This is a genomic window from Mycobacterium sp. IS-1742, assembly GCF_001500125.1.
GTDB lineage: Bacteria > Actinomycetota > Actinomycetes > Mycobacteriales > Mycobacteriaceae > Mycobacterium.
The window spans coordinates 115,343-345,202 of record NZ_LQIV01000012.1; the positions used below are offsets into that span (position 1 = coordinate 115,343).

A 229,860-nucleotide genomic window follows, 5' to 3' on the forward strand; every position below is an offset into this window, starting at 1 on the left:
CTTCGCCCGGAGTCACCCTGCTGCCGCCCCGATACGCCACGCTGGAAGGGCCGTATGCCGGTCGCCTCGAGTCATGCGGGCAGGCGCAGTTCACGACCGAGTTGAAGATCGTCGACGAGAAGCGAAATCCCCTGCCGCGCGGCTCGGTCGGTGAGGTTGCGGTCAGAGGACCGATGATCATGTCTGGCTACTGGAACATGCCCGAGCAGACTGCGGCCGTGCTCGAGGATGGTTGGTTCCACACCGGGGACGTCGGCTACATGGACGAAGAGGGATTCCTCTTCATCGTCGACCGGCTCAAGGACATGATCATCTCGGGTGGCGAGAACGTGTACTCGGCCGAGGTCGAGAGCACCATCTCACTGATGGCGGGAGTCGCCGAAGTCGCGGTGATCGGCATTCCCGATCCCAAGTGGGGCGAGTGCGTCCACGCCATCGTGGTGCCGCGCGCCGGGGCCGACCTGACCGCCGAGGCGGTGATCGACCACTGCAGTACGCGGATCGCCGGCTACAAGTGCCCACGCTCGGTCGAGTTCCGCACGTCGCCGCTCCCGCAATCCGGCCCCGGCAAGGTACTCAAACGCGAACTGCGCGAACCGTTTTGGACGGCCGATCACATCAAGGGGGTACCGAACAGCTAGCGCTGTGCGGTCACTTGCGGCGACGCCACCACTTGCGGCGCGCCTGTCCCGCCTCGGGTGTGGTGATGACCTGATACGCCGACGAGTCGGTCTCGGTGCCCGTCTCGGCCTCCCCGGCGTCGTCGCCGACCTCGGAGACGTCTTCGCCGGTCGCATCCTGCACGCTCGCGGCCAGTTCCTCGTCCGCGACGATGGGTTCGGCATCGCCGCCGGCGTCCGACTGCTCGTGCGTCTCCGCGTCTTCGAGGGCTTCCGCCTCGGCGGCACCGACCTCGCCGGCGACAGCGTCGGCATCCTCGCCTTCGACGGGTTCCTCGTCGGCGAACTCGCCGGCGGCGTCGGCGACGGCGATCTCCTCCGCAACCGCCTCGGCCTCGTCAGCGCGTTCGACCGCCGCCTCGAGGTCTTCGTCGGTCTTTACGGGGGGCTCGGTGGCGACCTTGTCGGCCGCTTCGGCACGCTCGACCGCAGCCTCATGCGCCTCGTCAGCGGACTCCGCCGCCGCGACCGCATCCTCACCCTCAACCGAACCGACAGTGGCCGGGGGCTCCTCATCGGCAGCCTCGCCAGTCTCGGGCTCCGCCGTTTCATCAGCAGAGACCTCCGTCGCTACCGCCTCAGCCTCTTCAGCGCGCTCGACCGCAGCCTCATGCGCCTCCTCGGCAGACTCCTCCGCCGCGACCGCATCCTCACCCTCGACCGCACCGACCGTGACCGGACGCTCCTCATCGGCAGCCTCACCGGCCTCGGCGAACGCCACCGCCTCAGCGATGTCCTCCGACGGCGCCGACTCGACATCCTCCGCCAACGCCTCGGCCTCAGCCACCGGCTCCGGCGTCCCTTCACCCGCATCCGCGGGTTCCGGCTTCGCCGAGTGTGAAGCTCTTGCGAAAAATCGGCCCAAAAATCGCGGAGGTTTCACGTTCGGCGCGCCGGCGGGTGTCTCCTGGGCCGTGCCTTCAGCAGCGACCTCCGCCGCGACCGCCTCGGCCTCCTCGGCACGCTCCACCGCGGCCTCGTGCGCCTCTTCAGCCGACTCCTCGGCCGCGACCGCATCCTCACCCTCGACCGCACCGACCGTCGACGGCGACGACCTGTCCGCGGCCTCACCGGCCTCGGCGAACGCGACCGCCTCGGCGATGTCCTCCGACGGCGCCGTCTCGACGTCCTCCGCCAACGCTTCGGCCTCGGCCACCGGCTCGGGCTTGTCGTCGGCGGCCTGCTCTGCGGCGGCATCCTCGTCTTCGGCGTCGCCTGCGACCTTGGCCGCGGCCCCCACACCGGTGGTCACCGCGACACCGCCGACAAGTCCTTTGAGAAGCTCCTCGGTCTCGGCATCGACACTCTCGCGGCCCGTGGTCTCGGTGCCGTCGCTCTCGAAGTCGTCGGGTGAGGTCGTGCGCGCCTCGACGTCCTCCTCGGCGGCCGGACGCAGCGTCGCGGGATCTTCTCGTCCGCGCGGAGCCGCCATCAGGTACACCACCGCCCCGATGAACACGAACATCGACGTGAACGAGTTGACCCGGATACCCGCCAGCTCCGTGGCCAGGTCACTGCGGAGCAGCTCGATCCAGAAGCGGCCGAGGCAGTAACCCGCGACATACAGCGCGAACAACCGACCGTGCCCCAGCTTGAACCGCCGGTCCGCCCAGATCAGCACCGCGAACACCAGCAGGTTCCACAGCAATTCGTACAAGAAGGTGGGGTGTACGACCTCGATGACGCGACCCGTCGACACCCCGATCAGGTCGTTGCGCGCCCCGCTGGCGTCGACCCGCTCATAGATCTCCAGGCCCCACGGCACGGTCGTCGCACGCCCGTAGAGCTCCTGGTTGAAGTAGTTGCCGAGCCGGCCGATCGCCTGCGCCAGGATGATGCCGGGCGCGATGGCGTCGCCGAACGCGGGCAGCGGGATGTCGCGGCGGCGGCAGGCGATCCACGCCCCCACCCCGCCGAGGGCCACCGCACCCCAGATGCCCAGGCCGCCCTCCCAGATGCGGAACGCCGCGATCAGGCCGGCGCCATCCGGTCCGAAGTAGGTCTGCCAGTCGGTGATGACGTGATAGATCCGGCCGCCGATGAGCCCGAACGGCACTGCCCACAGGGCGATGTCGTAGATGACGCCGCGCTCACCGCCGCGCGCCTCCCAGCGACGGTCGCCCAGCACCAGCGCCACGATGATTCCTGCGATGATGCACAGCGCATACGCACGCAACGGGAACGGGCCGAGCTCCCACACGCCCTGCGACGGGCTGGGGATATACGCCAGCGTGGTCGTCACGCGGTCACCCTCTGGCGCACTCCCTCGGCTAGTTCCTGGGTCAGCGCCCGGACCGCGGGCAATCCGTCCTTCAGCGCCGATACGAGTGCCGAACCCACGATCACGCCGTCGGCGTACGCGCCGATCTCGGCCGCCTGCTCGCGCGACCGGACGCCGAGGCCGACCCCGACCGGGATGTCGGAGACCTCCTTGACGCGCGCGACGAGTTCGGGTGCGGCGCTCGAGACCGCGTCACGGGCACCGGTGACGCCCATGGTCGATGCGGCGTAGACGAATCCCCGGGTCGCTTCGACGGTCCTGGCGAGCCGCTCGGGCGTCGACGCCGGCGCCACCAGGAAGATGCGGTCGAGATCGTGCGCGTCCGATGCGGCCATCCACTCGTCGGCCTCGTCGGGGATGAGGTCCGGGGTGATCAGGCCGAGTCCGCCTGCGGCCGCGAGATCCCGCGCGAAAGCGTCGATCCCCCTCCGCAGCACCGGATTCCAGTAGGTCATCACCACCGCGCGTCCACCCGCGTTGCTGATGGCCTCGACCGCCGCCAGCGTGTCACGCACCCGCACACCGCCCTGCAGCGCCGCCTCGGTGGCGGCGGCGATGACCGGGCCGTCCATCCCCGGATCGGAGTACGGGATGCCGACTTCGATGATGTCGCAACCGGATTCGACCAGCGCCGTCATCGCCGAGATCGACGCCGGGACGTCGGGGAATCCGGTCGGCAGGTATCCGATGAGCGCTGCGCGCTTCTCCGCGCGGCAAGCGTCGAACAAGCCACCCAGCCGACTCATGAACCGCCTTTGTCCAGCAGACCGAACCATTTCGCCGCAGTCTCGACGTCTTTGTCGCCACGCCCCGAGAGGTTGACCAGGATCATCGAACCCGATCCGAGCTCCTGGCCCAGCTTGAGCGCACCGGCGACCGCATGCGCGGATTCGATGGCCGGGATGATGCCTTCCGTGCGGCAGAGCAGCGAGAACGCGTCCATGGCCTCGGAGTCGGTGATCGGCCGGTATTCGGCGCGGCCGATGTCTTTGAGCAACGCGTGCTCGGGACCCACGCCCGGATAGTCCAGACCGGCCGAGATCGAATGCGATTCGATGGTCTGGCCGTCCTCGTCCTGGAGCAGGTAGGAGAACGACCCCTGGAACGCACCGGGTGAGCCGCCGGTGAACGTGGCGGCGTGCCGACCGGTCTCGACGCCGTCACCGGCCGCCTCGTACCCGATCAACCGCACGCCCGGATCGTCGATGAAGGCGTGGAAGACGCCGATCGCGTTGGACCCGCCGCCGACGCACGCCGTCACCGCATCCGGGAGCCTGCCGGCCTGCGCCTGGATCTGGGCCCGCGCCTCGAGGCCGATGATGCGCTGGAAGTCGCGCACCATCAACGGGAACGGGTGCGGGCCCGCCGCGGTCCCGAAGCAGTAGTACGTCTCGTCGGCGTTGGTGACCCAGTCGCGGAACGCCTCGTTGATCGCGTCCTTGAGCGTCTTGGAACCGGACTCCACGGACACGACTTCGGCGCCGAGCAGGCGCATCCGCGCCACGTTGAGCGCCTGGCGGGCGGTGTCCACCGCGCCCATGTAGATCACGCATTCCAGGCCGAGCAGTGCGCACGCGGTGGCCGTCGCGACGCCGTGCTGGCCTGCGCCGGTCTCGGCGATGACCCGGGTCTTGCCCATCTGGCGTGCGAGCAGAGCCTGACCGAGCACGTTGTTGATCTTGTGAGAACCCGTGTGGTTGAGGTCTTCTCGCTTGAGGAAGATGCGCGCGCCGCCGGCGTGTTCGCTGAGCCGGGTGGCCTCGTACAGCGGCGACGGGCGCCCGCTGTAATGACGCTGCAGCCGGTCGAGTTCGTCGAGGAACGTCTGGTCGCCGCGGGCCTTCTCGTAGGCCGAGGTGACCTCCTCGATGACCGCCATCAGCGCCTCGGGAACCAGACGTCCGCCGTACGGGCCGAAGTGGCCGCGGGCGTCAGGATCGTGGCTGGTGGGTTCGGCGACGGCCGCACTGGAGCGCGGCAGGTCCGAGTCGAGGAGTTCGGCCACGCTATCGGGACGGTTTCGGGCAGGACGGATGGGTTCCGGCGGTCACCAGATCGGCCACCGCGCTGCGGGGATCGCGGCTGGTGACGAGGCCCTCGCCGACGAGCACGGCGTCGGCGCCGGCACCGGCGTAGGCCAGCAGATCGGCCGGGCCGCGCACGCCGGACTCCGCGACGCGGATGACGTTGGACGGCAGCCCCGGGGCGATCCGCGCGAAGCAGTTCCGGTCCACCGACAGGGTCTTGAGGTCGCGGGCGTTGACGCCGATGACCCGGGCGCCGGCCTGCAGGGCCCGGTCGGCTTCGGCTTCGGTGTGGACCTCGACCAGCGCCGTCATCCCGAGGGACTCGGTGCGCTCCAGCAACGACTCCAGCACGGGCTGCTCGAGCGCGGCCACGATCAGCAGCAACATGTCGGCGCCGTGTGCCCGCGCCTCGTGGATCTGATACGGCCGGACGATGAAGTCCTTGCGCAGCACGGGGATGGACACCGCGGCCCGGACGGCGTCGAGGTCGTCGAGCGAGCCGTTGAACCGGCGCTGTTCGGTCAGCACGCTGATCACGCGGGCGCCGCCGTCCTGATAGGCGCGGGCCAGATCGGCCGGATCACCGATGTGGGCGAGCGCCCCACGCGACGGGCTGGCCCGCTTGACCTCGGCGATGACACCGATACCGGGTTCGCGCAGGGCGGCCATCACATCGAGCGGAGGCTTGGCGCGCTGCGCCCGTTCCTTGATCTCGGTGAGGCTGACCACGGCCTCTCGAGCGGCAACGTCGGCGCGGACTCCCTCGATGATGGAGTCGAGCACGGTCGCCGAACTCATAGCCCGTCGATCCCCCTCTGGTACGTCGCCGGCAGATGCCGGATGGTTCTCATCGAAGGGTAGTCGCAGCGACCCCATCGCCTGTCACCGGCCCTTCGTGTCGCGATCGGTGGGATCGTGGCCCTCGTCGAGCGCGTCCCACAGCATCCGTTCCGACATCGGCTCCCCCTGTTCCTCCCGTTTCACCGCCGTGGCGCGCCGCGCCGACGGCGCCGCGTACCTGTTCGTCGCGGCAGTCCCCTTCACCGCCGCGCGCATCAGCAACACCGCGCCTGCGAGCACCAGCGCGGCCGCCACCAACGTGAGCACCGCGCCGGCGAAGTGGCGTTCGGTGCCCGTCAGATCGGCGACCGGCACCTCGGCCAGGTTGGCCGCCCGCGGAGCGACGTCGACGATCACCCACAGCGTGATCCCCAGGTAGGCCATCCCGGCGCTCGCCGCCGCCACCAGCACGGCCAGGATCCGCAGCGGCCATCCCCGCACCGCCAGCACCGCGACGGCCGCCGCCAGGACCAGCAGGGCGAGCGGGATCAGCGCGGTGGACCACTCCGCCCCGTTCAACGTCGAGGTCTTCGGCTGCCCCAGCCCGTCGAACGAGTGCACGTCGACCCACGTCAACCGCGACGCCACCCACAGCACCGCGGCGCCGAGGACGAGGACGAGCTGGGCGATCCGGGTCATGGCTCGCGCAGGGTCTCGGCCGCGGCGACGGCGGCCAGCACGGCCTTGGCCTTGTTGGCCGCCTCGTTGAACTCGTAGGGACCGTTGGAGTCGGCGACGACTCCCCCGCCGGCCTGCACGTAGGCGACCCCGTCACGCATCAGCGCGGTGCGGATCGCGATCGCGAAGTCGGCGTTGCCGGCGAAGTCCAGATACCCCAGCACCCCGCCGTAGAGCCCGCGGCGGGTCTTCTCGACCTCCTCGATCAGCTCCATGGCCCGCACCTTGGGCGCGCCCGACAGCGTGCCCGCCGGGAAACAGGCCGTCACCGCGTCGAGCGCGGTCCTGCCCTCGGCCAGCCGCCCGGTGACCGTCGACACCAGGTGCATGACGTGGCTGTACCGCTCGATATGGCTGTAGTCCTCGACGCGGACGGTGCCCGGTTCGCACACCCGGCCCAGGTCGTTGCGGCCCAGGTCCACGAGCATCAGGTGCTCGGCGCGTTCCTTCTCGTCGGCCAGCAGCTCCTTCTCGAGCAGCAGATCCTCTTCCTCGGTGTCGCCCCGCCAGCGGGTGCCGGCGATCGGATGGGTGGTGGCCTTGCCGTCGGCGACGGTCACCAGCGCCTCCGGACTGGAGCCGACCACCGAGAAGTCCAGTCCGCCGGCCGCATCGGGCACGTTGAGCAGGTACATGTAGGGGCTGGGGTTGGTGACCCGCAGCATGCGGTACACGTCGAGTGGATCGGCGACGGTGTCCATCTCGAACCGCTGCGACGGCACCACCTGGAACGCCTCACCGGCCTCGATGTCGCCGACGAGCTTGTCGACGATCGCGGTGTACTCCTCGACGGTGCGCTGCGCCCGGTGCACCGGCGCCGGCCGGGCGAACGTCGCCACCGCCGAGGGCAGCGACTGCCCCAGCGCCGCGGTCATCACGTCCAGTCGGGCGACGGCGTCGTCGTACGCCCCGTCGACGTTCTCGTCGGTGCCGTTCCAGTTCACCGCGTTCGCGATCAGGGTGATGGTGCCCTCGTGATGGTCGACAGCGGCGATGTCGGTGGCCAGCAGCAACACCATGTCGGGCAGTCCGAGATCGTCGACCGCCAGCGAGGGCAGCCGCTCGAGCCGGCGGACCATGTCGTAGGCGAAGAACCCGACCAGACCGCTCGACAGCGGCGGCAGACCCGGCAGCGGCGCGGTCTCCAGCAGCGCCAGCGTCGACCGCAGTGCCTGGAGCGGATCACCGCCGCTCGGCGCGTCCTTCGGCGTCACGCCGAGCCACACCGCCTCGCCGTCGCGGACCGTCAGTGCCGACGGTGCACCTGCCCCGATGAACGACCACCGCGACCACGACCGTCCGTTCTCGGCGGATTCGAGCAGAAAGGTCCCGGGCCGGTTGGCGGCGAGCTTGCGGTACGCCGACAGCGGCGTCTCGCTGTCGGCGAGCACCTTGCGCACCACCGGCACCACGCGGTGCTCGGCGGCCAGAGCCCGGAAGTCCTCGCGGGAGGTGGTCGTGGCCAGCGACGAGCGCTCGCGCGCGGTGTCGAGGGCGGAGCCGGCGGTCGTCTGCACGCCGTAATTCTCCCAGACCGGTGCGGGCCCGTTCGCCATCAGGAGGCGTAGCGTGAGCGCTCATGAAACGCGGTGACCGAGTCGAGGATTTCGAACTGCCCGACCAGACGGGCGCTGTGCGCAGCCTGACGGGTTTGCTGGCCGACGGGCCGGTGGTGCTGTTCTTCTACCCGGCGGCGATGACGCCCGGGTGCACGAAGGAGGCCTGCCACTTCCGTGACCTCGCTGCGGAGTTCGCCGCAGTGGGCGCGTCGCGGGTCGGCATCAGCACCGACACGGTCGACAAACAGGCCCGCTTCGCCGACACCCAGCGTTTCGACTACCCGCTGCTCTCCGACAGCGGCGGTGCGATCGCCGAACGGTTCGGGGTCAAGCGGGGCCTGCTGGGCAAGTTGATGCCGGTCAAGCGGACGACGTTCGTGATCGACACCGACCGCACGGTGCTCGAGGTGTTCTCCAGCGAGCTCAACATGGACGCCCACGCGGACAAGGCGCTGACTGTGCTGCGCCAGCGCCAGTCCGCCTAAACCAGCTGTGCCCGCATGAAATTCAGCATGCTGGCACGAAACGTCTTCATCGACAACGCCCTTGCCGCGACGGCGTCGGCGGCGTGGTACATCCCGGGCACGGTGATGAGTTCGCACGGTACGCCGGCAGCCCTCAAGCGCTCGGCGTAGGCGACGCCTTCGTCGTGGAGCAGGTCGAGCTCGCCGACGCCCAGCCAGGCAGGCGGTAGACCGTCGAGGTCGGGTCTGCGGGCCGCCGCCGCATACTCGGGCACGTCGGACATCCGGGGCTCGTGGCCCAGATACGAGGTCCAGCCGAACCGGCTCGACGCCGGCGTCCACACGAACCGACCGCGTCCGGCGTGGTCCTCGCGGAGCACGGTGCGGTCGTCGAGCATCGGGTAGACGAGCGCCTGCCCCCGCAGCCGAACACCCTCATCGTGACTGCGCTGCGCGACGGTGGCCGCCAGACCGCCACCGGCGCTCGCGCCGCCGACCACGATCCGATCCGCGTCGATGCCGAGCGTGCCTGCGTTGGCGCGCATCCACGTCAGAGTCGCGGCGCAATCATCGAGCGCGGCGGGGAACGGGTGCTCCGGCGCCAGGCGGTGGTCCGGCGCCACCACGGTGGCACCGAGTTCGCGTGCGAGCTGCCCGGTGACGAAGGCCTCGAATTGCGGTGAGCCCACGACGAATCCACCGCTGTGGATCCACAGCACAGCCGGACGCTGCGAGCCGCTACCCGCGGGGGACGTGATCACGACCCGGCACTGGTTGTCGCCGACGCGCGCCTCGGTCACGGTGACACCGCGACCGGCGCGGGTGGGCAACCTCATCACCCTGCGGGTCACGACCATCGTCGCCCGGTTCGACGGGGCGGACACGAGAAGCAGCGCAGGGCTGCGCAGATCACGGGCCACCGGGGCCAACGCTGTGCGCGCGACGGCGTAGCTCCCCGCCACGGCCGCCGCCGCGGCACCGAGGATGACCGCCGACTTCTTCACACCGGGAGCTTAAGCCTCCGGGGCCAGCAGCACGTCGGCGTCGAAGCAGGTGTGCGTGCCGGTGTGGCATGCCGCACCGGCCTGGTCGACCTCGAGCAGGACGGTGTCACCGTCGCAGTCCAACCGGACCGAGTGCACGTACTGGGTGTGGCCGGACGTCTCGCCCTTGACCCAGTGCTCGCCGCGCGAGCGCGACCAGTAGGTGGCCTTGCGGGTGCGCATCGTGCGGTCGAGTGCGATGTCGTCCATCCACGCCACCATCAGCACCTGACCGGTGCCGCGCTCCTGCGCGACGGCGACGAACAGGCCGTTGGCGTCGCGCTTGAGCCGCGAGGCGATATCCGGGTCGAGAGGCATCAGTGCCCTCTGTTCTTCGCGCAAGCGCTCATCACCGCACCGTGATCCCCTCTGCCGCCATCGCCGCCTTGACCTGGCCGATCGTCAGTTCCTTGAAGTGAAAGACGCTGGCGGCCAACACCGCGTCGGCGCCCGCCTTCACAGCGGGCGCGAAGTGCTCCACCGCGCCCGCACCGCCGCTCGCGATGACGGGCACGGTGACCGCGCCCCGAACCGCGCGCAGCATCGGCAGGTCGAACCCGGCTTTGGTGCCGTCGAAGTCCATCGAGTTCAGCAGGATCTCGCCCACGCCGAGTTCCGCTCCGCGCGTTGCCCATTCGACAGCGTCGATCCCGGTGCCACGACGGCCGCCGTGGGTGGTCACCTCCCACCCGGACGGGGTGGGGGGTTCCCCCTGCGGCACGGTCCTGGCGTCCACCGACAGCACGATGCACTGGGAACCGAACTGACGGGCCAGTTCCGCCAACAATTCCGGGCGGGCGATGGCGGCGGTGTTCACCGACACCTTGTCGGCGCCGGCCCGCAGCAACGCGTCCACGTCGGCGATCGCCCGCACTCCGCCACCGACGGTCAGCGGGATGAAGACCTGCTCCGCCGTGCGGCGCACCACGTCGAGCATCGTGGACCGTCCCGACGACGATGCGGTGACGTCGAGGAACGTCAACTCGTCGGCGCCCTCCGCGTCGTAGACGGCGGCGAGTTCGACCGGATCGCCGGCGTCGCGCAGGTTCTCGAAGTTCACGCCCTTCACCACGCGGCCCGCGTCGACGTCCAGGCACGGGATCACACGGACGGCGAGTTCTCTGTCGGCGGCCATCAGAAGTCCTCCGGGGCGCCGACCGACGCGACGATGTCGAGGATCTCGCCGTGCACCTGTGGCGAACCGGCCAGCACGGACGTCGACTGCGGGGTCCAGTCCGCGCCGGCGAGGTCGGTGACGACACCACCGGCGGACCGCACCAGCGCGACGCCTGCGGCGTGATCCCAGATGTGGTGACCGAAGCTGATCGACGCGCCGAGGACACCGGCGGCGGTGTAGGCCAGGTCGAGTCCGGTCGCGCCGTGCATCCGGATCCGGTTGCACTGTCTGCTGAGATTCTCCAGCAGCGCCACGCGCCAGCGCCCGGGGAAGCGCCCACGCGAGTCGATGTTGAACGTCCCGGTGCCGACGACACAGTCCGACAGCGCGCCCTCCTGCAGCGCGGGCTGCGCAACACCGTTGACGTACAACGGGTTTCCCGCGACGGCGGTGTAGCGCTGGGACATGAACGGCAGCCACGTCAGCCCGGCGACCGGCTCCCCGTCGCGCAGCAGACCGAGCAGGATCGCCGCGGTGGGCAGCCCGGCGGCGTAGTTGAACGTCCCGTCGATGGGGTCGAGCACCCACACCAGCGGTGAGTCGATGTCGGCGCCGCCGTACTCCTCACCGTGCACCTCGATGCCGGTCGCCGCGGTCAGCGCATCGACGACCTGGCGCTCGATCTTCAGGTCCACCTCGGTGGCGAAGTCGTTGCCCTTCTTCTGCACCGCCGAGTCGGCGCGGTGGCCGCTGATGAAGGGTTCGGACGCGGCGTCGAGAATCGCCGCGGCCTCGTCGACCAGACCTTGCAGGTCGGTCTCGTCCAGTGCCATCGACGCCCTACTGCCCCATCGCCGTCAGAGCCTCGGGCAGCGTGAAACGCCCGGCGTACAACGCCTTGCCGACGATCGCGCCCTCGACACCACGGTCGGTCAGCGTGCTGATCGCGCGCAGGTCGTCGAGGCTGGACACCCCGCCGGAGGCGATCACCGGAGCGTCGGTGCGGTCGGCGACGCGGCCGAGCAGATCGAGGTTCGGGCCCTGCAGGGTGCCGTCCTTGGTCACGTCGGTGACCACGTAGCGCGCACAGCCCTCGGAGTCGAGGCGGTCGAGCACCTCCCACAGGTCCCCACCGTCGGTCTCCCAGCCGCGACCGCGCAGGCGGTGCCTGCCGTCTTCGATGAGGACGTCGAGCCCGACCGCCACCCGGTCGCCGTACTCGGCGACGACCTTCGCGCACCACTGCGGGTTCTCCAGCGCGGCGGTGCCGATGTTGACCCGCGCACAACCGGTGGCCAGGGCCGCCTCGAGGGAGTCGTCGTCGCGGATGCCCCCGGACAGTTCGACCGCCACCTCGAGTTGACCCACCACCTCGGCGAGCAGTTCGCGGTTCGACCCGCGGCCGAAGGCGGCGTCGAGATCCACGAGGTGGATCCACTCCGCCCCGTCACGCTGCCAGCCGAGGGCGGCGTCGAGCGCGGACCCGTACTCGGTCTCGCTGCCGGCCTTGCCCTGGACCAGGCGGACAGCGCGGCCTTCGACGACGTCGACGGCGGGAAGGAGGATCAACGGCCTTTTCTCAGACACGGGCTTCTCTGGCACGGAGTTCTCAGACACGGCGGACAACCTTAGATCAGAGCCCCTCGACCCAGTTGCGGAGCAGCGTCGCGCCCGCGTCACCGCTCTTCTCCGGGTGGAACTGAGTGGCCGACAGCGCGCCGTCCTCGACGGCGGCCAGGAACGGGACATGGTGGGTCGCCCAGGTCAGCAGCGCGTCCGGATTGCCCTCCCACTGCTGGGCGGCATACGAGTGCACGAAGTAGAACCGGGTGTCGGGGTCGAGCCCGCGGAACAGGGTCGTCCCGGCCGGGGCGTCGACGACGTTCCAGCCCATGTGCGGGATCACCGGAGCGTCGAGGCGCACCACCGATCCGGGCCACTGCCCGCATCCGGCGGTCTCGACGCCGAATTCCACGCCGCGTGCGAACAGGATCTGCATTCCCACGCAGACGCCGAGGACCGGCCGGCCGGCGGCGATCCGCTCGGCGATGATCTTCTCCCCGCCGACCTCGCGGAGGCCTGCCATACACGCCTCGAACGCCCCGACACCCGGCACCACCAGGCCGTCCGCGTTCAGCGCGGCGTCGGCGTCGGCGGTCACCTCGACGTCGGCGCCGGTGCGCTCGACCGCGCGCTGCGCCGACCGCAGATTGCCCGATCCGTAGTCGAGGACGACGACTTTCTTGGACCTTCCCATCCCTACAGTGAGCCTTTCGTGGACGGCACACCGCTCACGCGCGGGTCGGGTTCGACGGCCTGGCGGAGCGCGCGGGCCACCGCCTTGTACTGCGCCTCGGTGATGTGGTGCGGATCGCGGCCGTAGAGGGTGCGCACGTGCAGCGCGATGCGGGCGTTGAACGCGAGCGACTCGAAGACGTGCCGGTTGATCACCGTGTGGTACGGCGCGCTCGACCCGGCGATGGTGAACTCGACCATGTAGTCGGGCTCGCCGGTGTGCACGAAGTACGGCCGGCCGGACACGTCGACCGCGGCGTGGGCGAGCGTCTCGTCCATCGGGATGAATGCGTCACCGAAGCGACGGATGCCCTTCTTGTCGCCGAGCGCCTGTCCGAGGGCCTGCCCGAGCACGATCGCGGTGTCCTCGACCGTGTGGTGGCCCTCGATCTCGATGTCGCCCGTGGCGCGCACGGTGAGATCGAAGCTGGCGTGGCTGCCCAGCGAGGTGAGCATGTGGTCGAAAAACGGCACACCCGTGTGGATGTCGACGACCCCGGTGCCGTCGAGGTCGAGATCGACGACGATGTCGGATTCCTTGGTCCTGCGTTCGACGCGGGCGCGGCGGGTGCCGGTCAGCATGTCGGTCATGAGGCTCCTAATCTTGCCGCGAGTTCAGTCTCAACGAGGCGGGCTGAGGCGGCCAGCAGCGCATCGTTCTCTTCGGCCAGCCCGGTCGTGGCCCGCAGATAGCCGGGTATGCCCACATCCCGGATGAGCACACCCTGATCGAGGTAACGCTGCCAGGTGGCGGGCGCGTCGGCGAACTCCCCGAACAGAATGAAATTGGCGTCACTGGGGACGACGCGGAAACCGAGCTGGTTCAGGCCGTTGGCGGTCCGGTCGCGTTCGGCGATCAGGGTGGCGACGCTGGCCAGCGTGTCGTCGGCGTGGCGCAGCGCCGCCCTGGCGGCGGCCTGGGTCAGCGACGACAGGTGATAGGGCAACCGCACCAGCAGCATCGCGTCGATCACCGCCGGGGCCGCGACCAGATAGCCGAGCCGCCCGCCGGCGAACGCGAACGCCTTGCTCATGGTGCGGCTGACGACCAGCTTGGTCGGGTACTCGTCGATCAGCGCCACACCGCTGGGCTGCGCGGAGAACTCGCCGTAGGCCTCGTCGAGAACGAGTATCCCGGTCTGCATGGCGTCGAGCAGTCGCCGGAGGTCGTCGAGCGGAACGCTCTGCCCGGACGGGTTGTTCGGGCTGGTGACGAACACCAGGTCGGGGCGCCGGGCGGTGATCTCGTCCACGGCGGTGTCGACGTCCAGGCCGAAGTCCTCGGCGCGCAGCGCCTGCAGCCATTCGGTGCGGGTGGCGTCGGCGATGATCGGGTGCATCGAGTACGACGGCACGAATCCGATCGCGCTGCGCCCCGGGCCGCCGAACGCCTGCAGCAGCTGCTGCAGCACTTCGTTGGAACCGTTTGCGGCCCAGAGGTTCTCCACGCTCAGCTCGACGCCCGTCCGCAGGTTCAGGTAGTCGGCGAGGTCGCTGCGCAGTGCCACCGCGTCGCGGTCGGGATAGCGGTGCAGCTCGGCGGCCGCCTCACCCACCGAGCGGGTCACGTCGTCGACGAGCGCCTGGCTCGGCGGGTGCGGGTTCTCGTTCGTGTTGAGCCGCACGGGCACCTGCAGTTGCGGTGCGCCGTAGGGCGACCTGCCGCGCAGATCCTCCCTCAGGGGCAGATCGGCCAGGGTGATGCGCTCCCCCACGCTCATGACTCGAACCTCCGCCGCACCGCTTCACCGTGGGCGGGCAGGTTCTCGGCCTTCGCCAGCGTGATCACATGACCCGACACGTCCTTGAGCGCCGCCTCGGTGTAGTCGACGACGTGGATGCCGCGCAGGAACGTCTGCACCGACAGGCCGCTCTGGTGACGCGCACAGCCGGCCGTCGGCAGGACGTGGTTGGATCCGGCGCAGTAGTCACCGAGGCTGACCGGAGCGTACGGACCGACGAAAATGGCTCCGGCGGAACGGATCCGGCCGGCCACCCCGGCGGCATCGACGGTCTGGATCTCGAGATGCTCTGCGGCGTAGGCGTTGACGACCCGCACCCCGCTGTCGAGGTCGTCGACGAGCACGATCGCGGACTGCTCGCCGGTCAGCGCCGTGCTGACGCGTTGGCGGTGCACGGTGGTCTCCAGCTGCCGCCGCAGTTCGCGGTCGGTGGCGTCGGCCAGATCGGTGCTGGTGGTCACCAGCACGCTGGCGGCCATCTCGTCGTGTTCGGCCTGGCTGATCAGGTCGGCCGCCACGTGCACCGGATCGGCGGTGTGGTCGGCCAGCACGGCGATCTCGGTGGGTCCCGCCTCGGCGTCGATGCCCACGGCCGACCGGCAGATCCGCTTGGCGGCGGTGACGTAGATGTTGCCCGGCCCGGTGATCATGTCGACCGGCGCGAGTTCTGTGCCGTCGGTGTCGGTGCCGCCGTAGGCCAGCAACGCCACCGCCTGGGCCCCGCCGACCGCCCACACCTCGTCGACGCCCAGAAGCGCCGCGGCCGCGAGGATGGTCGGGTGCGGGAGACCGCCGTGTCCGGCCTGCGGCGGGCTGGTGATGACCAGTGAGTCGACGCCCGCGGTCTGGGCGGGCACCACGTTCATCACCACGCTGGACGGGTAGACGGCGTTGCCGCCCGGCACGTAGAGGCCGACCCGTTCGACGGGCACCCACCGTTCGGTGACGGTGGCCCCGGGCGCCAGCGTGGTGGTGGTGTCGGTGCGGCGCTGATCGGCGTGGACGGCCCGAGCCCGGTCGATCGCGACCTGCAGCGCCGCGCGGACGTCGGGGTCGAGCTCAGAGAGCGCCGCGGCCAGCCGCTCGGCGGGCACGCGCACCGCGCCGGGACGGATGCCGTCGAAGGATTCGCCGTATTCGAGCGCGGCCTCGGCGAAGCGGTCGGCCACGGCGTCGACGATCGGACGGACCTTCGGGACGACGGCGTCCACGTCGACACCCCCGCGAGGCAGCGCCGACCGCAGCTGCGCGGCGGACAGCGTCCTGCCGCGCAAGTCGATGCGGGCCATCGTCACCGGCGATACATTCACGCTGTCCATTGTCCCAGAGCAGGCCAAATCGTATTGGAGCCGTCGTGTCGGAGCTACCGAAGATGTTCCCGGAGTGGCTGGATCGCCTTCAGATCAAGTACTTCAATCCGGTCATCAGGCCGCTGGCCGGTCGCGTACCCGGCCTGGCGCTCATCAAACACACTGGTAGACGCTCCGGGCGGCAGTTCGAGACGCCGGTGACGGCCTACCGCAAGGGCAACGAACTCGCGATCGTGCTGGGCCACGGGATGACCGACTGGGCGCGCAACGCGATCGCCGCGGGCGAGGCCGACCTCACGCTGTTCCGTGACGAAGTGCACATCGTCAACCCCCGGATCGTGCCCAACGGGCGCGAGGTCGCGGCGCTGCCGTCGTTCGCCCGCCGTCAGGCCCGCAACATCGCGGTGTTCGTCGCCGACGTGAGCTGAGCGTCCGGTTCGGGCAGGCAGGTTCGGGCGAGGTCGTCCAGCGGGATCCTCAGCACGACCGCCAGCGCGGCGACCGTGGCGAACGCCGGCGTCGCCAGGCGGCCGGACTCGATCTTGCGGAGCGTCTCGGGCGAGATCGACGCGGCCTCGGCGACCTCGACGAGCTTGCGGTCGCCCCGCGCCTGCCGGAGGTGGGCGCCGAGCCGCTTGCCGGCGGCACGCTGTTGCGGCGTCAGGGGCGATCGGACCATGCCGCGAGGATACGCCATCCTGGTATGAAAATACCGGAGGCTCCGCTACCCTGGTATTTCTATACCGAGAAGGAGAGCGCGTGCTGGAACTGAAGACCCCCCGCGAGATCGCGGCGATGCGCACCACCGGCGCGTTCATCGCAGACCTGCTCGACGACCTGGCGTCGCGGGCACAGGTCGGGGTGAACCTGCTCGACCTGGAACACCGCGCCCGCCACTTGATCGCCGAGCGCGGCGCGGTCTCGTGCTACTGGGACTATGCGCCGTCGTTCGGCCGCGGCCCGTTCCGCAACGTCATCTGCCTGTCGGTGAACGACGCAGTCCTGCACGGCCTCCCGCACGACTACACGCTGCTCGACGGCGACCTGCTCAGCATGGACATCGCGGTCTCCATCGACGGGTGGGTGGCCGACTCTGCGCGCAGCATCATCGTCGGCACTCCCGACGACGGCGACCAGCGGCTGATCGAGGCCACCGAGGAGGCCCTCGCCGCCGGCATCGCCGCCGCGCGCCCGGGCAACCGCCTCGGCGACATCTCGGCGGCGATCGGCGCGGTCGCCGCCGACTACGGCTATCCGGTCAACACCGACTTCGGTGGGCACGGACTCGGGCGGACCATGCACGAGGACCCCCACGTGCCCAACCGCGGACGGCCCGGGCGCGGCCTGGTGTTGCGACCCGGGCTGACGCTCGCACTCGAGCCCTGGCTCGCCCGCGGCACCGATCGGATCGTCTACGACCCCGACGGGTGGACCATCCGGTCGGCCGACGGCTCGCGCACCGCCCACAGCGAACACACCATCGCCGTCACCGACGGCGACCCACTGGTGCTGACGCGTCGCGCCGCCTGACGCGGTCTCTCAGACGTCCAGCCCGATGTCGAGAACTCGCACCGAGTGGGTCAGCGCCCCGATGGCGAGGTAGTCGACGCCGGTGCCCGCGTACTCGGCCGCGGTCTCCAGGGACAGGCCGCCGGAGGACTCCAGCCGCGTGCCGGGCGAGCGGGCGTCGCGACGCTGCACGGCGATCTGGGTCTGCCAGACGGGGAAGTTGTCGAGCAGCACCAGCTCGACGTCCTCGCCGAGCACCTCGTCGAGCTGTTCGAGCGAATCGACCTCGACCTCGCAGAGCAGACCCGGCGCGGCGGCCCGCACCGCCCGCAGCGCGGCGACCACCGAACCGGCGGCCGCCACGTGGTTGTCCTTGATCAGCGCCGCATCGCCCAGGCCCATGCGGTGGTTCTCGCCGCCGCCGACGCGCACCGCGTACTTCTGCAACGTCCGCAGACCGGGCAGCGTCTTGCGGGTGTCGCGGATCGTGGCGTTCGTTCCCGCCACCGCGTCCACCCACAGCGCGGTCGCCGTCGCGATGCCCGACAGATGTGAGACGAGGTTGAGCATCGTGCGCTCGGCGGTCAGCAGACCGCGGGTGGGGGCCTCCAGGGTGAGCAGTGCCGCGCCGGGCTCGAGCCGGGCGCCGTCCTCGACGCGGTCGATCACGCGGTAGCGGTCGGGTCCGATGACCTCGTCGAGGACGAGCAGCGCCACGTCGACGCCCGCGGCCACCCCCGGTTCGCGGCTGCGCATCGACGCTATGGTGACCGCGTCGGCGGGCACGGTCGCCTGGGTGGTGATGTCCGGCCCGTACCGCAGATCCTCTTCCAAGGCGCGCGACACCACCGCCCGCACCTCGGCGATCTCCGCTTCCGACAGTTGACTCAGCAGCACGCGTCCGCCCTCACCTTCAGTCGTACGTGTCCGTGGTCGTCCAGGTCGACCGCCCCGCTGACGGCCTGCGCCGGGTCGGTGCCGGGGTGGTCGGCGCGGTGGTGGCACCCCCGCGACTCCGCGCGCTGCAGCGCGGCGACCGACACCGCCTGGGCGGTCAGGGTGAGCGCGGCGTCCTCGACGTCGGTGCGGGTGCGCAGTGGACGCGCGGTCGCCGTCGCGAGGCGGTCGCCCAGGCGCAGCAGCCCCTCCGCGTCGCGCACCACCGAGGCGTCGCGGCTCATCGCCGCCTGCAGGTCCCGGCGTCCCAGCACCTCACCCACGAGGATCTCGGGTGCGACGGCGCGGCTCGGGCCCACCGCGGCGGCGTGTTCGGCGGCGGCGCGGCCCGCGCGGCCGCCGACGACCAGGCCTTCGAGCAGGCTGTTGGACGCCAGCCGGTTGGCGCCGTGCATGCCGGTGCGGGCCACCTCGCCCGCGGCGAACAGGCCGGGCAGCGCGGTGCGACCGTCCACGTCGGTGACGACGCCGCCGCAGCTGTAGTGCGCGCCGGGCACCACCGGGATGGGGTGACGGGCGGGGTCGACGCCGGCCTTCCGGCACGCCGCCGTGACGGTCGGGAACCGGTGCGCGATCCCTCTCACATGCCGCGCGTCGAGGTAGACGCACGGATCGCCGGTGGCCCTCAGCCGCGCGTCGATCGCGCCGGCGACCACGTCGCGTGGGGCCAGGTCCCCCGACGGATGCACCCCCGCGGTCACCGGATCCCCGTGCGCGTCGACCAGCCGCGCGCCTTCTCCGCGCAGCGCCTCGGTGATCAGCGGGCGCCTGCCGCCGGTGGGCCCGTCGAACAGCATGGTCGGGTGAAACTGCACGAACTCGATGTCGCCGACCGGTACGCCGGCCCACAGCGCAAGCGCGATCCCGTCGCCGGTCGAGGCCTCCGGATTCGTGGTGGCGGTGTAGAGGTGGCCCAGGCCCCCGGTCGCGAGGATGACCGCCGGGGCGTGCACGATGCCGGGTCCGTCCTCGTTGAGGACCAGCACGCCGGTCACCGCGGCGTCGTCGCGCAGCACCCGGACCGCCACGTGGTCGTGGCGGATGTCGAGCACGCGCGCCGCGCGGTCGAGTGCCCGTTGCACCTCGGCGCCGGTCGCATCGCCGCCGGCGTGGATGATGCGCCGGCGGGAATGTCCGCCCTCGCGCGTCAGCGCCCAGCGGCCTGCGGCGGATTCGTCGAAGCGGGCGCCGTCGTCGACCAGGTCGCACACGCCGCGGTACCCGCCGGCCACGATGGACCGCACCGCCTCGGCGTCACACAGACCCCCACCCGCGGCGAGCGTGTCGGCGACGTGCGCGTCCACCGAATCGCCGTCGTCGCGCAACCCGCCGGGCAGCACCACCGCGATCCCACCCTGGGCGTATCCGGTGGCCGTCGACCCGGCCTGTGCTTCGGCCTTGCTCAGCACGATGACGCGGCGGCCGCGGCGGTGCCCCGCCAGCCCCGCCACCAGACCGGCGACGCCGGTGCCGATCACGACGACGTCGGCACGCTGCTGCCAGTGCGTGGTGCCGCCGCAACCGCGACGGAGCGTCATTCCCCGCCGCCGGGCTGCCCGATCTCGATCATCCGCTGCACGCTGCGCCGGGCCAGCCGTGCGGTCTCGTGGTCGACGTGGACCTCGTCCGCTCCCTCGGTCAGGCAGCGCAGCAGCGCGGCGGGCGTGATCATCTTCATGTAGCGGCACGAAGCCCGGTCGTTGACCGCCTGGAAATCGATCTCCGGGGCCGCACGGCGCAGCTGGTGCAGCATGCCGACCTCGGTGGCGACCAGCACCTGGCTCGCGCGGCTCTCACGGGCCGCGTCGAGCATGCCTCCGGTCGACAGGATCTTCACCCGGTCGGCGGGGAACGCGCCCTCGCCGGCGAGGTAGAGCGCCGAAGTGGCGCATCCGCACTCGGGATGGACGAACAGTTCGGCGTCCGGATGCGCACGGGCCTGGTCGGCCAGTTCGTCACCGTTGATGCCGGCGTGCACGTGGCACTCGCCCGCCCAGATGTGCATGTTCGTCCGGCCGGTGACGCGGCGCACGTGGGCACCGAGGAACTGGTCCGGGCAGAACAGCACCTCACGGTCGGCCGGGATCGACGCGACGACGTCGACGGCGTTCGAGGACGTGCAGCAGATGTCGGTCTCCGCCTTCACCGCGGCGGTGGTGTTGACATAGGAGACGACCACCGCTCCGGGATGGTCGGCCTTCCACTCCCGCAGCTCGTCGGCGGTGATCGAATCGGCCAGCGAGCAGCCCGCCCTGGCGTCGGGGATCAGGACCGTCTTGTCCGGCGAGAGGATCTTGGCCGTCTCCGCCATGAAGTGCACCCCGCAGAACACGATGGTCTCCTCGGGCGCTTCGGCCGCGATCCGCGACAGCGCCAGGGAGTCCCCGACGTGGTCGGCGACGTCCTGGATCGCCGGCAGCTGGTAGTTGTGCGCCAGCACGGTCGCCCCGCGCTGCCGGGCCAGACGGCGGACTTCGGCGGCCCACTCCTCGGTGGGTTCGACGTCGCCGAACCCCGCCGGAACGGTCTCGTCAAGCAGCGTCACGGTGGCTCCCTCGGTGTCGATCCGGTTTTCGACTTACAATCGAAAACATGGCTCATACTAGCACCGCGCACGAGGTGCTCGCCGTCGTGTTCCAGGTTCGCGGCATCGGCCCCGGTACGGGCCACCCCGCGCTGCACGTGCTGCTGTGGCAGCGCGCGCTCGATCCGGAGCGGGGCCGGTGGTCGCTGCCGGGCGGCCGACTCGGCCACGACGAGGACCTCACCACGTCCGTGCGGCGCCAACTTGCCGAGAAAGTGGACCTGCGTGAGGTAGCCCACCTCGAACAACTCGCCGTGTTCTCCGACCCGGCCCGCGTTCCCGGCGCGCGCACCATCGCCTCGACGTTCCTGGGCCTGGTGCCGTCGGCCGCCACCCCGGCCCTCCCGCCGGACACCTGCTGGCACCCGGTGTCCGAGCTACCGGAGATGGCGTTCGACCACGGCCCCATGGTCGAACACGCCCATACCCGCCTGGCGGCCAAACTGTCCTACACCAACATTGGATTCGCCCTCACCCCAACAGAATTCGCGATCTCGACGTTGCGGGACATCTACGGAGCGGCGCTCGGCTACCAGGTGGACGCCACCAACCTGCAACGCGTGCTCGAACGCCGCAACGTCATCACCAGGACCGGGTCCACCGCCCGCTCCGGCCGGGCAGGGGGCCGGCCGCCGGCCCTGTACCGGTTCACCGAATCCCGCTACCGGGTGACCGACGAATTCGCCGCACTTCGCCCGCCCGGGTGAGGCGAGTGGAATCTCATAGACCTCTTAAGTAGCCTTGGCCGGATGGACTTGGGCAGTGTGGCGCGGGAAACCGGCGCCGAGTGGATCGGGCAGCCGCACCACGAGGACGTTTCCCGGGGTGCGCGGCCGTCGGTACCGGCCAAGGACCCGTTCTACGAACCGCCCGCGGGTTTCGAACACGCCCGGCCCGGCACGATCCTGCGCTCCCGTGACGTCGAACTGGCCTTCATGGGGCTCGTCCCCCAGAGGTTCACCGCCACCCAGCTGCTGTACCGCACCACCGATTTCCGGGGTGACCCGCAGGCCACCGTGACCACCGTGGTGGCACCGACCCAGCGGGACCCCAAGAAGCCGTGCCCGATCGTGTCCTACCAGTGCGCGATCGACGCGATCGCCGGGCGCTGCTTCCCGTCCTACGCGCTGCGGCGCGGCGCCAAGGCGGTCGGTGCGCTGGCCCAGGCCGAATTCCTGCTGATCGCGGCCGCGCTCGCCGAGGGCTGGGCCGTCTCCGTTCCCGACCACGAGGGCCGGCACGGTATCTGGGGTGCGCCCCACGAACCCGGCTACCACGTGCTCGACGGGGTCAGGGCGGCGCTGAACAGCGACCGTCTCGGGCTGTCGACAGAGGCGCCGGTCGGCCTGTGGGGCTACTCCGGGGGTGGACTGGCCACCGCCTGGGCGGCGGAGACCTACGACGACTACGCTCCCGAACTCAACATCGTCGGCGCGGTGCTCGGTTCACCGGTGGCAGATCTGGGCAACGCGTTCCGCCGACTCAACGGCAGCCTCTACTCGGGTCTGCCTGCCATGGTCGTGTCGGCGCTGACGCAGAGCTACCCCGAACTCGACCGGGTCATCCAGCAACACGCGACCGAATCCGGCAAGGCGATGCTGCTGCGCATCCAGAAGATGACGACCGCGCACGCGGTACTGCGCATGGTCGGCATGGACATGGGCAAGCTGGTCGACCGGCCGCTGGAGGACATCCTGCAGACCCCGGAGGTCCAACGGGTTTTCGACAGCATCAAGCTCGGCACCGCGACACCGAAACCCCCGGTGCTGATCGTGCAGGCCGTGCACGACCGCATCGTCTCGGTCGACGACATCGACGCGCTGATCGACACCTACAGCAGCGGCGGCGCCCACGTCACCTACCACCGCGACATGTTCAGCGAGCACATGCTGCTTCACCCGATGTCCGCACCGATGACGCTGCGCTGGCTGCGGGACCGGTTCGCCGGACGGCCGCTGAGCGAGAACCTCACCCGCACCAAGTGGCCGACGCTGCTGAACCCGTCGACCTACCGCGGCATGCTGCGGCTCGCGGTGATCAGTGCGAAGGTGATTGCGGGCCAACGGGTAGAGCGCCGCCCACTGTCTCAGTTCGACCGCTGACCGGCTGGTACTCCTGCGGCGGCCAGCCGCCGAGATCGTCGCGGGACGTGGAGACCGCGCACATCGCGTAGACCAGTGCGCCGAGAGCGGCCGGGAACACGAGCGAACACGCGATCTGCAGCGGCGTGTGACCGAAGAACACCGCGGGCGCCTCGACGACGTAGTGCACCCGACGCTCGGGCGTCACGGGCGCTCCGGCCACGTCCACGGCGCCGTACCGCAACCGCATCAGGGCCGCTCCGACGCCCGCCGCCGCGGCGGCGGCACCCGCGCCGCCGACCGCCAGCGCCGTGACCAGCGCGGGCCCGCGGTGCGCCCGCCACTGCCAGAGCCAGACCGCCGCCACGACGCCGACCACCGACAGCATGCCGACGAACAGGAATGCCGAGGTGAAGAAATGGTCCGCCTCGCCGCCCAGGTACGCGCGGACGCGCTCACCCGCCCGCGTCAGCGCGACGACACCGTGCACCGGCGGCGCGAGCACCGACCACAGCGCACCGGTGGCCGCACCGGCCGCCACCAACCCGGCGACCGTGGTCAGCGCGGCCTTCCGCCGCGAATATTGCGGTGCCGCAACATCATTCACCGTTGAGTCTCCAGATCATGGGAGTCCAGGACGCCGTGCCGGGAGCACTTCGCCCACCACCCGTCGGGACGCACCTGCACCACCATCCGCCGGCCGCACTCGGCGCAGAACCGCGGCGGTTCCAGACCCAGCTGAGCCGCGGTCGGGACGGTGCCGCCTGCGGGTTCGCCAGTGTAGACGTTGAACTTGGGCGCCATCACAGGCTGGCGTTGAGCGCCTTGATCGGCATCTGCAGGTCGTCGAGCAGTTCGAGATCGGCCTCCGCGGGCCGCCCGAGCGTGGTCAGGTAATTGCCGACGATGACGGCGTTGATACCGCCGAGGATGCCCTTCTTGGCGCCGAGGTCGCCGAGGGTGATCTCCCGGCCGCCCGCGAAGCGCAACATGGTCCGGGGCAGCGCGAGCCGGAAGGCGGCGACCGCCTTGAGCGCCTCGGCCGCGGGCAGCACCTCGAGGTCCCCGAACGGGGTACCCGGCCGCGGGTTGAGGAAGTTCAGCGGCACCTCGTGCGGATCGAGTTCGGCCAGGTTCGCGGCGAACTCCGCACGCTGCTCGAGTGTCTCACCCATGCCGAGGATCCCGCCGCAGCACACCTCCATGCCCGCCTCGCGGACCATCCGCAGGGTCTCCCACCGCTCCTCCCAGGTGTGGGTGGTGACCACGTTGGTGAAGAACGACCGCGCCGTCTCGAGGTTGTGGTTGTAGCGGTGCACGCCCATCGCCGAGAGGCGCTCGACCTGCTCTGCGGTGAGCATGCCCAGCGAGCACGCGATCTGGATGTCGACCTCGTTGCGGATCGCCTCGATCCCGGCGGCGACCTGGGCCAGCAGCCGCTCGTCCGGGCCACGGACCGCGGCGACGATGCAGAACTCCGTCGCGCCGGTCTTGGCGGTCTGCTTGGCGGCCTCCACCAGGCTCGGGACGTCGAGCCACGCGCTGCGCACGGGCGAGGCGAACAGCCCGGACTGCGAACAGAAGTGGCAGTCCTCGGGGCAGCCGCCGGTCTTGAGGCTGATGATGCCCTCGACCTCGACATCGGGGCCGCACCAGGCCATGCGGACCTCGTGTGCGAGTGCGAGCAGATCGTCGAGACGATCGTCCGGCAGTTGCAGCACCTGCAGCGTCTGGTCCTGGTTCAGACCCTCGCCGCGTTCCAGCACCTGTTCGCGCGCCACCGCCAGAATGTCGCTCACCCGGTTGCCTCCTCACCGACTTGAACACGTCGGCGGAGCCGACAATTGAACAGCGTTCAGGTTAGGGTAGCGGTGTGCAGCTGCACAAACGCGACGTGGTGGAAGCGGCGACGGCGATCCTGGACTCCTACGGCATCGCCGACCTGACGATGCGCAGGCTCGCCCGCGAGCTCAGCGTCTCCCCCGGCGCCCTGTACTGGCACTTCGCCAACAAACAGGAGCTCCTCGGGGCGGTGGCTGACCGGATTCTGGAACCCGTCGACGATGCGGCCGAAGGTCGGCCCGACCGCGTCACGCTGCTGTGCTCCGCACTCCGAGACGCGCTGCTATCGCACACCGACGGCGCCGAGCTGGTGTCGGCCAGCTTCGCCGCCGGCCGGTCACAGGCGATGACCCGAATCCTCGACTGGCTGGCCGGCGCCGCCGCCGACGCAGGGGTCGCTCTCGAGCACGCCGAGCTGGCGGCGCGCACCGTCGTCTACTACGTGCTCGGCTTCACTGTCGACGAGCAGTCCCGCCTCCAGTGGGACGCCGCGGGCGCCCAGCTCCCCGACGCGCAGTCCGTGCTCACCGATGACCCGACAGTCCGGTTCACCTTCGGGCTGGACCTGCTCGTGGACGGTATGCACGCCCGTACGGCCGCCGCTGACCGAAGTCAGAACCCGCGGTAGCCGGCGATATCGGTCATCCACTGAGGGTCACCCGCGTCCACCGACGCGGTCAGCGCCCAGATCTGGACTCCCTGATCGTGACCGGACACCACGGCGAAACCGAGTTGACGGCGTGTCTCGCTCGGTCCGGGGCGAATGATGACCTCGACGATCTTGTTCGGGCGACCCTCCGCGGTGACCCCGGCGAATTGACCCTGCAGGTACACCGGGCTCTCCGCGACCACCAGGTTGTCGGCTTTCGGCACCTCGTTACCGCTGCCGACGAGGGCCTCGACGTCCGGATACGCGTGGCTCGGACCCATCCTCAGCGCGGGTGAGTAGACGCACGAGAGCAGGTTCTCGCCTTCGTCGGTGGGCGCCGACTTCTCGGCGTAGTCGACCACGGCCAGGTACGTGTTGACGATCGCCTGGCCCGGGGCGCCCGCATCGCCGAGCGGCGCGAAGGGCACCGGCGGCTTCTGGTGTGAGCCGCCGGTCTCGCTCAAGGCGCTTCGCCACCGATCGCGCCACGAGTCGAGGTGCTCCGAGATGTAGGGAACGCACCGGTCGATCCGGTCCGAGTAACTCAGCTTCATGAACTCCGAGTGGCCGGACTCGATCGTGGTCGGCGGCGCACCGGGGTGGTAGAAGAAGTTCATGATCAGCGACGTGCCACCGACGATCGCGCCGATGACGGCGATCGCCGTTGTCGTCCACCAGTGCAGTCGACCGGGACTCCAGTAAGAGGCCCCGCCGGACTCCTCGTCGGATCGTTTGGCCACTGACCCGTAAATTACCCCAGGTGATGTGGGTGGTCAGCTGATCGGATATTCGACGCGGTCGTCGCCGTCCCAGTGGCGCAGGCCCACGATCCGGCAGCGGATGTCGGAGCCCAGTCCCGGGACCGCCACCGCGTCGGGTAGCTGCTCGCGCGGCATACGGCGCGCCAGCGTGACGTGCGGGGTCCACTGCCCGGGGGCGGTGTGCGGGAGCGGGGCGCCGTCGATGAAGGGCCGGCACACCCGGTCGACCTCGCGGTGCAGATCGAGCAGCGGTGCCGACGGCACCAGCAGTCGCACGAGGATCAGCGCGCGGACGCCGAACACCATCGGCGCCCCGATCAGCCCGTCGAACGGCAGTCGGCGCAGGAGCGGCCGCAGCACGTCGTCCACCCCGTCGGCCATGTGCTCGGCCACGGTGAGCGTGACGTGCGGCCGGTTGCTCGGTGAGCGGTTGGCGGCCTGACTGCGGATCCCGGCGGCGTCCAGGTCGTCCCAGACCCGGCGCACGGCCGCGTCGGTGTGGGGGTCGAAGAGCAACTCGACCGAGTGGACCATCTACAGCAGGCCCGTGAGCCAGACCGGGTCGAATGCGGTCGCGCAGATCCGTTCGAAGTCGACGGCGCTGACCGAACCGGCGCCTGCGGGCAGGGCCGCCCGCACCGGGGCCAGGCGGGCCAGCGCGTCCCGGTTGTCGATCTCGGCCGCGCCCGGCTGGGCGGGCCAGGCGCCGATCACCAGACCCGCACACGGAATCCGCCGGGCGCCGAGGGATTCCAGGGTGAGCGCGGTGTGGTTGAGGGTGCCCAGGCCCGGCGCGACCACGACCAGTACGGGGGCGGCGATCTCGGTTGCGACGTCGCGCAGCGTGACACCGCCCTGGCCCAGTTCGACCAGCAGCCCGCCCGCGCCCTCCACGAGGGTCAGCCGGCCCGGCGCGTCGGCGTCGCGGATCATGCCGATCAGCTCGTCGCGCGTCGGCAGGGCGGCGCCCGCGCGCTGCGCGGCGGCCACCGGCGCCAGCGGGTCCGGATAGCGCCATCCCGAGTGCAGGGCGTCGACCCCGGCGAGCCTGCCGATCTCGACGAGGTCGTCGTCCCCGGGTCCGCCTGCCGGTCCGATCCCGGTCTGGACGGGTTTGCACACCGCGACGTCGATCCCGGCGACACGAGCGGCGCAGGCGAGCGCCGCGGTGGCCACGGTCTTGCCGACGCCGGTGTCGGTCCCGGTGACCACGAGGACGCTCATCGGCGCGCCGCCGTCAGCACGTCGGTGAGCACCCGCCGGGCGGTCGCGAGGTCGTCGGGGGTCAGCGACGCCCGCGCGGTCAGGCGCAGCCGGGAGGTGCCCTCGGGCACGGTGGGCGGCCGGAAGCACCCGACGCGCACGCCACGCTCGAGGCAGGCGGTCGCCGCGGCCAGTGCCACCTCGGGTTCTTCGAGGATCACCGAGACGACGGCCGAATCGGGCCGTCCGGGCACGCCGCACGCCTGCGCCAGTGCGGCGGCGTTGTCGAGCACCGCGCGGGCACGCTGAGGTTCGTCGACCAGAACCTCGAGCGCCGCCCAGGCCGCACCGACCGCGGCAGGCGCCAGGCCGGTGTCGAAGATGAACGGCCGAGCGGCGTCGACGAGGTGGTCGCGCACCGCATGGGGGCCGAGGACGACCCCGCCCTGACTGCCCAGCGCCTTGGACAGAGTGGTGGTCATGACCACGTCCGGGGCGCCGGCGAGGCCGACCTCGTCGAGCAGCCCGCGCCCGCCGGTGCCGCGGACGCCGAGTCCGTGCGCCTCGTCGACGACGAGCAGGGCGCCGTGTCGGCGGCACACCTCGTGCATGTCCCGAAGCGGCGCCAGCACCCCGTCCGCCGAGAACACCGAATCGGTCACCACGACCGCGCGCTCCTCGTCGCGGGTGGCGAGCGCGGTCTCGATCGCGCCGACGTCCCGGTGCGGCGTGACCACGACACGGGCCCGCGACAGCCGGCTGGCGTCGACGAGCGACGCGTGGGTCAGCGCGTCGGATACCAGCAGCGAACCACGCCCGGACAGGGCCACCACCGCGCCGAGGTTGGCGGTGTACCCGGAGGAGAACACCAGCGCGGACTCGGCGCCGGTGAACGCGGCCAGCGCGCGCTCGAAGCCCTCGTGCAGTTCGGTGTTGCCGGTGACCAGGCGTGAACCGGTCGACCCGGCGCCCCATTCGTGCAGCGCGCGCACCGCGCCCTCGACGACGCGCGGATGCGTGGACAGGCCGAGGTAGTCGTTGGAGGCCAGGTCCAAAGAGGTCCCACCGGACGGCCTGCTGCGCAGTGCGCGGCGCAGGCCGACGGCGCGACGCTGGTCGGCGACCTCGTCGAGCCAGGCCAGGGGCGACACACCGGCGCGGGTCACGGGCGGCTCCTCGGCGACTGAACGGTCAATGTGAACGCGTCGGTCGAACCGACACTTGAACACCGTTCAGGCTAATGCACGGGCCACGCCCACCACGGCGGAGGTGATCTGCGCGATCTCCTCGGCCGTGCAGATGTACGGCGGCATGACGTAGACGAGGTTGCGGAACGGCCGCAGCCACACCCGGTGGCGCAGCGCCGCCGCGGTCGCCGTCGCCATGTCGACCGGACGGTCCATCTCGACGACGCCGATCGCGCCGAGCACCCGCACGTCGGCGACCCCGGGCACCTCGCGTGCCGGCCGCAGACCGTCGGCCAGTGCCGCTTCGATGCCGGCGATCGTGGCGCGCCAGTCCCCGGCCAGCAGCAGTTCGACCGCGGCCACCCCGACCGCGCAGGCCAGCGCGTTGGCCATGAACGTCGGTCCGTGCATCAGCGCACCGGCTTCCCCGGTGCTGATGGTGTGGGCGATCTCGGCGGTGCACAGCGTCGCGGCCAGCGTGAGGTAGCCGCCGGTGAGGCCCTTGCCGACGCACATGATGTCGGGGCTGACGCCGACATGGTCGGCGGCGAACAGCTCACCGGTACGGCCGAAGCCGGTGGCGATCTCGTCGAAGATCAGCAGCACGCCGTGGCGGTCGCACATCGCGCGCAGATCGGTCAGGTACCGGGGATCGTGGAACCGCATCCCGCCCGCGCCCTGCACCACCGGTTCCACGATCACGGCCGCCAGTTCGTCGGCGTGCTCGGCGAGTCGGCGCTCGAAGGCCGCGACGTACCCGGGGTCGTGCTCGCGCGGCACCGGCGGGGCGAACACCTGACGCGTCAGGATGTCGGTCCACAGCCCGTGCATACCGCCGTCGGGATCGCACACGCTCATCGGGGTGAAGGTGTCGCCGTGATAGCCGCCGCGCCAGGTCATCAGGCGGGTCTTGCCCGGCGCTCCGGCGGCCCGCCAGTACTGCAGCGCCATCTTGACGGCCACCTCCACCGACACCGACCCGGAGTCGGAGAAGAACACCGTCTCCAGCCCGGGCGGGGTGATCTGCACCAGCAACTGGGCCAGGCGGGCGGCGGGTTCATGGGTCAGCCCGCCGAACATCACGTGGTTCATGGTGGCCAGCTGCCGGGTGATCGCCGCGTCGAGCACCGGGTGGCCGTGGCCGTGGATCGCCGTCCACCACGAGCTCATCGCGTCGATGACGTCCACCGGCCGACCGTCGTCGGGGTCGGCGATCGTGATCCACGCCCCCTTCGCGGCCAGCGCCACCACGGGCGGCAACGCACCGGCGCCGATGGTGCTGTAGGGATGCCAGACGTGCGCAGCATCGAGGGCGCTGATCTGGTCGGGGGTCAACGCGGGCACGGAAATCGAGACTAACGCCTCCGCCCGCCGCGGCATCCCCTCGATGCGCGGCATGAGGTGTGCGCCGATATTCGGTAAATTAGCCGCCGACCATGATGACCCTCGCCCTCCGGCGGCCGGCGGCCGGCACCGACCCGGAACCCGTCCGGCCCACCGCGACGGGGACCCGGTCATCGGGCTTCTACCGCCACGATCTGGACGGTCTGCGGGGTGTCGCGATCGCGCTCGTCGCGGTCTTCCACGTGTGGTTCGGCCGGGTCTCCGGTGGCGTCGACGTCTTCCTGGCCCTGTCGGGGTTCTTCTTCGGCGGCCGGTTGCTGCGCACGGTGTTGACCCAGGGTGCCCCGCTGCGCCCGCTCCCCGAGTTCACGCGGCTCGTGCGGCGCCTGCTGCCCGCGCTGGTGGTGGTGCTGGCGGCCTCGGCGGTGCTGACCATCCTCATCCAGCCGGAGACCCGGTGGGAGACGTTCGCCGACCAGAGCCTGGCCAGCCTCGGGTACTACCAGAACTGGGAACTGGCGATCACCGCGTCGGACTACCTGCGGGCCGGGGAGACGGTCAGCCCCCTGCAGCACATCTGGTCGATGTCGGTGCAGGGCCAGTTCTACCTCGCCTTCCTGGTGCTGATCTTCACCTTCGGGCTGCTGTTCCGGCGGCTCCTGCGCCGCCATCTGCGCGCGGTCCTGGTGGTGCTGCTCACCGCGCTGACCATCGCCTCGTTCGTCTACGCCGTCATCGCCCACAACGACGACCAGGCCACCGCCTACTACAACAGCTTCGCCCGGGCCTGGGAGTTGCTGCTCGGCGCGCTGGCCGGGGCGCTGGTGCCCTACATCCGATGGCCGATGTGGCTGCGCAGCATCGTCGCCACCGTCGCGTTGGCCGCAATCCTGTCGTGCGGATGGTTCATCGACGGCGTCCGGGAGTTCCCGGGCCCGTGGGCGCTGGTTCCGGTCGGGGCCACCGTCGCCTTCGTCCTGTCGGCGGCCAACCGCGGGCCGGGCGGCCGGCTGCCGGCCCCCAACCGCCTGCTGGCCACCGCACCGTTCGTGACGCTCGGGTCGATGGCCTATTCGCTGTACCTGTGGCACTGGCCGCTGCTGATCTTCTGGCTGTCCTACACCGGCCACTCCCGGGTCGACTTCTGGCAGGGTGCCGGCGTGCTGGCCGTCTCCGCGGTGCTGGCCTGGTTGACGATGCGCTACATCGAGGAGCCGCTGCGCTACCGCGGTCCGGTTACGGCCCTCGCGACGGCGCCGCTGCGCACCCGGCTGCGCAGGCCCACGATCGCGCTGGGCTCGGTGGTGGCGCTGTTGGGCGTCGCGCTCACCGCGACGTCGTTCACCTGGCGTGAGCACGTCACCGTCCAGCGCGCCAACGGTGCGGAACTCGCCGGTCTGTCCCCGCAGGACTATCCCGGCGCGATGGCGTTGATCGACAAGGTCCGGGTGCCCAAGCTGCCGATGCGCCCGTCGGTGCTCGAGGCCAAGAAGGATCTGCCCGCCAGCACGATCGACGGCTGCATCAGCGACTTCGACAACGTCGGGGTGATCAACTGCACCTACGGCGACAAGACGGCGCCGCGCACCATCGCGCTTGCCGGCGGCTCGCACGCCGAGCACTGGATCACTGCGCTCGACCTGCTCGGCCGGACCCACAACTTCAAGGTGGTCACCTACCTCAAGATGGGCTGCCCGCTCACCACGGAGGAGATGCCGCTGGTGATGGGCGACAACCGGCCGTATCCCAAGTGCCACGAGTGGAACTCCCGGGTGATGCCGAAACTGCTCGCCGACAAGCCGGACTACGTGTTCACGACGTCGACGCGGCCGTGGAACATCAAGGATGGCGACGTCATGCCCTCGACGTACCTGGGTATCTGGGAAACACTGTCGCGCAACAAGATTCCGATCCTCGCCATGCGTGACACGCCGTGGCTGGTCCGCGACGGCGAACCGTACGTCCCCGCGGACTGCCTGGCCGACGGCGGGGACGCGGTGTCCTGCGGTATCGAGCGCTCCAAGGTACTCTCCGACGACAATCCGACACTGGCCTACGCCAACCGGTTCCCGATGCTCAAACCACTGGACATGAGCGACGCGGTGTGTCGGGAGAACTACTGCCGGGTGGTGGAGGGAAATGTCTTGCTGTACCACGACGCTCACCACATCTCCACCACCTACATGCGCACCATGACCGACGAACTCGGACGCCAGATCGCCGCCGCCACCGGCTGGTGGTGACGTGACCCCGCACACCGTCTGGCCCGGTGAGGCCTACCCGCTGGGCGCAACGTACGACGGAGCCGGCACCAACTTCTCACTCTTCTCCGAGGTCGCCGAACGCGTCGAGCTGTGCCTGATCGCCAAGGACGGCCGCGAGGAACGGATCAACCTCGACGAGGTCGACGGCTACGTCTGGCACGCCTACCTGCCCACCGTCACCCCCGGCCAGCGCTACGGGTTCCGCGTGCACGGCCCCTGGGATCCGGCCGCGGGACACCGGTGCGACCCGAGCAAGCTGCTGCTCGATCCGTACGGCAAATCGTTCCACGGCGACTTCCGCTTCGGTCAGGCGCTGTACTCCTACGACCTCGACGCCGAGGACCTCGCCTCGGGCGGCACTCCCCCACGCGTCGACTCGTCGGGGCACACGATGACCAGCGTGGTCATCAACCCCTTCTTCCAGTGGGGTTCGGACCGCGCTCCGCGCACGCCGTACCACGACACCGTGATCTACGAGGCCCACGTCAAGGGGATGACCCAGCGGCACCCCGCGATCCCCCCGCAGTTGCGCGGCACCTACGCCGGGCTCTGCCACCCCGCGATCATCGACCACCTCAAAGCGCTGAACGTCACCGCCATCGAGCTGATGCCGGTGCACCAGTTCATGCACGACCACCGGCTTCTGGACCTCGGACTGCGAAACTACTGGGGCTACAACACGTTCGGCTTCTTCGCCCCGCACAACGAGTACGCCGCCAATCAGCACGCAGGCGGCGCGGTGGCCGAGTTCAAGGCCATGGTGCGGTCCTTCCACGCAGCGGGCATCGAGGTCATCCTCGACGTCGTCTACAACCACACCGCCGAGGGCAACCACCTCGGACCCACGGTCAACTTCCGCGGGATCGACAACGCCGCCTACTACCGGCTCCTCGACGGCGACCTGCGGCTCTACAAGGACTTCACCGGCACCGGCAACAGCCTCAACGCCCGCCATCCGCACACCCTGCAGCTCATCATGGACTCGCTGCGCTACTGGGTCCTGGAGATGCACGTCGACGGGTTCCGCTTCGACCTGGCCTCGACGCTGGCCCGTGAGTTCTACGACGTCGACCGGCTCTCGGCGTTCTTCGACCTGGTGCAGCAGGATCCGGTGGTCAGCCAGGTGAAGCTGATCGCCGAACCGTGGGACGTCGGCGAAGGCGGCTACCAGGTCGGGAACTTCCCAGGTTTGTGGACCGAGTGGAACGGGCAATATCGCGACACTGTGCGTGACTACTGGCGGGGAGAACCCGCGACCCTCGGCGAATTCGCCTCCCGGCTGACGGGATCATCAGACCTCTACGAGGCCACCGGGCGGCGCCCCAGCGCCTCGATCAACTTCGTGACCTGCCATGACGGGTTCACGATGCAGGATCTGGTGTCCTACAACGAGAAACACAACGAAGCCAACGGCGAGCACAACCGCGACGGCGAGAGCCACAACCGGTCCTGGAACTGCGGTGTCGAGGGTCCCACCGACGATCCGGAGATCACGGCGTTGCGCGGTAAGCAGATGCGCAACATGCTGGCCACGCTGATGTGCAGCCAGGGCACGCCGATGATCGCCCACGGTGACGAGATCGGCCGCACCCAGCGGGGCAACAACAACGTCTACTGCCAGGACTCCGAACTGTCCTGGATGGACTGGTCGCTGTGCGAGACCAACGCCGACCTGCTCGAGTTCACCCGCAAGGTCGTCGCGTTCCGCAAGAGCCACCCCGTCTTCCGGCGTAGAAGGTTCTTCGAGGGCAAACCGATCCGCAGCGCCGATCAGGTCCGCGACATCGCATGGCTGACACCCGCGGGCGCCGAGATGACCCCCGAGGACTGGGGCACCGGCCTGGGCAGGTGCGTGGCGGTCTTTCTCAACGGCGAGGCGATCCCCACCCCCGACGCGCGCGGAGAACGCGTCGTCGACGACTCGTTCCTGCTGTGCTTCAACGCCCACGACCACGTGCAGGACTTCGTCACCCCCGACGGCGACTACGCCGAGATGTGGACCGCCGACCTGGACACCGCCGACCCGACCGGGCACACCGACGTCGTCGTCCCGGCGGGCGAGAAGATCTCGCTGCAACCCCGATCGCTGCTCGTGCTGCGGAAGACCGCCTGATGCCCGCCGCCCGGCCCGTCCTGTCGACCTACCGGCTGCAGATGCGCGGTGACGCCTTCACCCTCGCCGACGCCGAGGCACTGGTGGACTACCTCGACGAACTCGGCGTCTCGCACCTCTACCTCTCGCCGATCCTGACCGCGGTCGAGGGGTCGACCCACGGTTACGACGTCACCGATCCGACGACGGTGTCGGCGGCGCTCGGCGGCGCCGAGGCGCTCGCCTCGCTGTCGGCGGCGGCGCAGAGGCGGAACCTCGGCCTCATCGTCGACATCGTGCCCAACCACGTCGGCGTCGACGATCCGACGCAGAACCCGTGGTGGTGGGATCTGCTCGCGCACGGCCGCGACTCCGCGTACGCCGACTACTTCGACGTCGACTGGACCGCCGACCCAGACGGCCGGATCCTGCTGCCGGTACTCGGATCCGACGGCGACGTCGCGGATCTCACCGTCGACGGTGACCGGTTGCGGCTGGGTGACCTGGTGTTCCCGATCGCGCCGGGCACCGGTGAGGGCACCGGTCCGGACGTCCACGACCGTCAGCACTACCGGTTGATCGGCTGGAAACGGGGCGTCTGCGGATACCGCCGGTTCTTCTCGATCACGTCACTGGCGGGGCTGCGCCAGGAGGACCCCGCGGTGTTCGAGGCGACCCACACCGAGGTCAAACGGTGGTTCACCGACGGCCTCGTCGACGGCATCCGCATCGACCATCCCGACGGGCTGTCCGATCCGCCCGGGTATCTGGCGTGGCTGCGGGAGTTGGTCGGCCCGCAGGCCTGGATCGTGATCGAGAAGATCCTCGCCGTCGACGAACCGCTGGACCCGACCCTGCCGGTCGCGGGCACCACCGGATACGACGCGCTGCGCGAGGCAGGCGGGGTGTTCATCGATCCCGCAGGCGCCGAGGCGCTCGGCACGCTCTACGAGTCCACCGGTGTCGACTACGCCGCGATGCCCCGCACCGCGCGGGCGCTCAAGGTGCAGGCCGTGACCACCACGCTGGGCAGTGAGCTGGCCCGGTTGTGCCGCACCATCGTCGCCGCCACCGGCCAGGACCACGACGACCTGCCGAACGCGGTCGCCACGGTGATCAGCCACCTCGGCGTGTACCGGTCCGACTATCGGGCGCTGGCGACGGTGTTGCCGGTCGCGATCGCCGAAACACTCTCGGAGCAGCCCCGTTTCGCACCGGCCCTGCAGATCCTGTCCGCGGCGCTGACCGGCAGCCGGGAGACCGCGGTGCGGTTCCAGCAGTTGTGCGGGGCGGCCACCGCGAAGGCCATGGAGGACTGTCTGTTCTACCGGGACGCCCGGCTGGTGTCGCTCAACGAGGTCGGCGGCGAACCCGAGTGGTTCGGCGTGTCCGTCGCGGAGTTCCACCAGCGCGCCGCGGCCAGGGCCGCGCTGTGGCCGCACGCGATGACCACGCTGTCCACCCACGACACCAAACGCGGTGAGGACGTGCGCGCCCGCATCGGCGTGCTCTCGCAGGTGCCGTCGCTGTGGGCGCAGTACGTCGAGGCGTGGGCGGAGCGGACGCCGCCGCCCGACTCCGGCACCGGACTCTTCCTGTTGCAGAACGTGTTCGGCGTCTGGCCGGCCGACGGGGTGGTCACCGACGAACTGCGTGAGCGGTTGCACGCGTACGCGGAGAAGGCGATTCGCGAAGCGGCATCCCACACGACGTGGAACGATCCGGACAGCGAGTTCGAGAGCGGCGTGCACGCGTGGCTGGACAGCGTCATCGACGGCCCCGTGGGCACCGAACTGACCCGCCTGGTCGAGCAACTCGACCCGCATGCCCGCAGCGACAGCCTCGGCCAGAAACTGCTCGTGCTGACCGGTCCCGGCGTCCCCGACGTCTACCAGGGCACCGAACTGTGGGAGGACAGCCTGGTCGATCCGGATAACCGCCGTCCGATCGACTATGCGCAGCGCCGCACCGAGCTGGAGGCGCTGCGTCATCCCAAGATGCGCGTGGTGCACGCCGCCCTGCGGGCCCGCCGCGACCGGCCCGCCACCTTCGCAGGGGGCGGGTACACCCCGGTGCTGGCGCGCGGTGCGGCCGCCGAGCACGTCGTGGCGTTCCTGCGTGGCGACGACGTGCTGACCGCCGTCAGCCGCCACACCGTGCGTCTGCACGAAACCGGCTGGGGTGACACCGAATTGACCCTGCCCGACGGCAACTGGACCGACCGCATCACCGGCAGCCGGTTCACCGGCACCGTGCCGGCCGCCGACCTGTTCGCCGAACTGCCCACCGTGCTGCTGGAGCGTGACGATGCCTGAGTTCGCGGTGTGGGCGCCGCTGCCCGAGCGGGTGCAGCTCGACGTGGACGGGACCCTGCACCCGATGACGCGCGGTGACGACGCATGGTGGCGCGCCGAGGTGGACGCCGCCCCGGACGCGCGGTACGGCTTCGTCCTCGACGACGATCCCAAGGTGCTGCCCGACCCCCGCTCGGCGCGCCAACCCGACGGGGTCCACGAACGCTCCCAGCTGTGGCAGCCGTCCCCCGGCGCGTGGACCGACGACGCGTGGGCGGGCCGCAGGATCGAGGGGTCCGAGACCGGCCCGGTGATCTACGAACTGCACACCGGCACCTTCACCCCCGAGGGCACGTTCGACGCCGCGATCGGCAGGCTCGACCATCTGGTCGACCTCGGTGTCGACTTCGTCGAGCTGATGCCGGTCAACGCGTTCGGCGGTACGCACGGTTGGGGGTACGACGGGGTGCTCTGGTACGCCGTGCACGAACCGTACGGCGGCCCCGACGCGCTCATCCGGTTCATCGACGCCTGTCATGCGCGCGGCCTCGGTGTGCTGATCGACGCGGTGTTCAACCACCTCGGACCGTCGGGCAACTATCTGCCCAAGTTCGGCCCGTATCTGTCGTCGGGCAGCAATCCGTGGGGCGAGTCGATCAACATCGCCGACGCCGGTGCCGACGAGGTGCGCCGCTACATCCTCGACTGCGCGCTGCGGTGGATGCGCGACTTCCACGCCGACGGGCTGCGCCTGGACGCGGTGCACGCCCTCGTCGACACCACCGCGATCCACATCCTCGAGGAGCTCTCAGCCGAAACCGACGCGCTGGCAACCGAACTGGGCCGACCGCTGTCGCTGATCGCCGAGAGCGACATGAATGATCCACGGCTGATCACCCCGCGCGATCAGGGCGGCCTCGGGATGACCGCGCAGTGGGACGACGACATCCACCACGCGATCCACGCCGCGGTGTCGGGTGAGACGCAGGGCTACTACGGCGACTGGGGCACCGTCGAGGCGCTGGCACAGACGCTGCAGGGTGGTTATTTCCACGCGGGCACCTACTCGTCGTTCCGGCGCCGGCGCCACGGCCGTCCGCTGGACACCGCGACCATCCCGGCCACCCGCCTGCTCGCCTACACGCTGACCCACGACCAGGTCGGCAACCGCGCGGTCGGTGACCGGCCGTCACAGAACCTCGACACCGGACAGCTCGCGGTCAAGGCCGCGCTTGCGCTTGGATCACCTTATACCGCAATGCTTTTCATGGGCGAAGAATGGGGCTCGTCGTCACCGTTCCAGTTCTTCAGCAGCCATCCGGAGCCGGAACTGGCCCGCGCGACCGCGGAGGGCCGCAAGCGGGAGTTCGCCGAACACGGGTGGGACGCCGACGAAATCCCCGACCCGCAGGACCCCCAGACCTTCCTGCGCTCGAAACTCCGGTGGGACGAGGTCGACCAGGGCGACCACGGCCGCCTGCACGCGCTGTACCGGGATCTGATCGCGCTGCGGCACAACGAGCCGGACCTGGCCGACCCGTGGCTGGACCACCTGCGCGTCGACTACGACGAGGCGCAGCGCTGGATCGTGATGCACCGCGGCGCGCTGTCGGTCGCGTGCAACCTGGGCGCCGAGGCGGTGACGGTGCCCGTCACCGGCGAGGTGGTGCTCGCCTGGGGCGACCCGGCGGCCGGCGGCGACGGGACGCGGTTGGCCGGGCATTCGTTCGCGGTCGTGCGGACCGGCTGACTCAGAGCAGGTATCGGTAGGCCGGCGAATCCGGCTCCAGCGCTTCGACGTGCATGTCCGAGGCGCGCATCCGGGTGAGCAGGCCGTCGAAGTCGGCCGCCGATCCGAGTTCGATCCCGACGAGCGCCTCCCCCGTCTCCCGGTTGTTGCGTTTGACGTACTCGAACAGCGTGATGTCGTCGTTCGGGCCGAGCACCTCGTCGAGGAACCGCCGCAGTGCGCCCGGTTCCTGGGGGAAGTCGACCAGGAAGTAGTGCTTGAGCCCCAGGTGGACCAGTGAGCGCTCGAGGATCTCGCCGTAACGGGACACGTCGTTGTTGCCGCCCGAGATCAGGCAGACGACGGTCGAACCCGGTTCGATCGTCGTCTCGAGCAGACCGGCCACCGACAGAGCGCCCGCGGGTTCGGCGATGATGCCCTCGTTCTGGTAGAGGTCCAGCATCGCCGTGCAGACCGCACCCTCGTCCACGGTGGTCAGCGAGACCATGTCGCCGGCCGCCTGCAGCGCGGCGAACGGCAGACGCCCGGCGCGGTTGACCGCCGCGCCGTCGACGAACTGGTCGACGTGGTCGAGTGTGACCGGTTCACCGGCGCTCAGCGCCGCGATCATCGATGCGGCACCTGCCGGCTCCACGCCGAGCACCGCGGTGCCGGAGGTCCGTTCGGCCAGATAGGTGGTGATGCCGGCGATGCACCCGCCGCCGCCGACCGGGACGATCACCAGATCCGGCTCGTCGTCGAGGTCGTCGAGGATCTCCGCGGCGATGGTGCCCTGGCCCGCCATGGTGCGCACGTCGTCGTACGGCGGGACGAGGGTGGCGCCGGTGCGGGCGACGTCGTCGATCGCCGCCGCGGCAGCCAGATCGTAGGTGGCCCCGACGGCGATCAACTCGATGAACTCGCGGCCGTGGTAGCGGATGCGGTCGCGCTTCTGCTTCGGCGTCTTCGCCGGGACGTAGACCCGGCCCCTGATGCCCATCGTCCGGCACGCCATCGCGAACCCCTGGGCGTGGTTGCCCGCCGACGAGCACACCACACCCGCGGCGATCTCCTCTTCGCTGAGCTGCGACAGCAGGTTGAACGCGCCGCGCAGCTTGTAGGACCGCACGGCCTGCAGGTCCTCGCGCTTGAGGTAGATGTCGGCGCCGGTGACCTCCGACAACCGCTCCGAGTACTGCAGCGGTGTGCGCACGACGACATCGACGATCCGCTGGGCCGCCTCGTCGATGTCGGCCGCGGTGATCGGCGACGTGCGAGTGGTCTGGGTCAGTTCAGCGGACACCGGTCAATGGTGCCACTGCTGCGCAGCGGGAGAAAATCCGGTTTCACTCGACCGGGGTGAGCACGAAGACGGGGATCTCACGGTCGGTCTTCTTCTGGTAGTCGGCGTAATCGGGCCACACCTCGACCGCGCGGTCCCACCACTCGGCCTTCTCCTGGCCGTACACCTCGCGGGCGTCGTACTCCCGGACGACGGTCTGGTCCTGGAGTTCGACCCGGGGGTTCTTCTTGATGTTGTGGTACCAGACCGGGTGTTTGGGCGCCCCTCCGAGGGATGCGACGACCGCGTACTCGCCCTGGTGCTCGACCCGCATCAGCGGGGTCTTGCGCAGCTTGCCGGACTTGGCGCCGACGGTCGTGAGCAGGATGATCGGTTTGCCGTTGAGCTCGGTGGCCTCGGTCCCGCCCGACTCCATGAACTTCTCGGCCTGTTCGCGGGCCCAGTCAGACGTGCTCGGTTCGTATTCTCCGGTGAGTGGCATGAAGCCAGCTTAGGCGGGCTCGGACGACACGCCCTGAACCGGAGTTTCGGCTGGCCGAAATCTTTGTTGAGAGGTATCGTTGAGGTCATGACCACCGCCGGGAACTTCCGTTCGACCGTCGCTCGCGCGGCGTGCGACGTGAGTGTCGCCGGTGTCCCCTGGCCGGCCTACAAGGTGATCGCTCTGATCGTCGGGATCGTCGCGTTCACGGTCGTCGGCGTGCTGACGATGAGCGCCGCGCCCGCCGTGTTGTCAGGCGCCGCCGTCGCCACCGTGACCTGGGTGGGCTTCGGCATGGTCTGCTCGAACCGGCGTTAGTCCTCGACGAGGGCGCGCAGCGCCTCGAGATCGGCCGCCACCGCCGCCGCGTCGTCCTCGAATTGCTCATCGGTCATCTCCGCACGCCGGCGCAGGCTGAAGACCACCTCGCAACGCTGCTCCCCCCGGCCGGCCGGCACCACCCGCAACGGGTTGTAGACCGCCTCGCCGGACGGCATGCGCACCACATGGTCGAGCACGCCGAACTCGTTGGCCGGGGAGAATTCGACGGTCACCTCGCCCATCGGCGAGTCGGCGACCCACCCCTGCGCCGTCTGCCTCAGCCCGCCTCGGGCCAGACCGCCGGCCCACCGGGGCCAGGTCTGCGGATCCGCCGCGAGGTCGTACACCGCATCGGCCGGCGCGGCGATCCACACGGCGATGTGCCGGGACTCGGGGTGGTTGGCTGCGGTCACCTCAGCCTCCCAGACACCCCGGACCGAGCAGCGCTTTGAGGTCACCCATCAGCGCCGACGACGGGGTGACCCGCAACGACTGGTCGAGTTCGAGGGTCGTGATCCGCTCCCCGCTGATCAACCGCAGGTGGACCTGCGAGGTGCCGGGATGGTTGGCCAGCACCTGCTTGAGCGCGGTGACCTTGTCGACCGTGCACTGCCGGGTGGGCAGGCTGACCGCCAGGGGCCGGTCGGCCTGGGCGCTGGAGAAGTCGGGCACCACCAGTTCGTGGGCGATCAGCGCGATGCGGTCGTCCCGGGCGGCGACCTTGGCCTTCACCAGCACCACCACGTCGTCGGCGATCTCCGCGCCGAACACCGAGTAGGTCTGCGGGAAGAACAGCACCTCGATCCCGCCGGTGAGATCCTCCAACTGCGCTGAGGCCCAGGGCAGACCGTTCTTGTTCACCCGGCGGTTCACCGAGGCCAGGATGCCGCCGACGAGCACCTGCGCATCGTTGGCCACATCGCCGTCGAGGATCGCGGGGATCTGCGTGTCCACCTGGTTGGCGAGCAGGTGTGCCACCCCGTTGAGCGGATGTCCGGACACGTACAGCCCCAGCATCTCCCGTTCGAGGGCCAGCTTGTGCTTGTCCTCCCACTCCTCCTCGGGCACCTTGATGCTGAACGCGGAATCCCCCATGTCCGCGCCCGACCCGTCGGCGCTGCCGAACAGGTCGAACTGACCCATCGCCTCGGCCTTCTTGGTGCCCAGCACCGAGTCGACGGCATCGGTGTGGATGAGGAACAGGCCCTTGCGGGGGTGGCCGAGCGAGTCGAACGCGCCGGCCTTGATCAGCGACTCCGTCACCTTCTTGTTGCAGGCGGCGATGTCGATCTTGTTCAGATAATCCGAGAAGTCGGCGTACTTACCCTTCTCGCCACGCGTGTTCACCAGCGAGGCAACGACATTGGCGCCCACGTTGCGCACCGCGCCCAGCCCGAACCGGATGTCGTTGCCGACCGAGGCGAAGTTCTGCACCGACTCGTTGACGTCGGGCGGCAGCACCGTGATCCCCAGCCTGCGGCAGTCCGCCAGGTACACCGCGGCCTTGTCCTTGTCGTCGCCGACCGAGGTGAGCAGCCCCGCCATGTACTCGGCCGGGTAGTTGGCCTTCAGATACGCCGTCCAGTACGACACCAGGCCGTAGCCGGCGGCGTGCGATTTGTTGAACGCGTAGCCGGCGAACGGAAGAATGGTGTCCCACAACGCCTTCACCGCGGCCTGCGAGAAGCCGTTGGCGATCATGCCCTCCTGGAAGCCCTTGTACTCGGCCTCGAGCACCTCGAGCTTCTTCTTGCCCATGGCCTTACGCAGCGCGTCGGCCTTGCCCATCGTGTAGGAGGCGACCTTCTGGGCGATGAACATGATCTGTTCCTGGTAGACGATCAGGCCGTAGGTCTCGGCGAGGATCTCCTTGAGCGGTTCCTCGAGCTCGGGGTGGATCGGCTTGATGGCCTGCCGGTTGTTCTTGCGATCGGCGTAGTCGTTGTGGGCGTTCATGCCCATCGGTCCCGGGCGGTACAGCGCCAGTACGGCGACGATGTCGTTGAACTCAGTGGGCTGCATGCGGCGCAGCAGGTCGCGCATTGGGCCGCCGTCGAGCTGGAACACGCCGAGGGTGTCACCGCGGCCGAGGAGTTCGTAGGCCTTGGGGTCGTCGAGCGCCAGCGATTCGAGGTCCAGGTCGATACCGCGGTTGGCCTTGATGTTCTCGATGCAGTCACCGATGATCGTCAGGTTCCGCAGGCCGAGGAAGTCCATCTTCAACAGGCCGATGGCCTCGCAGGACGGGTAGTCCCAGCCGGTGATCACCGCGCCGTCCTGCGGGCGGCGCCACAGCGGGATCGCGTCGATCAGCGGCTCCGAGCTCATGATCACCGCGCACGCGTGCACACCCGCGTTGCGGACCAGCCCTTCGAGACCGCGGGCGGTCTCGTAGATGGTCCGCACGTCCGGATCGGTGTCGATCAGGGCGCGCACCTCGGCGGCTTCCTTGTACCGCTCGTGGGTGGGGTCGGTGATGCCCGAGACCGGGATGTCCTTGGCCATGATCGGCGGCGGGAGCGCCTTGGTGATCCGGTCGGCGATCGCGAAGCCGGGCTGGCCGTAGTGCACCCGCGCCGAATCCTTCAGCGCCGCCTTGGTTTTGATGGTGCCGAACGTGATGACCTGGGCGACGCGGTCGCTACCCCACTTGTTGGCCGCATACCGCAGCATCTCGCCGCGGCGGCGGTCGTCAAAGTCGATGTCGATGTCGGGGGCCGACGGGCGCTCCGGGTTGAGGAACCGTTCGAACAGCAGACCGTGCGGGATCGGGTCGATGTTGGTGATCCCAAGCGCGTAGGCCACCAGCGAACCGGCGGCCGATCCGCGACCCGGGCCCACCCGGATGTCGACCGACTTCGCGTAGTTGATGAGGTCGGCCACGATGAGGAAGTACGACGGGAAGCCCTTGTCGCAGATGACCTTGATCTCGTATTCGGCGCGTTCGACGTAGTCCTGGCCGACCCCGTTCGGGAAGCGGCGCCCGAGCCCCGCCATCACCTCGTGGTGCAGCCACGACGCCTGGTCGTGACCCTCGGGGACCGGGAACACCGGCATCCGGTCGCGCGGCGCCCACACGTCGGCGTAGGACTGCACGCGTTCGGCGATCAGCAGGGTCGAGTCGCAGGCGCCGGGAACCTGGGAGTCCCACAGCGCGCGCATCTCCGCCGCCGACTTCAGGTAGTAACCGTCACCGTCGAATTTGAAGCGGGTGGGGTCCGACAGCGTCTTGCCGGTCTGGATGCACAGCAGCGCCTCGTGGTTCTGCGAGGCGTCGCGGGTGACGTAGTGACAGTCGTTGGTCGCCAGCGGGGGGATGTCCAGCTTCTGCCCGATCTCGAGCAGGCCCTCCCGAACCCGGCGTTCGATGTCGAGTCCGTGGTCCATCAACTCGAGGAAGAAGTTCTGCGGCCCGAAGATCTCACGCCACTTGGCGGCCGCCTCCAGCGCCTCACGCCGGTGACCGAGGCGCAGTCGGGTCTGTACCTCGCCGGACGGGCAACCCGTGGTGGCGATGATGCCCTCGGCGTGTTCGGCGATGATCTCGGCGTCCATCCGCGACCACTTGCCGAGTTGACCCTCGAACGAGGCCAGCGAGGACAGCTTGAACAGGTTGCGCAGACCGGTCGCGTTCTCGGCGACCATGGTCATGTGGGTGTAGGACCCGCTGCCGGAGACGTCGTCGGATTTCTGGCTCGGATCGCCCCACAGGACGCGTTTGGTGTCGAAGCGCGACGCCGGCGCGATGTACGCCTCGATCCCGATGATCGGCTTGATGCCGGCGTCGGTGGCCGCGTTGTAGAACTCGCTGGCGCCGAACATGTTTCCGTGGTCGGTCATCCCGATCGCCGGCATCTCCAGGCGCTGGGCCTCGGCGAGCATCGGCTTGACCTTCGCGGCGCCGTCCAGCATCGAATACTCGGTGTGGTTATGCAGGTGGACAAAAGACGCCGAGGACCGCCCGTCTGAACCGCTCATAGGGTCGTCAGTCTAGGACCGCGGTCCGACACCCTTCGGCGTGTCGCGATGCGTGTCTCCACCGCCCCCGGCGAGATCCAGTCCGGGCGGCGCCGCGACCAGGCCGTGGGCGAACAATTCGATCAGTTGCTTGGCAATCGATCCCAGTGCGGCGGGGCCGTCGGTGAAACCGGCGTAGAACGCCATCCCGTAGAGAATGACGTGGAGCATGTCGGAGACGCCCTCGAGGTCGGTCTCCTCGCCGAGTTCCCCGCGACGGATCGCATCGGACACCAGCCGCACCAGGAACGCCCGGACCGGCGAATCGCTCACCGCCCGCAGTTCGGGGTTGCGCTGCGGTTCGAGGCGCGCGCTGATCAGGAACGGCACGATGGACGAGTCCCTGGCGTCGATGCGTCGGACGGCGGCCACGAAGGCCGCCAACCGGTCGAGCAACCGTTCGTGCCGCAGTGACTGTTCGACACAGTCGACGACGACGTCGCGCATCTCCGTGACGATGGCCTCGTACACCTCTTCGCGGGTGGCGAAGTAGTAGTGCAGCGTCGGCCGGCTCAGGCCGGTGCGTTCGGCGATGGCCTGAAACGTCATTCCGGAGTAGCCGCGCTCGATGAGGACCATGCGCCCGGCGCGGACGATCTGCTTGCGGGTTTCCGCGGAATCGGCCCCGACCGGCCGCCCCCGGGCGCGCGCCGCTGCCCTGGCCCGCCCCTTCCGCTGCACTTAGCAAACGCTAGGACATAGCTGCACAGCTGGCAACCGGCTATCCGGCAAACGAATTGCCGGTGCGGCCGAAACGTTGCCGCAAATGCGCGCGCACGGCGGGATCGCTGGTGAACAAGATCGCCTGCTCGAGCGCCTGGTTTGCCTGCTCGTGTCGGCCCGCGGCCCGCAACAGGTGCGCGCGCGTGGTCCACGCGGGCGCGAACGCCGCCAGCGCGGCACTGTCGATGCCGTCAAGGACGCGCAGGCCCGCCTCCGGGCCGTCGATCTCACCCTCCACCGCGGCCAGCGCCACCGCGGCGCCGAGCGACGGGGCGACCCGCGACAGCGCCCGGTAGAGCTTGCGTAGCGCGTGACGATCGACCGGACGGTGACAGTGGGCGGACTGGATGGCCGCCTCGTACTGAAATCGGCCGGGCCGGCCCGCGGCGTGGGCCCGCCTCAACAGTGCTTCGCCGCGCGCGATGAGCCCGTCATCCCAGAGCGAGACGTCCTGGTCGTCGAGCGCGACGAAGGTTCCGTCCGCCGCCCGCCGGGCGGGCCTGCGCGCCTCGGTGAAGCACATGAGCGCGGCCAGGCCGAGCACCTCGGGTTCGGTGGGCAGCAGGTCGGCCAGCAGCGTCGCCAGGTGCATCGCCTCGGCCGACAGCGACAGGGGCTCCGGCACGGTCCCGGCCTCCCAGTCGATCGCGTAGGCGCCGTAGACCGCCTCGAGCACGGCCGGCAGTCGCGCGGCGAGATCGGTCTGCCGGGGGAGAACGAAAGGGATTGTGGCGTCGCGGATTCGTCGCTTCGCCCGTACCAGCCGCTGCGCCATCGTGGCGGGCCGGACCGCGAACGCCCGGGCGATGGCGGCCGCGTCGACTCCCAGGACGGTCTGCAGCATCAGCGGCGTGCGGACATCGGGGGCGATGGCCGGGTGGGCGCACACCAGCATGAGCTCCAGCCGCTTGTCCGGGAAAACCGGTGCCTCGGCGTCGTCTCCGTCGGCCGGGGTTTCGGGGAGTTCCCCGAGGCGACCCGTCATGCGGTGGCCGGCGGACTTCCACCGGTCGCGCAGCCTGTTGCGGGCGACCGTGAGCACCCACGCCGCCGGGTTGTCCGGCACGCCGTCGCGCCGCCACCGCTCGAGCGCGCGCTCGAGGGCGTCGGCGAGTGCGTCCTCGGCCGCGGCGATGTCCCGGCTCGGTGCGGCCAGGATCGCCAGCAGCCGTCCGTAGGAGTCACGGGTCAGTGCGGTCAGGGCCGCGGCCGCGGGGTCATTCAGGGCGCCACCACCCCCGTCCGCGGCTGTAGGTCACCGCGACCGGCCGGATCTCGATCGAGCCGAACGCGGCGGCGGGGTTGCGCTCGGCCCACGCCAGCGCCGCGTCCAGGTCGGGGACGTCGATGACGAAGATGCCGCCCAGACGTTCCTTCGTGTCGGCGAACGGGCCGTCGTGCACGTCCACCGTTCCGGTCCGGGCGGACACCGTGGTGGTCAGCGCCGCCGGTCCCAGCACCTGCGTGCCCACCAGTACCCCGGCGGCGTCCAGATCATCGGCGTACCGGGCGAACGCCGCCTGCGTGGGCGCCATGTCCTGCTCGGTCAGCCCGGCGTCGGGTCCCTCCTGGTAGTGCATGATCAGGCAGTACCGCATGGTGTCCTCCACTGTCGTCGAAACGGTGTGTCACCGTCATGACGATCGTGGCGCAGCCCGATCGACAGGGGGCGGAGATCCGGCCACGGCCGGCTCCCGCGGCGCCCTGCGCCGCACCGCGTCCGCGGCGAGCAGCGCGAGCGCCACCCAGATCAACGCGAAGCCGACCCACCGACCGACCGGCATCGGTTCCTGCCCGATCACCACACCCCAGGCCATCTGCAGACCGGGGTTGATGTAGAACAACAGGCCCAGCGTCACCAGCGGCAGCCGCTGCGCGGCCGCCCCGAACAGCAGCAGCGGGACCGCGGTGACCGGGCCGGCCAGCAGCAACAGACCCGCGTGCCCCACCCCCTCGCTGAGGAAGTGCCCGCGATCGGTGAGCTCCAGGAACAGCACGTAACCGCCCGCGAACGGCAGCGCGATCAGCGTCTCCACCGCGACGCTGACCCGTGGGTCGGCCGTGACCACCTTCTTGACCAGCCCGTAGAGCGCGAACGACACCGCCAGCGCGAGCGCGATGTAGGGCGGTGCGCCGATCTCCACGGTGAGCAGGACGACCGCGACGACGGCCAGCACCAGGGCGACCTGCTGCCAGCGGTTGATCCGTTCCCGGAAGACCACGACGCCGAGCGCCACGCTGAGCAGCGGGTTGATGAAGTAACCGAGCGCGGCGTCCACCACGTGCGAGTGGGTTGCCGCATAGATGTAGACCCCCCAGTTCGCCGACACCAGCGCCGACGCGGCGAGCAGTTGCAGCCACGTGCGCCAGGACAACCGGAGCAGGTCTCCGAGGCGGCGGGCCACGGCGAGAACCAGCAGCAGGAACGCCACACTCCACACGATGCGGTGCGCCAGGATCTCGAGCGATCCGGCGGGCAGCAACAGCAGGAAGAACCCCGGACACAATCCCCACCAGACGTAGGCGCCGATGCCGAAGAGCAGGCCGCTGCGGCGCGCGTCGGTCACCGCGCGTGATGGCGCAGGACGTCGAGTGCGTGCTGCAGATCGGCCGGATAGGGGCTGGTGATCTCGACCCGGCGACCGTCGGCCGGGTGCGCGAACGCCAGCGAACGGGCGTGCAACCACTGTCGTTCGAGCCCGAGGCGGCGGGCCAGCGTCGGATCGGCGCCGTAGGTCAGATCACCGCAGCACGGATGGTGCAGCGCGGCGAAGTGCACCCGGATCTGGTGCGTGCGGCCGGTCTCGAGTTCGATGTCGAGCAGGCTGGCCGCCTGGAACGCCTCCAGGGTGTCGTAGTGGGTGACGCTGTGCCGACCGCCCTCGGTGACCGCGAACTTCCAGTCGTGGCCGCGGTGGCGTCCGATCGGTGCGTCGATGGTGCCGCTGCTCGGATCGGGATGGCCCTGTACCAGTGCGTGGTAACGCTTCTCGACGGTGCGCTGTTTGAACGCCCGCTTGAGCACGGTGTACGCGCGTTCGGACAGGGCCACGACCATGACCCCCGAGGTGCCGACGTCGAGGCGGTGCACGATGCCCTGACGCTCGTGGATGCCCGAGGTACTGATCCGGAAGCCGGCCGCGGCCAGCCCACCGAGCACGGTGGGGCCGTGCCACCCCACCGTCGCGTGGGCGGCCACGCCGGGCGGTTTGTCGACGGCGACGATGTCGTCGTCGGAGTACAGCACCGCCATCCCCTCGATCTCGACCGGGGTGTTCTCCACCGGGGGTGGCGCCTCCGGCAGCCGCACCTCCAGCCATGCGCCCGCGGTGAGCCGATCCGATTTGCCCGCGGGCGTCCCGTCGAGGTCCACCCCGCCGTCCTCGGCGATCGCCGCGGCCGCGGTGCGCGACAGCCCGAGCAGCCGCGACAGCCCGGCGTCGACCCGCATCCCGCCCAGCCCCTCCGGCACGGGCATCGACCGTGTGGCCACTATGACGGGTCAGCCTCGGCACGGGTGCCCGGCCGGGACCGTCCGACGGATTCGGACTCGTCGCCCGCCTGGCGCCTGCCCACGGTGTCGAAATCGAAGCCGAACAGCGACAACACCACCAGCAGGATGGCCCCGCCGACCACCGACGGGTCGGCCACGTTGAACACCGGCCACCACCCGATGGACAGGAAGTCGACGACGTGGCCGCGCAGCGGTCCGGGCGACCGGAAGAAGCGGTCGATCAGGTTGCCCATGGCGCCACCGAGGATCAGACCGAGTCCGAGCGCCCACCACGGCGACACCAGCCGCCGGCCCATCCAGATGATGCCGACCACCACACCGGTCGCGACCAGGGTGAGCACCCAGGTGTAACCGGTGGCCATCGAGAAGGCCGCGCCGGAGTTGCGGACCAGCGTCCACGTCACGGTGTCGCCGATGATCGACACCGGCTGACCCGGCGTCAGCAGCCGCACCGCCAGCACCTTGGTCACGATGTCGAGGACCAGCACCACCGCCGCGACCGACAACAGCAGGCCCAGGCGACGCCGCGGCCGGGGCGCCGGATCGGCGGCGGCGTCCGCGGGCTCTGCGGCGCTCGACGCGGACTCGGCCTCACCCGATGTTTCATCAGTCACCGCACCATCATCCCAAACGACCGATGCGGGACAATTCCGCACGTGAGCCTCGTCGTGATCACCACCGGCGGCACGATCGCCACCAGCACCGACGCCGACGGCGTCCGCAGGCCGACCCGCCGCGGCGCCGAGTTGACCGCGGGGCTCGACGCGAAGGTGGTCGATCTGTTCAGCAAGGACAGCTCCCAGCTCACCCCGGCCGACTGGGACCGCATCCGCGACGCGGTGGCGGCCCACGGTGCGCACGGAGTGGTCGTCACCCATGGCACCGACACCATGGAGGAGACGGCGCTGTGGCTCGACCTCACCTACGACGGTTCCGCCCCGGTGGTGCTGACCGGTGCGCAACGCGGGGCGGACGCGCCCGACGCCGACGGCCCGGCCAACCTGCGCGATGCGCTGACGGTCGCGGGGCACGCCGACGCCCGCGGTCTCGGCGTGCTCGTCAGCTTCGCCGGGACGGTCCGGCAGCCGCTCGGCGTCCGCAAGGTGGCCACCGAGGACCTCGACGGATTCGACGGACCGGTGGTCGGCCGCGTCACCGACGGCCGGTTGGCCCTCACCGGGCCCAAACGGCGGCTCCATCTGGGCACCCTGTCGGCGGCGCGCGCCCCGGGCGTCGACATCGTCGCCACCTACCCGGGCGGTGACGCCGCCGCGCTGCACGCCTGCGCCGCCGCGGGCGCGCGGGCCGTCGTGCTGGAGGCACTGGGTGCGGGCAACGCCGGGCAGGCGGTGATCGACGGGGTCCGCCGCCTGTGCGCGGACGGGGTGGTGGTGGCGGTGGCGACGCGGGTGGCGGGCGGGCGGGTCCGCCCTGCCTACGGCCCCGGCCGCGACCTCGCCGACGCCGGTGCGCTGGCGGTGCCGACCCTGCGGCCCGCCCAGGCCCGGGTGTTGCTGATGGCCGCGCTCGCCGCGGACCTCCCGGCCGCCGACGTGCTCGCCGAATGGGGTTGATGCTCAGGGGTTTTCGTGCTCAGCCATCTGCTGGACGTAGTCCGGCCAGTCGAGACTGTCGACCGGGTTGGCCCGCACCACCTCGGGCACGCTGTCGGAGAACGTCCGCGCCGGTCCCGGCCCGGTGCTGCGTGTCTCGAACCGGATGGTCATGACGCCGTGACCGGCCCCCTGGATCCACCCGTGCCCGAGCTCGCGGTGCGCGACGTCGTCGCCGACGCGCCACGCCGGCGGCCGCGCAGCCGCCTCGCTCACCGACAGGGGCACCGCCGGACGGGTGGCGGGTTCGTCCTCGACGAGTTCGAGGTCGGGGAACAGCGACTCCTGGCGCACCTCCGACAAGCCCGAGAAACCCACGCCCACAAGCCGGATGGGCCCGATCTCGACCGGGTCGACGAGCAGCCGGCGCGCGGTGGCGCTCAGCGTGGCCGCGTCGGTGGTGGCCGACGGCAGGGTGGCCGACCTAGTCAGCGTGCTCATATCCGATTTCTTCAGCTTCACCGTGACCGTCCGGGCCCCCCGCCCGTCCTTCGCCAGCCGGCGGTGGGCGTGGTCGGCGATCGGCCCGATGGCCTCGCGGACCTGGTCGAGGGTGATGAGGTCCTGCGGAAAGGTGGACTCGGCGCTGATCTGTTTGGCCTCGGCCCGTTCGGCGACGGGCCGGTCGTCGATGCCGCGGGCGAGGCGGTGCAGCGCCGGACCCACCGTGGCGCCGAGGATGTCGGCGACCTCGGCCTCCGAGAGCGCGGCGAGCTGACCGATGGTCTCGATGCCGAGCCGGTGCAGCCTGTCCTCGGCGACGGGCCCGATCCCCCACAGTTTGCGCACCGCCAGGCCGTCGAGCAGCCGACGTTCGTCGTCGCGGCCCACCACCCGGATGCCGTCCGGTTTGGCCAGACCCGAGGCGATCTTGGCGATCTGCTTACCCGATCCGGCGCCCACCGAGGCGATCAGCCCCGTCTCCTCGAGCACCCGCGCCCGGAGTAGCTCGCAGAACTCCTCGACGTCGGCCGCCGATGCGCCCGCCAACTCCTGCGGTTCGCCGAACGCCTCGTCGAACGACAACTGCTCGAGCACCGGAACCAGCGTCCGCACGGTGTCGAACACGCGGCGGCTGGCCAGGCCGTAGACCACGCCCCGCGGCGGCAGCACCACGGCGGGTGCGCCGACCATCCGGCGGGCCTGGTGCATCGGCATCGCCGACCGCGCGCCGTGCACCCGGGCCTCGTAGCTCGCGCCGGCCACCACACCGCGGCCGCCCAACCCACCGACCAGCACCGGCCGCCCCCGTAGGGTGGGCCGGGTCAACTGCTCGACCGACGCGAAGAACGCATCCATGTCCAGGTGCAGGACCCAGCGCACGTCCACACCTGCCGATGCTAGGGCGTTAGCCTGACGGTCATGGCGGCGCACGAGGTTCCGATCACGGACGACACGATCCGTCTCGGGCAGTTCCTCAAACTGGCCTCGCTGATCGACAGCGGCGCCGACGCCAAATCCGTGATCGCCGACGGGCAGGTGAGCGTCAACGGTGAGGTGGAGGTGCGCCGTGGCCGTCAACTACGTCCCGGTGACACCGTGACACTCGGCGTCGACTCCGCCCGGGTCATCCGTGGGTGAGTAGCCGCTGCCCGTCGGGCGGCAGGATCCGGACGGTGTCGGCGGCCAGTGTCTGCTCGCACTGATCGCAGGCCAACTCGGGGACGAACCGCTGCCCGCACGCGGTGTGGGTGAGCATCAGCGCGGGCCCCTCGGGTGCGCCGAACCACTCCTCGGCCCAACGGATGGCCGATGCGACGACGGGGAAGAACGCCCGGCCCTTCGGGGTGAGGTGGTACTCGGACCAGTCCGACCGCTGCGGGTGCGCGGCCGCCTGCAGCACCCCGATGCCGCAGAACACCCGCAGGTGCTCGGCCACCAGCGCGCCCGGAGCGCCCAGGCGGCGCTGGAAGTCGCCGAACCGCCGCGTTCCCAGGAACGCCGCACCGATGATCGCCGACGCCCAGCGGTTGCCGAAGATCGCCATCGTCTCCGGGAACAGCCCGGCCTGCGCCGTGGCGTCGCGGGCGCGCCGACGCGTCGCGGCGCGCGGCACGGACCGCTGCCAACCCCCGCTGGGGCCCCACCGTCCGTCGAGATCGGTCGCGTCGACGACGCGGCGGCAGGTGGCGCACCGCAGCACCGGGGAGAACTCGCGCCCGCAGTCCTGATGCCCCATCGCCGGCAGCGAATCGACGTGGTCGTCGACCCAGGTGCGCTCCCAGTGCCAGATCGACACCAGCAGCGGCCACAGCGCGCGACAGCGCTCGGTGGGCAGGTATCCGGCCCGCAGCGGCTGCTCCTGGTAGACCTGCCGGTCCAGCAACCCGTCGCGCACCAGTGACCGGAGCCGGTTGGTCAGCACGGCCGCGGAGATCGGCAGCGCGGTGTAGTCGGTGAATCGCCTTGCGCCGAGCAGCGTTTCGCGGACGATGAGCAGTGTCCACTCGTCGCCGAGCAGACCGAGCATCCGGCCTATCGCGTTGACGTCCCGATCATCGGTCACCGCGGGCCGTGCCAGCGCCGCAACTCGTCCCCGGACACCCAGGTCGAATGTGTTCCGCTGCAGATCCGTTCGGGAAGACGCAGGGTGCACACGGGGCCGTCGGTGAGCCGCGCGGCGTCGAAGACCAGGCAGTACGAGGCGTCGTCGTTCATGTCGGTGGTGAGGGTGACCAGGTAGCCGTCGTCCTCGGTGGCGGCGTTCGGACGCGGCGCCATCGCGGTCTCGCTGCCGAAGACGCCGTCGCCGAACGTCATCCGTTCCTCGGTTCCGTCGCGCAGATCGTGTTTGACCAGACCGTCGAACAGGAACCAGCCCGGTTTGCCGGTGGCGGCGTAGACGTAGCGGTAGGGGCGGGTCTGGAAGTCGCCGTTTATCATGCCGAACTCGGTGAGACGGTCGGACAGCCGCTCCTCGGTGGCCGCGCCCGTGGCCAGGTTGAACCGCCAGCGGTGCAGGTGGGATTCGAATCCGTCAAGGGCGAGGTAGCGGAACGCCGCGTCCTCCAACGACTTCGCACCCTTGGTCGACGGCGACGGGTTGTCCTGGAAGAACCCGTCGAGCACGATCTCGTCACCGTCCTCGAAGGCGTTGACGAAATGCAGGGTGTACGTCGGATCGGTCTCGAACCATCGCACCTGGGACTGGTCACCCCGGCGGGGCAACACGGCGAACCGGCTCGGCATGTCGCGGTGGAAGACCGGCGCGTGGATGTCCTTCGCGAGCAGCGACGGCTCCCAGAACAACGGGAAGTCGTTGAGGATCACGTAGTTCTCGGTGAACGCCATGTCGTGCGGCATGCGCGGCCCCGGCAACGGGACGTCGGTGTGGTGCACCAGGTTCGCGTCCTTGTCGACCACCCCGTAGCGCAGATGGGGCGCCTCCTTGCTGTAGCTGAAGAACAGCAGTTCGCCAGTGACCGGATCGACCTTGGGGTGCGCGGACACACCCCATGCGGGGAAGTCGCCGTGCCAGGTCTCCTTACCGACCGTGTCGGCGGTGTAGGGATCGATCCGATAGAGGTCGCCGCACATGTAGAAGCTGGTGAGCGCGGTGCCGCGGTGGACGACGACGTCGGTGCTCGACGCGTCCTTCATCCGCGTGCGCGCGCCCCAACCGTCGGTGCGCCTGGCCGCCGACGGCATCTCGATGAACCCGGCCCACAGCGGGCCGCCCGCCTCGTTCTCGGCGAGAAAGCCCTCGGTGCGCACGAACCGGTTGCGGTAGGACGCCTGTCCACCGCCGAACTCGACGATGTGGATCATGCCGTCGCCGTCGAACGGATGGTAGGCCGTCGCGGCCGGGTGCAGCGGGTTCTCGGTGTTGCGCAGGTACATGCCGTCGAGATCGGCGGGCACCTCCCCCGCGACCACGTCGAGGTCGTCGGCGCGCCATTCGGTGACCTGCGGGCGCCACGGCCCGGTGCGGTACGGGTGGTCGTCGTCGGCGGGCAGCGTGGATTCGAAGGTGTGCAGTCGCTCCACTCGCATGCGGCGAAAACTACAGTTGACAGAGTGACTCTGTCAATTGAACTATGAGCGTCATGCAGGACATCTGGATCCTCGGCGCCTACCAGAGCGATTTCGCCCGCAACCTCACCCGTGAGGGCCGCGATTTCGCCGCGCTGACCGCCGAGGTCGTCGAGTGCACGCTGACCTCCGCGCGGATGCCCGCCGGCGCCGTCGAGGTCGTCCACGTCGGCAACGCCTTCGGTGAACTGTTCGCCGCGCAGGGCCATCTCGGGGCGATGCCCGCGACCGTCGAACCGGAACTGTGGGGGGTGCCCGCCACCCGCCACGAGGCGGCGTGCGCATCCGGCAGTGTCGCGACCCTCGCCGCGATCGCCGACCTGCGCTCCCGCGCCTACGACGTGGCACTGGTCGCCGGTGTGGAGTTGGAGAAGACCGTCCCGGGTCCGGTCGGCGCGGCGCACCTGGCCGCCGCCGCGTGGGCCGGCCACGAGGGCGCAGATACGAAAAACATCTGGGCGCAGACCTTTTCGACGATCGCCGACGAGTACGACCGGCGCTACGGGCTCGACGAGGCGCATCTGCGGGCCATTGCCGAACTGAACTACGGCAACGCCCGTCGCAACCCCAACGCCCAGACCCGCGACTGGTCGGTCCCGCATCTCGCCGAGGCCGACGACGAGCGCAACCCGGCGGTGGAGGGCCGGCTGCGGCGGTACGACTGCAGCCAGCTCACCGACGGCGGCGCGGGCCTGGTCCTGGTCACCGACGACTACCTGCGCGCCCACCCGGACGCGAGACCGCTGGCGCGCATCGAGGGCTGGGGACACCGCACCGTCGGGCTCGGGCTGGCGCAGAAACTCGGGCGGGGCCCGGAGTCACCGTACGTACTCCCCCATGTGCGGGACGCGGTGCAGGACGCGTTCGGCAGGGCCGGTGTCGCGCTCGAGGCCGTGGACGGCTTCGAGGTGCACGACTGCTTCACGCCCAGCGAGTACCTCGCGATCGACCACATCGGGCTGACCGGGCCCGGCGCATCCTGGCAGGCCGTCGAGGGCGGGGACATCGCCATCGGCGGACGGGTGCCGATCAACCCCGGCGGCGGGCTCATCGGCGGCGGCCACCCCGTCGGCGCCACCGGCGTCCGGATGCTCGTCGACGCGGCCAAGCAGGTCAGCGGCACCGCAGGCGACTACCAGGTCGACGGTGCCGCCCGCTTCGGCACCCTCAACATCGGCGGCAGCACCGCCACCACGGTCAGCTTCGTCGTGGGGGCGGCGCCGCGCCGCTGATCACGCCTTGGCGATCGCGACCCGCACCCCGTCCCCGATCTCGGCCCCGTCGGCCGGCTCGCCGAACTCGAACGCGGTCGCGAGGATCTCACCGGCGATCAGGTCACGGTGCGCGTGTGCCCACTCCTCGTGGGTCTGCGGCACCGACATCACCACGCTGATTCGGTCCGAGACGTCCAGGCCGCTGGACTTGCGCAGTTCCTGCAGTTCCCGGATCCGGTCCTTGGCCCAGCCTTCGGCCTCGAGTTCCGGCGTGACCGTGCCGTCGAGCACCACCAGCACGGCGCCGTCGGGCAGAGCGGCAGTGAACTCGGGGTCGGCGGCGACGAGCTTCGACGAGTACTCCGCGGGCTGGAGCACCGCGGGCCCGGCGGTCAGCGTGCCGTCCGGGTTGACGACCCCCTCGCCCGCCTTGACCGCCTTGATCGCCGCCTGCACGTCCTTGCCCAACCGAGGACCGGCCACGCGGGCGTTCACCGTGAGCTCGAACCGGCCGTAGGTGTCGATGTCGTCGGTGAGGTCGACCGTCTTCACGTTGAGCTCGTCGGCGATCAGGTCGGCGAACGGTTCGAGCTGCGCCGGATCATCTACCGCGACAGTGAGTTTCGGCAGCGGAAGCCGAACCCGGAGCTTCTTCGCCTTCCGCAGCGAGGAGGCGGTCGAGCACACCGACCGGACCTGGTCCATCGCGGCGACCAGCGCCGGGTCCTTCGGCAGCTCGTCGGCCGAGGGCCAGTCGGTCAGGTGCACGGAGCGCTCCCCGGTGATCCCGCGCCAGATCACCTCGGTGATCAGCGGCAGCAGTGGCGCCGCCAGCCGCCCCGTCACCTCGAGCACGGTGTGCAACGTGTCGATCGCGTCGCGATCCTCCTCCCAGAACCGCGAACGTGACCGGCGCACATACCAGTTCGTCAGCGCCTCGGTGAACTGCCGCAGCTGATCGCACGCCCCCGAGATGTCACAGACGTCCAGCGACTCGGTCAGGTCATCGCGCAGCTGCGCCAGCTTGGCCAGGATGTACCGGTCGAGCACGTGCGAGGAGTCGGTGCGCCAGGTGCCCTTCTGCGGCGCGTAGAGCGCCAGGAACGTATAGGCGTTCCACAGCGGCAGCAACACCTGCCGCACGCCCTCGCGGATGCCCTGTTCGGTGACGATCAGGTTGCCGCCGCGCAGGATCGGCGAGGCCATCAGGAACCAGCGCATCGCGTCCGAACCGTCGCGGTCGAACACCTCGGTGACGTCGGGATAGTTTCGCAGCGACTTGCTCATCTTCTGGCCGTCGTTGCCGAGCACGATCCCGTGGGACACACACGTCTTGAAGGCGGGCCGGTCGAACAGCGCGGTCGCCAGCACGTGCAGGGTGTAGAACCAGCCGCGCGTCTGGCCGATGTACTCGACGATGAAGTCGCCCGGGAAGTGCGGCTCTTCGCCACCCGACCCGTCGAACCAGTCGGCGTTCTCGAACGGATAGTGAACCTGGGCGTACGGCATCGATCCGGAGTCGAACCACACGTCGAGGACGTCCTCGATACGCCGCATCGTCGACTTGCCCGTCGGGTCATCGGGATTGGGCCGGGTGAGTTCGTCGATGTAGGGGCGGTGCAGGTTGGTGGGCCGCACCCCGAAATCGCGTTCGAGTTCGTCGAGGCTGCCGTACACGTCGATCCTCGGGTACTGCGGGTCGTCGGACATCCACACCGGAATCGGTGTGCCCCAGTAGCGGTTTCGCGAGATCGACCAGTCTCGTGCGCCCTGCAGCCACTTGCCGAACTGACCGTCCTTGACGTGTTCGGGGTACCAGGTGATCTCCTGGTTGAGTTCGACCATGCGGTCCCGGAACTCGGTGACCTTGATGAACCAGGACGACACCGCCCGGTAGATCAGCGGATTGCGGCAGCGCCAGCAGTGCGGATAGGAGTGTTCGTAGGTCTCGTGCCGCACCAGCACCGCACCGTTGTCGCCGGCCGACCCGGTGCCGTTCTTGAGGTCGCGGATGATCTGCGGGTTGGCGTCGAAGACATGTTGGCCCCGGTAGTCCGGCACGCTCGCGTCGAACCTGCCCTTGGAGTCGACCGGGGTGACGGGCGTGATGCCGACGGTGTCGGTGGTCGCCTTGTCGTCCTCGCCGTACGCAGGCGCCATGTGGACGATGCCGGTGCCGTCCTCGGTGGTGACGAAATCACCGCGCAGCACCTGCCACGCGTTGTGCGCCTCGGGCTTTGCGGTGAAGTACGGGAACGGCGGCAGGTAGCGGGTGCCGAGCAGTTCACCGCCGGTGACGGTGGCCAGCACCTCGGGCTCTTCGCCGAGTTCGCGGGCGTAGGCGGCCAGCCGGGCCTCGGCCAGCACGTAACGCCGCCCCTCCCCGGCCGCGACCTGCACGTAGGTCACATCGGGGTGGACCGCGACGGCCTGGTTCGACGGCAGCGTCCACGGCGTCGTCGTCCACACCAGCAGGTGCGATCCGGCCAGCGGGCCGTCGACCACGCGCAGGCCGACGGTGATCGCCGGGTCCTGCCTGCTCTGGTAGACGTCGTCGTCCATCCGCAATTCGTGGCTGGACAGCGGCGTCTCGTCGTTCCAGCAGTACGGGAGCACCCGCACCCCCTGGTAGGCCAGTCCCTTGTCCCACAGTTGTCTGAACGCCCAGATCACCGACTCCATGAAGCCGAGATCCAGCGTCTTGTAGTCGTTGTCGAAGTCGACCCACCGGGCCTGGCGGGTGACGTAGCTGCGCCACTCGTCGGTGTACTTGAGCACCGAGGCGCGGCACGCGTCGTTGAATTTCTCGATGCCCATCGCGTCGATGTCGGCTTTGTCGGTGATGCCGAGTTGGCGCTGCACCTCGAGTTCGGCGGGCAGGCCGTGAGTGTCCCAGCCGAAGCGGCGCTCCACCTTGTAGCCGCGCATGGTGCGGTAGCGCGGAACGATGTCCTTGACGTAGCCGGTCAGCAGGTGGCCGTAGTGCGGGAGCCCGTTCGCGAAGGGCGGCCCGTCGTAGAAGACGTACTCGGGGGCCCCGCCGCGACCGGCGATGCTGGCGCGGAAGGTGTCGTCGCTGTCCCAGTAACCCAGGACGTCGGCTTCCAGCTCGGGGAAGTTCGGCGCTCCACTGGCCGGTTTGGGGTAGGCGGTCACTCGCGATGTCTCCTGTGCCTGATTGCGGCCTCCGGCCTCGGAAGCCACGGACGATCCGGCACGGGGACGACGTCACGCCGTTGCGCGAGCGCCGCGGTACCACCCCGCTTGCGCACTCCGGTGTGCGCCGCTTGATTGAGGCTGTGACGGGCCCACCCGTCCGGGTCTACTGGGCCACGCGAGGTGACCGTTCTTCCGGAGGCTCCCCGGTGATGGCCGGATCAGTGCCGCTGAACAGCGATTCTAGCGGCTACGCCGACGGCATCGCTTCCGAGGTCAGCCCGATGAGCGCGAACGGAAACTGTTCCGCGAGCTCCTGCACGGTGGCGCGGTCGAACCGCTGGCTGTCGAACCACCAGTCCACCTGCATCACACCGCGGTCGCGGTAGGCGCGAACCTCCAGGGCGTGGCCGAGCAGCGGCGGCTCGGTCCCGCGCGCCGGCGTGGTGCCGATGTAGTGGAAGAAGATTTCCGCGGCGGGTTCGCGGTCGCCGAAGAAGCCGCCGAGACGGCCGGCGGGCACGTCGGTCAGCGCGTGGTGCGCCATGAGCACCATCTCGGTCGCGTCGAGCTCTCCTTCACCGACGCAGTGCAGATCGACCAGCGCCGGTACCGAGCGGCCGTCGCGGACCACATCGACGGCGACGACGCCTTCGCCCATGGTGCGCGCGACGGTGCGGCCCAACGCCGCGAGCAGTAGTTCGTCGGCCGCCAGACCGAGCGCGAATGCGGCTCCGTCGAGTTCCAGGGTCAGCACCGTGTCGAGCGGCGCCGAGAGGCGGACCGGGTTGCCGGGACGCGCTCCCAGCGGTGCGTCGCGATCGGTGACACGCATGCGCAGGGCGGACGCCGCGACGTCCGCCGCGAGGTCGTGCGGTTTAGCCAGGTGGGGAGCAACCATGGTGACCACGCTACGCGGTGTGTCCCAGAATTGGGAGACCACTGCCAAAACTGTGACGGCCGTGTCAATAAGGGCAGAGCCATCCGATTGGCGGTTGCCACTGCCCAATGCCGGGAACACCGGTTATCGTGGATGGATGCCACGCACTGACGAGAACGGCAGACAGCTCAAAGCGTTGCTCGACTATCTGCTCGACGGCGACGTGGAGGCCAAGGCGATCTACGACGCGCTGGGCATCTCCAGCAGTACGTATTACCGCAGGATCAAAGAGCACAATTATCCCGACGCTGAAGAGCTACGACGCGTCGCGGACCGGTTCGCGCTGAGCTACCCGGACCTCCAGATCCGGTTCGGCCTGATGAGCCGGCAGGAAGTGTGGCACTACGTCGAATCGGCGCCCTTCACCGTGACCACCGTTGCCGAGGCCGCTCCGACGACACGGCGCAGGCCCAAACTGTCGGAATTGTCGCCGCGTCCTGACGCTCCGCCGCTGTAGGTCGTACAATTTGCTGAAAGTGATTCAGCACGAGAGCGACTCCCGATGACACTCGCGGTACTCATTGCCATCACGGTTGGCTGCATGGCGTGGAGTCTGTGGATCCGCCGGGTGACCTGGAGTTGCCGCTGGGAAGTTGCCGCGACGCTGAACATCGCGCTGCAGTTGGGCGCGGTCGTGCTGATGTCCCCGGTGGCGTCCGAGACCCTCGGCCACCTGCTCCACGACCTCACCGGCAAGTGGAACCTCGAGGACTACATCGCCCACGACCTCTACATCGTGGCGGCCTCCGCAGTCGTCTACAACACGCTGGGCCGCCTGCAGGACGACCACGCCATGCAGACGTCGTTCAAGCGGTACGTCGAACTCCCGGCCACCTTGTGCATCCCCCTGCTGCTGGCCGCGTTCTCCGCGGGCAACGGCGCCGACGTCTACCGGGCGGACTTCTTCAAGACACCCACCGACTTCTGGCTCAGCGCGTACTGGCTGATGCTCTGCGGCATGTTGATCTACCTGCTCGGCTACGGCGCCCGGGCGTTGATGGTGCTGCGCAAGGACCCGAGGTCCCGGCGCATCGCCAACATCTACCTGATCGCGTCCGCGTTCGGCATCACCGCCTGCGCGATCCGCATCGCCACCGCCTACGTGCCCTGGCTGCAGGCCATCGAAGGCGGCACGCTGGTCTGGGTGTTCGCCTGTTGCTGCGGGGCCGGCTTTGCTCTCGCCTCCGCACACTCCTGGCGGATCAAGACGAAGTGGTTCACCGGCGCACGTCGCTGAACGGCGCTGAGACAGCAACCGTTTTCAGGCGTTTCGGAAGGTAGGAAGGCCGGGCCCGGCCGGCGCATCCACCGCGCTCACACCGCATTTCGGCTCCGCCGACGAATGCGCGTTTTGGGCAACGGTTGCCTTATGCTCGACTGCATTGTTCGCTAGGCAAGGACGAAGGGCCCGCTATGACTGCGTCATCACTTCCCACCGTGCTGCGGGAACGCGCAAGTCTGCAGCCCAACGACACGGCGTTCACGTTCATCGACTACGAGAAGGCCGTCGAAGGCGTCCGCGAGACGCTCACGTGGGCGCAACTGTACCGCCGCACGGTGAACCTGGCGCACGAGCTGAGCGAGCGCGCGCAACCCGGCGACCGGGTGGTGATCGTCGCACCGCAGGGCCTGGACTATCTGGTCGCCTTCCTGGGCTCCCTGCAGGCCGGCCTCATCGCGGTGCCGCTGTCGACGCCCATGCCCGGGGTGCACGACGAACGCATCAGCGCGGTGCTGCGGGACGCCGCCCCCACAGTGGTGCTGACGACGTCCTCCATCGGCGCGATGGTCACCGAGTACGTGACGCCGGAGGACGGGGAGACCGCGGCGGCGCTGATCGAGGTCGACCTGCTGGATCTGGAGAGCAGGCGGAAGTCGGCGGCGCGCCGCGTGCAGCGACCCGAGACCGCCTACCTGCAGTACACCTCGGGGTCCACCCGTACGCCTGCGGGCGTCATGGTGTCCTACCGGAACCTGTCGGCCAACTTCGAGCAGATCATGGCCTCGTTCCTGGCCCACTACGGCGGGATCGCCCCACCGGGGACCACGGCGGTGACGTGGCTGCCCTTCTACCACGACATGGGCCTGCTCCTCGGGGTGTTCGCCCCGATCCTGGCCGGCTGGCCGACGGTGTTCACCACCCCGCTCTCGTTCCTGGCCCGCCCGGCGCGGTGGATGCAGATGGTGGCGAGCAGCCCGCTCGCGATCACCGCGGGGCCGAACTTCGCCTTCGAACTGGCGGTCGGCAAGACCTCCGACGACGACATGGCCGGGTACGACCTCGGCGACACCTGCATCATCATCAGCGGCAGCGAACGCGTGCACGACGCCACCCTGAGGCGTTTCGCGCAGCGCTTCCGCAAGTTCAACCTGCCCGAGGAGGTGCTGCGCCCGGCGTACGGGCTGGCCGAGGCCACGCTCTACGTCGCGACGAACTCCCCCGGCAAACCGCCGACCATCGTGCACTTCGAACCGGAGAAACTGTCGGCCGGTCACGCCAAACGTACCGAGACGGGCACCCCGCTGGTCAGCTACGGCAGCCCCGATTCGCCCGCGGTCCGCATCGTCGACCCGCAGACCCGCCGGGAGTTGTCCGCGGGTGCGATCGGCGAGATCTGGGTGCGCGGTGAGAACGTCTGCCTGGGTTACTGGAACAAGCCCGAACAGACCGAGGAGGTGTTCAACGCCTTCCTCGACTCCCCGTCGCCCGGCACCGACGCGGGACCGTGGCTGCGCACCGGTGACCTCGGCTTCATCTCCGACGACGAGCTGTTCATCATGGGCCGCCTGAAGGATCTGTTGATCGTGCGCGGCCGCAACCACTATCCGGACGACATCGAGGGCACGATCCAGGAGATCTCCGGCGGCCGGGTCGCCGCCATCTCCGTCGAACAGGACCGGACCGAGCAGCTGGTCGCCATCGTCGAAGTCAGGAAGCGCGGGGACACCGAGGAGGACGTGGCCGCGTACTTCGCGGACCTGAAGAACCGGGTGACCAGCGCGATCTCCACCGCGCACGGGATCAGCGCCGCCGACCTGGTGCTCGTGCCGCGCGGCTCGATCCCGATCACCACGAGCGGCAAGGTGCGTCGGGCGTCCTGCGCCGAGTTGTACCGCGAGGGTGCGTTCACCCGGCTCGACGCCTGAGGCGGCACCACCTCAGTGGTCGGTGAGGAACCGGACCAGACCGTGTTTGCGGATCATGTACCGGACGGCCTCCCGCTCGTACCTGCTCCGGTTCTTGCCCCGAACGTCGATGTAGTGGTGCACGGTCTCCAAGCTCGGCTCGAAGCGCCGCTTCACCCCGATCCGGTGCAGCCGGATCGCGAGATCCTGCGCCTCGTGTGACCGGAACTTCGGGTCGTAGCCGCCGACGGCACGGAATGCGCCTGCGTCGATGAGCATGTTGCCCTCGTGCAACCAGTAGGTCTCCGTCGGCTGCGGGGTCTCCAGGATGTTCGGCCAGTGCTTGGTGCCGGGCATACCGGTGCGGCGGAAGATCTCGACCATCCGCGGGCGGTGCCGGATGCGGTCCACCATCCAGGGGAACGAGGTGACGTTGGTCCGCAGGGAGAACACCGGGCCGTAGTTGAACGGCTCCTGACTGCCGTCGGCCCGGCGGACCAGACCGCCGATCGCGCCGACGCCCTGCGCCGCGTACCGGGCGAACAGCTCACGCCCCACCGTCGCGGCACGGGGTGTGGCGATGTCCATGTCGGCGTCGATGAAGTGGATGACGGTTGCGTCGTCGACCTGGCCGATGATCTGGTTGCGGTTGGCCCCCGCGCCCTGGTTGGCGCCGCTGCGCACCATGGTGACCGCGTCGCCGAAGCCGCCGACCACGTCGACGCTGTCGTCGGTCGAGGCGTCGTCGAGCACGAACACGTGGTCGTAGCCCTGCTCCAACACCTGCGGCAGGAGGCGACGGAGGTGGCCGCCCATGTTGTAGTTCGGGATCGCCGCCACGATCGGCAGCCGCTCGCGATTGGTGCTCACGCCATCCTCGGTCGTCTCGGCGGTACGGAAGTCCAGCCTATAGTGCCGGAATTCGGCCCGCGCCGGGCAGACCGCCGAACGTGCCGCCACGACAAACGGTGCGCCAGAACGGGATCTCAGCGACGGCCGCGGATGCGGCAACGATGCGTCGCAGTGGGTCGATGGACGATTCGGCGCTGCGCAGCAACACATCCGATGATCGAGAACGCCTGGCCCGCAGCGGCTTCGACGCCATTTCGCTTGGCGTACAACGCTCATGGCGGACACTGCGGCGGACGAACGAGCCTGCACTCCCCCTGTAACATATGAATCCGTGATTGAACTGAGAGGTCTCGCAAAGACCTTCGCGGGCCAGGTTCCCGCGTTGCAGGATGTGAGCTTTTCAGTTCCGACCGGCTCCATCTGCGCCCTGCTCGGCCACAACGGCGCCGGTAAGACGACCACCGTCAACATCCTGTCCACCCTGGTCCAGCCGACCCGCGGGGAGGCGATCGTGGCCGGATACGACGTCGTCCGTGAGGCCGCCAAGGTGCGTGAGAGCATCGGCGTCACCGGACAGGACGCGGCACTGGATCTGCGGCTCACCGGCTGGGAGAACCTCGTTCTGTTCGGGCGGCTTCGCGGTATGCGCCGCAAGGACGCCCGCCGCCGGGCCGACGAGCTCATCGAGCAGTTCGACATGCAGCACGCGCGGGATCGCCGCGTGCAGACCTACTCCGGCGGGATGCGTCGCCGGATCGACATCGCGGTCGCCCTGGTCGTGTCGCCGAAGGTGCTGTTCCTCGACGAGCCGACGACCGGCCTCGACCCGCGTAGCCGCCGCGACGTGTGGAACCTGGTGTCCTCGCTCGCGGCGCAGGACGTCACCGTGCTGCTCACCACGCAGTACCTGGAAGAGGCCGACGTGCTGAGCGATTCGATCGTCATCCTCAACTCGGGCCGGGTGGTCGCCAGCGGGACCGCCGACGATCTGAAACGCCGTGTCGGGTTCAGCTACTGCCAGGTGACGCTCGCCAATCCCGCGGACCTCGACCGGACGGCCGCCGCACTGTCCGATCTCGAGGGCGTCGAGGTCGATGCGGAGGCGAACACGGTGTCGGTTCCGGCCCCCGACCACGTCACGACGTTCGCAGATGTGTTCCGGCGCATCGATCAACTGGGCGTTGAGCTGATCGACATCTCGCTGCGCAAGCCGTCGCTCGACGAGGTGTTCATGCATCTCACCGTGCCGACCGTGACCACATGACCGCGCTCGTCGCCCTCACCGAACGCGTGATCATCCGCGCGACGCGCGATCTGGACCTGCTGTTCGCGATCGTCGCCCCGGTGGTCACGCTCATCGGGTTCACCCTGGCGCTGCGCAACGTCATCGACACCGGCGGGATGAACTACACGCAGTACGTCCTGCCCGCGGTGGTCGTCCAGGCCATGCTGTTCGGCGCCCTGACCACGACGGATCGTGCAGCGCAGGAACAGATGACGGGTTTCGGGGTCAGACTGCGCACCCTGCCGATGTCGGTGCTGGCGCCGTTGACCGCGCGGATGATCTACTGCCTCATCCGGGGCGCTTTCGCGGTGGCCGCCGCATTCGCCACCGCTTATTTCTTCGGTTTCGAGATGACCGGTGGGCTGCTCTACGGCGTCGCCTTCGTCGTGCTCGCGCTGACGCTCACACTTGCCCTGTCGCTCGGCGCGGACGCCACCGGGACCCGGGCACAACGCACCGAAGTGGCCAGCCAGCTCCTCCTCGTGCCGCAGCTGCTCCTCGTGCTGCTGTCCACCGGTATGGCGCCGGTGGAGGCGTTTCCCGGCTGGCTGCAGCCTTTCGTTCGCTACCAACCGATCTCACAGGTGACCGAGACGCTGCGCGGATTCACCCAGGGTCATGTCAGCGGGCCCAATCTCGCGACGACCCTGGCGTGGTGTCTGGGTCTACTGCTCCTGTTCGGCGCGGTGGCGATCCGGATGCAGAGGCGGACCCGATGAGCACCGAAGCGCGGCTCAACCACTCGTTCGCGACGGAGAGCATGGTCTTCGCCGGGCGGCTGTTCACCCATTGGCGGCGCTACCCCATCGTGCCCATCCAGGCCCTGCTGTTCCCCACCGTGCTGCTGATCATCTACAGCCTTCTCGTCAGCAAGTCGATGACGCGGATCACCGGAACCGACAGCATGGACGCGCTCGTGGCGCTGTGCGCGGTCGCCGGGGCCATGTCCGGTGCGATCGGATCGGCGCTGACGGTACCGAAGGAGCGCGATACCGGTCTGCTGAGCCGGATCTGGGTGATGCCGGTGCACCGGGCGAGCCCGCTGAGTGGCACGTTGCTCGCCGAGGCGGGCCGCACCGTCGCCGGCACCGCGCTCATCACCGGGGTGGGTGCGGCACTCGGCTTCCGGTTCCAGGGCAACTGGCTCGCGTTGACCGTGTTCCTCGTCATCCCCGTGCTGGTCGTGATCGTCTACACCCTGGTGGTGATCACGATCGCGGTGCGGGCCGAGAGTCGCGCCATGCTCACGTGGCTGAGCACCGGAACGATCGGTCTGGTGTTCGCCGGCGTCGCGCCCGTGGAGCGCATACCCGTCTTCGTCCGTCCGATCGTCGAATATCAGCCGATGACGCCGACCATCGACGCGATGAGGGCTCTCGCACAAGGGGAACCGGCGTGGTCGCCGTTGCTGCTCACCGCGGTGTGGCTCGTCGGCCTCACGTGCGTGTTCGGGCCGCTGGCCATCCGCGGTTACCGCTCGGCAGCCGGTTCGGAGGGCTGAGCGGCCCCGCTATGTCGACGTCAGATCGTAGGTCTTCGGCATGGTGAACTCGGCGCGCTTGCGCTTCTCGGCGTGATAGCCGTACTGGAACATGACGTTGATCGCCGTACCCGCGAGGATCTGTGCCGGGGACTTCCGCAGTTCGGTCCGGAGTTCACCCAGCCTGGGCCGCAGCGACGAGATCGTCGACTTCAGTGGCGGTTTCGCCGCCGCCTGTGCGGCCGGATCGGTGCGGTACGCCCATCTCAGGTACGCGGTGCCACGCCCGTAGCGTTTCCACTGCCTGGCCAGTTCCCGGACACTGTCCCTCGGCTCCCACTCCATCAGGATCCGGGGGTCGACGGCCATGGTGCCCAGGCCCTGCTCCTGGATCCGCCAGCAGATGTCCGCGTCGCCCCCGCTGCGCATGGCACGGAACCCGCCGACCGATTCGAAAGCGGCCCTGTCGATCCCGAGGTTGGCGGTGGGATAGTACGGCGGCTTACCGGGGACCGCGCCGCGGGTCGGCACGCTGAAAGGCTGAAGCAGGGCGGCGACGCGTGCGGCCAGCGTCGGACCCGACAGTGTCCGAACGTCGGTGCAGGACAACGCCACACCCGGACGTGACTGCAGTTCCCGGTGCGCGTCGAGCAGTCCGGGCAGCGGACGGCACCGCCCGTCGATGAAGAGCAGGATGTCCGCGGTGGACCGGCGTGCGACGATCTGGCGGGCGTAGTACGGACCGCGACTCTCGGCGAGGTCGACGACCTTTGCCCCGAGCGACCGCGCGACCTCACCGGTGCCGTCGGTCGAGGCGTCATCGATCACCGTGACGACGTCGTCGCCGGTGAACTGCGCGCGCAAGGGCGTCAGCACCTTGGGCAGGTGGTGGGCCATGTTGCGGACCGGGATGATGACCTCGACCGATGTGCTCATGGGTGACGACTCCTCAGACATTCAGGGCGCCCCGGCCCAGCGCGTACACCTGCCACCCCGCGTTCGACCAGTATTCGCGGTCGACGGCATTGCGGGTGTCCAGCAGGCGGGGCGAACGGACGAGCGAGCGGAAGGCCACCGGGTCGATCGCCCGGTACTCGTCCCATTCGGTGGCCAGGACGATCAGGTCGACGTTGCGGCAGGCCTCTTCGAGGTCCGCGCAGTACGTCAGGGTGGGGAACCGGGCCCGTGCGTTGGGGATCGCCTTCGGATCGTGGACCCGGACATTGGCGCCCTTGAGGTGCATCGCGGCCGCCACGTTCAGCGCCGGTGAGTCTCGGACGTCGTCGCTGTTCGGTTTGAACGCCGCACCGAGGACCGCGATGTTGCGTCCGAGGAACTCTCCGCCGACCAGGGCGCCGGCCACCGACACCGCCTTCTCGCGCCTGCGGAAGTTGATCTTGTCGACCTCGTGCAGGAAGGTCAGCGCGGCTGAAGCCCCGAGTTCACCCGCCCTGGCGCTGAAGGCGCGGATGTCCTTGGGCAGGCATCCCCCGCCGAACCCGAGGCCGGCGTTGAGGAACCGGCGGCCGATCCGGTCGTCGTAACCCAGTGCCTCGCTGAGCAGCACCACGTCGGCGTCCACCGCCTCGCAGACCTCGGCCATCGCATTGATGAACGAGATCTTGGTGGCGAGAAACGAATTGGCCGCCACCTTGACCATCTCCGCGGTGGCCAGATCCGCCGTCAGGTGCGGTGTCCCGTTGTCGACCACGTGCCGGTAGACCTCGAGCAGAACCTTCTCCGCGTACTCCGACGTCACACCGAAGACGAGGCGATCGGGCCGCAGGGTGTCCTCGATCGCCTTGCCCTCGCGGAGGAACTCCGGGTTCCAGGCGACTTCGAGGCGGTGCTCGGAGTTCAGGTCGGCGAGGTCCCGGCCCAATCGCTGCGCCGTGCCGACCGGCACGGTGGACTTGCCGACGATCAGCCCGTCGCAGTCGGCGTGCATCGCGACGGTCCGCACGGCACTGTCGACGTACCGCACGTCGGCGGCGTCGGAGTCCGGCTGTTGTGGAGTGCCGACGCAGATGAAGTGCACCGCTGCACCGGACGCCGCCTCCTCGGCCGAATCGGTGAACCGCAGCCGCCCGGTCGCGAGCACCTCGGCGAGCAGATCCTCGAGCCCCGGCTCGAAGAACGGTGAACGGCCCGCGGCCAGCGTCGCGATCTTCGATTCATCGGTGTCGTAGGCCACGACGTCGTGGCCGAGGTGGGCCATGCACGTCGCATGAACGGCCCCCAGGTACCCCGTACCGAAGACACTGATCCTCATGATCCCCCCTACCCTCTCGTCACCGGCGCCCACCGCCGTTGAGTACCTCGATCGTCTGATCCCACATGAGGTCGACCTTCTCCACAAGTGCGGGGAGCCGGTCCTTCTGCCGGGTGTCGCCGGCGGTGTCCGACAACAGGCCGGAGAGCGCCGCCGCGGGATCCGTGTCGGGCGTGACCACGCGGTCGCCGACCTCGAAATCCTCCAGCAATTCGCGGTATTTGTGCGACCAGCCGAAGGCCAGGGTCGGCACGGACTGGGAAACACACCCGACCACCGCGTGGAAGCGGCTGGCGACCGCGGCGGACGCCTGACCCAGCACGGCTTTGAGTTCGAGCGGATCGTCGCTGCTGAACACCGGCGCACCGATGCGCCGGGCCACCTCACCGGCGACGTCATGGTCGGTCACCTCGTGCACGACCACCACGGAGGCGAGCCCGTTGGCCGCGGCCGCGCTGTGGAACGCCGCGAGCGTGTCGACGTAGCGGGGCCGGTCGAGCCGGCCGGTCGTGAACATCTTGGTGTTGGGGACGATCGCCAGGAACGGTTGCGCCGAGATCGGCTCCACGGCCTTGGGCCGGAGGCCGATCGTGAAGTCGGGGCTGAGCACGATCCTGGTGGCCACGCCCAACTGGCCGACGTACCTCTCGCTGACCCGGTCGCGGACGAACACCAGGCTCGCCTGTTCGAGCGCCTCGCGCGTCCAGCGTTGCGTCGCGCGCTTCTCGAACGGGCCGAACGCCTGCGGCAGCAGGACTTTCGGGATCCCGCGCCGTGCCCAGCTCCGCCCGGCGAGCGCATGCCTGCGGGCGAACGACACCGGGAACTGGTCGGAGTAGTGGAAACCCGACGCGTCGAGAACCCCGCCGATCTCGCGATCGCTGGTCAGCCCGAGACCCTTCTTGGCCACCCGCGGAACGACGTTGCCCAGCGTGGCGGTCATACGCGGAACCATCGGATCGGCCAGCGTCTGCCGCAGCCCGAGCCGGGAACGCACCGCGTAATCGGTCATCAGCGGCGGGACGGACAACTGGAACCGGTCGCCGAGGCGCGCGCAGATCGCCTGCAGCATCAGCTGCGCCCCCTTGTTGACGGTGTTGACCCCGCGGACGTCGACGATCACAGGGTCCGGAACCTCCGGACCTCGTCGACCAGGCGCTTGGCCGAATAGGGAACGAACGCATCGGGATCCGCGTAGCCGTAGGCGATGAGCATCACGACGCGTTCGTACGGTTGCAGACCGAGCAACCGGCGCATCTGGACCTCGCGTTCGGGCATGTCCGGCCAGTTGATGCAGCAGCTGTTGACGCCCTGCGCCTCCAGCCCGTAGATCAGGCCCATCGCGGCGAGACAACCGTCGATGTAGATCAGGTGCCGGTCGCGCTGATCGAAGAACGCGCCGAGATTGCCGACGATGACGATCAGGCCGGGGATCTGATGTTCGTATCCGTCCGTCCCCATCGGGATCGCCGCGACCTTCGCGGTGCTGGCCGGATCGTCGAAGATCTCGAAGCGGTACGGCTGCCGATTGCAAGCGGTCGGGGATTCGGCGGCGATAGCCACGGCGCGGTCCACCAGCTCGCGTGACACCGGCTCGGAGGTGAACCACCGCACCGACCGGCGACCGGAGGCCAGCGCCTCCAGGTCCTCGATCCTCACCGTCGGCGTCAGCGGAACCGCCAGATGCGGACCGTTCTGCGGGGTCACCGGGTCGATCGTGGCTATTGCTTCACGAAAGACCTTGCGTGACTGCACGATCGAACGATGCGTGGACTCGGCCGTCACCGAGAAGTAGCGGTCCAGCACCGAGTACATCCAGTTGAACTCCGGACGTTCGGGCCGCAGCGTGCCCGCCGACAACCCGTCGCGGAACGCCTCGACCGTCTCGCCGATGTACTCGGTGGCGAACTGGTTGCGAGCGGGCCGCATCGTGAGGCCCTTCTCGACCCGGTGGACGTTGCGCCGCAACAGATGCACCGCCGTCCCGTCGTCCATCGACCGCTTGTAGGCGCGTATGCCACGTCTGACGTAGCGACGCTCGCGGCCGAGTGCGGTGCCCGTGAGTTTGTGCCACCAGCGCCGGATCTCGTCGGCGGCCAACGTCTTGACCCCCGGGGCGCCGGCGGTCGGCTCCGCGACAGGCGCGGGCGCGTCATCCCTGATCGCCACTCATCTCCCTTTCCCCGTAGCGTGTGCGGTCGCCGAATCCCCGGTAGGCGGCGGTCGCGTCGCTGAGACATTTCCGGACCCGGCCGCGGGGCCCGGAGAACGTGGCGGCGCCGGCGACGGCGTTCACCGACGAAACCCGCTCGTCGTACTTGGGTTTGGAGGGCCACCAGTTCGCCTTGCCGATCAGCACCGCGGCCGCAGGCACGGTGACCGTGCGGACGATGAACGTGTCGAGCAGCAGGCCGACACCGATGACGAAGCCGAGCTGGATGACGGTGCCGATGCTGCTCACCGTCAGCGACAGCATGGACGCGGCGAAGATCAGGCCGGCGGAGGTGATCACGCCACCGGTGGCGCCGACGGTGCGGATGATGCCGGTGCGGATCCCGTCGCGGGATTCCTCGCGTATTCGCGCGATCAGCAACAGGTTGTAGTCGGCGCCGACGGCCACCAGCACCAGGAACGCCATACCCGGCACCGTCCAGGCCAATTCCTGTCCGAGGATGAACTGGAAGAACAGCACGCCGATCCCGATCGCGGACACGTACGACAGCACGACGGACGCGACGAGGTAGATCGGCGCGACGATCGCGCGCAGCAGCAGGACCAGGACCAGGAACACCACCAGCAGCGTGACGATGATGATGAACCGGATGTCGCCGTTGTAGTACTCCCGCAGGTTGTTCTGCACCGGCGAGAAGCCCACCATCGAGATGTCGGCGTTGGCCAGCGTGGTGTTGGGCCTGGCGCCCTCGGCGGCGGCGATGATGTCGGCGACCTGGTCCATCGCCTCGGTGCCGAACGGATCGAGCGCGGTCTGCACGAGGTAGCGAGCGGTGTGTCCGTCCTTGGAGACGAACAGGTTCGCCGCCTTCTTGAACTCCGGCTGGGTGAGGACCTGCGGCGGGATGTAGAAGCCGGCCTGATTGGGCTCTGCGGCATCGCGTTTCATCGCGAGCAGGAAGTCCGACGCCTGGTCCAGACCGCCCCCGATGTTCTTGGTCTGGTCGACCAGCAGCTGGACACCCTCGGCGAGCTGGCGGCTCGAATCAGCCAGCGTGTTCGCGCCCTGGGTGACCTCGCGGATCTTGTTCTGCACCCCGTTCGGCTCGTCGAGGCCGAGTTCCCTGGCCGCGCTGGTCGCGGTCTTCAGACTCTGGCTGAGGCCCTGGATGGTCTCGTCGAGCGTCTGATACCCCTCGGTGTCCTGCAGTTGGCTGCCCAGGTCGGAGATGCTGTTCAGGTAGGGGCTCTCCCGGGTGCTGACGATCCGGCGCATGTCCTCACGCGAGGTGACGCACTCGGGGTCCGCATCGCAGCTCGGGCTGTCGTCGAGCGAACGGAGCACCGGATCGGCCCACGCGTAGATGTCGGTCATCCGGTTGACGTCGACACCGATCGCGTTGCCGAGGTCGCGCATGTTCGTCACGAGCGTCGCCGTCCGGTCGATCTCGTCGAGCGTCTTGGCGCCGCCGTACTTGCGTGACATGTCGTCGAGGGCGCCGGCCAGTCCGCGCACACTCCCCACGGCGCCGAGGACGCCGTCGCGCACCTGGTCCAGGACGTCGGCGAGCTGGTGCGCACCGCCGCTGAGCCGGTTGAGGTTGGCGTCGTTGTCCTCGATCAGCGTCGACGCCTCGTCGAGCTTGCCGCCGACCTCACCGGCCTGGTAGGTGGCCTTGGCCTGTTCGAGCATCTCCCCCGTCGGCCGGGTGATGCCGCGCACCATGTCGATGTCGGGCAGCGCGGCGATGCGCTGCGCCATCTCCTCCATGTCGGCCAGTGACCGCGGGGACCGCAGATCCTGGTCGGGCGCCTGGATCACGACGAACTGCTGCATCGTCGTGCTGATCGGGAAGTGGTCGTCCATCGCCTGGTAGGCGCGGTTGCTCTCCGAATCGGCGGGCAGCGCCTTGCGATCGTCGTAGTTGAACTTGATGAACCCCGCGCACGCCGCGAGGACGATCAGGACGGCGAGGCTACCGACCAGGTGGACGACCGGCCTGCGGACGATGTGGACGCCGGACCGGCGCCAGAACCGGCCGGTCAGGTCCTTGCGGGGTTTGACCCAGCCGCGCCGCCCGGCCAGCACGATGAGCGCGGGCAACAACGTGATCGAGGCGAGGAAGCCGATCGCGATGGTCACCGACAGGGCCGGGCCGACGGTGGCGAACACGCCGAGCGTGGTGAACGCCAGGCCCAGGAACGCGATGGCCGTGGTCGCCGCGGACCCGGCGACCACCTTGCCGATCGTCACCAGGGCACCCACCATGGCGTCGTCGGATTCCAACCCCTCCCTGACGAGTTCGTGGTAGCGACTGAAGAAGAAGATCGAGAAGTCGGTGCCCGCACCCATCAGCATGCCGGTCATCAACACGATGGTCTGCGGTCCCAGCCCGAGCCCGAGTTCGCCCAATCCGGCCACGGCCTGGTTGGCGACCCCGAGCGCCAGGCCGATCGTCAAGAGCGGGATCAGCATCCCGATGATGCTGCGGTAGACCACCAACAGGATGGTCAGGATCGTGCCGACCGTGGCGATCTCGATCACTCGCTGGTCGCGCGCACCGATGGCGTTGATGTCCTCGAGGGTCGCGGCCGCGCCGACCATGTTGGCCTGCAGCGAGCTGCCGTCCGTCGTCTCCTTGACGATCTTGGACGCCGCGCGATAGGCGGCCTGCCCCTTCGGGGTGCCCATGTTGCCGACCAGGCTGACCGGTAGGTTCCAGGCCTTGCCGTCCTTGCTGGTCATCACCTCCCGCAGTTGGGGAGTCGATACGAAGTCCTGAGTGGAGATCACGTGGTCTTCGTCGGCCTTGAGCCGTTCGACGAGCGTCTTGTAGGTCGCCTCGTCCTCGGGTGACAGACCGTTGTCGTTACTGAGGATGACGACGTTCAGGTTGCCCGCGTTGGTCTCCTCGGCCCCCTTGAAGGCCTGGCTCATCTCCCTGCTGTCGACCATGACCGGCGCGTCCTTGGGCAGGAACTCCGGAGGGTTCTTCTGCGACACGACGGCCAGCGGCGGGATGAGCAGGAACAGCACCGCGGCTGTCGCGACCCACGCGATGATGATGAGGACGGGATGTCGGACGATGAACCGCCCGAGCAGGGGAAGTCCCCCGTCTGCAAACGCACCACGGAGTTTGGTGCGATCGAACATGATTTTCACGCTACACGGCCCACAAGATCAAAACCCCTGACGCAGTTGCGCTCAGGGCACGTCGCCGGTCTCATCGCCGAGCACCCACGGAAACAATCCATGTTGTAATCGGGTGTGCACTTCTGGTCGTTACACGCGCGCAGTCGAGGCGGGCGCCGGTGAGATTCGTGGTGGCCGTCCACGGTACGCGTGGCGATGTCGAACCCTGCGCCGCCGTCGGACTCGAACTGGCCGGACGCGGGCACGAGGTGCGGACTGCGGTGCCGCCCAACCTCGTTTCCTTCGTGGAGGAATGCGGACTCGGTGTCCCGGTCTCCTACGGCGTGGACTCGCAACAGCAACTCGACGCGGACATCTTCCGCGAGTGGTACCGGTTGCGGAACCCGATGACGGTGTTGCGGGAGGCGCGCGAGTACGTCGTCGAGGGTTGGGCGGAGATGAGCCGGTCGCTCGACACGCTGGCCGACGGTGCGGACCTGATCCTCACCGGAACGACGTACCAGGAACTCGCCGCCAACGTCGCTGCAGCGCACGCGGTTCCGTTGGCGGCGCTGCACTACTTCCCGGTGCGTCCGAGCACCAAGGTGCTGCCCGTACCCCTGCCGTCGGCGGTGGTCGGCCCGGTGTGGGCTGTCGGTGAGTGGGCGCACTGGCGAGTGCTCAAACAGGCCGAGGACGAGCAGCGGCGCGAGCTGGGACTGCCCAAGGCGGGCACCCGCGCGGTGCGGCGCATGATCGACGGCGGCGCACTGGAAATCCAGGCCTACGACCGGATCTTCTTCCCCGGGCTGGCCGAGGAGTGGGGCCCGCAGCGTCCGCTGGTGGGCGGCATCACCCTCGAGAAGAACACCGAGGCCGACGACGACGTGGTGTCGTGGATCGCGGCCGGGACACCGCCCGTCTACTTCGGATTCGGCAGCATGCCGGTGAAGTCGCCCGCCGATGCGGTGGCGATGATCGAAGCGGCGTGCGCCGATCTGGGCGAGCGCGCGCTGATCTGCTCGGGGGTGTGGGATGTCGACGATCTGCCGCACGCCACGCACGTGAAGATCGTGCGCAGCGTCAATCACGCGGCGGTCTTCCCGTTGTGCCGCGCCGTGGTTCACCACGGGGGTGCGGGGACGACGGCGGCCGGTGTCCGCGCCGGGGTGCCGACGCTGGTGTTGTGGGTGGGCGCCGAACAGCCGATCTGGGGGTCGCGGGTCAAACACCTCGGTGTCGGTGACTACCAACGCTTCTCGTCCACCACGCGCAAATCGCTTCGGCAGTCCCTGCGCAGGGTGCTCGGCCAGCGGTATGTCGACCGCGCGCGCGAGGTCGCCGCGGCGATGACGAAACCGGCCACGAGTGTGGGTACCGCGGCCGACCTTCTCGAAGATGCGGCGCGTCACGGGCGCCGACATGATCAGACCATCTCGCCGTAGAGGTCGAACTCGGCCAGCGTCAACGTCGTGAGGTCGCGCAGGTGGCGCTTCGTGTTGGTGCCGCCCGGCTGGTAGGACACGATGCCGAGCGAGATCACGTCGCCCATGCGCACACTCACCACGACCAGTTGCCCGCCGGCCCGTTCGATCTGGTCACGGGTCAGGTTCTGGTCGACGCCACGCAGCATGAAGTACTCGGCGTCGGTGCCGTCGGGACGTCCCACCGCCGGATCGATCTCGCCGAGGTTGGAGCACGACACCGGCAGGTCGCCGAACATGACGTCGGCGGCGCGCTTGACGGCCCGCTTGGGCACGAACGGATTCAGCGGGAGCAGCGCGAACGTCTCGTCGGGCACATCGCGCAGCGTCGTGATGGCGTGCCGGATCGCCGTGCGGCAGTCCGTCAGATCCGTGGTCACCCGCGCCGGGTCGACGCACGCGTTCGTCAGCGCAACGGCATTCGCCCTGGTGTCCTCGTGGGTGCGCTCGCTGATCGCGATCAGCAGCGACACCGCGCCGTCGTCGGGACGGTGGCGTCCGGTGCGTTCGGCCAGCCGCGCGGCGAATCCGGCGAGCAGCGAATACGTCGTGCCGTTCAGCTTCTCGGCGCACTCGTCCCAATGGGAGGCGTCGATGAACGCGGTGATCACCGGGACGGTCACCGGATCGCCGCCGTCGGCGACGGTCACGGCCGGACGCGTCGCGCCGGTCTTCGTGAACTCGTGGCGCCGCCGCCACCCCAGCCTGGCGGCCGCAGCCAGTGTCCGTCCCACCTCGGGCAGGTCGCGCGTCGTCTGGCGGACGTCGGCGCGCCACGCGTCGAGTGTGGATCGGGAACGGGCAGCGGCGTATCCGAGGTGACGGGTGCGGCCTTCGGCCGCGTCGGCGACCGAACGCAACAACCCGACACCGTCGGTGACGCAGTGCGAGGCCGCCAGGCTGATCGCGGTCGAGCCGTCGTCCATCGGCAGGATGCCGAGATGCCAGCTGGGCCCGAACTCCGGATCGATCGGGACGGCCGAACGTTCGTCGATCCAGTCGCTGAGGTCCGCGCGCGGCCGCGTGCGCGACATCGCGGGCGGTCCCCCGGGCGCACTGACCCAGCGGTGCCGTCCGAAGGGCAGCACGGACGGCTCGATGCGTCTACCGAGCAGGCTGTGGTCGAGGTTCGCGTGGAATCGGCCGAGCGCGTCGTGGTCCACGGGGTGCTCGTACACCCACACCGCCTGGGCGAGCTTGCCGATGCCGGTCGCCCTGGTCTGCAGGTACGCCGCCTGGTCGATGTAGGCGAGCCGCTCGTCGTGCGCCTGGGCGGCGCGGGATCGGGGTTGTCCGACCGTCGTCCGTGTGGGCCGCGTCTGGATCGCCATGCCCACCCGCCCCTCAGATGACCGCGGCGGTCAGACCGAAGTCCGACAGCGCCGCGGTGGTCAGTTCGCGCAGACGGGGTTTCGTGTTCGTGGCGCCGGGCTGGAAGCCGATGACCGCGATCGACATCTTGTCGCCGACCCTGGCACCGATCACGGTGAGCAGACCGCGACGTTGCTCGAGGACCGAGCGCGGAATGAAACGGTCCACCCCGCGCAGGATCACGTATTCGGCGTCGGAGCCGTCGATGCGGCCGATCTCGGGCGGGAGGTCGCCCAGGTTCGAGCACGACACCGGCAGGTCGGAGAACCCGAAAGCCACGTCGGCCGTGGACTTCACGGCGCGCTTGGGGATGAACGGGGTCAACGGGAGAAGCGCCAGCGTCTCGTCGGGTTCGTCGCGCATCGTCTTGAGCGCCTGTTTGATCGTCGCCCGCGCGGCGGTGAGGTCACTGGTGATCCCGCGCGGATCGATCCTGGCGTTGGCCAGCTTCACAGCGTTCGCGCGGGTGTCCTCGAGCGAACGGTCGTTGATCGGGATGATGAACGGCACGCAGCCGTCACCGGGTTGGTGACGACCTATCCGCTCCGAGAGCGTCGCGGCGAACCCGGCGAGCAGCGAATAGCTGTTACCGCCCAGCGCGGCGGCCCGCGCATCCCATTCGTCGCCGTCGACGAACAGCGAGACCGACGGGACCACAACGTGTTCGTCACGCCCGGCGACTGTGCTCGCCTGGTCCGACCGGGAGAAGTCCTTGCGCCTGCGGTAGGCGAGCTTGGCCGCCGCGACCAGTGTCCGGCCGATCTCCGGGGCGTCTCGCAACGCCTGCCGGGCGTCGGCGGCGATGCCGCGCATTCGGGTGCGCGCACCGGGCATCGGGTATCCGAAGTCCGGTGTGTTGCCGGTGACGGCGTTGAACACCGTCAACAGGGCGCCGCCTCCGTCGCCGATGCAATGCGAGCCCACGAGGCTGATCGCGGTGGACCCGTCGGTCATCGGGAGGACGCCCATGTGCCAGGCCGGACCCCATTCCGGATCCACCGGCAGCTGGGCGCGCTCGTCGATCCAGTCGCTCAGTTCCGCACGGGGACGGGGCGTCTGCTCGATGTGCATGCTCGACGGCGGCCCGAGCGAGGAGACCCAGCGGTGCCGGCCGAACGGCAGCGGCGACGGTTCGATGCGCCGGCCCGCCAACCCGTAGCCGAAGTTGCGGTGGAACCGACGCAGGCCGTCGACGTCGACGGCGTGCTCGTAGACCCACACGCACTGCATGACGGCGGCCTGTCCCGTCGCCCGCAGGCCGAGGAACAGCGCCTGATCCAGATACGAGAGCCGTTCATCGGGCCGCTCGTCGATTCTGGTCACGAGACCGCGAAAAGGCCTACGCACCGGCCTGATCTGCGTCGACAACATCAACCTCCGACTACGGGAACCAATTCGTCGCGACGCCGCACGGCGGCGGCGTGCCGACCGGCCAGAAGTCCGGCTGCGCCACCGTCGGCCACGCGCAGGTACCACGACATCATCACCTGCAGGTACCGGCTGATCGACTCCCTGGCGGTCGGATTGTCCGGGAACGCCACGGTCACAGTCGTTTCCCGCTCGGTGCGGTTGACCCACATACCGACCTGGAAAGCCGCGCGCGCGTCGCTGTAGACCTTGCCGTTCATCCCCTCCCACTGGGCGATGACGCTCGGCGACAACGGCGGCAGCCCGGCGTCGAGGTAGGACACCATCGGCACACCCGGATCGGCGGGCCGCACACCCACCGACTCCGCGAGCTCGAGCACCCGCTCGAACGGCACATGCGCGAGATCGAGCCCGGAGTCGAAGGACTTCTGCGCCGAACGGGCGGTGTCGCCGAAGCTGTTGCGGTCCACCGACACCGTGACCGGCACCAGACCGGTGAACCAGCCGGTGGTCATGAACTCGTCCGGGGTGCGCCTGGTGGTCGTGGGCGTGATGATGTGGTAGTCGCTGTTACCGGTGAATTCGTGATCGGTCAGCGCGGCGCACGCGAACACGCCGCCGATGAACCGCGCGTCGGCGGCGTTGCACGCCGCCTCGAACCGCTCGCCCTGCTGCTTGTCGAGCAGTCGGACGGTGAGCAGTTCTCCGGAGCAGGGTTCGGCCGGATCGCCGAGCGGGAGCGGGAAGTGCGGCAGCGTGCCACCGTTGTTCTGGGCGAACCGCACCCAGTCCTGCACTTCGGGCGACTCGAGCGTGAGCGAGTCGGTGTACTCACGCTGACGCAGGCAGTAGTCGTCGTAGCTGCCGGCATCGGGCAGCTTCAACGGCGCCCCGCCACCGACGAGGGTGGCGTACATCATGTGGATCTCGACGAGCACCAGGCCCATGAACATCGCGTCGGTGTGCACGTGGTCGACGCTGATGTAGAACGTGAAGTGGTCCGCGCGTTGGATGATGCCGAAGTGGAAGCAGTTCCACTGCAACGGATCCGGGGTGGACAGCACGTGCCGGCGCCACTGGTCGGCGGTCACCTCGCCGTGCTGGGTCGGCACGAACTTGATGTCGCGCGGGTTGCCGATCGTGCGCCGCACGACCTCGTCGGCCTCGGTGAACTCGAACCGGCTGTGGTACGTGTCGTGCCTGCGGATGTAGGCGTTGATGACGTGGGTCATCGCCCGCAGGTCACACTGACCGGGCATGTCCCAGGCCGGGATGTTCAGGCGGGCCATGTCGGTGCCCTGCGACAGGTGCTTCCGGTAACCCCGGATGTGTTGCTCCTGTTGATAACTGACCGGCACCGGGCTGATCGGCGCGTCCTGCATCTTGGCCAGCGACGTCGCCGACGGATTCCAGGAGACGAGCGTACCCGGGGCGCCGATCCAGTCATGGATCGCTTTGATGGCAACCATCAGACCTCCCGTGCTTCGTGTGTGTTCCCGGGCGACTTCGTCGACGCCATGTGAGCCGTCCTCACGACGAACTCGATGCGGCCGAATCACCGGCGAGCGTGTCGGCGAGGCGCTGAGCCAGCGCCCGGACCGTGGTGATGTCGGTGGATCCGATGCGGATACCGGTCTCGTTCTCGATGCGCGTACGCACTTCCAGCGTGCCGAGCGAGTCCAGGCCGTACTCGGACAGCGGCCGGTCCGAGTCGACCGACCGGCGCAGGATCAGCCCGATCTGGTCGGCGACCAGTTTGCGCAACCGCCCCGGCCACTCCTCCTGCGGCAGCTCGAAGAGCTCGGTGAGGAATGCGCTGGTGCCTGCGCCGCCCTGGCCGATCGACGCGAACGCCTCGGCGAACTTGCTGGTCTGCGCGAACGCCGTCAGCCACGGGGCACCGGCGACCGGCGCGTACCCGCAGTAGCCGCGGTCGTGGCGCAGCAGCGCGTCGAAGGCGTCGGCCCCGTCGTCGGGCAGGATCGCCATCGCGGTGTCCTCGGCCATCCCCTGGCCCTTGCCGATCTCCGCCCAGGCGCCCCAGGCGATCGCGGAGGCGGGCAGCCCCTGCGCACGGCGCCAGTGCGTGAACGCATCGAGCCAGCTGTTGGCCGCGGCGTAGGCGCCCTGTCCCGGCGAACCGACCATCGCGGCGGCCGACGAGAACGAGCAGAACCAGTCCAGACGGTCGCCCTGTCCCGAATCCTGCAGCGCCGTGTGCAGATTCCAGGCGCCGTACACCTTCGGCGCCCAGTCGCGGTCGATCAGCTCGTCGGTGATGTTGGGCAGCGTCGCGTCCTCGACGACGGCGGCGGCGTGCAGCACGCCGCGCACCGGCAGCCCGGTGGCGTTCGCCGCGGCGATCAGGCGTCCCGCGGTGGCGGGATCGGCGATGTCGCCCAGCGTCACCTCGACCTCCGTGCCGCCGGCCCGGATGCGGTCGATGACGGCCGCTGCTTCCGCGCCCGGCGCCGAACGGCCGTTGAGCACGATCCGGCCGCAGCCCGCCGCGCCCATCTTCTCGGCGAGGAACAGGCCGAGCCCGCCCATGCCACCGGTCACGACGTACGCACCGTCGCCACGGAAGATCTCGGCGTTCTCCGGCGGAACCACCGCGGTGCTCTGCCCGGTGTGCGGGACGTCGAGCACGAGCTTGCCGGTGTGGCCGGCCGCGCCCATCACGCGGATCGCGGTCGCACCGTCGGCCAGCGGGTAGTGCGTGGTCTCCGGCACCGGCAGCACGCCGTCCGCGATCTGCTGGTACACCGTCTCGAGCAGACGGCGCAAAATGCTCGGGTTCGTCAGCGTCAGCAGCGCGAGGTCCACCGCGTAGAACGCCAGGTTGCGCCGGAACGGGAACAGGCCCATCTTGCTGTCGCCGTAGATGTCGCGCTTGCCGATCTCGACGAAGCGGCCACCGAAGGACAGCAGTTCCAGACCCGCACGCTGGGCGGCGCCCGGCAGCGAGTTCAGCACGATGTCCACCCCGTAGCCGTCGGTGTCGCGGCGGATCTCATCGGCGAACGCCGTGCTGCGCGAATCGTAGACGTGCTCGATACCCATGTCGCGCAGCATCTTCCGGCGCTCCGGGCTGCCCGCGGTGGCGTAGATCTCCGCACCCGCGGCCTTGGCGATCGCCACCGCGGCCTGACCCACACCGCCGGTCGCGGAGTGGATCAGCACCTTGTCGCGGGCGCCGATGCGGGCCAGGTCGTGCAGGCTGTACCAGGCGGTGGCGTGCGCACTGGGCACCGCGGCCGCCTGCTTTTCCGGCAGTCCCTCGGGCAGCGTGACCGCGAGGTTGGCATCGCAGGTGACGAACGTGGCCCACGCCCCGTTGGCGGAGATGCCCGCGACACGGTCGCCGATCCGGTGTTCGGTGACCCCGGGACCCACGCCGGTGACGACACCGGCGAAATCGCCGCCCAGGTTGGGCAGCCGGCCCTCGAAGCTCGGGTAGCGCCCGTAGGCGACGAGCACGTCGGCGAAGTTCAGGTTCGACGCGGTCACCGAGACCTCGATCTCCCCCGGCCCCGGTGCGACCCGCTCGAAGGCGACGAGCTCGAGCGACTCGAGGTCACCGGGGGTGCGGATCTGCAGCCGCATGCCCTGGGTCGCGTGGTCGACGACGGTGGTACGGCGCTCCTCGGGGCGCAGCGGGCTCAACGCCAGCCGTGCGACATGGAATTCCCCACCGCGCCATGCGGTTTCGTCTTCCTCCGAATCGGAGAGCAGCTGTGCGGCGACCGCGGCGGCATCGGTGGCGCCGTCGAGGTCGACCTGGGTCGGGCGAAGCGCCGGATGCTCCATCGCGAGCACCCGCAGCAGACCACGCAGGCCGGCCTGTTCGAGGTTGGCGACGTCGTCGGCGAGCACGGTCTGGGCGTGGTGGGTCAGCACGAACAGCCGCGGCGGCTCGCCGGGGATCTCGGGCAGTTCCCGCGCGATGCGGACCACATGGCGGACGTGGTCGGCTCCGCGGGCGGGCGCGTCCGCGCCGGCGGCTGCCGGCGCGGTCACCACGACCACACCGCTGTGATGGTCGGCGGTGAGCCGGTCGCGCACCTGCGCCGCGGTCGCGGCCTGATCGACGTCAGCGGTCCACACCGTCGTGGTCACCGCGGCGTCGGCACCGGTGAGGGCGTCGGCCAACCGGGCGGCCTCCGGCTGCGCTTCGGCAGAGGTGGCGATCAGCAGCCAGCGCCCCGCGTCCACGTGGTCGGTCTCCGGCCGGTCCTGGGTGCGCCAGTCGATGGTCAGCAGCCGCTCGTTGAGCAGTCGCTCCCGCTGTCCGCCCGCGGTGGCGCCGCTGCCGAGGCGGAGGCCCTCCACGGTGAGCAGGGACGCACCCTCCTCGTCGAGCACCTCGATGTCGGCCTCGACGGCGGCGGCGCTCACGGTGGTGACCGTGACGTAGCAGTAGTGCGCATTGCGCAGCGAAGCGTGCGCGCTGAGCCGGCGCACCCCGAGCGGGAGCATCAGCGTCCCGGTGACATCGGCCTGCAGGGCGGAGTGTGCGCCGACCGCCTGGAAGCAGGCGTCGAGCAGCGCCGGGTGGATGCCGTACGCGCCCTGCTGCGATCGGATCGACCCCGGCAACGCCACCTCGGCGAGGACGGTGTTGCCGCCGTCGTCGCGGGTGTGGGCGGCCACCAGACCGGAGAACGCCTGCCCGTAGGAGATGCCGCGCTCGGCGAACCAGGCGTGCAGGTCCGCACCTTCGCGCCGCTCGGGATGAGCGGTGAGCAGGTCGTCCACGTCGTAGGCGGCGGGCGCCTGGGCGGCGTCGTCACCGTGCAGCACGGCCGTGGCCCGGCGCACCTCGGCGCCCTCGTCGTAGGTCTCCACCACGAAGTCGGCCACACCGGGGCGTTTCACGGTGGCGACCGAGGAGACCGGCGTCTGATCCTCGAGCAGCAGCATCGCCTCGAAGGTGATGTCGCGGACCTCGGCGGAGTCGCCGAACACGGTGCGGGAGGCGGCCAGCGCCATCTCGCAGTACGCCGCACCGGGCAGCGCCGCCACGTTGTGCACCTGGTGATCGCCCAGCCACGGCTGGGCCGCGGTGCCCACGTCGACCTGCCACACATGGCGCTCCGGCTCCTCCGGAAGACGCACGTGCGCGCCGAGCAGCGGGTGCACCGCCACCGTGGACCCGCCCTGTGCCTGCTCCTGGCCGTCGCGGGTCAGCAGAAGCTGGACGTGGGTCCAGGTGGGCAGCGGTGCGTCGACCAGACGGCCGTCGGGGTAGATCACCGAGAAGTCCACTGCCCCACCGGCGTTGTGGACGTCGGCGACGAAACCCAGCAGACCGTCGGGGGTCTCCTGCTCACGGCGCATCGCGGCCAGCGCGGCCAGGCTCATGTCAAGGCTGCGGCCGGTCTGATCGACGGCGTGGGTGAGCAGCGGGTGCGGGGCGAGCTCGCCGAACACCCGGAACCCGTCCTCGAGTGCCGCCTGCACGGCCGCGGAGAACCGCACGGCGTGCCGCAGGTTGTCCACCCAGTAGTAGGCGTCGAACTCGGCCGGATCGCGCGGATCGTAAAGCGTGGCGGAGTAATAAGGGATCTCGGGCTCCATCGGCTCGAGGTCCTCGAGCACCTCGGTGAGCTCGTCGAGGATCGGGTCGACCTGCGGCGAGTGGGACGCCACGTCGACGGCGACCTCGCGGGCCATGACACCGCGCGCGTCCCACTCGGCGACGAGTTCGCGGATCGCCTCCTTGGCGCCGCCGACGACGGTGGACTGCGGCGAGGCGACCACGGAGAGCACCACGTCGCTGATGCCGCGGGCGGCCAGCTCCGAGAGCACCTGCTGCGCAGGCAGTTCCACCGATGCCATCGCACCGGAACCGGCAATCCGGGCCATCAGCTTCGACCGGCGGCAGATCACCTTGGCGCCGTCCTCGAGGGACAGGCCGCCGGCGACGACGGCCGCGGCCGACTCCCCCATCGAGTGGCCGATCACGGCGCCGGGGGTCACCCCGTAGGACTTCATGGTGGCCGCGAGCGCGACCTGCACGGCGAAGACCGTGGGCTGCACGCGGTCGATGCCGGTGACCTTCTCCGGTGCGGACATCGCCTCGGTGACCGAGAATCCGGATTCGCGGGCGATCAGCGGCTCGAGTTCGGCCACGGCGGCGGCGAACACCGGCTCGGTGGCCAGCAGGCCCTTGCCCATCCCGGCCCACTGCGAACCCTGACCGGAGAACACCCAGACCGGACCGCGCTCGCCCTTGGCGACGGCGGGCTCGTAGGGCGTCTCCCCGTCGGCGATCTCGCGGAGCGCCTTGATGAGCTCTTCGCGGGTGCTTGCGCTGACGCTGGTGCGCACCGGGCGGTGCCCACGCCGGCGCGCCAGCGTGTAGGCCAGATCGCGCAGGTCCCCGTCCGACTGGGCGTCGACCCAGTCGGCGAGGCGCGCGGCGGTGCGCCGCAGTTCTTCGGCGGAGGTGGCCGACAGCGGGAAGAGCATCGCCTTGTCGGTGGGCTCGATGACCGGCGCAGGCGCCTCCGGGGCCTGCTCGAGAACGGTGTGCACGTTGGTGCCGGACAGTCCATAGGAGGAGACCGCCGCACGCCGTGGCTGCTGGTCGCCGAGCGGCCAGGGGGTGATCTCCTGCGGGACGAACAGGTTGGTGCTGATACGCGCCATCTCGTCCGGCATGCGGGTGTAGTGCAGGTTTTGCGGCACGGTGGCGTGCTGCAGGGCCAGGATCGCCTTCATCATGCCGACGGCGCCGGAGGCGGACTGGCCGTGGCCGAAGTTGGTCTTCACCGCGCCGAGCGCGCACGGCGCGTCGGTGCCGTACACCTGCGCGAGGCTCGCGTACTCGATCGGGTCGCCGACCGGGGTCCCGGTGCCGTGCGCCTCGACCATGCCGACCGTCGCCGGATCCATGCCGGCGGCGGCCAGTGCGGCCCGGTAGACCGAGACCTGCGCGTCCCGGGACGGTGTGGCGATGTTGACGGTGTGACCGTCCTGGTTGGCGGCCGATCCCTTGACCACGGCCAGGATGCGGTCCCCGTCGCGCTGAGCGTCCGCGAGCCGCTTGAACATGAGGATCACCGAGGCCTCGCCGGAGACGAACCCGTCGGCGTCGACGTCGAAGGCGTGGCAGTGGCCGGTGGGCGAGAGCATGCCCTGGGCGGATCCGGACGACATCTTGCGCGGCTCGAGCATGATCGAGACGCCGCCTGCGAGCGCCATGTCGCTCTCGCCGTCGTGGAGGCTGCGGCACGCCATGTGGACCGCCAGGAGGCTCGACGAGCACGCGGAGTCGACCGTGTACGCGGGACCGTGCAGGCCCATCGCGTAGGAGATACGCCCCGAGGCGAGGCTGTAGTTGTTGCCGGTGAAGCCGTAGGGCCCCTCGATGGCGTTGGCGTCGGCCGCGACGAGCTGGTAGTCACCGTGCGTCATACCGATGAAGACGCCGGTCAGCGATTCGTGCAGGGCGGCCGGGTCGATGCCGGCGTGCTCGACGGCTTCCCAGGCGGTCTCGAGCAGCAGCCGGTGCTGCGGGTCGATGGCGGTCGCTTCGCGCTCGCTGATGCCGAAGAACTCGGCGTCGAAGCCGGCCACGTCGTCGAGGAAGGCGCCCCACTTCGACACCGATCGTCCCGGGACGCCGGGCTCGGGGTCGTAATACTCCTCGGCATCCCACCGCTCCAGCGGCACCTCGGTGACGAAGTCGTCCCCGCGCAGCAGCGCCTCCCACAGCCGCTCAGGAGAGTCGATTCCCCCGGGCAGCCGGCAGGCCATTCCGATGACGGCGATGGGAGTGACCGGTGCATCGACCACGTGTGCAAACCTCTTCTGAAAACGGGATACGGAAGTTTCGGGACGGAAGAAAATCGATGGTTTCGGAAATCCAGCACTTTTCGGCGTGCTCCGTCCGCTCCCCTCTGTATCTCTACGGCCTTCGGTGGCGCCGAGTCGGAGCGTAACCGCTCGCGCCGACTCCGGTGCAAGTACCGAGCAAATCCCCCTCGGCTGTTGCTAGATCAATGTCCGCGGCCAAAACGTTACACGAGCAAGGACAAGATCGCAGTTTCCTCGGCTCGCAGCGCTTTGACCTGCAGTTATTTCGTTTTTTGACTCTAATGTCAATCTTGGCAGCTTCTTGGGTTCCTCTCAGGTTTTTCGCTACGCAAGAATCCAGCAAACACCATCACCGCACTGATGGCGTTGCTGCAATCGCCTCTGCGGGGCTATTTCGCGCGGCGTCGACGGCGCGGGCCCGCCGTGCGTGATCTTGTTTGAGCAGCGCACAGCGTTTTTGCGTGCTCAACATCACTGCGGCCAGACAGATGTATCGGGACGGGCCGCGGTGTGCTGAATATGTGCGAAAGACAAGACTTCTGTGATTCGGCAACCAGTGGGCGAATAACGATGTTCTCGCGTTTTCGGTCACCAGCAAAGGCATCGGAGCCCGGACGGGGCCGCATACCCGGCAAACGTCAACCGACCCGGCAAAAGCGAATTGACCTGTTGGACAACCATTTCCAGGGACAACAAACGTTGTCAGTGAACCTGGTGAAATACCCCACAAATCGCCCCCGGAGGGGTGCTGAGAGGGGTCTGGCGACGCTACCCGGCAACCGGCTTGGGCACCGCGAACGGCGCTCCCAGGGCCGGTATGACCTGGTATCCACGCCGGCGTGCGCGGGCCACATCCCGCCGGATGAGCACGTTGAGCCCCGCGAAGGACCCCATGTCGAGGAGCATCGGGGTCAGCAGCCGGTTGTGCACGAAGCCGATCGCCAGGCCGCTGGACGGGTCGGCCCAGCCGACGGACCCGCCGAGCCCGACGTGGCCGAAGCCGCGCATGAGCCCGAACGGCAGGCTGTGGTACCCGAGGTGGAAGGCCAGCGGGATCCCGATGTTGCGGTCCGGCCGCAGATTCGGCCTGCCGGTCAAACCGGCTGCGACCTGCGGTGACAGGAACTGCTCGCCGCCGATCTCGCCACCGTTGGCGATCGCCCCGTACATCCGGGCCAGACCGCGGGCGGTCGCGACGCCGTTGGCGGAGGGTATCTCCGCATCCAGGAACGGGATGTCCCCCTGCACGACGGCCTTCATGCCCGGGAAATACATCGAGCCGAACATCCCGGAGAACTGCAGCGCGGCGACCTTCGGCGCGACGAGATTGAACACCGGGTTGGCCATCGTGCCCTGGGGGGCCAGGATCTGCGCCGCCCTGGTGGCGGCGTGCGCGGGCGGGCGACCCAGGTGCAGACCGTCGGTGTTGAGCGGTCCGGCCAGTTCGGTGCGGATCAGATCCCCCATCCCCTGCCCGGTGACCGCACGCGCCAGCCCGGAAATCAGCCAGCCGTAGGTCAGCGCGTGATAGGCCGGGCGGCCGTGAAGCATCCGGTTGACGGGCGCCGCCGCCAGTCGCTCCTCCATCGTCAGGTGGTCGAGGAGGTCCTCCCTGCGCACCCCGTTGAGTTGCGACAGTCCGGCGCGGTGCCGCATGACGTCGCGAACGGTGATGCCTTCCTTGCCGTTGGCGCCGAACTCGGGCCAGTACCGCGCGACGGGGGCGTCGTAGTCCAGCAGACCCCGGTCGACCAGTCGGTGGATGACCGTCGAGGCCATGCCCTTGGTCGCGGAGAAGACCATCGCCCCGGTGTCGGCGGTCCAGTACTGCCGCCCGCGGCGGTCCGAGTAGCCGGTCCACACGTCGACGACCGGCTCTCCGTGCAGGTAGATGCAGAGCGCCCCGCCCCCGAACCGGCGGCCGGGGAACAGCTGCGAGAAGCCCTGCAGCGTGCACGCGAAGTTCGGGTCCGCGGCACCCTGCACGCCGTGCGGGAGCGCCGCGCTGCGTTCCCGCGTTGAGAGGTTGGTCACAGTTATGAATTTAACCCTGCTAGGAGCTAATTAAACAGAGCGTTATTGAAGCGTTAAATACCAGGTCAGGCACGGAATCAGTGGGCGGCGTCGAGGATCTGGCGCGCCGCCAGCGCCGGAGTCAGCTCACCGTCGCGAACCTGCCGCTCCAGCTCGGCACGAATTCGGCGCACCTCGGGGTGGGTCAGCACCCGGTCGAGCACCGCGTCCCGCACCATCGACCATGTCCACTCGACCTGCTGCGCGCGGCGGCGGCTGTCGAACTGCCCGGCCTCGCGCAGCACCTCGCGGTGTTCGAGAACCTTGTCCCACAACTCGCGTACCCCGTCGTCGTGCAGTGCGCTCATGGTCAGCACCGGCGGCCGCCACAGCGTCTCGCGCGGGTAGATCAGCCGCAGCGCGGCGGTCAGTTCACGCGCCGCGGACTTCGCCTCGACGGCGTGCTCGCCGTCGGCCTTGTTCACCACCACGATGTCGGCGAGTTCGAGCACCCCCTTCTTGATGCCCTGCAACTGATCGCCGGTGCGGGCCAGGGTGAGGAACACGAAGGTGTCGACCATGTTGGACACCGTCACCTCGGACTGCCCCACGCCGACGGTCTCGACGAGGATCACGTCGTAACCGGCCGCCTCGAGCAGCACGATCGTCTCGCGGGTCGCCTTCGCGACCCCGCCGAGCGTGCCCGAGGTGGGCGACGGACGGATGTAGGCATCGGGATGCACGGCGAGTCTGGCCATCCGGGTCTTGTCCCCGAGGATCGAGCCGCCCGTCCGCGTCGATGACGGGTCGACCGCCAGTACCGCGACCCGGTGCCCCTGCCCGATCAGGTACATGCCGAGCGCCTCGATCGTCGTGGACTTGCCGACACCCGGCACACCCGTGATGCCGACGTGCATGGCGGAGCCGGCCTCCGGCATCAACTCCAGCAGCAGCTGCTGGGCCCGGTCGCGGTGGTCGGCCCGCGTCGACTCAACCAGGGTGATCGCCCGCGCGAGTGCCGAGCGGTCGCCGCCGCGCAGCGCCACGGCGAGTTCGCCGACCGAATGCTTCATCTGGCCGGGGTCAGCCGATGTCGTAGCCGAGCCGCTCGGCGAGCTTGTGCAGCAGCCCCGTCGCGGCGTCGGCGATCACGGTGCCGGGCGGGAAGATCGCGGCGGCGCCGGCGGCGTAGAGCTCGTCGAAGTCGCCGGGCGGGATCACGCCGCCGACCACCACCATGATGTCGGGCCTCCCCACCGCGGCCAGCGCGTCGCGGAGCGCGGGCACCAGCGTGAGGTGACCGGCGGCCAGCGACGAGACGCCGACGACGTGCACGTCGTTGTCGGCGGCCTGCTGGGCGACCTCGTCGGGTGTGGAGAACAACGAGCCCACGTCCACGTCGAACCCGATGTCGGCGAACGCCGTCGCGATCACCTTCTGACCGCGGTCGTGACCGTCCTGGCCCATCTTGGCGACCAGGATGCGGGGCCTGCGGCCGTCGGCCTCGGCGAACTTGTCCACGAGTTCGGTGGCGGTACTCATCTTCGAGATGTTGTCACCCGTCCCGGCTTCGTCGCGGTACACGCCCGAGATGGTGCGGATCTCGGCGACGTGGCGACCGTAGACCTTCTCCAGCGCGTCGGAGATCTCCCCCACGGTCGCCTTGGCGCGGGCGGCGTCGATGGCCAGAGCCAACAGATTGTTGCCCAGCCCGTCGGGGCCCGAGGTGCCAGAGGTCCCGGCCGCGCGGGTCAACGCGTCGAGTGCCGCGCGGGTGGCGTCCTCGTCGCGCTCGGCCCGCAGCTGCTCGAGTTTGGCCAGCTGCTCGGCGCGCACCCGGCTGTTCTCGACCTTGAGCACCTCGATCTCGTGGTCCTCGGCGACCTGGTACTTGTTGACGCCGATCACGGTCTGCGCGCCGGAGTCGATGCGCGCCTGGGTGCGGGCCGCGGCCTCCTCGATGCGCAGCTTCGGGATGCCGTCGCTGATGGCCTGGGCCATCCCGCCGTGGGCCACGACCTCGCCGATGTGCATCCGGGCGGCGGTCGCCAGCTGGTGGGTCAGCCATTCGACGTAGTACGACCCGCCCCACGGGTCGATCGGCCTGGTGGTGCCCGACTCCTGCTGCAGCAGCAGCTGGGTGTTGCGGGCAATGCGGGCCGAGAAGTCGGTCGGCAGCGCCAGCGCCTCGTCGAGGGCGTTGGTGTGCAGCGACTGGGTGTGCCCCTGCGTGGCGGCCATCGCCTCGATGCAGGTGCGCGCGACATTGTTGAACACGTCCTGCGCGGTCAGCGACCAACCCGAGGTCTGCGAATGGGTGCGCAGCGACAACGACTTCTCGTTCTTCGGGTCGAACTCGGCGACCAGCTCGCTCCACAGCAGCCGGCCCGCGCGCAGCTTGGCGACCTCCATGAAGAAGTTCATCCCGATGCCCCAGAAGAAGCTCAGCCGCGGCGCGAACTTGTCGATCGAGAGCCCCGCGTCGAGGCCGGCCTTGATGTACTCGACGCCGTCGGCGAGCGTGTACGCCAGCTCCAGATCGGCCGTCGCCCCCGCTTCCTGGATGTGGTAGCCGGAGATCGAGATCGAGTTGAACTTCGGCATCTTCGCGCTGGTGTAGCCGAAGATGTCGGAGATGATCCGCATCGACTCCTTGGGCGGATAGATGTAGGTGTTGCGGACCATGAACTCTTTGAGGATGTCGTTCTGGATGGTCCCGGCCAGTTTCTCCGGCGGCACCCCCTGCTCCTCGGCCGCCACGACGTAGAGCGCCAGGATGGGCAGCACCGCGCCGTTCATCGTCATCGACACCGACACCGACGACAGGTCGATGCCGTCGAAGAGCTGCCGCATGTCGAGGATGGAGTCGATGGCCACCCCGGCCATGCCGACGTCTCCCTGCACCCGCGGGTGGTCGGAGTCGTACCCGCGGTGGGTGGCCAGGTCGAACGCCACCGACAGACCCTTCTGCCCCGCGGCCAGGTTGCGCCGGTAGAACGCGTTCGACTCGGCGGCGGTGGAGAACCCGGCGTACTGGCGGATGGTCCAGGGCTGGTTGACGTACATCGTCGGGTAGGGACCGCGCAGGAACGGCGGAGCGCCCGGGAACGAGTCGAGGGGGTAGCCCGCGGCGGCGGCGGCATCGCGGTCGGCGGCGACGTAGACGGGTTTGACGTCGATGCCCTCGGGTGTCACCCAGTCGAGCTGTTCGGGGGTGTACCCGTGCGCGGCGGCCCCGGCGGCGACGTGCTCGGCGACGGCGGCCTCGGTCGCCGGCTCACCGGTGCGCTCGCCATGCAGCGGGACGTCGGCGAAACTCCGGATTCCGGTTGAAGCGGTCATCTCAGGCCCCCAATCGGGTGAGGAGGTTCGACAACGCCGCGACCGCGTCGATCTTGGCGGTGAGGTAGTCGTCGGGCTTCGGCTCCGCGTCGGCGACGGACTTCTCGGGGCCGGCGAGGTAGACGCGGGTGACGCCGGCCTCGCGGGCGGCCGCCACCACCGCGGCGGCGTCGGTGCCGTAGCGGGTGTCGGTGCCGCAGATCACCGCGACCGACGGGCCACCGGCGGCCGACACCGCCTGCGCGACGTCGGCGGCGCCCACGGTCCCCGGGTTGACGGCCTCGATCCCGCCCGAGGCGAGCAGGTTGGTGGCGAACGTCGCGCGGATGTTGTGCTCGGCGAGCGGCCCCATTGGCAGCAGCAGCACCTTCGGGCGGGCGCCCGTGCTCGCCAGCACCGCGTCGGACCGGTCACGCAGCGCTTCGAAACCGGCCGCGTAGCGGGCCACGGCGGTGAACGCCTCACCCGGCGGCAGCGCGGGTTCGTCGATGTTCGGGTACTCGTTGACACCGGTCAGCGCGGTGCGCCGGTGGGCGATGTCGTCGGCGCGCCGGGCGGCGACGTCGGCGATCTGCTCGGCGACGTGGTCGTGTGCGGCGACGAAGCCACCGCGGGCCTCGACGTCCTGGAAGTGCGTCCACGCCTGCTCGGCCAGCTGGGCGGTCAGGTCCTCGACGAACCAGGAACCGCCCCCCGGGTCGAGCACCCGGCCGATGTGGGACTCCTCGAGCAGCAACAGCTGGGTGTTACGGGCGATGCGGCGCGCGAACGCGTCCGAGGTGCCCGGGAATCCGCCCGGGATCGCCGCGTCGAACGGGTGCACCAGCACGGTGTCCGCTCCGCCGACACCCGCGGAGAACGCCGCCAGCGTGGTGCGCAGCATGTTCACCCACGGATCGCGCTGGGCCATCATCGGCAGCGACGACACGGCGTGCACGGTGGCCGCGCCCGCGTCCGCGGCGCCGACGACCTCGCATACCCGCGCCCACAGCAGCCGGGCCGCCCGCAGCTTCGCGATCGTCATGAACTGGTCGTCGTCGGCGGCGAAGCGGAAGCTGATCTGGCGCACCGCGTCGGCGACGGGCAAGCCGCCCTGCTCGAGCAGGCGCAGATACGACACCCCGGCCGCGACGGCGCCCGCCAGTTCCCAGGCGGCGCTCGCCCCGCGGTTGTGCAGCGCGGGCCCGTCGACGGTGATGGCCCGTACGTGGCCGCCGTAACCGGTGACCTTCGCGGCCGTCGACACGACCTCCGCCACGTCGGGCGCCGGCCGGTCGCTGAACGGTGTGGTGAGCGGGTCGGCGCCCAGATCCACCGAAAGACGTTCGCGCTGTTCGGCATCGAGGCCGGGCAGCAGGGCCAGCAGGGCTTCGGCGGCGGCGACGTAGTCGGCGCCCGCCTCGAGCTGAACCGGGACCAGGTCGAGGAACACCGAGTCGAGGAGCCGTCCGAGCTCGGCCGGCGCGACGCCGTCGGCACCGACGCGCAGCACCAGCGCGCTGACACCTTCGGTCAGGCCGAGCAGGATCGCGCCGTTGGTCTCGTCCGCGCCGCCCGGTGCGGCCGGGAAGGTCTCGGCGACCTTCCATCCGGACTTGACGTCACGCAGGGCGTCACCGCCGCGCACGTACGGCCACTGCCCCGGCAGCGACGGCTCGGGCAACTCGTCGAGGCTGGTGTAGAGGGGGCGGATCGCGAAACCCTCGTAGGTCGGCGAATCGAGCAGCCGGTCGGGTTCGGCGGGCAGGTCCGCGGGGTCCTTGCGGGTGCTCTTGGCCAACACCCCGGCTACCGCGGAGCGCCACTGCTCCAGACCGGACTCGACAGCACTGGCCCCCTGCACAGACACCGGCATTCTCCTGTTGTCGCAGCGTGTGACTGACGTATCCGCCCATCAGGCTAAATGATGGTGGTCACCGCGTTTCCCGCCGGTCGGCCGACGTGCCGGACGCCGCGGAACGGCTTCGGGCCGTAGGGTGGGTGAACGTGAAAGCCGTCGTCAGGACCCTGCAGGCCGTGCAGTCGACGGTGGCCGCCGCAGCCGTGCAGGTCCCCCGCCGACGCCTCGTCGCGATCGCCGCCGCGATTGTGATTCTCGTCGCACTCACCTGGTGGGTGCCGATCCCCAATGCGCTGGAGCTGCGCGACTGGGCGACGTCGGTCGGCGTTTGGTTCCCGCTGGTCTTCCTGGCCGCCCACATCGTGGTGACCACGTTCCCGTTCCCCCGCACGGCGTTCACCCTCGCCGCCGGTCTGCTGTTCGGCCCGCTGCTCGGCATCGCGATCGCGGTGGCCGCGAGCACCGTCAGCGCGCTGCTGGCCGTGCTGTTGATCCGCGCGCTCGGCTGGCAGCTCAACAACCTGGTCAGCCATCCCGCCATCGATCGCATCGACGTGCGGTTGCGGCGCCGCGGCTGGCCGTCGGTGATCGCGCTACGGCTCATCCCGGCCGTGCCGTTCGCCGTGCTGAACTACGCCGCGGGCGCGTCGGCGGTCCGCCTGCTCCCGTACTCGCTGGCGACGTTCTTCGGTCTGCTGCCGGGCACCGCGGCGGTGGTGATCCTCGGCGATGCCCTCACCGGGCGCGTCAACCCGCTGCTGGTGCTGATCTCGGCCGCCACCGCGAGCATCGGCGTCGTCGTGCTGCTCTACGAGAACCGCGTACAGCGGCGCAGGGCGACCCCGGTCACGGTGTCCTGACGTCCGGACCCTTCGCGGTCATCGCGCCGAACAGCACGAGCAGCGACGAGGCCGCGACCAGCCCCGGGCTCCAATCCCGGGCCCGCACATGGGACCCGGCCGCGAGCACGAAGTACACCGTCAGCATGAACGTGGTCAGCCGGGCCAGCGGCGGCCAGCGGAACACCGAAAGCAGCCCGACCGCGCTGGCCGCCTTGACGACGGGGATGAGCGGCCGCAGCTCCTCGGGGAGGCCGACGTCGTCGAACGCCTTCTTGATCGGCGCGATCGGTCTGACACACGCCACCGCGTCCGCGACCTGCATCGCCGCCAGGACGGCGTAGGTCCGGTTCGAGCCCAACGCGCTCATTGGTCCGGGCTGCCGTGGCGGGGCGCGCTGAGCTGGCCGGGGGGCTCGGTGGCCGACAGGACGCCGGGCCCCTCAACCGGGGTGCGGGCCTCAGCCTCGGCCTTGGCGACCGCCTGCGCGATCGCGGGGTCGGTCTCGGTGGAGAACCAGTCGGCCACCTCGTCGGAGTCGTCGTGGGCCTCCGGCCGTGCCTCCTCGGGCGTCGGCGTGTACCGGATGACCCCGTCCTCCCCCGGCGTGCCCAGCAGCTTCGTCATTCCCTGGAGCGCACCGGCGAAGTCGCTGGGCACCACCCAGACCTTGTTGGCCTCGCCTTTGGCCATCTCGGGCAGCGTCTGCAGGTACTGGTAGGCCAGCATCTCCGGGGTGGGGCGGCCGGCCTTGATCGCCGCGAACGTCTTCTCGATCGCCTTGGCCTGCCCCTGGGCCTGCAGATAGGCGGCGGCGCGTTCGCCCTGCGCCCGCAGCATGCGTGACTGGCGCTCGGCCTCAGCGCCGAGGATGGCGGCCTGTTTGGCGCCCTCGGCGGCCAGGATCTGCGCCTGCTTCTGGCCTTCGGCCTGTTTGATGGCGGCTTCGCGGCTGCCCTCGGCGGTCAGGATCATCGCCCGCTTCTCGCGGTCGGCGCGCATCTGCTTCTCCATCGAGTCCTGGATCGACGGGGGCGGGTCGATCGCGCGCAGTTCGACGCGCGCGACACGCAGACCCCACCGGTTGGTGGCCTCGTCGAGCACGCCGCGCAGCGCGGTGTTGATCTGGTCGCGTGACGTCAGCGTCTGCTCCAGCGTCATCCCGCCGACCAGGTTGCGCAGTGTCGTGGTGGTGAGCTGTTCCACGCCGACGATGTAGTTGCTGATCTGGTAGACCGCGGCCTGCGGATTGGTCACCTGGAAGTAGACGACGGTGTCGATCGCGACGGTCAGGTTGTCCTCGGTGATCACCGGCTGGGGCGGGAACGACACCACACGCTCACGAAGATCGACCCGGGCGCGGACCCTGTCGATGAACGGGATCAACAGTGTGAGTTGGCCGCTGACCGTACGGCTGTACCGGCCGAGTCGCTCGATGACCGCGGCCTCGGCCTGCGGGATCAGCGCGACCGATTTGGCCACCACGATGACGGCGAACACGACCAGCACCAACAGCAGGACCAGGCCGGCGACGGCTCCATCCACAGCGGACTTCCCTTCGGCTCAGGGGTTCTTCCAGACGACCGCGGTGGCGCCGTCGATTCGCATGACGGTCACCTGGTCGCCCGGTTCGTACACATCGTTGCCGTCCAGCGGCCGGGCCGTCCAGACCTCGCCCTCGAGTTTGACCTGACCGGCGTGCTGCGCGACGCGGTCGAGCACCAGCGCCTGCTTACCCTCCAGCGCCTTGGCCGGCTCGGGCAGTCCGGTTCCGGAGTAGAACCGCTTCCGCAGCAGCGGTCGAACCACACCCAGCAACAGCACCGACACCAGCAGGAAGACCACGCCGTCGGCCCAGAGAGGCCAGTCGAACAGCCAACTCGTCCCGGTGGCGGCCAGCGCACCGCCGGACAGCATCAGCAGGAACATGTCACCGGTCAGCGCCTCTGCCCCGGCCAGCACAATCGCGAGGATCAGCCAGATCAGCCAAACGGGCATGCCGCCAGCCTAACGCGTGAGGCGCCGGTGCAGCGGCGAACAACTACACTGCGGGCATCATGTGGTGTCCCAGTGCAACGCTGGCGGTGTGGGCCAATTCGTGGCTCGCGGGAACCGCCGCGCCCGACGACGTGCTCGACTCGCTCTCCGCTTGGGCGCCAAAGCATTCGGTGACCGCTTACGACTCCGCCGCGGCGGGCCGGACCGGTCTGCCGTGGCCCGATCTCAACGGCACCGGCGCGGTGTCGCTGCTGCAGACGCTGCGGACCGCGGCCGGTCCCGCACCGTCGGGCCCGTCGGTGACGGTCGCCCTGCCGGTGCCCGGCGATGTGCGGGGACTGCCCGCAGGCACCCAGTTCCAGCGCGACGCGATCGCCGTCGGCGAGGCCCTGATCGTCGCCGACCCGCACCTCCCGTCCACCACGGTGGGTCTGGTGCCCGACTTCGAGTTCGACGACGGCAGCGACGATCCCGAGTTCGACCCGGAGGTCTCGGCGCTGTCGTGGACGGTCTACTCGGCGCCCGCGACGCCACCTGCCGCGCACATCGACCTCGGTGAGGCGGAGTACGAACTGCGTTCGGCCGTGCGCGCGGCCGCCGAGGCCCTCGGCGCGCTGCGGGCCGGCATGGGCGGCGCCGACGTCGACGATCCGCGGGGCCTGGTCGAACAAGTGCTGGAGTCCGGACGCGGTCACCGCCTGCCCGATCACGCACCGAACCGGGCCGCCCGGGTGCTGGAGAACGCCGCACACGTCGACGCGATCATCACCGTGAGCTCCGGTCTGATGCCGATCGGGCTGCAGAGCTCCTCGGAGGTGCAGATCGCCAGCGATGCGCTGCGGCCGCTGGTGGGTGTGGTGCGGGCGGCGCGGATCGCCGCGCTGACCGCGATCCTGCACTCCGCCTGGCAGCGCTGACCCGGCCGCTACTCGGCGGGTTGGTCCGCTCCGCCGGCCTCCGCGGACGGCTTCGTATCCCGCTGCGGCAGAAGCGCTTCGAGCGCGGCCCCGGTGATCCGGCGAAACGCCCGGCGGGGCCGGTTGGCGTCCAGGATCGCCACCTCGAGCGTCGACGGGCCCAGCGTTCGCGGTTCGGACCCGTTGCCGCCGGACTCGAGCGCGTCGACGGCGATGCGCACCGCGTCGGCGAGTTCGGCGTTCTCGGTGTAGGAGTCGTTGAGCTTGGCGATGATCGGCTCGGTCGTCCCCCCCATCACCACGAAATGGGGTTCGTCCGCGATCGACCCGTCGTAGGTGATCCGGTACAGCTCCGGGGCTTTCGACTCGCCGAAGTGGGCCACCTCGGCCACGCACAGCTCCACCTCGTAGGGCTTGGCCTGCTCGGTGAAGATGGTGCCGAGGGTCTGCGCGTAGACGTTGGCCAGTTGTCGGCCGGTCACGTCGCGGCGCGAGTAGGCGTAGCCCTGGGTGTCGGCGAAGCGGATCCCGCCGCTGCGCAGGTTGTTGAACTCGTTGAAGCGCCCTACCGCGGCGAAGCCGACGCGGTCATAGAGTTCGCTGACCTTCTGCAGTGACCGCGACGGGTTCTCCGCGACGAACAGGACGCCGTCCGCGTAGGCCAGCGCCACCACGCTGCGGCCGCGGCTGATCCCCTTGCGCGCGAGCTCCGAACGCTCGCGCATCGCCTGCTCGGGCGAGATGAAATACGGGAAACTCACGAATCTGTACCTCGCGGCGCATGCGCGTCAGGGCCGAAAGTGTCGGCGCGGGAACGGTTCTGGATGACCTCACGGGCGAGTCCGGCGATGCGCTCCTGGGTCACCTCTTCGGCGCCGTCGGCGGTGATCAGCACGGCGGTCGGGAAGATACCGCGCACCAGATCCGGTCCGCCGGTGGCGGAGTCGTCGTCGGCGGCGTCGTAGAGCGCCTCGACCGCCACGCGCAGCGCCGAATCGGCGTCGGTCACCTGATGGTAGAGCTTCTTCATCGACGACTTCGCGAACAGCGAGCCCGACCCCACCGACTGGAAACCCTCTTCTTCGAGGTTGTGCCCGCCGGCGGCGTCGAACGACACGATGCGGCCCGCGGCCTGCGGGTCGGGGTCGTCGAGGTCGAAACCGGCCAGCAGCGGCAGGGCCACGAAACCCTGCAGCGCCGCACCGAGATTGCCGCGCACCATGGTGGCGAGCCGGTTGACCTTGCCCGCGAAGGTCAGCGCGACGCCTTCGAGCTTCTCGTAGTGTTCGAGTTCCACCGCGTACAGGCGCGCGAATTCGACCGCGATCGCGGCGGTGCCTGCGATGCCGGTCGCCGTGTAATCGTCGGTGACGTACACCTTCTGCACGTCGCGGCTGGCGATCATGTTGCCCTGTGTGGCGCGCCGGTCACCGGCCATCACCACACCGCCGGGGAACTTCAGGGCGACGATCGTCGTGCCGTGAGGCACCGCGTCGGTCGGCCTCACGGGCGCCTCGCCACCGAACGGCAACAGATGGGGAGCCTGGCGGCGCAGCATGTCGGAGAAGGACGACAAGTCCATGGGTACGGAGGGAACCCCTCGGGTCGTGGAGCGGGAATGGGGGGGAAGGTCAGGGAAGGCCAGCTGCTCGAGGTGCGGCCAGGTCACTGTCCGCCCTTTTGGACGTAAGCGCGCACGAAGTCCTCGGCGTTCTCCTCGAGGACGTCGTCGATCTCGTCCAGCAGGTCGTCGGTCTCCTCGGTGAGCTTCTCGCGACGCTCCTGCCCGGCGCCCGTGCCGCCGGAGAGGTCGTCGTCCTCGCCGCCGCCACCACCACGCTTGGTCTGCTCCTGCGCCATCGCCGCCTCCTGCACTTGTCATCGGCGGGCCCACAGCCACCCACCGGTTACTCCACACTACCGGTCGGCGTCCGGATTGCCCGGGATAGCCGGGCTTTCCGACCGGCCGTCAGGTGGCGGTCAGCTGCTCGACGAGTTGGACCGCGCTGTCGACCGAATCGAGCAGCGCCCCCACATGCGCCTTGCTGCCGCGCAGCGGCTCCAGCGTCGGGATCCGCACCAGCGAGTCACCGCCGAGGTCGAAGATCACCGAGTCCCAACTGGCCGCGGCGATGTCGGCGCCGAACCGGCGCAGGCACTCGCCGCGGAAATACGCGCGGGTGTCGGTGGGCGGGCTGTCGACGGCATCGAGCACCTGCTGTTCGGTGACCAGGCGCTTCATCGATCCACGGGCCACCAGCCGGTTGTACAGCCCCTTGTCCAACCGGACGTCGGAATACTGCAGGTCGACCAGGTGCAGCCGCGGCGCCGACCAGCCCAGGTTCTCCCGGTGCCGGAACCCCTCCAGCAGCCGCAGCTTGGCCGGCCAGTCGAGGATCTCGGCGCACTCCATCGGGTCGCGCTCCAGCAGGTCGAGCACCTCGGCCCAGGTCTCGACGACGTGCGAGGCCCGCGGATCGGGGTCGCGCGAGTCGACGAGTTTGGCCACCCGGTCGAGGTAGATGCGTTGCAGCGCCAGCGCGGTCAGTTCACGGCCGTCGGCGAGCGCGACCGTCGCCCGCAGCGACGGATCCCGGCTGATCACGTGCACCGCGTGCACCGGCCGGGCCAACGCCAGGTCGGAGAGGTCCATCCCCTCCTCGATGAGGTCGAGGACCAGCGAGGTGGCGCCCAGTTTGAGATAGGTCGACGTCTCGGCCAGGTTGGCGTCGCCGATGATGACGTGCAGGCGCCGGTACTTGTCGGCGTCGGCGTGCGGCTCGTCGCGGGTGTTGATGATGCCGCGTTTGAGCGTGGTCTCCAGCCCGACCTCGACCTCGATGTAGTCGGCGCGCTGGGACAGCTGGAAGCCGGGCTCGTCCCCCGAGGGGCCGATGCCCACCCGGCCCGAGCCGGTGACCACCTGACGCGACACCAGGAACGGGGTGAGCCCGGCGATCACCGCGGAGAACGGGGTCTGCCGGCTCATCAGGTAGTTCTCGTGCGAACCGTAGGACGCGCCCTTGCCGTCGACGTTGTTCTTGTAGAGCTGCAGCTTGGCCGCACCCGGCACGCTCGCGACGTGGCGCGCCGCGGCCTCCATGACCCGCTCGCCGGCCTTGTCCCAGATCACCGCGTCGAGCGGGTCGGTGCACTCGGGTGCGGAGTACTCGGGGTGCGCGTGGTCGACGTAGAGCCGCGCGCCGTTGGTCAGGATCATGTTGGCGGCGCCGACCTCGTCGGCGTCGACGACCGGCGGCGGGCCGGACGCCCGGCTCAGGTCGAACCCGCGGGCGTCGCGCAGCGGCGACTCCACCTCGTAGTCCCACCGGGTCCGCTTGGCCCGCTGGATACCGGCCGCCGCGGCGTAGGCGAGCACCGCCTGCGTCGACGTCAGGATCGGGTTGGCGGTCGGATCGGACGGTGAGGAGATACCGTATTCGACCTCGGTTCCGATGATCCGCTGCATGACCTCAGCGTAGGTGACGCTCCCAGGGTCCCGTCACCGGCGGTTGCGGCGATCGGGCCGGGTTGATGAACTGTTGCCCTATGACCGGCGACAGTGTCGCTGATCCTGCCGGGATTCTGATGCTGGTGGTCTTCACCGCGACTGAAGGGTGACCATGAGTCAGCTTGCGCCGGCCCGGCCGGACACCGCCGCGCAGTGGTTCCTCGACCGTGGCGTACCCGCTGTGCTGGGGCCTCGGGCCCGCTGGACGCATGTGCTGGCCCGCAGCGCGACCGGCCTGGCCGGCTACGCCGCCCTGTCGGTGGTGAACCTGCTCGTCGCGGTGCTCTCCGGTGGCGACGACATCGACGTCGACGGCGACCCGACGGTCATCGAATGGCTGGTCCTGCTGCTGCTGGGCCTCATCGTGCCCGCCATCGTGGCCGCCGCGTGGGGAGCCTCCCGCGTCCGGGCGCCCGGGGCGCGGCGGAGAATCGCGGTCACCGCCATCGCGGTGGCCGTCCTCTGTGACCTCTACCCGGCCGGTCCGGTCGATCTGCTGACCGACCTGGTGATCGACGCGGCGGTGGTGGTCGCCATCGTGGTCGCGACGGGGCTGGGTGTCGGTTCGGTCCTGACCTGGGCGGGCCGAACGACGCTGGCGCACCTGGCGTCGGCGGGTGCGTTGGCGGCCCGCGCGCTGCCGGTGGTCCTCCTGACCGTGCTGGTCTTCTTCAACGGCCCGGTGTGGTCGATGGCGGGCGAGCTCAGCACCGACCGGTTCTGGCTGATCGTGGCCTTCATGACGACGCTGGCCATCTCGTTTCTGACCATGAGCATGCGCGAGCGTGTCCGTTCGCTGACGACCGCGCCGGCCGGGCGTGGGGGCGGCGACGCGCTGCTCACCGGCTCTCCGTTCGCCGGGGAGGTGCGCTCGGGCGCCGCGCCCCCGCTGAGCACCGGCGAACGTTTCAACCTGCTCCTGGTCGCGGTCGCCTCACAGGTGATCCAGATCCTCACGGTCGCGCTGGTGACCATGGCTCTGTTCTTCGTGCTGGGCCTCATCGTGGTGAGCCCCGCCGTGCTGACGCGGCTGACCGCCGGGCACACCGATCGGGCAACGTTCCTCGATGTCACGTGGCCCGTTCCGCTGGCACTCCTGCATGTCGTCCTGTTCCTGGGCGGGCTGACGTTCATGTATCTCAGCGCCCGGGCGGCCACCGATCCCGAACATCGCGTCTCGTTCCTCGATCCTCTGATCGAGGATCTGCGGGTGACGCTCGTGGCCCGGGACGTGTTCCGGGCGGTCCCCTGACAGCGGCTGCTCGCTGCTCACCTGACCAGACACGAAAGCTCCCGCACGCACGGCGTGTCGGGAGCTCTCGCGTCTACCGCTCGCAAGATCAGAGGTACTGCCCCAGGTTGCTCTCGGTGTCGATCGCCCGGTTGGCACTGCTGCTCTTGCCGGTGACCAGCGTGCGGATGTAGACGATCCGCTCGCCCTTCTTGCCCGAGATGCGTGCCCAGTCATCCGGGTTGGTGGTGTTGGGCAGGTCCTCGTTCTCGGCGAACTCGTCGACGATCGAGTCGAGCAGGTGCTGGATCCGCAGGCCACGCTGGCCGGTCTCCAGCACCGACTTGATCGCGTACTTCTTGGCCCGGTCGACGACGTTCTGGATCATCGCGCCGGAGTTGAAGTCCTTGAAGTACATGACCTCTTTGTCGCCGTTGGCGTAGGTCACCTCGAGGAAGCGGTTGTCGTCGATCTCCGCGTACATCCGGTCGACGACCTTCTCGATCATCGCCTTGATGGTCAGCGCCCGGTCGCCGGAGAACTCGGACAGATCGTCGTCGTTGACGGGCAGTTCCTCGGTGAGGTACTTGCTGAAGATGTCCTGCGCCGCTTCGGCATCGGGCCGCTCGATCTTGATCTTGACGTCCAGGCGGCCGGGCCGCAGGATCGCCGGGTCGATCATGTCCTCGCGGTTCGAGGCGCCGATGACGATGACGTTCTCCAGGCCCTCGACGCCGTCGATCTCGCTCAGCAGCTGCGGGACCACCGTCGTCTCGACATCCGAGCTGACACCGGTGCCGCGGGTGCGGAAGATCGAGTCCATCTCGTCGAAGAAGACGATCACCGGCGTGCCCTCGGACGCCTTCTCCCGTGCCCGCTGGAAGATCAGCCGGATATGACGCTCGGTCTCGCCGACGAACTTGTTCAGCAGCTCCGGGCCCTTGATGTTGAGGAAGTACGACTTCGCCTCGCGGGCGTCGTCGCCGCGCACCTCGGCCATCTTCTTGGCCAGCGAGTTCGCGACGGCCTTGGCGATCAGCGTCTTGCCGCAGCCGGGCGGGCCGTAGAGCAGCACACCCTTGGGCGGCCGCAGCGAGTACTCGCGGTAGAGCTCCTTGTGCAGGAACGGCAACTCGACGGCGTCACGGATCTGCTCGATCTGACGGCCGAGGCCGCCGATGTCGCTGTAGCTGACGTCGGGCACCTCTTCGAGGACCAGATCCTCGACCTCGGCCTTCGGGATGCGCTCGAACGCGTAGCCGGCCTTGGTGTCGACCAGCAGCGAGTCGCCGGGGCGCAGCCTGCGGGGCCGGTCGTCGTCGAGTTCGGGTCCGGCGACCTCGCTGTCGGGGAGGTGTTCGACCGACACCAGCGGCTCGGCCAGCCAGACGATGCGCTCCTCGTCGGCGTGGCCGACGACCAGTGCGCGGTGCCCGTCGGAGAGGATCTCGCGCAGGGTGCTGATCTCACCGACGGCCTCGAAGGTGCCGGCCTCGACCACCGTCAGCGCCTCGTTGAGGCGGACGGTCTGCCCTTGCTTGAGCGCCTTGACATCGATGTTGGGCGAGCAGGTCAGCCGCATCTTGCGTCCGGAGGTGAACACGTCCACGGTGTCGTCCTCGTGGGCGGCCAGCAGGACGCCGTAGCCACTCGGGGGCTGTCCCAGCCGGTCGACCTCCTCGCGCAGCGCGAGCAGTTGCTGACGCGCTTCCTTGAGGGTGTCCATCAGTTTCGCGTTGCGCGCGGCGAGGGAATCGATCCGCGCCTCGAGCTGGTGCACGTCGCGGGCGCTGCGCAGACCGCTCTGCGGGCCTACCGCGTTCTCGAGCTGCTCTCGGAGGGCGGCTGCCTCACGGCGCAGCTCCTCCAGCTCCGCGGCGTCCTCGCTGGACAGGCCGGACTCATGGGGTGTCGTGAAACCGTCATCTCTGGCTTCGTGACGCTGTGACTCACTCATGTTGCGCCCCTTTCCCACACCGAATAGTGGTGCAGTAACAACTTCAACGCTACCGGCGATTCAGACTTTGTGTGCGGCGTAGGGAGTTCGACACACCCGCAGCACTGTTAACCTCGATTCCGAGTTGGACAGATCGAAAGGACAGCCGTGACCCTGAAAACCCTCGTAACCGGCGTTGCAGCAGCCGCTGTAGTAGCAGGTGGCGCGGCAGGTGTGACCTCCATTGCATCGACCACGGTGGCCTCGCCCGCCGTGGCGCCGGTCGTGTTCGGCGTACCGATGCCGCAGGTTCCGGCACCCGACCTGGCAGGCCCGCTGACCCAGACGCTGCAGGCCCTCGCGGGCCCCGGCTCGTTCCGTGGCAAGGCGCCGTTCATCCAGGGTGGCATCGGCCGCATCGAGGCGCTCACCGCCGACCGCGCGTACAGCAACGCCGCGGCGCAGGGCAAGTTCCCGCTGAGCTTCAGCATCGCCAACGTCGATCAGAACGGCGGCGTCGCCACCGCCGACGTCACCGCGACCGCGGCCGCCGGCGGCACCGCCACGCAGAACATCGTGTTCGTCTCCGGTCCCAGCCCGAGCGGCTGGCAGGTGTCGAAGGGCTCCGCCCTGAACCTGCTCTCGGCGGTCGGCTGAGACATCCGTCGGTGCCGCAACGCACCATGACCGCAGTGGTCCGAAGCGCCGTCACCCTCGTGGTGGCGGCGTTCGGCCTTTCGGTCGGACTCAGCGGGTGCGGCAGCGACAACCCACCGGCCCCGCCGCCGTCGCCGGTGTCCTCCGCCCCGGCCGCGGCTCCGAATCCCCCGGTGCCCGCGCCGCTGCCGCCGCCCAGCGCGCTGACCGACGTGCTGTACCGGCTCGCCGACCCCAACGTGCCGGGCACCGAGAAGGCCGGCCTCATCGAGGACGCCGGCCCCGGCGACGCGGCGGCGCTCGACCGGTTCGGCAAGGCGTTGGCGGACAACGGCTATCACCCGATGACCTTCGACGCGGCCGACCTGGCGTGGACGGCCAGTGGTGTCGATGTGGTGGCCACCGTGATCGCCCGGACGCCGCCGGGCCGCACCGGGGGCGACTTCACCTTCCCGATGGAGTTCGCGCGGACCCCCGACGGCACCTGGCAGCTCACCCGCGACAGCGCCGACATGCTGCTCGAGGTGGACGCCGGCCAGAGCCCACCGCGGTGACCCATGTGGATCGGCTGGCTCGAATTCGACCTGCTCCTCGGTGACGTGCGCTCGCTGAAACAGAAGCGTTCGGCGATCCGGCCGGTGATCGCCGAACTGCAGCGGCGGTTCACCGTGTCGGCGGCCGAGACCGGGTCCCAGGAGCTGCATCGCCGGGCCGGGATCGGGCTGGCCGTCGTGGCCGCCGACCGCGCCCACGTGGTCCAGGTGCTCGACGCCGCCGAACGACTGGTCGCCGCCCGCCCCGAGATGGAGTTGCTCTCGGCCCGCCGCGGTCTGCGGCGCAGCGACGACGACTAGCCTTCCGGCTGCTCCGTCGGCGCGGCGAGTTGACGCTTGCGGCGCAACGGGATCGGGGCGACCGCGCCGGGCGCCAGCCGCCGGGCGCTGATGAGGAAGGCGGTGTGTCCGCGCATGGTGTGCTGGGGGCGCACCGCCAGACCGACGACGTACCAGCCGCGCTGCATGCTCTCCCAGGCGCGCGGTTCGGTCCAGCACTGCTGGGCGCGCAACGCCTCCACCGCGCGCGACAGCTGCGTGACGGTCGCGACGTAGATCATCAGCACGCCGCCCGGCACGAGGTGGCGCGAGACGGTGTCGAGCACCTCCCACGGCGCGAGCATGTCGAGCACGACGCGGTCGACCTCACCGCCGCTGTAGTCGTTGAGGTCGGCGATGACGAGGTCCCAGTTGTCGGGCCGCTCCCCGAAGAACGTGTCGACGTTGCGTGCGGCGTGCACGGCGTGGTCGTCACGCACCTCGTAGGACGTCACCCGGCCGTGCGGTCCGACCGCCCGCAGCAGCGAGCAGGTGAGCGCACCCGAGCCGGCGCCGGCCTCGAGCACGCGCGCGCCGGGGAAGATGTCGCCCTCGTGGACGATCTGCGCGGCGTCCTTGGGATAGATGACCTGCGCCCCGCGCGGCATCGACATCACATAGTCGACGAGCAGCGGCCGCAGCACCAGGAACTGGTCTCCGCTGGTCGATTTGACGACGCTGCCCTCGGGCAGCCCGATGACGCCGTCCAGCGCGATCATCCCGCGATGCGTGTGGAATTCGCCGCCCGGCGTGAGCAGCATCGTGTAGTGACGCCCCTTGGCGTCGGTGAGTTGGACGCGGTCTCCGACGGCGAACGGACCGGTTCTGGGCATAGTCGCCCAGCCTGCCAGTCGGCGTGCCGCAGCGGGTCCGCGGGGTTGCGCTGATCTGTCGGAGACCCGTCCTAAGCTGCAGAGCATGAGCGAACAGCCCGCGCCGGTCCGGCGTCCCGCGCTGTCGCCGTCGCGGGCCGCCGACTTCAAGCAGTGCCCGTTGCTGTACCGGTTCCGCGCGATCGACCGGCTGCCCGAGCCGCAGTCCACCGCACAGTTGCGGGGGTCGGTGGTGCACGCCGCGCTCGAGCAGCTGTACACGCTGCCCGCGGCGGACCGCGGGCCCGACACGGCGCTCACCCTGGTCGCCCCGGCCTGGGAGCGGGTGGTCGCCGAACGACCCGAGGTGGCCGACGACATCGAGCCCGCGGTGCGCGACGCGCTACTCGGTGAGGCCCGCGCCCTCCTGGCGGGCTACTACCGCCTGGAGGATCCGACACGGTTCGACCCGCAGTGCTGTGAACAGCACGTCGAGGTCGAACTCGACGACGGCACCCTGCTGCGGGGATTCGTCGACCGCATCGACGTCGCGCCGACCGGCGAACTGCGGGTGGTCGACTACAAGACCGGGAAGGCGCCGCCGGAGGCGAGGGCGCTGGCCGAGGCGAAGGCGCTGTTCCAGATGAAGTTCTACGCGGTGGCGCTCCTGCGCTCCCGCGGCGTGCTCCCCACGCGGTTGCGGCTGCTCTACCTGGCCGACAGCCAGGTGCTGGACTACTCGCCCGACCTCGAGGAGCTCATCCGGTTCGAGCGCACACTGACCGCGATCTGGCGGGCGATCCTGGCGGCAGGGGCCACCGGGGACTTCCGGCCGAAGCCGTCGCGGCTGTGCGACTGGTGCTCGCACCGCCCCCTGTGCCCGGAGTTCGGCGGCACCCCGCCGCCCTACCCGGGCTGGCCGGAGCGACCGGCGGCGTGATCGGCCACCTCTATCACCGGTTGCCGGACGACGGCGGCCTCGATGCGTTCGAGTCGACCGCCGACACCCGCAGCAACTGGGATCCGGCCATCCAGCACGGATCACCGCCGCTGGCGCTGCTCACCAGGGCCGTCGAGGATCTCGCGGCCGGCAGTGGGCTGCGCGTCGGCCGGCTCGCTCTCGACATCCTCGGCGCGATCCCCGTGGCGCCGGTCCGGGTGCGCGCCGAGGTGCTGCGGCCGGGCAACCGGATCTCGCTGATGGCCGCCGACATGCTCGCCGAGCGCCCCGACGGCAGTCTGCGCGCGGTGGCTCGGGTCACCGCGTGGCTGCTTCTGCCCAGCGACACCGCGGACGCCGCCACCGACCGCTATCCGCCGCTGACCGAAGGCGAGATGTCGGGTGTGGCGCATGCGTGGGAGGGCGCCCCGGGGTACCTGGAGACGGTCAGCTGGCGCCGCCAGGCCGACGACGGCAACTCCGCGGTGGCGTGGTTGACCCCGCTCGTCCCGGTCGTCGACGACGAGCCGACGACGGCGCTGCAGCGGCTGGCGATGGTGGTCGACTCGGCCAACGGCATCGGCGCGGCGCTCGATCCCCAGGAGTTCATGTTCATGAACACCGACACCGTCGTGCATCTGCACCGCTTGCCCGAAGGCGCGGATTTCGGTCTGCGCACCCGCGGGTCGATCGGACCGGACGGGATCGGCGTCACGACGGGCGAGATCTTCGACCGCCGGGGTTTCATCGGGACGTCCGCCCAGACGCTTCTGGTACAGCGGCAGCGGTGAACCACCTGGCCTGCCAGTTCGAGCTGGCGTGGGCACTGGCCGAGCTGCACCTGTCCGCACTCGCCGACGACGACTTTCTCTGGGAGCCTGCCGACGTCGTGTGGACGGTCCGGCGCGACGACGCGGGCATCTGGCGGGCGGACTGGGCCGAGCGCGAACCCGATCCGATCCCGGTGCCCACGATCGGCTGGCTGACATGGCACATCACCTGGTGGTGGTCGGTGACGCTGGCCCATCTCGACGGCGACGAACCACCCGGACGCACCGACATCACCTGGCCCGGCGGCGCCGCGGCGGTGTCCCGCATCACCGAGCTGTCCACACGCTGGCGGGCGGTCCTCGACCGCCTCACCACCGCGGACCTCGAACACCCGTCGGCATTTCCGTGGGGCGCCGACGGCGAGCGCACCGTCGCGGACACGGTGCTGTGGCTGCACGTGGAGCTCACGAAGAACGTCGCCGAGATCGGACAGCTCCGGATGCTGCGGGCGGTATCGCACTGAGCCCGTCGAGCAGCACGTCCAACCCGAACGCCAGGGCGGCGTCGGCGTCGTGGGCCGCGCCACGGGCCTCACCGGCGGCCGTGCCGATGCGCGAGGCCAGCGGATAACGTTCGGCGATCTGGAGCCGGGCGAGCTTGACACTCTCACGCTCCCACCATTGCCGCGGCGGCTCCTGCTCGCGTTCCCGGCGGGCGTGCGCCAGCGCGCGTGCGCAGGACCGGGCGAAGTCGAGCACCAACGCCAGGGCCGCGTCCTTGTCGACGTCGCCGAGCGGCAACGGGTCCACCGCGCCCAGTTCTCGTTCGTACTTGGCGAGCGTGCCCGGCCCCAGGACCGTCCGCTCGGATTCGATCTCGGCCAGCCACGGGTGCCGGCCGAACAATCGCAGGTTGTCGTGGACGACGGCGGTCAGCCGTTCCCGCCAGTCGCCGGCCGGTGCGGTGACGTCCATATCGGCCCGGCACTGGTCGGCCATGAGTTCGAGCAGCTGCTCGCGGCTGCGCACATAGGTGTACAGCGTCATCACCGGGACCTCGAGCGCGGTGGCGACATCGCGCAGCGTGAACGTCGATCCGAGCCGGTCGGCGACCCCGATGGCGGTGCCGACGATCTGATCCGCGCTCAACTTGGGTGGGCGGCCGCGACGCGCCGGGAGCGGTCTCTCGTGGCGCCACAGCAGGTCGACGGTGTCCATGGGGGCCATCCTCGCTTGCATTTCCGTACTCAGTACGGATACTTGATCTCGTACATGATACGAGAAAGGTGCCCATGAATATCACCGCCACCGCGATCTCGCTCAACGTGCCCGATCCGCAGGCTTCTGCCGACTTCCTGACCGCTCACGTCGGCTACACGATTGCCATGCAGGCCGACGGGTTCGTGTCGCTGGAACATCCGGGCGGTGGGCCGAACGTGATCTTCCTGCGCACCGGACTCGCCACGTTCACACCGGCCCACCGGGCCGGCACCGCGGGCGAGGGCCTTCTGCTGGTCTTCGTCGTCGACGACGTCGACGCCGCATTCGAGGCGGTGTGCGCCGGCGGCGCGCCGGTCGTCACCGCTCCCGAGACCGAGCCGTGGGGTGAGCGCTACTGCCAGTTCGAGGACCCGAACGGAATCATCGTCCAGTTCGTCCAGTGGGTCTGATCCGCGTCACGTCAGCGGTGTGAGGTCCTGCAGCATCGTCGGCACCAGTTCGCTGACCGTCGGGTGGATGTGCATGGTGCGCGAGATCGCGGTGTAGGGCTTCTTGGCCGTCATGATGTCGAGGATGGCGTGGACGACCTCGTCGCCGCCGACACCGAGGATGGCTGCGCCGAGGATCTCCTCGGTTTCGGCGTCGACCACCACCTTCATGAACCCCTGCGTCTCGCCTTTTTCGACCGCGCGGCCGACGCGGGTCATCGGGCGCTTGCCGACCAGCGCCTTGCGCCCGGACTTGCGAACCTGCTCGACCGTCATGCCGGCGCGGCCGAGCGGCGGGTCGATGTAGAGCGCGTAGGTGGTGATGCGATCGCTCACACGCCGGGGATCGTCGTCGAGGAGGTTCGCCGCGACGATCTCGAAGTCGTTGTAGGAGGTGTGCGTGAACGCGCCCCGGCCGTTGCAGTCCCCCATCGCCCAGATGTGGTCGGCGCTGGTGCGGAGCTGGTCGTCGACGACGATGTAGCCGCGTTCGTCGGTCTGCACGCCCGCGGCATCGAGCCCCAGATCGTCCGTGTTGGGCTGCCTGCCGACCGCCACCAGCAGATGGCTGCCCGCGATGGGCTCCGCACCCGCACGCGGAACGACCTCGAACCCGTTGTCCCGCTTGACGAATTCGAGGCCGTCGGCGTCGAGGACGATCTCGATGCCTTCGGCTTCCAGGATGTCCTTGATCGCCGCGGAGACGTCCTCGTCCTCACGGGAGGTCAGCCGCGGGCCGTGTTCGAGCACCGTCACCCGCGCCCCGAACCGGCGGTACATCTGGGCGAACTCCAACGCGATGTAGCTGCCGCCGACGATGACCAGGTGCTCGGGCAGCGTCTCGAGGTCGAGGATGCCGACGTTGGTGAGGTAGTCGATGTCCGACAACCCGGGCAGATCCGGGGCGACGGCGCGGCCGCCGACGTTGAGGTAGAAGCGGTCGGCCTTCAGTACCTGATCGTCGACCCGCACGGTGTGCGGATCCTCGAACCGGGCATGGCCGCGGATGAACGTGCACCCGTCCATCCCCTGCAGCCACGACTCGACGCCGTCGCGGTCGCCGAGCATGATTTTGTCTTTGCGCGCCTTGACCTTTCCCATGTCGACGGTCACCTCGCCGGTACCGACGCCGTATTCGGCACCGCGCCTGGCCAGGTGGGCCGCGTGCGCGCTGGCGACGAGCGTCTTGGTGGGGATGCACCCGTAGTTGACGCAAGTGCCGCCGACGAGCTTGCGTTCGATGACCGCGACGGACTGTCCGGCCTCGGTCAGCCGACCGGCCAGCGGCGGGCCGGCCTGCCCCGCGCCGATGATGATCGCGTCGAACGTCGTTGATTCCGTGGCCATCTCACACGACCGAGGTCAGCCAGGCGATGGCGAGGCCGCCGGCCACGGCGACTCCGTCCTCGAGCAGCGCGATCGGCAGGTCACGCCCGCGGTTGGCGGCCACCAGACGTTTCCGGGCCTCGTATCCGCCCAGCGTGCCGAGTACGGCGCCGACGACCCCGGCGCCCACCCCGCCGAACGTGTAGCCCCACGCGGTTCCGATCACCGCGCCGGCGAAGCCGCCGGAGACCAGGCGTGGGATGAACTGCATCGGCGTCTTGCGGCTGGGCGTCTTGGGCAGCTGGTCGGTGATCAGTTCACCGACCGCGAGGATGGTGGCCACCGTGACGGTGATCGGGTGCGCCAGCCAGTCCGCCCACGTTCCGTCGAGGACGATCCAGCCCAGCATCGCCGCCCACGCGACCGCCGCGGGCGCGGTGAATGTGCGCAATCCGGCGACCACACCGATCAGCAGTGCGAGGAGCAGGACAAGGGCATGCGTCATGGCAACCTCCGGCCGACGATGAGTCTTCCGGACGCTAACACGCAACCTCGGTTCGCACCGGGCAACGAGCGCCGGCCGCGCGTCTGAGCGGTGCTCAGAAGCGGCAGAACCGGATGTCCGAGGCGAGGATCGCCTTGGCGCCGATCGCGGCGAGTTCGTCCATGATCGCGTTGACGTCGCGCCGGGGCACCAGCGCCCGAACCGCCACCCAGTCCGGGTCGGCCAACGGAGCGATGGTGGGCGATTCCAACCCCGGCGTCACCTCGGTGGCCCGTTCGAGCACAACCCGCGGGCAGTCGTAGTCCAGCATCAGGTACTGCTGGCCGAACACCACACCCTGTACGCGCGCGGCGAGTTGGTCACGGGCCGCGGCGTTCTCGTCGTCGGCGCCGTCGCGCTCGATCAGCACGGCCTCCGAATCGCACAGCGAGTCACCGAATGCGACCAGGTTGTGCAGGCCCAGCGTGCGGCCGGAACCGACCACGTCGGCGATCGCATCGGCGACACCGAGCGCCACCGAGATCTCCACCGCACCGTCGAGCCGGATCACGGTGGCCTCGATTCCTCTGGCGGCGAGGTCTTTTCGGACCAGATTCGGGAACGCGGTGGCGATTCGCTTCCCGTCCAGATCCTCCGGCGTCCATTCGCGTCCGGCGGGGGCGGCGTAGCGGAAGGTCGACGATCCGAACCCCAGCGCCAGCCGTTCGCGCACCGGTGCGTCCGATTCGGCGGCCAGGTCGCGACCGGTGATCCCGAAGTCGAGTTGGCCGGAGCCGACGTAGATCGCGATGTCCTTCGGGCGCAGGAAGAAGAACTCGACGTTGTTGGCCGGGTCGACGACCGTGAGGTCCTTGGTGTCGGTCCGGCGTCGGTAGCCCGCCTCCGACAGGATCTCGGCGGCCGGTTCGCTCAGGGTGCCCTTGTTGGGCACGGCGACCCTCAGCATGCCGTTCACAGCTTGCGGTAGACGTCGGCGGGCGACAGGCCGCGGGCGATCATCAACACCTGCGTCCAGTACAGCAACTGGCTGATCTCCTCGGCGAGCGCGTCGTCACTCTCGTGTTCGGCGGCCAGCCACACCTCGCCGGCCTCCTCGAGGATCTTCTTGCCCAGGCCGTGCACGCCCCCGTCGAGGGCCGCCACGGTGCCACTGCCCTCGGGCCGGGTGCGCGCGCGTTCGGTCAACTCGTCGAACAGCGCATCGAAGGTCTTCACAGGCTGCGATTCTCCCACGCCGCTGCGTCAGCCCCGTGCGGGCACGGGCCTCAGCCCTCTTTGGCGGCCGTGGGCAGGTCCTCGTGCAGGATGTCGGCGTGCATGTCCTCCAGTGACACGCCCTTGGTCTCCATCACCCAGCGCCACACGAACAGCCCCGACAGGACCGCGCACAGCCCGTAGAAACCGTAGGCCAGCCCGAGATGGTCGCGCAGTCCCGGGAAGGTGACGGTGATCAGCCAGTTGGCCGCCCACTGACCGGCGGCGGCCAGGCCCAGCGCGGCGGCGCGGATGCGATTGGGGAACATCTCGCCGAGCAGCACCCAGACGACCGGGCCCCAGGACATGCCGAACGCGACGACGAACAGGTTCGCCGCGATGAGCGCGATCACCCCGGACGCGCCGGGCAGGCTCGGATTGCCGTCGGGGCCGATGGTGGCGTTGGCGAAGATCACCGCCATGGTGATCAGCGTGACCGCCATCCCCGATGACCCGATGAGCAGCAGCGGTTTACGGCCGATCTTGTCGATCAGCGCGATCGCGATGAGCGTGGTCAGCACGTTGATCACCGAGGTGATGACCGTGTAGATCGCCGATTCGTCGGCGCTGAAACCGACCGCCTGCCACAGCACGTTGGAGTAGTAGAAGATCACGTTGATCCCGACGAACTGCTGGAAGATAGACAGCCCGAGGCCCACCCAGACGATCCCGTACAGGCCGCCGGTCGGCTTGCGCAGATCCCGCCACGACGGCTTGTCCTCGCGCTCGAGCGTGTCCCGGATCCGGGTGATCGTGATCTCGAGGTTCTTACCGCCCAGCAGCGTGCTCAGCACCCGCCGCGCCTCCGGGATCCGGTGGCTGGCAACCAGATACCGCGGGGATTCGGGAATCGTGAACGCCAGCGCGCCGTACACCACGGCGGGTATCGCCATCGCCAGGAACATCCAGCGCCAGGCGTCGACGCCGAACCACAGCGGTTCGTTCGGCCCGCCCGCCGCCCACTGCAGCAGCCAGTTGACGACGAAGGACAGGAAGATGCCGGACACGATCGCCAGCTGCTGCAGGGATCCGAGCCGGCCGCGGATGCTCGGCGGCGAGGTCTCGGCGATGTAGGCGGGTGCGATCACCGACGCCACGCCGACGCCGACGCCGCCGACGATGCGGAACAGCACGACTGCCCACACCTCCGGGGCGAAGCCGGTTCCGAAGGCACTGACCAGGAACAGCACCGCCGCGATCTTCATCACCGCGATACGGCCGATCTTGTCGGCGATGCGGCCGGCGGTCATCGCCCCGGCCGCGGCACCCAGCAGCGCCGAGGCGACCGCGAACCCGAGTGACGCGTTACCGATGCCGAAGTCCTCCTGGATGGAGTCCACGGCGCCGTTGATGACCGCGCTGTCGTAGCCGAACAGCAGGCCGCCGAGCGCCGCCACGGAGGCGATCCGGACCGCGGTCTTGCCGGAGGTGAATTGGTCGTCCCCGACCGGCAGATCGTCCCCTACCGGCGCCCCTCCGTGACCAGCCATCGAACGTCCCTTCCCGCGCATCGTCGCGTGACCGGAATCACATTCAAACACTCATCCGGCCGGAAAAGGCGAGTTCCCGGAAGTGGAGGGCGTGAAACCGGACGGCCCCGGATGCCGTGGTCAGGCGCTGCGTCGACCGGAGGCGACGTCGATCTCGGCGTGGAAGGCCCGTAGGTCGTCGACGGCGACGTCGCGCAGTGAATCGACGTGCCTGCGGCGCGGACTCGGGGGGACGACGACATCGTTGGGCACCACGAGAACCGGGCACCCGGCGAGTTCCGCGGCCAGCGTTCCGGTCACCGAATCCTCCACCGCCAGGCATGCGGCCGGGTCGAGGCCGAGCAACTCGGCGGCCCGGCGATACGGGTCCGGCTCGGGCTTGCCGTGGGGCACCTCGTCCCCGCACACCGTCACCGAGAAGTAGTGGCGGCCAATGCTGTCGAGCGCCTGTTCGGTCAACGCACGCTGCGTGTTGGTGACCAGGGCCATCGGAAGGCCCTCGCGCGCAAGCGCTTCGAGCAGCTCGCGGGCCCCTTCACACCACGGCAGGCCGTGAGTGGCGAACAGTTGACCGGTGTGGTCGTGCAGCCAGCGGTCGGCCTCGGCCATCGCCACCGGGTCCGGTTCGAGACCCAGGTCGGCGAAGATCGTCCTGATGGTGTTCTCCGCGGAGCTGCCGACCAGCGCGGTGCGCAGCTCGTCGGTGATCACCCCGCCGAGCCGGTCGTAGAGCGCGGCGAGCGAGACGTCCCAGAGCTTTTCGGAGTCGACGAGTGTCCCGTCCATGTCGAACAGAACCGCTTTCATGGCCTGCCGAACGTGAGCTCGTGGTCGACATACCGCCGATTTCTCGTGCAGATCTTCACGTTCGCGGTCAGTCCTCCGGGTTGTAGCCGAGATTCGGGGCCAGCCAGCGCTCGGCTTCGGCCAGGGTCCAGCCCTTGCGCCGCGCGTAGTCGGCGACCTGGTCCTGGGCCAGCCGACCGACCACGAAGTACTGCGACTGCGGGTGCGAGAAGTAGAAGCCGCTGACAGCGGCGCCGGGCCACATCGCCATCGACTCGGTCAGCTCGATGCCGGTCCGCTCCTGGACGTCCATCAGCTGCCACAGTGTCGTCTTCTCGGTGTGCTCCGGGCAGGCCGGGTAGCCGGGGGCGGGGCGGATGCCGACGTACTTCTCGCCGATCAGTGCGTCGTTGTCCAGCTGCTCCTCCGGCTGGTATCCCCAGAACTCCATGCGGACCCGTTGGTGCATGCGCTCGGCGAACGCCTCCGCGAGCCGGTCGGCGAGCGACTCCAACAGGATCGCGCTGTAGTCGTCCAGGGCTGCCTTGAACTCCATGATCTTGTCCTGGCCGCCGAGCCCGGCGGTGACGGCGAACGCGCCGACGTAGTCGGCCAGACCCGTTTCCCTGGGGGCGATGTAGTCGCCCAGCGACCGGTTCGGGATGCCTTCCCGGTGCTCGCCCTGCTGGCGCAGGTTGTGCAGCGTGGTCAGCACTTCGCTGCGGCTGTCGTCGGTGTAGACCTCGATGTCGTCACCGACGGCGTTGGCCGGGAAGAAGCCGATCACCCCGTTGGCGGTCAGCCACTTCTCCTTGATCAGGGTGTCGAGCATCTCCTGGGCGTCGTCGTAGAGCTTGCGCGCGGCCTCGCCCGTCGCCGGGTTGTTGAGGATGTCGGGGAAGCGGCCCTTCATCTCCCAGGCGTTGAAGAACGGCTGCCAGTCGATGTACTCGCGCAGCTCCGAGAGGTCGTAATTGAGGAACTCCCACACCCCGGTCCCCGCGGCGGGTACCGGCGGCGTATAGCCGTCCCACTCGATCGGCGTCCGGTTCGCGCGGGCCTTCTCCAGCGTCAGCATCGGCCGCTCGTTCTTCTGGGCATGCCGTTCCCGCAGGGATGCGTAGTCCTTCTCGGTGGCCTCGAGCAGGGCAGGCCGCTGCTTGTCGTCGAGCAGCGCCGCGGCGACCGGCACGGACCGGGACGCGTCCTTGACCCAGACCACCGGACCTGTGCGGCGCGGCGCGACCTTCACGGCGGTGTGGGCGCGCGAGGTGGTCGCACCGCCGATCAGCAGCGGGATCTCCAGTCCCTCACGCTCCATCTCGACGGCGAAGTTGACCATCTCGTCCAGGGACGGGGTGATCAGGCCGGAGAGCCCGATGATGTCGGCGTCGTGTTCCCTGGCCGCGTCGAGGATCTTCTGCGCGGGCACCATCACCCCGAGGTCGATCACCTCGTAGTTGTTGCACTGCAGGACGACCCCGACGATGTTCTTGCCGATGTCGTGGACGTCGCCCTTGACGGTCGCCATCACGATGGTGCCGTTGGTGTCCTTGCTGGCCGCGGCGGACTGATCCTTCTCCGCCTCGATGTAGGGCAGGAGGTAGGCGACGGCCTTCTTCATCACCCGGGCCGACTTCACGACCTGGGGCAGGAACATCTTGCCCGCGCCGAAGAGGTCCCCGACGACGTTCATGCCGTCCATCAGCGGGCCCTCGATCACCTCGATCGGCCGGCCGCCGGCCGCGGCGATCTCGGCCCGTAGTTCCTCGGTGTCGTCGTCGACGTGGGCGTCGATGCCCTTGACCAGCGCGTGGGTGATCCGCTCGCGGACCGGCAGGCTGCGCCACTCGGCCGCCTGGGGGTCCTCGGCCTTGTCGGCCTTGTTGAACCGCTCCGCGATCTCCAGCAGCCTCTCGGCGGCATCCTCGCGACGGTTCAGCACGACGTCCTCGATGCGGTCCCGCAGCTCGGGGTCGATCGAGTCGTACGGCACGAGCGCACCGGCGTTGACGATGCCCATGTCCAGGCCGGCCTTGATGGCGTGGAACAGGAACACCGAGTGGATCGCCTCGCGGACGGGGTTGTTGCCGCGGAACGAGAACGACACGTTCGAGATACCGCCGGAGATGTGCACCCCGGGCAGGTTCTCCTTGATCCAGGCGCAGGCCTCGATGAAGTCGATGCCGTAGGTCGCGTGCTCCTCGATGCCGGTCGCCAGCGCGAAGCAGTTCGGGTCGAAGATGATGTCTTCGGGCGGGAAGCCGACCTGTTCGGTCAGGATCCGGTAGGCACGTCCGCAGATCTCTTTGCGGCGCTCCAGGTTGTCGGCCTGTCCCTGCTCGTCGAAGGCCATCACGACGACGGCGGCGCCGTACTTGCGGCACAGCCGTGCCTCGCGGATGAACTTCTCCTCGCCCTCCTTCATGGAGATCGAGTTGACGATCGGCTTGCCCTGCACGTTCTTCAGGCCCGCCTCGATGACCTCCCACTTGGAGGAGTCGATCATCACCGGGACGCGGCTGATGTCGGGTTCGGCCGCGATGAGCTTGGTGAACCGGTCCATCGCGGCGACGCCGTCGATCATGCCCTCGTCCATGTTGATGTCGATGACCTGCGCACCGACCTCGACCTGCTGCAGCGCGACCGACAGCGCGGTGTCGTAGTCCTCGGCTTTGATCAGGTTGCGGAACCGGGCGGAGCCGGTGATGTTGGTGCGCTCGCCGATGTTCACGAACAGCGAGTCGTCGGTGATGTTGAGCGGCTCCAGGCCCGACAGGCGGGTGGCCACCGGGATCTCCGGCAGCGGGCGCGGCGGCTTGCCCTCCACGACCTTGGCGATCTCGGCGATGTGCGGCGGGGCCGTACCGCAGCATCCACCGACCAGGTTGACCAGCCCGGCCTCGGCGAAGTCGGCGATGTAGCGGGCCTGGCGCTCGGGGGTCTCGTCGTACTCGCCGAAGGCGTTGGGCAGGCCGGCGTTCGGGTAGCAGGAGACGTAGGTGTCCGCGATCCGCGCCATCTCGGCGATGTAGGGCCGCATCTCCGGCGCGCCCAGGGCGCAGTTGAGGCCCACCGCGATCGGTTTCGCGTGCCGGATGGCGTTCCAGAACGCCTCGGTGACCTGACCGGACAACGTCCGCCCCGACGCGTCGGTGATGGTGCCCGAGATGATCACCGGCCAGCGGCGTCCGCGCTCCTCGAACAGCGTCTCGACAGCGAACACGGCCGCCTTGGCGTTCAGCGAGTCGAAGATCGTCTCGACGATGATCAGGTCGGCACCGCCGTCGACCAGGCCGTTGGCGGCCTCGAGGTAGGCGGCGACCAGCTGGTCGTAGGAGACGTTGCGGGCCCCGGGGTCGTTGACGTCCGGCGAAATGGACGCGGTGCGGGTCGTCGGGCCGATGGCGCCGGCGACGTAGCGGGGCTTGTCCGGGGTGCTGTATTCGTCGGCGGCCTTGCGCGCCAGGGCGGCGCCGGCGTAGTTCAGCTCGTAGGCCAGGTCCGCCATGTCGTAGTCGGACAGCGAGATCGCGTTCGCGTTGAACGTGTTGGTCTCGAGGATGTCGGCGCCCGCCTCGAGGTACTCGCGGTGGATCGCCTCGATGATCTGCGGCTGCGTGAGGTTGAGCAGGTCGTTGTTGCCCTGCAGCGCGGTCGGCCACTCGGTGAACCGGTCACCGCGGTAGCCGGCCTCGTCGGGCCGGTCCCGCTGGATGGCCGTGCCCATCGCGCCGTCGATCACCATGATCCGCCGGCCGAGCGCGGCCTTCAGGTCGTCGGTGCAGTCGGGGCGGATGTTCGGCTCTGGGGTTTCCGGCACGACGGTGTTCGGATCAGCGGAGTTCACGTGCGTCCCTTCCGTAGCGGAAGGCGTCCTTGACTCCGCCGAGCGTGGCGGTTACCGGCAGCGACCGGGAACCGTTGCAACGCCTCTCGACGGGGAAAGTCTACGTCGTCACCAGATCGACGTCCGGACGCCCAGGTCATCGCCGTTGCGCGAACGCTCCGTGATCGGGTCGGCAATGTCGGCGATGTCGGCAATGTTCTCGTCACCAGGGTCAACCAGAGTGCAGCCAAACGTATTTCGTCGAGACCACGACCCGCTTCGGCGAGGCGCCGAGCAGGTCGGTGTCACAGACGCGTTCGTCAGCAGCGGTCACATCGCCAGGGTAGTCGGTGACTGCAAACCGCTGCGTGGGTCGATGGGGCTCATGCGGGCCCGCCAGGCCTTAGGCTGGCGTTGTGACCCCATCGGACTTCGGCCCAGAGAAGGGACCTGACCTGCCGCCGTTGCGCGATGCCGTGGTCGTCGCCGCATTCGAGGGGTGGAACGACGCCGGCGACGCGGCCAGCGACGCGCTCGAGCACCTCGACGCGATCTGGGAGGCCGAACCGATCGCCGAGATCGACGACGAGTCGTACTACGACTACCAGGTCAACCGGCCGGTGATCCGCCAGGTCGACGGGGTGACCCGCGAGCTGGTGTGGCCGTCGATGCGGATCTCGCACTGCCGCCCGCCCGGCGCCGAGCGCGACATCGTGCTCATGCACGGGGTGGAACCCAACATGCGCTGGCGCACGTTCTGCGCCGAGTTGCTGAACATCGCCGACAAGCTCAACGTGCAGACGGTCGTCATCCTGGGGGCACTGCTCGCCGACACGCCGCACACCAGGCCGGTGCCGGTGTCCGGGGCGGCGTACTCCCCCGAGTCGGCGAAGTTCTTCGGGCTGGAGGAGACCCGCTACGAGGGGCCGACCGGTATCGCCGGGGTGTTCCAGGACGCCTGCGTGCAGGCCGGGATCCCGGCGGTGACGTTCTGGGCGGCCGTTCCGCACTACGTGTCGCAGCCGCCGAATCCGAAGGCCACCGTCGCGCTGCTGCGCCGCGTCGAGGATGTGCTCGACATCGAGGTCCCGCTGGCGGACCTGCCGACGCAGGCCGAGGAGTGGGAGGAGGCGGTCACCGAGATGACCGCCGAGGACGACGAGATCGCCGAATACGTTGCTTCCCTCGAACAGCGCGGCGACGCGGAGGTCGACATGACCGAGGTGCTCGGCAAGATCGACGGCGACGCGCTGGCCGCCGAATTCGAGCGGTACCTGCGCAGGCGCGGGCCTGGCTTCAGGAGCTGACCTTCACCGCCTGCGGCGGTTTCTCAGGCGACCTTCACCGCCTGCGGCGGTTTCCACGTGCCGTTGAGCGCATCGGGCTTCGGCCAGTACAGCCGCAGCACCATCTGGAACGGGCCCTTCGGCGCGGGCAGCCAGTTCGACTCCTTCTCGATGCCGGGCGAGGCGTTCTGGACGTAGAACGTGTAGCCGCCGTCGGGATCAGGCACGAGGCTGGGCAGCATCGGCGAGTTGATGAGGTAGCGCTGCATCGGGTTGGCCACCAGCAGGCTGGCCGGCATCTCGTACATCGTCAGTGACCAGAACGCGTTCACCGGCGGCAGCTGGCCCGGCGCGAAGCGCACGGTGTAGTTGTTGGCCCCGGTCAGCGGTTGGCCCTCGGAGTCGTTGAGCAGACCGGGATAGAGCGCTTCGGCGGCGGTGTTGCCGTAGATCCCGAGCACCGCGCCGGCCATCCGGTACAGATAGTTGCCTTTGAGGTCCTCGGCGGTCCCGAAGAACTGGGCCGACCCGACCTTGCCCGTGTCGACCTCGTTCTTCTTGAAGGCGTCGAACTCCGCCCAGGCGTCGGCCATCCCGTCCTCGACCGCCGAGCGCATCTCCGGGGCCAGCGCATCGGCGTCGAAGTCGCCGTCGGGTCCGATCCCGATGCGCGCGAATCGGTTCCGCATCTCCCGCTCGTTCGGCAGCACCGGTGCGGTGCGGAGCGCGAAGTTGAGGATCTCGAAGAACTGCGGCGACGTGCGCTGCTGCTCGGGCGTCAGCGGCGGGACGAAGTCGATGGGCGGCGCCCCGGGAGGCGGTGGTGCGTTGAGGTACACCGACAACGGCGCCACCTGATAGCCGGCCTGGATCTTCTTGACGCTCTCGATGTCCGACGGCCCGAACAACTGGGTGCGGTAGATCACGCCGGCCAGGTCGGTGTCGGAGCGGATCACCTCGTCGATACCGTCGGGGGTGCCACCCTGCCAGCCGGGTCCGGCGAACAGGTACTTGCCGCCCCCGTTGCCGGTGGTCCGGCTGCCGACGTAGGCGACGTTGTTGGTGTAGCCGTTGATGAACTGCAGCGAGTAGTAGCGGTCCTGCTCGATCGGCGGAACGGTCAGCACCAGCGGTTCGGCCCGCAGATCCGCGCCGAGCATCGAGTAGGGCGTATCCGAGTTGGGCGTCTGCACCGTCTTGTCTTCCGGGGTGTAAACCCTTGCGGTGCTGTGGATCTGATTCCACCCGCCCTTGTATTCCGGATTGTCCCTGTTGACGTAGTAGGCGTACTGCACCCGGTAGTTGTCGACGATCGGGAAGCCGTAGATGTAGGCCTCCTTGGCGATCGCGCGGGCTTCGTCCGGGCTGACCGCCGCCGGCGGCGTGGTGGCCGGGGCGGGGGCCGCCTCCTCGTTGTCACCGCCCTGGGCGCACCCCGCCAGCGCCGCGACCGCCGCGAGCGCGATCAACCGGCGGATCACTTCTTCAGCCCGTGGGTGCGGGCGCCGAGCGAGCGCTTGAGCGCGGTGACCTCGGCGTCCATCTGCGGCAACACCTTCGGCGCGGTCTTGAGCACCGACGCCTGACCGATGCGCGTGGTCAGCAGCGGTTTGACCCAGCGGATCAGGCCCACCCAGCCCGGGCAGTAGATGCGCTCCCTGCGGCGTTCGATGCCCTTGACGAACACCTCGCCACACTTCTCCACCGAGGTGGTCCGGCTCAGCGGCCCGGGCAGCGAATCGAGCATCGTCTTGAAGCTCGGCAGATCGGCCTTGGTGTCCTGCACCAGCGGGGTGTCGATCCACGACATGTGCGCGCAGCCGACCGTCACGCCGTGGTGGGCGACCTCGAGTCGGAGCGCGTTGGCGAAGTGCTCCACGCCGGCCTTCGACGCGTCGTAGGGCGCCATCCCCGGTGCGGCGGCGAACGCCGCCAGCGACGACACCACCAGCACGTAGCCCTTGCGGTCGATCACCGACGGCAGCGCGGCGCGCACGGTGTTGAACACGCCGACCACGTTGACGTCGAGCACCCGGCGGAAGGCGTCGGGATCGACCACCAGCACCGACCCGTAGCTGGCGATGCCCGCGTTCGCGATGACGATGTCGATCCCGCCGAACCGGGTCACCGCCTGGTCGACGGTGGACTGCATGGTCCCGAGGTCGCACACGTCGGCGACCATCGTGAGCACCCGGTCCTCGCCGAGGTCGGCGGCCAGTGCCGACAGCGGTCCCTCGTCGAGGTCGGTGAGGACCAGCTTGGCGCCCTTGGCGTGCAGCCTGCGGGCCAGCTCTTCGCCGACCCCTCGGGCCCCACCGGTGATCAGCACGACCTTGCCGTGTACCGAAGTCATGCGTCGCAAGCTACTCCACGGCGAGCGCAACTCCCAGCAACGCGTCGATGGCCGCGGCAACGGTTTTGGGTGCCTCGGTGTCGCTGCCGCCGTCGTCGAGCGCCTCGGTACACCACGCGTCCAGCGCGACGAGCGCCTTCGGGGTGTCCAAATCGTCGGCGAGGTAGGTGCGGACGCGGGCGAGCACGTCGGTCGCGTCGGGACCCGCGGGCAGCGCCGTGGCCCGCCGCCATCGCTGCAGCCGGGCCTGCGCCTCGGCCAGCAGGTCGTCGCTCCAGAACCGGTCGGCCCGGTAGTGGCCGGCCAGCAGCCCGAGCCGGATCGCCGACGGGTCGACGCCGTCGGCGCGCAGCCTCGACACCAGCACCAGGTTGCCCCGGCTCTTGCTCATCTTGTGCCCGTCCCAGCCGATCATCCCCGCGTGCACGTAGTGCCGGGCGAAGCGCCGCTCCCCCGTCACCGACTCGGCGTGGGCCGCGGAGAACTCGTGGTGCGGGAAGATCAGGTCGCTTCCGCCGCCCTGGATGTCCAGACCGGTCCCGATGCGGCTCAGCGCGATCGCCGCGCACTCCACATGCCAGCCCGGCCGGCCCGGGCCGAACGGGGACGGCCAGCTCGGCTCGCCCGGCCGGTGCGCCCGCCACAGCAGCGCGTCGAGTGCGTCGGCCTTGCCCGGCCGCTCCGGGTCGCCACCGCGTTCGGCGAACAACCGCAGCATCGTGTCGTGGTCGTAGTTCGACTCGTAGCCGAACTGGACGGTCGCGTCGGCCCGGAAGTACACGTCCGGGAACTCGGCGTCCTCGACCACGTAGGCCGCGCCGGAGGCCAGCATCTTCTCCACCAGCTCGATGACCTCGGCGATCGCGTCAGTGGCCGCCACATAGTCCTGGGGCGGCAGCACGCGCAGCGCCGCCATGTCCTCGCGGAAGAGCTCGGTCTCGCGCGCACCGAGATCGCGCCAGTCGATCCCGTCGCGGTCGGCACGCTCGAACAGCGGATCGTCGACGTCGGTGACGTTCTGCACGTAGTGCACGCGGTGGCCGGCATCCAGCCACAGCCGGTGCACGAGGTCGAACGCCAGGTAGGTCGCGGCGTGCCCGAGGTGGGTGGCGTCGTACGGGGTGATCCCGCACACGTACATGGTGGCGGTCTCCCCCGCCGAGACGGGACGGACCTGACGGTCGGCACTGTCGTAGAGCCGCAACTGCGGGCCCCGGCCCGGCACGGCCGGTACCTCCGGCGCGGACCACGATTGCATGACGTCGACTCTAGGTTGTTCGATCAGGGCAGCCTCCCGCTGGTGCAGTCTCGCGCAGTGCGACAACCGCAGCGCCGGTTTCATTCCCCGCTCAGTACGCCGAGTGGATCGCGGCCAGCAGCACGTCGGCCAGTTCGCTGCGGCACATCAGCAGATCCGGCAGGTAAGGGTCGCGACGGTTGTAGACGAGCGGGGACCCGTCGATCCGCGAGGCGTGCAGACCCGCGGCCCGCACCACCGCTGCCGGGGCCGCCGAATCCCACTCCCACTGACCACCGGCGTGGATATAGGCGTCGACGTCACCGCGGACGACGGCCATCGCCTTCGCGCCCGCGGAGCCGATACGCACCATCTCGATGTCCAGGCGGTCGCGGATCCACCACAGCACCGCGGGCGGCCGGGTGGCGCTGGCGGTGATGCGGATGGGTCCGTCGCGCCGCGGGGCGGGCACCGTCACGGTGTCGGTGCGGTAGACCTCGCCACGGGCGGGCAGCGCGACGGCGGCGTCCGTGAGCCCGCCCGGGGGTGTCCCGTCGCGCTGCCACAGCGCGATGTGCACCGCCCAGTCCGATCGCGGCGGCAGCGAGTACTCACGGGTGCCGTCCACGGGGTCGACGATCCACACCCGGTCGGCGTCGACCCGGGTCAGGTCGTCGACCGACTCCTCGCTGAGCACGGCATCGTCGGGCCGGTGTTCCTTGAGCCGGTCGAGGATCAGCACGTTCGCGCGGTTGTCTCCGGCGTCGCCGAGGTCGTAGGGGTGGTACCAGTCGTACTCCTCGCGGAGCGCGACGAGCATCTCACCGGCTTCTGCGGCCACCGCGGCGGCCAGTTCGGCGTCGGTCTGCATCAAAAGGCCGGCCACGGGATCGGACGGCGACGGTCCGGGGTCGGCATCACCGGATTATCCAGCAGCTCAAGGGTTCTCACGCGCAGCGCGGTCACTTCGCGGGCGGTGATGTGGGGCCGCAGCCGGTCGCGCAGTTCCCCGCCGCGTAGGTCGTCGCCGAGGCGCGCCACGGTTTCGAGGGTCTCGTCGTCGACGGGTTTGCCCGCCCAGCCCCACAGAACGGTGCGCAGCTTGTCCTCGGCGTGCAGGCTCACGCCGTGGTCGACGCCGTACACGCGGCCGTCCACGCCGGCGAGGATGTGGCCGCCCTTGCGGTCGGCGTTGTTGATCAGCACGTCGAACACCGCCATCCGGCGCAACCGGACGTCGTCGGCGTGCACGAGCGTGACCTCGTCGCCGGCGTAGTCGTAGGCCTGCAGGATCGGGAGGTAACCCGGCGGGATGCGGCCCGCGGGCAGCAGGTCCACCAGGTCCGGGCCCGGGTTCTCGTCACCCTCGTCGCCGAGTTGGTCGACCCACCGCTGCACCATGCCCGACCCGGCAGGCCCGTCACGAATGACGGTGTCGGGCACGATGTCCCAGCCCGTCGCCGCCGACACGAGGTAGGCCGCGAACTCCCGGCCGGCCAGTGTGCCGTCCGGGAAGTCCCACAGGGGCGCCTCGCCGGCGACCGGCTTGTAGACGCAGTGGGTCTGAGCGCCGTCGAGGTGTGCCTCGCACAGGAACGTGGCGTTGCTCGCCGAGCGGATCCGTCCGATGACGGTCAGGTCGCCCGTCCGCATCACCCATCCGTCGTCGGCGCGGTCGTGTGCGGAGCCCTCAGATGTCGGCGTCATCGTCGGTCTCGGTCAGCGCGCCGCGCCGATAGCCGTTGGTGCGCACGCAGATGTGGCCCTCCGGGTCGAGGGGTTCGTCGCACAGCGGGCAGGGCGGGCGGCCTGCCGAGATGACGCGGTTGGAGCGGGTGGCGAACTGACGGGCCGATTCGGGGGTGAGGAACACCCGCACCGCATCCGGGCCGTCCTCGGCGTCGTCGAGCACCACCGAGGCATCGAATTCGGTGTCCGACACCGCGAGCAGCTCCACCACGATCGTCTGCGCCTCGGAGTCCCACCCCAGGCCCATGGTTCCCACCCGGAACTCGGCGTCGACGGGTGTCACCAACGGGCTCAGGTCGTCGACTTCACCGGTATCGGGCGGGATAGGGGTGCCGAAGCGCCGGTTGATCTCCTGGAGCAGCGCCGCGATGCGCTCGGCGAGGACGGCCACCTGCTGTTTCTCGAGGATGACCGAGACCACGCGCTTGTCGTGCACGGCCTGCAGATAGAACGTCCGGTTGCCGGGCTGCCCGACCGTCCCGGCCACGAAGCGGTCGGGCGTGCGGAAGACGTGAATTGCTCGGGCCATGGCACCTTCCAAAATACCGGGTGGCGGGTCAACCGGTGGAACCGCCGACGACCGCGTCCTCCGGAGGCAGTTCGTCCGACCCGCCCGGTTGGCCGTCGGTCGCGGGTGCGGGTTTGGCCACGAGCCCGGCAGCCAGTTCGGCACCGGTGTGGTTGATGTGCACGACGAACGGACGCAGCGTGGTGTAGCGGATCACGCTCATCGACGCCGGATCGGCGGTGATGCGCTGGAAGCTGTCCAGGTGGGTGCCGAGCGCGTCGGCGAGCACGGCCTTGATCACGTCGCCGTGACTGCACGCCACCCACAGGGTGTCACCGCCGTGCTCCTCGGCCAACCGCCGGTCGTGTTCGCGGACGGCCGCCACAGCGCGGGCCTGCACCTGGGCGAGGCCTTCGCCGTCGGGGAACACCGCGGCGCTGGGCTGCTGCTGCACCACCGCCCACAGCGGCTCCTTGACGAGGTCGCCGATCTTGCGGCCGGTCCACGCGCCGTAGTCGACCTCGGAGAGCCGCTCGTCGACGACGGGTTCGAGGCCGAGGGCCGCGGCCAGCGGTTCGACTGTGCGCCGGCAACGCAGCAGCGGTGAGCGCACGATCGCGCGCACTGGCAGCTCACCGATGCGGCCGACCACGTCCCTGGCCTGTTCGGCACCGCGTTCGTCGAGGTCGACGCCCTCGCTGCGGCCGGCCAGCGTGTGCGCGGTGTTGGAGGTCGAACGGCCGTGCCGCAGCAGGATCACGGTCATGTCGGCTCCTCGCGCAAGCGCTCGTCGGTCATGTCGGCTCCTCGCGCGAGCGCTCGTCGGTCATGTCGCGGCCACCACCCCGGTGGACAACAGGATCAGCACCACCACACCCAACACCACCCGGTAGCCGACGAACCAGTACATGCCGTGGCGCACGAGGAACCGCAGGAACCAGGCGACCGCGGCGAACCCGACGACGAACGCGATCACCGTGGCGACCAACAGCTGCGGTCCGGTGGCGCTCATCCCCTCGCCGACCGGGGCGAAGGCGTCGGGCAGCGAGAACAGCCCCGAGGCGAACACCGCGGGGATGGCGAGCAGGAACCCGAACCGGGCGGCCAGCTCGCGGTCGAGGCCGAGGAAGAGCCCCGCGCTGATCGTCGCGCCCGACCGGGACACCCCGGGCAGCAGCGCCAGGCACTGGGCGAAGCCGACGATGACGCCGTCGCGCCAGGTCAGCTGTTCGACGTGGCGGACCTGCCTGCCGTAGTACTCGGCGGCGGCGATCACGGCGGAGAACACGATCAGCGCGATCGCGATGGCCCACAGGTTGCGTGCGGCGGTGCGGATCTCGTCCTTGAGCAGCAGTCCCAGCACGGCGATCGGGATCGTGCCGATGATCACATACCAGCCCAGCCGGTAGTCGGCGTCTCGGCGCTCGGGACGGCGCAGGCCGCCGAACCAGGCGCGCACGATGCGCGCGATGTCGCGGGCGAAGTAGACCAGCACCGCCACCTCGGTGCCCAACTGCGTGACCGCGGTGAACGACGCGCCCGCATCGTCGTCGAAGAACACCCGGGACACGATCGCGAGGTGTCCGGAGGAGGAGACCGGCAGGAATTCGGTGAGGCCTTGGACGACGGCGAGGACGATGACCTGCAACCACGACATGTCCGGTGCGTCGATCACGACGACGACCGTACCGTGGCGGGAGTGTCAGCGACCGGGTCGAGCCACCGGCTGGGCGGTCCACACGGCGTCGCGCACCGCGGCGGCGAGGCTGCGCTCGTCGGTCACATCGATGTCGTGAAGCGTCCGGGTGGTCGCGGCGACCACGTCGTCCTCGGTCGGAACCGGACCCCGCAGACGCGGGCGGTACACCTCGACGACGAGGTGCTGGCGCTCGACGTGGAACGAAAAGCTGCGGCCGTCGCCGATCTGGCCGAAGCCGCTGGCGTGGACACCGGTGGAGATGTCCTCGAACTCCAAACCGGCGCTGCGGGCGTGCCTTTCTGTGACGAGCGTCATGATCAGACCATAGCCACGGTTATGTAAGACAGTCTAGGGAATGCGCGAAATTGGTCGGTCCAATCACGCCTAGACTGACGCACCGACCCTCGAATGCCGAGAATTTCCGTTCGCACAAACCGAGAGCTACCCCGTGTCGCTGCGCGTAAACCTCCGACCCCGCTCACTGGCCACCGCCGTCGCGGCCCTGGCCGTCGCCGCGGCCGGCTGCTCGTCGAATCCGGTCGACGCGCCTCCCCCGACGATCACGCCCGCATCGGCCGCGTCGTCACCGCCGGTCACCGGCGCGCCGGACGGCACGGTTCGTCCGCTGGCCGGCGACGCGCGGGCCGCGCTCTTCGATCCGGCCACCCGCTCGCTGGTGGTGCTCGGACAGGGGCCCGAGGGTCAGTCGACGCTGACGGTGCTGACCTCGCCGGCGCCGCCGCGCACCCTGCTCACTCCCGGGACGGCGACCGCGATGGCGGGAACCGGCGACGGCACGGTGTACCTCTCCGCCCGGGGCGGCTACTCACGGGTGGACATCGCCGCCGGACGCGTCGAGCAGGTGGAGGTGGAAGGTGAGGCCGACACCGACTTCACCGCCGTCGCGCGGCGCGCCGATGGGCGCCTGGTGCTGGGCACGTCCGACGGTGCGGTGCTGACGCTCGAGTCCGACACCACCGTCGGCGCCCGGCTGGGGATCTTTGCGCGCGTGGATGCGCTTGTCGCGCAGGGCAATACGACGGTCGTGCTGGATCGTGGACAGACCTCGGTGACGACGGTCGACGCCGGCGGCACCAAGGCCGCCCAGGCGCTGCGCGCAGGCGAGGGCGCGACCACCATGGCCGCCGATCCGCAGGGCCGGGTCCTGGTCGCCGACACCCGTGGCGACGAACTGCTGGTGTTCGGCACGAACCCGCTGATCATGCGGCAGCGCTACCCGGTGCCGGACGCCCCCTACGGCCTGGCCGGATCGAGCGGGCTGGCGTGGGTGTCGCAGACGGCGTCGAACACCGTGATTGGCTACGATCTGTCCACCGGGATCCCCGTCGAAAAGGTGCGTCACCGAACCGTGCAGCAACCGAACCTCCTCGCCTACGACGATGTGTCTGGCACGCTGTATGTGGTGTCAGGGACGGGAGCGGGTGTGCAGGTGATCACCGGCGCGGCGGAGCCGCGATGACGGCCGATGCGGCGGAGCCGCGATGACGGCCGCACGCGGCCGGATGCCCGCGGCCTGGGACCAGGTGGTGGCCGAGGCGTCCGACGAGTGGGAATGGGTCCCGCTGCGGCTGCCCCCCGACGTCACCAGGATCAGCGCGTCGATCCGCCTCTCCATCGAGGCGGAGTACCGCGGTTGGGAGCTGACCCGGGTGCGCGCCTACACCGACGGGAGTCGCCGGGTGCTGCTGCGGCGCCGCAAGACCGCGAGCACGGTGGAGCAGCCGGGGCAGTGACCGGCTACCACGCGCTGCGGCGGGTGCTGTTCCTGGTCGACCCCGAGCGCATCCACACCTGGGTGTTCGCACTGCTCCGGACCCTGACCACGCCGGGCCTGCTGCGCCGGGCGCTGCGGGCCCGGCTCGCACCCCGCGATCCCGTGCTGGCCAGCACCGTGTTCGGTGTGCGCTTCCCGGGGCCGCTCGGGCTGGCGGCCGGCTTCGACAAGGACGGCCGCGGCCTGCACACCTGGCCGGCGCTGGGATTCGGATACGCCGAGGTGGGCACCGTCACCGCCCAGCCGCAACCGGGGAACCCCGAACCCCGGTTGTTCCGCCTGCCCGAGGACCGGGCGCTGCTCAACCGCATGGGGTTCAACAACGACGGCGCGGCCCGGCTCGCGCAGCGGCTCACCCGCCACGTCTCCGACGCACCCGTCGGCGTGAACATCGGCAAGACCAAGACCACGCCCCCGGAGCTCGCCGTCGACGACTACGCCGAGAGCGCACGCCAGCTCGGGCCGCTCGCCTCGTTCCTGGTGGTCAATGTCAGTTCGCCGAACACGCCGGGACTGCGTGACCTGCAGGCGGTCGAGGCGTTACGACCGATCCTGGCCGCGGTGCGCGCCCAGACCTCGACGCCGGTGCTGGTGAAGATCGCTCCCGACCTGTCCGACGCCGACGTCGACGAGATCGCCGACCTGGCAGTCGGATTGGGCCTGGCCGGTATCGTGGCCACGAACACCACGGTCTCGCGGGCGGGACTCGAGACCCCCGGCGTCGAGGAGCTCGGACCGGGCGGGGTGTCCGGCGCACCGGTGGCCGCGCGCTCGCTCGAGGTGCTGCGCCGGCTCTACCGCCGGGCCGGTGACCGGTTGGTGCTCGTCAGCGTCGGCGGCATCGAGACCGCCGACGACGCCTGGGAGCGCATCGTCTCGGGCGCCTCACTGCTGCAGGGCTACACCGGCTTCGTCTACGGAGGCGGGTTGTGGGCCAAGCACATTCACGACGGGCTGGCGGCTCGGCTGCACGCGGAGGGCTTCGCGTCGCTGTCGGATGCGGTGGGTTCGGCGATGCGTTCGCGGTAGTTCAGCGCTTGCGCTTGCGCACCGTTTCGCCTGCCTCCACGGCGCGGTCGCGCTTGTCGGCGCGCCGCTCCTTGAGAGACCGTGCCGCAGGCTTTTTCAGGTTTCTGCCCGGTTTCTTGTCAGCCATTGACGCTCCTTGATCGAAGTGACAACCACTCGATCGCGACCATACGTCATTCACCGGATAAAGCCAGTTCCGCTGATGGCAGGGGTGCGCCCACGCGCGAGCAGACACAGAATCGCGTGATTCGCGGCGGCCCAACGCGAATCTGCGTCAGCTCGCGGCTGAGCCGCGCGCTAGTTCTGCTCGTAGGTGCCGTGGATGATCGCGCGGGCGATGGCGTGGCTGAAGAGGTTGAACCCGAGGTAGGCCGGGGTCGCGTCTTCGGGGATGTCGAGCTTCTCGACGTCGACCGCGTGCACCACGATGAAGTAGCGGTGCGGGCCGTGCCCCGGCGGCGGGGCGGCGCCGACATAGCGCTTCATCCCGGCGTCGTTGGCCAGTGTGACGGCGTCGCCCGGGAAGCCCTTGGCGCTGCCGTCGCCGACCCCGGCGGGCAGGTCGGTGACCGTGGCGGGCAGGTTGAACACCGCCCAGTGCCAGAACCCGGATCCGGTCGGCGCATCGGGGTCGTAGACGGTGACGGCGAAGCTGCGCGTCTCCTCCGGGAAGCCGGACCACGACAGCTGCGGCGACACGTCGGAGCCGCCGGCGCCCATCAGGCCGCTCACCTGATCGTTGGACAACGGCTGCCCGTCGGTCACCGACTCGGAGGTCAGCGTGAACGACGGCAGTTCTGGCAGGAACTCATAGGGGTTGTACGGAAAAGCCATGATGTCCTTTCGCGTGGATGGGAACCGCTCAGCAGTGCTCGAGAAAGTGTTGCAGAACCTGCGCCCCGAATTCGAGGGCGTCGACGGGTACCCGTTCGTCGATACCGTGGAACAGCGCGGCGAAGTCGAGTTCCGGCGGCAGCCGCAGGGGGATGAACCCGAAGCAGCGAATGCCCAACCGCTGGAACGATTTCGCATCCGTGCCGCCGGAGAGCATGTAGGGCACCGTGCGGGCGTCGGGGTCCAGCGCCAGCAGCGAGGCGTTCATCTGGTCGACCAGGTCACCGTCGAACGTCGTCTCGTAGGAGGGCAGATCGCGTTCCCACGAGCGGACCACGTCGGGTCCGATCAGCGCGTCGACCTCGCGTTCGAACGCCTCCTTGCGCCCCGGCAGCACCCGGCAGTCCACCATGGCCTCGGCGGTCTGCGGGATGACGTTGGCCTTGTAGCCCGCCTTGAGCATCGTCGGGTTGGCGGTGTCGCGCAGCGTGGCGCCGACGATCCGCGCGATGCCGCCCAGCTTGGCGATGGACCCCTCGAGATCCGGGGAGTCGACGTCGAACGAGTACCCCGTCTCCTCGGCGACGGCGTCGAGAAATTGCTCGACCGTGTCGCTTAGCACCAGCGGGAATTGGTGGCGCCCGAGTTTGGCGACGGCTTCGGCGACCGCGGTGACGGCGTTGTCGTCGTGCACCATCGACCCGTGTCCGGCCCGGCCGCGCGCGGTGAGGCGCATCCACGACAGACCCTTCTCGGCCGTCTCGATGAGGTAGAGGCGGCGCTCACCGCCGTCGCGGCGCGGCACCGTCAGCGAGAACCCGCCGACCTCGCCGATCGCCTCGGTCACACCGTCGAACAGGTCCGGCCGGTTGTCCACCAACCAGTTCGCGCCGTAGGTGCCGCCGTGCTCCTCGTCGGAGACGAAGGCGAACAGCAGATCGCGCGGCGGGACGATGCCTGCGCGTTTGAAGTGGCGGGCGACGGCGATCATCATCCCGCACATGTCCTTCATGTCGACCGCGCCGCGGCCCCAGACGTATCCGTCGGACACCGCGCCGGAGAAAGGGTGCACGCTCCAGTCGGCCGGTTCGGCGGGCACCACGTCGAGGTGGCCGTGGATCATCAGGGCGCCACGGGACGGGTCCGCGCCGGGCAGACGGGCGAAGACGTTGCCCCGATTCGGCGCGCCCGCGTCGAGGTACTCGCACTCGTAGCCGACCTCGGTGAGTTGGGCCTGCACCCACCTGGCGCAGTCGCCCTCACCCTTGGTCGTGGCCGGGTCTCCGGTGTTGGAGGTGTCGAAGCGAATCAGCGAGCTGACGAGTTCGACCACCTCATCCGCGGGTCCTGTCACAACCACCATTCGTACCAGGGACACCGGGTTTGGGTTCGGGCTGCCTGATCCGATAGCCTTAGCTGCCCACGCGGGACGTGGGACGGTCCGAGTGGCGGAATGGCAGACGCGCTAGCTTGAGGTGCTAGTGCCCTATTAACGGGCGTGGGGGTTCAAGTCCCCCCTCGGACACATCCGGCGACACGACTCAGGTCGGCAGTCGCCGTGACTCGCCGAAGATGCGGGTCGTAGTCGAGACGCAGGCCCAAGCTTGCGTACACCTCGGCGCGCTCAGCTCCGGTTGCCGCGCCGAGGATGACCGACAGTCCGCCTAACTCCTTAACTAACTCACTGATCTCGGCGGCACACATGGCGCGGGGCCGCGCCACTCGCTCAACGCGTGCCCTCAGCTCGTCGCGCTCGGCGGTACGTTGACGCAACGCAGCAGTTAGATCCTCAACGGCCACGCCAGACTCCACGGCGGTGATCAAGGCAGCCACTTTGGCATTCGCCTCGCTCAGCTGGCGCTGCAAGGCGGCGTAGCCAGGTCCGGCCGCCGGGTCCACGTCTTGCCCGCGTGCGAGGTCTTCTGGATCGGCCAGAGTGGCGATCCATTCGTCGAGTCGCGCTGTCACTGCGTCTTCGCGGAGATAGACGGTGCGCGGATGATCACTCAGGTCCACAGGTACAGAACGTGACTTGCCGAACTCACAACGGTAGAGGATCCGCGTTGTTTGCTTCCCCGGCCGGGCGGCGCCCTGCATGCGGCGTCCACATGCGGCACAGAACAGCAGCCCGCGCAGCGCATATGGCACCGTCGATTCTCTGCTACACACAAGACCCGGACCCCGCCGCGCCTGCATCCGAAGTCGGACAGCCCGCGCCAGCTCGTCAGTGATCAGCGCTTCGTGCGTTCGCCGGTCAGGTGCGATCCAGTCGACCTCGTCACGCCACCGCATGCGAGTCTCGTACCCGGCAGCGACATCGTCGGGGTTGACCAAGACCTCGTATTTCTCCTGCTTGCCCCACACACGAATACCGCGGTACGCCGGGTTGTCGAGGATTGCGCGGATCGCCGAATGGGACCATCCGCGCGGATCACGGTGCCGGTTCCGCTCCGGGTCATATTGGCTTGGTGATGGCACTCCATCGTCGGTGAGCTGCTGTGCGATGAAGCGCAAGCCAGCACCATCGGCGTACATGCGGTAGATCCGCTCGACGACCGAACATGTCGCGGGGTCGGGTTCGAGACGATGGAGCCGCTGCCCAAGACTTGCCTTGGCAGGGTTGGGATGCGGGCCGGCATCGACGAGTCGATACCCGTACGGTGGGCGACCGCCGAGGTATCTGGTTGTGTCCTGCGCGAGTGCCGACATCGCGGTACGGACGCGCATCTGGATTCGTGCGCGTTCTCCCTTGCTCATACCGCCGAAGAGCGTCATCACGAGGTCGTGTGCCTCGGATCCGGGATCAACCGCTCCGCCGACTTCAGGCACCCATAGGCCAACCCCGTAGTGCGTGAGCACCGGGAAAGTGAGCGCAAATTGCGGTCCGTAGAACGCGCGAGCAGGTTCCCCGATCACCACGGCATCGAAGCCACGGTCACGAGAAGTGACATCTGCAAGCAGACGTGAAGCCTCCGGTCTGCGTTTCCAGGGAAGCGAACGGCTTTGACCTATATCGAAGTAGTCGACAGCGAGGACTCCGCCATGCGGAGTGATCAGATCGATGGCACGACGTTTCTGCCAGCTGCGGCTCGCCTCGGGATCTTGAGCGTCCTCGGTACTCACTCGGCCATAGAAAGCGAACCTGAGGCTCATGCCACTTCCCTTCGTGATCCGCGGGTCCGGTCCCGCACAGCCAGTATGACGTTTACCAGCGCGCGGTTGGCCTCGCGCGGAAGCCGATTCCGGTTCGGCAGGTCAATTTGAACACCTCCCTCTGACATGCTCGGTGCATTAATTCGAGCGTCACATTCGGAGCGAGCATGTGGGGTTGGGCATCGTTCAGCCATCGCTTGCCCCTGGTGGATCCCAATGCTGGCTGCGTGTGTGGCGACGGGCTTCCACTAGTCCGATGCGGCGGATGTGAATACGTTGGAGGGCCGCGGAATAGACGAGACTGCGATCGCCGAGGCTGCCGGGGCCGGCACGGTCAAACTCCCACGCCACCAGATCATCGCCACCGGCGAAGTCACAGTCGGGATCGTATTGGTATGCAGTGCTTTTCGAGCTTTCCTGACGCGTCCAAATGGCGCGCTGTTCGCGCAGCACGGTCATGGTAGTCGAATAACGGCGGGATTTGCTGGTGATGTGGCCGCGGAATCCGAGGGTGTGCAACCACCGCCCGATGCCGGACAGTCCTTTGTCCGCGAGATCGCTGATGGTGGTCAGGATGGTCCGCACATGCTCGGACACGTCCAGGTCGGGTATGGCTTCCGTAGATAGGCGGCGTGCGCTGATTCCGAGGGCTGCCAAGGATTTGGTGACATACTTGGCGAGATAGCGCGCCACCAGCCGGCTAGACATGGACCGGCTTGAGCCTGAATTGTGCTCATTTGGCGGCGGATCCACCGATGCGGTTAGCGGTTGGGTGTCGATCTGTGTGCCGAACCGTATCGTCTGCCCACCGCCATCGGCTGTCGGGTCGTTGACGGTGAGTGTGACGGTGCGGATGGCGTACTGGATGACCTTAGCGAGTTCGACTGCACCGATAGGTGATTCCCACCCGGGGCGGTCAAGGTCGTCGTGGGGATCCAGGCGGATCAGTGCGTGGATGTGTGGGATAGCGCGGGCTTGCAGTTCGACGATCTTGATGAAGCTCACTCGCACCGTATCCGGGTCAACTCCGGCGGCTTTCAGGCTTTTGCGTAGGGCGCGCCGCAGGGTGATGGTGAAGCGTCGCCACAGTTCGGGCAGGTGCCACGTGAACAGCACATGCCCGGCATAGTCGTAGCACTCCGGACACAGCGGCTGGCCGACCCGCTCGTCGCCATGATCATGGGACATGCTGCACCACAATTGTTTTCCATGCGGGCAGCGTCGGTAGCCGCCGACCCGGTGCTGGTCGCGGCACACCTGCGCTGCCTTCTCCCGTGACTTCGTGGCGGTGTGGACGGCCCCGAAGCTCGGTGCGGTGAGAGTGACAAACACTTGCGGATGATCGGCCACCGTGGTGGGCATGCCGTGGTGACCGCCAGCGGCACCGGCGTGCACGAGTTGCCAGGTGTCGCGGGCGTAGAGATCCGAGCAGGAGGGGCAGATGTGGGCGCGACGGTTGTTGCAGCGCGTCCATACCACCCGCTGACGCCCGTACTCATCGGCACCGATCAGCTGGATGGGGTGGGCGCAGAATCCGACGGATTCTGCTCGTCGCCACCAGGATTCGTATCCCATCGAGGCGGCGCGCCGCACCATCTGCTCGACCACCCGGGCGGTGTCAGCTGTATCCGGAACACCCGGTAGGACAAGCTGCGCCGATGTCGTGGAGCTATTCACCGCTGCCCTCACTCGCGGTGTGGCCGGTATCGGTGTTGTGTGGCTGGTGGGGCTTGTTCGGTCGCCTCGCGGTTCGGCGGAACCGGCTGGCCAGGGCGGTAATGTCGTGGTCGGTGACGTGAAAGGCCCGCACCCGCTGGGCGTGGGCGGTGCCGTCAACCATCATGTAGCCCACCCCGGGGGTGGTGTCGGGGATGCGGTCGCATTCTGCCCCGGCATCGCGCGCCCCTTGGCCGAGGACCATGGTGGTTTGGGTGGCTTCGGTCAGCCGCAACCCGATCCGCACCGTGAACAGCTGCCGTACCGGCAGGGTGTCTTTGGCCGGGTCTTGGACCGCGGCGACCACGCTGATGCCGACTGCGCGGCCTTGGGAGAGCAGCAGGCCCAGGAGTTGTTCGACTTCGGTGCGGACCTTGCGGTCGGTCACGTATGCGGTCAGTGCGGCGATCTCATCGATCACCGCAACGAACAACGGCTCCGACGTCGTGGGGGTGTGTAGGCGGGTGTGGCCGCGCAGACGATTCGCCCGGGCGTGCATCACCGTGACGAGCTGGCGTAGCAACTCCAGGGTGGTGTCGGTGGCGTCGTGGGTGAACACGGTGAACAGGGGTGCTCCGGCACCGAGTTCCATGCCGCCTTTGGGGTCGATGACACACAACCGGACCAGCCCGGTCTTCACCGCGGGGGCAATGCCGGCGATCAACGACCACAGCACTGAGCCTTTGCCTGCGCCGGTTGCCCCGGCGATCAGCACGTGGTGACCGAGCAGCGGCACCTGCCACCAATGTCGCGTTTCGGTGATCCCGACCCGCACCGACACCAGATCGACCGGGGTGGCCGGGGTTGGCATGGGCAGGGCGATCGGTTCAGCCAGCACGTCTGCGCGCATTAACGTGATGCGCAGTTCGCCGGGCGAGATGGCGGTGATGCTGATGCGGCCGGCGCGCCACGCGGCGGCCAGCGCGTCGGACTGTTTATGCCAATCTGCCACGGACTGGCCGGTGACGATCCGCACCACGAGCACATCGGTGGTTTTACCGATCGTCACCGTGCGCAGGGTGGGAGTGAGAGTGCGTCCGCCGAGGGTGGCGGTCAGGCCGTGCAAGGTGCAGGTCGATTCCCAGGTGCGGGTGTAGCGCGACCACGTGAGCCAGCGCCGCCGTACCGGTTCGGTCACCCAGGCGCGAAATGACCCCGGTTGGAGCCAGGCCCAGCCCGCATACCCGGCACTGCACACGATCGCGCAGATCAGGCCCACGCGTGGGCCGTGGCTGATAGCAAGGACGAGGCTGGCGATGATGGGCACGCTGATCGCCGGGAACAGCACCGCCCACCACAGCACATACCCGGATGCGGTGAACAGCGACATGACCAGTTCTCCGAACCAGTCGTCATCGCCTGATCCACTGTTGGTGGTGTTCTTCTTGTTCGATGTCATGAGAGATGCCCTCCGTGAGCGTGTGGTCAACAGCAATGCCCGGGGTGTCGGGGTGGCGGGGTGCGATGATCTGCTCACCGCACCCCACACCCGCTTGGGGGTTGTTACTTCTGCGGGCGTGTCTGCTCACTCGGCGCAGCACCACTGGCGGTGGCGGCGGTGAGGGCATCAGCACGGAACGCCACCCCGCTGCGATCACCTTGGGCCCACGGGATGGCCACCAGACCAACTACCGAAACAGGCTGCGTGACTGTCACTTTGGGGTCTCCTGCCACAGTGACAATGAGCACTTCGCCGCCGGAGTCATCCAGCGCGAGGACCTGGGTGGCGTACATCGGCATCCCGGTGGCGGTGTCGACTTTCGGGGCGCCGGTTTCGAAGTTCAGCCGTGGCTCAGGAGCGCGGGTGACGATAAAACGAGTCCCAGACGTATCGATTCTCAAACGCATTGTCCTACTGGTCCTTTCGTGAGCTGTTGACGCCGGTCCGGCGCTGGACTCAGTTCACGTGGACATCACGGACGTTGCGAGAGACATATGCCGACATTTCCGACACATCCACGGGCATTTCGGACACGGCCCGGACATACCCACGGACATCACACCGGCACTATCGCCGCCGGGTGGCGGCAGTCGCATGGCAAACTAGACACCACGCGCTGAGGGATGGATACGGACGACACGGGAAGATGTGCGCTGGCACGATGGACGAGCAGGACGGCACCGAGGCCGCCATCACTCCCAACGATCGCCTCGTGCAGCGGCTACACGCCAAAGGTCTGTCCTCGCAGCGGTTCGCCACCGCGGTGGGTGTCGATATCAAGTCGGTGCGACGCTGGCTGGCCGATAGCGACTACAGAATTCGCGAACACAACGCCCACAGAGCCAGCGAGGTGCTCGACTGCACCCCGCATGACCTGTGGCCCAACCAGTACCCACCCTCCACCGCGAGCGCAGTGGCAACAGCGTCTGCGGGTGGGCCGTTCACCGCGACCCTGTATGCCAGCCGCACCCAGCTACCCATCACCATGTGGCAGCAGCATTTCGCCGACGCCACCACCGGCATCGACATCCTCGTCCTGGCGGCCACGTTCCTGTTCGACACCCTCGACGGATTCCTCGACACCCTGCTCGCCGCCGCCGCCCGCGGTGTGACGGTGCGGTTTCTCGTCGGGGACCCCGACACCCCCACCACGATCCTGCGCGGCGAGGAGGAAGGGATCGGCGAGGCCGTCATCGCCCGCTGCCGCACGTCCGTGGAACTGCTCGCCCCTCACGCCGGCACCCCGGGGCTGGACATCCGCACCCACGACACCGCGCTCTACACGTCGATCTTTCGGGTCGATGACGCCATGATCGTCAACTTCCACATCTACGGCTCAGCCGGGCGCAACAACCCTGTGCTGGTTCTGTCACGTCACCACGAGCCACGGCTCTGGGCCACCCTTGAAGACGCTTTCACCCAGGTCTGGGACCATGCCAGACCGCTGACCTCGAAAGGCTGACCCCGATGCGCACCGACTACTACAACGACCCCAACGCCCCGGCGCCCAACAGTGTCGTTCCGTCGGCCTCGGCCATCGTCACCGACGAACACGGTCGCATTCTGCTGATCAAACGCCGCGACAACACCCTGTGGGCGCTACCGGGCGGCGGCCACGACATCGGCGAAACTATCGCCGACACCGCCGTGCGGGAAGTCAAAGAGGAAACCGGGCTTGACGTCAAAGTCACGGGTCTGGTCGGTGTCTACACCAATCCCCGCCACGTGGTCGCGTTCACCGATGGCGAAGTCCGCCAGCAATTCTCGCTCCTGTTCACCACCACGGTGCTCGGCGGCACCCTTGCCATCGACCACGAAAGCACGGACATCGCCTGGACTGCACCCGACGAGATCCCTAACCTGGATATGCATCCGTCGATGAGGCTGCGCATCGAGCACTACCTGCAACACCGCGACGGCCCCTACCTCGGCTAACCGGCTGGGTTTATAGCCAGTCGCGTACTCGCCGGACGGCCGCCAACAATTCGTCGCGGCCCGCGTCGACCGCCCGGTGCACCGGGTCCTCGGATCCATAACGCGACAGCACGTCGCGTAACCGATCGCGCGGTGATATCGGCGCCCCGTCAGGTCCGGTCGTCAGATCGCAAAAAGTCAGCACATCAAGGAAATCGCTGGGCGGATCACTGAACGCGGATAAGCCTGACAAGCCCCGCTCGGCAGCCTCCGCGTGCGCTCCGGTATGAAAGGCCACCAAGGAGGCGGCCAGCTCCCCGAAGCCGGCCGCTCGCACGTACTCCGCTCCATCGAGCGGATGAAACCCGGTCCGGCGCAACGACGATGCGTAACCGATATCGTGCAGCCACGCCGCTGCGACCAGACAGTCCGCTGTCTGGGGATCGAAACGCCGACTCAACCGCTCGGCAGTCGCCGCGACGCCCCGGACATGCGCCAACCGCCGCGGCTGCTCAGCCAGCCGCGTCTCGGTCTCGCGCCGTGCACGCTGCGTCAGAACCCCGCTCACAGCCGCCAGCTTACGAGCCACAGCACCATGACGCAGCCCCCTCGCAGCTTATGACGTAGATCCTGGAGGCCAGGATCTGCGAGGAACGGCGGCTACCTGCAGGCTTCGCTACGCTCGCTCTGCTCCCGTACGCTGGCGCTCCCGTCCGCGCCGCTCCCTGCGCTTCGCCCTCCGTCCGCCGCCACGCACACATGCACCCACGACCGGCGCCGGAACTAAGTCGCAGGCCACCACAGCTCTGGCATCACGACGAAGCGCAGCTGCCCTCGCTCCTCGCCGCATCGAGACGCCGCGAGCGGCAGGCTGGACCAACAGCCGCCTGACCGTCGTTGACCTGCGATGTGAGAACTTTCTTTACTGGTATCAAGAACTAGAGTCCGATACGTTTGGCAATGATCTCATTCATGATTTCGTTGGTGCCGCCGCCTATTCCGAGAATCCGGCAGTCTCGGTAGTGTCTCTCGATCTCAGACTCACGCATGTAGCCCATCCCACCAAAGATCTGAACCGCCTCATTGACCACGTAGTCGCACGCATACACAGCGGTGTTCTTGGCCATCGACACCTCGGCAACGACATCCTCCCCCGCTAGCCACCTCTGCATGACCGCACGGGTATAGGTGCACGCCACGTCGACCTGTCGAGCCATCTCCGCGAGCTTATGGCGAATGACCTGGCGCCCCGTCAAGGGTCTACCGAACGTTTCACGCTCCCGCGCCCAACTCTTGGCGAGATCGAGAGCCCGACCCGCCGTCGCGTACGCCTGGACGGCGATGCCGAGCCGTTCAGCCTGAAATTGCTGCATGATCTGCAAAAACCCGCTGTTTGCTGCCCCCACCAGGTTCTCAGCCGGTACGCGAACGTCGACGAAAGACAACTCGGCGGTGTCGCTACATCGCCATCCCATCTTGTCCAACCGGCGGGACACTTCGAATCCAGGCGAATTCTTGTCGATCACGAGCAATGAAACTCCACCGTAACCCGGTCCGCCGGTGCGTACCGCCGTAGTAACGAAGTCCGCCCGAACTCCGCTGGTGATGAACGTCTTTGCTCCGTTGACCACGTAGGTGTCGCCGTCGCGCACTGCGCGTGTGCGCAAATTCGCGACATCTGAACCTGCCCCAGGCTCGGTAACGCCCAGCGAGCCGATCATCTTTCCTGCGAGCGTCGGACGGACATATCGTTCAATCAGGGCGTCGGAGCCATTGGCGGCAATGTGGGGAAGGGCAATGCCATGGGTGAACAAGGCGGCGCAGACGCCAGTGGACCCGCCTGCGGCCAGGATGGCCTCAGTGACCAGTGCAGAGTCAATCGCATTGCCGCCGCTGCCGCCGACTTCTTCCGGGAACCCGATTCCGAGAAGCCCCACCTCGGCAGCATTGAGATGCAGGTCGCGCGGAATCTCACCCACGTGCTCCCATTCCGCTAGCTTCGGCGCGATTTCACGTTCCACGAAAGACCGCGCCATTTGGCTCAGCGCTCGTCGCTCCGGCGTGGTCCACACCTCCGGGGCGATAGCGAAACGAGCAGCCCCATCCCCGCTTGCCGTGGTCGTGCCAGCGTCCGTCATCTCAGCCTCCAGAGAATTTGATAAATGATCTATGAGGTGTCTGATGCTTGCCGTCCTCACGACGGGAAAGAAGGACGCGACGCCAACCACCCAAGCGGCCCGGCCGCATGATCTGCAGCGACGCAAGGACATGAAGACCAGCAGTGGGCATGATGCTCTTCAGAACCGGACCAGCCCTCGGATGTTTTTTCCTGAACGCATATCCTCGTAGCCCTCATTGATTTGGTCGAGGGAGTATTCGCGGGTGACCAATTCATCGAGCTTCAACAACCCAGCGGAGTACAGCTCGACCAGTCGCGGAATATCGTGCGGCGCATTGGATGAGCCATACAAAGCGCCACGAATCTGCTTCTCGTAAAGCGTCATTTCAAGCAGTGATCCTGAGATCGATGAGTCGTCGGGGTGCCCGATGGCCGTGACCACGACGCGCCCGCGCTTTCCGACCAAGGCCAGCGCTTCCGCGGTGTAGGAGGCCTCAGCCACATCGGTGGTGAGGATGCAGACATCAGCCAGCTTGCCCAGCGTCATATCGCTGACCAGCGACCAAGCTTCATCCATCGAGGCCGCGGTGTGCGTCGCACCGAACCCGCTCGCTTGCTCTCGCTTGAACTTCACCGGATCGACCGCCACAATCGCCAGCGCTCCCGCGATTCGCGCGCCCTGAATCGCATTCATTCCGATTCCGCCCGCTCCCACTACCACGACGGTGTCCCCGGCGCGCACCTCCCCAGTCCGCACCGCAGATCCGTAACCGGTCGTGACGCCGCAACCGATCAAGGCTGCCCGATCCAGGGGGATTCCGCCGTCAATCTTGACCACGGACGCCTGCGGCACCACTGTGTACTCGGAAAACGTCCCGAGCAAACACATCTGCCCGACGTCCTCGCCTCGTGCGTGAAAGCGATAGGTGCCGTCGATCTGCGGTCCCATCATGAGCGCCGCTCCCAACTCACAGAGATTGCCCATGCCGCGCGCGCAGTACGAGCAGCGCCCACACGAGGGAAGGAAGGTCAAGATGACAGAATCACCTTCGGACAGTTCCTCAACCCCTTCGCCGCACTCCACGACTGTGCCAGCACCCTCATGACCCCCCACTACCGGCAATGGGATCGGGAGGTCGCCGGTCACCAGATGTTCGTCGGAATGGCACAAGCCGGTGGCCGCCAGCCGCACGAGGACCTCCCCGGGACCTGGCGGATCCAAATCGACTTCTTCGACCTCCCACTTCTGCTCCAAGCCCCACAAAACAGCCGCACGTGTCTTCATGTTGAAGTCCCTTCTATCGAATTACGCTTCTCGAGTAGTTATCCCGACCGCGCACGGTGGTCGCGCGAACTGTCCTGGATGATCTCCGGGCACATCGCCCAGAGGCCCGCGCCGCTCACCCGTGCCCGGGCGCGGTACCGCACCGACATCACACATTGAGCAGGTCGTGACGCTTGTCGGCCTCAAGGATTGCCCGGTATTCCGGAAAGAGGTTCTTTGCCTGCGGTATGAGCTTGATCAGTTTGGTGACAGGACCTTTCGCTCGTACAGTTCCTTTCGCCATCGCCATGGTCAAGTTCACCTTCCCCAACCAGAACCTGTTGCCGGTATCCGCGGACATGAACAATTCGACATTCGGTGTAACGCCACTGTCCGCGCCGGTCTCTACGACCTTCTCCGGCATATCCACGGTTAGTACCGCATCCGGATCGGTGTAGTGGATCCGTAACACCACCCCGGACCCGGCAAGTCTGTTCGCAAGGTCTTCGTTCTCCAAACCTCGTCGAAAGATGCCGGCGAGGTAGCGGTAAACCTCTTCCGCATCAGCGAAGACAGCCATCGTGATTCTCCCTTCTTATGACACAATTCAAAGCGCTCAAATAAATCTGCTGGGTCGCAACCAGTTCGGCTTGCTCCGAAGCAATCAGAACTCATAGGAGTAGATCTCCTGCCTCCCTCAGCGCCTCCGCGAGTCGACGTTCGGCTGTCGGCAATTGCGCAGCCACGGACGCGGCGCCGCTCGCTCTTCGGTGCGGATCTGCACCGCGGTCATAAGCGGCGTGCGCAACCGCGGTCCACAACTCAGATGCGGTCTTTGCAGCCTCCGCTGCTTTAAACGCAGGTTCGAAACTCAACTCTTCAGCGACGCGCCGACATCCACGTGCTTGCAGATCTCGGAACAGACCGCCTCCGGTTCCGGCTTTTTCGATGAAGGCGCTCAGCGCAAACAAGGCTCCGTCGAGGGTGTCGTCGTCAAAGATCTTCGGCCACCGCTTGAGATCCTCCACAAAAGTCGATACCCCTGGTAGCCCACGCACCTGAATTTCACAATCGGAGTCCTCGGTGATCGGCGCGCTCACACACGAACCCTGCATCGCGTCCGCGGACCTACGGAAGGCCGACCGGGCAGCATTGCCGAGATCTGGTGCCGCGCCGGGCCACTCGACTACGTAGGTGGTGTGCCGCGTGGGGACGGGAAATCCCGTCGATGCCCGCGCCTTCCGTAGATTCTCGTAAGGCACGGCTTGAGGTGTATCGCGATCGTTATCGACCACGAAGGCGAGTTCCTCGTCGTCGTCGTACCCTACGATCACGACATCGTGCCGGCTCATACTCAGACGCGTTCTCAGATAGGGCAATTCGGCGATGTCAGTCCACACCATGACCGGCGTACCGGCATCGATCTGTTCGGTCACCCATTTCCACCCGAGATCGGGGTCGTCTGTCGAACGACACTCGAAGCGCGCGCCCAACCGGGTCAAGTATTCGTCTTCGAGGTCCGCGCTGCGTCCAACGAGGTAGATCGGTGGACGTAGGTGGGCCGAGCGAACATACGAGAAGTCGAGGGCCCCGCCGAGAGCAAACACGATGCCTTCGTCCGGGGTGTCATCACCCCAACGGATCCCGGCCCATTCGGTCAAATCCCGAAGAGCCCCCGATCCGCAGTGGCCGCCCATGTCGTGGCGATACGGCACCACCATCGATGCCATCAGTCCTCCTCCTCTAGATGACTAACGTGCGGGCGGCAACTCCTCTGAGTCATAGGGAACGCGAGATGATTTCCTTCATCACCTCGTTCGTGCCGGCATAGATTTTTTGCACGCGCTGATCCACCCACAACCTCGAGATGGGGTACTCGGTCATGTAGCCATATCCGCCGTGAAGCTGCATACAGTCATCGAGTACCTTCATCGCTCGCTCAGTGGTCCACCACTTCGCCATGGCGACGGTCTGCACGTCGAGTTGACCCGCAAGGTGCAGGTCGATGCAGTAGTCGAGGAACACTCGTGCGATGCGCGTTTCTGTCGCGGCTTCAGCCAGCGTGAACTTAGTGTTCTGAAAGCCAAAGACAGGCCGACCGAACGCCTCCCGCTCACGGGTGTACTTGAGCGTCTGCTCCAGGGCAAGTTCCATCGCTGCGACAGCCCCCACCGCGACGATGAGTCGCTCTTGTGGCAGCTGCGTCATCAGCTGAATGAAGCCCTGTCCCTCAGACTGGCCCAGTAGATGCGAGCGCGGAACTCTCACTTCATCGAAGAACAACTCGGAGGTGTCCTGGCCGCGCTGGCCGATTTTGTCGAGAACCTTGCCGCGCCGGAATCCCGCCCGGTCAGCCTCGACAACGATCAAAGAGATGCCCGCAGCGCCCTGGCTCGGATCTGTCTTGGCAACAACGATGATGAGGTCGGCCTGTTGGCCGTTGGTGATGAAAGTCTTGGAGCCGGTGATCACGTACTCGTCACCGTCCAGGAGGGCTTTTGTCTTGACGCTCTGCAGATCGGACCCGGTCCCCGGTTCTGTCATGGCGATCGCCCCGATCATTTCACCGGACGCCATCTTGGGAAGCCACTGCGCGCGCAGCTCTTCAGTCGCGTACTGCAGGATGTAGTGGGCGACGATTCCGCTGTGCAGTCCCGCGCCCCATGAGCTGTCACCTATGCGGGCCTGCTCTTCAAGCACGACCGCTTCGTGCGCGAAAGTGCCACCGCCTCCGCCGTATTCCTCAGGTATAGACATGCAGAGCAGGCCCAGCTCGCCTGCTCGGTTCCACAGTTCTCGGTCGACGTGGTGCTGGTCTGCAAAGCGGTTCGCATGCGGCGCCAATTCGGCCGAGAAGAACTTCGCAGCGAGGTCACGAAGCTCGAGTAATTCGGCATTCATCCAGGGAGAGATTGGTGAGGACATGATTACCTTCCGACAGTTGGAATTTCAGGGATTTGACGTTATGACGTTTCGATTTCGATGAGGTATTCGCCGGCAGAGTGGCGCGCACGGATGGCCTTTTTGTCGTACTTTCCGACGCTCGTTCTCGGAATATCGGACACGAAGCTCCATCGCTCGGGAATCCACCATTTGGCGACTTTGTCCGCAAGGAACGATCGGAGTTGGTCAATGTCAACATCGGTTCCGGGGTGGACGACGACAAGCGCCAACGGCCTTTCCTGCCATTTATCGTCCGCGACGCCGACTACCGCCGCTTCGTACACGGCAGGGTGGCCGATCAGCGTGTTTTCCAGCTCCACCGAGGAGATCCATTCGCCACCTGACTTGATGACGTCTTTCGAGCGGTCGGTCAGTGTCAGATAGCCCTCGGCCTCGATCTTGCCCACATCACCGGTACGCAGCCATCCTTCGTCGAACTTCTCCGTATCGTTGTCTCCGAAATAGGACCCGGTGATCCAGGGACCGCGCGCCTGGATCTCCCCAACTGATTGCCCGTCCCACGGCACGTCTTTCCCGTCGTCGTCCCGCAACCGGATTTCGACACCGCAGATCGGCCGGCCCTGGGATGCGCGCAGCTCCCAGCGCCGCGTCGCGTCGGCTCTGTGAGGCGGACGTGCAACGGTCGCCAACGGAGAGGTTTCGGTCATACCCCAGGCCTGCACAATGGGCACGTCGTACTTCTCTTCGAATGCCCGCATCAACGAAAGCGGAACAGCAGACCCCCCGCACGCGACCAGCCGTAACGAAGAAATGTCCCGCTCAGGGTGCGAATCCAGATATCGGTCGACATCGTTCCAGATCGTCGGCACTGCACCGGCCAAGGTCGGTCTGGTGTCTTCGATGATCGACACCAACGGTTCGGCTTGGAGATACCGGTCAGGCAGTACCAGATCCGCACCGGACATCAACGCTGCGTAAATAAGCCCCCACGCATTGGCGTGAAACATTGGGACGATGGCCAGCAGACGGTCGGCCTCGCTGACTGACAAAGCGTTAGCTGTGCAGGCGGTCAGGGAGTGAAGGTACGTCGAACGGTGGCTGTAGACGACGCCTTTGGGATCTCCGGTGGTACCGCTCGTATAACACATGGCCGCGGCGGACAGCTCGTCGAGCTCAGGCCAGTCGAATGATTCTTCTTGGCCGGCAAGCACTTCCTCGTAACGCAGAACGGTCTTCCCGCATCCCTGTAGCGGGGCAAGGTCGCCCTCTCCGGTGACGATGACGGTGTGCACCGACGCCATCGCTGGGAGCGCGCGCGCCAACAACGGGGCAACCGAAGCGTCGACTAGGACGATCTGATCGCTCGCGTGGTTGGCGATGTACGCCAGTTGCTCTGGGGCCAAACGAATGTTGAGCGTGTGCAGGACCGCGCCCATGGAGGGAATCGCACAGTAGGCCTCCAGATGTTCCTGGTTGCTCCACTGGAAGGTGGCCACGCGTTGGTCTGCCGTGACGCCAAGACTGCGCAGCGCATTGGCAAGGCGAGCCACTCGCGCCAGCACAATGCGGTAAGGCGTTCTCCGATATCCATTTCCGGTCGGAGTGACGACCTCGCTGTCACCGTGTATGGCTGCCGCATGCTGGACGATCGCCGACACCGTGAGCGGAACATTTTGCATTGTGCTTTGCATCGTGTAGTGCCCTTTCAGGCGAAGAGGTCGGGACGGCTGTTCGGCTGATCGATGAATGTGCCGTAATGCGTTCTCAGTGCTTGCAGGATGTCTGCTAGGGGTAGATCGTCGTAGGCTCCCCGGTCGCGCAGATACTCCATGTGCTGGGTGCCGTCAGCGGTGAAACCATGGAGTAGCGCGTCGCTACGGCCGTCGAACTCGATCGGCGAGACACCGAAGCGTGCGCACAGCTCGCGATTGAACGCCGGGGTGGCCTTTACCCACGCACCGTTGAGGAACATGAGACTGTAGCCGTGGTAGACGAAAACGTCGCTACCACCCATCCGCTCGCGCAATGCCTTGGTCTGGAGGTGGTTTCGGACGTCGGCGAACCCCAGCCGCGCCGGGATTCCCGCCGCTCGGCACGCTGCAGTCAAGAGCACGGCCTTCGGGACGCAGTAGGCCCGTTCTGCGGTCGCGACGGTGCTGGCGCGATACGCGTGCGGGTTGTCGGTCACCGTGTAGGGGTCGTACCAAATGGAGTCACGGACCGCGGTGAAGATGGCGATGGCCTTCTCGGTGTCGCCGCAGGCATCACGGATCGTCGATGACACGAAGTCACGTACCGAATCTTGTTGCCAGTCAAGAAACTCCGTGGGTTCGAGGTAGGGCCTGTGGTCGACGGTCATCGGCGCTTCAACTGCAACGGAAGTCCGTCCACCGGAATGGGCAGGGAGGTGTTGTCCCATCGGACGTGATAGTTCTCCGGCACCGTCCAGGTGAGCGAACGCAGCATCCTGTGCAGGATTGCTTTGACCTCGAGCGTCCCGAATTGCATGCCGATGCACTTGTGCGCTCCACCTCCGAACGGAACCCAGGCGAATCGGTGGTGTTGGTCTTCGCGCCGAGGCTCGTCGAAACGTGAGGGATCGAACCGCCCCGGATCACTCCAGATCGTTCGATCGAAGTGATTTACGGCAGGCGTTATAGCGCATAACGTGTTCGAGGGGATGTGATATCCATCGATGGCGACATCTCGAACCGTCTTGCGCATCACCAGCGGAACAGGTGCAAGCAGTCTGAGCGCTTCCTTGATCACGAGGTCGATGACCGTCATCTTCTCCAGGGCCTCGATGTCCGGCAACCCGTCACCGATGGCCGCGGCTTCCGCAGCCGCAGCCTCCTGCCACTGCGGATACTTGGCAAGGAAATAGGTGACCGCTGTGGTGGTGATCGTCGAGGTGTCGTGGGCCGCCATCATCAAGAAGATCATGTGATTCACCACATCCTCGTCGGAAAACCGCTCCCCGTCTTCGGTCGTGGCTTGACAGAGAGCAGCGAACAGATCCTCCGTTTCACCGGCTCGCGCGGCCGGCAGATGCCGGAAGAAGTAGTCCTCCAAAACGCGCCGCCCTTGCACACCAGCGCGGAATCTGGTTCCCGGAAGCGGAGCACGCACAAGGGAACTCGCCGCCCGGACCGTAGCGACGAACGCCTTGTTGACAGCATCGCTCTCGTCCTTGCCGCGGCCGCCCATGAAGACGTCGGTAGCGATGTCGAGGGTGAGTTCCTTCAACAGTGGGTAGATTCGAACCGACGGGCCCACCGGCCACGCAGGCACTGCCGAGCGAACGCATGGCGTTACCTGTTCGACGTATCCGGTCAGGCGCGGACGCGTAAACGCCTCCTGCATGATGCGCCGGTGCATCAAGTGCTCGTCGAAGCTCATGAGCATCAAACCGCGATGGAAGAAGGCGTCGATCAGGAAGGACCAGCCATCCTGAGAGAATGCCTTCGCTTCGCTCGTGAACGCCTCTCGAGTGGCGTCAGGGCCGGCGATGACCACCATCTTGGTGCCGAACGCGCCCATCCACGACACCGAACCCAGACGGTCGTAGCGCTCTCGACTGAAATCCGAGCCGAATCGGATGTAGTCGAGCGTGTGACCTACGAAGGGCAGTCCGGCATCCCCCCGGACGGCTTTCAATCCACTGCCCGCGGGTGCCGGTGCCAGTTCACGAACCGGCCAGTCCCGGCTCCATCGACGCCATCTGTCGTCGACGGCGTGAGGCGCGGGGACCATGATCACAGAGGACAACCGCTCCTTCACGTGGTGCGCAGGTGCGAGAAGGTGATTCGTCATGGTTCCTCCTGGACGCTGGGCCGCTTTGACGGCGTCCACCAGTCTTTACAAAGATGCCATTGATGTCAATATCTAGACATTATTGGCCTAGCGGTTAAGTGCGCGTCTCGTGCCCTTAGTCGGCCAGGCTCGGTTCTGCAGGGTCTCCGACCTTTAGACGCCCGACGTTTCTCAAGACGTAATCGCCGCTGTGCGGCTTCCGGGTAAGGAGTCGATAAACCAAGGTAGGCCCCGGCCAGTTCGTCGGGATTTCCCCGCTCGAGGTTCGATACCAGCTCGCACACAGCGCCCACACCGACCTCCGTAGTCGCCTTCTCAAGCGCGTGTTGTAGCGTTGCGCGCTCTCCGCCCTGACATCGATCGCATGACCCGGATGAGCAGCCACGGCTTTGATGAGCGTTGCGATGTGACGGACTTGTGACTCGATCATGTAGAGGATCGACCCCGAGCCCACATTCGTGTTGGGACCATAAAGCAGGAACAGGTTCGGGAACATGGGGACAGTGATGCCCAGATATGCGTACGCCTGGGTCTTCCAACCCTCGGCCAAGGAGACTCCGCGAGAGCCGCGCACGGACATCGGGGCGAGAAAATCGGTGGCGCGAAACCCGGTTCCGTAGATCACGACATCTGCAGGACGAAACTTTCCATCCACGGTCTTGACACCGTTGTCGCAGAGCTCTGCGATAGCCTTCGGCACCAACGACACGCGATCACTCGCGATTGCTGGATAGTAATCATTCGAGAACAGCACTCGCTTGCACCCTGGCGCGTCCGAAGGCATCAATTGCTCGCGCAAAGATGGGCTAGCAACCTGCCGATGTAGGTGGCGGCGCGCGATCGCACCGAGGACGCGTGAGAGGGGCTTCGCGTCGACTAGCGTCACAGCGAGCAACTCGAAAATTAGCCATACCGCGAAACGCTCGAGGCGCAGCGCCATCGGCAATAACTCGCTCACCCTGTCGTGAAGGACTCCATACCTGCTGTCCCACTTCGGCAAGATCCACGGAGCCGTGCGCTGATATAGCGTGACATGCTCCGCCTCCTGGGCGATGTGTGGCACGAATTGGATGGCACTAGCTCCTGTGCCGATGACGGCTACTTGCTTGCCGCGAAGCGAAACCGATCGGTCCCAACGCGCCGAATGAAAGCGCGGCCCCTGGAAGGTGTCTGCGTCGGCAATAACGGGTACGTGGGGCAAGGAGAGCTGACCCACGGCCGAGACGACGACATCGCAGGTTATTGTCTCGTTCGAGTTCGTAACCAGGGTCCAACGCCCTGGCTGGTCATCGAAGGTCATTGCGACAACTTCGGTCTGGGTACGCAGATGCGCGGCCAGTCCGCCACTCTCCACGAGTTGTTGGAGGTACTTGAGTATCTCGGGCTGCTCGGCATATCGCCGTGACCAACGAGGATTGGGCTTGTACGAGAGTGAGTACAACGCTGACGGCACGTCGCAGGCCGCTCCCGGATAGGTGTTGTCACGCCAAACACCCCCGATGTCTGCAGCCTTTTCCAGGATCGTGAAGTTCGTGAACCCGTCCTTCTTCAGCCGGTGGGCCATCGCAACCCCGGCGAAGCCGGCCCCGATGATCACGATCGACGGATCGTACGCGCGACAGGCCGTCGCGAAGTTGCTGCTCATGAGGCAGAGACGACTGACTTCACGCTGCGGCGGTCGAGGTGGTGTAGGTGTAGGAGCATTGCCTGTTCGGACACTTTCACCTGACTTCCGAGGCTTCAAGGAAGCGTCCCGCTCGATGAATCGCGTCTCGGGCTTCGGGAAGAATCCGGAACATAGCCTGGAATACATGGATCTGTCCCCGGTATACCTGGATGTCGACGTGGGATCCAGCTGATTGAAGTCGCTCGGCGAGACGGCGCGAGTCATCGATCAACATTTCTCTCCCGCCCACCTGAATGAGGATCGGCGGCATCGAGGTGAGGTCCGCGTCAAGCACGCTGAGGCGCGGATCTCCGCGATCTGCGCCACCTACGTAGAGGTCAAGAGCGCGCGCCGCTGATTGAGCGGAGGCAAAAGGATCCCGGCGGCGAAGTTCACGCGCTCTGGCAAGTTCGCACCTGAGATCCAGGACGGGAGACATCAGCAGCATCGCATCAGGGAGCGGCAATCCAACTGCACGAGCGCCCAAGGCCGTGGCCATCGTGAGCTGACCGCCCGCTGAATCGCCGGCAACCGCGACGGTGCGCTGACAAGAACCCGGGGACCCTCCGCTGGTAAGCCAGCGATACGCATTCAGCGCATCGTCCGCGGCTGCGGGATAGGGATACCGCGGGGCAAGACGATACTTCACTGCGAAGATGGGGCGCCCGCTCGCCGAGGCGAGTTCACCAAGAAGACCGCGGTGCGTCTCCGGCGAGCACATAGAATAGGCGCCGCCGTGGATGTACAGCAAAGGGTTGGCATGCGGATTAATGGCAGGCGTGGTGATCCAGTCCCCACGAACCGGGCCTCCGGCGAATACAGTGTCAACCTTGCGCACTGTGACGCCGCGCCGAGGCCGTGAGGCTACGAGCGCTGTTCGAAGCACGCGATCCATCACCGCAAGTCCGTAGGCGTTTGATGGCATCAGCTGCGCCAGTGGCCGCAGCGTGGTTCGCGAGGACATCGCGACGAGATGACTGGCAAGACTGGGCTGCCAGTCAGGGGCATCCATTCTGGTCACCGGGGACACACCTCTTCGGGCCGATTCTCGAATCGGTAGTCCGAGAGGCGAAAGGTGCGGCTCCGCCAATAGGTCTCCAGAGTCGTTGATGGACGGAGTGGAACGTCACCGTGCCTGTCGAAGTAGTAGCTGTTGGCACTGGAACAGCTCGGCTGCCAGAAAACCTGTCTGTGACGCCGCCTTAGCACTTCGGCGAAATAACGGTCGTTCGCCTCCTTCTTGACCTCCACCCAGTTAGCACCCAGCGCCCGCGCGCGACGAAGACACCGGACGATGTGCCGACTCTGCGCCTCGATGAGCGTGAAGTACGAGGAACCGTTGTAGCCGTACGGGCCGAAGATGTTGAAATGATTCGGAAATCCCGGGACGCTCACCCCTTCGAAGGCCTGCAGTCGATGCTCGCCCCACCATGTAGCCTGCTCCAGCCCGCCGCGTCCCTTCAATACGTAAGTAGGCATGTTGCCCGACTCCATCACTTTGAAGCCGGTGGCCAGGATCAAGACGTCAATGGGATGAGCTTTGCCGTCTCGAGTATGGACGGATGCATGGTCGATATGGGTTATGCCGCTCGTCTCGAGCGAAACGTTGGACCGGTTGTAGGTTGCGAGATAGGAATTGTGGAAGCTGGGTCGTTTACAGCCCAACGAGTAGCGCGGAATGAGTTGTTCTCTCGTCGTCGGGTCATGGACCTCACGCCGCATGTACCGCTTTGCGGCGCTCTCCATGACATCGGCGAACGGTATCACCGTATGAAAGTGAGCGGCGATTGGGAAAGTGATTTCCACGAACGCCTGGCTGGCGGTCCGGGTCGCCAATTGTGCCCCCGGCAGGAAATGTAGAAGCCTTCCACCCCACGTCGGTATGGGGAAGTCTGGCTTCGGCAGACAATAAATTGGAGTTCGCTGAAATACCGTCAGACTCTCTGCTTTCTTTGCGACTTCGGGTATCAGTTGCACCGCCGATGCACCGGTACCGATTACTGCAACCCTCTTCCCGCTGAGATCTTTGGCATTGTCCCATCTAGCCGTGTGGAGCGTAACGCCGGCGAAATCTCGCACCCCCTTGATTTCAGGCCACTTTGGCCGACTGAGAACGCCGGAGCAATTTATCACGAAGCGTGCCGTGAACTCCTCACCATTGGCACTGGTCAAATGCCACCGTGTTGCGTTCTCGTCGAAACAAGCCTCGGTAATGGTTGTGTTGAAACGAATATGGTCCCAGAGCCGATACTTTTCAACACATCGCTCGGCATAGGCTTTGAGCTCATTGCCGTGGGCGTACGTGCGCGACCAAGAGGGCCGCATTTCGTATGAGAATTGATAACTGAACGACGGTATATCGACAGCGATACCCGGGTAGGTGTTCCAGTGCCACGTACCACCTACGCCATCGGCGTCATCAACCATCAAGAAGTCGGTAAATCCCGCCTTCATCAAGCTAATGCCAGACCCGATGCCGGAAAATCCAGCTCCTATGATAATTATCTCGTAATTACGGTCGGACTTGCGATCCATTCCTGTATTTCACCGTTCTGACGGTCAGCCTTGCAAACTTGTATTCAGAGTGATTGCGTCAGCTCGACGTGTGTATCGTCGCGCCGGGTTATCACGTAATCATGAGGATCCAAGCGGGATAGTTCTCTCATAAACTGGGTCGCGAAACCTGGGTACATCGTGCCGTTGTAGCCGTCCTCGGTCAAATACCAACTGCTGCACCCCGAATTCCAAGTCGTTCGTCGAAGGCGGCGCTGAATTTCGGAGTGATAGCGGTCCTGACGATCCTCCCTCACATCCAAAGTGCCGATGTCATTTTGCTGAAGGAGCTTGATCGCCTTGACTATATAGTCAATTGCAGCCTCCATATATACGAGCGCCGAGTTGTGGCCTGGCCCCGAATTCGGTCCGAAAGTGAAGAATAAGTTCGGATACCCGGCCACGCTCACGCTCTTGAAGGCAAATGTCCCCTGAGACCATTCATCGCCGAGCTTCCGACCGCCGAGGCCGCTAATCGGGAACGGGGTGCCACGTTTGGCCACATCGAAGCCAGTGGCAAATACGATACAGTCCACTTCGTGCTCGACACCGTCGGCGGTCCGAACACCGTTGGGTGACAATGTGGCGATCGGCCAGCTGATCAGCTTGCAGTTATCCGCCTGTAGCGCAGGGTAATAATCACTGGTCATGAGCATGCGCTTGCATCCAGGCCTGAAATGGGGCGTCAACTGACGTCTCAACCAGGAGTCTTTCACCTGCCGACGGAGATGAGCCTTGGCCGCCAGCTGTATCGCGGACGTCGCGGCGGTGTTCCAGACCATACCCACTGCCATCACTTCGTGGGCCCAAAACCACGCGTCGCGGAGCGCTTGTTCGCTCACCGGCAGGTGTGTGAAGGTCGAACGCGCCCAGGCCGGATGCCTGAAGTTCACCCTGGGCAACACCCAGCCGGGCGTTCTCTGGAAGACTTTGACCGAGGCAGCCGACTTTACGAGCTCGGGAATGATCTGAACCGCGCTCGCGCCTGTCCCGATGACTGCAACCCTCTTACCGCCGAGATCGTAGCCATGGTCCCATCGAGCGCTGTGGATCTTTTTTCCACCGTACGAGTCAATACCCCGAATATCGGGAAAGCTGGCGTTGGCAAGTGGTCCACTGGCCATCACAACTGACCGGGTGTGATACCGCTTTCCATCTGCCGTGTCGGCCATCCAGATGCCGGCACTCTCATCGAATTCCAAGGCAGTCACGTCGGTATCAAACTGGATGAACCGGGCAAGATCGTACTTGGCGACCATATCGTCGATATATTCGAGGATCTCAGCGCTCCCCGAGTAGGTACGAGTCCAGCCCGGATTCGGCTCGAACGAGTAGGAGTAGAGAAGCGAGGGAATATCGCAGGCCGCACCGGGATAAGTATTGTCTCGCCAGGTGCCTCCGACGCGATCTGACCGTTCCAGGATGACCAAGTCATCCGTGCCCTCTTGAAGCAGTCTGATCGCCGCACCGATACCTGCGAACCCGGCGCCGACGATCAACGTCGTCGTGGTGCCTGTCATTTGGCAACCGGTTCGTAGGTCAGTTCGTCCGTCCAGGATGGCGGCCGACCGAAAATCTGAACAGGGAAAACATCGATCGCATTGCCAAGGCGCTGAGACACGAAGTGCAGAGGCTGGGACCGCTTGATGGACGACGACATGTGCGCCTTCAAGATGTGATAGCCGGGCACCCTCCGCGTATGCTCACTGCGATCGCCGACATTGGCATACCGCGTCACTGCGTTGTATAACTTCTCCTCGGACAGACCCATAGCGTTGAGATTCATCAACATGCGCGTCAGGAGCGGGATATACAGCAAAGCGCCGGTGAGAATTCGCGGGTCGACAAGAGCACCCGCAGTTTGAATGGCGTGGATTCGCATCGGGCTGGCGCCCAGGTCATTCAAGACCTGGAAGCCAACCGCGAGATGCCTTGATTCGTCGCTGTTGACCTTGTTGAACACCTCCCCGCACACAGGGTCGTCAACCTCATCGAGGAGAAACTTCAGCAGCGCTCCATCGAGCGCAGTCTCCAGTGCCGGAATCGCGGCCCCGATGACGGTCAGGGGCAGGGCTTCCGCATAACGGTCCAGCCATTCGATGACCAGCCGAATATTCTTGTTCGGGACCGGTTTCTCGCCTTCCTCGAGCATGCCCCAGCGACGCATCAAGGCAAGTTCGGCATTGGCGTGACGCTGCTCCTCGGCGTGAAAGTAACGGTAAATGTCTCCGAGCGCTTCGAATGGCGCCTTTGGAGCCATCGCGGCGAAGGCACGTGCTCCAACATGCTCAATCCACACCACGTCGGACATGAATTGCTTGAGTTTGGGACGCTGTTCATCGGTGATCAGTTCCGCGCCAGGGGCGTTCCAATCGATATCGGCAAGAGCCCATTGCTTGTTTTTGATTGTCTCGAGCATGTCACTGTATGCGAAAGCCATTTTCCCTGCTCCTCTACTCGGCTGAATCGTTCCATGAGGCCATGCGCTCCACGAGGCCCAGCGTGCGAGTAAAGGGGCCGGGTAGGGCTCTCTTGAGTTGCCACAAGACTTTGGCATCGAGTTGGGGTACTACATAAATTTGTCCGCGATCGTGCGCGTTCAACGTCGTTCGAGCAACGTGCTGTGGCGAAATGCCGGTCCATTTCATCAGGTTGGCCGCGAGTCTTGCAGCCGCCTCGTCGATTTGAGGATTGTTGACGATGTTCGTCTTCACGAAGGTGGGGCAAAGCACTGTGACGTTGATGTCAGTACCGCTCAGTTCGGCCGCCAATGTCTCCGACAGAGCGAGCACCCCGGCCTTGCTCACGTTGTAAGCCGCCATCCGAGGGGCCGAGCCAAAGCTCGCTGCCGACGCCACATTGATGACTCCGCCATGCCCATTGCTGCGGAGCCGAGGCACAAAAGTCTCGCAGCCGTAGATAACGCCCCAGAGGTTGACAGAAATCGCCGCGTTCCAGTCCTCGATCGACGTCGCGCCGATGCGGTTGCCGCCCGCACCGATTCCGGCGTTGTTGATGACGAGGCTCGCAGCCTTCTCGAACCAGTCTTCGCTCACATCAGCGAGGTTGCGGACCTGCTCAAGATCGGTGACATCGCATGCGATGTCGAAGCCCTCGCCGCCAGCCTGCCTCACCAACTCTGCCGACTCTTTTGCAGTGACGGGATCTTTGTCGGCGCACACCACGCGTCCACCTCGGCGCGCAAGCTCCACGGCGAATGCGCGGCCGATACCGCTTCCTGCGCCCGTGACGACTGCATCGGCGCGGTGCGTTCTGCCTGGTGCGCCGCCGAAGGGCAGCAATCTCATCCGTCTGCCTTTCGGGTCGCGACATGGACGTCTGCTGTGGGGAAACTCTCATCTGGGGGCACCAGCCACCATTGGTGTCGCATGCCACCAGTTTGGTGGTGGAACGAGCACCTTGTCAAGATGGAGAGGTGCGGTCGAGAAACAAGCGCTGGGGTGGTCGGACCGGGGCCGAGCGTCGTGCCGAGCGACGGCAGCAATTGATCGAGGCCGCAACCGAGATTTGGAGTGAGAGCGGTTGGGCCGCGGTCACTATGCGCGGCGTATGCGCCCGCACAGGGCTGAACGATCGATACTTCTACGAGGGCTTCAAGACGCGCGATGAGCTGCTCGTTGCTGCGTGGGATGGCGTCCGCAATGACATGCTCGGCGAGGTCGCCGCGCTCTTCAACGAGCGTGCGAATCGGCCGCCGATCGAAACCATCACCGCGGCGATCACCATCGTGGTCGACCGGATCGCACGCGATCCCGGCCGGGCACGCATCCTCCTCGCTCAGCATGTCGGTAGCTCACCGCTACAAGACCGCCGCGCCGTGGCGCTACAGGAAGCAACGCAGTTGGTCGTTGAGGCAAGCCGGCCACACCTCCGACAAGATGCCGACGAGATAGCCCTTCGCATGGACACCCTGATCGCTGTCGGGGGATTCGTCGAAGTCATCACCGCCTGGCACTCCGGTTTGCTTGCGGTGACCGAGAAAGAAGTGGTCGCGCACACCAGCAGACTTGCTGAAACCCTGGCTCAACGCTATGTCATCAGCGACTGATCGAGGCTCACAACAGGGCCAGCCAGCCCCGTGGCGATCGCTGCGAACCGCATTTGCGGGTCCGACCGCCACCTTCACCGGCCACCGAGCACCGAATCCGTGAGTCGACCGACGCGTCGCACCCTGTTCGGAAGGAGCGACGCAGGAACGGTGCTCCTGCGTCGCCGCACTTCCGCATCTTTGCTATCCCGACGAAGCGATAACTCGCTGTGAACCGTCTTGGTCGAACAGTTCTTTGCTCCAATGCTCCAGGACCGCGGCGCTGTCCCAATCATCAGGATGGAAACCCGGGCGATTGTAGGAACGGAAACGCCGCAGCGCATCGGCGGTGAACATCGGGGTGCGACTGAAGCGGTACAGACTGCGCACCAACGTGACCGGGTTATATGAGGCTTTGTCAGCGGCCATGGACAGGGCAGTCTGCAGAATGAGTTCGCCGAACAGAATTACTGAAGCGATCCGCATGCCGCGTACACGGGTGCGCTCGGTTCCTCCCACGAGCCGATAGACATCGAAGGCAACCGCTTTGTGCTCCGACTCCTCGAAGGCATGCCACAGCAGAATCGGTCGAACCTCTGTCTGTCCGATGAGCTTCTGGGCGTCTTCGCTGGTAAGAATGATTTCTGCCAGCGTAGCGGTGTAGTGCTCCAACGCGGAGGTCATGGACAGCCGCATTTCCGGCGAAAAGCGCCGTTCCAATCGCTTGATCAGGCGTGCGACATGACGGTCGATTCGCGCCGTCGGATACCCCATGACCTGGAGTCGCTCGTTGAGGAGACGATGCTGGTGTCGATGTGTGGCCTCTTGTCCGATGAAACCCTTGACCGCTGTATCCAATTGGGGATCGTCGATGGAGCTCTGGAAGTTCCTGACCGATCGGATGAAGAAATCCTCGCCTTCCGGGAACGTCGCAGAAAGCACCGAGATGAAATGGCTCATCACCAGGTCGCCATCCACGAAGTGTTGCCGCTTCGTGGAGGTCGGCATCGGAAAACGAACACGCCTGGGTTTTGGCAGCACGCGGGTCCTGGTCCGGGCTTGATCTTCCGACACTGGAGGTCCTTCCTCGAAGTTGGATCTGACTTTATGCCTTGTCAGATAAGACTGCCAGACTGTAGGACATGAGTCCAGCACGTGTTTATGGCGGGCTGTCCGCAGCTCAACGCGATGCGCAGCGCCGCGTGATGTTGATTGATGCCGCGGTCTCAATCATGGGCACCCACGGAGCTACCGCGTGCACCGTGACCGCCGTGTGTGCGAAGTCAGGAGTGACGAGCCGGTACTTCTACCAGCAGTTTCGCGACCGAGACGCACTCTTGCGCGCGGTATTTGCCAAGATCTCCGCCACCTTCCAGGCGGTGATAACCAGCGCCATTCCGGACGACACGGTTGCTCCTCAAGAACTCGCTTACGCTCCGATCAAGGCCCTGGTTCAGGTGATCGAGAACGATCCCAGCATGGCCCGCATACTGTTTGTCGAATCGGGCGCAGAACCCCTCCTTCGGCAGCTGCGAAGCGAGCTGATGACCGATTTTGCGGAGCTGGTGCTCAGAGAGGCCCGCTTGCACCTCGATATACCCAGCGAGGTGCTTCAAGTCGCAGATCTCGCCGCCACCTACGGTGTCGGGGGCCTGTTCGAGATACTCCGTCGCTGGATAGACGGACAACTGAACCTCTCGACTGAAATGCTTATCGAGCACTGTGCGGGTTTTCTCGGCAGTCTCGGCCTATATACCCTCGGGCAGGCGCCTGATCAGGCCGCTCCGCGGCTGGCCGCAGTTGACGAGACCCGATAGATTCTGACCGACCCGGATTTATATACGACTCGGTTGGCTGAGGCGCATGGCGCGACGCTGATAATCACTGCTGGCGTTCACCCGAGATCGCGACCGTAGACTCCACGCGCGCCGGACGAGGAACTCGATACGACCTAGCAAGGGCCCTGTGTGTGCCGTCGCGCCCGCAGTCAATTCCTTTGATCGCTCGATCTGCAGCGAAGCGCACCGCTTCGATCCATCGCGCTTCGACGGAATCGCGGCGCGGGAAACAAATCTGACGCAAGCCCTGCCGCCGTTGTCACCTGATGTTAATTGCGGCTAACATCAGCGCCTAGCAGATGACGTCGATGCTCGCCCGGAGGGAAAATTTTGGTACAGGTCTTGCCCGACCGGGTCGACGACACCGCGCCCGGGTATCTCAAGAACCGCGAAGGACTGAGCGCGCAACTCCACACCATCGTGGAGCAACTGGCGCTGGTCAACGGCGGCGGAGGCGCGAAATACGTTGCGCGCCACCGCAAGCGGGGCAAGCTGCTCGTCCGCGAGCGCATCGAGCTGATGCTCGACCCCGACACGGCGTTCCTCGAACTATGTCCCTTCGCCGCCTGGGGCAGTAAGTTCCCCGTCGGCGGTAGCGTGGTGGTCGGCATCGGCGTAGTCGAGGGCATCGAGTCGATGATCATCGCCCACGACCCCACCGTCCGCGGCGGCGCATCGAACCCCTATACCTTCCGCAAGGTGTTCCGCGGCATGGCCATCGCGCGGGAGAACCGACTGCCCATCATCAACATCGTCGAGTCTGGCGGCGCCGACCTGCCCACACAGGCAGACATCTTCGTGCCCGGCGGACAGCTGTTCCACGACTTGACACAGCACAGCGCAGCGGGGCTGCCGACACTGGCCTTGGTCTTCGGCAACTCCACCGCTGGAGGTGCGTACGTCCCGGGCATGTGCGACTACGTCGTGATGGTTCGCAACCGTTCCAAGGTGTTCCTCGGGGGTCCGCCGCTGGTCAAGATGGCCACGGGCGAGGTCTCCGATGACGAGTCGCTCGGCGGCGCCGACATGCACGCCCGCACCTCGGGGCTGGCCGATTACATGGCCGAGGACGAGCAGGATGCGATCCGCATCGGCCGTCGCATCATGGCGCGGCTCAACTGGCGGAAGAACGGCCCCGGACCCACCACGCCGCCGCACCCACCGGTGCACGACCCCGATCAGCTGCTCGGCATCGCGTCGGTCGATCCGAAGGTGCCCTTCGACCCCCGCGACGTCATCGCCCGAGTGGTCGACGGCTCGGCCTTCGACGAGTTCAAACCTCTCTACGGCACGTCACTCGTCACCGGCTGGGCCTCGATCCACGGCTTCCCAGTCGGCATCCTCGCCAACGCACGGGGCATCCTGTTCAGTGAGGAGGCCGAGAAAGGTTCGCAGTTCATCCAACTGGCAAATCAGATCGACACCCCCCTCATCTTCCTGCAGAACACCACCGGTTTCATGGTCGGTGCCGAGTACGAACAGGGCGGCATCATCAAGGACGGCGCCAAGATGATCAACGCCGTATCCAACAGCACGGTCCCCCACGTGACCATCACCATGGGTGCGTCCTACGGTGCCGGGAACTACGGCATGTGCGGGCGATCGTACTCGCCGCGTTTCCTATTCGCTTGGCCTAACTCGAAGTCGGCCGTGATGGGTCCGGCGCAACTGGCCGGAGTGCTGTCCATCGTGGCGCGCGAGTCCGCCGCCGACCGCGGGCTGCCCTTCGACGAGGAGGCCGACGCCCAGATGCGCGCCGCCGTCGAGGAACAGATCGAGCGCGAATCCGTCGCACTGGCCAACAGCGGCCGACTTTACGACGACGGGATCATCGATCCCCGCGATACGCGGACCGTTCTCGGGTTCTGCCTGTCGGTGATCCACAACGGCGAGGTCCGTGGCCAGCGTGGCTACGGCGTGTTCCGGATGTGATGGCGATGCCCAAGATCCGCAAGGTCCTGGTCGCCAACCGTGGCGAGATCGCGCGGCGGGTGTTCCGCACTTGCCGCGATCTCGGCATCGCCACCGTCGCGGTCTATTCCGACGCCGACGCCGACGCGTGGCACGTCGCCGACGCCGACGAGGCCGTGCACCTTCCCGGCTCGTCTGCCGCTGAGACCTACCTCGACATCCACCGGATCATCGCCGCTGCCTCGCTCACCGGCGCGGACGCAGTACACCCCGGCTACGGCTTCCTTTCGGAAAACGCCGGGTTCGCGCGCGCCTGTGCCGCCGCCGACCTCGTCTTCATCGGTCCGCCGCCCGGGGCGATCGACGCGATGGGCTCGAAGCTGCAGGCCAAGAAGACGATGTCCGACGCGGGGGTGCCTGTGCTGCCCGGTGGCGACACGACGGGGCTATCGGCCGAGCAGCTGGCGAAGCTGGCCGCCGACGTCGGCTACCCCGTGCTGGTCAAGGCCAGCGCCGGCGGCGGTGGCCGAGGCATGCGCATTGTCGCGTCGCCGGACGAGCTCGACGAAGCGGTCACCTCCGCTTCGCGTGAGGCCGCCGCCGCGTTCGCCGACGGCACCGTCTTCCTCGAGCGTTACGTCCAGCGCCCACGCCACGTCGAGATCCAGATCATGGCCGACACGCACGGAAACGTCGTCTCTCTGTTCGAGCGCGAGTGCTCCGTGCAGCGTCGACACCAGAAGGTGATCGAGGAGGCGCCGTCACCGGTCGTCGACGACGCGTTGCGCGCTCGGATGAGCGAGGCCGCCATCGCCGCCGCGCGCGCCGTCGGCTACGTAGGCGCCGGGACGGTCGAGTTCGTCTACGACGCCGCTCAGGATGGCAAAGCCGACTCCTTCGCCTTCCTCGAGATGAACACCCGGCTGCAGGTCGAGCACCCGGTTACCGAGCTGATCACCGGCCTCGACCTGGTGCGTGCCCAGCTGCTCGTAGCCATGGGCCGCCCGCTGCCTGAGGAGATGCACAACCCGCGAATTCGCGGTCACGCGGTCGAGGCCCGTCTGTGCGCCGAGGATCCGGCCGATGACTACCGGCCCTGTACCGGCACCCTGCGCACCTTGGATGTCCCGGCGCTTGCCGGCGTGCGGGTTGACTCGGGTTTTCGTGCCGGTTCGGTCATCAGTCATTACTACGATTCGCTGCTGGCCAAGGTCATCGCGTGGGCACCAACGCGCGACGAGGCACTTGCCAGCCTCTCGGCGGCGCTGGCCGGCGCCCGTATTCACGGCGTGACCACCAATCGCAACCTGCTTGTTCGCGTCCTGCGCCATGACGAGTTCGCCGGGCGGGGCACCGACACTGGGTTCCTTGACCGACACGACGTCGCCCAACTCGGCGCTGCCCTCCCAGACACGCAGTCCGAGCGCCTGCACGCCGTCGCGGCGACCGTGGCCGGGGTGGCCGCGCGGCGTGCCGTCGCAACTCTGCAGGCCACGTTGCCCGCCGGCTGGCGCAACAACCCTTCGCAGCCGCAGACCACGACCTGGCAGACCCAGGGTGGGCGCGAAGTGCGCGTCGGGTACACGTTAGGTTCGACAGGGACCTGCCTGCAGGTCGACGACGAGCCGTTGGCCGACGTCGAGGTTGTCGAGGGCAGTAGCGAGCGGGTGGTGCTGCGCGTCGACGGGGTGCGCCGCACTTATGATGTCGTCCTCGACGGCGATGTTGCCCACCTCGACTCGGTCGCCGGCTACTCCGCCCTGCGGCTGGCGCCACGCTTCGTCGACCCGAGCACTCTCAACCCGCCCGGGTCGCTCACCGCGCCGATGCCGGGCTCGGTGATCCGACTACCGGTCGCCGAGGGCGAGACGGTCTCGGCGGGCCAAACCCTTGTCGTCCTGGAGGCGATGAAGATGGAGCACACCGTCGCGAGCCCGATCGACGGGGTGCTGAGCGCCCTGCCGGTCCAGGTCGGCCATCAGGTCTCGAGCGGTGACGTCCTCGCCGTGGTCGAGGCGGTGGACGGCGGTGAAGTGGCGTCGGACGCCACCGAGCTCTAATGAACCCGGCGCGCTCCCGATCGGTGGCGCGTCGATACCGATGTGAGGAGTGTCATGGAATTGCACGAGACAGAGGAACGTCAGGACCTGCGCAAGGCGGTCGCCGAGATCGCCAAGGACTTCGGACACGAGTACTACCTGGAAAAATCGCTGGCCGGCGCGAAGAGCACCGAGCTGTGGCAGGCCGTGGGCAAACAGGGCTTCCTCGGGGTGAACCTTTCCGAGCAGTACGGCGGCGGCGGCGGCGGCATCTACGACATGCAGATCGTCGGTGAGGAGCTCGCCGCGGCGGGCTGCCCGCTGCTGATGACCGTCGTCTCGCCAACCATCTGCGGCACGATCATCCAGGCATTCGGCAGTGAGGAACTCAAGCAGCAGTGGCTGCCGGGCATCGCCAGCGGCGAGACGATCATGGCATTCGCAATCACCGAGCCGGACGCGGGCTCGAACTCGCACAACATCTCCACGACCGCGAAACGCGACGGCGACGACTGGGTCATCAACGGCACCAAGTACTACATCTCCGGTGTCGACGAAGCCGAAGCGATCCTGGTCGTCACCCGAACGTCTACCAACGACAGTGGTCGCGGACTACTCAGCCTGCTCGTCGTGCCCACCGATGTCCCCGGGCTCACCAAGTCACTCATCCCGGTCCAGGCGGTCACTCCAGAGAAGCAGTTCACTCTATTCTTCGATGACGTCCGCGTGCCGGCCGCCAACCTTATCGGCACGGAGAACGAGGGCCTGCGCCAGGTCTTCATGGGCCTGAACCCGGAGCGAATCATGGGGGCAGCGCTCGGCAACGGCATCGGCCGTTACGCGCTGGATAAAGCCGCCGATTACGCCCGCAACCGCCACGTGTGGGGAGCGCCGATCGGCTCGCACCAGGGCGTATCGCACCCCCTCGCCCACGCCAAGATCCAGGTCGAGCTGGCCCGGTTGATGACCCAGCGTGCCGCCGCCCTGCACGACGCCGGCGATCCGGGGTCGGGTGAGGCGTCGAACATGGCGAAATATGCCGCAGCCGAGGCGGGCATCCTGGCGCTCGACCAGGCGATTCAGACCCACGGCGGCAACGGCATGGCCACCGAGTACGGCCTCGCCACGTTGTGGGGTCCGGCCCGGCTCATGCGCACCGCGCCGATCAGCCGCGAAATGATCCTCAACTTCGTGGCGCAGCACAGCCTGAAACTGCCCGCGTCCTACTGAGTCGCCGCGGACGGAAAGGGAATCGCATGCAACTCGGCATCGGTCAGTGGGTGACCCGGCGCGCCTTCCTCAACGGCGGGCGCACCGCGTTGATCAGCAACGGCGCGCACATCACCTACGCCGACCTCGATCGGCGCACCAACCAGGTCGCCGCCGCACTCATCGCCCTCGGCGTGCGCAAGGGCGATCGGGTCGCGATGCTGCTGGTCAATTCGACCGAGTTCATCCAGGTGCTGCTGGGCTGCGCCAAAATCGGCGCACTTGCAGTTCCGCTCAACGTGCGCCTTGCCGGACCCGAGATCGGCTACATCCTGGCCGACTCAGGCGCCGATGTTCTGGTCTTCCACGAGCCGTTCGCCGCGCAGGCCAAGAGCGCCGTCACCGAGTCCGGAGTCCGCGTGCGCCATGTCGTACGCGCCGGTGGGGCGCCGGCGCCGGGCGAGCTCGGCTACGAAGACGTCGTCTCGGGCGCCGCGCCCGAACCGCTCAACGGTGACGTCGACGGCAGCGACCCCGCGTTCATCATGTACACGTCGGGGACGACGGGCCGACCCAAGGGCGCGATCCTCACCCACGACAACCTGCTATGGAACGCGATCAACGTCCTCGGCACCGACATCGGCCTGCGGGGCGAGGACGTCACCGTCGCGGTGGCGCCGTTGTTCCACATCGGCGGGCTGGGAGTACACACCCTGCCGCTGCTCTACGTCGGCGGCACCAGCGTCATCATGCCGTCCTTCGAGCCGCGAGCTACGCTGCAGGCGATGGCCGACCACCACGTCACGGTTCAGTTCATGGTGCCGGCCATGTGGACCGCTCTCACACAGGTGTCCGACTTCGACTCCTTCAACCTGTCTGCGCTGCGTTTCGCCATGGGCGGCGGGTCGCCCGTCCCCCTCACGGTCATCGACTTCATGCGCGAGCGAGGCGTGCCCTTCACCGAGGGCTTCGGCATGACCGAGACCGCTCCCCTGGTGACCGTCCTCGACGCCGAGAACATCAGCACGCGGGCCGGGTCGATCGGCCGCGTCGCGATGCATGTCGACGCCCGCATCGTCGACGACGACGACCGCGACGTCGCGACCGACACCGTGGGCGAACTGATCGTGCGCGGTCCGAATGTGTTCACCGGCTACTGGATGAAGGCCGATTCGAGCGCCGAGGCGTTGCGCGGGGGCTGGTTCCACACGGGCGATCTCGGGCGCATGGACGCGGAGGGCTTCATCACCCTCGTCGACCGCAAGAAGGACATGATCATCTCCGGCGGCGAGAACGTCTACCCGATCGAGGTCGAGCAGGTCCTCTTCCGCCACCCGGCGGTGTTCGACGCCGCCGTGATCGGCGGTAAGGACGCGAAGTGGGGCGAACGCGTCGTCGCGGTCGTGGTTGCCGACCCGGCGACGCAGGCGCCGAGCGCCGAGGAGATCGTGGCGTGGTGCCGGGAGCGGCTGGCACACTTCAAGTGTCCGCGTGACGTGCACTTCGTCGCCGAACTGCCGCGCAACGCCACCGGCAAGCTGCTCAAGACCGAGCTGCGCGCGCAGTTCACGGGCATCGAGGGCGGAGTCGTTTTGCGCTGAGTCGTGCCGCTGCACATCGCGGGTTCGGAGCAGGGCCCCTAAATCATGAACTGAGAAAAGGATCGACAGCATCGGCGGGGGCTAGCGGTTTCGTTCACCTCCCTCGATTCGGTGCGGCGGGTGCCGACGCAGGCAACCCCAGCGTCGGTAGGATCCCAGCCCAGCGGATCGGACGGCGAACAACGTAACCACAAATCGACAGGAGGCCTGAAAGTGGCCGGTTTGCGCCGCAAACTGCTCCTCGAGGCCGCCGCCGACCTGTTCGCGCGGCAAGGCTTTCACGCCGTGGGCATCGACGACATCGGTGCCGCAGCAGGGGTGAGCGGGCCGGCCGTCTACCGGCACTTTCAGAACAAGGACGCGATCCTTCGCGAGTTATGCGACGCCGCCATGACTGAGCTGCTGGCCGGCGCCCGGCGCGCCACCACGGCCGGCACACCGACGGAGGTCCTGCACGCCCTTGTCGACCTGCACGCGGCCTTCGGCGCGCGACGACGCGGCCTGTTGGCCGTCTACGCCCGCGAGCACCGCTCGCTGTCGCCGCTGGCGACCCGTGCCCTGCGACGCCGACAGCACAGCTACGAGTCCTTTTGGGTCGAGGCACTCGTACGAGCACGGGGCGATCTGGACCGTGAGCGCGCACAGGGCCTGGTCGCCGCCGTGCTGTCATTGCTCAACGCGTCCGCGTACATGCCGGCGTCGCTGGACGACGCGACGATTGAGGCGATGCTGGCCGCCGCGGCCGTTGCGGCGCTGTTCAGCCGCGCGGTTACACAGCAGGTAGACGGCGCCCCGCACCGGATTTAGTGTGTGTCGAGCAGCGACTGGGGAATGTCCACCATGCGGGACCGCACGTATTCCCCGAGCCCCTTGGCCTGTGCGTCCAGCCGGGTCGAGGAGGCCACCCCGTCACCGAGCAAGCCGTGCACCACCACGTTGAGGGCGCGCAGGTTCGGCAGTTCGAAGCGCTCCATGGGCAGGTGCGCCGTCTCCGGCCCGAGCAGAGTGCGCAGCCGCTCGACGCTGAGGTAGTCACGCGCCCACGCGTACCCAGGGTCATCCCGTGCCCACAGGCCGAGGTTAGCGTTGCCGCCCTTGTCTCCGGACCGCGCGCCGAGTACCGACCCGAGCGGCGCGCGACGTGTCGGCCCGGACGGCACTGGCAGCTTCGCGAGCGCGGCGATCCTAGCCGGCGGGACGGCACCGGTCGGCGGGTCGGGGATCTCGTGCCGTGTGCCGTCGGCGTCGACGAGTACGTGCGTGAGGGCCGACCGCGCTACGTAGGCCGGCCGGTAGACGCCGAAGGCGGTCTCCGAGGACGGTGGCGTGGTGGTGTGGAAGCCGGCGAAACCAGCCAGGGCGATCTCCATGACCCCCCCCGGAGAAGGCTCGGCCCACCTTGCGCGGGTCGGCGTCCTTCACCGTCACACGCAGGTGCGCGCAGGCTTGCTCGTTCGTCGGTGCGTCGGAGACGTCGAAACGCAACAGCCTCACGTCGACTTCGTCGAAGGCGTCGCGTCCGCCGAGAACGTCGAAGAGCTGCTGTTCGGCGAAAGCCGCCTTGGCCCCGATGTCGAGGCCGGTGAGCACCATGGTCATTGTGTTACGGAAGCCGCCCACCTCATTCAACGCCACCTTCAACGTGTCCGGCGGCGGACTGCCTTTCGTACCGCTGATCGCGACGCGGTGCTCACCCTGTTGAGCCAGCCGGATGGTGTCGAAGTGGGCGACGACGTCGGGGCCGAGGTAGGCAGGTTCAGCGGTCTCGTAGAGCAGCTGGGCGGTGACCGTGCCGACTGAGACCAGTCCCCCGGTGCCGGGATGCTTCGTGATCACCGAAGAGCCGTCCTCGGCGACCTCGGCGATCGGAAACCCCGGGTAGCGGCGGTCCGTGATCTCGTCCAGGAACGCGTAGTTGCCGCCCGTCGCCTGAGGGCCGCACTCGATCACGTGCCCGGCGACGACCGCGCCCGCGAGCCGATCCCAGTCGGCGGGTGCCCAGGCGTGCCACCAGGCGGCTGGACCGACGACCAGGGATGCGTCGGTGACCCGGCCGGTCACGACGACGTCGGCGCCCGAACGCAGCGCCTCGGTGATGCCCCAGGCGCCGAGGTACGCGTTGGCCGATACCGGTTTGATGTCGCCGACGGGCGGCGTGATTGCGTGGAGGTCGCCACGTAGGTCGTCGCCCTCGACGTGAGCGACGCGCGCGGTGAGGCCGAGACGGGCGGACAGCTCGCGCAACGCGGCGGCCAAGCCGGCGGGATTCAGCCCGCCCGCGTTCGCGACGACCTTGATGCCATGATCGAGACAGGTGCCCAGCACCTGTTCCATTTGGGTGAGGAAAGTCCGCGCGTACCCGCCGGACGGGTCTTTGGCCTGGGCCTTGGCCAGGATGAGCATGGTCAGCTCGGCCAGATAGTCACCGCACAGGACGTCGATCGGTCCGCCCTCGACCATCTCGCGGGCTGCGGCGATGCGGTCGCCGTAAAAGCCGGAGCAGTTGCCGATGCGGACCGGGACGCTCACCGCTGACGCCCTGCAAACTGGCCCGCCACGCGCCCGCCGCCAGGGGGCCCCGCGAAGGCCTGGGCGATCGCGAGCCACTGGTCGGCCAGCGGGCCGTCGGCGACCAAAGCGGTGTCGTCGCGGTGGCGGCGTTGGGTGACCAACAGGCAAAAGTCGAGCGCCGGCCCGCTCACGCGGTTGGCCGCGTCGGCTGGCCCCCACGTCCAGACGCTGCCGTCCGGAGCGGTCAGCTCAACGCGTACCGGGTCCGCGGGCAGGTCCAGACCGTTGGCCAGGTAGCTGAACGCGCGTGCACCCACCCCGATGTGGGCCACGTGACGCAGCCGTGCCGTGGCCTCGCGGGTCGCGCCGAGCGCGTCGACGACGTCCTGGCCGTGCGCCCAGGTCTCCATGAGTCGCGCTGTCAGCGACGAGACCGCGCTCATCGGCGGCCCGAACCACGGCAGGCGGGTCGCCGGGTCAATGTCCGCGAACGCCGCAACGAGGGCGGCACGCGACGTGTCGAACCACGCGAGCAGGTCGGCAGCCGGCATTTGACGGTAGCGCTCGGCGATGACGTCGGGTGAGATGGCTCCGTCGGCCATCATCGGCAGGTAGTCGCTGCTGAACCCGTCGGGGTCGGTGGCCGAGCGCACCGCGACGTCGTCGAAGAACGCCAGATGGCTGATCTGGTCGCGGATCGTCCAGCCCACGGCCGGAGTCGGCGCGTCCCAGCCGCGCGGACCTTCGGTCAGCGGCGCGACCAATCCGCGTAGGGCTGCCGTCTCCGCTTCGATGTCGGTGATAACCGACTGCATGCTCACCGCCATGTCAGTGTCCCTTCCACTGCGGCGCGCGCTTCTCGCGGAACGCCGCCGGGCCTTCCTGCGCGTCGTCGCTCAGATAGACCGGCTCCCATATCTCGTCGGCCAGGTCGTACGCGGCGGCGAGGTGGTGCTGCGCCGAGAGGTACACGGTGCGCTTGGACGCGAGCACGGACAGCGGTGCGTTCGCGGCGATGCTGAGCGCCAACTGCTGGGTACGCTCGCGTAACTGATCGGCCGGCACCACCTCATTGACCAAGCCGACCTGGTGGGCGCGCGCGGCGGTGATCGGGTCGCCGGTCAGCAGGATTTGCATGGCAACGCGCGGGGGCACCAGCCACGACAGGGGTGTCGCCCACGGCGAACCGCGGCCGACCTTGACCTCGCTGACGGCGAAGGTCGCGTGTTCGGCGGCCACGACCAGGTCGCACTGCTGCGCGAGCAGGAAGCCCCCGGCGAACGCGACACCGTTGACGGCCGCGATCGTCGGCTTCGCGACATCGATGTTGCGGCCGAACTGCGGAGCGAAGTCCTTCGGGGGCACCTTGAGCGCGTTCTGCGCCATCTCCTTCAAGTCCCCGCCGGCGCAGAACGCCTTATCGCCCACGCCGGTGAGGACGAGCACCTTCGCCGCGTCGTCGTCATTGAAGCGGAGTACCGCGTCGATAAGCCCCGTGCGCACAGCGTTGTTCAGCGCGTTGCGCGCCTCGGGCCGGTTGATCGTCAGCCAGGCCACGCTGTCGACGACCTCGTAGCGAATCGGTTGCTCGGCCACCGAGCCTCCGTCCCTCACCGTCGTCTCGCATGTGAGTGGCAGTTCACCCCGGCACCTCGACAAACGGGTCGGCCAGCTCAACGGTGGCTTCACTCGGCACGCACGGACCATCTTCGCTCGAGACGAGCAACTCGAGGTCGACGAGGCGCCGTCCGCCATCGTCGCGTTTGGCCACGACCTTGCCGCTCAGGGTCGCGGTCTGGCCCGGGTAGATCGACCGGATCATTGAGATTCTGCGGCGCCGGATGAGCGCGTCGGGTCCGGCCCATTCGTTGAGGCCGCGGTCGATGAAGCCATGGAAGAAGAGGGTTGACAGGTAGATTGTGCGCTGGCCCTGGCTGCGCGCGTAGTCGGGGTCGTGGTGACCGGGGAACCAGTCCCATGTCGAAGCCGCGTTCATGCAGATGCGCTTGTAGCTGATCTCGATCGAGACGGGCGTCAGGGTGTCGCCGACGGCGATGTCCTCGAACCGCACGGGGAAGCGGACCATGCTGTGCTCGGTGGATCCGTTCATGATGCGCCTTCACTATCGGCGGTGTCGTATCGGAAGAGCACGTTGGTGTTGCGGCCGATGACCTCACCGTGCTGGTCGGAGAACGTACTCACCGTGGTGATGAACACGCCGGTGCCCACCCGCGTCGTCTTCGGCTCGGAGATCGAGGCGATCTCCTCCACGATCGACACGTGATCGCCTACCCGGGGCCGGCGTTCGAACTCCGTCGTCGTCGAGGCGTTGATGATGTGGTGGCCCGGCAACGGGACGCTGAGCGCGAACATCATGTCGGCACGCGCTAGGTACCCGGGCACCCACTGCGGCGCGAAGCCGAGGCTCATCAGCAGCCCGGGCGGGCAGTCCTCACCCTCCCAGTAACGGGGGTTCGCGTCCTCGACGAGCGAGCAGTAGTACAACACCATCGAGCGGTCGATCGGGAACCACGCACGCCGCGGTTCGGAGCGATGACCGACCCACGCCCGGCCTTCGTCGAAGGTCCCGAATGTCATCCCGAGGCCGGTGACGTCGCTCGTTGGCGCGCTCACCGGGCCACCTGCACGACGGCGCTCCCCTTTATCGCGGGTTCGCCGGACTGGCGCGTGACCACGAGTTCGAGGTCTGCCACCTGCTGCCCTCCGGCCTCGCGCACGCCGGTGACCCTGCCGCCGAAGCTGAGCAGGTCACCGGGCCATACCTGACCGGTGAACCGGATGCGGAACGAGCGGATGTTGGCCAGCCCCACCCAGGCGGTCAGCCGCTGGGCGAGCACACCGCCGTGCAGCAGTCCCATACCGAACACACCGGGCATGCCGGCCGCGCGGGCGAACTCCTCGTCATGGTGGATCGGGTTGAAGTCGCCGCCGGACCCGGCGTAGCGGACGATGTGCGAGCGCGTCAGCGGGCCGAACTGTGAGCTCGGCATCTCGTCGCCGGCGGCCAACGCCACCGGCGCGGGGGATGTCGTCATTGGGTGGAGCCTCCGGTTTCGATCAAGACGTCGGTCTGGCGCACGACGAGTTCGTCGCGCTGGTTGGTGAAGTCGGTCTCGATCGTCACGATTGTCATGGTGCCGCCGCGCTTGCCCTCGCGGCTGGTCACGTTCGACACCCGACGCGTCTCGGTGAGCTCGTCGCCGACGACCACCGGCGCGAAATACTCCCAGCCGCACTCACCGTGCAGTACGCGTCGCAGGTCGAGCCCGAGGGCGCCGAACATGTCGTCGTCGGCGCGCCAGTGAGCCGAGGAGACGACGAAGGTCGGCGGAGCGGGGATCGCGCCGAAGCCGGCGGCGCGGGCCGCTGCGGCGTCCTGGTAGATCGGGTCGTGGTCGTCGAGGGACAGCGCGAACTCGCGCACTTTGGACCGGTCGACGGGAAATGTGGTGCTCCCGAGTTGCGTCCCGATGAGCGATGCGTCAGCCACTCTGGTCACCTTTCCCGCCGGCGAAGGCCGGTGCACAATCGCGAATGAGGCTGCCTAGGTTCTCGGCGATGCGCTCGGGCGCGAGGCCGATCGAGGGTGAGTAGAGAACGATGTGGTCCAGCACGCCCTCGTAGCGGCGCAGCCCTTCTCGGACCTCGGCGGCGGTGCCGGCCACCGCCATCGCGTCGATCATGTCGTCGGTGACGGCTGCGAACATGGCCGGCAGGTCACGCCGCGCGAACGCGTCGCGAATCGCCGCCCCCTGCCTGGCGAAGCCGCTCACATCGAGAACGTGTTCGTAGGTCTTCACCGAGGAGTAGAACGCGATCTGCTGCGCGGCCTCACGGCGTGCGATCTGTGGGTCGTCGTGCACCGCGCAGATGACCATCGAGACGATCTCAATGTCGGCGGGATCGCGTCCGGCCCGCTCCGCACCGCGCACGACGGCTGGGCGGGCGACCTCCTCGACGTAGGTCGTGGTGAATAGCGGATGACCGGCCAACCCGTCGGCGACGCGCCCTGCCACCTCGCACATCCGCGGACGCACGCCCGCGGTGATGATCGGGATGGCCCGCTGCGGCGGCGCGACGTCGCCGGTCGGGACGAGATTCATCCGATAGAAGCGACCCTCATGGCGCACGGGGCCCTCGTGCAGGTTCCAGATCCGACGCACGAGCGGGACCAGCTCCTCCATGCGCAGAGCGGGAGCGGAGGTGTCCTCCACGCCGTGCCAGTCGCTCATCATGCGGCGTGTGCCGTTGCCGAGCCCGAGCACGACGCGCCCGCCTGAAAGCTCGTCGAGGTCACGCGCCTCGGTGGCGAGCACGAGCGGGCTGCGCCCGACGCCATACAGGATCGACGACCCGATGCGGCAGCGCTTTGTGCGCGCGGCCATCGCGGCCATCGAGATCGAGCCGGAGCGCGAGTAGAACTCCGAGGCCCAGGCGGCGTCGAAGCCGGCGAGGTCGGTAGCCTCGGCGGTCTCGACAAGGGTGGCCAAGTCCGCGCCGAGCACCGAGACCCCGTACGTGCTCACGACGCCGCCGGCCTGAATCGGACCAGCCCAAGGTCCTCGTTCACCCGCTCGAACACTGCGCGCACTCTTGCGCCGATCGCAACTTCATCGGGGGCCACGCCCTCGAGACTGGCCAACAACTGCGGCCCCTCGTCCAGACGAACGAGCACGACGACGTACGGCTCGCTGCGCGGGAACGAGTCCCACGGGGGGCGGTACACCGGCGCGAAACTGACGATCTCACCAGTACCCGCCGCGGTCTCCCAGGCCAACTCACCGTCATGGCAGACGGGACACACCAGCCGCGGGTAGAGGAACGGGTGGCCGTTCGCGCACCGCTGGAAGACGAGTACGCCGCGGGCCGCTGCTGCGAAGTAGGGACGGTTGACATCGGTCAGCGGCGGCAGCGCCTCAGGATCGTGCAGACCGTCGAGGGAACTCGAAGCTGCGGTCATGACGCTCCCTCCATCACCATGCTGACGTGACTGCACAGCATCGAGCCGTAGCTGTGCACGAACGCGGTGTCCGCCCCGAAGACCTGACGGCCCTCGGCGCGACCGGGACAACTGCCAATAACCCTCGAGGATCTGCGAAATGCCAGAGGAGGTCCCGGTGTGCCCGAACCGGATCAGGCCGCCGTCGGTGTTCACCGGAAGGTCGCCCCCCGGATCGGCGCGGCCGTCACGGTAGAAATCGCCTGCCCCGCCGGGCTTCACGAAGCCCGCCTCCTCCAGGATCATCGCCGGGTTTGAGGCGAAGGCGTCGTAGAGCAAGGCGATGTCGATGTCGGCCGGCGCCCGTCCGGAGCGCTCGAAGGCCATCGGACCCGAACGGGCGGCCCCGGTACGACCCGGGCGGGCCAGCGAGGTCAGAAAACCGTGGGTGTGACCCTCTCCAAACCCGAGCAGGTGTACCGGCCGGTGTTTGCCCGCGCGAGCCCGGCGGGCCGAGCCCAGCACGAGCGCGCCACCGCCCTCGCAGGGAATCGAGCAGTGGTAGAAGTGGAACGGCCCGGCGATCGGGCGGGACGCCAGCACGTCCTCCACAGTCAGGCGTTGTGAGCGGTGCGCGATCGCCGCGGGATTCAGCGCGGCCCACCGGTCCTGCGACGCGGTGACCTCGGCGATGTCCGCCTTGCCCTGTCCCGTCTCGTGCATCCAGGCCTGCGCGATCAAACCGTACAGCGCCGGCACGGAGGGTCCGTAGGGCATCTCGAACGCGTGGTCACACACCAGCGCCATCAGTTCGCGCCCGCCATCGCGGATCGGTGGAAACTTGCCCGCCGACACGACCAGCACCGTCTCGGCCTCGCCCCGGGCGATGACGTTACTCGCCATGCGCGTCATGGCCAGATGGGTCCCGCCGCCAAGCTGACAGGTCATCTGAAGTTTCAGGTTGTGCAGCCCGAGATAGTCCATGAGGTCCTCGGACAGGAAGATCGAACCCTCGTTCGTCATCGGCCCGGCGCACACGAGACCGTCGACCTCGTCTGGGACCACCCCTGCGTCGGCGAGAGCCGCGACCGCGGCGCGCACATGCAATTCAGTGGAGGTGTACGGAACGTTTCTTCCTGGAGCGACTTCGGCGGCACCGATGATGGCCGGCTGGTCGTGTGGCATCCGGACTCCTTCCGACCACGCGTTCAACGCCGGTCCCGACGTGAACGACGGTTAGCATAGCGTGACTAGGGGGTCCGCGTCACCCCCGGCCCGCACCCGCCGCCAGCGCGGTATGGATTCTCTGGATGTCGTTGCGCCTCTTCCCAAGAGGGTGCTGCGATGACCGAAACCCGCGCCGATCGTGTCGTTTCTCGACGATGTCCAGGTGACAGATGAGGCCGATCGCGAAGCCCGCTGGTTCCGGTGGACGCCCGGCACGCGCCCGGGCGGAACTTTGCGCGCTCAGTCGCGCGTTTTTCTGAAGTGGCGCGGTGACCGACCGGTCCACCGTTTGAACGCATGTGTGAAGTTCGTGAGGTCCGCGTACCCGAGTTCTGCCGCGATCTCGCTTACAGACACCGATCTGTCGAGAATTCGCAGAATTGCTCGCTCCTGCAAGAACGACTGACGTAATTCTCGAAAGGTGGTCCCCTCTTCGCGCAGGCGCCGCTTCAACGTGCTCGGGGATATCGAGAGCTCGCCCGCCGTCCGGCTGATGTTCGTTTTTCCGGGATCTTTCTCGAGCAGGTCCCTTACTTTTTCGGAGACCGACGTGTCACGTCGTTGATCGAGAGTTCGCTGCAAATCGGTGACGGCAATCCGGTACGCCACAGGATCGGAGAATCGACAGACCTCCTCCAGCGTAGCCGCGGGAACGTGGACGAACGAGCTGGGGGCGTCGAAGAAGATCCGACCCGCCAACACTTCGTCATGAAGAACCCACGACTCCGGCGCTGAATGACTCAGATGCAGTTCAATATTCGGTACGGCACCCGCGAGCATGTCGAGCAGACGCAACAGCGCCAGCCCACCGTAGGTGACGGCCAGGCAGTTCAGGCCCGCGTCACCGGTGCGACCGGTGAGCCCGATCGTGAGGCCGCGTTCCGTCGAATGGAACGACGGGCTGAGGGCTGTGGTGATCACCGGCAGATAAGCAAGCAACTCGACAACCTCGGCTACCGAGCCCGCGCTGACCAAGGGAACACTGAGTGCCCCAAAGGACGTCAGTTTGGCGTGTTCAGCGAACGCGAAACCCAGACGGGTTCCCTGATCACAATCGAAATCGGAATATATCTCCCTGAACCACCGTAAGGGGACCTGCGCGTCGCGGCCCACCAACATCGACTCGGTGACGTGCTCGCGAACCATGATGCTGCGCAGCGCAATGCTGGCGTCATGCCCCAGCGCCTCACTGTCCAGCATCTGCAGGAAAGCCAGCGCTGGCATACCCGAGTCGTCGAGTTTCACGTGCCTCCCTGCGCGTGAGCTAAAAACACAACTCTTTGACTCCTGCGAGTCTAGCGACGCTGGTCACGCGCGACAACACTAAAAAGAGAAGTTCCAGATTGAGGAGAGTTAATCATGGCAGTCGTCACCTTCGTCTCTCATGACGGCGAGAAGTACGAAGCCCCCTTGGCCGAAGGGCAGTCCTTGATGCAGATTGCGGTCAATAACGCGGTGCCCGGCATCGACGGCGATTGCGGAGGGGAAGCCGCATGCGGAACATGCCACGTGATCGTCGCTCCCGAGTGGTCGGACACGGTGGGACTCTGCGGCGCCAACGAAGAGGAGATGCTCGCGATGAACCCCGAGCGTCAGCGGACGTCGAGGCTGTCCTGCCAGATGGCCGCCTCCGAGGCATGGGATGGCTTGACGGTCGAGCTACCTGAGTTCCAGCTCTGAAACAACGTCATGGATTTGGAGGAAACAATAATGAGTATTCCCGCGGCAGTGGCCGCCAAAGCCCAGTCTGCCGTGCCTCTGGAGCTGCAAATCCGCGGCGCACACCTCTACGACAAGACACGTCGGTGGGTAACCGGAACCAATGGTAAGAAGATCTTCACCGAGACGCCCATTCCTCCGGTCGAGGACGTCGATATCGCCGACATCGATCTCAGCAACCCGTTCCTCTACCGCCAAGGCCGCTGGAAGTCCTACTTCGAACGCGTGCGCAACGAGGCGCCGGTGCATTACCAGGCTCGCAGTCCGTTCGGCCCGTTCTGGTCGGTGACCCGCCACGCGGACATCATCGCCGTCGACAAGAACCACGAGGCTTTCTCCGCAGAGCCGTTCATCATCATCGGGAGACCGCCTCGTTTTATGGACATCGCCATGTTCATCGCGATGGATCCGCCACAACACGACTTGCAGCGCGCTTCCGTCCAAGGGGTTGTCGCGCCGAAGAACCTGCGCGAGATGGAGGGGCTGATCCGCTCGCGTGTCCAGGAAGTGCTGGACGATCTACCGGTGGATCAGCCGTTCAATTGGGTGCACCACGTCTCCATCGAACTGACAGCGCGCATGCTCGCGACCCTGCTGGACTTCCCGTACGAGCAGCGGCACAAGCTCGTGGAATGGTCGGACCTCGCCACCTCCATGGAGCAAGCCAATGGCGGTCCTTCCGACAACGACAGAGTGTTTCGTGGCATGGTCGACATGGCGAAGGGGCTCAGCGCTCTCTGGCATGACAAGGCGGCCCGTACCGCCAACGGGGAGCGACCGGGCTTCGATCTGATCACGATGCTGCAGGCCAACGAGGACACTAAGGATCTCATCGACCGCCCGATGGAATTCCTCGGCAATTTGGTATTGCTGATCGTCGGGGGAAACGACACGACTCGCAACTCGATGAGCGGAGGGGTTCTCGCCTTGAACCAGTTCCCCGATCAGTTCGAGAAGTTGAAGGCGAACCCTGACCTGATTCCCAACATGGTGTCCGAGATCATTCGCTGGCAGACCCCGTTGGCGTACATGCGCCGAGTCGCGAAAAAAGACATCATGTTGAACGGGCAATTCATCCGCAAGGGCGACAAGGTCGTGATGTGGTACGCCTCTGGTAACCGCGATGAGCGTGTCTTCGAGCGGGCCGATGAGTTGATCATCGATAGGAGCAACGCCCGCAATCACATCTCGTTCGGGTTCGGCGTGCACAGGTGCATGGGAAACCGACTTGCTGAGTTGCAGCTTCGAATCCTGTGGGAGGAATTGCTCCCTCGCTTTGAGAACATCGAGGTGGTCGGCGAACCCGAGTATGTGCAATCGAATTTCGTCAGGGGTATCAGCAAGCTGATGGTTCGCCTCACTCCCAGGCCGAGTGCATGACTCCCGAACGAGCGGTGATCGTCGGCGCGAGCCACGCCGGCGCGCAGTTGGCAGCTAATCTTCGAAGGGAGGGGTGGTCTGGGGAGGTCGTGCTCATCGGCGACGAGGGGGGACTGCCCTACCACCGGCCTCCGTTGTCGAAGGGATACCTGGCCGGCAAGAACGGCCTCGACGACCTCCTGATTCGCGGCGCTGATTTCTACGAAAAGCAGCACATTCGACTCTTGAATGCGACCGTGGAGGCGATCCACCGGAGTGCCAAGCGTGTGTCTCTGAGCACCGGCGACACGCTGACGTACACCAAGCTCGCGTTGTGCACCGGCGCAAGGGCCAGACGACTCCCCACACCAGGGGTGGATCTTCCCGGAATTCACTACCTGCGTACCGCTGCAGACGTCGAGTTGATCCGTGCCGCCGCCACACCGGGTCGGAGGGTTGTGATCGTGGGCGGCGGTTACATCGGGTTGGAAACGGCGGCCTCGCTGTGTTCGCTCGGCATGAACGTCACCGTCCTCGAGGCAACCGAGCGTGTACTCGAAAGGGTCACCGCGCCGGAGGTTTCCGCGTTTTACACGCGAATCCACCGCGGCGAGGGAGTGGAGATCCGAACACACGCCCTCGTCGAAGCCTTCTCCGGTAACGGTGGGGTGCAGGAGGTCGTGCTGGCTGACGGCGAATCGATCCCCGCCGACTTGGTCATCGTCGGCGTCGGTGTGGTGCCGAACACCGAGCTCGCCTCGGCCGCAGGATTATCCGTCGACAACGGCATCGTGATCGACGACCAGGCCCGCACCAGCGACCCCGACATCGTGGCCGCCGGCGACTGCACGAGCCACACCATGGCTCGATACGGCTCGCGTATTCGTTTGGAATCCGTATCGAGCGCCGGCGAGCAGGCCAAGATCGCTGCGGCGACAATCTGCGGAAAACACAGCGCAATCGCTGCGCTTCCGTGGTTCTGGTCCGACCAGTACGATCTCAAACTCCAGATTGCCGGTCTCAACGCCGGATACGACGAACTGTTGCTCAGTGGTGACCCGTCGCGTGACCGTGACTTCAGCTGCTTCTACTTCCGCGAGGGCGAACTCATCGCCGCCGACTGCGTCAATCGTCCTCGCGATTTCATGTCCAGTAAGCGGGCCATCAGCCAGCAGCTCCGAGTTGACCGCTCAGAGCTCCTCGCCGGCTCGATCTGACACGAGAGCTTGCTGGCTACAAACTGTGGACAACTCCCAGGTACCTGAGTGCTACGCGGGAGATCCGCTCACCGGTGGTGGCGATGTCCGCGGCGGGGAGTACAACATGACTCACTGTCAGTCGCACCAGAACATCTGCGACCTCCTCAACGTCTTCGGGATCGAGATCGTCGAAGTGGTCGTTAAACCACGTGATCAGAGCCGCGGAGCAGAGCTGAAGCAGGGAAGCCGACGTCGGCAGAAGAGGTAGGACTCCAGTAGACGACGAGCCACCGCGATCATTCCCCGAAGCGTTGGACGTCAGAACTGCCTTGAGGAGCGGGCTGTCTTCTGCTTCACAGAGGGTGAATTGCACCGCTGCGGTGATGCCGCCCCGCACGTCGCCCACGTGTTCGGCAAGGACGGCAAGAATGCCTTCCATAAAGCGCTGGCCCTCCGACACCACAAGCGCGTCGCCGAGCCCCTGTTTGTCGCCGAACTCTTTGTACAACGTCGGGCGGGAGACGCCGACCGATTCGGCAACCTCGCTCATCCGGACCTGATCCCAGCCCTTCTCGATGGCGAGTTCTCGTGTCGCCCTCAAAACCTTTTCGCGCACATGCCGGCGGAAAGACACCCGCACTGGTTCAGTTGGCATAGGAGCAGGATAGGCGCCAGCCCTACATGGGCAGTCAACCGACAGCAGGGTTCATATGGTCCTGTCGAGGAATTCGACGACCGCCGTCGAGAATGCGTCGTTGTTGTCGCCGGCAATCATGTGTCCCGCGCCCGACACGTCAACGGTTTGCGCGTGCGGAACGACGGTCAGGAAATGCCTTACTGTCTCTTCGGAGACGATGTCAGATAGTAGGCCCCGGACCAGCAGCGTTGGCGCGGACACCTGCCGCGCACCATCGAGAAGGAAGGCGCTCATCATCTCGAAGTACTCAGCGCCCTCGTCTGGATCACCCTGCAGGAACTGGAAATTCGACGTCACGAAGGCTGGATCCCATCGCCAGGACCAGCGACCGTCTTCGCGACGGGCGAGGACTTTTCGGAGCCCGTCGAGGTTTTCGGGGCGAGGGCGGTGCGGGTTGTAGGCGGCGATCACGTCAGCGGCCGACTCTAGGCTGTCGAAACCTTCGGGGTGTGCCGACATGAACGCTACGACTCGTCGGGCGCCGTCCATCTCCATTCTCGGAGTGACGTCAACCAGCACGACGGCCTGCCATAGATCCGGCGGGGCGAGCAAGTGTGTTCCGAGAATGGTCAACCCGCCCAGAGATGCGCCGATCGCGGCGACGGGGCGGCCGGAATCGGCGTATGAGCGCACGGCCAATAGGTCGGACCCCAGCCGGTCCATGTCGTAGCGTCCGTCGGGGTCCCAGTCGCTGTCCCCGTGTCCCCTGGTGTCGTACGCGGCCACCGTGTATCCCCGCTGGTGCAGGCGTTGGGCGGTGACGTCCCAGGCGTGTCGGCTTTGACCGCCGCCGTGAAGGAGCAACACGACCGCCCGCGGTGCGTCACAGTGGTAGAGGTCGACGGCCAGCGCCAGCCCGTCTGCCGTGGGCACGCGCTCGACCACAGGAGCCGACGAATCGCCTGTTCTCTTTGCCGACATCAGGAGCTCGTCTTCGGTGCGACGACGGTGACGGTTCCCTGGGCCGCACACACCGCTCTGCCGTCGTTGCAGATGTCGATCCGCGCCACCCCGCTGGTTCTGCCCAGCGCGATGATCTCAGCTGTGGCTACACAGGTGCCGCTGGAGACCGGACGAAGCAGATTCAGTTTGAACTCCGTTGTCGCGACCCAAGATCCCAGTGGAATCACGGGATAAAACACCACGCCGAGGCAGTGGTCGACCATGGCCGATAAGCAGCCCCCATGCAGGTTGCCGAACGGCGTCTTCAGGTCGTCGCGTGCGTCCATCTCCGCGACGAGCCGTCCCGCAGCGAATTCGGTGTGACGGAAGCCGAGGTAACCGGCCAACCCGCCCGTGGTTTCTGCTGCGCTCTTGAGTTGCTCAGCGACCTGTTCGTTGAACGTGGTGAATTGCACAGGCCCTCCTACCTCATCTGCCGTCGAGACATTACTCCATAGATGTCACATCGGTCGAGCGTGGTCACCCGCCAGGATCGCCGGAAGGAGAAACCTCGACAGAAACGCCCGGAGTCCGTCACGACTGCGCTCCCGCGGCCCTCGAACAGTCAGCAGGCTCAGTATCGTGCGGACAACCCACTCGGCGGCGTCGTCGACGGAGACGCCCGGTTCCACGCAACTCCAGTGTCTGGTGAAGATGGGACGCAGAAATTCGGTGACGATTTCGAAGAGGGACGTCGAGGTCCCCGCCGCGAGACCCACGCCGGCTAGTTCCTCGTCGCTGCCGAACAACAATCCGATGATCTCTTCGCGGCGCGCGGCCTCAACCGTGTATTCCACGAAGTCGACGAGCGCGGAGCCCAGGTCGGCGTGCGCCGCGATCCGCGGGCTGATGCGGTCGAGATAGCGCTCGGCGGCGCGAATGATGACGCCCGACATCACCGCCTCCCGACTGGGGAAGTAGCGATACACCGTTGCCCTGGACACACCCGCTGTTCTGCCGATGTCCTCCATAGTCGTGCCCACCACACCGCAACTCTCGAGGCACCGCTCGGCAGCATCGAGCAACCGGTCGCGAGCGGACCCACGATCTGTCGGCGCGGCGGCGCCCCATCTCAACAACCTCGTCGACACACAGCCAGTATGCCGCGCGCGCACACCATTGTGACTTGCCCACGCACATGACACCATCGCAGTTATGTCTCAAGTCAGCCCCGTGGCCCTGAGCGGATGCCGATGCCGATGTTGGTAGAAGCGCGTACCCCGGTTGTCGTCGGCGTGGGCGAAGTTACCCATCGCGGGAACGACTTCGTGGACCCGATCGACTTGGCGGTAGAAGCCGCACGCCGCGCGGTCAAAGACGCAGGTCGCCCGGTCGAGCGGCGCATCGACACCGTCGCGACTCCCGGCATCCTGGTCATACCGCGCGACAATCCCGCCAGCAGGATCGCCGAAGCGATGCACATCAGTCCCGCCCGCCGCATCAGCTGTCCCGTCGGCGGAAACACCCCGCAGTATCTCGTCGAGGTGTTGGGTGGCGAAATACGCGAAGGCCGTGCAGATGTCGTCCTGGTCGTCGGGGCGGAGAGCGGGCATTCCGCACGCAAGCTTCAGGGCAGGGCACTTCTCGACTCGCCGCCCCCACCCCGCTCCGGCGACGAATCCCTGGGCGACGCCCGCCCCGGGCTGAGTCAAGCCGAATTGTCGGTGGGTCTGAGTTGGCCGCACGAGGTGTATCCCATCTTCGAGTCCGCGATCGCCGCGCGCCACGGCCGCGACTTCGATGCTCAACGGGAGTGGCTGGGCACGCTGATGGCACCGTTCACAGCCGAGGCGGCACGCCATCCGGAACAGGCCTGGTTCCCACGCGCACGAAGTGCCACCGAACTCAGCGAAGTCACCGCGGAAAACCGCATGGTCTGCTTGCCCTATCCCAAGTTGCTCAACAGCATCATGTCCGTCGACATGGCTGCCGCCTTCATTCTCATGGCGGCCGAGGTGGCGGACGAATTGGGCGTCGCGCGCGATCGTTGGGTCTTTCCCTGGTCAGCAGCGACTTGCAACGACGTGTACTTCCCCGTGGAACGGCCGGACCTCAGTCGCTCATCGGGTATCGAGGTAGCGGCACGGAAGGCTCTCAATGCGGGGCGGTTGACCATCGACGACATCCGGTGGTTCGATCTCTACTCCTGCTTCCCGTCGGCAATTGAGATGACTGCCGAGGCTCTCGACTTGGACCCCCTCGACGACAGAGGCCTCACAGTAACCGGAGGCCTGCCGTATCACGGCGGTCCCGGAAACAATTACGTCAGCCACTCGATCGTTGAGATGGTCCGACGGTGTAGACGCGACCCAACCGATGTCGGACTCGTCACCGGCCTCGGGTGGTATTCGACGAAGCATTCGGTCGGTCTGTGGTCGGCCACCCCGCCACCAACCGGGTGGCGACTGCTCGACACGGCGGTCGAGCAAGCTCAGATCGATTCATCGAGGTTGGGTGTCGCAGGCGTCGACGAGGCGACCGGTTGCGCGACAGTGGACGGATACACCGTCGTCTACGACCGAGACGGGCAACCTCGATGGACTCCGATCATCGCGCACCTGTCCGACGGGCGAAGAGTCGTCGCACGCAGCGACGATCCGCAGATTGCCGAGGCGATGGGCGGGGAAATGTATGTAGGTAAAACGGTGTGCCTCCGAAACACAGGGTCGTTCACCGGATTCGAGCTTCCATGATCGCCGAGGCGATGGTGCTGACCGGACCGCGGAGTCTGCAGCGGCGCCAGATGATCATCCCCGACGTCGGCGACCGGGGTGCGATCCTGCGAGTTGAAGCATGCGGTCTGTGCGGAACAGATCACGAACAATTCACCGGACACCTGCCTGCCGGCTTCTCATTCGTTCCAGGGCACGAAATCGTCGGCATCGTCGAACATGTCGGCGCTGCGGCCGGCCAACGCTGGGGTGTACAAGCCGGCCAGCGCGTGGCCGTTGAGGTGTTCCGGTCCTGCCGAGACTGCCCCGAGTGCCGCCGCGGCGAATACCGGCGGTGCGCGGTGAACGGCATCGCCACCATGTTCGGGTTCGTCGACGTGGAGATCGGCGCGGGCTTATGGGGCGGATACGCCACCCATGTGGAGCTTCCGTGGGACGCGATGCTGCTCCCGATTGCCGAAGACATGGACCCCGTTCTCGCCACGTTGTTCAACCCTCTCGGGGCCGGTATCCAATGGGGGGCGACTCTTCCCGACACCAAGGCCGGGGACGTCGTAGCGATCCTGGGGCCCGGCATCCGCGGAATCTGTGCGGCGGTGGCGGCCAAAGAGGCGGGAGCCGCGTTCGTCGCGATGACCGGCGTCGGCCCACGCGACGAACAACGACTGGCCATCGCCAGATCATTCGGTGTCGACCTGCCCATCGATGTATCGCAGGACGATGCAGCGACCGCGCTTCAGCGTGAGACAGGCGGACGGCTTGCCGACGTGGTCGTCGACGTCACCGCCAAAGCACCCTCCGCGTTCGCCGATGCCGTCGGCCTTGCCAGGCCCGGCGGCACAATTGTGGTGGCCGGCACCCGCGGAGGAGGCGGCGCGCCCCGGTTTGAACCAGACTTGTTGGTCTATAAAGAATTACACGTCGTAGGCGCACTCGGCGTGGAGTATCCCGCCTACCGGGCAGCCCTCGAGATTCTCGCCATGGGCCGCTGGCCGTTCGACCGGATCACCAGAGAATCAACCGGATTCGCTGGGCTCGCACAGCTGCTCACTTCGCTTGCAGATGAAAGTGCCCGATCAAGTGGGGCGCTCCACAACGTCTTTTTGCCCACGCCCTAACGGCGGTGCAGAGGTTCAACAGAGAGGGCCACCCGTGACCATGGCGGAACGCGTACCGATGCTCGACCGTGAGCAGGCCCAGCTGCGAGCTGCCGAATGTGGGTTGCCCGAAGAGTTGGCAGAGCTGTCGGTATTCCGCGTGGCACTTCATCAGCCGCGTGTGGCGGTTGCGCTGTATGGGCTGCTGGACGCGTTACTCTTCCGCGGTTCCCTTGACGCGCGGCTACGCGAGCTGGTCATCTTGCGCATCGGCTGGATCACTGGCTCCGAATACGAATGGACTCAACATTGGCGAATCGCCACACTGCTCGGCGTGCCTGAGCGTGATCTCCTCGCGGTGCGCGACTGGCAGAATTCCGAAAGCCTCGGGCCAGTCGAGCGTGCGGTCCTCGCAGCGACCGATGATGTGGTACGCGACGGGGTCATCTCCGAGGAAAACTGGGCTGGGTGCCAGAAGGCGTTCAATAGCGATCACGCGGTTTTGGTCGAACTTGTCGGAGCAATCGCCAATTGGCGGCTCTTTTCGATCCTGCTTCGATCTCTGAATATTCCGCTTGAGTCCGGTACCGACGGCTGGCCGCCCGATGGGCGAGCTCCTCGGCGTCGCGATTGAGCGAAAAAGGTGGACCGGTGCTTGACCGAAGCGGTCAGCGCCCCAATCGCCAGACCACGACCCGTGTCGTAGACGGACAAGTCCCCCCTCGGACACCGGTGAGAGCCGATGGGCCCCGGCTTCGACGAAGCCGGGGCCCATCGCCTTTCCTGCGACGCATGGCCGGGCCCTGTTGTGGGAACACTGCCGCCATGCTCACTGCCCCGACGCGCTTGGCCGACGCCCGATGAACGTCTCCCCGGTGGTCTGGGCGCTGACCATCGCCGTCATCGTCGCGCTCGTCCTGTTCGACTTCTTCTTCCACGTCCGCAAGGCGCACATCCCGACACTGCGGGAGGCGGCGATCTGGTCGGCGTTCTACGTCGGCATCGCGATCGTATTCGGACTCGGCGTGACGGTCTTCGGTGGCACCGACCCCGGGCTGGAGTACTTCGCCGGGTACGTCACCGAGAAGGCGCTGTCGGTGGACAACCTGTTCGTGTTCCTGGTGATCATCGGCAGCTTCTCGGTGCCGCGCGCGGATCAGCAGAAGGTGCTGCTGTTCGGCATCGTGTTCGCGCTCATCGCCCGCACCGGGCTGATCTTCGTCGGCGCGGCGCTGATCAACGCGTTCGCGTGGGTGTTCTACCTGTTCGGGCTGGCCCTGTTGCTGACCGCCGGCCAGTTGATCAAACCCTCCGACGACGACGATCGCGGCGCGAACAACATGGTGATCCGGCTGGCGCGGCGGTTCCTGCGCACCACCGACGACTACGACGGCGACAAACTGTTCACCGTCCAGGACGGCAAGCGCATGCTGACGCCGATGCTGCTGGTGATGGTCGCGATCGGCGGCACCGACCTGCTGTTCGCGCTCGACTCGATCCCGGCGATCTTCGGCCTCACCCAGGACGTGTACATCGTCTTCACCGCCACCGCGTTCAGCCTGCTGGGCCTGCGCCAGTTGTACTTCCTCATCGACGGACTCCTGGACCGCCTGATCTACCTGCACTACGGGTTGGCCGCGATCCTGGCCTTCATCGGCGTCAAGCTGTTCCTGCACGCACTGCACGAGAACAACGTGCCGTTCGTCAACAGCGGCGAACCCGTCGACGTCGGGGAGGTCAGTACGCCGGTGTCGCTGGGCGTGATCATCGCGCTGCTGGTGGGCACCACCGTCGCCTCGCTCATGTCGCCCAAGGGCCGGGTCAAGAACGCGATCGGCAATGCCCAGCGGCACGCCAAGACCTATCTCGACAAGGCGTACTACGGCGAGGAGGCCGCCGAACGCGAGAAGGCCTTCGCCAAACTGTGCGCCGAGGAGCAGCAGATCAAGGAGATGCCGCCCAAGTACCGCGCGATGATCCGCCGCGAGGACGAGCTCATGGATCTTCTGCGCCGCGCCCACGCCGAACACGACCGGTACCTCGCCGAGGAGGCGTCGGCGTGACGCCTCAGTACACGTCGCGCAGGTAGCGCTTCTGCGCGACCAGGGTCTTCTTGTGTTCGCGCGCACCCGATTCCGGCATGCGGCCGTGCTTCTTGATGATCGCGGTGAGGGCGGCGTCGACGTCCTTGGCCATCCGGGCGGCGTCACCGCAGACGTAGAGGTGCGCGCCGCGTTCCAGCCAGTCCCACAGCTGCGCGCCGTGTTCGAGCATCCGGTGCTGGACGTACACCGGCTTCGGTTGGTCGCGGGAGAACGCCAGGTCCAGCCGCAGGAAACCGTCGGTGACCATGTCCTCGAGATCGTCGCGGTAGTAGAAGTTCTCGTCGCGGTGGCGGTCGCCGAAGAACAGCCAGTTGGCGCCGGTGTGGCCGAGGGCGCGGCGTTCCTGCAGGAACGCCCGGAACGGCGCGATGCCGGTGCCCGGACCGACCATGATCATCGGCGCGTCACCGTCGCGGGGTGGCCGAAAGTGCGGGGAGCGTTGCAGGAACACCGGAACCGGTGTGGCGGCGCGGTCGGCCAGGAACGTGCTCGCCACTCCCCCGCGCGCACCGCCGTCGCTGCCGCGGTAGCGCACCACCGACGCCGTCAACTGCACCTCACGCGGGCTGACGAGCGGACTGCTGCTGATGGAGTACTGCCGCGGGGTCAGCCGCACCAGCACCTCCTGCCACTGCTGCGGGTCGGCGCGGACCTCGAACTCGCGCACCACGTCGAGACCGTTGCGGTCGACCAGCCAGGCGTCGAGATCCGCGCGCGCCGTCCGCAGCCTCTTGGCCGCCGCCCGGTCGCGGCACCGCTCGGCCACGAAGCGCATGAGATCCGGGGTCACGCGGCAGAAGTCGTAGCTCACCGTCAGCGCGTCGCGCAGACTGTGTTCGGCGCCGTCGACGTCGACGCGCACCGACCCGTCGAGGCCGGTGGCGGCGAGCCAGGCGTCGACGGCCGCCGCGCTGTTGGTGGCGTAGACGCCCAGGGAGTCACCCGCAGCATAGGAAACGTCGTATTCGGAGATGTCGAAACCGAAGTGGCGCACCTCTTTCCGCGATCCCGCCGGGGTGAGCAGCGTGTTGCGGGACAGGGGTGCGAGCAGCGGCCGGGTCCGGGTGAACGGTTCGGCGACGGTCGTGGTCCGCCGCCTCGTGCCGATCCCGCCGCCCCCGGACTCCGTGCCGTCCGGGTTCAGCAGGTCGGTCATCTGCTGCGCCCAGTGCTCCATCTGCTCCCGGTCGTAGGCCTCGCAGTCGACCCGTTCGAGCATCCGCGTGGCGCCCAGCGAGGCCAGCCGCCCGTCGAGGGACCGGGCGTGGCCGCAGAAGTCGCTGTAGGACCGGTCGCCGATGCCCAGCACCGCGAAGCGGACGCGGTCCAGCTTCGGCGCCTCCGGACCCTGCAGCCGGTCGAAGAAGTCCGCGCCGTTGTCGGGTGGGCCGCCGTCGCCGAAGGTGCTGGTGATGACCACGACGTCGCGCGCCTCGGCCAGCCGGGGCAGCGGCAGCTCGTCCATGGTGACCAGCTGGGACCCGGGCAGCCGGGCCGCCACGTCGGTGGCGAAGTCCTCGGCGGTGCCGGTCTGGGACGCCCACAGCACCAGCGGACCGTCGGTGGACACGGGTTCCGGCGCCGGGTCCCGCCGTGCCTCGGTGGGTGCGGCGACGGTGCGCACCGGCCGCAGGGCCACCGCGCACACCTTGAACTCCGGCTGCAGCGAGTCGGCGTCGACCGCGTCGTTGGTCAACGCGTTGACCGTGAGGTACTCGCCGTGTTCGTCGTTGAAATGTAAAGGCACGAAACAGTTTCCGGGCAACACCCGGTCACTCACCACCGCGGGCAGCACCGCACGCCCGCGTCGCGAGGTCAGTTCGACCGACTGCCCGTCGACGAGACCGAGCGCCTCGGCGTCGTGCGGGTGGACCTCGACCAGCGGCCGGCCGTCGAGTTTGACCAGGGCGCGCACCCGGCCGGTCTTGGTCATGGTGTGCCACTGGTGCGGCAGGCGGCCGGTGTTGAGGACGAAGGGGTAGTCGCCGTCGGGCAGTTCCGCGGCGTCGACGTGCGGGCGGGCGTGGAACACCGCCCGCCGTGACGGTGTCGGGAACGCCAGGCGGGGACGGTGACCGCCGGCGTCGACGTGCAGGTCCTGGCTCACCCCGTCGTTGAGGTAGCGGATCGGGTGCCGGTCGGTGTCCCCACCGGGCGCGTCCTCCGGCGGGACCGGCCACTGCAGCGGGGTCTCCCGCAGCCGCGGGTAGCTCGCGCCGCGGAGGTCGAAACCCGTTCTGCGATTGCCGAATTCACGGATCTCGTCGAAGATCTGTTCACTGTCGGCGTAGGCGAAGTGTTCGCCGAACCCCAGTTCGGCGGCGATCCGGCAGATCAGCTGCCAGTCCGGTCGGGCCTGACCCGGGGCCGGGATCGCCTGCTGCAGCAGTGTCATCGTGCGGTCCGAGTTCACCATGACCTGGTCGGATTCGGCCCACATGGTGGCGGGCAGCACGATGTCGGCGTACCGGTTGGTGGCGGTGTCGCGGTACACGTCCTGGGTGATCACCAGGTCTGCGGCCTCCAGGCCGGCGATGGTGGTCCTGCGGTTGGGCATGGTCGCCACCGGGTTGGTGCAGATGATCCAGCAGGCCTTGATCTCACCGGCGGCCAGCCGCTCGAACATGTCGACCGCGCCGGGTCCGGCGTCGGTGCGGATCGTGCCGGACGGCAGACCCCACCGCTGTTCGACGAACGCGCGGTCCTCGGCTGAGGCGATGGAGCGTTGCCCGGGCAGGCCGGGCCCCATGTAGCCCATCTCGCGGCCACCCATCGCGTTGGGCTGTCCGGTCAACGACATCGGCCCGCTGCCGGGTCGGCAGATGGCGCCGGTGGCCAGGTGCAGGTTGCAGATCGCGTTGGTGTTCCAGGTGCCGTGGGTGCTCTGGTTCATCCCCACCGCCCAGCACGTCATCCACTCACCGGCGTCGGCGATCATCGCCGCGGCGCGGTGCAGGTCGGATTCGTCGAGACCGGTGATCGCCGCGACCCGGGACGGGGCGTAGTCGGCGAGGAAGTCCGGCATACCGGCCCAGCCCTCGGTGTGTTCGGCGATGAACTGCTCGTCGATGTCGCCGCGCTCGACCAGCAGGTGCAGCAGCCCGTTGAGCAACGCGAGATCGGTACCCGGCCTGATCGGCAGGTACAGATCGGCGCGGTCGGCGGTGGCGGTGCGGCGCGGGTCCACCACGATGAGTCGGGCGCCGGCCTTGAGCCGGTCGACCATGCGCTGGTAGAGGATCGGATGACAGTCCGCCATGTTCGACCCGATGACGAAGAACAGGTCGGTGGCGTCGAAGTCGGTGTAGGACCCGGGCGGCCCGTCGGCACCCAGCGACTGTTTGTAGCCGGTGGCCGCGCTGGCCATGCACAGCCGCGAATTGGACTCAAGGTAGCGGGTCCGCAGGAACCCCTTCGCCAGTTTCGTGGCGAGATACTGCGCCTCGAGCGACATCTGTCCCGACACGTACAGCCCGACCGCATCGGGTCCGTGCTCGTCGACGATGGCGCGCAGCCGCCGGCCCGCTTCGGCGATCGCGTCGTCGACGGGTGCCGGTACCGGTTCCTCGTCGCGGGCGGGCCGCACCAGGGCGGAGGTCAGCCGGCCGTCGGCGGCGTTCATCATCTCGGCGTGTGTCGAGCCCTTGGTGCACAGCCGGCCGGCGTTGGTCGGGTGCAACCGGTCCCCGGAGACCCGGGCGATGACGGGCCGCCCGCCCTCGCTGCGGGTGTGCACCTCGATGCCGCATCCCACCCCGCAATACGAGCACGCAGTCCTGGTCACGGCCATGCGCCCATGGTCGGCCGGGCCTGTTCCGGTTCGTTTCCGCTGACGTTATGGGCAGGAAAACTGGTCCTCACCGCGCGGATCGGCACCTCGTGAGCCCCAGCGTCAGGATCACCGACCCACGCCGGACTCGCCGACGAAACGGCCGCGAAACAACGGCGCCCTACCTTGTCGAAGGCATGAGCGACGGAAGCACACCCCGTTTTATGCAGGGCGCCTTCGACTTCGAGGGCAACGGACTCGACAAGCCGATGCCGATCGACGCCGGACTGCGCTACCTCGTCCCTGCCGGGGCGGTGGCCCAGCCCGTGTACTTCCGCGGGGGCAATTCGACCGGCGAGATGGTCACGGTCGTGTTGTTCCGCGACGGGAAACCCATGCGGTACTTCCCGATCGGGGCCGCAGGCGCCACCCATGTGGCGTTGCGCGTGGTGGAGGACCTGCTCGGGGACACGGTGCTCGAACTGTTCGTCGCCGCACCCGCCGGATGCGCCGGGACGTTGATCGTCGACCTGGGGCTGGTGGAGATCCGATGACCCGCAGACGACTCGTCGTCATCGGCAACGGGATGGCCGGGGTGCGGGCCATCGAGGAGATCCTGGCCCGCGGTGGCGGGGACATACTCGACATCACCGTGTTCGGGGACGAACCCTACGGCAACTACAACCGGATCCTGCTGTCGAACGTGCTGGCCGGCATCCAGGACGTCGGGGACGACACGTCCGAGATCTACCTGAACGCCCTGGACTGGTACACCGACAACGGCATCGACCTGCGCGCAGGCGTGCGGGTGGTGCGCATCGACCGCTACGCGCGCCTGGTGCACGCCGACGACGGCACCACGCTGCGCTACGACGAGCTGATCGTGGCCACCGGGAGCCGGTCCTTCTTCCCGCCGATGGCCGGGCTCTGGGCGGACGACAAGACACTGACCGACGGCGTCTTCGGCTTCCGCACCCTCGACGACTGCCTGGCCATGATCCACGAGGCCGAACACCGGACGAAGGCGGTCGTGATCGGCGGCGGCCTGCTGGGACTCGAGGCCGCCCGGGGCCTGCAGAGCCGCGGTCTGACCGTCGAGGTGGTGCACGCCGGGCCGGTGCTGATGAACGCCCAGCTCGACGACACCGCGGGAGCGATCCTGCGCCGCTCGGTGGAGCGCCTCGGCATCACGGTGCACGTGGAGAAACGCACCACCGAGGTGCGCACCGACGCCGACGGGACACTGTGCGGCATCGTGTTCTCCGACGGCACGGAGATCGACTGCGACATGCTGGTGGTCGCGGCGGGGATCCGGCCCAACGTCGGCCTCGCGCAGCGCGCCGGGCTGACCGTCGAACGCGCCATCGTGGTCGACGACCACATGCGCTCGATCGACGACGACCACATCTACGTCGTCGGTGAGTGCGCGCAGCACCGGGGTCAGGTGTACGGGCTGGTCGCCCCGCTGTGGGAACAGGCGGGCGTGCTGGCCGCCCACCTCACCGGCACCGACCCGACGGCGGCCTATCACGGCTCCAGGACGGCGACGAAGCTGAAGGTCGCCGGGGTGGACGTCGCGGCGATGGGCCTCAAGGCGCCCGAATTGCCCGACGACGAGTTCGTCCAGTACTCCGAACCCCGCCACGGGGTGTACAAGACGATCGTCATCCGCGACGGGAAGCTGGTCGGCGCAACGCTTCTCGGGGATGTCAGCAAGGTGTCGTTCCTGACCCAGGCCTTCGACACCGGGCTGCCGCTACCCGAGGAGCGGGTGTCGCTGATGTTCGACATCGGCACCCCCGACGTCGCCGTCGGGGTGGCCGAACTGGCCGACGACGCGCAGGTGTGCAACTGCAACGGCGTCTCCAAGGGCGCGCTCGTGGGCTGTGTGCGTGGCGGCGAGACGTCGGTGTCGGGGGTGATGGCCAAGACCAAGGCGGGCAAGGGGTGCGGATCGTGCAAGGAACTCGTCGGGCAGATCGTCGAATGGGCCGCCGACGGCGCCGTCACCGAGGATCCGTCGGCGTCGTGGTACGTACCGGGCGTCCCGTATGACAAACCGACGTTGATGCGCCACATCCGCGACCTCCGGCTGCACTCGGTGTCGTCGGTGTTCGCCGCGCTGGCGCCGGACGGCAGGGAGGACGCCGGCTCGAAGATGGCCCTGGCGTCGCTGCTGGAGATGATGTGGGCCGACGAGTTCGTCGACGAGCGCGACGCCCGGTTCATCAACGACCGGGTGCACGCCAACATCCAGCGCGACGGCACCTTCTCGGTGGTGCCGCAGATGAAGGGCGGCGTCACCAACCCGTGGCAGCTGCGCCGCATCGCCGACGTCGCGGACAAGTACTCGATCCCGATGATCAAGCTGACCGGCGGCCAGCGCATCGACCTGCTCGGGGTGCGCAAAGAGGATCTGCCTGCGGTGTGGGCGGATCTGGACATGCCGTCGGGCTACGCGTACGGCAAGAGTTTCCGCACGGTGAAAACCTGTGTGGGCAGCGACTTCTGCCGCTACGGGGTCGGCGACTCGACCGCGCTGGGCATCGCGATCGAGGACCGGTACAAGGGGCTGGCCAGCCCGGCGAAGATGAAGCTCGCCGTCACCGGATGTCCACGCAACTGCGCGGAGTCGCTGTGCAAGGACCTCGGGGTCGTCGCGATCGACGGCGGCCGGTGGGAGGTCTACGTGGGCGGAGCCGCCGGTGCGCACATCCGCAAGGGCGATCTGCTGGCCACCGTCGACTCCCCCGACGACGTGATGACGCTGACCGGGCGGTTCCTGCAGTACTACCGGGAGAACGCCAACTGGCTGGAACGCACCTACGCGTTCGTCCCGCGCGTCGGCATCGAGCAGATCCGCGCCGCGATCGCCGAGGACGCCGAGGGCCTCGACGCCCGCATGCAGAAATCCGTCGACGCGTACCGCGATCCGTGGCACGACGGGCGGGAACCGGCCACCGAGGGCCAGTTCCGGCCGTCGCTACCGCTGCTGCCGGTGCGGTGAGCGCCGTCGAGGTCGGCCGCGTCGACGAGATCCCGGTCGGCGAGGGCCGCACGTTCACCGTCGACGGCGACCAGATCGCGGTGTTCCGGCTGCGGGACGGGTCGCTGCGGGCCGTGGACGCGGTGTGTCCGCACCGGGGCGGACCGCTGGCCGACGGGTTGGCCGACGAACGGGTGGTGGTGTGCCCGCTGCACGGTCACACGTTCGACCTGTGCAGCGGCGTCGAGGCGGGCGGCGCGCACTTCTCGGTGCGCAGCTACCCCGTCGACGCGGTCGACGGGACGATCCGGATCAGCCGATCTTGAAGGCGCCGATTCGTTATCAGGAGGTGCGGTGCATCGTGATCACGAATCGCCGTCAACCTCGCCACACAGGGGCCGCTCTTACCTCACCATCTACATATGCGCCAATCAAGAGCCCTCGTTGTTGTCGCAGCCGTCACCCTTGTCGTCACCGGCTGCACGCAGTCGGTGAGCGCCGAGTCGGCCACCACGACCCGCTCGATGATCCCGCGTCCACTCGTGGAGCGCGAGCTGCCCGGGCTGCTGCTCGCACCCGATGAGGCGTCCGCGGTGATGGGGACGACCGGGATGGCGGTCACCCTGACCGAGAGCGCGATGGAGGACAACAGCGCGATCATGGAGCCCCGGGAGTGCCTCGCCGTCGACGCCGCGGCCGAGGCGCTGGTCTACGAGGGCAGCGAATACTGGGCCGAGCGCGGGGTGAGCATGAACAACGGCGACGACTTCACCCACTTCCTCAAACAGGCCGTGGTGCTGTTCCCGTACCGGGAGAAGGCGGCCGCCTTCTTCGACAGGTCGGTCGATCAGTGGCCGGCCTGCCGCCAGTTCACCCATACGCAGAGCGGATACGTCTATGACGTCGGGCAGATCGTCAACGAGGATCACATTTTGAGCACCACCGCGATCATGCAGGAGGCGAAGGCGCCGGGCTGGGGGTGCGGGCGCGCGCTGGCGCTGCGCAACAACATCATCGTCGACGTCAACACGTGCAGCGCCAACCCGGCCGACTCGGCGGTGCGGGTCGCCGCCACGATCGGCGAGAAGGTGCTGGCGCAGTGGTGACAGCCGGGTGGTGGCGGATCAGCCCTCGTCCGGTTTGACGGCCAGCACCGGCTTCGGGCATTCCAGCAGGACCTGCTGAGACACGCTGCCCAGCAGCAGCTTTCCCACCGGGCTGCGGTGACGCAGACCGATCACCAGCAGTTCGGCGTCGTCGCGGTCCATCGCGGTGAGCAGCGCGTCCGCGGCGTAGACGCCGACGGGTTGCTGCACCTCGAACGGCACGCCGCAGTCGGCGAGTTGCGCCTCGAGCCCGCTGACGTCCTTGGACTGGGCGAACGCGGCGTCGACGTAGGAGTCCCCCGCGGTCGAGTTGACCACCAGCAGGCCGGTTCCGCGCCGGGCGGCTTCGGCGATCCCGTGTTCGACCGCCACCTCGCCGTACCGGTCCGCGGTGTATCCCACGACTATCATGACTCCTCGCGCGAGCGCTCGTCGGTGATCATGTCCGTGCCGCCTTCTCCTGTTGGTCCACATCGTCCTCCACGATGAGCAGCGTGTCCTCACTACGGTGAAGGAGCTTGAGCACCAGCGGCGCCATCAGCAGCAGCGCCATCAGCACGTAGACGACGATCGCGACCGGCTCGGTGAACAGGCTCGTCCAGTCGCCGCCCCCCAGCTGCAGGCTCTGCCGCAGCTGGCGTTCGATCCGCGGTCCGAGGATGACCCCGATGATCAGCGGCAGCACCGGCAGCCCGAACCGGCGCATCATCAGCCCGAGCAGTCCGAAGACCAGCAGCAGCGCCAGGTCGAGCGGCTGGATGTTGACGGCCAGCGCGCCGAGCGTCGCGAAGAACAGGATGCCGGCGTAGAGGTACGGCCGCGGGGTGCGCAGCAACTTCGCCCACAGCGGCGCCAGCGGCAGGTTGAGCAGCAACAGCAGCAGGTTGCCGATGAACAGGCTGGCGATCAGCGTCCAGATCAGCAACGGCTCCTTCTCGAAAAGGGTTGGGCCGGGCTGGATTCCGTAGGACACGAATGCGGTGAGGATCACCGCCGCGGTGGCGTTCGTGGGCAGGCCGAGCGACAGCATCGGCACCAGCGTGCCGGCCGCCGAGGCGTTGTTGGCCGCCTCGGGTCCGGCCACACCCTCGATCGCCCCCTTGCCGAACTCCTCGCGGTGTTTCGAGAGCCGCTTCTCGGTGATGTAGGACAGGAACGTCGGGAGTTCGGCGCCGCCCGCGGGCAGCGCGCCGAACGGGAAGCCGTAGGCGGTGCCGCGCAGCCAGGGCTTCCACGACCGGCGGAAGTCCTCGCGGCCCATCCACGGCCGGCCCACCGGGATCACCTCCGCGGGACGGCGCCGCAGATGGGCCGCCACCCACAGCGCCTCTCCGACGGCGAAGACGGCGACGGCGATCACGACGATGTCGATGCCGTCGGACAGCTGCGGCAGACCGAAGGTGGCCCGCGGTTGGCCCGTGAGGAAGTCGATGCCCACGACCCCGATGGCCAGGCCGAGGAACAGCGAGATCGCCCCACGCAGCTTCGACGCACCGAGTACGGCGGTCACCGCGACCAGCGCGAACACCATGATCGCCAGGTACGACGGCGCCCCGAGGGTGACGGCGAAGCGTGAGATCGGCGGGGCGAAGGCGGCGAGCAGTGCGGTGCCGATCGCACCCGCGACGAACGATCCGATTGCGGCGGTGGCCAGCGCCTGGGCCGCCCGTCCGGCCTTGGCCATCCTGTTGCCCTCGATCGCGGTGATCACCGAGGACGATTCGCCGGGTGTGTTCAGCAGGATCGAGGTGGTCGACCCGCCGTACATGCCGCCGTAGAAGATTCCCGCGAACATGATGAACGCCGCACTCGGGCTGACGTTGTAGGTGACCGGAAGCAGCAGCGCGACCGTCATCGCGGGCCCGATGCCCGGCAGCACACCGACCGCGGTGCCCAGCAACACACCGATCACCGCGTAGAGCAGGTTCATGGGTGTCGCGGCCTCCGCGAACCCCTGCATCAGCCAATCCAGGTTGTTCATCTACAGGATCCCGTCCAAAATGCCTGCGGGCAGCGGTATTCCGAGCCCCGAGTAGAACGCGTAGAAGCTCGCCAGGGACAGGACGAGCCCGATCGCGATGTTGCGCACCCAGTGGCGGTTGCCGAGGACGGCGACCGCTCCGGCGAACAGCAGCGTTCCGGTGATGACCCAGCCGAGCGGTTGCACGAGCACGATCACCGCCACGAACAGCCCGACGAGCATGCCGACGGTGCGCCAGTCGCTCGGCGCGTCCGGGTCGACGTCCTCACCGGCGTCGGCCTCCCCCACCGAACCGCGTGGGATCGCGATCGCGAGGATCACCGCGAGCAGGATGAGCACGGCCCCGATGACGATCGGAAAGGCCTTGGGCCCCACCGGATCCACTTTGGCGAATCCGGCGGTCAGTCGCAGGGCGTCGACGATGAGGAAGGCGCCGACGGCGACCAGGACGGCGCAGATCAGGTACTGCGCCCGATCGACGCGCGCAGGCTTGTCGGTGGTGGTCATACCAGCCCCAGTTCGGTCAGGGTCGACGAGACCCGGTTGTCCTGTTCGACGAGGAACTGCTCGAAGGCCGGTCCGGTGACGAAGGCGTCGGTCCACCCGTTCTTGGTCAGCGCCTCCTTCCACTGCTCGGTTGCGTGCAGTTCCTCGAGCGCGCGGATCATCGCCTGCTTCGCGTCGTCGGAAATGCCGGGCGGGGCAAGCACTCCCCGCCAGTTCGCGAACGTGAGATCGATGCCCGACTCCGTCAGCGTGGGCGCGTCGACGCCCTCGACCCGGTCGTCGCTGGAGACGGCCAGCACACGCAGCTGACCGGCCTCGATCTGGTCGATGAGCTCGCCGGGGCTCGACGTCCCCGCGGTGATCTTCTTGCCGAGCAGCGCGGTCAGCAGGTCGCCGCCGCCGTCGTAGGTGACGAAGTTGACGGCTTTGGGGTCCACGCCGACCGTTTCGGCGAGCTCCATCGGGAACAGGTGGTCGGGGCCGCCCGGTGAGGAGCCGCCGCCGATGGTCACGGCGGCCGGATCGGCCTTCCACGCCTCGACGAAGTCGCCGACGGTCTGGAACGGCGAGTCGGCGGGCACGAATATCGCGCCCGGGTCCTCGATGAGCTTGGCCACCGCGGTGGCGTCGGAGGCCTTGATGTTGGAGCCGTTGGTGTAGGTGGCGCCGACCACCCCGAGGCCCATCGTCATCATGAGGTCGTCGTTGCCGCGCTCGTTCATCAGCCGGGCCATCGCGACGGTCCCGCCGGCGCCGATCACGTTGAACACCTCGACGCGGCCGGTGATGTCGTTGTCCTCCATGATCTTCACCGCGGTGCGCGCGGTCAGGTCGTATCCGCCGCCCGGGCTGTTGGGCACCATCATTCGCAGCCGGTGCAGACCTTCGGAGTCGCCGCCGCGGGTCACCCCGCACGACGTCAGCACCATGGCGGTCACCACAGCCAGCACGATGACGGCCAGCGCCCGCAGATTTCGTCTCACGAAGGTCATACTGGACCCGGAAAGTGACGTGAGTCACTGATTCGGAAGCAAAGGACGTTTTGGTCGTTGAGTTCACGATGGTCCGGGACGGTGCGGGGGTTCGGCGGCCGCAGCCTGGCCGGACGGTTCCTGGTGTTCCAGCTGTTGGTGGTCGCGGTGGTGCTGCTGGCCGTCGCGGCGGTATCGGTCGCGCAGTCCACCCGGGAGTTCCGCGAGGCGCGCAGCCAGCGAATGATCGCGGTGGCCGAGAACGTCGCCTCCACCCCGATCGTGCGTGACCGCCTGGCGGATCCGTTCGCCGCGCGGGTGCTGGCACCCGAAGTGGACCAGGCGGTCGCCCTGTCGGGTGCGGAGCTGGCCGAGATCGTGCGCCCGGACGGCCGGGTGCTGGCGTCGTCGGATCCGTCGCGGGTGGGCGACCGGGTGGACCTGAGCGTCACCCGCGCCGACGAGGGCCGGGCCTGGTACGGCGACGACGACGTCGACGGTGTGCACAGCCTGATCGGGCAGGTGCCGGTGCTGACCAACCGGGGCGAGGTGCTGGCGATCGCGTCGGTCAGCGAACCGTATCCGTCGGTGTGGCAGCTGCTCAGCGGTGCGGGCGAACGGCTCCTGCTCTACCTCGGGCTGGCCGCCGCCCTGGGCCTGGTGGCGTCGTGGGTGCTGTCGCGGCGGATCAAACGCCACACCCGCGGGTTGGAGGTGGCGGAGATCGCCGGACTGGCGGATCACCGGGAAGCGTTGCTGCACAGCATCCGTGAAGGCGTGGTGGCCGTGAACACCGACGGCGTCATCACCCTGCTCAACGACAGCGCCCAGGAGTTGCTCGGCCTGTCCGGGTCGGCGGTGGGCCGACGCGCCGATGCGGTGGGACTCGATCCGGCGGTCGTCGAGTTCCTGCTGTCCGGCGAGGACGGTCGCGACGTGGTGATCGCGACCCGCACCCGCGTACTCGCGCTCAACCGGCGCACGGCATCCAGCGGCGGCGAATGGATCGGCACGGTCACCACGATGCGGGACAGCACCGAACTGGCCGCCCTGCAGGCACAGTTGTCGTCGCACAAGAGCGTCACCGACACGCTGCGCGCGCAGACCCACGAGTTCGCCAACCAGTTGCACACCATCTCCGGTCTGGTGCAGCTCGGAGAGTACGACGCGGTGCGGGATCTGATCGGCGAGCTGACGCGGCGGCGCGCGGCGATCAGCGACGCGGTGACCCGGCGGATCGCCGATCCGGCGGTCGCGGCGCTGCTGATCGCGAAGACCACGCTGGCCGCCGAGAGCGGGGTGACGCTGTGGCTCGATCCGGATTCCCATCTGGGCGCGCTGGATCCGGCGCTGGCGACCGACGTGATCACGGTGCTGGGCAATCTGATCGACAACGCGGTCGACGTGTCGGTGGGGTCGGGGGCCGCGCGGGTGAGCGTGCGCATCGATGACGCCGACGGTCTGTCGATCGCCGTCACAGACACCGGACCCGGTGTGCCCGAACACCTCCGGGAGGAGATCTTCGCCCGCGGAGTGACGTCGAAACCCGAGGCGCCGGGCGGCCGCGGCATCGGACTGGCGCTGGTCCGATTGGTCACCGCGCAGCACGGCGGCGTCGTGGAGGTCTCCGACCGCGTCGACGGCGGCGCGGTGTTCGCGGTGCGGCTGCCGCGCAGCCGGGTGACCGCGCATGCGTGACGTGCTGGTGGTCGACGACGATTTCATGGTCGCCGACATCCACCGCCGGTTCGTCGACCGGGTGGAGGGATTCCGGGCGGTCGGGGTGGCGCGCACCGGCGGCGAAGCCCTCACGGCGGCAAGGGAACTCGCGCCGCACCTGATCCTGCTGGACGTCTACCTGCCGGATATGACCGGCCTCGAGGTGCTGCAGCGTCTGCGGTCGGACGGGGACGGCGTCGGAGTCATCATGATCACCGCCGCGCGGGAACTCGACACCGTCCGCGCCGCGCTCGACGGCGGTGCGGCGGACTACCTGATCAAACCGTTCGAGTTCACCCAGTTGCGCGCGAAGTTGGAGGCGTTCGCGGCCCGGGCCGACGCACTGGAGTCCGCGCGCGGCGCCGACCAGTCGTTGATCGATTCCCTGTTCGGCCGGCACAGCCGCGGCGAGGTGCTCCCGAAGGGTCTGGGTATCGAGACGGGGCGACTGGTCCTCGACGCCGTGCAGCAGGCGGGCGAGGTGTCCGCGACCGAATGCGCCGAGTGGGTGGGCATCTCACGGGTCAGCGCGCGCCGCTACCTCGAGCACTACCTGAGCACGGGCGCGCTGGAACTGCGGTTGCAGTACGGGGCGGGCCGCCCCGAACGGCGCTACCGGGTCAGCGGGGCGGTACCCCGAACGGATTGATGGATGTGGCGCACGGCCCCAACAGATCGGGGCGGAAGAATTTGTTCGCGATGCACTGGCCGTCGACGCCTGGGTTCTGCGCCGACACGGTGTCGGCGATGAGGCCACGCACGTACCGGTAGAGGTCCGTGGTCGTCACGGCCGACAACCGCGCCGCCAGGTCGTACATGTTCATCGAGGTGCCCGGAACCGGCTGACCGCCGCGTGCAGTGTTGGGTCCGTCCTTGTTCATCGCGGCGTGGCACTCTTCGAACCCCGGCGGCGGGCCTGCCGGTGGACAGCCGTCGAGCGGGAACTGCGCCGAATAGAGCGCGTTGAAGTATCCGGTGTGCAGGTCGGCCGGGAACGCGCTCGGGTTACAGGAGGGGAAGAGTGCGGGAGCCGGCCGGTCCGGTTGCCCCGCAGCGATGTTGGACTCCACCCAGTTGGAGTGGGAGTAGAAGTCCTGCTGCGCGTGCACCAGACCGCCGAACGCGGCACGGGCGGCCGGTCCGTCGCGCAGCGCCGTGGCACCCGGGCCGATCGGTTGTGACCCGCGCAGGATGACCGGCGAGAGGGTGGTCCACGCCTGCTGGGCGCGCGCACAGATCTCGGTCGGGTTCTTCGCGTTGTCGATGTGCCGCCACTGGTCGGTCGCGAAGGCGTCGCTGCCCATGGCGCCGCCGCCGGGCGGCGGCCCGTTGAGTATCTGCAGGATCGCGATCTCGTTGACCTGATCGGGCGGCAGCGCGGTGCGGGTGACGATGGCGTGGTTGTGGATGTAGAACGCCTGCGCGGTCGGCCCGGACCAGCACAGGGCACCGATGAGGCCCACCGCCGCGATCACCGCCAAGGGGACGCGTCGCAGTTTCCGCAGGCGGGTGAAGGAAACGGACATGAAGGGACTCCTCCCCTGGTGCCGATCACGGCACAGCGATCTTACTCCGGTTCACGTCCCCGACACGCGGCGTTGTACCCGACACGTGGTGACAGCAAACCCCGCTGGCGCACAGTGTTTGCGCTTTCAGACGGGTGGCGTCACCACTCCCCGCGCCACCGGGCGCGGTACGACCGCCCGTCGGGGTCGTACATCATCCGGTACACCGGCACCGCCCACAGCCGGGTGAGCCGGCCGAGCCCTTCGGTCCGGTGCGGCCGCAGCCGGCCCGGGGGCCGGGGACCGACCTGACCACCCGCATACCAGTCGTCGAGACCCTCTGCTGCCCTGACGATTTCGTTCACCGCGTTCGAGGGGTCGATCAGCCCGTCGTCGTCCGTGCGGTCGAGGTGTTCCCGCATCAGCCGCAACCGCAGGTCGCGGGCGAAGACCCGCGCACCGTCCCCGGTACCCGCCGGATCACGCGGCGAGCGCTCGTCACGGGTCTCGTCGAGCACCGCGCACGACAACTCGCTGTCGTGCGTCCACGACCGCCGGTTGAAGTTGTCACTGCCCACGCATGCCCACGTGTCGTCGACCACGCAGACCTTCGCATGGACGTAAACCGGAGTCCCTTCGTGGTTTTCGACGTCGAACAGGTGCACCCGGTCCGGACCTGCCGCCCGGCACGCCTCGATGGCCTGCCTGCGTCCGACCTGATTCGGCGGCAGCGCCAGCCTGCCGTCGACATCCGGGTACCGCGGGATCACAGCGATCAGATGGAGGTCCGGATTGTCGGCGAGGGCCCTGGCGAACAGATCCGCCACCTGCTTGGACCACAGGTACTGGTCCTCCAGGTAGATCAGCCGCCGCGCGCGCCGCACCGCCTTGGTGTATCCGCGCGCCACGCTGCGTTCGCCGTGCGGGGCGAAGTCGTAGGTGAAGTGCGCGTCCGGATACGTGCGCAGCACCTGCACGGCATGCGGGCCGCACGGCGCCGGGTCCGGCGGCTGCTCGGGCAGCGGATCCGCCTGCAGATCCGCACCCCGCAGGCGGTCCACCACCCATGCGACCGGGTTCAGCGTGTCCAGGGGTGCCGGATCGTTCCACCGCTCCCGGAACGTGGCGTCGAGTGCGCCCACCACGGGACCCTGCAACCGCAACTGCGCGTCGTGCCACGGCGGCCGGTCGCCGTACCGCTTCGACATCTGCACCGCCTGCGGATCGCCGCGGTGCGAGGCGTCGTCGCGGCGCGAATGGCACAGGTCGATGCCGCCGGCGAACGCCACATCGCGTTCGGGCGCCCCGGGATGACGGAGCACGACGAACTTCTGGTGGTGCGACCCGCCGATCCGGACCCGCTGGTCGAGCAGCACCTCACCGCCCGCCCGCTCGATCGCCTCACCGAGATGCTGGTTCTCCTGCTCGCTGTAGGCGAACTGGTCCAGATGCGAGCGCCACACCAACCCCTTGACCACGGCGCCGCGTTCGGCAGCGGCGCAGAACAATTCGCGGATCGTCGGTCCGCCGTCACGCATCTTCTCGTCGGGGTCCCCGCGCCAGTCGGTGAAGAAGAGATGGTCACCGGGACCCAGCGCGGACACCTCGGTGGCCAGCGCGTCGAAGTACGTCGCGCCGTGGATCAGCGGTTCGACCCGGTTGCCCTCGCAGCACACGGGCAGGTCCGACGACGGGTTGCCGCGCTCGTCAGCCGTCAGGAACCAGTCGGACAGGTCCGCCATACTCGCTAGTATCGGCCATGCCCGTCCCCCGCCGCGTCGTCGGCGCGCTCGCAGTGCTGCTGGTGCTCGCGGCCTGCACGGGAACCGGCCCCTCCCGCACCGGTGCGGACCCGCGTGCGGAGGCCGTCATGGACATCGTTCGCAAGACGATGGCCGACGCGCACCTGAGGTCGGTCATCGTGCGGGTCACCGAGGACGGCGACGAGATCCTCAGCCGTGCGCTCGGCGAATCGATGACCGGCGTGCCCGCCACCGCCGACATGCACTTCCGCAACGGCGCGGTGGCCATCTCCTACGTCGCCACGCTGCTGCTGCTGCTCGTCGAGGACGGCACCGTGAGCCTCGACGACCGGCTCTCGCGCTGGCTGCCCGACGTGCCGCACTCCGACCGTGTGACGCTCGGTCAGCTGGCACAGATGACGTCGGGCTATCACGACTACGTGCTCGGCAACGACGCGTTCGCCGACGCGGCGTACGCCGACCCGTTCCGGGCCTACACGACCGACGACCTGTTCGAGTTCGCCGTGCACAAACCGCTGCAGTACGAACCGGGCACCAACTGGAGCTACGCCCACACCAATTACGTCCTGCTCGGGCTGGCGCTGGAGAGGGCCACCGGCCGCCCCATGGCCGACCTGCTCGGCGAGCGAGTCCTTCGACCGCTCGGGCTGACCGGCACCCGGGCCTCGTTGACCGCGGAGATCCCGGAACCAGCACTGCACGCCTTCTCGTCCGAACGTCGGCAGGCGCTCGACATCCCCGCCGGCACGGACTTCTACGAGGAGTCGACGTACTGGAATCCGTCGTGGACCATCACGCACGGCGCCGTCCAGACCTCCACCGTCGCCGACCTGGAGGCCACCGCCGTCGGTGTCGGATCCGGCACGCTGCTGTCACCGGAGTCCTACCGCCGCATGGTGTCGACGGACCTGCGGGGCCGCACCCGGGCCCAGCCCGGCTGCCCGACCTGCGCCCCGATGAACGACCGCTACACCTACGGGCTGGGCATCGTGGTCTCCGGGAACTGGCTGCTGCAGAACCCGATGCTGTCCGGCTACGGGGCCGTCGCGGCGTACCTGCCGTCCCGCAGACTGGCGATCGCCGTCGCGGTCACGTTCACCCCCCAGGCGTTCGACTCCCTGGGCGACTACACCAACGGGGCGCAGACGTTGTTCTCCCGGATCGCCGCCGAACTCGCACCGGACGACGCACCACCGGCCCCGCCGCCATAATGGCCGGGTGACGCCCCGAGTCCTGTTCCTCCACAACGATCCCATCGCCACCGAGGCGCTGCTCGGCAACGCGTTCGCCGACGCCGGCTTCGATATCGACACGTTCACGGTGGTCCCCCGCGAGCACGCTGCGGACCCCGCCCTCGACGTGGTGTTCCCCGATCCCACCGGCTACGACGTCATCGTGCCTCTGGGTGCGCGGTGGCCGGTGTACGACGATGCCCTGCGCCGCACCTGGGTCGGGGCCGAGATGGCGATGCTCCGCGAGGCCGCCGCGGTCGGGGTCGCGCTGCTGGGGGTGTGCTTCGGCGGGCAGATCATCGCCCAGGCGTTCGGCGGCAGCGTCGGCCGCGCCCCGACACCGGAGATCGGGTGGTACGACATCGCGACCGACCGGCCGGACCTCGTCGCGACCGGCCCGTGGTTCCAGTGGCATTTCGACCGGTGGACAGTGCCGCCGGGGGCGGTGGAGATCGCCAGGAGCACCGCCTCCTCGCAGGCGTTCCTGCTCGACCGCAGCCTCGCGCTGCAGTTCCACCCGGAGCTCGACCACGCACTGCTGACCGAGTGGCTGGCCGACGACCGCGACGGCGAGGCCCTGGGATTCGGCCTCGCCCACGACGAATTGCTCGCTCGCACAAGACATTTGGAAGACGACGCGGCGAGCCGGATCCACGGGCTGGTGCGAAGGTTCCTGTCCTATGTCGCGGCGGCGCCCTGCCCGAGCTGATGTGCGAGCGCATCGCTGAGCCGGGGATGACGGAAACGGTGACCCAGCGAGTGCAGGACCGTCGGCACCACCCGCTGGTCGGCTTCGGCCAGTTCGCGGGCCCCCTGGGCGCCCAGGAGCAGCCGCGGGCCGACTGACGGGACGGGCAGCACGGCGGGCCGGTGCAGCACCGCCGCCAGCGTCTTCGTGTAGTCGGCGTTGCGGACCGGTTCGGGCGCGACGGCGTTGACCGGCCCGCTCACCCGGTCGTCCCACAGCGCCCGGTAGTACACGTCGAGCAGGTCGTCCAGCCCGATCCACGACAGCCACTGCCGTCCGGTGCCGAGCCGCCCGCCCAGGCCGGCGCCGAAGAGCGGGCGGAACAGCCGCAGGGTCCCACCCGCGGCGGCCTGGACGATGCCGGTGCGCACGGCGACCACCCGCACCCCCGCGTCGGCCGCCGGTGCGGTCGCGGCCTCCCAGTCGGCGACGACGTCGGCCAGGAAACCGGTCCCCCGCGCGCTGTCCTCGCCGAGCAGCGCGTCGCCGCGGTCATAGCCGTAGAACCCGATCGCCGAGGCGCTGACGACGGTGCGCACGCCCGCGCCGGCCGCCGACTCCGCGAGCCGGCGGGTGGGTTCGATGCGGCTGTCGCGGATCGCGGCCTTGTGCGACGCGGTGAACCGGCCCGCGATGGACGCGCCCGCCAGGTGCACGACGGCGTCCACCCCGCTCAACAGGTCCGGCGCAGGCCGCCGCGGGTCCCACTGCCGTTCGTCGGCGCCGGCCGGGGGCCGCCGCACCAGCCGGATCACCCTGTGCCCGCCGCTGGTCAGCATCGCGGTCAGCGCCGAGCCGACCAGCCCCGAGGACCCCGTGACGGCGACGACCAGCGGCCCGCACCCGGCTCCGGCGGCCTCCCGGTGCGCGGCCAGGTCGTCGGCCAGCTGGCGGTGCCGGTAGACGAACGTCGACCGCAGCAGCGCACCCGGCACCGTCGTGTCGACACGGTCGCGGACCAGCGTGCGGCCCCGACCGGCGTCGGCGAAGTCGTGGGTGTGTCGCCACCAGCCGATCACCCGCGGGGGCAGCGACATCACGCCGCGCGACGACAGGGCATCGACGAACCGGTGCGGCGGGTCGTACCCGGACGGGTCGTGCTGGGCGATCCACCGCAGGCCGGCGGGCAGGCCCAGCACCGCCTGACCGTCCGCCAGCGACGGGGTCTCGGCGACCACCGTCATCGGCTGCCAGGGCGGGACCAGGCGAGGCATGGCCCCTGGCCGGGTGTGCCAGGCGAACACCTCGTCGAGCGGATGATCGACGATGCTCTCGTACTCGATGCCCATGGCCCTCCCTGTCGCCGGCGCCTGGTCGGTATTCGGCGCCGCACGAATGGTGGATTGCCCCGGTGCACGGCGGGTACGCACTCATGGCGATGAGCGGATGGGACAGGTTCGCCGGCAGGTCCGGCGGGCGCACCTTCCGGGACCGCCGTGATGCCGGCCGGATCCTGGCCGGGAAGTTGTCGGCCTATGCCGGCCGTGACGACGTGGTGGTCCTCGGTCTGGCGCGCGGCGGCGTCCCGGTCGGCTGGGAGGTGGCCCACGGGCTCGGCGCTCCGCTCGACGTGTTCCTGGTACGCAAACTCGGTGTGCCGCAGTGGGAAGAGCTCGCGATGGGCGCCATCGCGTCCGGTGGCAGCGTCGTGATCAACGAGCAGCTCGTCGCCCGCCTGGGCATCACCGAGGAGGCGTTGGCCCGCGCGATCGAGCGCGAGACGTCGGAACTGCGCCGCCGGGAGACCGCCTACCGGCAGGGCCGCCCGCCGCCGGAGCTCGCCGGGGCGACGGTGGTGCTCACCGACGACGGCATCGCGACCGGCGCGAGCATGCTCGCCGCGGTGCGGGCGGTCCGCGCATCGGAGCCCGCGCAGGTGGTGGTGGCCGTTCCGGTGGGTCCGGCCACGGCGTGCCGGGAGATCGGCGCCGAAGCGGATGCGGTGGTCTGCGCGACGATGCCGGCGGGCTTTGAGGCCGTGGGGCAGGTGTACGCCGACTTCCACCAGGTCACCGACGACGAGGTGCGGGACCTGCTGGCGACCCCGACCCGTTAGCGGGTGGTGGGTTCCTCAGGATGCTCGGCGCCCACTTCGTCCTCATGGCGCTCGTCGTACGGGACCGCGCGGGTGTCGGCGTCGGCGTCGGCGTCGGACCGCGGTTCGGCGTCGCCACGGGTGCCATCGGCCTCGTAGGCCTCGGCTTCGTCGGGATAGTCGGCGTCGAACTCGTCGGCCGTCCCGGCGTCAGCGGGGCCGGTCGGCCCGGCCGTCGCGGCGGTCGGCTTGCGGGACCGCTCGCGGACGGCGTCGACGATCAGCAACACGACACCGATCACGCTGGCTGCGATGCACACCCAGGCGATCACGGCATTGCCGGTGACCACGGCGGTCACCAGCGCAGCGAGCCCGATGACGGCCAGGACGAGCGCGATGATCAGCATCGATCAGCGCCGCCGCGTCAGTTGTTGCCGCGGTTGAATTGGTTGAAGCCGCCGCCGTCGTTGTTGGCGCTCGAATCCACCGGCGCGGCGGAACCACGCTGGCCCAACTCCTCGAGCTGGGACTCCAGGTAGGTCTTCAGGCGGGTGCGGTACTCACGTTCGAAGGTCCGCAGCTGTTCCAGCCGGCCTTCGAGCACCGTCCGCTGCTGGTTGATGGTCCCCATGATCTCGGAGTGCTTGCGCTCGGCGTCGGCCTGCAGTGCGTCCGCCTTCTCCTGGGCCTGCCGCAGCTGGGCCTCGGAGCGGGTCTGGGCGTCGGCGAGCATGGCGTCGGCGCGCTGACGGGCCTCGGTGACCGTGGTCTCCGCGGTCTGCCGGGCGTCGCTGACCATCGCATCGGCCTGGGCGCGCGCGTCGGAGAGCAGTTTGTCCGACTCGGCCTTGGCGGTGCTGGTCAACCGGTCGGCGGTCTCCTGGGCCAGGCTCAGCACCTTGGCCGCGCGCAGTGCCGAGTCCTCGCTCTGCTGCTGGGTCGGCGCCGGCGCCGCGGGGGGCGCCTCGTACACCGGCTGGGGCGGCGGAGTCGGCTCGGGCTCCGGCTCGTAGACCGGCGCGGCCTGCTGCTGCGGCGCGGCACCGCCACCGGACCGGGCCGAGGAGAGCTCCTGGTCCAGCTCGGCCACCCGCTGACGCAGGTCGGTGTTCTCCTCGATCAGCCGGGTCAGCTCGTTCTCGACCAGGTCGAGGAAGGCGTCGACTTCGTCCTCGTTGTAGCCCCGCTTGCCGATGGGCGGCTTGCTGAACGCGACGTTGTGAACGTCGGCGGGTGTGAGCGGCATCGTCTGCCCCCTTGAGTCTGGACCGTCAACCGATCTCAAAGTGTAAAGCCTGCATGGATCGCAACTGGCGTCCATCCTGTCACACCAGACCCGGCGGTTGCAGCGGAGGTCAAATTTTAAGAGCGAATTTCAGTTTTCACCACGCCTGCGCCGCACCTCGGCAAACCCCGTGGACCGCGCCGCGGCGGCCGGCCGCCGGCCAGGGTCAGGCCGCCGCCCCGAACGCCAATTGCATACCGATGAAGGCGACGAGCAGCAGCACCATGATCGACAGGTCGAAACGCACCGCGCCGATGGTGAGCTGGGGAATCAGGCGCCGCAGCAACTTCACCGGAGGATCGGTCAGCGTCATGATCACCTCGAGCACCACGACCGTCAGACCCCGTGGACGCCAGTCCCGGCTGAACGATCGGATGAACTCGACGACGACCCGCGCGATGAGCAGGAGCCAGAAGACGAACAGCGCAAAACCAAGGATTTCGAAGAACAGCGCCAACGGAAGCTCGACCTCACTACGGGCAGATATGTGACATTCGATACAGGTGGGAAAACAACCTCGTCAGCCTACCTGCCGCGCCGGGGCGCCGCCGAAGTCACTGATACGCGTAGAAGCCCGCCTCGGCGATGCGTCGGCGCTCGTCTGCGGTGACGTCCACGTCGGCCGGCGACAGCAGGAACACCTTGGTGGCGACCTTGTCGAACGAGCCGCGCAGCGCGAACGCGAGGCCGGCGGCGAAGTCGACGAGGCGTTTGGCGTCGGCGTTGTCCATGGACACCAGGTCCATGATCACCGGGGTGCCGTCCCGGAACTTCTCGCCGATGGTGCGGGCCTCGCTGTAGTCCTTCGGGCGCAGGGTCGTGATCTTGGCCAGTGGGCTGCCTTCCTCGAAGAGCATCGCCATCCGGCGCGGGTCCATCGCCAGGGCACCGCGGGTCGAGCCGCGCAGCGCGCCCAGTCGCGGCGCCGGGCGCTCGAACTCGCGGGGACCGCGAAGCCGTGGGTCGAACCGGGGCTCGTCGTAGCCGCCGCGGTAGATCGGCGGTTCGTCGTACTCGCGCGGGGCCGGCCGATCGTCGTACTCGCGGCCGTACCCGTCCTCCTCGAAGCGGTCTTCACGGGGCCGGCGGGCGTAGCCACGGGCCGGGCCGCGCTCGGCGCGGTCGTCGTCCTCGTAGTACTCGTCGTCGTAGTCATCCATGGGCGCCATACCGAAGTAGGCCTTGACCTTGTGGAGTGTGCTCATCGCGCGACCCTTCTGAAGACCGTCAAGCTGTGGTGTCTGTGATGAAGATGTGACTGGAGTGACTACTCAGGGTGACGTTAGAGGACGAGGTCCCATAAGCGCGGTTCCGACACGCACACATGTCGAGCCGTGTTCGACCGCCGCCTCGAGATCACCGGACATCCCCGCGGACAGCTCCAGTCGCTGCTCGTGGCCGGTTTCCTCCCGCCGTCGGCGGACCCGCTCCCACTCCGCGTGCAGGCGCGCGAACGCCGCCGCGGGGTCGGCGCCCAGCGGCGGGATGCCCATCAACCCGACGAACTGCAGCGCCTCCGCGGAATCGATTGCGGCACAGAGCTCGTCGATCAGGTCCGGCCGGTCGACGTCGATGCCACCCCGTTCGACGTCGTTGTCGAGGCTGAGCTGGAGATACACCCGCAGCGGCGCGACGCGCACTCCGTCGGCCAGCGCGTCGGCGGCGCCCCGGTCGAGAGCGGCGATCAGCTTGGCGCTGTCCACCGAGTGCGCGGCGTACGCCCACCGCGCGACGGCCCTGGCCTTGTTGCGCTGGATCCGGCCCACCATGTGCCAGCGCACCGGATCGTCGGCGAACTCGGCGGCCAGCTCGCCGGCCTTCCTCGACGCCTCCTGTTCGCGCGATTCGGCGAAGTCCCGGCACCCCAGACCGTGCAGGATCCGGACGTCGGAGGCCGGGAAGAACTTGGTCACCGGCAACAGGGTGATCTCGCCGGCGTCGCGGCCCGCCGCCTGCGCGGCGCGCGCGAGCCGCTCCCGCACCGCGGTCAGCGAGGCGCCCAACTCGGACTCCCGGTCGGTGACTCCGGCCCGAAACACCACGGCGCTCACTCCATCCACACCAGCGACGCCAGCCTGCCGGTCGGGGCGTTGCGGCGGTGGCTGAACAGGTTGCGGTCGGCGACGGTGCACCGCGGGTCGACGTCGATGGCCGTGATGCCCAGATCGGTGAGCTGACGGGCGATTCCGGCCCGCAGGTCCAGTCCGGCGGTACCGCGGGCGGTGGTGGTACGGCTGCCGGGCAGCACCGCCTCGACCTCGGCGGCCATCTCCTCGGGTACCTCGTAGTTCCGCCCGCTCACCGCGGGGCCGAGCAGCACCGAGATGTCCTCGACTCTCGCACCGGCCTCGCGCATCGTCTCCACCGCGCGCACGACGACACCGTCGCGGGCACCGACCCGTCCGGCGTGGACCGCGCCGATCACCCCGGCGCGCGCATCGGCCAGCAGGACCGGGACACAGTCGGCGGTCACGACGGCCAGCCCCAGGCGGCGGGTCGTGGTGACCAGACCGTCGGCGTCGTCGACCGGTCCGTCTGCCGGAGCGTCGACTCGCACGACCCGGTCGCTGTGCACCTGGTGCATCCACACCAGTCGGCCGTCGAGCCGGGTCGCCTTCGCGAGCCGCTCACGGTTGGCGGCGACGGCGGTCGGATCGTCGCCGACGTGGTCGCCCAGATTGAAGGTGTCGTACGGCGGCGCCGACACGCCACCGGCGCGGGTCGTGGTCACCCGCCGCACACGAACGGTCACGTTCCCAGTATCGGACCCGGGTCAGTGCCGCATGAACGGTGGCACGTCGACGTCGTCGTCCGCGATCCCGCCGTCGTCACCGCCGATGCTGACGGTTGCGCCGTTGGTGTGCACCGGCACGCTCGCCGGATCGGCCGGTTCGAACAGCGGCGAGGCCACCTTGCCCGCCCGCCCGGGGGCGATCGGCTGCGTCGGTGCGGCGCTGGGGGTCCCCGGGCTCACCACCGGGTTGCGGCTCGGACCCGCCGAGTCGAACCCGGCCGCGATCACGGTGACGCGGACCTCGTCGCCGAGCGAATCGTCGATCACGGTGCCGAAGATGATGTTGGCCTCGGGGTGCGCGGCGTCCTGCACCAGCGATGCCGCCTCGTTGATCTCGAAGAGCCCCAGATCACTGCCGCCGGCCACCGACAGCAGCACCCCCTGGGCGCCTTCCATCGAGGCCTCGAGCAGTGGCGAGTTGATCGCGATCTCGGCGGCTTTGAGCGCCCGGCCGTCGCCGCGGGCCGAACCGATGCCCATCAACGCCGTCCCGGCACCGCTCATCACGCCCTTGACGTCGGCGAAGTCGACGTTGATCAGACCGGGTGTGGTGATCAGGTCGGTGATGCCCTGGACACCGTTGAGCAGCACCTCGTCGGCGCTGCGGAACGCGTCCATCAGCGACACCGCGGCGTCACCCATCTGCAGCAGCCGGTCGTTGGGGATGACGATCAGCGTGTCGCAGCTCTCGCGCAGCGCCTGGATGCCGTTCTCGGCCTGGTTGCTGCGCCGCTTGCCCTCGAACGAGAACGGCCGGGTCACCACGCCCACCGTCAGCGCGCCGAGCTTGCGTGCGATCGACGCCACCACCGGCGCGCCGCCGGTGCCGGTGCCGCCACCCTCGCCGGCGGTCACGAACACCATGTCGGCGCCGCGCAGGAGTTCCTCGATGTCGTCCTTGGCGTCCTCGGCGGCCTTGCGACCCACCTCGGGATCCGCCCCCGCCCCGAGGCCGCGGGTCGAGTCCCGGCCGACGTCGAGCTTGACGTCCGCATCGCTCATCAACAACGCCTGGGCGTCGGTGTTGATCGCGATGAACTCGACGCCCTTGAGGCCCTGTTCGATCATTCGATTGACGGCGTTCACGCCACCGCCGCCGATGCCGACCACCTTGATGACGGCGAGGTAGTTGTGCGGCGGGGTCATCGCTCGACCTTCTTCGCGCAAGCGCTCATGAGCGGTCGCCTTTCTGCTGCCTGGTTGCCAGTACTCGGTGCGAAGCCTTCCCGCAAACCCTCAACCTCAACCACAGGCTTAGAGTTATGTCAAGTAGTTCCGCGCAACCAGAACGGTAGGGCGACGGTGCCGCTCAGCCATGCAGGCGCGCCGACGGTGTCGACACGAATTTCTACTTGACCGTGGGCAAATCGGGGCTGGACACGTCGTACGTGCGGCCCGGTTGCGTGAGCAGCGCGGCGAGCTTGAGCGCCTTCTCGTCGGTGCGGTCGGTGGTCCCCCACACCACCACCCGGCCGTCGACGAGCGTGAGCGTGATCGAGGCGACCGACGGCGCGGCGATCCGCCCCACCTGACCCGCCACCTCGGGCGGCAGCGCCAGCATCACCTGCAGCGCGGCCTCGGTCGCCGGATCGTTCGGCCCGGGGGTCGCCGTCTCCAGATACGGCAGATTCGGCGGGGGCGGTGCGGTCGCGAAATCCACCCCGTCCCGGTCGAACAGGTGCGGACCGTCGGGATAGTCCTTGACCACCAACGGAACCCGTTCGACGACCGTGATCCGCAGCGAGGACGGATACTCGCGCTGCACCCGCGCGCTGGCGACCCGGCGGATCGTCGCGACGCGTTCGGCGACGGCATCGGTGTCGACCTGCAGCAACGGGGTACCCGGCACCACCGCCGCAGCGCCGAGCACCTCCTCGCGCGGGATGGCCTCCACGCCGACGACGACGATGTCGCGCACCGACATGATCGGGGTGAAGTAGAGGAGAAGCCCCAGGCCGACCGCGACGACGGAGGCCAGCGCCGACCAGACCAGCACCTTCAGGCCGCGAACGGCCCCGCGGGCGATCGGGGTCACCTCCCGGGCCGGTCCGCTGGTGGCCCGCCGCTTGGCCTCGCGGCGGGCCACCTCGAGGGCCATCGCGCGGTCCTTCACCTCGCGGCGCTGCTCGCGCTCGCGCCGGGCGCGGCGCCGGGGCCCCTCCCGGTCCTCGTCGTCCGCGGGCGGTGCGGGTGGGTCCTCGGCCGGTGCGGCCGTCGGTGGCGTGGTGGGATCCTCCGGCGCCGCCTCGGGCTGGTCCGGATGCGACCCGGACGGCGGCACGGTCATCGCGCGCCGGCCCCCGGTACGGTCCGGTTGGCCCTGGCCTGCAGCGCGGTGACGATCTCCGGCCCCAGCATCGTCACGTCGCCGGCGCCCATCGTGACGACCACGTCGCCGGGTCGCACGGAATCGGCCACCCGCCCGGCCACCGCCGAGAAGTCGGGCACGTAGGTCACCGGCGCGTGCACGTGCTCGACGATGCTGGCCCCGCTCACCCCGGCGATCGGCTGTTCCCGGGCGCCGTAGACGTCGAGCACGAACACCAGGTCGGCGGCGCTCAGCGCGGTGCCGAACTCGCGGGCGAACGTCTCGGTGCGCGAGTACAGGTGCGGCTGGAAGACCACCACCGCCCGGCCCTCGCCGGCCTGGTCGGTGACCGCGCGCAACGCCGCCAGCGTCGCCCCGACCTCGGTCGGGTGGTGGGCGTAGTCGTCGAAGACCCGGACCCCGCTCGCCGTCCCGACCAGTTCGAAGCGGCGCCGCACCCCCTCGAAGCCGGCCAGCCCGTCGAGCACGGTGTCGGGGTCCGCCCCGACCTGCAGGGCGGCCAGCAGCGCGCCCAGCGCGTTGAGCGCCATGTGCCGGCCGGGCACCGACAGCCGCATCGCCCGCGGGGCGCCCTCGGCCGCCAGCTGGATGTGGGCAACCGCGCCGGTGCCCTGCTGCTCCCAGCCGACCAGCGCGCCCGCGAGGTCCCCGCGCCCGGCCGAACCGTAGCGCAACACCCGGACCCCAAGCGCCGCAGTGCGTTCCGCGAGTGCCGCGGAGCCGGGGTCGTCGACGCACGCGAGCAACGCGCCACCGGGGGTGAGCCGCTCGACGAACGCGTCGAAGACCGCGGTGTAGGCCTCGGGGCTGCCGAAGAAATCCAGGTGGTCGGCTTCGATGTTGGTGACCACGGCGACATCGGGGGTGTACTCCAGCAGCGAACCGTCGCTTTCGTCGGCCTCGGCCACGAAGCACTCGCCGCTGCCGTGGTGGGCGTTGGTGCCTGCCTCACCGAGGTCACCGCCGACGGCGAAGGACGGATCGAATCCGCAGTGCTGCAGGGCCACGATCAGCATCGAGGTGGTCGTGGTCTTGCCGTGGGTGCCGGTCACCATCAGCGTGGTGTGGCCGGCCATCAGCTTGGCCAGCACGACCGGCCGCAGGACCACCGGGACCGCGCGCCTGCGCGCCTCGACCAATTCGGGGTTGGTCTTGGGGATCGCCGCGTGCGTGGTGACGACGGCGGTCGGCCCGCCCGGCAGCAGGTCGAGCGACGACGCGTCGTGCCCGATCCGGATCGCGGCGCCACGCGCCCGCAGCGCCACCACCGCGCGCGACTCCTTGGCGTCCGAGCCGGAGACCAGCGCCCCGCGGTCGAGCAGGATGCGGGCGATCCCCGACATGCCCGCGCCGCCGATGCCGACCATGTGGACCCGGCGCAGTTCCTCGGGTAGCGGCGGCGTGCTCACCGGGCCTTCTTCCGCTCGCCCGCCGCCTCGCGCGCCACGTCGAGCGCGACGTGGGCGACGTGCCGGGCGGCGTCGCGGTGGCCGGAGAGCGCGGCGCCCGCGGTCATGGTCTGCAGCCGGCCGGTGTCGGTGAGCAGCGGGACCACCGTATCGGCCACGAACTGCGGTGACAGGTCGGCGTCGTCGACGACGAGGCCGCCGCCGGCGTCCACCACCGGTTGCGCGTTGAGCCGTTGTTCGCCGTTGCCGATCGGCAGCGGCACGTACACCGCGGGCAGTCCGACGGCGGTCACCTCGGCCACCGTCATCGCACCCGCCCGGCAGACCGCCAGGTCGGCGGCCGAATAGGCGAGGTCCATCCGGCTCAGGTACGGCACCGCGACGTACGGCGGATCGCCCGGCGCCGGGTCCGGCAGTTCGAGGGTGTTCTTCGCCCCGTAGGCGTGCAGCACCGAAACCCCCGCCGCGGCAATCGCTTTCGCGGCGCCGGAGACGGCGTTGTTGAGCGAGCGGGCGCCCTGCGAGCCGCCGAACACAAGCAGGACGCGGGCGTCGTCGGCGAATCCGAAATGCGCGCGGGCCTCGGCGCGCAGCGCACCGCGGTCCAGTTCGGTGATGTTCGCCCGCACCGGCGTGCCGACCACCTCCACCCGGCCCAGACCCGGGTCCGCCACGGCGGAGAGCACCCGGCGCGCGAAGCGCGCGCCGACCTTGTTGGCCAGGCCCGCGCTGGCGTTGGCCTCGTGCACGACGATGGGCACATGGGCGCGTCGGGCCGCCAGGTAGGCGGGCAGCGCCACGTAGCCGCCGAACCCGATCACGACGTCGGCGTGCACGCTGTCGAGGACGGCGCGGGTCTCCCGCACCGCACGGCGCACCCGCAGCGGTAACCGCGCCAGGTCCGCGGACGGCTTGCGGAGCAGCGGGACGGGCGTGATCAGTTCGAGGTCGTAGCCGCGCTCGGGAACCAGCCGCGTCTCCAGCCCCCGCTCGGTGCCGAGCGCGGTGATCCGCACTCCGGGCTCCAGCGCGGCCAGGGCGTCGGCGACGGCCATCGCCGGTTCGACGTGCCCCGCGGTTCCGCCGCCGGCGAGGACGACCGAGATGGTGCCGTTCACCCGTAACGCTGACCTTCCCTGGGCCGACCTCGTCGACCCTGTTGGCGCTGACCGGTCCGGCTCGCCGCCGACCGCTGACCGCCTACATGATGCCTTGAGCCCCGCTCGCGACGTTCAGCCGCGGGGGGTTTGCGCCGCGTGGCGCGGGCCGGTTTGGCCGCGCGCGGGGCCGCCGGCTTACCCGGACGCGAGCGCAGCCGGTCGCGGACCGCCTCGAGCGGGGTGGGTACATAGGGCTCGGGCGGGGGCAGCCGCAGCAGCCGGTTGACCCGGTCGTCGCGGCCGGCCCGCCGCGCGGCCACCGCCTCGGGTTCGTGGCGCGCGGCGTTGGTGATCAGGCCCATCATGAGCAGCGTCGTCGCCGTCGACGTCCCGCCCGCCGAGATCAGCGGCAGCTGCAGTCCGGTGACGGGCAGCAGGCCCACCACGTAGCCGACGTTGATGAACACCTGGCCGAGCACCCACGTGGTCGCCGTCGCGGTGAGCAGCCGCAGGAACGGATCGGCCGAGCGGCGCGCGATGCGCATGCCGGTGTAGGCGAACAACCCGAACAGTGCGAGCAGTCCAGCCGCGCCGACGAACCCGAGTTCCTCGCCGATGATCGCGAAGATGAAGTCGTTGTGCGCGTTGGGCAGGTAATTCCACTTCGCGGTGCCCTGCCCCAGCCCGTCGCCGAACACGCCGCCGTTGGCCAGCGCGAACTTCGCCTGCCGGGCCTGATACCCCGAGCCCTGCGCGTCGGCGCTGGGATCGAGCCAGGACTGCACGCGTGCCGAGCGGTACCCCTCGGCCATGGCGAGCACGGCCGCCGACACCATGACCGCGAACAGCGAGGACAGGAACACCTTCAGCGGCAGGCCGGCATACCACAGCAGGGCAAGCAGGATGATGCCCAGCGACACCGTCTGGCCGAGGTCGGGCTGGGCGACGATCAGCGCCAGCGCGATGACCGCCGCGGGCACCAGCGGGATGAGCATCTCGCGCAGGGTGGCCCGCTCCATGCGCCGCGCCGCCAGCAGGTGCGCACCCCAGATCGCGAACGCGATCTTCGCCAGTTCCGAGGGCTGCATGGAGAAACCGGCCACGACGAACCAGCCGCGCGACCCGTTGGCGACCTTGCCGATACCCGGGATCAACACCAGGATCAGCAGCACGACCGTGAAAGCGAAGCCGGGGAAAGCCAAGCGCCGCAACGTCTTCACCGGCATCCGCAGCGCCGCGTAGAACGCGGCGAGCCCGACCACCGTCCACAGCACTTGTTTGGCGAACACCGACCAGGGTGAGCCGTCGGAGTCGTACGAGTACACGCCGGACGCCGAGAGCACCATGGTCAGCCCGAGCGTGATCAGCAGGGCGGTCACGGCGATGATCAGGTGGAACGACGTCATCGGGCGGCCCAGCCAGGCCGCGAAACGGGTGCGCGAGACCACGGGCGCCGTGGGGGCGCTCATCGCGGGCGCGTCAGCGGTCTCGGTGCCGGCCGCCCTGCCGCGCAACCGGGCCAGGATCGTCGCCACGGCGCTTATCCGAGGTCGGCGCGCACCGCGGCGGCGAAGGCGTCGCCGCGCTGGGTGTACCCGCTGAACTGGTCGAACGAGGCGCCCGCGGGCGCCAGCAGCACAGCGTCGCCCGGGCGGGCGAGGTGGCGGGCGGCATCGACCGCCGCCCTCATCACCGCATCGGGTAGCGATCGACCCGTCGTGTCGATCACACGAGTCACAAGATTCACAGCTGACTCAGTTGTCCCATGCACCCCAGAATCCTCCCCCGTCACAAGCTCGACGACGGGGACATCGGGCGCGTGTCGCGATAACGCCTCGGCGACCACGGCGCGGTCCCGGCCGATCAGCACCGCCCCGGCGAGGCGCTCGGCCACCTCGGCGACGAGCGCGTCCACCGACACACCCTTGAGCAATCCGCCCGCGATCCACACCACCCGCGGATAGGCAGCGATCGAGGCGCGGGCGGCGTGCGGGTTGGTGGCCTTGGAGTCGTCGACCCAGGTCACGCCGTCCGCGACAGCGACGACCTCGGCGCGGTGCCGACCGACCTCGAACGACGCCAGCGCCGCGGCCACCGCCTCGGCGGGTACGTCCGCCGCACGCGCGAGAGCGGCGGCGGCCAACGCGTTGAGCACCCCGACCGGGCCGGCGACCGGGATGTCGTCGGCGCGCGCGAGTCGCAGGCCGGACGCGAACGCGTTGTCGACGAGCCAGCCGTCCTGTACGCCCAGTTCGCCGGCCACCGGCGGACCGAGCCGGAACCCCACCCGCACCGGCGCGGCCGCGGTCGTGAGCAGGTCGGCGGCCACCGGGTCGTCGAGACCCACCACGGCCACCCGGCCGTCGAGCACCCGGGCCTTGTCGCGCGCGTACGCCGTCATCGACCCGTGCCAGTCGAGATGGTCCTCGGCCACGTTGAGCACGACACCGGCGTCCGGCCGCAGCGACGGCGCCCAGTGCAGCTGGAAACTCGACAGTTCCACGGCCAGGATCTCGGGTTCGTCAGCCGCGCCTACCGTGCGAGGCGGGTCGCCGAGCACGTCGAGCACCGGGTTGCCGATGTTGCCGCACAGCGCCGCGCGGCGGCCCGCCGCCTGCAGGATGGCGTAGAGCATCGACGTCGTCGTGGTCTTGCCGTTGGTGCCGGTGACCACGAGCCAGCGCCGCGGCGGCCCGAACCAGCCGGCCCGGTCCAGCCGCCACGCGAGTTCGACGTCACCCCAGATCGGCACCCCGGCGTCCGCGGCCGCGGCGAGCACCGGTGCGGTCGGGGGGAATCCCGGGCTGGTGACCACCAGGGCGTAGTCGGCGATCGCCGCCACCGCCTCGTCGGTGGTGACCACGGTGGCCGGGGTGACCAGGCGCTGCAGCGCCAGCGGGTCGTCGTCGCAGATCGTCAGCCGCACGCCGGTGGGCTCGAGCACGGCGCTGACCGAGCGGCCGGTCAGCCCGGCGCCGGTGACCAGTATCCGGGCGCCCGGGGTCAGCGGGTCGACGACGGGACGGGCCATCTCAGGCCCCGACGGCGGTGAGCCACTCGCCGTAGAACAGCGCCACGCCGAGCCCGCAGGCGATTGCGGTGAGCAGCCAGAACCGGATGATCACGGTCGTCTCGGCCCAGCCGACGAGTTCGAAGTGGTGGTGGAACGGCGCCATCCGGAACACCCGCCGGCCCGTGGTGCGGAACGCCAGGATCTGCACGACGACCGAGGTGACCTCGGCGACGAACAGCGCACCCAGCACCACGGCGAGAATCTCGGTGCGGCTGGTCACCGAGAGCCCGGCGATGATGCCGCCGAGCGCCAGCGATCCGGTGTCGCCCATGAAGATCTTCGCCGGGGCGGCGTTCCACCACAGGAATCCGATGCAGGCGCCCGCGGCGGCCGCGGCGACCAGCGCGAGATCCAGCGGGTCACGCACGTTGTAACAGCCCAGTCCGGGGCTGGTCGCGCAGGCGTTGCGGTACTGCCAGAACGTGATCAGCACATACGCCGCGCACACCATCGCCATCGCGCCCGCGGCCAGGCCGTCGAGCCCGTCGGTGAAGTTCACCGCGTTGGACCAGGCGCTGACGAGCACGACGCAGAACAACACGAAGATCAGCGGCGCCAGCGTCACGGTGGCGATCTCGCGCACGTAGGACAGTTCCGGACTACCCGGGGTGAGCCCGTCGGCGTTGCCGAACTGCAGTGCCAGCACCCCGAACAGCAGGGCGGCGGCGAGGATGCCGACGGTCTTGGCGGTCTTGTTCAGGCCGAGATTGCGGGCCCGGCGAATCTTGATCAGGTCGTCGACGAAGCCCACGATGCCCAGCGCCGTGGCCAAGCCGAGGACCAGCAGTCCCGACGCCGACGGCCCCTCCCCGTCCAGCGCCATGCCGACCAGGTGGGTGCCGAGGTAGCTGACCCAGATGCCCGCCAGGATCGCCACCCCGCCCATCGACGGGGTGCCGCGCTTCTTGGCGTGGGTCGGCGGGCCGTCCTCGCGGATCTCGTGGCCGAAGCCCTGCCGGGTGAACAACCGGATCAGCACCGGCGTCAGCAGGATCGACACCGCCAGCGCGAGGCCGACGGCGATGAGAATCTGCCTCATCGGGCGGCGGTCCCGTCGTCCCCGGCGGCCAGCGCGTCGGCGAGCACACCGAGGCCCGCCGAGTTCGACGCCTTCACCAGGACGACGTCGCCGGGCTGCAGTTCGTCGCTCAACAGCGCCAGCGCGGCGTCGGCGTCATCGACCCGGGTGGCCTCCGCCCCCCAGGATCCCTCCATGACCGCCCCCTGATGCATGGCGCTCGCTGACCTCCCGGTTCCGACGACGATGAGTCGAGACACATCTAAGCGCACCGCCAGCCGGCCGACAGCGTCGTGCTCCGATATCGAGTCGTCGCCGAGCTCGGCCATTTCGCCGAGCACCGCCCAGCTGCGGCGTTTGGCCGTGCCGCGCCCACTCATCCATGCCAGCGCCTTGAGCCCGGCCCGCATGGAGTCCGGGTTGGCGTTGTAGGCGTCGTTGACCACGGTGACGCCGTCCTCGCGGGTCGTGACCTGCATGCGGTGTCGCGACACCGGACCGGCTCCGGCGAGCGCCGCCGCGACCTGGTCGAGGGTGGCCCCGCATTCCAGCGCAACCGCGGCCGCGCACAGCGCGTTGGACACCTGGTGGTCGCCGTGCACCGCCAGGCTCACCGGAACCTGGCCACCCGCCGCGTGCAGCGTGAAGCGTGGCCGGGCCAGTTCGTCGAGGGTCACCGCGTCCGCCCAGAGGTCGGCGCCGGGTTCGCGCGACACCCGCACCACCCGGGCCGCGGTCGTGTCCGCCATCGCGGCGACCGCGTGATCGTCGGCATTGAGGATCACCACGCCCGAGGCCGGAACTGACTGCGGCAGTTCGGATTTCGTTGCGGCAATGGCTTCGCGCGAGCCGAACTCGCCCAGGTGGGCGGTGCCCACGTTGAGCACCACCGCGATCGACGGCGTGGCGATCCGGGCCAGCGCGGCGATGTTGCCCGGATGCCGCGCCGACATCTCGAGGACGAGGAAGTCGGTGGACCGGTCGGCGCGCAGCACCGTCCACGGGTGCCCGAGTTCGTTGTTGAACGAGCCCGGCGGGGCGATCACCTCGCCGAGGGGAGCCAGCACGGCGGCCACCAGATCCTTCGTCGAGGTCTTCCCCGACGATCCCGTGATGCCGACGATCCGTAGCCCGCCCTCGACCAGTTCGGCGGCGACTGCGGCGGCGAGGCGGGCCAGCGCGGCCAGCACCGCGGCGCCCGCGCCGTCGGTGTCGTGTTCGAGCACCCCGGCGCCCTCGGGCCCCTCGGCGGGAGGCGCGATGACCGCGGGCACCCCGACCGGACGGGCGGCCAGTACCGCCGCAGCGCCCGCGGCGACCGCAGCGGGCGCGAAGTCGTGGCCGTCGGATCGGGCGCCGGGCAGCGCCAGGAACAGCCCGCCCGCCGTGCCGGCGCGTGAGTCGAATTCCACGGTTCCGGTGATCCGGGTCGCGGCGGCCTCCTCGGGGGTGATGTCGGCGAGCGTGCCGCCGACGATCTCGGCCACCCGGGCCAGGGTCAGCTCGATCACCCGCGCTTCTCCAGCAGTTCGGCCAGTTCGACGCGGTCGTCGAACGGGTGGGTCCGGCCGGCCGCGGTCTGGCCGGTCTCGTGGCCCTTGCCCGCGATCAGCACCACGTCACCGGAGCGCGCCCACCGCACCGCGTGGGCGATCGCCTCGCGGCGGTCCCCGATCTCGGCGATGTCGGCCCCGCCGCCGACCGCACGGGCACCTGCCGTGATCGCGGCCCGGATGGCGGCCGGGTCCTCGTCGCGCGGGTTGTCGTCGGTGACGACGACCAGGTCGGCGAGTTCGGCCGCGACCTGCCCCATCGGCTCCCGTTTGCCTGCGTCGCGGTTGCCGCCCGCGCCGAACACCACGGCCAGCCGCCCACCGGCGCTCTGGCCGCGCAGCGTCTCGAGCACCGCGCGCAGCGCACCCGGCTTGTGCGCGTAGTCCACCAGCGCGAGGAAGTCCTGACCGCGGTCGACGGCCTCCAGCCGGCCGGGAACGGTCGCGGTGCGCAGCCCCGGCGCGGCCTGTTCGGGTGACACATCGACGGCGTCCAGCAACGCGGTGGCCAGCAGACAGTTCGCCACGTTGTAGTGCCCGGGCAACCCGATGCGCAGGCCGTGGTGCACGCCCGCCGGGTCGACGGCGACGAATTCCTGCGCGCCCGCCTCGACCGTGCGGATGTCCTCGGCCCGCCAGTCCGCGGGTCTGCCGGTGGCGCTGACGGTCACCGCGCGGTCGGCCCGGGTGGCCATCGCCCGGCCGGCGTCGTCGTCGACGCACACCACCGAGATCGCGGCGTGCGCGCTCGACTGCGGGTCGAACAGGCGCGCCTTGGCCTCGAAGTAGTCCTCCATCGTGGGGTGGAAGTCCAGGTGGTCGCGCGAGAGGTTGGTGAACCCGCCCGCCGCGAAGCGCACCCCGTCGACCCGGCCGAGGGTCAGGGCGTGGCTGGACACCTCCATGACGACGGTGTCGGCGCCCTGTTCGACCATCACGGCCAGCAGCGCCTGCAGATCAGGCGCCTCGGGGGTGGTCAGCGCGCTGGGCTGGTCGCGCCCGTCGATGCGGATGCCGACCGTGCCGATCAGGCCGGCGACCCGCTCGGCCGCCCGCAACCCGGCCTCGACCAGGTAGGTGGTGGTGGTCTTGCCGGAGGTGCCGGTCACGCCGACGACTCGCAGGTGCCGCGACGGGTGGCCGTACACCGTCGACGCGACCTCTCCGAGCACGGCGCGGGGATCCGGGTGGACGAGCACCGGGACCGCGGGGTCGGCGCCCAGCATGACCGCCCCGACGGCGTCGGTGAGCACGGCCACCGCACCGCCTGCGACGGCGTCGGCGACGAATCGCGCACCGTGCGCGGAGGATCCGGGCAGTGCGGCGAACAGGTCGCCGGGCAGGGCGTCCTGACCGCGCAGCGTCACCCCGGTGACCCGGATGTCGGGCACCGGGAATCCGGGGGCGGGAACCGCGTGGACCTGCTCGGCGAGGGCACCGAGCGCGTGTCCGACGGGATGGCTGGGGCGCAGCTTCATGGCCATGACACAGTACCGAGCCCCGGTCGGCCCGCCTCGTCGGTCAGGTCGCCTGCAGCGTCAGCGGCGTGCCGGGCGGTGACAGCGGCACGTTCTCCCGCTGCAACAGCCACGAGGCGATGTTGTGGAACAGGGGCGCGGCCGAGGAGCCGGGCGAGCCGTCGGCGGCGCGGTGCGGGGCGTCCATCATGATCCCGATGACGTAGCGCGGGTCGTCGACGGTGGCCATGCCCGCGAAGGTGATCCAGTAGACGTCGCTGTAGTAGCAGCCGCAGGCGGGGTTGATCTGCTGTGCGGTGCCGGTCTTACCGGCGATCTGGTAGCCCTCGACCGCGGCCGCGGGTCCGGTGCCCTGCTGCTCGCCCATCGGATCGCGCTGGACGACCGAGCGGAACATGTTGCGCACGGTCTGCGCCGTCTGCGGCGACACCACCCGAATCCCTTCGGGCCGCTCCTCTTCGGTGCGGGTGCCGTCGGGGGCGATGGTCGCCTTGACGACGCGCGGCGGGACGCGCACACCGTCGTTGGCCATCGCCTGGTACATGCCCGCCATCTGCAGCAGCGTCATCGAAAGGCCCTGCCCGATGGGCAGGTTGGCGAACGAGCTGCCCGACCACTGATGGATCGGCGGGACCAGACCCGCGCTCTCACCCGGCAGGCCGACGCCGGTGCGCTGGCCCAGACCGAACTTCTTCAGCATGTCGGCGTACCGCTCCTTGCCGACGCGTTCGGCGAGCATCAGCGTGCCGACGTTCGACGACTTCCCGAACACGCCGGTGGTGGTGTACGGCATGACGCCGTGGTTCCACGCGTCGTTGACCGTGACGCCACCCATGTGGATGGAGCCGGGGACCTGCAGCACCTCGTCGGGGTTGGTCAGCCCGTATTCGATCGCCGCGGCGGCGGTGACGATCTTGTTGACCGACCCGGGCTCGAACGGCGAGGACACCGGCAGATTGCCGATCTGGCGCTTCTCCTGACGGCCGATGTCCTGGCTGGGGTCGAACGTACTGTCGTTCGACATCGCCAGCACCTCGGCGGTTTTCGCATCGAGCACGACGGCCGAGACGTTCTTGGCGCCGGAGGCGTCCTTGGCCAGCTGGACCTGCTGCTGGACGTAGAACTGGATGTCGTCGTCGATGGTCAGCTGCACGGTCGACCCGTTGACCGCGTCGTGGCGGTTGCGGTAGCTACCCGGGATCACCACACCGTCGGAACCCCGGTCGTAGGTGACCGAACCGTCCGTGCCGGCCAGGACGGCGTCGAGCGAGTCCTCCAGGCCCAGCAGGCCGTGGCCGTCCCAGTCGATGCCGCCGACGATGTTGGCCGCCAGCGAGCCACCCGGGTACTGGCGGATGTCCTGGCGTTCCGAACCGACCTCGGGGAACTTCTCGGTGATCGCATCGGAGATCACCGGGTCGACGGCGCGCGCCAGGTAGACGAACGTCTCGTTGCTGTTCAGTTTGCGCAGAACGGTTGTCGCATCGGGCTTGTTGTTGAGCCGCGAGGCGACCTCGTCGGCGATCTCGACCAGGCGGCGTTTGGGGTCCGGCGCCTCCTCCGATTTCGCGCGCGCCTCCTCGAGTTGCTTGCGGACCTTGACCGGCTGGAACGTCAGGGCCCGCGCCTCGATCGTGAACGCGAGCTTGTCCTCGTTGCGGTCGACGATGCTGCCGCGCACCGCCTTATGTACATCGGTGACCTTGAGCTGGCCGGCCGCCTCCGCGCGCAACCCCTCGGCGCGCGGCACCTGCAGGTTGAACAGCTGAACGCCGGCGACCAGCAGCAGCACCAGCATCACCGCGTTGCCTGCGCGGTGCCGGAACACGAACGACGAACTGCGCAGGCCGGCTTCGCCGGCGACCGCCTTGCGGGTACGCCGGGCCTTGGCCGGGCGGCCCTGGGCCGGAGCGCCTTTCGGCTTGCGGGTGCGGCGCGGCGCGCCGCCCTGCGGATCGCGGCGGGCGCTCATGCCGGCGGTCCGGCCGGCACGGGCGCCTGCGGCGCGGCGAGGTGATCAAGGGCGGGCACCGCAACCGGCGGCGCTTCAGGCACCACCGGGACCACAGGGGCGACAGGGCCCCCGGGGGCGGCGACCGGCGGCGGCGCCGCCATCGGTGCGGGCGCCGGTACGGGAGCGGCTGGGGCCGAATCCATCGGCGCGGCAACCGGACCCGGCGCCGGCGGCTGGGCGCCGGGGGCCAGGTGCGGTGCCTCACCCTGCGGGAGTGCTGCCTGCGGAGAGGCGGCCTGCGGACGGGTGGTGACGCGGACGGGGACCTCTCGGGGATCGACCACCCGGGGGGCGGCGGCCGGGGCTGCGGGCCGCGGAGGGGCGGGCGACGGCACCACGTCGGGGATCGGGGTGTTCAGCGGCGGCGGCGGCACCCCCTCGGCCGGCTTCGGCGTTCCGACCACCACCCAGTTACCCGCCGGGTCCTGCACCAGGTGAGCGGTGTCGCGCGACGGGATCATGCCCAGATTGCGGGCGGCTTCGGCCAGTGCCGGCGCCGCCTGCGCTTCCAGCACATCGCGTTCGAGGGCTTCTTTCTGTTGCGCCAGCGCCTGGTTCGTCTGGCGGGCCGCACCGAGCTGGTAGGACCGTTCGGCCGCGCCGGTCGACAGCCACAGCGTGATGCCGAGCCCCACGCCGAGTGAGCCGATGACCAGCACCACGAACGGCACCCGCGCGATCAGCGCCTTCGGGTTCAGCTCGATCGAGGAGAGCTTGATCAGCAGCCGTTCCCGCAAAGGCGGGCGTACCACCTTGGGCGCCTTGGCCTTCCGCGCCTTCGCCCGCGCCTTGGCCTGGCTGGCGTTCTTCGGGCGCGCCGGCAGCTCCGCGGGCCGCGCGATCGGGGCGGTCTGCGGCGCCGATCGCGAGTCACGGGTCGGCCTACCCCGACGCGGAGCCGCCTCGACGGCCCGGCGGGGCGCCTTGCGCACCGGCTGGCGGGGCGCCCGCCGTCGTTCGTCACCGCGCACGGGTGCAGATCGCTTTGCCTTCATCGGGCGTCCCTCCTGGCCGTTTCCGGCCTGCCTGCGACCTTCTCCAGTGCGCGCAACCGCACGGGCGCGCTGCGCGGATTGCGTTCGATCTCCTCGGGCGTGGCCCGTTCGGCCCCGCGGGTGAGCGCGACGAACCCGGGTTCGTGGCCGGGCAGTTCGACGGGCAGGCCGGGCGGTGTGCGCGACGCGGTCGCCGCGGCGAACTCGGTCTTGACGATGCGGTCCTCCAGCGACTGGTAGGCCATCACGACGATCCGGCCGCCGGGTTCGAGGGCGGCCAGCGCGGCGGGCATCGCCGCGCGCAGCGAGTCGAGCTCACTGTTGACCGCGATCCGCAGGGCCTGGAAGGTGCGCTTGGCCGGATGCCCGCCGGTCCGCCGGGCGGGAGCGGGGATCGCGTCGTAAAGCAGCTCGACCAGCTCGCCGGTGGTGGTCAGCGGCCGGCGCCGCACGATGTGCTTGGCGATGCGGCCGGCGAACCGTTCCTCGCCGAATTCCCGCAGGATCCGGGCGATGTCCTTCTCCGCGAACGTGTTGACCACGTCGGCCGCCGTCAGCGGCGCGTCGCTGTCCATCCGCATGTCCAACGGGGCGTCCGCGCTGTAGGAGAACCCGCGCTCGGTGCGGTCGAGTTGCATGGACGACACCCCGAGGTCGAACAGGAATCCGCTGACGGTATCGACGCCCGTCTGCGCCAGCGCGTCGTCGATCCCGTCGTAACGGGTGCGCACCAGCGACACCCGGTCACCGAAGGGCGCGAGCCGCTCGCCGGCGATCTGCAGGGCCTGGGGGTCGCGGTCGAGTCCGATGAGATGCAGTCCGGGCAGGTCGGTCAGGAAACGGTGCGCGTGACCGCCGGCGCCGAGTGTGGCGTCGACCAGGACGGCTCCGCTGCCGTCGGGATTCCGGCGGGTCAGTGCGGGGGTGAGCAGTTCGACGCAACGGTCCAGGAGGACCGGAATGTGCTCCATCGCCACCCCCGGGCTGTGTGCCCCTGCAGCGAGGTCCCTGTCCGAGGCGGACCTGGCGTCGGGGAAGTACGCCAGGGCCGGTTCGGACAGAGGCCACGCTGCACGGGCCGGTTCAGATGATGTCGCGCAGAGTTTCATCAGTCGCCGCGGAGAAGTTCTCTTCGTGGGCCTGCTGGTACTCCTGCCACGCCGCGGCGTCCCAGATCTCGAGGTAGTCGACCGAACCGATCACCACACACTCCTTGGACAGGCCTGCGTAACGGCGATGGTCGGCCGACAGCGTGATCCGGCCCTGGGCGTCGGGATGCTGTTCATCGGTCGAGGCCGCCAGGTTGCGCAGGAAGGCGCGTGCTTCCGGATTGCTCCGCGACGCCTGCGAGGCCCGGCGGGCCAGTTCTTCGAACTCCGCACGCGGGTAGACGGCGAGGCTGTGGTCCTGGCTCTTGGTGACCATCAACCCTCCTGCCAGTGCGTCGCGGAACTTGGCGGGCAGTGTGAGCCGCCCTTTGTCGTCGAGCTTCGGCGTGTAGGTGCCCAGAAACATCCTGGCCACCTCCTGCGCCACTGGGAGCCCCGGTCGCTCCGCTGCACGCCACTTTACCCCACAATCCCCCACTTTGCGCCATTGCTCGGCGCCCAATTGCCCCGATGCCCCACTTCGTCGGGTTCCGAGGCGGGTCGTTGGCAGATTTCGGACCGCAGCGGCGGTGTCGACCCGCGCGAAAGCGCAGGTCAACCCGCAGGAAAGGGAGGTGGGGCGTTGTGGGGGGAACTCACCCGGCCGGAGCCACGAAAAAAGGGGCAGCCCCACTCGGGGCCACCCCTTTCAGCGTGTCAGCGACTACTCGTCGAAGCGCCGGCGGAAACGGTCCTCCATCCGGCTGGTGAACGAACCACCACTCGAACCCTTCGACCGCTTCTGGCGCGCGCCACCGCCGGCGGGCGGCGCCGAGCGGTCCCGGCCGCCGGTCACCCGCGGGCCGGTGATCGCGAAGACCACGCCTCCGAACATCACGATGAACCCGATCACCGAAAGGATCGGGAAGCTTCCGATCATGGTCGCCTTGAACGCGACACCGGACACCAGCATCGCCAGCCCGACGACGAACAGGGCCGCGCCCTGTAGCCGGCGGCGGGCCGACGGCGCTCGCAGAGTCCCGCCGCGCACACTCGACGCGAATTTGGGATCCTCGGCATAGAGCGCGCTCTCGATCTGATCGAGCATGCGCTGCTCATGATCGGAGAGTGGCATTCGTCCCTCCTCGCCGCCTGCGGCCGTTCGTTCAAACTCGTGCGTGCCCGCGTTCACGGACCTCTAACCGTCATGATACGAGGTCGATCTGAGCCGTACCACCTACTTCGCCCCACGATTGTATGACCTCTGCCGCCCCTCGAATGACACCGCCTGTCCGCGGAGATAATGGGGACCGACGACTCTTGTGCACACTCCCGCGCGACGGACCGAAGGGCAACGACATTGGCGCCGCATCTCATCGATCTGTCGCCGACCGACATGGAGCGCCGACTCGGCGAGGCGCTCGGTATCTACGTCGATGCCATGCGCTATCCGCGCGGGACGGAGGACCAGCGCGCCTCGATGTGGATCGAGCACACCCGGCGGCAGGGATGGAAGGCCGTGGCCGCCGTCGAACCGCCCACCGGCGAGCCCGACACGCCGGAGGATCTGCGCGGCGCGCCGCTGCTCGGGGTCGCGTACGGCTACTGCGGGGCTCCCGACCAGTGGTGGCAGCAGCAGGTGGTGGCCGGGCTCAAGCGCGTCGGGGCCGAACCGGCCCGCATCGAGGAGTTGATGAACGACTATTTCGAGCTGACCGAACTGCACATCGCGCCGCATGCGCAGGGCCGCGGCCTCGGCGAGGGCCTGGCCCGCCGGCTGCTCAGCGACCGCGCCGAGAAGCACGTCCTGCTCTCCACGCCCGAGATCAACGGCGAGGCCAACCGGGCCTGGCGGCTCTACCGCAGGCTCGGTTTCTCCGACGTCATCCGCGGCTACCACTTCGCGGGCGACCCGAGGGCCTTCGCGATCCTGGGCCGCGCACTGCCGCTGTAGACCCGCATCTGGCACGATGACCCCCGATGACCTCCGTGCTCGCCCGACCACAACGCACCCGCCTGGTGGCCTGGGTTCTGCTGTTGCTGATGCTGCCCATGGTGGTGGGGTGTGTGCGGGTCCGGGCCTCGATCACCGTGTCCCCCGACGACCGGGTGTCCGGCCAGATCGTCACCGCGACCAAACCCCGCGGACCCGACGACAAGGGCCCGCAGCTGCTGAACAACCTGCCCTTCGCCACCAAGGTCGCGGTCTCGGACTACAACCGCGACGACTACGTGGGCTCCCAGGCGGTGTTCTCCGACCTCACCTTCGCCGAGTTGCCGCAGCTGGCGAACATGAACCGCGACGCCGCAGGCGTGGACATCTCTCTGCGCCGCGCGGGTGATCTGGTGATTCTCGAGGGCCGCGTGGACCTGACGTCGGTGAGCGATCCGCAGGCCGACGTGTCGCTGTCGGTCGCGTTCCCCGGCGAGGTGACCTCGACCAAC

General features: G+C 68.5%; 209 protein-coding genes, 1 tRNA gene and 2 pseudogenes (2 of these 212 only partly in view). 64 read left to right on the forward strand and 148 right to left on the reverse strand.

Annotation, left to right across the window (positions count from 1 at the left end):
- On the forward strand, positions 1 to 641 hold the 3' end of the coding sequence (locus tag AU196_RS09105; RefSeq protein WP_059094781.1) for a long-chain-fatty-acid--CoA ligase. 925 nt of this gene lie to the left of the window's left edge; 641 of the gene's 1,566 nt are visible here — the last part of the coding sequence; its start codon lies off the left edge, out of view; its stop codon occupies positions 639 to 641.
- Positions 642 to 651: 10 nt separating this feature from the next.
- Here AU196_RS09105 and lgt read toward each other — a convergent pair whose 3' ends face one another.
- The 6 genes from lgt to AU196_RS09135 form a co-directional block, all read right to left on the reverse strand.
- Entirely contained in the window at positions 652 to 2,922 is a 2,271-nt protein-coding gene (gene lgt, locus AU196_RS09110; RefSeq protein WP_059094782.1) for a prolipoprotein diacylglyceryl transferase, read from the reverse strand.
- A complete protein-coding gene (trpA, locus tag AU196_RS09115) occupies positions 2,919 to 3,707 on the reverse strand; it encodes a tryptophan synthase subunit alpha (protein WP_059094783.1) in 789 nt (262 codons plus the stop codon). The genes lgt and trpA overlap by 4 nt, the downstream gene beginning before the upstream one ends.
- Positions 3,704 to 4,966, reverse strand: a complete 1,263-nt coding sequence (gene trpB / locus AU196_RS09120) for a tryptophan synthase subunit beta (RefSeq protein ID WP_059094784.1) — start codon at positions 4,964 to 4,966, stop codon at positions 3,704 to 3,706. Before trpB ends, trpA begins: the two co-directional genes overlap by 4 nt.
- A gap of 1 nt (position 4,967) precedes the next feature.
- Entirely contained in the window at positions 4,968 to 5,786 is an 819-nt protein-coding gene (trpC, locus tag AU196_RS09125) for an indole-3-glycerol phosphate synthase TrpC (protein WP_059094785.1), read from the reverse strand.
- An 84-nt stretch (positions 5,787 to 5,870) separates the two neighbouring features.
- Complete coding sequence (locus AU196_RS09130) at positions 5,871 to 6,467, reverse strand: TIGR02234 family membrane protein (RefSeq protein WP_059094786.1); 597 nt, start codon at positions 6,465 to 6,467, stop codon at positions 5,871 to 5,873.
- On the reverse strand, positions 6,464 to 8,023 hold the full coding sequence (locus AU196_RS09135; RefSeq protein ID WP_059094952.1) for an anthranilate synthase component I: 1,560 nt from the start codon (positions 8,021 to 8,023) through the stop codon (positions 6,464 to 6,466). The genes AU196_RS09130 and AU196_RS09135 overlap by 4 nt, the downstream gene beginning before the upstream one ends.
- Before the next feature lie 62 nt (positions 8,024 to 8,085).
- On the opposite strand from AU196_RS09135, the gene AU196_RS09140 reads away from it, so the two are divergent.
- The gene (locus tag AU196_RS09140) at positions 8,086 to 8,550 is read left to right on the forward strand and encodes a peroxiredoxin (protein WP_059094787.1); all 465 of its coding nucleotides are present in this window, start codon (positions 8,086 to 8,088) and stop codon (positions 8,548 to 8,550) included.
- On the opposite strand, the gene AU196_RS09145 is transcribed toward AU196_RS09140, so the two are convergent.
- From AU196_RS09145 to hisD, 9 genes are read right to left on the reverse strand one after another with little or no spacing between them, the layout of a single operon-like run.
- Positions 8,547 to 9,533, reverse strand: coding sequence for an alpha/beta hydrolase (locus AU196_RS09145; RefSeq protein ID WP_059094788.1), 987 nt, complete (start codon positions 9,531 to 9,533; stop codon positions 8,547 to 8,549). The genes AU196_RS09140 and AU196_RS09145 overlap by 4 nt on opposite strands.
- Positions 9,534 to 9,542: 9 nt before the next feature.
- Positions 9,543 to 9,890, reverse strand: coding sequence for a phosphoribosyl-AMP cyclohydrolase (hisI, locus tag AU196_RS09150; protein WP_059094789.1), 348 nt, complete (start codon positions 9,888 to 9,890; stop codon positions 9,543 to 9,545).
- 31 nt (positions 9,891 to 9,921) lie between these two features.
- A complete protein-coding gene (hisF, locus tag AU196_RS09155; RefSeq protein ID WP_059094790.1) occupies positions 9,922 to 10,707 on the reverse strand; it encodes an imidazole glycerol phosphate synthase subunit HisF in 786 nt (261 codons plus the stop codon).
- Positions 10,707 to 11,522: an inositol monophosphatase family protein gene (locus tag AU196_RS09160; protein ID WP_059094791.1), complete on the reverse strand. Its 816-nt coding sequence runs from the start codon at positions 11,520 to 11,522 to the stop codon at positions 10,707 to 10,709. Before AU196_RS09160 ends, hisF begins: the two co-directional genes overlap by 1 nt.
- 7 nt (positions 11,523 to 11,529) lie before the next feature.
- Positions 11,530 to 12,276, reverse strand: a complete 747-nt coding sequence (priA, locus tag AU196_RS09165; protein WP_059094792.1) for a bifunctional 1-(5-phosphoribosyl)-5-((5-phosphoribosylamino)methylideneamino)imidazole-4-carboxamide isomerase/phosphoribosylanthranilate isomerase PriA — start codon at positions 12,274 to 12,276, stop codon at positions 11,530 to 11,532.
- 46 nt (positions 12,277 to 12,322) lie between these two features.
- Entirely contained in the window at positions 12,323 to 12,946 is a 624-nt protein-coding gene (hisH, locus tag AU196_RS09170) for an imidazole glycerol phosphate synthase subunit HisH (protein ID WP_059094793.1), read from the reverse strand.
- A 2-nt stretch (positions 12,947 to 12,948) separates the two neighbouring features.
- Positions 12,949 to 13,575 carry an imidazoleglycerol-phosphate dehydratase HisB gene (gene hisB, locus AU196_RS09175; RefSeq protein WP_059094794.1) on the reverse strand — a complete coding sequence of 209 codons (627 nt, stop codon included), beginning with the start codon at positions 13,573 to 13,575 and terminating at the stop codon, positions 12,949 to 12,951.
- Positions 13,572 to 14,705, reverse strand: a complete 1,134-nt coding sequence (locus AU196_RS09180) for a histidinol-phosphate transaminase (protein ID WP_059094795.1) — start codon at positions 14,703 to 14,705, stop codon at positions 13,572 to 13,574. The genes hisB and AU196_RS09180 overlap by 4 nt, the downstream gene beginning before the upstream one ends.
- Positions 14,702 to 16,015, reverse strand: coding sequence for a histidinol dehydrogenase (gene hisD / locus AU196_RS09185; protein WP_197415747.1), 1,314 nt, complete (start codon positions 16,013 to 16,015; stop codon positions 14,702 to 14,704). Before hisD ends, AU196_RS09180 begins: the two co-directional genes overlap by 4 nt.
- 65 nt (positions 16,016 to 16,080) lie before the next feature.
- Here hisD and AU196_RS09190 point away from each other — a divergent pair, with 65 nt between their 5' ends.
- Positions 16,081 to 16,464 carry a nitroreductase family deazaflavin-dependent oxidoreductase gene (locus AU196_RS09190; RefSeq protein ID WP_059094797.1) on the forward strand — a complete coding sequence of 128 codons (384 nt, stop codon included), beginning with the start codon at positions 16,081 to 16,083 and terminating at the stop codon, positions 16,462 to 16,464.
- On the opposite strand, the gene AU196_RS09195 is transcribed toward AU196_RS09190, so the two are convergent.
- Positions 16,422 to 16,715, reverse strand: a complete 294-nt coding sequence (locus tag AU196_RS09195; protein ID WP_059094798.1) for a helix-turn-helix domain-containing protein — start codon at positions 16,713 to 16,715, stop codon at positions 16,422 to 16,424. The two genes, AU196_RS09190 and AU196_RS09195, sit on opposite strands and share 43 nt — an antisense overlap.
- Positions 16,716 to 16,795: 80 nt before the next feature.
- Between AU196_RS09195 and map the strand changes: the two genes are divergently transcribed.
- Positions 16,796 to 17,566 carry a type I methionyl aminopeptidase gene (gene map, locus AU196_RS09200; RefSeq protein WP_059094799.1) on the forward strand — a complete coding sequence of 257 codons (771 nt, stop codon included), beginning with the start codon at positions 16,796 to 16,798 and terminating at the stop codon, positions 17,564 to 17,566.
- A 9-nt stretch (positions 17,567 to 17,575) separates the two neighbouring features.
- On the opposite strand, the gene nadC is transcribed toward map, so the two are convergent.
- From nadC to nadA, 3 genes are read right to left on the reverse strand one after another with little or no spacing between them, the layout of a single operon-like run.
- Positions 17,576 to 18,442 carry a carboxylating nicotinate-nucleotide diphosphorylase gene (gene nadC / locus AU196_RS09205; protein ID WP_059094800.1) on the reverse strand — a complete coding sequence of 289 codons (867 nt, stop codon included), beginning with the start codon at positions 18,440 to 18,442 and terminating at the stop codon, positions 17,576 to 17,578.
- Positions 18,433 to 20,040 (reverse strand): L-aspartate oxidase, encoded by a 1,608-nt coding sequence (locus AU196_RS09210; RefSeq protein ID WP_059094801.1) that lies wholly within the window; start codon positions 20,038 to 20,040, stop codon positions 18,433 to 18,435. The genes nadC and AU196_RS09210 overlap by 10 nt, the downstream gene beginning before the upstream one ends.
- Positions 20,037 to 21,047: a quinolinate synthase NadA gene (gene nadA / locus AU196_RS09215; RefSeq protein WP_059094802.1), complete on the reverse strand. Its 1,011-nt coding sequence runs from the start codon at positions 21,045 to 21,047 to the stop codon at positions 20,037 to 20,039. The genes AU196_RS09210 and nadA overlap by 4 nt, the downstream gene beginning before the upstream one ends.
- Before the next feature lie 47 nt (positions 21,048 to 21,094).
- Between nadA and AU196_RS09220 the strand changes: the two genes are divergently transcribed.
- Together AU196_RS09220 and AU196_RS09225 are read left to right on the forward strand one after the other, a co-directional pair.
- Positions 21,095 to 21,793 carry an NUDIX hydrolase gene (locus AU196_RS09220; protein ID WP_059094803.1) on the forward strand — a complete coding sequence of 233 codons (699 nt, stop codon included), beginning with the start codon at positions 21,095 to 21,097 and terminating at the stop codon, positions 21,791 to 21,793.
- Positions 21,794 to 21,835: 42 nt separating this feature from the next.
- Positions 21,836 to 23,188, forward strand: coding sequence for a lipase family protein (locus AU196_RS09225; protein WP_059094804.1), 1,353 nt, complete (start codon positions 21,836 to 21,838; stop codon positions 23,186 to 23,188).
- Here AU196_RS09225 and AU196_RS09230 read toward each other — a convergent pair.
- Genes AU196_RS09230 through bioB form a run of 3 tightly spaced genes read right to left on the reverse strand, consistent with a single transcriptional unit; the run spans position 23,124 to position 24,966 of the window.
- Entirely contained in the window at positions 23,124 to 23,774 is a 651-nt protein-coding gene (locus AU196_RS09230; RefSeq protein WP_059094805.1) for a DUF2567 domain-containing protein, read from the reverse strand. The two genes, AU196_RS09225 and AU196_RS09230, sit on opposite strands and share 65 nt — an antisense overlap.
- On the reverse strand, positions 23,771 to 23,971 hold the full coding sequence (gene bsaP / locus AU196_RS09235; RefSeq protein ID WP_059094806.1) for a biotin synthase auxiliary protein BsaP: 201 nt from the start codon (positions 23,969 to 23,971) through the stop codon (positions 23,771 to 23,773). The genes AU196_RS09230 and bsaP overlap by 4 nt, the downstream gene beginning before the upstream one ends.
- On the reverse strand, positions 23,971 to 24,966 hold the full coding sequence (gene bioB / locus AU196_RS09240) for a biotin synthase BioB (RefSeq protein ID WP_059094807.1): 996 nt from the start codon (positions 24,964 to 24,966) through the stop codon (positions 23,971 to 23,973). The genes bsaP and bioB overlap by 1 nt, the downstream gene beginning before the upstream one ends.
- A gap of 74 nt (positions 24,967 to 25,040) precedes the next feature.
- Between bioB and AU196_RS09245 the strand changes: the two genes are divergently transcribed.
- Entirely contained in the window at positions 25,041 to 25,637 is a 597-nt protein-coding gene (locus AU196_RS09245; RefSeq protein WP_059094808.1) for a TetR family transcriptional regulator, read from the forward strand.
- On the opposite strand, the gene AU196_RS09250 is transcribed toward AU196_RS09245, so the two are convergent.
- The 5 genes from AU196_RS09250 to AU196_RS09270 all read right to left on the reverse strand — a co-directional run bounded on the left by AU196_RS09250 (position 25,622) and on the right by AU196_RS09270 (position 30,189).
- Positions 25,622 to 26,398, reverse strand: a complete 777-nt coding sequence (locus AU196_RS09250; protein WP_059094809.1) for a hypothetical protein — start codon at positions 26,396 to 26,398, stop codon at positions 25,622 to 25,624. The genes AU196_RS09245 and AU196_RS09250 overlap by 16 nt on opposite strands.
- Before the next feature lie 33 nt (positions 26,399 to 26,431).
- Complete coding sequence (locus AU196_RS09255; protein WP_059094810.1) at positions 26,432 to 26,953, reverse strand: 2'-5' RNA ligase family protein; 522 nt, start codon at positions 26,951 to 26,953, stop codon at positions 26,432 to 26,434.
- Entirely contained in the window at positions 26,954 to 27,643 is a 690-nt protein-coding gene (gene bioD / locus AU196_RS09260; protein ID WP_059094811.1) for a dethiobiotin synthase, read from the reverse strand. It lies immediately after the preceding gene.
- A complete protein-coding gene (locus tag AU196_RS09265) occupies positions 27,640 to 28,788 on the reverse strand; it encodes an 8-amino-7-oxononanoate synthase (protein WP_059094812.1) in 1,149 nt (382 codons plus the stop codon). Before AU196_RS09265 ends, bioD begins: the two co-directional genes overlap by 4 nt.
- A 66-nt stretch (positions 28,789 to 28,854) precedes the next feature.
- Positions 28,855 to 30,189: an adenosylmethionine--8-amino-7-oxononanoate transaminase gene (locus AU196_RS09270; RefSeq protein ID WP_059094953.1), complete on the reverse strand. Its 1,335-nt coding sequence runs from the start codon at positions 30,187 to 30,189 to the stop codon at positions 28,855 to 28,857.
- Between the two features lie 56 nt (positions 30,190 to 30,245).
- Between AU196_RS09270 and sucT the strand changes: the two genes are divergently transcribed.
- The 4 genes from sucT to treZ are packed head-to-tail and all read left to right on the forward strand — an operon-like array spanning position 30,246 to position 38,553.
- The gene (gene sucT, locus AU196_RS09275) at positions 30,246 to 32,396 is read left to right on the forward strand and encodes an acetyltransferase SucT (protein ID WP_059094813.1); all 2,151 of its coding nucleotides are present in this window, start codon (positions 30,246 to 30,248) and stop codon (positions 32,394 to 32,396) included.
- A 1-nt stretch (position 32,397) separates the two neighbouring features.
- The gene (gene glgX, locus AU196_RS09280; protein WP_059094814.1) at positions 32,398 to 34,530 is read left to right on the forward strand and encodes a glycogen debranching protein GlgX; all 2,133 of its coding nucleotides are present in this window, start codon (positions 32,398 to 32,400) and stop codon (positions 34,528 to 34,530) included.
- Positions 34,530 to 36,824 (forward strand): malto-oligosyltrehalose synthase, encoded by a 2,295-nt coding sequence (treY, locus tag AU196_RS09285; RefSeq protein WP_059094815.1) that lies wholly within the window; start codon positions 34,530 to 34,532, stop codon positions 36,822 to 36,824. Before glgX ends, treY begins: the two co-directional genes overlap by 1 nt.
- Entirely contained in the window at positions 36,817 to 38,553 is a 1,737-nt protein-coding gene (gene treZ, locus AU196_RS09290; protein WP_059094954.1) for a malto-oligosyltrehalose trehalohydrolase, read from the forward strand. The genes treY and treZ overlap by 8 nt, the downstream gene beginning before the upstream one ends.
- Position 38,554: 1 nt before the next feature.
- Here the strand turns inward: treZ and ilvA are convergent, their stop codons facing one another.
- Positions 38,555 to 39,835: a threonine ammonia-lyase IlvA gene (ilvA, locus tag AU196_RS09295; RefSeq protein WP_059094816.1), complete on the reverse strand. Its 1,281-nt coding sequence runs from the start codon at positions 39,833 to 39,835 to the stop codon at positions 38,555 to 38,557.
- Positions 39,836 to 39,878: 43 nt separating this feature from the next.
- The gene (locus tag AU196_RS09300; protein WP_059094817.1) at positions 39,879 to 40,316 is read right to left on the reverse strand and encodes a nitroreductase family deazaflavin-dependent oxidoreductase; all 438 of its coding nucleotides are present in this window, start codon (positions 40,314 to 40,316) and stop codon (positions 39,879 to 39,881) included.
- A gap of 87 nt (positions 40,317 to 40,403) precedes the next feature.
- On the opposite strand from AU196_RS09300, the gene AU196_RS09305 reads away from it, so the two are divergent.
- The gene (locus AU196_RS09305) at positions 40,404 to 40,634 is read left to right on the forward strand and encodes a hypothetical protein (protein ID WP_059094818.1); all 231 of its coding nucleotides are present in this window, start codon (positions 40,404 to 40,406) and stop codon (positions 40,632 to 40,634) included.
- Here the strand turns inward: AU196_RS09305 and AU196_RS09310 are convergent.
- From AU196_RS09310 to lspA, 8 genes are read right to left on the reverse strand one after another with little or no spacing between them, the layout of a single operon-like run.
- The gene (locus tag AU196_RS09310; protein WP_059094819.1) at positions 40,631 to 41,050 is read right to left on the reverse strand and encodes an SRPBCC family protein; all 420 of its coding nucleotides are present in this window, start codon (positions 41,048 to 41,050) and stop codon (positions 40,631 to 40,633) included. The two genes, AU196_RS09305 and AU196_RS09310, sit on opposite strands and share 4 nt — an antisense overlap.
- 1 nt (position 41,051) lies before the next feature.
- Positions 41,052 to 44,615 carry a DNA polymerase III subunit alpha gene (dnaE, locus tag AU196_RS09315; protein ID WP_059094820.1) on the reverse strand — a complete coding sequence of 1,188 codons (3,564 nt, stop codon included), beginning with the start codon at positions 44,613 to 44,615 and terminating at the stop codon, positions 41,052 to 41,054.
- 12 nt (positions 44,616 to 44,627) lie between these two features.
- Positions 44,628 to 45,335, reverse strand: coding sequence for a TetR/AcrR family transcriptional regulator (locus AU196_RS09320; protein ID WP_059094821.1), 708 nt, complete (start codon positions 45,333 to 45,335; stop codon positions 44,628 to 44,630).
- Positions 45,336 to 45,375: 40 nt separating this feature from the next.
- Positions 45,376 to 46,545, reverse strand: a complete 1,170-nt coding sequence (locus AU196_RS09325; RefSeq protein ID WP_059094822.1) for an RNA polymerase sigma factor — start codon at positions 46,543 to 46,545, stop codon at positions 45,376 to 45,378.
- A gap of 49 nt (positions 46,546 to 46,594) precedes the next feature.
- Positions 46,595 to 46,975, reverse strand: a complete 381-nt coding sequence (locus tag AU196_RS09330; RefSeq protein ID WP_059094955.1) for a YciI family protein — start codon at positions 46,973 to 46,975, stop codon at positions 46,595 to 46,597.
- 36 nt (positions 46,976 to 47,011) lie between these two features.
- The gene (gene rarD / locus AU196_RS09335) at positions 47,012 to 47,944 is read right to left on the reverse strand and encodes an EamA family transporter RarD (RefSeq protein WP_059094823.1); all 933 of its coding nucleotides are present in this window, start codon (positions 47,942 to 47,944) and stop codon (positions 47,012 to 47,014) included.
- The gene (locus AU196_RS09340) at positions 47,941 to 48,870 is read right to left on the reverse strand and encodes an RluA family pseudouridine synthase (RefSeq protein ID WP_059094824.1); all 930 of its coding nucleotides are present in this window, start codon (positions 48,868 to 48,870) and stop codon (positions 47,941 to 47,943) included. The genes rarD and AU196_RS09340 overlap by 4 nt, the downstream gene beginning before the upstream one ends.
- On the reverse strand, positions 48,870 to 49,505 hold the full coding sequence (gene lspA / locus AU196_RS09345; RefSeq protein WP_059094825.1) for a signal peptidase II: 636 nt from the start codon (positions 49,503 to 49,505) through the stop codon (positions 48,870 to 48,872). The genes AU196_RS09340 and lspA overlap by 1 nt, the downstream gene beginning before the upstream one ends.
- Before the next feature lie 42 nt (positions 49,506 to 49,547).
- On the opposite strand from lspA, the gene AU196_RS09350 reads away from it, so the two are divergent.
- Entirely contained in the window at positions 49,548 to 50,465 is a 918-nt protein-coding gene (locus AU196_RS09350; protein ID WP_059094826.1) for an asparaginase, read from the forward strand.
- Between the two features lie 3 nt (positions 50,466 to 50,468).
- On the opposite strand, the gene AU196_RS09355 is transcribed toward AU196_RS09350, so the two are convergent.
- Positions 50,469 to 51,833: a DNA polymerase IV gene (locus AU196_RS09355; RefSeq protein ID WP_197415738.1), complete on the reverse strand. Its 1,365-nt coding sequence runs from the start codon at positions 51,831 to 51,833 to the stop codon at positions 50,469 to 50,471.
- A 33-nt stretch (positions 51,834 to 51,866) separates the two neighbouring features.
- On the opposite strand from AU196_RS09355, the gene AU196_RS09360 reads away from it, so the two are divergent.
- Positions 51,867 to 52,085, forward strand: coding sequence for an RNA-binding S4 domain-containing protein (locus tag AU196_RS09360; protein ID WP_059094827.1), 219 nt, complete (start codon positions 51,867 to 51,869; stop codon positions 52,083 to 52,085).
- On the opposite strand, the gene AU196_RS09365 is transcribed toward AU196_RS09360, so the two are convergent.
- Both AU196_RS09365 and AU196_RS09370 read right to left on the reverse strand, forming a co-directional pair.
- Positions 52,072 to 52,974 (reverse strand): winged helix-turn-helix transcriptional regulator, encoded by a 903-nt coding sequence (locus tag AU196_RS09365; RefSeq protein ID WP_059094828.1) that lies wholly within the window; start codon positions 52,972 to 52,974, stop codon positions 52,072 to 52,074. The genes AU196_RS09360 and AU196_RS09365 overlap by 14 nt on opposite strands.
- A gap of 32 nt (positions 52,975 to 53,006) precedes the next feature.
- The gene (locus tag AU196_RS09370) at positions 53,007 to 54,497 is read right to left on the reverse strand and encodes a carotenoid oxygenase family protein (RefSeq protein ID WP_059094829.1); all 1,491 of its coding nucleotides are present in this window, start codon (positions 54,495 to 54,497) and stop codon (positions 53,007 to 53,009) included.
- Positions 54,498 to 54,550: 53 nt separating this feature from the next.
- Between AU196_RS09370 and AU196_RS09375 the strand changes: the two genes are divergently transcribed.
- Positions 54,551 to 55,768, forward strand: coding sequence for an acetyl-CoA acetyltransferase (locus AU196_RS09375; protein ID WP_059094957.1), 1,218 nt, complete (start codon positions 54,551 to 54,553; stop codon positions 55,766 to 55,768).
- Here AU196_RS09375 and ileS read toward each other — a convergent pair whose 3' ends face one another.
- Together ileS and AU196_RS09385 are read right to left on the reverse strand one after the other, a co-directional pair.
- Complete coding sequence (gene ileS, locus AU196_RS09380) at positions 55,769 to 58,906, reverse strand: isoleucine--tRNA ligase (RefSeq protein WP_059094958.1); 3,138 nt, start codon at positions 58,904 to 58,906, stop codon at positions 55,769 to 55,771.
- A 250-nt stretch (positions 58,907 to 59,156) separates the two neighbouring features.
- Positions 59,157 to 59,807, reverse strand: a complete 651-nt coding sequence (locus tag AU196_RS09385; protein ID WP_059094959.1) for a hypothetical protein — start codon at positions 59,805 to 59,807, stop codon at positions 59,157 to 59,159.
- 136 nt (positions 59,808 to 59,943) lie between these two features.
- On the opposite strand from AU196_RS09385, the gene AU196_RS09390 reads away from it, so the two are divergent.
- The 3 genes from AU196_RS09390 (at position 59,944) to AU196_RS09400 (ending at position 62,993) form a co-directional block, all read left to right on the forward strand.
- Positions 59,944 to 60,303 (forward strand): hypothetical protein, encoded by a 360-nt coding sequence (locus tag AU196_RS09390; protein ID WP_059094830.1) that lies wholly within the window; start codon positions 59,944 to 59,946, stop codon positions 60,301 to 60,303.
- Positions 60,304 to 60,348: 45 nt separating this feature from the next.
- Positions 60,349 to 61,083 carry a hypothetical protein gene (locus AU196_RS09395; protein WP_059094831.1) on the forward strand — a complete coding sequence of 245 codons (735 nt, stop codon included), beginning with the start codon at positions 60,349 to 60,351 and terminating at the stop codon, positions 61,081 to 61,083.
- A gap of 176 nt (positions 61,084 to 61,259) precedes the next feature.
- Positions 61,260 to 62,993 carry an AMP-binding protein gene (locus AU196_RS09400; RefSeq protein WP_059094832.1) on the forward strand — a complete coding sequence of 578 codons (1,734 nt, stop codon included), beginning with the start codon at positions 61,260 to 61,262 and terminating at the stop codon, positions 62,991 to 62,993.
- A 12-nt stretch (positions 62,994 to 63,005) separates the two neighbouring features.
- Here AU196_RS09400 and AU196_RS09405 read toward each other — a convergent pair whose 3' ends face one another.
- Positions 63,006 to 63,842, reverse strand: a complete 837-nt coding sequence (locus tag AU196_RS09405; RefSeq protein WP_231737482.1) for a glycosyltransferase family 2 protein — start codon at positions 63,840 to 63,842, stop codon at positions 63,006 to 63,008.
- A 313-nt stretch (positions 63,843 to 64,155) separates the two neighbouring features.
- Between AU196_RS09405 and AU196_RS09410 the strand changes: the two genes are divergently transcribed.
- Genes AU196_RS09410 through AU196_RS25805 form a run of 3 tightly spaced genes read left to right on the forward strand, consistent with a single transcriptional unit; the run spans position 64,156 to position 66,610 of the window.
- Positions 64,156 to 65,088, forward strand: coding sequence for a daunorubicin/doxorubicin resistance ABC transporter ATP-binding protein DrrA (locus AU196_RS09410; RefSeq protein ID WP_059094833.1), 933 nt, complete (start codon positions 64,156 to 64,158; stop codon positions 65,086 to 65,088).
- Positions 65,085 to 65,828 carry an ABC transporter permease gene (locus AU196_RS25800; RefSeq protein WP_059094834.1) on the forward strand — a complete coding sequence of 248 codons (744 nt, stop codon included), beginning with the start codon at positions 65,085 to 65,087 and terminating at the stop codon, positions 65,826 to 65,828. Before AU196_RS09410 ends, AU196_RS25800 begins: the two co-directional genes overlap by 4 nt.
- On the forward strand, positions 65,825 to 66,610 hold the full coding sequence (locus tag AU196_RS25805) for an ABC transporter permease (RefSeq protein WP_059094835.1): 786 nt from the start codon (positions 65,825 to 65,827) through the stop codon (positions 66,608 to 66,610). The genes AU196_RS25800 and AU196_RS25805 overlap by 4 nt, the downstream gene beginning before the upstream one ends.
- 9 nt (positions 66,611 to 66,619) lie before the next feature.
- On the opposite strand, the gene AU196_RS09425 is transcribed toward AU196_RS25805, so the two are convergent.
- From AU196_RS09425 to AU196_RS09445, 5 genes are read right to left on the reverse strand one after another with little or no spacing between them, the layout of a single operon-like run.
- Entirely contained in the window at positions 66,620 to 67,525 is a 906-nt protein-coding gene (locus AU196_RS09425; RefSeq protein ID WP_059094836.1) for a glycosyltransferase family 2 protein, read from the reverse strand.
- 13 nt (positions 67,526 to 67,538) lie between these two features.
- Positions 67,539 to 68,861 (reverse strand): UDP-glucose dehydrogenase family protein, encoded by a 1,323-nt coding sequence (locus AU196_RS09430; RefSeq protein WP_059094961.1) that lies wholly within the window; start codon positions 68,859 to 68,861, stop codon positions 67,539 to 67,541.
- A 19-nt stretch (positions 68,862 to 68,880) separates the two neighbouring features.
- Positions 68,881 to 69,984 (reverse strand): polysaccharide pyruvyl transferase family protein, encoded by a 1,104-nt coding sequence (locus AU196_RS09435; protein WP_059094837.1) that lies wholly within the window; start codon positions 69,982 to 69,984, stop codon positions 68,881 to 68,883.
- Positions 69,981 to 71,030 carry a nitroreductase family protein gene (locus AU196_RS09440; RefSeq protein WP_059094838.1) on the reverse strand — a complete coding sequence of 350 codons (1,050 nt, stop codon included), beginning with the start codon at positions 71,028 to 71,030 and terminating at the stop codon, positions 69,981 to 69,983. The genes AU196_RS09435 and AU196_RS09440 overlap by 4 nt, the downstream gene beginning before the upstream one ends.
- Positions 71,014 to 74,187: an MMPL/RND family transporter gene (locus tag AU196_RS09445; RefSeq protein WP_059094839.1), complete on the reverse strand. Its 3,174-nt coding sequence runs from the start codon at positions 74,185 to 74,187 to the stop codon at positions 71,014 to 71,016. The genes AU196_RS09440 and AU196_RS09445 overlap by 17 nt, the downstream gene beginning before the upstream one ends.
- Positions 74,188 to 74,345: 158 nt before the next feature.
- On the opposite strand from AU196_RS09445, the gene AU196_RS09450 reads away from it, so the two are divergent.
- A complete protein-coding gene (locus AU196_RS09450) occupies positions 74,346 to 75,611 on the forward strand; it encodes a glycosyltransferase (protein ID WP_059094840.1) in 1,266 nt (421 codons plus the stop codon).
- On the opposite strand, the gene AU196_RS09455 is transcribed toward AU196_RS09450, so the two are convergent.
- The 8 genes from AU196_RS09455 to mutA form a co-directional block, all read right to left on the reverse strand.
- Entirely contained in the window at positions 75,593 to 76,981 is a 1,389-nt protein-coding gene (locus tag AU196_RS09455) for a hypothetical protein (RefSeq protein ID WP_059094841.1), read from the reverse strand. The two genes, AU196_RS09450 and AU196_RS09455, sit on opposite strands and share 19 nt — an antisense overlap.
- Positions 76,982 to 76,994: 13 nt before the next feature.
- Positions 76,995 to 78,392, reverse strand: coding sequence for a hypothetical protein (locus AU196_RS09460; protein ID WP_059094842.1), 1,398 nt, complete (start codon positions 78,390 to 78,392; stop codon positions 76,995 to 76,997).
- Entirely contained in the window at positions 78,392 to 79,858 is a 1,467-nt protein-coding gene (locus tag AU196_RS09465; protein ID WP_059094843.1) for a condensation domain-containing protein, read from the reverse strand. The genes AU196_RS09460 and AU196_RS09465 overlap by 1 nt, the downstream gene beginning before the upstream one ends.
- 61 nt (positions 79,859 to 79,919) lie before the next feature.
- A complete protein-coding gene (pks2, locus tag AU196_RS09470) occupies positions 79,920 to 86,192 on the reverse strand; it encodes a sulfolipid-1 biosynthesis phthioceranic/hydroxyphthioceranic acid synthase (protein WP_059094844.1) in 6,273 nt (2,090 codons plus the stop codon).
- A 789-nt stretch (positions 86,193 to 86,981) separates the two neighbouring features.
- Positions 86,982 to 88,247: an esterase/beta-lactamase LipL gene (lipL, locus tag AU196_RS09475; RefSeq protein WP_059094845.1), complete on the reverse strand. Its 1,266-nt coding sequence runs from the start codon at positions 88,245 to 88,247 to the stop codon at positions 86,982 to 86,984.
- Between the two features lie 77 nt (positions 88,248 to 88,324).
- Positions 88,325 to 89,299 (reverse strand): methylmalonyl Co-A mutase-associated GTPase MeaB, encoded by a 975-nt coding sequence (gene meaB, locus AU196_RS09480; protein WP_059094846.1) that lies wholly within the window; start codon positions 89,297 to 89,299, stop codon positions 88,325 to 88,327.
- Between the two features lie 10 nt (positions 89,300 to 89,309).
- A complete protein-coding gene (gene scpA / locus AU196_RS09485; protein ID WP_059094847.1) occupies positions 89,310 to 91,568 on the reverse strand; it encodes a methylmalonyl-CoA mutase in 2,259 nt (752 codons plus the stop codon).
- Position 91,569: 1 nt separating this feature from the next.
- A complete protein-coding gene (gene mutA / locus AU196_RS09490; protein WP_197415740.1) occupies positions 91,570 to 93,423 on the reverse strand; it encodes a methylmalonyl-CoA mutase small subunit in 1,854 nt (617 codons plus the stop codon).
- Positions 93,424 to 93,554: 131 nt separating this feature from the next.
- Between mutA and AU196_RS09495 the strand changes: the two genes are divergently transcribed.
- Positions 93,555 to 94,268: a TVP38/TMEM64 family protein gene (locus AU196_RS09495; protein ID WP_231737483.1), complete on the forward strand. Its 714-nt coding sequence runs from the start codon at positions 93,555 to 93,557 to the stop codon at positions 94,266 to 94,268.
- Here the strand turns inward: AU196_RS09495 and AU196_RS09500 are convergent.
- Genes AU196_RS09500 through AU196_RS09510 form a run of 3 tightly spaced genes read right to left on the reverse strand, consistent with a single transcriptional unit; the run spans position 94,255 to position 96,245 of the window.
- Entirely contained in the window at positions 94,255 to 94,617 is a 363-nt protein-coding gene (locus AU196_RS09500; RefSeq protein ID WP_059094849.1) for a DoxX family protein, read from the reverse strand. The two genes, AU196_RS09495 and AU196_RS09500, sit on opposite strands and share 14 nt — an antisense overlap.
- A complete protein-coding gene (locus AU196_RS09505) occupies positions 94,614 to 95,792 on the reverse strand; it encodes an SPFH domain-containing protein (protein ID WP_059094850.1) in 1,179 nt (392 codons plus the stop codon). The genes AU196_RS09500 and AU196_RS09505 overlap by 4 nt, the downstream gene beginning before the upstream one ends.
- Before the next feature lie 18 nt (positions 95,793 to 95,810).
- The gene (locus AU196_RS09510) at positions 95,811 to 96,245 is read right to left on the reverse strand and encodes an NfeD family protein (protein WP_059094851.1); all 435 of its coding nucleotides are present in this window, start codon (positions 96,243 to 96,245) and stop codon (positions 95,811 to 95,813) included.
- A gap of 59 nt (positions 96,246 to 96,304) precedes the next feature.
- Here AU196_RS09510 and AU196_RS09515 point away from each other — a divergent pair, with 59 nt between their 5' ends.
- A complete protein-coding gene (locus AU196_RS09515) occupies positions 96,305 to 97,162 on the forward strand; it encodes an Rv1486c family protein (protein ID WP_059094852.1) in 858 nt (285 codons plus the stop codon).
- A gap of 8 nt (positions 97,163 to 97,170) precedes the next feature.
- Here the strand turns inward: AU196_RS09515 and prcA are convergent, their stop codons facing one another.
- The 4 genes from prcA to dop form a co-directional block, all read right to left on the reverse strand.
- A complete protein-coding gene (gene prcA / locus AU196_RS09520) occupies positions 97,171 to 97,923 on the reverse strand; it encodes a proteasome subunit alpha (RefSeq protein ID WP_059094853.1) in 753 nt (250 codons plus the stop codon).
- Positions 97,920 to 98,831: a proteasome subunit beta gene (gene prcB, locus AU196_RS09525; protein ID WP_059094854.1), complete on the reverse strand. Its 912-nt coding sequence runs from the start codon at positions 98,829 to 98,831 to the stop codon at positions 97,920 to 97,922. The genes prcA and prcB overlap by 4 nt, the downstream gene beginning before the upstream one ends.
- Positions 98,828 to 99,022, reverse strand: coding sequence for a ubiquitin-like protein Pup (locus tag AU196_RS09530; RefSeq protein ID WP_059094963.1), 195 nt, complete (start codon positions 99,020 to 99,022; stop codon positions 98,828 to 98,830). Before AU196_RS09530 ends, prcB begins: the two co-directional genes overlap by 4 nt.
- Before the next feature lie 109 nt (positions 99,023 to 99,131).
- The gene (gene dop, locus AU196_RS09535) at positions 99,132 to 100,631 is read right to left on the reverse strand and encodes a depupylase/deamidase Dop (protein ID WP_059094855.1); all 1,500 of its coding nucleotides are present in this window, start codon (positions 100,629 to 100,631) and stop codon (positions 99,132 to 99,134) included.
- A gap of 154 nt (positions 100,632 to 100,785) precedes the next feature.
- On the opposite strand from dop, the gene AU196_RS09540 reads away from it, so the two are divergent.
- Positions 100,786 to 101,925 carry a hypothetical protein gene (locus tag AU196_RS09540; RefSeq protein WP_157546191.1) on the forward strand — a complete coding sequence of 380 codons (1,140 nt, stop codon included), beginning with the start codon at positions 100,786 to 100,788 and terminating at the stop codon, positions 101,923 to 101,925.
- Between the two features lie 88 nt (positions 101,926 to 102,013).
- Here the strand turns inward: AU196_RS09540 and arc are convergent, their stop codons facing one another.
- Entirely contained in the window at positions 102,014 to 103,861 is a 1,848-nt protein-coding gene (gene arc, locus AU196_RS09545) for a proteasome ATPase (RefSeq protein WP_059094857.1), read from the reverse strand.
- 147 nt (positions 103,862 to 104,008) lie between these two features.
- Here arc and AU196_RS09550 point away from each other — a divergent pair, with 147 nt between their 5' ends.
- The 3 genes from AU196_RS09550 to AU196_RS09560 are packed head-to-tail and all read left to right on the forward strand — an operon-like array spanning position 104,009 to position 105,351.
- Positions 104,009 to 104,497 carry an MTB12 family secreted protein gene (locus tag AU196_RS09550; protein ID WP_197415741.1) on the forward strand — a complete coding sequence of 163 codons (489 nt, stop codon included), beginning with the start codon at positions 104,009 to 104,011 and terminating at the stop codon, positions 104,495 to 104,497.
- 26 nt (positions 104,498 to 104,523) lie between these two features.
- Positions 104,524 to 105,051 carry a lipoprotein LppK gene (lppK, locus tag AU196_RS09555; RefSeq protein WP_059094859.1) on the forward strand — a complete coding sequence of 176 codons (528 nt, stop codon included), beginning with the start codon at positions 104,524 to 104,526 and terminating at the stop codon, positions 105,049 to 105,051.
- 3 nt (positions 105,052 to 105,054) lie between these two features.
- The gene (locus tag AU196_RS09560; protein ID WP_059094860.1) at positions 105,055 to 105,351 is read left to right on the forward strand and encodes a DUF503 domain-containing protein; all 297 of its coding nucleotides are present in this window, start codon (positions 105,055 to 105,057) and stop codon (positions 105,349 to 105,351) included.
- Here the strand turns inward: AU196_RS09560 and AU196_RS09565 are convergent.
- On the reverse strand, positions 105,348 to 106,202 hold the full coding sequence (locus AU196_RS09565) for a tRNA (adenine-N1)-methyltransferase (protein ID WP_059094861.1): 855 nt from the start codon (positions 106,200 to 106,202) through the stop codon (positions 105,348 to 105,350). The two genes, AU196_RS09560 and AU196_RS09565, sit on opposite strands and share 4 nt — an antisense overlap.
- Before the next feature lie 85 nt (positions 106,203 to 106,287).
- Between AU196_RS09565 and AU196_RS09570 the strand changes: the two genes are divergently transcribed.
- From AU196_RS09570 to AU196_RS09580, 3 genes are read left to right on the forward strand one after another with little or no spacing between them, the layout of a single operon-like run.
- Positions 106,288 to 107,121, forward strand: coding sequence for a RecB family exonuclease (locus tag AU196_RS09570; protein WP_059094862.1), 834 nt, complete (start codon positions 106,288 to 106,290; stop codon positions 107,119 to 107,121).
- Complete coding sequence (locus AU196_RS09575; RefSeq protein ID WP_059094964.1) at positions 107,118 to 107,912, forward strand: thioesterase family protein; 795 nt, start codon at positions 107,118 to 107,120, stop codon at positions 107,910 to 107,912. The genes AU196_RS09570 and AU196_RS09575 overlap by 4 nt, the downstream gene beginning before the upstream one ends.
- Positions 107,909 to 108,415, forward strand: a complete 507-nt coding sequence (locus AU196_RS09580; protein ID WP_059094863.1) for a DinB family protein — start codon at positions 107,909 to 107,911, stop codon at positions 108,413 to 108,415. The genes AU196_RS09575 and AU196_RS09580 overlap by 4 nt, the downstream gene beginning before the upstream one ends.
- Here AU196_RS09580 and AU196_RS09585 read toward each other — a convergent pair.
- Positions 108,357 to 109,109, reverse strand: a complete 753-nt coding sequence (locus tag AU196_RS09585; RefSeq protein ID WP_059094864.1) for a TetR/AcrR family transcriptional regulator — start codon at positions 109,107 to 109,109, stop codon at positions 108,357 to 108,359. The two genes, AU196_RS09580 and AU196_RS09585, sit on opposite strands and share 59 nt — an antisense overlap.
- Positions 109,110 to 109,183: 74 nt before the next feature.
- Here AU196_RS09585 and AU196_RS09590 point away from each other — a divergent pair, with 74 nt between their 5' ends.
- Positions 109,184 to 109,561 carry a VOC family protein gene (locus AU196_RS09590; RefSeq protein ID WP_059094865.1) on the forward strand — a complete coding sequence of 126 codons (378 nt, stop codon included), beginning with the start codon at positions 109,184 to 109,186 and terminating at the stop codon, positions 109,559 to 109,561.
- A 6-nt stretch (positions 109,562 to 109,567) separates the two neighbouring features.
- Here the strand turns inward: AU196_RS09590 and AU196_RS09595 are convergent, their stop codons facing one another.
- The 7 genes from AU196_RS09595 to metH form a co-directional block, all read right to left on the reverse strand.
- Complete coding sequence (locus AU196_RS09595; RefSeq protein ID WP_059094866.1) at positions 109,568 to 110,947, reverse strand: FAD-containing oxidoreductase; 1,380 nt, start codon at positions 110,945 to 110,947, stop codon at positions 109,568 to 109,570.
- A gap of 1 nt (position 110,948) precedes the next feature.
- The gene (locus tag AU196_RS09600; protein ID WP_059094867.1) at positions 110,949 to 111,431 is read right to left on the reverse strand and encodes a hypothetical protein; all 483 of its coding nucleotides are present in this window, start codon (positions 111,429 to 111,431) and stop codon (positions 110,949 to 110,951) included.
- A gap of 94 nt (positions 111,432 to 111,525) precedes the next feature.
- Positions 111,526 to 112,377, reverse strand: a complete 852-nt coding sequence (gene hisG, locus AU196_RS09605) for an ATP phosphoribosyltransferase (protein WP_059094965.1) — start codon at positions 112,375 to 112,377, stop codon at positions 111,526 to 111,528.
- Between the two features lie 5 nt (positions 112,378 to 112,382).
- Positions 112,383 to 112,664 carry a phosphoribosyl-ATP diphosphatase gene (locus tag AU196_RS09610; RefSeq protein WP_059087325.1) on the reverse strand — a complete coding sequence of 94 codons (282 nt, stop codon included), beginning with the start codon at positions 112,662 to 112,664 and terminating at the stop codon, positions 112,383 to 112,385.
- Positions 112,665 to 112,696: 32 nt separating this feature from the next.
- Positions 112,697 to 114,175: a sugar porter family MFS transporter gene (locus tag AU196_RS09615; protein WP_059094868.1), complete on the reverse strand. Its 1,479-nt coding sequence runs from the start codon at positions 114,173 to 114,175 to the stop codon at positions 112,697 to 112,699.
- Between the two features lie 120 nt (positions 114,176 to 114,295).
- On the reverse strand, positions 114,296 to 114,982 hold the full coding sequence (locus AU196_RS09620) for an HAD family hydrolase (RefSeq protein WP_059094869.1): 687 nt from the start codon (positions 114,980 to 114,982) through the stop codon (positions 114,296 to 114,298).
- A gap of 67 nt (positions 114,983 to 115,049) precedes the next feature.
- Positions 115,050 to 118,709 carry a methionine synthase gene (metH, locus tag AU196_RS09625; RefSeq protein WP_231737502.1) on the reverse strand — a complete coding sequence of 1,220 codons (3,660 nt, stop codon included), beginning with the start codon at positions 118,707 to 118,709 and terminating at the stop codon, positions 115,050 to 115,052.
- Between the two features lie 497 nt (positions 118,710 to 119,206).
- Here metH and AU196_RS09630 point away from each other — a divergent pair, with 497 nt between their 5' ends.
- Complete coding sequence (locus tag AU196_RS09630) at positions 119,207 to 120,097, forward strand: PAC2 family protein (RefSeq protein WP_059094871.1); 891 nt, start codon at positions 119,207 to 119,209, stop codon at positions 120,095 to 120,097.
- A 23-nt stretch (positions 120,098 to 120,120) separates the two neighbouring features.
- Here AU196_RS09630 and AU196_RS09635 read toward each other — a convergent pair whose 3' ends face one another.
- The 9 genes from AU196_RS09635 to AU196_RS09675 form a co-directional block, all read right to left on the reverse strand.
- Entirely contained in the window at positions 120,121 to 121,557 is a 1,437-nt protein-coding gene (locus AU196_RS09635) for a DUF1254 domain-containing protein (protein WP_059094872.1), read from the reverse strand.
- Positions 121,554 to 122,429: an SDR family oxidoreductase gene (locus AU196_RS09640; protein ID WP_059094966.1), complete on the reverse strand. Its 876-nt coding sequence runs from the start codon at positions 122,427 to 122,429 to the stop codon at positions 121,554 to 121,556. Before AU196_RS09640 ends, AU196_RS09635 begins: the two co-directional genes overlap by 4 nt.
- Before the next feature lie 10 nt (positions 122,430 to 122,439).
- Positions 122,440 to 123,687, reverse strand: a complete 1,248-nt coding sequence (gene mshC, locus AU196_RS09645) for a cysteine--1-D-myo-inosityl 2-amino-2-deoxy-alpha-D-glucopyranoside ligase (RefSeq protein WP_059094873.1) — start codon at positions 123,685 to 123,687, stop codon at positions 122,440 to 122,442.
- Positions 123,688 to 123,778: 91 nt separating this feature from the next.
- Positions 123,779 to 124,537: a 3'(2'),5'-bisphosphate nucleotidase CysQ gene (locus AU196_RS09650; protein ID WP_059094874.1), complete on the reverse strand. Its 759-nt coding sequence runs from the start codon at positions 124,535 to 124,537 to the stop codon at positions 123,779 to 123,781.
- A complete protein-coding gene (locus tag AU196_RS09655) occupies positions 124,537 to 125,373 on the reverse strand; it encodes an SCO1664 family protein (RefSeq protein ID WP_353647241.1) in 837 nt (278 codons plus the stop codon). Before AU196_RS09655 ends, AU196_RS09650 begins: the two co-directional genes overlap by 1 nt.
- The gene (locus AU196_RS09660) at positions 125,357 to 125,944 is read right to left on the reverse strand and encodes a DUF3090 domain-containing protein (RefSeq protein ID WP_059094875.1); all 588 of its coding nucleotides are present in this window, start codon (positions 125,942 to 125,944) and stop codon (positions 125,357 to 125,359) included. Before AU196_RS09660 ends, AU196_RS09655 begins: the two co-directional genes overlap by 17 nt.
- A 28-nt stretch (positions 125,945 to 125,972) precedes the next feature.
- The gene (locus tag AU196_RS09665) at positions 125,973 to 126,689 is read right to left on the reverse strand and encodes a histidine phosphatase family protein (RefSeq protein ID WP_059094876.1); all 717 of its coding nucleotides are present in this window, start codon (positions 126,687 to 126,689) and stop codon (positions 125,973 to 125,975) included.
- 60 nt (positions 126,690 to 126,749) lie between these two features.
- On the reverse strand, positions 126,750 to 127,580 hold the full coding sequence (locus AU196_RS09670; RefSeq protein WP_059094968.1) for an undecaprenyl-diphosphate phosphatase: 831 nt from the start codon (positions 127,578 to 127,580) through the stop codon (positions 126,750 to 126,752).
- Positions 127,581 to 127,625: 45 nt separating this feature from the next.
- Entirely contained in the window at positions 127,626 to 127,937 is a 312-nt protein-coding gene (locus AU196_RS09675) for a hypothetical protein (protein ID WP_059094877.1), read from the reverse strand.
- A gap of 133 nt (positions 127,938 to 128,070) precedes the next feature.
- Between AU196_RS09675 and AU196_RS09680 the strand changes: the two genes are divergently transcribed.
- The 3 genes from AU196_RS09680 to AU196_RS09690 are packed head-to-tail and all read left to right on the forward strand — an operon-like array spanning position 128,071 to position 130,446.
- The gene (locus AU196_RS09680) at positions 128,071 to 129,102 is read left to right on the forward strand and encodes a YncE family protein (protein WP_059094878.1); all 1,032 of its coding nucleotides are present in this window, start codon (positions 128,071 to 128,073) and stop codon (positions 129,100 to 129,102) included.
- Positions 129,103 to 129,124: 22 nt separating this feature from the next.
- The gene (locus AU196_RS09685) at positions 129,125 to 129,376 is read left to right on the forward strand and encodes a DUF5703 family protein (RefSeq protein ID WP_059094879.1); all 252 of its coding nucleotides are present in this window, start codon (positions 129,125 to 129,127) and stop codon (positions 129,374 to 129,376) included.
- Positions 129,373 to 130,446 (forward strand): quinone-dependent dihydroorotate dehydrogenase, encoded by a 1,074-nt coding sequence (locus AU196_RS09690; RefSeq protein WP_059094880.1) that lies wholly within the window; start codon positions 129,373 to 129,375, stop codon positions 130,444 to 130,446. The genes AU196_RS09685 and AU196_RS09690 overlap by 4 nt, the downstream gene beginning before the upstream one ends.
- 1 nt (position 130,447) lies before the next feature.
- On the opposite strand, the gene AU196_RS26275 is transcribed toward AU196_RS09690, so the two are convergent.
- The 3 genes from AU196_RS26275 to AU196_RS09700 all read right to left on the reverse strand — a co-directional run bounded on the left by AU196_RS26275 (position 130,448) and on the right by AU196_RS09700 (position 132,643).
- Entirely contained in the window at positions 130,448 to 130,573 is a 126-nt protein-coding gene (locus tag AU196_RS26275; RefSeq protein WP_286141109.1) for a hypothetical protein, read from the reverse strand.
- A gap of 170 nt (positions 130,574 to 130,743) precedes the next feature.
- Positions 130,744 to 131,280, reverse strand: coding sequence for a YbhB/YbcL family Raf kinase inhibitor-like protein (locus tag AU196_RS09695; RefSeq protein WP_059094881.1), 537 nt, complete (start codon positions 131,278 to 131,280; stop codon positions 130,744 to 130,746).
- 28 nt (positions 131,281 to 131,308) lie between these two features.
- Positions 131,309 to 132,643: a M20/M25/M40 family metallo-hydrolase gene (locus tag AU196_RS09700; RefSeq protein WP_059094882.1), complete on the reverse strand. Its 1,335-nt coding sequence runs from the start codon at positions 132,641 to 132,643 to the stop codon at positions 131,309 to 131,311.
- A 76-nt stretch (positions 132,644 to 132,719) separates the two neighbouring features.
- On the opposite strand from AU196_RS09700, the gene AU196_RS09705 reads away from it, so the two are divergent.
- Positions 132,720 to 132,805: transfer RNA gene (locus AU196_RS09705), tRNA-Leu, on the forward strand.
- Here the strand turns inward: AU196_RS09705 and AU196_RS25075 are convergent.
- The 4 genes from AU196_RS25075 to AU196_RS09720 form a co-directional block, all read right to left on the reverse strand.
- Positions 132,787 to 134,433: a recombinase family protein gene (locus AU196_RS25075; protein WP_005086570.1), complete on the reverse strand. Its 1,647-nt coding sequence runs from the start codon at positions 134,431 to 134,433 to the stop codon at positions 132,787 to 132,789. The genes AU196_RS09705 and AU196_RS25075 overlap by 19 nt on opposite strands.
- Positions 134,434 to 134,619: 186 nt before the next feature.
- Positions 134,620 to 136,110, reverse strand: a complete 1,491-nt coding sequence (locus AU196_RS09710) for a replication initiator (protein WP_005086571.1) — start codon at positions 136,108 to 136,110, stop codon at positions 134,620 to 134,622.
- Positions 136,103 to 137,548 (reverse strand): FtsK/SpoIIIE domain-containing protein, encoded by a 1,446-nt coding sequence (locus AU196_RS09715; protein WP_005086572.1) that lies wholly within the window; start codon positions 137,546 to 137,548, stop codon positions 136,103 to 136,105. The genes AU196_RS09710 and AU196_RS09715 overlap by 8 nt, the downstream gene beginning before the upstream one ends.
- Before the next feature lie 104 nt (positions 137,549 to 137,652).
- On the reverse strand, positions 137,653 to 137,997 hold the full coding sequence (locus AU196_RS09720) for an SCO3933 family regulatory protein (protein ID WP_005086573.1): 345 nt from the start codon (positions 137,995 to 137,997) through the stop codon (positions 137,653 to 137,655).
- 254 nt (positions 137,998 to 138,251) lie between these two features.
- On the opposite strand from AU196_RS09720, the gene AU196_RS09725 reads away from it, so the two are divergent.
- Positions 138,252 to 139,052 (forward strand): hypothetical protein, encoded by an 801-nt coding sequence (locus tag AU196_RS09725; protein WP_005086574.1) that lies wholly within the window; start codon positions 138,252 to 138,254, stop codon positions 139,050 to 139,052.
- A 5-nt stretch (positions 139,053 to 139,057) separates the two neighbouring features.
- Positions 139,058 to 139,525 carry an NUDIX hydrolase gene (locus AU196_RS09730; RefSeq protein ID WP_005086575.1) on the forward strand — a complete coding sequence of 156 codons (468 nt, stop codon included), beginning with the start codon at positions 139,058 to 139,060 and terminating at the stop codon, positions 139,523 to 139,525.
- A gap of 10 nt (positions 139,526 to 139,535) precedes the next feature.
- On the opposite strand, the gene AU196_RS09735 is transcribed toward AU196_RS09730, so the two are convergent.
- The 15 genes from AU196_RS09735 to AU196_RS09805 form a co-directional block, all read right to left on the reverse strand.
- Positions 139,536 to 140,072: an HD domain-containing protein gene (locus AU196_RS09735; RefSeq protein WP_005116484.1), complete on the reverse strand. Its 537-nt coding sequence runs from the start codon at positions 140,070 to 140,072 to the stop codon at positions 139,536 to 139,538.
- A gap of 370 nt (positions 140,073 to 140,442) precedes the next feature.
- The gene (locus AU196_RS09740; RefSeq protein ID WP_005086577.1) at positions 140,443 to 141,642 is read right to left on the reverse strand and encodes an acyl-CoA dehydrogenase family protein; all 1,200 of its coding nucleotides are present in this window, start codon (positions 141,640 to 141,642) and stop codon (positions 140,443 to 140,445) included.
- 159 nt (positions 141,643 to 141,801) lie between these two features.
- On the reverse strand, positions 141,802 to 142,908 hold the full coding sequence (locus tag AU196_RS09745) for an NDMA-dependent alcohol dehydrogenase (RefSeq protein WP_005086578.1): 1,107 nt from the start codon (positions 142,906 to 142,908) through the stop codon (positions 141,802 to 141,804).
- 148 nt (positions 142,909 to 143,056) lie between these two features.
- Positions 143,057 to 143,467: an SCP2 sterol-binding domain-containing protein gene (locus tag AU196_RS09750; protein ID WP_005086579.1), complete on the reverse strand. Its 411-nt coding sequence runs from the start codon at positions 143,465 to 143,467 to the stop codon at positions 143,057 to 143,059.
- Between the two features lie 91 nt (positions 143,468 to 143,558).
- Complete coding sequence (locus AU196_RS09755) at positions 143,559 to 144,617, reverse strand: BtrH N-terminal domain-containing protein (RefSeq protein WP_005086581.1); 1,059 nt, start codon at positions 144,615 to 144,617, stop codon at positions 143,559 to 143,561.
- Positions 144,618 to 144,666: 49 nt separating this feature from the next.
- Positions 144,667 to 145,812: an acyl-CoA dehydrogenase family protein gene (locus AU196_RS09760; protein WP_005086582.1), complete on the reverse strand. Its 1,146-nt coding sequence runs from the start codon at positions 145,810 to 145,812 to the stop codon at positions 144,667 to 144,669.
- 38 nt (positions 145,813 to 145,850) lie between these two features.
- Complete coding sequence (locus AU196_RS09765; protein ID WP_005118169.1) at positions 145,851 to 147,470, reverse strand: fatty acid--CoA ligase; 1,620 nt, start codon at positions 147,468 to 147,470, stop codon at positions 145,851 to 145,853.
- 26 nt (positions 147,471 to 147,496) lie between these two features.
- Entirely contained in the window at positions 147,497 to 148,150 is a 654-nt protein-coding gene (locus tag AU196_RS09770) for a transglutaminase-like domain-containing protein (protein ID WP_005086585.1), read from the reverse strand.
- The gene (locus AU196_RS09775) at positions 148,147 to 149,604 is read right to left on the reverse strand and encodes a cytochrome P450 (RefSeq protein WP_005086587.1); all 1,458 of its coding nucleotides are present in this window, start codon (positions 149,602 to 149,604) and stop codon (positions 148,147 to 148,149) included. Before AU196_RS09775 ends, AU196_RS09770 begins: the two co-directional genes overlap by 4 nt.
- A 115-nt stretch (positions 149,605 to 149,719) precedes the next feature.
- Positions 149,720 to 151,249: a flavin-containing monooxygenase gene (locus tag AU196_RS09780; protein ID WP_005086589.1), complete on the reverse strand. Its 1,530-nt coding sequence runs from the start codon at positions 151,247 to 151,249 to the stop codon at positions 149,720 to 149,722.
- 76 nt (positions 151,250 to 151,325) lie between these two features.
- A complete protein-coding gene (locus AU196_RS09785) occupies positions 151,326 to 152,291 on the reverse strand; it encodes an alpha/beta hydrolase (RefSeq protein WP_016895701.1) in 966 nt (321 codons plus the stop codon).
- Positions 152,288 to 153,805, reverse strand: a complete 1,518-nt coding sequence (locus AU196_RS09790; RefSeq protein WP_005086591.1) for a flavin-containing monooxygenase — start codon at positions 153,803 to 153,805, stop codon at positions 152,288 to 152,290. Before AU196_RS09790 ends, AU196_RS09785 begins: the two co-directional genes overlap by 4 nt.
- Positions 153,806 to 153,849: 44 nt before the next feature.
- Positions 153,850 to 155,343 carry a flavin-containing monooxygenase gene (locus AU196_RS09795; RefSeq protein ID WP_005086592.1) on the reverse strand — a complete coding sequence of 498 codons (1,494 nt, stop codon included), beginning with the start codon at positions 155,341 to 155,343 and terminating at the stop codon, positions 153,850 to 153,852.
- Positions 155,340 to 156,263 (reverse strand): hypothetical protein, encoded by a 924-nt coding sequence (locus AU196_RS09800; protein WP_005086594.1) that lies wholly within the window; start codon positions 156,261 to 156,263, stop codon positions 155,340 to 155,342. Before AU196_RS09800 ends, AU196_RS09795 begins: the two co-directional genes overlap by 4 nt.
- Positions 156,264 to 156,276: 13 nt before the next feature.
- A complete protein-coding gene (locus tag AU196_RS09805; protein WP_005086595.1) occupies positions 156,277 to 157,131 on the reverse strand; it encodes an SDR family NAD(P)-dependent oxidoreductase in 855 nt (284 codons plus the stop codon).
- 128 nt (positions 157,132 to 157,259) lie between these two features.
- On the opposite strand from AU196_RS09805, the gene AU196_RS09810 reads away from it, so the two are divergent.
- Complete coding sequence (locus AU196_RS09810) at positions 157,260 to 157,892, forward strand: TetR/AcrR family transcriptional regulator (RefSeq protein WP_005086596.1); 633 nt, start codon at positions 157,260 to 157,262, stop codon at positions 157,890 to 157,892.
- Between the two features lie 183 nt (positions 157,893 to 158,075).
- Here AU196_RS09810 and AU196_RS09815 read toward each other — a convergent pair whose 3' ends face one another.
- On the reverse strand, positions 158,076 to 158,945 hold the full coding sequence (locus AU196_RS09815) for a metal-dependent hydrolase (RefSeq protein WP_005086597.1): 870 nt from the start codon (positions 158,943 to 158,945) through the stop codon (positions 158,076 to 158,078).
- A 68-nt stretch (positions 158,946 to 159,013) separates the two neighbouring features.
- Here AU196_RS09815 and AU196_RS09820 point away from each other — a divergent pair, with 68 nt between their 5' ends.
- From AU196_RS09820 to AU196_RS09845, 6 genes are all read left to right on the forward strand, one after another.
- Entirely contained in the window at positions 159,014 to 159,688 is a 675-nt protein-coding gene (locus AU196_RS09820; protein WP_005086598.1) for a TetR/AcrR family transcriptional regulator, read from the forward strand.
- A gap of 351 nt (positions 159,689 to 160,039) precedes the next feature.
- Positions 160,040 to 161,641 carry an acyl-CoA carboxylase subunit beta gene (locus AU196_RS09825; RefSeq protein WP_005086599.1) on the forward strand — a complete coding sequence of 534 codons (1,602 nt, stop codon included), beginning with the start codon at positions 160,040 to 160,042 and terminating at the stop codon, positions 161,639 to 161,641.
- A gap of 5 nt (positions 161,642 to 161,646) precedes the next feature.
- A complete protein-coding gene (locus tag AU196_RS09830; RefSeq protein WP_005116476.1) occupies positions 161,647 to 163,680 on the forward strand; it encodes an ATP-binding protein in 2,034 nt (677 codons plus the stop codon).
- A gap of 54 nt (positions 163,681 to 163,734) precedes the next feature.
- The gene (locus AU196_RS09835; protein ID WP_005086601.1) at positions 163,735 to 164,889 is read left to right on the forward strand and encodes an acyl-CoA dehydrogenase family protein; all 1,155 of its coding nucleotides are present in this window, start codon (positions 163,735 to 163,737) and stop codon (positions 164,887 to 164,889) included.
- 26 nt (positions 164,890 to 164,915) lie between these two features.
- Positions 164,916 to 166,469, forward strand: coding sequence for an acyl-CoA synthetase (locus AU196_RS09840; protein ID WP_005086603.1), 1,554 nt, complete (start codon positions 164,916 to 164,918; stop codon positions 166,467 to 166,469).
- Positions 166,470 to 166,682: 213 nt separating this feature from the next.
- A complete protein-coding gene (locus tag AU196_RS09845) occupies positions 166,683 to 167,276 on the forward strand; it encodes a TetR/AcrR family transcriptional regulator (RefSeq protein WP_005086604.1) in 594 nt (197 codons plus the stop codon).
- Here AU196_RS09845 and AU196_RS09850 read toward each other — a convergent pair.
- The 11 genes and pseudogenes from AU196_RS09850 to AU196_RS09900 form a co-directional block, all read right to left on the reverse strand.
- Positions 167,273 to 168,998: pseudogene (locus AU196_RS09850) on the reverse strand (acyclic terpene utilization AtuA family protein). The gene AU196_RS09845 and the pseudogene AU196_RS09850 sit on opposite strands and share 4 nt — an antisense overlap.
- Entirely contained in the window at positions 168,995 to 169,807 is an 813-nt protein-coding gene (locus tag AU196_RS09855) for a TIGR03084 family metal-binding protein (RefSeq protein WP_005116473.1), read from the reverse strand. Before AU196_RS09855 ends, AU196_RS09850 begins: the two are co-directional and overlap by 4 nt.
- A gap of 1 nt (position 169,808) precedes the next feature.
- The gene (locus AU196_RS09860) at positions 169,809 to 170,576 is read right to left on the reverse strand and encodes an enoyl-CoA hydratase/isomerase family protein (RefSeq protein ID WP_005086608.1); all 768 of its coding nucleotides are present in this window, start codon (positions 170,574 to 170,576) and stop codon (positions 169,809 to 169,811) included.
- 43 nt (positions 170,577 to 170,619) lie between these two features.
- Positions 170,620 to 171,090, reverse strand: coding sequence for a hotdog family protein (locus AU196_RS09865; protein ID WP_005086609.1), 471 nt, complete (start codon positions 171,088 to 171,090; stop codon positions 170,620 to 170,622).
- Positions 171,087 to 171,578: an FAS1-like dehydratase domain-containing protein gene (locus AU196_RS09870; RefSeq protein ID WP_005115562.1), complete on the reverse strand. Its 492-nt coding sequence runs from the start codon at positions 171,576 to 171,578 to the stop codon at positions 171,087 to 171,089. Before AU196_RS09870 ends, AU196_RS09865 begins: the two co-directional genes overlap by 4 nt.
- A gap of 32 nt (positions 171,579 to 171,610) precedes the next feature.
- On the reverse strand, positions 171,611 to 172,036 hold the full coding sequence (locus AU196_RS09875; RefSeq protein ID WP_005086611.1) for a dihydroxy-acid dehydratase: 426 nt from the start codon (positions 172,034 to 172,036) through the stop codon (positions 171,611 to 171,613).
- Positions 172,033 to 172,491, reverse strand: coding sequence for an FAS1-like dehydratase domain-containing protein (locus tag AU196_RS09880; protein WP_005086612.1), 459 nt, complete (start codon positions 172,489 to 172,491; stop codon positions 172,033 to 172,035). The genes AU196_RS09875 and AU196_RS09880 overlap by 4 nt, the downstream gene beginning before the upstream one ends.
- On the reverse strand, positions 172,484 to 173,527 hold the full coding sequence (locus tag AU196_RS09885; RefSeq protein WP_005086613.1) for an LLM class flavin-dependent oxidoreductase: 1,044 nt from the start codon (positions 173,525 to 173,527) through the stop codon (positions 172,484 to 172,486). The genes AU196_RS09880 and AU196_RS09885 overlap by 8 nt, the downstream gene beginning before the upstream one ends.
- Complete coding sequence (locus AU196_RS09890) at positions 173,524 to 173,961, reverse strand: Zn-ribbon domain-containing OB-fold protein (RefSeq protein ID WP_005061010.1); 438 nt, start codon at positions 173,959 to 173,961, stop codon at positions 173,524 to 173,526. The genes AU196_RS09885 and AU196_RS09890 overlap by 4 nt, the downstream gene beginning before the upstream one ends.
- A pseudogene (locus tag AU196_RS26330) lies at positions 173,958 to 175,125 on the reverse strand (thiolase family protein). Before AU196_RS26330 ends, AU196_RS09890 begins: the two are co-directional and overlap by 4 nt.
- Before the next feature lie 282 nt (positions 175,126 to 175,407).
- Positions 175,408 to 176,412 (reverse strand): helix-turn-helix domain-containing protein, encoded by a 1,005-nt coding sequence (locus AU196_RS09900; RefSeq protein WP_005086614.1) that lies wholly within the window; start codon positions 176,410 to 176,412, stop codon positions 175,408 to 175,410.
- 114 nt (positions 176,413 to 176,526) lie between these two features.
- Between AU196_RS09900 and AU196_RS09905 the strand changes: the two genes are divergently transcribed.
- Genes AU196_RS09905 through AU196_RS09915 form a run of 3 tightly spaced genes read left to right on the forward strand, consistent with a single transcriptional unit; the run spans position 176,527 to position 179,462 of the window.
- A complete protein-coding gene (locus tag AU196_RS09905) occupies positions 176,527 to 176,847 on the forward strand; it encodes a 2Fe-2S iron-sulfur cluster-binding protein (RefSeq protein WP_005086615.1) in 321 nt (106 codons plus the stop codon).
- 30 nt (positions 176,848 to 176,877) lie between these two features.
- Positions 176,878 to 178,266: a cytochrome P450 gene (locus AU196_RS09910; protein WP_005086616.1), complete on the forward strand. Its 1,389-nt coding sequence runs from the start codon at positions 176,878 to 176,880 to the stop codon at positions 178,264 to 178,266.
- Positions 178,263 to 179,462 (forward strand): NAD(P)/FAD-dependent oxidoreductase, encoded by a 1,200-nt coding sequence (locus AU196_RS09915; RefSeq protein ID WP_005086617.1) that lies wholly within the window; start codon positions 178,263 to 178,265, stop codon positions 179,460 to 179,462. Before AU196_RS09910 ends, AU196_RS09915 begins: the two co-directional genes overlap by 4 nt.
- 16 nt (positions 179,463 to 179,478) lie before the next feature.
- Here the strand turns inward: AU196_RS09915 and AU196_RS09920 are convergent, their stop codons facing one another.
- From AU196_RS09920 to AU196_RS09935, 4 genes are all read right to left on the reverse strand, one after another.
- Positions 179,479 to 180,060: a TetR/AcrR family transcriptional regulator gene (locus AU196_RS09920; protein WP_005116470.1), complete on the reverse strand. Its 582-nt coding sequence runs from the start codon at positions 180,058 to 180,060 to the stop codon at positions 179,479 to 179,481.
- A 90-nt stretch (positions 180,061 to 180,150) separates the two neighbouring features.
- Positions 180,151 to 181,062 (reverse strand): alpha/beta fold hydrolase, encoded by a 912-nt coding sequence (locus AU196_RS09925; RefSeq protein ID WP_005086619.1) that lies wholly within the window; start codon positions 181,060 to 181,062, stop codon positions 180,151 to 180,153.
- Positions 181,062 to 181,499, reverse strand: coding sequence for a PaaI family thioesterase (locus AU196_RS09930; RefSeq protein ID WP_005086620.1), 438 nt, complete (start codon positions 181,497 to 181,499; stop codon positions 181,062 to 181,064). The genes AU196_RS09925 and AU196_RS09930 overlap by 1 nt, the downstream gene beginning before the upstream one ends.
- 45 nt (positions 181,500 to 181,544) lie before the next feature.
- The gene (locus AU196_RS09935) at positions 181,545 to 182,231 is read right to left on the reverse strand and encodes a TetR/AcrR family transcriptional regulator (protein ID WP_014850466.1); all 687 of its coding nucleotides are present in this window, start codon (positions 182,229 to 182,231) and stop codon (positions 181,545 to 181,547) included.
- 51 nt (positions 182,232 to 182,282) lie between these two features.
- Between AU196_RS09935 and AU196_RS09940 the strand changes: the two genes are divergently transcribed.
- The 4 genes from AU196_RS09940 to AU196_RS09955 all read left to right on the forward strand — a co-directional run bounded on the left by AU196_RS09940 (position 182,283) and on the right by AU196_RS09955 (position 186,915).
- On the forward strand, positions 182,283 to 183,776 hold the full coding sequence (locus AU196_RS09940) for an acetyl-CoA acetyltransferase (RefSeq protein WP_005110545.1): 1,494 nt from the start codon (positions 182,283 to 182,285) through the stop codon (positions 183,774 to 183,776).
- A complete protein-coding gene (locus AU196_RS09945; RefSeq protein ID WP_005086624.1) occupies positions 183,773 to 184,873 on the forward strand; it encodes a zinc-dependent alcohol dehydrogenase in 1,101 nt (366 codons plus the stop codon). The genes AU196_RS09940 and AU196_RS09945 overlap by 4 nt, the downstream gene beginning before the upstream one ends.
- Before the next feature lie 34 nt (positions 184,874 to 184,907).
- Positions 184,908 to 185,486, forward strand: a complete 579-nt coding sequence (locus tag AU196_RS09950; RefSeq protein ID WP_005086626.1) for a carboxymuconolactone decarboxylase family protein — start codon at positions 184,908 to 184,910, stop codon at positions 185,484 to 185,486.
- 226 nt (positions 185,487 to 185,712) lie between these two features.
- Positions 185,713 to 186,915 carry a TerC family protein gene (locus tag AU196_RS09955; protein WP_059094883.1) on the forward strand — a complete coding sequence of 401 codons (1,203 nt, stop codon included), beginning with the start codon at positions 185,713 to 185,715 and terminating at the stop codon, positions 186,913 to 186,915.
- Between the two features lie 4 nt (positions 186,916 to 186,919).
- Here the strand turns inward: AU196_RS09955 and AU196_RS09960 are convergent, their stop codons facing one another.
- On the reverse strand, positions 186,920 to 190,747 hold the full coding sequence (locus AU196_RS09960; RefSeq protein WP_059094884.1) for a bifunctional nitrate reductase/sulfite reductase flavoprotein subunit alpha: 3,828 nt from the start codon (positions 190,745 to 190,747) through the stop codon (positions 186,920 to 186,922).
- Positions 190,748 to 190,923: 176 nt separating this feature from the next.
- Here AU196_RS09960 and AU196_RS09965 point away from each other — a divergent pair, with 176 nt between their 5' ends.
- The 4 genes from AU196_RS09965 (at position 190,924) to AU196_RS09980 (ending at position 194,818) form a co-directional block, all read left to right on the forward strand.
- Positions 190,924 to 191,280, forward strand: a complete 357-nt coding sequence (locus AU196_RS09965; RefSeq protein ID WP_059094885.1) for a hypothetical protein — start codon at positions 190,924 to 190,926, stop codon at positions 191,278 to 191,280.
- Positions 191,277 to 193,733, forward strand: coding sequence for a nitrite reductase large subunit NirB (gene nirB / locus AU196_RS09970; protein WP_059094886.1), 2,457 nt, complete (start codon positions 191,277 to 191,279; stop codon positions 193,731 to 193,733). The genes AU196_RS09965 and nirB overlap by 4 nt, the downstream gene beginning before the upstream one ends.
- Entirely contained in the window at positions 193,730 to 194,038 is a 309-nt protein-coding gene (locus AU196_RS09975; protein WP_059094887.1) for a Rieske (2Fe-2S) protein, read from the forward strand. The genes nirB and AU196_RS09975 overlap by 4 nt, the downstream gene beginning before the upstream one ends.
- A gap of 96 nt (positions 194,039 to 194,134) precedes the next feature.
- A complete protein-coding gene (locus AU196_RS09980) occupies positions 194,135 to 194,818 on the forward strand; it encodes a sensor domain-containing protein (RefSeq protein ID WP_059094888.1) in 684 nt (227 codons plus the stop codon).
- Between the two features lie 18 nt (positions 194,819 to 194,836).
- Here the strand turns inward: AU196_RS09980 and AU196_RS09985 are convergent, their stop codons facing one another.
- From AU196_RS09985 to AU196_RS10000, 4 genes are read right to left on the reverse strand one after another with little or no spacing between them, the layout of a single operon-like run.
- Positions 194,837 to 195,229: a universal stress protein gene (locus AU196_RS09985; RefSeq protein WP_059094889.1), complete on the reverse strand. Its 393-nt coding sequence runs from the start codon at positions 195,227 to 195,229 to the stop codon at positions 194,837 to 194,839.
- Between the two features lie 28 nt (positions 195,230 to 195,257).
- Entirely contained in the window at positions 195,258 to 196,799 is a 1,542-nt protein-coding gene (locus tag AU196_RS09990) for a tripartite tricarboxylate transporter permease (RefSeq protein WP_059094890.1), read from the reverse strand.
- Positions 196,800 to 197,306 (reverse strand): tripartite tricarboxylate transporter TctB family protein, encoded by a 507-nt coding sequence (locus AU196_RS09995; RefSeq protein ID WP_059094891.1) that lies wholly within the window; start codon positions 197,304 to 197,306, stop codon positions 196,800 to 196,802.
- On the reverse strand, positions 197,303 to 198,298 hold the full coding sequence (locus AU196_RS10000) for a Bug family tripartite tricarboxylate transporter substrate binding protein (protein ID WP_059094892.1): 996 nt from the start codon (positions 198,296 to 198,298) through the stop codon (positions 197,303 to 197,305). The genes AU196_RS09995 and AU196_RS10000 overlap by 4 nt, the downstream gene beginning before the upstream one ends.
- Positions 198,299 to 198,355: 57 nt before the next feature.
- On the opposite strand from AU196_RS10000, the gene AU196_RS10005 reads away from it, so the two are divergent.
- Entirely contained in the window at positions 198,356 to 199,975 is a 1,620-nt protein-coding gene (locus AU196_RS10005) for a sensor histidine kinase (protein ID WP_059094893.1), read from the forward strand.
- Complete coding sequence (locus tag AU196_RS10010) at positions 199,968 to 200,645, forward strand: response regulator (RefSeq protein ID WP_059094894.1); 678 nt, start codon at positions 199,968 to 199,970, stop codon at positions 200,643 to 200,645. The genes AU196_RS10005 and AU196_RS10010 overlap by 8 nt, the downstream gene beginning before the upstream one ends.
- Here the strand turns inward: AU196_RS10010 and AU196_RS10015 are convergent.
- Positions 200,617 to 201,522 (reverse strand): hypothetical protein, encoded by a 906-nt coding sequence (locus AU196_RS10015; protein ID WP_059094895.1) that lies wholly within the window; start codon positions 201,520 to 201,522, stop codon positions 200,617 to 200,619. The genes AU196_RS10010 and AU196_RS10015 overlap by 29 nt on opposite strands.
- Before the next feature lie 140 nt (positions 201,523 to 201,662).
- Positions 201,663 to 203,243 (reverse strand): phospholipase D family protein, encoded by a 1,581-nt coding sequence (locus tag AU196_RS10020; RefSeq protein ID WP_059094896.1) that lies wholly within the window; start codon positions 203,241 to 203,243, stop codon positions 201,663 to 201,665.
- A gap of 17 nt (positions 203,244 to 203,260) precedes the next feature.
- On the opposite strand from AU196_RS10020, the gene AU196_RS10025 reads away from it, so the two are divergent.
- On the forward strand, positions 203,261 to 204,475 hold the full coding sequence (locus AU196_RS10025) for a serine hydrolase domain-containing protein (protein ID WP_059094897.1): 1,215 nt from the start codon (positions 203,261 to 203,263) through the stop codon (positions 204,473 to 204,475).
- Between the two features lie 7 nt (positions 204,476 to 204,482).
- Positions 204,483 to 205,205, forward strand: coding sequence for a type 1 glutamine amidotransferase (locus tag AU196_RS10030; RefSeq protein WP_059094898.1), 723 nt, complete (start codon positions 204,483 to 204,485; stop codon positions 205,203 to 205,205).
- Here AU196_RS10030 and AU196_RS10035 read toward each other — a convergent pair.
- Positions 205,175 to 206,533: a TIGR01777 family oxidoreductase gene (locus AU196_RS10035; RefSeq protein ID WP_059094899.1), complete on the reverse strand. Its 1,359-nt coding sequence runs from the start codon at positions 206,531 to 206,533 to the stop codon at positions 205,175 to 205,177. The genes AU196_RS10030 and AU196_RS10035 overlap by 31 nt on opposite strands.
- Before the next feature lie 83 nt (positions 206,534 to 206,616).
- On the opposite strand from AU196_RS10035, the gene AU196_RS10040 reads away from it, so the two are divergent.
- A complete protein-coding gene (locus AU196_RS10040; RefSeq protein ID WP_059094969.1) occupies positions 206,617 to 207,300 on the forward strand; it encodes a phosphoribosyltransferase in 684 nt (227 codons plus the stop codon).
- Here the strand turns inward: AU196_RS10040 and AU196_RS10045 are convergent.
- The 20 genes from AU196_RS10045 to AU196_RS10140 all read right to left on the reverse strand — a co-directional run bounded on the left by AU196_RS10045 (position 207,297) and on the right by AU196_RS10140 (position 228,550).
- Positions 207,297 to 207,686 carry a phage holin family protein gene (locus AU196_RS10045; RefSeq protein WP_059094900.1) on the reverse strand — a complete coding sequence of 130 codons (390 nt, stop codon included), beginning with the start codon at positions 207,684 to 207,686 and terminating at the stop codon, positions 207,297 to 207,299. The two genes, AU196_RS10040 and AU196_RS10045, sit on opposite strands and share 4 nt — an antisense overlap.
- A gap of 17 nt (positions 207,687 to 207,703) precedes the next feature.
- Positions 207,704 to 208,525, reverse strand: a complete 822-nt coding sequence (wag31, locus tag AU196_RS10050) for a DivIVA-like cell division protein Wag31 (RefSeq protein ID WP_059094901.1) — start codon at positions 208,523 to 208,525, stop codon at positions 207,704 to 207,706.
- A 205-nt stretch (positions 208,526 to 208,730) separates the two neighbouring features.
- Complete coding sequence (locus AU196_RS10055; RefSeq protein WP_011560632.1) at positions 208,731 to 209,021, reverse strand: YggT family protein; 291 nt, start codon at positions 209,019 to 209,021, stop codon at positions 208,731 to 208,733.
- 97 nt (positions 209,022 to 209,118) lie between these two features.
- Positions 209,119 to 209,769: a cell division protein SepF gene (locus AU196_RS10060; RefSeq protein WP_059094902.1), complete on the reverse strand. Its 651-nt coding sequence runs from the start codon at positions 209,767 to 209,769 to the stop codon at positions 209,119 to 209,121.
- A gap of 66 nt (positions 209,770 to 209,835) precedes the next feature.
- Complete coding sequence (locus tag AU196_RS10065) at positions 209,836 to 210,624, reverse strand: YggS family pyridoxal phosphate-dependent enzyme (RefSeq protein ID WP_231737486.1); 789 nt, start codon at positions 210,622 to 210,624, stop codon at positions 209,836 to 209,838.
- Positions 210,612 to 211,316 (reverse strand): peptidoglycan editing factor PgeF, encoded by a 705-nt coding sequence (gene pgeF, locus AU196_RS10070; protein WP_157546195.1) that lies wholly within the window; start codon positions 211,314 to 211,316, stop codon positions 210,612 to 210,614. Before pgeF ends, AU196_RS10065 begins: the two co-directional genes overlap by 13 nt.
- A 21-nt stretch (positions 211,317 to 211,337) precedes the next feature.
- Positions 211,338 to 212,504: a cell division protein FtsZ gene (gene ftsZ / locus AU196_RS10075; RefSeq protein ID WP_059094904.1), complete on the reverse strand. Its 1,167-nt coding sequence runs from the start codon at positions 212,502 to 212,504 to the stop codon at positions 211,338 to 211,340.
- Between the two features lie 202 nt (positions 212,505 to 212,706).
- Entirely contained in the window at positions 212,707 to 213,645 is a 939-nt protein-coding gene (locus AU196_RS10080; protein ID WP_059094905.1) for a cell division protein FtsQ/DivIB, read from the reverse strand.
- Complete coding sequence (gene murC / locus AU196_RS10085) at positions 213,642 to 215,096, reverse strand: UDP-N-acetylmuramate--L-alanine ligase (protein WP_059094906.1); 1,455 nt, start codon at positions 215,094 to 215,096, stop codon at positions 213,642 to 213,644. The genes AU196_RS10080 and murC overlap by 4 nt, the downstream gene beginning before the upstream one ends.
- Positions 215,093 to 216,214 (reverse strand): undecaprenyldiphospho-muramoylpentapeptide beta-N-acetylglucosaminyltransferase, encoded by a 1,122-nt coding sequence (gene murG, locus AU196_RS10090; RefSeq protein ID WP_059094907.1) that lies wholly within the window; start codon positions 216,212 to 216,214, stop codon positions 215,093 to 215,095. The genes murC and murG overlap by 4 nt, the downstream gene beginning before the upstream one ends.
- Positions 216,211 to 217,731 carry a putative lipid II flippase FtsW gene (gene ftsW, locus AU196_RS10095; RefSeq protein WP_059094908.1) on the reverse strand — a complete coding sequence of 507 codons (1,521 nt, stop codon included), beginning with the start codon at positions 217,729 to 217,731 and terminating at the stop codon, positions 216,211 to 216,213. Before ftsW ends, murG begins: the two co-directional genes overlap by 4 nt.
- A 5-nt stretch (positions 217,732 to 217,736) precedes the next feature.
- Complete coding sequence (gene murD / locus AU196_RS10100) at positions 217,737 to 219,227, reverse strand: UDP-N-acetylmuramoyl-L-alanine--D-glutamate ligase (RefSeq protein ID WP_059094909.1); 1,491 nt, start codon at positions 219,225 to 219,227, stop codon at positions 217,737 to 217,739.
- A gap of 1 nt (position 219,228) precedes the next feature.
- A complete protein-coding gene (gene mraY / locus AU196_RS10105; protein ID WP_059094910.1) occupies positions 219,229 to 220,308 on the reverse strand; it encodes a phospho-N-acetylmuramoyl-pentapeptide-transferase in 1,080 nt (359 codons plus the stop codon).
- Positions 220,305 to 221,798 carry a UDP-N-acetylmuramoyl-tripeptide--D-alanyl-D-alanine ligase gene (locus tag AU196_RS10110; protein WP_059094911.1) on the reverse strand — a complete coding sequence of 498 codons (1,494 nt, stop codon included), beginning with the start codon at positions 221,796 to 221,798 and terminating at the stop codon, positions 220,305 to 220,307. The genes mraY and AU196_RS10110 overlap by 4 nt, the downstream gene beginning before the upstream one ends.
- Positions 221,795 to 223,318 (reverse strand): UDP-N-acetylmuramoyl-L-alanyl-D-glutamate--2,6-diaminopimelate ligase, encoded by a 1,524-nt coding sequence (locus AU196_RS10115; RefSeq protein WP_059094971.1) that lies wholly within the window; start codon positions 223,316 to 223,318, stop codon positions 221,795 to 221,797. The genes AU196_RS10110 and AU196_RS10115 overlap by 4 nt, the downstream gene beginning before the upstream one ends.
- 43 nt (positions 223,319 to 223,361) lie before the next feature.
- Complete coding sequence (locus tag AU196_RS10120; RefSeq protein WP_059094912.1) at positions 223,362 to 225,290, reverse strand: peptidoglycan D,D-transpeptidase FtsI family protein; 1,929 nt, start codon at positions 225,288 to 225,290, stop codon at positions 223,362 to 223,364.
- A complete protein-coding gene (ftsL, locus tag AU196_RS10125; protein ID WP_059094913.1) occupies positions 225,287 to 226,327 on the reverse strand; it encodes a cell division protein FtsL in 1,041 nt (346 codons plus the stop codon). The genes AU196_RS10120 and ftsL overlap by 4 nt, the downstream gene beginning before the upstream one ends.
- Positions 226,324 to 227,436 (reverse strand): 16S rRNA (cytosine(1402)-N(4))-methyltransferase RsmH, encoded by a 1,113-nt coding sequence (gene rsmH, locus AU196_RS10130; RefSeq protein WP_502687233.1) that lies wholly within the window; start codon positions 227,434 to 227,436, stop codon positions 226,324 to 226,326. The genes ftsL and rsmH overlap by 4 nt, the downstream gene beginning before the upstream one ends.
- Positions 227,411 to 227,842, reverse strand: coding sequence for a division/cell wall cluster transcriptional repressor MraZ (gene mraZ, locus AU196_RS10135; RefSeq protein ID WP_059087497.1), 432 nt, complete (start codon positions 227,840 to 227,842; stop codon positions 227,411 to 227,413). Before mraZ ends, rsmH begins: the two co-directional genes overlap by 26 nt.
- Before the next feature lie 297 nt (positions 227,843 to 228,139).
- Entirely contained in the window at positions 228,140 to 228,550 is a 411-nt protein-coding gene (locus AU196_RS10140) for an SCO2097 family morphological protein (RefSeq protein ID WP_059094915.1), read from the reverse strand.
- 225 nt (positions 228,551 to 228,775) lie between these two features.
- Here AU196_RS10140 and AU196_RS10145 point away from each other — a divergent pair, with 225 nt between their 5' ends.
- Both AU196_RS10145 and AU196_RS10150 read left to right on the forward strand, forming a co-directional pair.
- Complete coding sequence (locus AU196_RS10145; RefSeq protein ID WP_059094916.1) at positions 228,776 to 229,369, forward strand: GNAT family N-acetyltransferase; 594 nt, start codon at positions 228,776 to 228,778, stop codon at positions 229,367 to 229,369.
- Between the two features lie 26 nt (positions 229,370 to 229,395).
- Positions 229,396 to 229,860, forward strand: partial view of an LppM family (lipo)protein gene (locus AU196_RS10150; protein WP_059094917.1) — the 5' portion only. Its footprint extends 240 nt past the window's final position; the window shows 465 of its 705 coding nt (coding positions 1–465); its start codon is at positions 229,396 to 229,398; the stop codon falls past the right edge of the window.

Excerpts from the sequence above, each read along its gene's own strand:
- AU196_RS09755 (WP_005086581.1), bottom strand. The coding sequence starts at position 144,617 with ATGGCATCGATGGTGGTGCCGTATCGCCACGACATGGGCGGCCACTGC.
- mshC (WP_059094873.1), bottom strand. The coding sequence starts at position 123,687 with ATGCAATCGTGGTCCGCGCCGGAGGTACCGGCCGTGCCGGGCCGGGGC.
- nirB (WP_059094886.1), top strand. The coding sequence starts at position 191,277 with ATGACCCGCAGACGACTCGTCGTCATCGGCAACGGGATGGCCGGGGTG.
- AU196_RS09990 (WP_059094890.1), bottom strand. The coding sequence starts at position 196,799 with ATGAACAACCTGGATTGGCTGATGCAGGGGTTCGCGGAGGCCGCGACA.
- AU196_RS09600 (WP_059094867.1), bottom strand. The coding sequence starts at position 111,431 with ATGACGCATGCCCTTGTCCTGCTCCTCGCACTGCTGATCGGTGTGGTC.
- AU196_RS09840 (WP_005086603.1), top strand. The coding sequence starts at position 164,916 with ATGCAACTCGGCATCGGTCAGTGGGTGACCCGGCGCGCCTTCCTCAAC.
- hisF (WP_059094790.1), bottom strand. The coding sequence starts at position 10,707 with ATGGCCGCCGACAGAGAACTCGCCGTCCGTGTGATCCCGTGCCTGGAC.
- AU196_RS09400 (WP_059094832.1), top strand. The coding sequence starts at position 61,260 with ATGACTGCGTCATCACTTCCCACCGTGCTGCGGGAACGCGCAAGTCTG.
- AU196_RS09615 (WP_059094868.1), bottom strand. The coding sequence starts at position 114,175 with ATGGCTGGTCACGGAGGGGCGCCGGTAGGGGACGATCTGCCGGTCGGG.
- AU196_RS09455 (WP_059094841.1), bottom strand. The coding sequence starts at position 76,981 with ATGGCGATCCAGACGCGGCCCACACGGACGACGGTCGGACAACCCCGA.
- AU196_RS09685 (WP_059094879.1), top strand. The coding sequence starts at position 129,125 with ATGACGGCCGCACGCGGCCGGATGCCCGCGGCCTGGGACCAGGTGGTG.
- AU196_RS09255 (WP_059094810.1), bottom strand. The coding sequence starts at position 26,953 with ATGGTCCACTCGGTCGAGTTGCTCTTCGACCCCCACACCGACGCGGCC.
- AU196_RS10025 (WP_059094897.1), top strand. The coding sequence starts at position 203,261 with ATGCCCGTCCCCCGCCGCGTCGTCGGCGCGCTCGCAGTGCTGCTGGTG.
- lppK (WP_059094859.1), top strand. The coding sequence starts at position 104,524 with ATGACCGCAGTGGTCCGAAGCGCCGTCACCCTCGTGGTGGCGGCGTTC.
- AU196_RS09195 (WP_059094798.1), bottom strand. The coding sequence starts at position 16,715 with ATGGTCCGATCGCCCCTGACGCCGCAACAGCGTGCCGCCGGCAAGCGG.
- AU196_RS09940 (WP_005110545.1), top strand. The coding sequence starts at position 182,283 with ATGTTGGTAGAAGCGCGTACCCCGGTTGTCGTCGGCGTGGGCGAAGTT.
- AU196_RS09875 (WP_005086611.1), bottom strand. The coding sequence starts at position 172,036 with ATGACGACATCCCCCGCGCCGGTGGCGTTGGCCGCCGGCGACGAGATG.
- AU196_RS09905 (WP_005086615.1), top strand. The coding sequence starts at position 176,527 with ATGGCAGTCGTCACCTTCGTCTCTCATGACGGCGAGAAGTACGAAGCC.
- AU196_RS09565 (WP_059094861.1), bottom strand. The coding sequence starts at position 106,202 with ATGCCCAGAACCGGTCCGTTCGCCGTCGGAGACCGCGTCCAACTCACC.
- AU196_RS09910 (WP_005086616.1), top strand. The coding sequence starts at position 176,878 with ATGAGTATTCCCGCGGCAGTGGCCGCCAAAGCCCAGTCTGCCGTGCCT.
- AU196_RS10115 (WP_059094971.1), bottom strand. The coding sequence starts at position 223,318 with ATGAAGCTGCGCCCCAGCCATCCCGTCGGACACGCGCTCGGTGCCCTC.
- AU196_RS09865 (WP_005086609.1), bottom strand. The coding sequence starts at position 171,090 with ATGAACGGATCCACCGAGCACAGCATGGTCCGCTTCCCCGTGCGGTTC.
- AU196_RS09715 (WP_005086572.1), bottom strand. The coding sequence starts at position 137,548 with ATGACATCGAACAAGAAGAACACCACCAACAGTGGATCAGGCGATGAC.
- AU196_RS09300 (WP_059094817.1), bottom strand. The coding sequence starts at position 40,316 with ATGCCACTCACCGGAGAATACGAACCGAGCACGTCTGACTGGGCCCGC.
- AU196_RS09160 (WP_059094791.1), bottom strand. The coding sequence starts at position 11,522 with ATGGCACTGGACGAGACCGACCTGCAAGGTCTGGTCGACGAGGCCGCG.
- wag31 (WP_059094901.1), bottom strand. The coding sequence starts at position 208,525 with ATGCCGCTCACACCCGCCGACGTTCACAACGTCGCGTTCAGCAAGCCG.
- AU196_RS09590 (WP_059094865.1), top strand. The coding sequence starts at position 109,184 with ATGAATATCACCGCCACCGCGATCTCGCTCAACGTGCCCGATCCGCAG.
- AU196_RS25805 (WP_059094835.1), top strand. The coding sequence starts at position 65,825 with ATGAGCACCGAAGCGCGGCTCAACCACTCGTTCGCGACGGAGAGCATG.
- sucT (WP_059094813.1), top strand. The coding sequence starts at position 30,246 with ATGATGACCCTCGCCCTCCGGCGGCCGGCGGCCGGCACCGACCCGGAA.
- AU196_RS09500 (WP_059094849.1), bottom strand. The coding sequence starts at position 94,617 with ATGAGCGCGTTGGGCTCGAACCGGACCTACGCCGTCCTGGCGGCGATG.
- AU196_RS25800 (WP_059094834.1), top strand. The coding sequence starts at position 65,085 with ATGACCGCGCTCGTCGCCCTCACCGAACGCGTGATCATCCGCGCGACG.
- AU196_RS10035 (WP_059094899.1), bottom strand. The coding sequence starts at position 206,533 with ATGGGCATCGAGTACGAGAGCATCGTCGATCATCCGCTCGACGAGGTG.
- AU196_RS09140 (WP_059094787.1), top strand. The coding sequence starts at position 8,086 with ATGAAACGCGGTGACCGAGTCGAGGATTTCGAACTGCCCGACCAGACG.
- AU196_RS09585 (WP_059094864.1), bottom strand. The coding sequence starts at position 109,109 with ATGGACACCGTCGACCTGCTGTGGCGCCACGAGAGACCGCTCCCGGCG.
- AU196_RS09835 (WP_005086601.1), top strand. The coding sequence starts at position 163,735 with ATGGAATTGCACGAGACAGAGGAACGTCAGGACCTGCGCAAGGCGGTC.
- mutA (WP_197415740.1), bottom strand. The coding sequence starts at position 93,423 with ATGCCGGTGTCTGTGCAGGGGGCCAGTGCTGTCGAGTCCGGTCTGGAG.
- AU196_RS09670 (WP_059094968.1), bottom strand. The coding sequence starts at position 127,580 with ATGTCGTGGTTGCAGGTCATCGTCCTCGCCGTCGTCCAAGGCCTCACC.
- ftsL (WP_059094913.1), bottom strand. The coding sequence starts at position 226,327 with ATGAAGGCAAAGCGATCTGCACCCGTGCGCGGTGACGAACGACGGCGG.
- AU196_RS09960 (WP_059094884.1), bottom strand. The coding sequence starts at position 190,747 with ATGGCCGTGACCAGGACTGCGTGCTCGTATTGCGGGGTGGGATGCGGC.
- AU196_RS10080 (WP_059094905.1), bottom strand. The coding sequence starts at position 213,645 with ATGACCGTGCCGCCGTCCGGGTCGCATCCGGACCAGCCCGAGGCGGCG.
- AU196_RS10060 (WP_059094902.1), bottom strand. The coding sequence starts at position 209,769 with ATGAGCACACTCCACAAGGTCAAGGCCTACTTCGGTATGGCGCCCATG.
- AU196_RS09855 (WP_005116473.1), bottom strand. The coding sequence starts at position 169,807 with ATGGCGGTGAGCATGCAGTCGGTTATCACCGACATCGAAGCGGAGACG.
- AU196_RS09800 (WP_005086594.1), bottom strand. The coding sequence starts at position 156,263 with ATGGCTTTCGCATACAGTGACATGCTCGAGACAATCAAAAACAAGCAA.
- AU196_RS09425 (WP_059094836.1), bottom strand. The coding sequence starts at position 67,525 with ATGAGCACATCGGTCGAGGTCATCATCCCGGTCCGCAACATGGCCCAC.
- AU196_RS09445 (WP_059094839.1), bottom strand. The coding sequence starts at position 74,187 with ATGTTCGATCGCACCAAACTCCGTGGTGCGTTTGCAGACGGGGGACTT.
- AU196_RS09130 (WP_059094786.1), bottom strand. The coding sequence starts at position 6,467 with ATGACCCGGATCGCCCAGCTCGTCCTCGTCCTCGGCGCCGCGGTGCTG.
- mraY (WP_059094910.1), bottom strand. The coding sequence starts at position 220,308 with ATGAGGCAGATTCTCATCGCCGTCGGCCTCGCGCTGGCGGTGTCGATC.
- AU196_RS09225 (WP_059094804.1), top strand. The coding sequence starts at position 21,836 with ATGGACTTGGGCAGTGTGGCGCGGGAAACCGGCGCCGAGTGGATCGGG.
- AU196_RS09395 (WP_059094831.1), top strand. The coding sequence starts at position 60,349 with ATGACACTCGCGGTACTCATTGCCATCACGGTTGGCTGCATGGCGTGG.
- AU196_RS10010 (WP_059094894.1), top strand. The coding sequence starts at position 199,968 with ATGCGTGACGTGCTGGTGGTCGACGACGATTTCATGGTCGCCGACATC.
- AU196_RS09620 (WP_059094869.1), bottom strand. The coding sequence starts at position 114,982 with ATGAAAGCGGTTCTGTTCGACATGGACGGGACACTCGTCGACTCCGAA.
- AU196_RS09870 (WP_005115562.1), bottom strand. The coding sequence starts at position 171,578 with ATGACATTCGGGACCTTCGACGAAGGCCGGGCGTGGGTCGGTCATCGC.
- trpC (WP_059094785.1), bottom strand. The coding sequence starts at position 5,786 with ATGAGTTCGGCGACCGTGCTCGACTCCATCATCGAGGGAGTCCGCGCC.
- AU196_RS09365 (WP_059094828.1), bottom strand. The coding sequence starts at position 52,974 with ATGCTCGGTCTGCTCGGCGACGAGTGGACACTGCTCATCGTCCGCGAA.
- treY (WP_059094815.1), top strand. The coding sequence starts at position 34,530 with ATGCCCGCCGCCCGGCCCGTCCTGTCGACCTACCGGCTGCAGATGCGC.
- AU196_RS09765 (WP_005118169.1), bottom strand. The coding sequence starts at position 147,470 with ATGCAAAATGTTCCGCTCACGGTGTCGGCGATCGTCCAGCATGCGGCA.
- AU196_RS09695 (WP_059094881.1), bottom strand. The coding sequence starts at position 131,280 with ATGGCTTTTCCGTACAACCCCTATGAGTTCCTGCCAGAACTGCCGTCG.
- AU196_RS09830 (WP_005116476.1), top strand. The coding sequence starts at position 161,647 with ATGCCCAAGATCCGCAAGGTCCTGGTCGCCAACCGTGGCGAGATCGCG.
- AU196_RS09665 (WP_059094876.1), bottom strand. The coding sequence starts at position 126,689 with ATGACCGTGATCCTGCTGCGGCACGGCCGTTCGACCTCCAACACCGCG.
- scpA (WP_059094847.1), bottom strand. The coding sequence starts at position 91,568 with ATGACCGCTTCAACCGGAATCCGGAGTTTCGCCGACGTCCCGCTGCAT.
- AU196_RS09370 (WP_059094829.1), bottom strand. The coding sequence starts at position 54,497 with ATGCGAGTGGAGCGACTGCACACCTTCGAATCCACGCTGCCCGCCGAC.
- AU196_RS10000 (WP_059094892.1), bottom strand. The coding sequence starts at position 198,298 with ATGACCTTCGTGAGACGAAATCTGCGGGCGCTGGCCGTCATCGTGCTG.
- AU196_RS09890 (WP_005061010.1), bottom strand. The coding sequence starts at position 173,961 with ATGACCGCAGCTTCGAGTTCCCTCGACGGTCTGCACGATCCTGAGGCG.
- AU196_RS09770 (WP_005086585.1), bottom strand. The coding sequence starts at position 148,150 with ATGACCGTCGACCACAGGCCCTACCTCGAACCCACGGAGTTTCTTGAC.
- AU196_RS09305 (WP_059094818.1), top strand. The coding sequence starts at position 40,404 with ATGACCACCGCCGGGAACTTCCGTTCGACCGTCGCTCGCGCGGCGTGC.
- AU196_RS09650 (WP_059094874.1), bottom strand. The coding sequence starts at position 124,537 with ATGCAGACCGACGCCGAACTGGCCGCCGCGGTGGCCGCAGAAGCCGGT.
- AU196_RS25075 (WP_005086570.1), bottom strand. The coding sequence starts at position 134,433 with ATGAGCCTCAGGTTCGCTTTCTATGGCCGAGTGAGTACCGAGGACGCT.
- AU196_RS09995 (WP_059094891.1), bottom strand. The coding sequence starts at position 197,306 with ATGACCACCACCGACAAGCCTGCGCGCGTCGATCGGGCGCAGTACCTG.
- AU196_RS10040 (WP_059094969.1), top strand. The coding sequence starts at position 206,617 with ATGGCGATGAGCGGATGGGACAGGTTCGCCGGCAGGTCCGGCGGGCGC.
- ftsZ (WP_059094904.1), bottom strand. The coding sequence starts at position 212,504 with ATGACCCCGCCGCACAACTACCTCGCCGTCATCAAGGTGGTCGGCATC.
- AU196_RS09220 (WP_059094803.1), top strand. The coding sequence starts at position 21,095 with ATGGCTCATACTAGCACCGCGCACGAGGTGCTCGCCGTCGTGTTCCAG.
- AU196_RS09980 (WP_059094888.1), top strand. The coding sequence starts at position 194,135 with ATGCGCCAATCAAGAGCCCTCGTTGTTGTCGCAGCCGTCACCCTTGTC.
- hisG (WP_059094965.1), bottom strand. The coding sequence starts at position 112,377 with ATGCTGAGGGTCGCCGTGCCCAACAAGGGCACCCTGAGCGAACCGGCC.
- murD (WP_059094909.1), bottom strand. The coding sequence starts at position 219,227 with ATGGCCCGTCCCGTCGTCGACCCGCTGACCCCGGGCGCCCGGATACTG.
- AU196_RS09510 (WP_059094851.1), bottom strand. The coding sequence starts at position 96,245 with ATGCCCGTTTGGCTGATCTGGCTGATCCTCGCGATTGTGCTGGCCGGG.
- AU196_RS09465 (WP_059094843.1), bottom strand. The coding sequence starts at position 79,858 with ATGGTTGCCATCAAAGCGATCCATGACTGGATCGGCGCCCCGGGTACG.
- AU196_RS09945 (WP_005086624.1), top strand. The coding sequence starts at position 183,773 with ATGATCGCCGAGGCGATGGTGCTGACCGGACCGCGGAGTCTGCAGCGG.
- AU196_RS10045 (WP_059094900.1), bottom strand. The coding sequence starts at position 207,686 with ATGCTGATCATCGCGCTCGTCCTGGCCGTCATCGGGCTCGCTGCGCTG.
- AU196_RS10015 (WP_059094895.1), bottom strand. The coding sequence starts at position 201,522 with ATGTCCGTTTCCTTCACCCGCCTGCGGAAACTGCGACGCGTCCCCTTG.
- AU196_RS10120 (WP_059094912.1), bottom strand. The coding sequence starts at position 225,290 with ATGAGCGCCCGCCGCGATCCGCAGGGCGGCGCGCCGCGCCGCACCCGC.
- AU196_RS09760 (WP_005086582.1), bottom strand. The coding sequence starts at position 145,812 with ATGTCCTCACCAATCTCTCCCTGGATGAATGCCGAATTACTCGAGCTT.
- AU196_RS09530 (WP_059094963.1), bottom strand. The coding sequence starts at position 99,022 with ATGGCGCAGGAGCAGACCAAGCGTGGTGGTGGCGGCGGCGAGGACGAC.
- AU196_RS09375 (WP_059094957.1), top strand. The coding sequence starts at position 54,551 with ATGCAGGACATCTGGATCCTCGGCGCCTACCAGAGCGATTTCGCCCGC.
- hisB (WP_059094794.1), bottom strand. The coding sequence starts at position 13,575 with ATGACCGACATGCTGACCGGCACCCGCCGCGCCCGCGTCGAACGCAGG.
- hisD (WP_197415747.1), bottom strand. The coding sequence starts at position 16,015 with ATGGCCCGCATCGACTTGCGCGGCAGGACGCTGTCCGCCGCGCAGCTG.
- trpA (WP_059094783.1), bottom strand. The coding sequence starts at position 3,707 with ATGAGTCGGCTGGGTGGCTTGTTCGACGCTTGCCGCGCGGAGAAGCGC.
- AU196_RS09210 (WP_059094801.1), bottom strand. The coding sequence starts at position 20,040 with ATGACGCTCCGTCGCGGTTGCGGCGGCACCACGCACTGGCAGCAGCGT.
- AU196_RS09780 (WP_005086589.1), bottom strand. The coding sequence starts at position 151,249 with ATGAGCAGCAACTTCGCGACGGCCTGTCGCGCGTACGATCCGTCGATC.
- bsaP (WP_059094806.1), bottom strand. The coding sequence starts at position 23,971 with ATGGCGCCCAAGTTCAACGTCTACACTGGCGAACCCGCAGGCGGCACC.
- AU196_RS09360 (WP_059094827.1), top strand. The coding sequence starts at position 51,867 with ATGGCGGCGCACGAGGTTCCGATCACGGACGACACGATCCGTCTCGGG.
- AU196_RS09720 (WP_005086573.1), bottom strand. The coding sequence starts at position 137,997 with ATGCGTTTGAGAATCGATACGTCTGGGACTCGTTTTATCGTCACCCGC.
- AU196_RS09560 (WP_059094860.1), top strand. The coding sequence starts at position 105,055 with ATGTGGATCGGCTGGCTCGAATTCGACCTGCTCCTCGGTGACGTGCGC.
- AU196_RS09795 (WP_005086592.1), bottom strand. The coding sequence starts at position 155,343 with ATGACAGGCACCACGACGACGTTGATCGTCGGCGCCGGGTTCGCAGGT.
- AU196_RS09330 (WP_059094955.1), bottom strand. The coding sequence starts at position 46,975 with ATGCGGTACTGCCTGATCATGCACTACCAGGAGGGACCCGACGCCGGG.
- dnaE (WP_059094820.1), bottom strand. The coding sequence starts at position 44,615 with ATGAGCGGTTCAGACGGGCGGTCCTCGGCGTCTTTTGTCCACCTGCAT.
- treZ (WP_059094954.1), top strand. The coding sequence starts at position 36,817 with ATGCCTGAGTTCGCGGTGTGGGCGCCGCTGCCCGAGCGGGTGCAGCTC.
- AU196_RS09180 (WP_059094795.1), bottom strand. The coding sequence starts at position 14,705 with ATGAGCGTGGGGGAGCGCATCACCCTGGCCGATCTGCCCCTGAGGGAG.
- AU196_RS09915 (WP_005086617.1), top strand. The coding sequence starts at position 178,263 with ATGACTCCCGAACGAGCGGTGATCGTCGGCGCGAGCCACGCCGGCGCG.
- AU196_RS10020 (WP_059094896.1), bottom strand. The coding sequence starts at position 203,243 with ATGGCGGACCTGTCCGACTGGTTCCTGACGGCTGACGAGCGCGGCAAC.
- AU196_RS09540 (WP_157546191.1), top strand. The coding sequence starts at position 100,786 with ATGAGTCAGCTTGCGCCGGCCCGGCCGGACACCGCCGCGCAGTGGTTC.
- dop (WP_059094855.1), bottom strand. The coding sequence starts at position 100,631 with ATGCAGCGGATCATCGGAACCGAGGTCGAATACGGTATCTCCTCACCG.
- AU196_RS09515 (WP_059094852.1), top strand. The coding sequence starts at position 96,305 with ATGTGGTGTCCCAGTGCAACGCTGGCGGTGTGGGCCAATTCGTGGCTC.
- AU196_RS09985 (WP_059094889.1), bottom strand. The coding sequence starts at position 195,229 with ATGATAGTCGTGGGATACACCGCGGACCGGTACGGCGAGGTGGCGGTC.
- AU196_RS09660 (WP_059094875.1), bottom strand. The coding sequence starts at position 125,944 with ATGGCCCGAGCAATTCACGTCTTCCGCACGCCCGACCGCTTCGTGGCC.
- AU196_RS09745 (WP_005086578.1), bottom strand. The coding sequence starts at position 142,908 with ATGAAGACACGTGCGGCTGTTTTGTGGGGCTTGGAGCAGAAGTGGGAG.
- AU196_RS09790 (WP_005086591.1), bottom strand. The coding sequence starts at position 153,805 with ATGGATCGCAAGTCCGACCGTAATTACGAGATAATTATCATAGGAGCT.
- hisI (WP_059094789.1), bottom strand. The coding sequence starts at position 9,890 with ATGCCTCTCGACCCGGATATCGCCTCGCGGCTCAAGCGCGACGCCAAC.
- AU196_RS09640 (WP_059094966.1), bottom strand. The coding sequence starts at position 122,429 with ATGACTTCGGTACACGGCAAGGTCGTGCTGATCACCGGTGGGGCCCGA.
- AU196_RS09595 (WP_059094866.1), bottom strand. The coding sequence starts at position 110,947 with ATGGCCACGGAATCAACGACGTTCGACGCGATCATCATCGGCGCGGGG.
- AU196_RS09955 (WP_059094883.1), top strand. The coding sequence starts at position 185,713 with ATGAACGTCTCCCCGGTGGTCTGGGCGCTGACCATCGCCGTCATCGTC.
- AU196_RS09965 (WP_059094885.1), top strand. The coding sequence starts at position 190,924 with ATGAGCGACGGAAGCACACCCCGTTTTATGCAGGGCGCCTTCGACTTC.
- AU196_RS09725 (WP_005086574.1), top strand. The coding sequence starts at position 138,252 with ATGGACGAGCAGGACGGCACCGAGGCCGCCATCACTCCCAACGATCGC.
- AU196_RS09935 (WP_014850466.1), bottom strand. The coding sequence starts at position 182,231 with ATGGTGTCATGTGCGTGGGCAAGTCACAATGGTGTGCGCGCGCGGCAT.
- AU196_RS09385 (WP_059094959.1), bottom strand. The coding sequence starts at position 59,807 with ATGGTTGCTCCCCACCTGGCTAAACCGCACGACCTCGCGGCGGACGTC.
- AU196_RS09730 (WP_005086575.1), top strand. The coding sequence starts at position 139,058 with ATGCGCACCGACTACTACAACGACCCCAACGCCCCGGCGCCCAACAGT.
- AU196_RS09655 (WP_353647241.1), bottom strand. The coding sequence starts at position 125,373 with ATGACGCCGACATCTGAGGGCTCCGCACACGACCGCGCCGACGACGGA.
- AU196_RS09740 (WP_005086577.1), bottom strand. The coding sequence starts at position 141,642 with ATGACGGACGCTGGCACGACCACGGCAAGCGGGGATGGGGCTGCTCGT.
- AU196_RS09820 (WP_005086598.1), top strand. The coding sequence starts at position 159,014 with ATGAGTCCAGCACGTGTTTATGGCGGGCTGTCCGCAGCTCAACGCGAT.
- rsmH (WP_502687233.1), bottom strand. The coding sequence starts at position 227,436 with ATGAAACTCTGCGCGACATCATCTGAACCGGCCCGTGCAGCGTGGCCT.
- AU196_RS09430 (WP_059094961.1), bottom strand. The coding sequence starts at position 68,861 with ATGAGGATCAGTGTCTTCGGTACGGGGTACCTGGGGGCCGTTCATGCG.
- metH (WP_231737502.1), bottom strand. The coding sequence starts at position 118,709 with ATGGTGATCGACGGCGCGATGGGCACGGCCATCCAGCGGGACCGGCCC.
- AU196_RS09775 (WP_005086587.1), bottom strand. The coding sequence starts at position 149,604 with ATGACGAATCACCTTCTCGCACCTGCGCACCACGTGAAGGAGCGGTTG.
- AU196_RS10140 (WP_059094915.1), bottom strand. The coding sequence starts at position 228,550 with ATGCCACTCTCCGATCATGAGCAGCGCATGCTCGATCAGATCGAGAGC.
- AU196_RS09805 (WP_005086595.1), bottom strand. The coding sequence starts at position 157,131 with ATGAGATTGCTGCCCTTCGGCGGCGCACCAGGCAGAACGCACCGCGCC.
- AU196_RS09750 (WP_005086579.1), bottom strand. The coding sequence starts at position 143,467 with ATGGCTGTCTTCGCTGATGCGGAAGAGGTTTACCGCTACCTCGCCGGC.
- meaB (WP_059094846.1), bottom strand. The coding sequence starts at position 89,299 with ATGAAGCATTCGGTCGGCGAACTCGCCGTGGCGCTGCGCGGCGGCGAC.
- bioD (WP_059094811.1), bottom strand. The coding sequence starts at position 27,643 with ATGAGCGTCCTCGTGGTCACCGGGACCGACACCGGCGTCGGCAAGACC.
- arc (WP_059094857.1), bottom strand. The coding sequence starts at position 103,861 with ATGAGTGAGTCACAGCGTCACGAAGCCAGAGATGACGGTTTCACGACA.
- AU196_RS09675 (WP_059094877.1), bottom strand. The coding sequence starts at position 127,937 with ATGACGCTCGTCACAGAAAGGCACGCCCGCAGCGCCGGTTTGGAGTTC.
- AU196_RS09460 (WP_059094842.1), bottom strand. The coding sequence starts at position 78,392 with ATGTTGTCGACGCAGATCAGGCCGGTGCGTAGGCCTTTTCGCGGTCTC.
- AU196_RS09700 (WP_059094882.1), bottom strand. The coding sequence starts at position 132,643 with ATGGTGGTTGTGACAGGACCCGCGGATGAGGTGGTCGAACTCGTCAGC.
- AU196_RS09570 (WP_059094862.1), top strand. The coding sequence starts at position 106,288 with ATGAGCGAACAGCCCGCGCCGGTCCGGCGTCCCGCGCTGTCGCCGTCG.
- mraZ (WP_059087497.1), bottom strand. The coding sequence starts at position 227,842 with ATGTTTCTGGGCACCTACACGCCGAAGCTCGACGACAAAGGGCGGCTC.
- AU196_RS09390 (WP_059094830.1), top strand. The coding sequence starts at position 59,944 with ATGCCACGCACTGACGAGAACGGCAGACAGCTCAAAGCGTTGCTCGAC.
- AU196_RS09270 (WP_059094953.1), bottom strand. The coding sequence starts at position 30,189 with ATGCCGCGGCGGGCGGAGGCGTTAGTCTCGATTTCCGTGCCCGCGTTG.
- hisH (WP_059094793.1), bottom strand. The coding sequence starts at position 12,946 with ATGGGAAGGTCCAAGAAAGTCGTCGTCCTCGACTACGGATCGGGCAAT.
- AU196_RS26275 (WP_286141109.1), bottom strand. The coding sequence starts at position 130,573 with ATGGCTGACAAGAAACCGGGCAGAAACCTGAAAAAGCCTGCGGCACGG.
- AU196_RS09925 (WP_005086619.1), bottom strand. The coding sequence starts at position 181,062 with ATGTCGGCAAAGAGAACAGGCGATTCGTCGGCTCCTGTGGTCGAGCGC.